Below are 220,894 nucleotides of genomic sequence, written 5' to 3'. Positions count from 1 at the left end.
TTCCCGTTCCCAAGACCCGATTCTCTTCAATAAAGGGCCTTCCTACTTCATACGTGTGTCTGGCTTTACTCTAAGAAATCTCGTGAGCCTTGCTCCTTCACTTACCACTGTTCAGTTTTCAAAGACCGGTTAAATCACGACTTTTTCATTTTATTCTTTTTGCGCCCGGGAGTCAAGAACCATTTTTTGTTTCGTCCCGGAACCTTGACCGCTGTCGGACCGGTGTTGAACCCGGCATTCGCTTACCCGACAGGGCGCAATTAAGAATATAGCACAGACCCCGCCCCGTGTCAACGCCCTAAAAAAATACTTTTTAACAACTTTTTAACGGTCGCAAAGGGTTCGGAATGTAACCGGGAAAGCTTTTCCCATACCTGTTTTATCGTAATAAACACACAGGTTCTTAAACATTACTAAGGTTTAGGCGGCGTAAACGTCAATCCGCCCGGAATACTTACAAAGGTACTGGGTACGGTACCTACGATAATGTTCTCTACAAGAGGCACATCCGTTGTTATACGCGCCTCTTTGTTATGCAGGGGAACGGCGATGCGCACACTCGTATCGAGATGAAGGGAGAAGCGGTGCCGCGTCTGATTGATCCCCGCCGACTCGAATTTATCGAGCATCACGACTTTCACCGAACCAACCGGAATTATCTGCACCTTTACCCGTGGCCCGCAGTTCGCAAGAAACTGGCTGCCTAAAATCTGACCCAGAGGCACTTCGAACTCTTCCTGCTGTAATTCGCGCAGCCCCTTTTCAACCGCTACCGCCACGCTTGCGGCCATATCGTTCACCTTGACCGTATCCGCCTGCACCAGGACGATGCGGCCTTCGTCGTCCTTATGAATCGTCACCAGGTCTTCGTAACGCAGCCTCCGGCTCAATACTTCCGACCTGACGGCGCCGTTGACCGCCTCCACCGCGGTCTGGACTACCTTTGGCTCGGCAAACGCCAGCACCGTCGGAAAAAGCTTTCGCTCCAAACCATAGAACAAACCGCCGCCGATAAAACCGGCCAGCATTAAGACCCAGATGATGGGAGTGATTACCGGTCTGCGAAACAAGAGCTTCCTCCCGTTGAAACCTTCCTACATTAATTAATATATGAGCCAACGGGGGAAAAGCGTGTCGGGATTTTCCTTAGGGCCTTTGACGCAAGATCCGGCAAGAAAAATTAACCACAGAGATACTGAGCACACGGAGGGGGAAAAGACGAAATGTGGTGAAATATTTTGGTTCCGGCTTGTCCGGGGTAGGTTAAATTAAGCGGGTGAATTTCCGGCGGCCGATCCGGATAATCGTGCCGGGTACCGGTGGGATCGCGGCGTTGGGATCAACAATTTTTGTTTCGTTAACCCGGACGCCGCCCTGAATAATAAGACGCCGCCCTTCACTGGTACTCGGAACCAGCCCCGACAGCATTAAAAGGCGTGGCAGGTGAACCAGCCCGTCGTTTATGGCGTCCTGAGGAACCATAAAACCGGGGATTTCACTTGGAAGCTCTCTTTCCTGGAAAACGCGGATAAACTCGGCTTCTGCTTTTTGCGCCGCCTCAAGGGTGTAAAACTGACTTATGACCTCCCGGGCCAGACGCATCTTCGCGTCGCGCGGATGCACTCCGCCCTCCTTGAGCCCCGCCGCGATAACCCGTACCTCTTCATCGGGAACGGAAGTGACCAATTCCAGATAGCGGATTATCAATTCGTCCGGCAAGGACATGACCTTGCCGTATATTTCCTCCGGCGGTTCGGTGATTCCGATATAATTCCCGAGGCTTTTGGACATTTTATGCACGCCGTCGAGCCCTTCGAGGATGGGCATGGTGATCGCCGCCTGAGGCTCCTGGCCGTACGCCGTCTGGAGGGTCCGCCCCATTAAGAGGTTAAACCGCTGGTCTGTTCCACCCATTTCTATATCAGCACGCAGAGCGACCGAATCATACCCCTGCATCAACGGGTAAAAAAACTCATGAATCGAAATGGGCAGGTTGCCCTTAAAACGTTTGCTAAAATCCTCCCGTTCCAGCATCCGCGCCACGGTATAGTTTGCCGCAAGCTGGATGACATCGGCGAAGGTCAGAGAGGCAAGCCACGAACTATTGAAGACGATCTCCGTCTTATCCGGGTCCAGGATTTTAAATATCTGTTCCTTATAAGTCTGGGCGTTGGCCAGGACCTCTTCCTCGCTCAACTGTTTCCGGGTTTCCGTCTTTCCGCTCGGATCGCCGATGCGTCCCGTAAAATCGCCGATTATAATAATAATCCGGTGCCCGAGTTCCTGAAACTGCCGCATCTTCTGAAGCACCACGGTATGGCCCAGATGTATATCGGGCGCCGTAGGATCGAGCCCCAGTTTCACTTTAAGCGGTTTACCGGTTGAGACGGCGCGGGTGAGCTTTTTTTCAAGCTCTTCTTCGATGATTATTTCCGCTACGCCCCTTTGGATGATCCTCATCTGTTCGGATACGGTTTTCAAGCTTTATCCTCTCCAGCCGTGAAAAATCATTAGCATTATAGGTAACTATTCAGCCGCTTAGTATTTCGCCGGCGGAACGCGGCGAGATGCAGGCAAAGCATTGGGAAGTGAAAATCTAATTTGCCGCGCCGATGACGGAACGCCTGAATAGATATCATTATAGCAAAGCCGCGGCACATATTACAACAAATGCTAATCGCCCGACATGTTTAAGCGGGTTGTGAAATGTGCTATAATTTTGGCGTCAACGGTGTTTAAAGTGAGGCGGTGTAATATGAATAATCGAACAAGGAAGAAAAAGAAACGTTTAAACCCGTGGCGGCTGACGGTTTTAGTCGTACTATTGGGAATATTCTTTCTCGGAGTAGGAGCGGCGGGAATCTTTGTGTACAGTCTGAAAGGAATGCCGTCGTTCGACCCGAACCGCCTGGAGGGTTCGCTTTCAACAACTCTGTATGATAAAAATGGAGACGTGATAACGGAAATCGGCATCCAAAACCGTGTGCCGGTGAAACTTAGCGCGATTCCTATCGAGGTTCAGAATGCTTTCCTGGCCACCGAAGACGTACGCTTTTACGACCACGTAGGAGTCGATCCGCGCGCTATTTTCCGCGCCCTCTTCCGTGACCTGGTCGGCGGGGAAATAAGGGAAGGCGGCAGCACCATAACACAGCAGCTCGCAAGAACCTGCTTTCTGTCTCAAGATCAAACAATAAAGCGCAAAATTCAGGAAGCCGTCTTAGCGCTTCAAATCGAACGCCACTTTCAAAAACAGGAGATTCTGGAGCTTTACCTGAACCATGTCTACTTCGGGGAAGGAGCTTACGGGATCCAGGCCGCTTCAAGAACCTATTTCAATAAGGATGTAAGCCGGCTTACTATCGCGGAAGGCGCCCTGCTTTCAGCTGTGTTAAAGGGACCGTCGATTTATTCCCCTTTCCGCGACCCGCAGGCCGCTCTTAAGCGCCGCAATTCCGTTCTTGACAACATGTCCCGCTATGGCTTTATTTCGCCGGAAAAGGCCGAACAAGCCAAGGCCGAACCTTTTAAACTCAATGCTGGTACGGGATCCGGAAAGGCATACTTATACCCTTTCTTTGTCGATTATGTCACTGACCAGTTGGTCGCCAAATACGGCGTGAACCAGGTGTTTCGGGGCGGGCTGAAGGTTTATACCACGGTTGACCCGAAGATTCAGGAAACAGCCGAAAAGGCGATGCAGAACTCAAAAAACTTCCCCCCTTCCAGCCGGGACAGTGAGGGCAGGATTGAACCGCAGGGAGCGGCGGTGGTGCTAGACCCCCATAACGGCCAAATTAAAGCGTTCGTGGGAGGCCGTGAATATACCCACCAGCGGGGACTTAACCGCGCAACAGATATCTACCGCCAACCGGGGTCTGCTTTTAAGCCGATTATCGCTTACGGGCCCGCTATTGAGGAGCTTGGCTACGGTCCGGCCACGGTAGTTGATGACGCGCCTGTCCAGTTCAGCGATTATAAGCCGAAGAATTACGACGGAAAGTACCGCGGGCTTATCACGCTGCGCACCGCCGTTACCAGTTCGATAAACGTCCCCGCCGTACGGGTGTTACAAAAGGTAGGGCTTACAAAGGCGGAAGCATTCGCCTCCCGTCTGGGAATCGTGTTCTCCCCCGGTCAGGAGGGTTTAAGCCTGGCACTGGGAGGGGTTCACAAGGGGGTCACACCCCTCATGATGGCACAGGCATACGGCGCCTTTGCCAACCAGGGGATCTACATCCCCCCGACCGCAATCACCAAGGTTACAACAAGAAACGATACCGTCCTTGACGAGTTTAAGCCCAAAAGGGTCCGTGTGATGAAGGCCACCACTGCATACCTGGTGACCGACATGCTGCAGTCGGTCGTGGAGCGCGGAACAGGACGCAGGGCGCGTCTGGGTTCCCACTCCGCGGCGGGCAAGACCGGTACCACCGACGACAGTAAGGACGTCTGGTTCTGCGGTTATACCCCTGAACTCGTCGCTGTGGTCTGGATCGGCCACGATCAGCCGCGGGCAATGCCCCGGGAGTACGGGGGCAGCTATCCGGCAATGATCTGGCATGAAATCATGTCCAACGCGTTGAAGGACGCTCCGTCGCAAAACTTCGTCCGCCCGCCCGGTATCACTGCGGCGACCGTGGACAGCAAATCAGGCCTTCTCCCGGGTCCGTTGACGCCTGCTGAAGACCAGTTGACTGATCTTTTCGCGCAGGGGACAATCCCTACGTCGGTTGATAATACCCACGTGCTGGTCGATGTTTGCGCGACTTCGGGCCTTCTGGCGACGGAAAACTGCCCGGAGAGGTTATCTAAGGTTCTGGTAAAATTACCCTACCAGGTTCCCTCTTCCGTCGCCGATGCCGCCGAACGGGCACCCACGGAAAGCTGCGGCCTCCATGGCAACAGCCTGATCCCGGGTGATGGATCGAACAATGGTGAAGGCCAACCATCGGATCTTCCGGGACCGCCTCCCGTTATCCCCCCGGGTTCGGACACAGGGGAACTGCCTCTGATACCGACGTTTCAGTGAGGAAGGAAGATGACGATCTCCTTGGAGGCAAACGGTATCGACGGCGTTTTATTCACCAGGATACTCAAAGGTGCGCTCCAGTGGCTTGGCCTTCACCGCCGGGAGGTCGACGCCCTGAACGTCTTTCCGGTTCCCGACGGCGACACCGGTTCCAATATGCAGGCGACCCTTGAGGCCGCCGTGGCGGCTATCAGCGACCCGCCGCCCCGACAAATCGGCGCGGCGGCGGAATCCGCCGCCCGCGGCGCTTTGCTGGGAGCGCGTGGGAATTCCGGCGTGATATTGTCCCAGGTCATCCAGGGATTTGCCGTCGCCCTCAAGGAAATCGAAAGAGCAAGCGTACAGGACATAGCAGACGCCCTCGTTTCGGGAACGAAGCTGGCTTACCGGGCGGTCAGTTCTCCGGTGGAGGGAACAATACTTACCGTCCTCAAGGACACGGCTCAGGAAGCCTGCTCTACCGCTCACCGGAGCCAAAATCCGCTGAGGCTGATCACCTATATCTTAAAGGCGGCAACCCGCAGCCTGGCTCAAACGCCGGAACTTTTACCGCTTTTAAAAGAGGCCGGAGTGGTGGACGCCGGCGGGCGTGGTTTCACCGCCATACTGGAAGGAGCTTTCCGGGTGGCCACCGAGAAACATGCCCGGGTCGGCCGGGAGTTTGAGCTTCCCGATAACACCGAAAGAGGTGACATCCCCGGCGCGGCGGGGAAAGCCGCGTCGTCTTTCGCTTCGAAAAAAGAGGAAACCATCAATTTTACCTATTGCACGGAGTTCCTTCTTAAAAGCGTGCAACCGGACACGACCGACCTTAAAGAAACCCTGGCGCCTTGCGGCGACTGCCTCATGGTCGTAGGCGAAGGGGACCTTCTCCGGATCCATATCCATACCGACCACCCGGGGATCGTGCTCGAAGAAGGGATAAAGCGGGGCACGCTGCACAATATCCGCATCAGCAACATGCGCGATCAACACCAGGAAGCAAATGAAGAGTATTCTGGTACCGCGGTGGTAGCGGTCTGTATCGGAGAAGGCTTTAATGCTCTTTTCGCAAACTTGGGCGCGTCAACAGTACCCGGCGGTCAGACCATGAATCCCAGTACAGGCGAGATCACCGCCGCTGTCGAAGGAACCCGGGCTAAAGACGTGATTATCCTCCCGAACAACAGTAATGTAATCCTCACCGCGCGGCAGGTACAAGACATCACCGGCCGGACCGTCGAGGTGATTCCTACAACCACCATGCCGCAGGGGCTCTCGGCTCTACTGGCTTTTGATCCGGCTGCCGGCGCCGCCGCTAACAGTTCCCGGATGAAGACCGCCGCCGAAAGAGTCGTTACGTCGGAAGTCACGCGTGCGGTAAGGACCGCAAAGATCGGCGACCGCGAGGTTAGTGAAGGTGAAATCATCGCTTTAAGGGGCGATGATCTTATAGCTGCCGGAGACGACCTCAACGGCGTCGTTGAAAAGGCCGCGATGGATATCGTTCCGGGTAGGGATGTGCTTACTCTTTTCTACGGGAAGGACGTTGATACCGGAGCGGCGGAGGCGCTTGCGGCCCGCCTGACGGAGATGCTGCCGGAGGTCGAACTGGAACTTCAGTACGGCGGTCAACCATTTTATTTCTATTTGATAGCCGCCGAATAAGGACTTAAAATTTGTTCCGGTTTATCCGGGTTAGGAGGGAACAAGTATAACTGAAGTCGCCATAGTAACCGATAGTACCGCCGACCTGCCGGCGGCACTTGCCCGGGATCTAAGGATTACCGTGGTGCCGCTTAAGGTCATATTCGGGCAAAAGGTTTATCGTGACGGAGTGGATATAGATTCAAATACGTTTTATGCACGCCTGAAAGCGGGTGAAACAGCCACCACCTCCCAGCCGTCCCCCGGGGAGTTTGAGGCCGCTTACCGAAAACTGCTTGAGGACGGCAAGAGTATCATTTCAATGCATATATCGCGCGACCTTAGCGGGACGGTGAATTCCGCGGAGACTGCCCGTTCCTTTTTCCCGGACGCCCGGATAACGGTCATCGATTCAAGGCTGGTGGCCGCAGGCCTCGGGCTTGTGGCGCAGGCCGCCGCCCGGGCCGCCCTTGAAGGCCGCGCCCTGGATGACATCGTCTCATTAACCCGGCGTATCATGCAGACGACGCGGATTTTCTTCTGCGTAGAAACACTCGAGTACCTCCGGCGGGGAGGGCGTATCGGTAAAGCGCAGGCCCTCCTGGGTACCATCCTTAATATCAACCCCATTCTAACCGTCCATGAAGGGATTATACAGCCTTTCGAAAAGGTACGCGGACGTAGAGTCGCCCTTCGCCGTCTTGCAGAAATAGCAATACAGAAAGCCGGGAACCACCCGATGATTTGCGCCGTGCTTCAGGGCGCCAATCCGGAAGCGGCGGAAATCCTCACAAGCCTGCTGAAGGACCTTCCACCCGGCAGCACGGTGGATCAGGGAACGGTAGGGCCTGTTGTCGGGGCGCACGCCGGCCCGGGCGTTTACGGCATCACATTCTATCGAATCTAACGTTTCTAAGCTAAGGCTCACGCGGTATGAAATCAGACCCTCGATAGAAAATCATGAACAGTTTCAAATACTGTCTCATATAGTATAAGACGTTATCCATCCAGGCAAGCTCCTCTTTCTGTACGTAAAAACTATCAGGGCGAACAAGCTTCTAAAGTCATCGCCGTCTCCTCCCCGCTTAGCCTACCTGTGGTTGCTAAAACTTAATAAACATTTGTCTATTACCCTTAATCTCCTTTTTTAATTTTATAGTATATGACATAGGAAGTGGTAAATGGGAACATTTGTTAAGTATTGTGTTGTGCATAATTTCGCTATTTTTATAGGCACGGGTGGACAGAACGCCGTTTCCATGGGCACAGAAATCAAAAACGGGAGGGAACAAAATGCTGGAAAACAGAAAGCGTCGGCTGTTTATATTTATTGCATTAGTATTTGTTGCTGCACTTCTTTGTGTACCTCAGATAGTTGCAGCCGATTCTGGTTATAATCCACAACCTCAAGAAATACCGAATGTACCCCAGGAGTTACGGAACTTACCGCGAATGATGGAGCTTAAACCAGATCCCGCATGTGAGGTAAAGCTTGATAAGGTAGTAATTATTAATTCCCCGAACGGTGTTGGCCAAGAAGTTCAGGTTTCAGAGACGGTTCCTCCAGATAAAAGGCCTCTCGCTTACAGCCTGGAAATAGATTCGGTACGCGGTACATACAAAACCTTGAAGGAAGTAATTACAGAAAAACCCCAGCGGCAACTGGACTAGCGACGCCAGCGGTACCTCCAAGAATCCAATAGCGGTTTGGTTAACAACTGATGTTTTCTGTTTTAACATGTGGAAATGTGTGATAAATGACACGCGGATATAAGAAAATCCGACTGACACTAATTCTTCTTGTTGTAGGGATAGTTTTAAACGGGTCTATCATGGCTTCGAGTGCCTTTGCTTATCTACGAACCTTAGATCTAAGAACCGAGGATCCTAAGAATTGGGCTTTATGCAAAACAACGTTTTCTCAGAGTTGGAATAGTACCTTAACAGGTACTTCTCGGTGGATGACGACGTGGGCAGCAAACCCTACCCCCCTGAATATACATTGGTATCTCTCCTCCTCCTCTTTAGGGCCAATTTATGTAGGAATAGGCCAGGTTAGTAGTTCAGGTACAGCGAGTTACTACAACTATGATTTCCTTACCCCCCTTCGTACTGACGTAAGACATGAGCTTAGTATTATCGGTTACCCTAATGGTACATCTAAATACAGTTATGGATGGTACCTCGGTGGTGAAGCTTGGAGCTTGCTCCATCTCCATGTATATTATTATTAGCCACTTAACTCAGATTTAGATAGCTCCGGGTTAACCTGGTAGGTAGTAAGTTTCTTGACTTTTTATCGAACGAGCATAAGGTGATGCAAGATGTATGATTATACCGATTCTTTATGGCGTTACTGGTTACCATCAATGTGGGTAATCTACTGTGCCAGTGGCATTCCAACTCTTATCGGTATTCTAAAAAAATCGGCAACTTATTGTTTGTTTGCGGTTTTAATAAGCGCGTTCTCTGGCTATATTGGGGCTATTTGGTCATACGGTGGAGCTTATACGGCTTTTCTTACTTTTGGTCAGCTCGCGCTGGCAGGAGGCTTCCATTTTAAATTAAAAGGGTGGCAGTGGGTTTTGGTACCCGTCGGTACTGGCGTAATGTGGCTATTGTTCTACAGTATTTTCGGACCTTCGTAAAATTATTGCCTTTAATTGTTCTTTTAAAAAGCACCAAGAAGCGACGTTTTAGTTTGCACCGTCGCTTCTTGTTAAGGATGGGGTTTAATAAGGGAGAAAGTAGTTCTAGGAAACAGGAAGTTGGCAAAAAAGAAGTTTAACATAAATAGGGCATAAAGAAATAAGGTTATGTCTTAATGAAAGGCGGTAATAAGATGAATCAGGTTGACGATGGTGGAAATAGTTAGGTCCATACAGGTAAAGATAAGTTTCCCTTAGGGACTGTCATATAATTAATGTATTACTGAGACCGTGTCTTAATTGTATAGTTCCATTCTCCGTGAATGTTTATGGCACAATAAAAGTAGAGCGCTGCGGAAGCTAAAAAACAGAGCATAAAACTGGAAAAAACCATTGCCAGCACCCCTGAAAAAATCCTACCCTTTAGTTGCGAAGCTAAAGGGGGTAAGAAAGAAAGGTGTTGACAATGGCTCAGATACACAATATCAGATTTTTGAAGAACCATAAAGGGTTGTCTTTACGAGCCGTGGCCAGGGAAACCGGCCACCATTTTGAAACGGTGCAAAAGTACGTGGAAAAAGACAATTTCAATCTTCAGTTGCGAGAGAAACAACACAGGAAGGGCAAACTTGACTCTTTTAAGGAACTAATTGACGAGTGGTTAAGAAGCGACCTCTCTGCCAAACCCAAACAACGGCATACCGCCAAGCGGGTCTATGACAGGCTCAAAGAACTCTATGGTGATGATTTTGATGTTTCCGACCGTGCGGTAAGGGAATACGTTGCCAGAAGACGTCCGGAGATACAAGGCGCCGGCAGTGGTTATCTTCCGCTGGAACATTCCGCTGGTGAGGCCCAGGCCGATTTCGGCGCCGCCCAGTTCATTGAGCGGGGAATCTTGTACGATGGTTTCTACCTGGTCCTGTCCTTACCCTACAGCAACCCGGTTATCTACAGGTTTTCAAGTCAGAAAACCAGGAGTGCCTGTTAGAGGGATTAAAGAATATCTTCGAGCACATTGGTGGCTCTCCCCGGGAAATATGGTTTGATAACGCGTCCACCATTGTCAATAACATCCGCCGGGAAGGCGAGCGTGATGTAAATAAAGGCTTTGCGCGGTTCATGCTTCACTACAATTTTGCACATAACTTCTGCAACCCCGGCAGTGGTCACGAAAAAGGCAGTGTAGAAAACAAAGTCGGCTACTCAAGGCGTAACCAGCTGGTACCAATACCGGAGTTTTATGACATTCGGGAATTTAACCGGCTGATGCTGACAAAGTGCGATGAAGATTTGCAGCGGAAGCATTACAAAAAGCCCGGAACCATAACGGAACTATTTACGGAAGACAGGCATGCCTTACATTCACTTCCATCTATCCCCTTTGATGTATACCGTCTGGAGCTGGTTAAAGCAGATAATTACGGCAAAGTCAAATACGACAATAAGATACTCCTGTTCACCAGGCTTTGCCGGTCGTCAGCTGTGGCTAAAAGCCGGCGCTTTTGAAGTGGCGCTGCTGGATGATAAGTACCGGGAGATTGTGAGACACCCCCGGCTTTACGGCCGCCAGACTGAGTCCACTTATTATCCGGGATGAAAATTCCAAATATTCTAACAATAACGACCCTGAACCGAAAGGATTTACGGGGAGGCGTTGTCGAATTATTTTATATACATAGACATGAGAGGTAGTCCTTTATATGATTAATGACAGCATTCTTGACGTAATCGGGCTGACACCGGTTATCCGGTTGAACCGCGTAACCGACGGATGTCCGGCGAATATCCTTGCCAAGCTCGAGATGTTGAACCCTACGGGGAGCGCTAAAGCCAGAAGCGCCTGGGGCATGATCCAGGCCGCGGAAAGGTCGGGTGTCCTGAAGCCCGGAGGGCTGATAGTGGAACCGACAAGCGGTAACCAGGGCATCGCCCTGGCTATGGTGGGCGCCGTCCGCGGTTACCGGGTAATGCTCGTGATGCCCGAAAAGATGAGTATAGAACGCAAAAAGCTAATGGAGGCTTTCGGCGCGGAGGTCGTTCTTACACCTGCAGCCGAGGACCTTTCCGGCGCGGTGCGTAAAGCGCGTGAGCTTGCGTCCACGATCCCCGGCGCCTGGATGCCGGATCAGTTCAGCAACCCAACCAATCCTGATTACCACGAACGGACGACCGCTCAAGAGATTATGTCTCAGGTGGACGAACCGATCAGCGCGTTTCTGGCGGGGGTGGGCACCGGCGGGACCCTGACCGGTGTCGCCAGGGTCCTGAAAAAACACTATCCCGGTGTTCTTATATACGCCATCGAACCCGCGGGTTCCGCCGTCCTGAGCGGCGGCCCTCCGGGAGAGCACGGTATCCAGGGCATCGGCGACGGCTTTATCCCGGGAAACCTCGACCTGTCGCTTTTGGACGGCGCGGTCCCGGTAAGCGATAAAGACGCCTGCAATATGGCCAGACGTCTCGCGCGGGAAGAAGGCATACTTGCCGGAGTATCCAGCGGCGCCGCCGTGGTGGCCGCCGTTACGGTCGGCCGTCAGATCGGCGGCGGGGCGACTGTTTTGACCATCCTCCCCGATACCGGTGAGCGGTACCTGAGCACTTCCCTTTTTGAAAAGGACGATAACCTTTAGTGCAAGGCAGTCCAATGTTATCAGGGCTCAACATAAGTCACTTTAATAACGTTGAACGTTGAACCTACTCCCCCCGCACCAGGTCGATTATCTTATCGAGGTTGCAGTGTAACGTGACGCTTTCCCGCGCCAACGTTACGGCACGTGTATCGTCGGGCCGAATTACCCGGCTTACCTTTGCCAGACGCTCAATCGCGTGGTAGGTGTCGTAGGTGACCAGGATTACCGGTACGCCTTTGTCTTGTGCCTGCGCGATTACCTTAACGTTCGGGTACAACCCGCCGGTGAGTATGAGCACCGAGGTGTCGGTTTCCAAAGCGGCAAGCGCTATATCGGCCCGGTCGCCGCCGGTGACGACCGCCTTATTGGCGGAACGGCGGAAGTATGCGATCGCGCTCTCGATGGTCATCGCCCCGATGAGCACATCCTCAACTATATTCGTAAGGTGATCCTCCCCCGTAAGGATATCGCCTCCCAGCGCCTCATGGTACTCGGCCACCGTGGGAGCGCTGATTTCCGTCTGGCTCGGGATGACGCCCAGTGTTTCGACCCCCTGTGCGGCAATGATCTCCCGGTAGAGTCCCTCCGTCTTGGCCAGCAACGTACGAGGCACGTTGTTGAAAATCACACCGGCAAAATGGACCTGCCGTTCTACAGCTGACCGGGCAAGAAAAACAACCTCGTCCAGGCTCCGGTCGTTAAGAGGCCGAATCACATAGACCATGGCGGCGCCGAACTCTTTCGACAGGCTCAAGGCGTCGAGCCCGAAGGTAGCCATCGCCCACGGTTCAGCCCCGCCGTCGATCAAAACCGCGTCAACCCCCTCCCTGGTTTTTGCGTAAGCCTCCTTGATAAGCCGGCGGCAGTGCTCGGGGTCCTTATAGTTCGAAATGTAATATCCCCCCAAGGCAAGCGGAGCAACCTCGCGTCCTTCCAGAGGGAGTTTTAATACCTCGCGCATCAGGATGGTATCCCTATCTTCAATCCCGGTGGCTCCGGGAGGATTGCCCACCGGTTTGAAGTACCCCGGGCGTACTCCCTGCTCTTTGAGGAACAACGCTAACCCCAGAACGATAGCCGTTTTTCCGCTACCCGCCGTCCCGGTAAAATAAAGGTCCGCCACTTTAACCACCTCACCCGATTGTAATCTTTACGTCTAACGCCGCTGCCCCCTGCTGGTAGGCAAAGACCGGATTGATGTCCATCTCCACGATCTCCGGAAAATCGGTAACAAGACGCCCGACCCTACCGATAACGTTTACAAGAGCATCAATGTCGAGAGGATTTTCGCCCCGATAGCCGCGCAATAGTGTATAGGCCTTTGTTTCCCGGATCATCGCGCGAATTTCCCTCTCGTTCAGGTCCCAGGTCAGCCGGAAGGCAACATCCTTCAGGAGATTCACATATATCCCGCCGAGACCGAAAGCAATCAGCGGCCCGAACTGAATGTCCCTGGTCATGCCAACGATTAATTCCGTACCCTTCGGGTACATCTTCTGGATTTCCACCCCGTAAATAGCCGCGCGCGGCAAATGCTGGTGCACGCGCTCCATCATATCCCAGAAAGCTTCACGGATCTCTTCCGGTGTTTTCAGCCCTACCCTGACTCCTCCGACATCCGTTTTATGGATGATCTCCGGAGAACCGATCTTCAGAACCACCGGATAACCCAATTCCGCGGCGAAAGTAACCGCCTCCATGGCCCTCCGCGCCAGCCTTGTCGGCGCCACAGGTATCCCGTAAGCTTCCGCCACCCTGGCCGCCTCGCTGCCGAGCAGCGTCCGGCGGCGGTCCTCCTGCACCCGCGCAAAGACCTTCCAAACCCCATCGGGGTTGATATCCGGGTACGACGGAATCCCTTCTTTTTGCGGACGTTGTCTTGTCTTGCTATAGGCCACCAACCCGCCCAGGGCGCCGACCGCCAGTTCCGGGAAAGTGAAACAGGGTATCCCGTGCCGGTTCAGATGTTCGGCCCCCGCGGTCAGACTTTCCCCGCCCATGTATACACCGAGCACGGTTTTCCCCGGGTATTTCTGCTTTGCTTCAAGGACCGCCACCGCCGTTTCCACCGGTTCCGCTACCGCGGTCGGGCAGACCAGAACCACTGCGCTGTCCACACCCTCGTCCGCAAGAACCCTGTCAAGGGCAAATCTGAAGCGCTCTACCCGGGCGTCGCCAAGCACATCCACCGGGTTAAAGACGTTTGCCTCTAACGGCAGTTCTCCCCGGAAGGATTCGATGGTTTCCCGGCTGAAACGGGCCATCTCCAGTCCGTGGGCATCGATACTGTCGGTCGCCACGATTCCCGGCCCTCCTGCATTCGTGACAATGGCGACACGCGGGCCGCGCGGCACGGGTTGACGTGCGAAAACGGTCGCTAGGTCGAAGAGCTCGCTCATCGAGCGAACCCGTATAACCCCCGTATGCCGGAAAGCCGTTTCGTAAGCTATGTCCGAACCGGCCAATGCCCCGGTGTGCGAGGACGCCGCACGGGCTCCGGCCTGGCTGGTACCTGACTTAAGCACGATTACCGGTTTCAATCTGGTTGCCCGATCGACCGCTTCCAGGAAATGAGCCCCGTCCCTGATATCTTCAATATAGCATAGGATTACCCTGGTATTCTCGTCGGCCGCGGCGCCGGTAATGAAATCGGCCTCATTAAGGTCCGCTTTGTTGCCGAGACTGATAAACCGTGAAAAACCAAGGCCCGTTTTCAGACTCCAGTCAAGGATCGCGACAAGCATTGCGCCGCTCTGGGAAACAAAAGCGATCTCGCCTTTTAACGGAAATCCGGCGGCAAAGGAAGCGTTCAACGGGGTATGCGTGTCCATGACCCCCACACAGTTAGGCCCGAGCAGGCGCATCCCGTACCGGTGGCAGAGTTCCACCATCTGTTTTTCCCGTTCGAGACCCTCTTTCCCCGTTTCTTTAAAACCCGCGGAAATCACCACGAGCGTCTTTACCCCGGCGCCGCCGCAATCCCGTACCACGTCCAGAACACGCTCCGCGGGAACCACAATTACCGCCAGGTCAACCGGCCGTCCCACCGCCGCCACAGTAGGGTAGGCTGTAACCCCTTCTATTTCCGTTTCTTTGGGGTTCACCGGGTACAGTATTCCTTTGTACCCGCTTTTTACTATATTGCGCAGGATCACATTACCAAGCTTATCCGGGTTTTTCGAAGCGCCGATTACGGCAACGCTTTCCGGATGGAACAAGGGTTCAAGCGTCTCCAAACATTTCACCTCACCCCTATGGGAACGAGTCGAATGCTGTTCTGAAGTATAATCTGCACGTTTCGAGTCGAGCGTAAAGTCGAAAGTACCAATTGGGATAAGAAATTAAAAACCAGGCCGGCCAGTTGCCGGAAAATCCGTTTCGAAGTGTATACTGAAGCTTATTCTTTCCAGCAGCCTATCATTAATCTTCGGCAAAATAAACCAGAATCCTTCGAGAAAGTCGCACTAACGCAAAACGGCTAAAATCGCCGCGCCGTCGACTTAAAAAACTGAACCATGGATGAACGCAGATGGATACGCAACCGAGTAGGAGGGGGCGGCTAACCCCCGTCCTCTCACACCACCGTACGTACCGTTCGGTATACGGCGGTTCATAAGGATAAGCGAAGTTCGCGGTATCGTTCAACTAAGCTGACAAGCCCTTGGTTTCGCCAATAGGTAAGACCAAGGGCCTTGTTCACCTGTAGGGTGTTGGCAAGTCGCCAATATCCCTTGCGTGAGCCGCTGATTAGTTTGGCCCATTCCTCAGGGATTCCGAGCGCAACCAGTTTACGGCGTTTAGTGCGTGATTTCTTCCATTGCTTGAGCAGACACATTCGCAATCTCCGCCGTAACCACTCGTCAAGCGACTGAAAGATACTATAGGTATCTGCCAGACGGAAGTAGCCAATCCATCCCTTAAGATAGGCGTTTAACCGTTCCAGGCGGTCCGTTAGGCTAATACTCCAGCTCCGCTTAGTGAGCTGGAGTGTTCGCTCTTTGAACCGCTGAACCGTCTTCGGCGCAAGGCGGATGCGTGGCTCTTCTCCCCAGGTAAAGGAGAAGCCCAGTAATTTCCTCGCCAGGGCCGGTCAACGGCGCTTTTATGCAGGTTGATCTTCAGCTTGAGCCGCCCTTCTGTGAACCGGCGCACGCTCTCCATCACTCTTAAGCCAGCGCGCTGGCTCTTGACGTAGATGTTACAGTCATCCGCATAACGGACGTACCTGTAGCCACGCCGCTCCAGTTCTTTGTCCAAGTCATCGAGGATAATGTTGCTTATTGGACCGCCTTGTGGCGTCCCTTCTTCACTACGGACCTAGCACCCGTTGAGCATCACTCCGGACTGTAAGTAGCGTCGGATTATCATCAGAACCCTCTTGTCCTTCACCTTCCGCGCTACCCTGCCCATTAGGATGTCGTGGTTGACCCGGTCAAAGAACTTCTCCACGTCCAGGTCAACTACGTACCGATATCCTTGCCGAATGTATGACTGCGCCCGCTTTACCGCCTGATAGGCGTTCCGCCCCGGCCTGAAACCATAGCTTCGCTCCACCACCTTCTCCATCAGGTCAGTACCGTTTCCGCCGGGTCGCTCCGTAACTTGTGCCGGGAAAGAACTCTGCGCTCCCACAGTCCCCCGCGTATTCACCGCTTCCTCCTGTGGGTAGCTCCCTTTAAGGATTTTCGGCTTTCTTCGCTCTTCCCGCGAACTCATTGCGTGCTTCCCTTTCCTTATGTTCGGTCCTTCCCCTCCCGGACGTCTCCGGTGGGGTACTATGACCTCTGCTGACTCCTGCCGGTTCAACCATACCTTCCGGCACGGGTTACCAAATTACTCGGCATATCCGGCAGGTCTCCCCGGGTAAGTGCGTTGCCTTTCCCTCCATCTACCCGCCCCATTTACTCTCGGCAGCCTTCGGTAGCAAGGACTTCGCTTTGTCTTGCAAGCTCATCCAACTGCCACTAGCCTCGCCTGGGGTTGGTGGTCCTCGGGCCGGAGGCTTGCCGCCGGCTTCTTTCAGATTCCGCCTCACGGCGGACACCCTTGCCTTAGGCTAACGACTACTGCTACCTTCGTCGCTCAGGACTTCCACCTTATAGGCAACACCCATGCCGGGCACAGAAAAGCAAGGCCGCTTTAAGCGGCCTCCAACTCCTCTTATGTGCTTGTGAAACTGTTTGTGGCAAACACGTGGTTTCCGATGCTTGCGGTGATGGGAAGGGTTCGAATCCAGCGATCCTCCGCAGTTTCCGGGTTGTAGAAAAACAACGCACCGTTTGTGGGATCAACGCCGTCCAGGGCCGCCCGGGCAGCCTGGAACGCTTGATCGTCCGGTTCAAGGTTAATCGAACCGTCCGCCACCGGAGTAAATTCGAAAACGCCGTTAGTGCACTGAAATATTACACCGTGCGTTGTTTTCGGGAAAGCAGGGTGGCGCAGCCGGTTGACTATCACGGCGCCCACCGCCACCTTGCCCAAAAAGTCTTCCCCTCTGGCCTCAGCGTTAATTATATGCGCCATGAGCCAAAGGTCGTCCCAGGCTGACGCGGCGCCCGTATCCGCCGGAATACTGAGCATCTGCCCCGGAAGAATCAGGTCGCTGTCGAGTTCGTTGGCCTCCATAATAGCCGTAACGGTTGTCCCGTGCCCTGTGCTTATCGCCCACAACGTGTCGCCGGTGGCAACCTTGTACCATTTTCCTTCACCCGCCGCCGCTGAAGTGCAACAACCCAGCAGCAACAAAATCAGGAAAAGTATTATTCGTGTTTTCATCATGTCCTCCTTTCCCGATAGGCCGCTCGCCAGCGGCACTTAACAAGCGGGAGACCGGATTTCCCGGCGCCCGGCTTCACAAAATGTCGCTTTAATCTTGCTGGCCATCCCTTTATTCGCGATAAGAGAGCCTGATTATCTCTTCCCGATGCTTTAAACGCTCTCCAGAGAGCTATTTTAACCAGTGAATGCGTTTTTTTATGCATTATCAATTTAATAGACTAATCAGAAACAAAGGACGGGCAAAAAAATGGGGGCCTGAAATCGGCCCCCTTTAAGTTCATGAGCTATTCGTTGATAGCTCGCAGGCATGCCGTTTTTTGGTGAAACGCCGCCCCCCAGCGCGTTTACACCGTCTGATCGACCTCAGAGCCGAACAACATCGCCTTCGTAGTAAAGCGAAAGGAACAGGAGAAGGTAGTCACGGATGTGCCGTGTAATAAGGAAGTTGTTCTTTACGTGTTCTTTGCCGTTGAGGCCGAGGTTCCGCGCGTATTTAGGCTCTTGTAGCAATTGTTTTAAATAATGTGCCGTACCGTCTATGGAATACGTAAGGATGCCTGAGTGCTTGTGTTTGATCTGCAGCGGTATGCCGCCCACCGCGGACGCGATGACCGGCCTGGTCTTCCACAGCGCCTCCGAGACCGTAAGCCCGAACCCTTCCTTCAACGACTTCTGAAGTATGACCGTCGAAGCCCTTTGCAGGGCGTTGATTTCGATGTCGCTGCCCGGCGGGAGGAAGACGATATGGATGTCCGGGTCGTCCGCGGCGGACGATCTGGCCTCTTCAAGGACCTTCATGCCCTCCGGGTCGTCGGTGGCGCCGCCCCCGGCAAGGATAAGCTGACAGTCGACGTGCTTCTTGACTTTCTGGTAGACCTTTATCACGCCCACGGGATCTTTGAGATAGTCGAAGCGGGAGATCTGGGTAACCACGGGGCGCTCCCGGTCAATACCGAAACGGGCCAGGACCTCGCTTACCGTTTCTTCCGGCAGTTCTTTGTTTTTATCGCTCAGGGGATCAATCGAAGGAGAAACCAGGACCTGAGGGATCCCCAACTCCCTGCAGTAGGCCGGCGCCGAAAAAACCGCGCAATCGTACCGCTCGACATACGGTTTCAGGAAAGCCATAACCTCCGGCCGGGGGTTGGCGACGTCTATATGGCACCGCCATATCCATTTCCCCCGGTTGCCGCGCCGCTTCTCCTCCACCAGCGCTACCGGCTGCGGATCGTGGATGAATATGATGTCGTCGGAAAGATCCAGTTCGGCGGCGTTTCCCCGGTTCACATCGAGAAGGTATTCCCAGTCTTCTCCGGTAACCTGGGCGTTCGCGCCGTGCAAGGCGTTGTGGATGTTCTTGGTGATGTTAAAAAACTTATCGTTACCCTTTATCACGTCCCACCTGGCGTTGACCCCGAGCTGTTTCAACAGCGGGATCATTCGCGTGAGTATCTCGGCCACGCCGCCGCCGACGGCGGTTGAATTGATATTTTTCACCGTCCGGTTGTGAAGCCTTTCCGCGAGAAGGTACAGCTCATTGATAACGCTTTCGCCTACTACCGCTGTATAATCATTAATGTTCGGCATATTTCCTCACCATTTTGATAATTTTTTCCCTTAGGCCTTCAAGCGTTATGGTATAGGGATCCAATCTGGAAAGCTCCTTGGCCAGCGTGTCCGCTCCCAGGCTCTTGAACCAGGCTTCAAAATCACTCTCATCCCTTCCGAGCCGCATCCGCGCTTCGAAGATATGAAAATATAAAGAACTGACGCTCGTTCCGGCCAGCATTTCCGCAAATTCCTCAAGGTTCTGGGCGACGTACTGCGTGGGGAGAATAAAGGTCTTACAGGCCATGAAATAAAACTCCTGTCCATCGGGACAGACCACAGGGTTTTTCGCCGTGTACCCCTCCAGGATATCAATAAACTTGTTTCTTAACGCTTCCATGCTCCTGAATTCGACGGTATCGACACTGGCAAATGCTTCGCCCAAATCCCCAAGGTTAAGGACGTTGGTAAACCAGTAGGCAAAATCATTGGGCGGTTCAGGAGAAAGATAGAAATGCTGCTGCAAAAACCTATGCGTGTGATAGTAAATCGAAGACTGCGGCACCTTTTTTATCCCATCCAACAATTCGGCGGGGTTCCTTGCCTTTAAACCCAGCAGCTTTATAAGGTGGTGCTCCGTATAAAAATGAAAAGGGTTGCTCATTCTGATTCTCCCTGTGCCTGCGGATTATACGGCGCTATCCCGGCGGTACTCCGTCGGCGCCGGACGAACAGGACTTCCGGTTAAGGCGGCTTCTCGAACACCTAAATCTTATTATGTACTGCGACCGTGCATTGTCTTACGCTTTGAAAAAACAATCTCATTGAAACACCTTCCAAGACCCTTACCCATTTGTAAACCGGAACCTCGCCCACACCCGTCATACCACCCTCCAGAGCCATTGCCGGAGGAAGGACCACATCCATATTTACAAAATGGCCTCTGTCTTTGAGGTTAAAGTAGCTATATTTGAATAAAACTTCAAACTATGACATTAGGAATCAACCTTTCGGCGACAGCTTTAACCTAAGCCTCGAACAGGCCACGGAGACATTGTAATGTGTAATCAATTCACACACAAGATAAAAGACTGTGTTTTCAAAATTTGGGTGGGAAGGTCGAAGGGAGTCTTTAATTAAAATATTGGCGCAAAGATAGGCATGCAACATCAACCAATGCTAACCGCGACGGCTACGCTCTCTTTACCGGCGTTTAGACTCACGTTCGTGGCGGCGGACGGCACGGATATCGTTCTCCACCATCAGCCGGTAAGGCCGGCAGATTTCGATGATACGGGAAGTGGTACGTGCCCCCAGATACTCCTCAAGCTCTTCCAGGGCCACGTTAGTGGTGATTACTACCGGAAGGCGGTGGTTCAAGCGGTGGTTCAGAATGGAGTAAATCTTCTGCCGGGCCCAATCGGTGTAAGTGAAAGCGCCCAGGTCATCAAGTATTAAAAGGGGTGTGCCTCTTGCCAGGCCGAGGAGTTCGTGCTCGCTGAGCGGTACATCTGATTCTTCGTCGTAGGTAGCCCGGATTTCGTCGAGAAAGTCCGGTACAACCACGAAAAGGACCTCTTTCCCCGCTTCAAGAAGAGCGTTGGCTATACAGCAGGCCAGAAAACTTTTCCCGGTTCCGACCTGGCCGGTGAAGATCAAACCCTCGCCGGCTTCCCCTTTCATAAAAATTGTCACAAACTCCTTAGCCGCATTATAAGCACGTTTGGCGGACTCCTGAAAGGTGATTCCCTTATCCTCGTCCTTCCGGCTGCGGGAGTAATAACGGAAGTCAAAGCGATCAAAGGTGTGCTTACGCATTAGAGGCGACATCTGGGAGAGGGAGAAACGGGCGCGCATTGCTTTCTCTTTAACGCAGGCACAGGGAACGGCGGCATCGCCGCGCAGGATCAGCCCCCTGTTACCACACTCCTGACAAACATCCCCCACCACATGTCCCCCTCTTAACTGAGATAAAGCGACTTAATCAGAGCTTTTCTTCTCTCCTGTTCTTCCTTTGCTTCTTTTTCCTTGGCGGGAGGATTGCGTTTCCCTTTTCGCCTGCGGCCGGCTTCGTAGTTACGGTCGTACTCTTCCACCTCGGTCAGGGTCCGGAGGTTATTCTTGCGCCATTCAAGGAGGATGGTTCCGATGTATTTGAAGTTATGTTTCCCCATAAGCACGGCGCGTCGGAGTGCTTCGCGTACCAGTGTCGGCGCCGTCTCCTGCCGCCACTTAAGCACCTGTTCGGCTTCGATGGGTGACAGCGGCCTGCCGAACTCCTTTTCGAAGGCCAGATACAGTTCGCTGAAAACCTCATCGACAGGAGCGGCTTCCCGCATCCCCTTCTTCAACAACTCTTGTATCTCCTGGATCTCCTCTACCTTTACGCAGGCCCAAACCTCGGAGATCTTTTCGAAAAGCGGCTGAAAATCGAAACCCTCCACTATGCGGTGCCCGTCGTAGCACTCGGTAACCGCGAGAAACTTCCGGTCCAGAAGCGTTTGAAGTTCACGGGCCAAAAGCGGCTCTTCCACCGTCATGCATTCGGCCAGTTCCGCCACCGAGACATGAAGTCTCGATTCCTCGGTTCTCAGACGGAAGAGCTGCAGCAGGATCATCATTCCGGTGTCGCTGATTCCCAGTTTTTTATAGAAGCGCAGGAGGAGGTTGGGGACGAATATGCCCCCCGTGAGCATCAGATCGGTACCAAATGCGCTGACGATATTGCCTTCCCGATAACTGTTCACCGGTTTCTTAGGAGTCCTTTTTTCGGCCATAACCCATCCCCCACCATGCCTTTATACAAGGAAGCTTCTTTGTGTGATTAAACCAAAAATATCTTAAGAATTTTCTTCACGAGGCGACAAAAATCCTCTAAGCAAAGAAGATTTTTCCCGATAAGAATATATCCCTAAGGTTTTACGCGGTGAGGAATCCCGCAAACCACCAGATAGACACTGTCCGCCATCCCGGCAAGCTGCTGATTTATTTTGCCGAGTACCCTCCGGTAAATTTTTTCGCGAGGGTCGACGGGCATGGTACCCATCCCGACTTCGGCAGAGACAGCCAGCACCGTCCCTTCACGCGCTCTTAAAGCGTTGATAATACCGTTGACCAGTGCGTAGATGTCATTCTCCGTTTCGTCTTTATCCAGCAGCCCGGCCACCCACCCTCCCAGGCAGCCAATCACCAGCGCGGCTTCGGGCGGGACATCCAGGATGGCGCGCGCGGGATCCCCGGGTTCTTGAACCGTTTCCCAATGCGCCGGAAAGCGCGCCCGGACGTCAAGATCAGTCTCGTATGCGGCACCACCGCCGCTGGACATCGACAGGTACACAACCGGCGAAGACCTGTGCAGCAACGATGCGGCAAAAAGGATCCTGCCGCTGAAGACACCGCCTGTGATAAGGGTGCAGCCGCCTCCGTTGACCTTGGCGGCGTTCGCTTCATCCCCGCTGCCAAGATAAAAACCGTAAAGGTCAACCCGGTAGTCCGCCAACATCGTGTCGCCGTAGCCGTCGATATAGTCTACCACCTCCTGTAAAACCCTGTGGATACAGGCGACTTCCCCGGCGACGGCCGCCACGGCAAGCGTCGCCCTCTGCCAGGTGTTCTGCCCGCCCACTTCCGCCACAGCCACGTTAAAACGCAGGCGCAGCCGTTCCAGCAGTCTTTTTAGTCTCCCCCGCTTCTCCTTAAGGGAAGCGGCTCCCGGAATGAAAAGCTCCGCGGTTAAAACAGCGTTTACCATTCTTCTCCCCTATTTTTCATTAGCAGAATCTAACCGGGATAATCCGAAACCAAAATTTTTCACCACCGAGGCAGAACATTAAGTCCGAAGTCCTACGTCCTGCGTCCTAAGTCCGGAAACAGGAACTGGGGACTTCCGACTTAGTTTCCTCCCGTTCCGGGATTGAGGACCGAGGACTTTCGACTGAGGACTTAATTTATACATCTCTGTGGGTATTTTTTCTTACTATGTCCCTTCCGGCGGCCATATCCCTGGCTTGACCCATCCACCGGCATTTGTTAGTCTAAAGGTAAGTATTCACTGAATCCCTTGCGGGAGAAACAGCATGTCCACCATCGGACTGATCGGCGCCGTTATATTATTCCTGGCAGGTTTGGCCGGCACCATCCTCCCGGTGCTTCCCGGAGCACCGCTTATCCTTGCCGGGATGGTAGTTTACGGTCTGTTCGCCGGTTTCAATCATCTTCCTTCATATTTCTTCGTCGGCCAGGCGCTTGCCGTGGTACTGACATTCCTTGTAGATTACCTGTCAAACGCCTGGGGCATAAAACGATTCGGCGGTTCAAAAGCGGCGATCTGGGGCGGCGGGCTCGGCCTCCTTTGCGGCGCCTTTATTCTGCCCCCCGCCGGCATCGTGCTCGGCCCTTTTTTTGGTGCCTTCCTTGCCGAGTTGATAGCTTCCGGCAGATCGGGTCGCGCACTTCGGGTCGGCATGGGCTCACTGCTCGGATTCATCGGAGGCACAGCCGTCAAGCTCGGGATAGAAATCGCCATGATCGTATGGTTCTTTAGGGCCATCTATTAAAAGACCCCATGCCAACAGGGCCGCACCGAGAGCCCCGATTATCTGTGGTTCCGGCGGCACCGCAACCCTTACGCCAAGTCTCTGCGAAACACCTTCCACCACGCATTTGTTCTTGGCCACACCGCCGGTCATCGTCACCTCTTCGCCAAGACCCACGCGATGCACAAGAGCCGCCACCCGCTCCGCAACCGCCGCGCACAGTCCGAGGGCGATTTCTGAACGGCGGACCCCTCTGCTGATCAGTGAAACCACTTCCGACTCGGCGAAGACGGTACAGACGCTGCTGATGGTCGAAGCCCTTTCCGCCGCTTCGGCCAGCTTATTGAACCCGACAAGGTCGGTTTCAAGCGCCCGCGCCATCACTTCCAAAAAACGCCCGGTGCCTGCGGCACATCTATCGTTCATCGCAAAATCCTGGACGGCTCCCCGCTCATTAACGCGGATTGCCTTTGAATCCTGGCCGCCGATATCAACAACCGTCCGGCTTCCGGGAAGGACGTACACCGCCCCCCGACCATGGCAGGTAATCTCCGTAACCTGCCGGTCCGCAAAAGGCACGCTTACACGCCCGTACCCCGTAGCCACGATATAGCCCACATCCTCCCGGGACAGGCCTTTATCTCCGAGCACCGCCGCGAAAACACTCTCCGCCGCCCGTCTGCTGTCCGCCCCCACGGGCATGATGCGGTAGCCGATTATATTTTTTTTCTCCAGCAAGACCGCTTCCGCCGAAAGCGATCCGATATCTATCCCCGCGACTATCAAGCTTACCCTCCGTCAAATAATCCCAGATTGCGAGTTCCGGGTTCCGGGATCTACCTTCTATCTTCCGACTTCCGACTTCCTGCTTCCGACTTCTGGTTCCACAGGTCTTCAAAGCTTACATTCCCCATCGCGCAACGAAAACGCCGCTTGAACTGAGGATACTTCCCTGTAATGTGACATACAATCTCTTTCATCGCCGCCCGTTCCGTCTTTCCGGCGTAAGGGCACATGGGAGGCAGCACCGGCAGTCCTTCGCGCGCCGCCAGCATGCTCAGAGTATGCTCCGTCAAGTAAATCAGCGGCCTGATTAGATGAAGCCCGATTCTGTCCAGATAAACCGCCGGCCTGAAGGGTTTAAGCGATCCTCCGTAAATCATGTTTAAGAAAAAGGTCTCAATGACGTCGTCAAGATGGTGGCCGAGGGCGACCCGTTTACATCCCAATCCTTTGGCCGTGGTATTCAAGACCCCGGACCTCAGTTTCGCGCACAAGGAGCAGACGCTTTTTTCTCCTTTGGTATCGATTATTTCGGCTATCGGATGACGGACAACATGCAACGGCACTCCCACGCCGGCGCAGTAACCGGCGAGCGGCTTATAGTCGGGTGTACACCAGCCGGGATCGATTAAAATCGCTTCGATCCCGAAAGAGAGATGCGAGTAATCCCGCAGATAAGACAGGACGTAAAGGAGCGCAATACTGTCCTTACCCCCGGAGACGCCCACCGCCACCCTGTCACCTTCGGAAATCATGGAATACTCCCTTATGGCCCGTTTAACGTCTGTTAGAAACCACTTACGCCAGGATTTTTCCACAACGCCTCCCGTTTAAGACCGTCCTAAGAAGCACTCAATCCTTAAAAGCCTCACCTGTTCGCTCTCCGGATGAATGACCTTTATGCGGTTACCGATCATGTCTTAGGGGGGGTACGGTTTTCAGATGATAAGCAAAACAAACCATCTTTATTATCTTAGCTTATACCGCCTAAATCAAGACTTGTCCACCGACGTTTTCCCCTACCAGACTCTTGTAAAGCTCGCCTATCCCGTCTTCAGCGGATATTGAATCGAGGGCGCGACCGAACCATCAAAATTCGCGGGACAGCCGTCACCAGTTGCTGGATTATGGTTTCGGCCGTCCCTTTCCGGCGGTAACCGGTGAGCCGCGTAATGTTTCGCTGACGGAACGCATGAGACTTTGCGCAAATCTGCAACAATATGCGCCTGCGGCAGAAGGATTTGGGTAAACAATACCGAAAAAACCATACGTGGTAAAAGCAAAGCCTGACCTCGTATTAAGGCAAAAATAAAAGGGTAGCATACGCATAAGAGGCTGCTGCATAACGCGCCTGTCTGTTTCTGAAGTCGGATGCAGGATGTCAGAAGTCAGATGTTATGCTTCTGCAACCCATTCAGACATCCGACTTCTTGCCTCCGACCTCTGTTATCGATATGCTTGTTTTTTTAGCCTCCGCCCGGCACTCAAATCGGTAACTGAACGGCAAGTTATTCTGCAGGCATGTCGGATGCCGCTATAACCCCTGCGTTTTCCAACCCTTCGTTGAGTGCTGGGTACGTTTAACTACCGAAAATCCTTAAGTTAGTGTTTTACCGATTTAATTGTTTTTCAACACTCACTTGGAACGCTGGAGGTGTTTTGCATTGTCAAAAACGAAACAGTTATTGGCCCGAAACGAACTGGTTCTTTTCCTTGAAAACGTCCTGGCGCAAATAAGAGAAGAAAAACTAACAATTCAGGAGGCTGTGATCAATCTCCCGGCGGAAGCGGTGGTTGAGCTCGAAGTGGAAAATAAAGAGGGCGATACCAAGGTGGAGCTGGAGATAAAGTGGCGCCTTTCCGCCGGTATCGGGGATTCTGACAAAAAAACCGGTGAAACCGGTAAGGAAGAGCAAGTGCCCGCTACCGAAGATAATGTTTCGGGATAATTATCCGATCGGGGATGCAGAAAGCTTTAACGGGGAGGGTTAAGCAATTGGTTTTAAAGGTAGGAATTAACGGGTTCGGCAGGATCGGACGCAACTTTTTTCGCATCGTGGCGGATAATCATGACATCCAGGTGGTTGCCGTAAACGACCTCACTAACGGCCCAACACTCGCCCATCTGCTCAAATACGATTCGATCCACGGACAATTCAACGCCATGATTGAGTCCAATGAAGACATTATGTGCGTGAACGGACGGGAGATCAAAGTCTTTGCCGAAAAGGACCCCGGTAAAATCCCCTGGCGCGACGCGGGGGTGGACGTGGTCGTGGAGGCGACGGGCCGTTTTACCGATTATGAAAACGCTAAACGGCACTTGGACGCCGGCGCCCGCAAGGTCGTTATCACCGCGCCGGCGACAATGCCCAACGACGCTACTATAATCATCGGTGTGAACCAGAACTGGTACGACCCCGCCAAGAACGATATCATTTCGTGCGGGTCCTGCACCACCAACTGTCTTGCCCCCATGGTCAAGGTCATTCACGAAAACATCGGCGTGGTCCGGGGTTCTATGACCACGGTGCACTCTTATACCAACGACCAGAACCTTTTGGATCTCCCGCACCGGGACCTGCGGCGCGCCAGGGCTGCGGCGATGTCGATGATACCCACTTCCACCGGCGCCACCAAACTGATTTCATTGATTTTTCCCGAACTAAAAGGCAAAATAAGCGGCCTGGCGGTAAGGGTTCCCACGCCTAACGTATCACTCACGGACCTGGTGTTGGAGGTGTCCCGTCCCACGACAAAGGAAGAGGTTAACTCGTTGTTCAAAGACGCCGCTTTGGGGGAGCTACGCGGCATTGTCGACTACTGCGATGAACCGCTTGTTTCCAGAGACTTCTACGGGAACCCTCATTCCTGCATTTTTGACGCCCTTTCCACAATGGTTATCGACGGCACCTTGGTAAAGACCCTCGCCTGGTATGACAACGAATGGGGGTACTCGAACCGGGTGGCCGATCTAATCCTCTTTATGGCCCTTTGCGAACGCCTTGCGCCAAAATAATATGCCTGGTTTCCGATCAAGAAGAGTTCGTTAAATAAGAGAACCTCCGGGGCGTCCCGGAGGTTCTCCAGCCTTTCGTCGCTTTGGCCGTCAGTTAGTTGTGAATGCCGTGGCAGAAGCGGCAATCCGGCTTTGCGTGGTCCACTTCGCCGTACTTATTGTCGTTGATGTGCCCGTGACAGCCCGGGTTGGAACAGGTCTGCCGCGCCAGGTAAGGATCCCGCGGGGTATCCGGCGGCGGCGGGACGTTGTTGTGTCTGTGGCTGCTGGTAATGTAACCGGCATTATCTACCCACTTCGATCCGTCTGCAGGTACGTATCCACCCTCTATGCCGTGACAGAAAGTGCATTCGACCGCTTCGGCTTTCGCGTGTGCGAGCCACGGGTATGTACCTGTGGTCCCATAGTCGTAACGCACATGGCCGGAACCCTGGTGGCAGGGAGAACACGCCGGGCTTCCGGACCATTTCCGATTGGTCTTTTCGTGACTGGCGAGATAATCCGCAGGCGTGTGCGTCTTTTCCGCGTCGGTCAGGTAGCTCAAATCAAAGCCCTCAGGTGTCCCGTTCCTTCCTAAAACATTCCCCCAGTAATGGGGACCGAGCGGTCCTCCTACAGGGGAGCACCATGGATAAATCTCCTTGGCCTTCCCCTGCGACAGGTGGCAGCGGTCGCAGCCCCAGCGGCCGATCTGGATCGTATGCTCTTTAACCGTCCGGCCGTCGGCGATGATGTTAAGCATAAGCTCCTTGGCCGTCTGACCGGTAAAACCACTGCCGCCGAGGTTGCTCTCGCTCAGGGTGAAAGCGCCCGTGTACTCCCCGTCCCCGGCGGAATTGAGGGTGCCTTCCGCAAATGATGAGCCCCCGTCTAAAACCTGGTACTCAACATTGGTCACTGCCGCCGGTGAGCCGTTCGGGCCGTAAAGAAAGGCTGAAAAACTGACCGTCCGGTCGTAGCCCTCTTCGGGCCAGAAATCCGGGTCGGGGTCCGGAGTGGGGTACCACCAGCGGAATTGAGAGGCGCTGTATACCCACCAGTAGGGGTCCATAAGGTAAACGGTCTTGTCCGTCTTAACGTAAACGTTCAATTCGTCATCGAGTGCAAAAGCGACACCAATGGCCGCAAGAGAAATAACAAGGGCGGCGATCACCGCCATGATCTTGTATTTTTTCTTTATTATACAAGCCCTCCCTCCTTATTATTTAAAAACACACGAAAGCTTGTCTCTTGGTATTCCGGCCGCAGTTGCGGCCGAACTTAAGGGATGTTGTCGTGGCACCCTGCGTCGCGACAACCCGGTTTCGCTGTGTCGATGTCCCCTTCGGCGGAATCGTTGACCCGCCCGTGGCAGTGGACGTTATCGCAGTGTCCGTGGATGGCGGAAAATCCCGCGTTATCCTTCCATTTGGAACCCTCGGCCCAGTTATCGAAATACCCCGGCCTCATCACGCTGGACCAATCCAGCACGCCGGACGGCAGATATCCGCCCTCAATTCCGTGGCAAAAAGTGCAATCGACCTTCTCGCCGGGGTGTGTGTAGTAGGGGGGGTTGGTCCAGGGATAACGCAGCCTGCCCGATCCCTGATGGCATGGCGAGCAGGCGGAGTTGCCGCATTGTTTCTGAACCGTGTACTCGTGCCCGTATGTTCCCGTTAAAATGTCGTTGGGCGCATGCGTTTTCTCCGCGTTAGTAAGGTTGGTAATGTCAAACATCGTTCCCACACTTCCGGCCCCGCCGAGAACACCGTGCCAGCCGTGCGGACCCCAATAACCGCCCGTGGGACTAACCCAAGGATAGATCTGCCTGGCCTTACCCGACTCCAGATGGCAGCGGTCGCAGCCCCACCGGCCGACGTGGATATTCTGCCGCTTGACCACCCGGCCGTCGGCCAGCGCCTGGATCGTGAGTTCCTTTGGTTCCCATCCGGTAAAAGCCGGCCCGCCGAAATCGGTTTCCCAAAGGTCGAAAGAACCAGAAAATACCCCCGGTTCCGCGGCCGTGACGGAACCCTCCTTCAGCAGGCGGCCGCCGTTATAAACCACCCGGCAAACCACTTCCTGGACCTGTGCCGAATTTCCGCCCAAATCATTAATATAAACAGTAAAATTAACAGTGCGATTGTAACCCTCTTCCGGCCACAAGTGCGGATTCCCCCCGGGGCCCGGCAAATCGTCCTTCGACGCGCTGTAAACCCACCAGTAGGGGTCCATCAGATAGTATTTCTTGTCGGTCTTAATCTCCACCCTCATCGGGATACGCAGGCTGCCCTGCCCGGACTGCTCCGGGTCACCCGGGTCCTGCCCTTCTCCGTAACTCAGCGCCATATAAATTGTCAATGAACAGACAATCAGCGTACAAATAAATACGCCGACCAGAATCCTCTTCGTTATCTCTACATTCCCCCCTCCGACTGAAACCGGCTGTCCCTGCCTTCTAACCCACCACCTCCTTTCCGTTCTGCTTCGGGCCGTCCACAAACCCCTTCGGGCAAGAGTAAACCTCCAATCTGGCGCCCTGGAGGTTTACTGCATTTGCCCCCGGAATCAAACGCTTCCGGAGCGTATAAGAATTGCATCCTGCGGCCCAAATCAATTGTCTTTCCTATACAATTAATGACTCCTATACAATCAGCGCCGCAACGCGGCCTTAATTACTAAGCAATATCGTTATGACATCCCGCCATCCGGCAGTTATCCGGCTTGTAACGGTCGATTTCCCTTTCCGCGGCGTCGTTGATACTACCGTGGCAACTAACGTTGGCACAGTGGCCGTGCAGGGCGGAAAAACCAGCGTTATTGGCCCAGCTCAGCCCGTTTAAGGTGATATAGCCGCCATCCAAGCCGTGACAGAACGTGCATCCCACACCCTCGGTTTTACCGCGCATGTAATTCGCGGTGGTCTTACCGTTGTGACAAGGGGCGCAGGCCGGGTTCCAGCATTGTTTCTGTAACGTCACCGAATGATTGGTTATATAATCTTTCGGCGTGTGTGTATTCTCGGGGGCGGTATACACCGCGCCGTCCACGTCCTGGAGGTAGCTCAGGTCAAAACCTTCAGGGGTTCCGTTCCGCCCGAGAACGTTCCCCCAGTAGTGCGGCCCGTACGGCCCCCCGGGGGGCGCACACCCCGGGTAAACCTGCCACGCCAGCCCTTGGACGATATGGCAGCGGTCACAGCCCCAGCGGCCGACATGAATCTTCTGCGTCTTGACCACCGTCCCCTCAACCTTCGCCCTGATCGTCAACTCCTTCGGCTGCTTGCCGCTGAAAGACTGCCCTCCGAGGTTGCTTTCGCTGAGGATAAAGGCACCCGTGTACATCCCCGGCCCGCTGTACGTTGCGGTTCCCGTAGTCATTTCGAATCCGCGCCCGTATACTACTTCGTAGACAACTTCCGAAACCTCCGCCGGCGCCCCGTTTAGCTTGTACAGATATACGTCAAAATTTACCGTGCGGGTGTACCCTCCCTGCGGCCACCAATGCGGGTTATCCCAGGGGGGAAACCACCACCTGAAGTTGGCGGCTTGGTAAACCCAATAGTACGGGTCCATCAGGTAATACTTTTTGTCGGTCTTTATCTCGACCCTCCTGGGGGTATCGAAGGCGCAGGCGGCATGCAGCACAAACAATACGAAAACCATTGCGGCAATAAGGCAAAGAGTCTGTTGTTTGTGTTTCACATCCACCGCCCCCCTTCGCAAGGGTACCGGCCCGGTTATCCTTTTGCCATAGAATTCTAACTTCTACTATTTATTTCGTAACTAACCCCGCTAAGTTTACCTCCCACTTTTGAGTTTATCTTTCTTCTTCTAATAGAATGATACATCGCAAAACCGCCGTTTCAAACCCTCTCAGGCATTTTTTCATAAATCAAATTGTTTTAAATCCTGACAGTATACGACGCACATAATTGTGAATCGATTGGCATTATGTGGTTAATCCGTTAATATTAGCGAATCATGTCTGATGCCGGGATACTAAGTCGCAATCCTAATATCTGTTTTTCCCGCAAAGTCATGTCTTATAATGACGACCGTGATGCCCCCTATAAGATAAAAAGAACCCCCGAGACGTTTCTTGGAGGTTTCTTAATAGAACTTGCCGTGCTGTTTAAACTGTTGTTACGGCATTACAATTCTCCGCTGACGTATAACCAAAAACGCAACGGCCCGATACTAAGGAATAACATCGTGACACCCGGCCATCCCACAGTTCTCCGGCTTGTAACGGTCGATCTCCCTTTCCGCGGCGTCGTTGATGTCCCCGTGGCAGCTCACGCTGGTACAGTCGCCGTGCAGGGCGGAAAAACCGGCGTTGTCGACCCATTTGGAGCCTATGGACCAGTTCTCTGTGTAGTCGCCCGGCCAGTTCATCAGGCCCGACGGTAAATAGCCGCCCTCCATGCCGTGACAGAAAGTACACTTTACCGTCAAAGACGGGGTCTGATTCGGTCCGTACCAGGGATAGCGCAAACGTCCCGAACCCTGATGGCAAGGCGAGCAGGCGGCGCTGCCAGCCCATCTTGTAGTTGTGTATTCGTGTCCGTTAACCCCAGTAAGAAAGTCATGAGGGGTGTGTGTTTTTTCGGGATCGGTAAGATAGCTCAGGTCAAAACCTTCGGCCGATTCCGGGTCTGTGCCGCCGGAAGGATCGTTCCGGCCGAGTATGTTCCCCCAGTAATGCGGGCCGAGTGCTCCTCCTGTGGGTGTACACCAGGTATAGATCGATCTAGCCAGGTTGTTTTCTATATGGCACCGGTCACAGCCCCAGCGGCCCACATGGATCTTTTGCACCCCAACAATCTGCCCGTCAACCTTCGCCCTGATCGTCAACTCCTTCGGCTGCTTGCCGCTGAAAGACTGCCCGCCGAGGTTGCTTTCGCTGAGCATAAATGCACCTGTGTACACCCCCGACTCGCCGTACGTCGCGGTCCCTGTAGTCATTTCGAATCCGCGGCCGTAAACCACCTCGTAGACGACGCCCGATACCTCGGCCGGATCTCCATTCAGTTGGTAAAGGTAGACCGCAAAATTCACGGTTCGTGTGTAACCTCCCTGCGGCCACCAATGCGGATTATCCCAGGGAGGCATCCACCACCTGAAGTTTGCGGCTTCGTAAACCCAATAATACGGGTCCATAAGGTAGTATTTTTTATCTGTCTTTATCTCTACCCTTCTGGGGGTATCAAAGGCACAGGCGGCGCTTAAAAGAAAAAGAGCCAAAACCGTTGTGCCTATCACGTAAAAAATTGTATGTTTTCGCTCCACGTCTATCGCCCTCTTTGTATTAAGGCACCGTCTATTAATTAAGTTTTTAACCCTGACCAACTAATTCGCGTCCGATCTCTCATTTCATTGCCTCACAACTTCTACTTTTACTTAAATATACACTGAAAAACGCCGCTTTAAGCCCTTTCGCCTTATTATTTGAATCAAATCAGTTCTGGTTTAAGATAGTCAATTCGTAAATGCAAAGGACCATGTGATGGCATTAGCACCGTTTATCAGGCGCCGAGTCGCGATGCGGCAATCGCCCTGTCTATTTCTTCCTGTAAAGCCGCCGGCAGTCCCTCGATCCTGACGTTGAGAAAACCGCGGACGATTGTCGAAGTGGCCTCTTCCTCGTTAAGCCCGCGCGCCATCAGATACTCTATCTCTTCCTCCGCAACCTTGCCCACCGCCGCTTCATGCGAGAGCTCCACGTTCGCCACCAACGCGTCAAGCTCTGGTATGGCCCAAATCCTGCCGCGCTCGGAAAGCATCAATCCCCGGCATTCGAGGTGGCCGCGGGCTCCCGGAACCTCTCCGGCGATGTGGCCCCGGTTGATAATTTCTCCCCCGGTGGTAATCGTCCTGGCGATAAGCTCCGCTTTCGTTCCCGGGGCACTCAAATAAACCCGCGAACCGACGTCCATCGTTGTCCCCGGCGGCGCTATGAGGATGGTGTTGTAGCGGGCCATCGCCGCTTCCCCGATGAGGCGGGTAAAGGGATTCATCACCAGGCTTTTAACCCCGCTGAGGCAGATAAAATTCGACAGAAATACGCCCCCGCTGTCCACCTGGGTAGCGCCGCGCGGCCTTACCACCACTTCTTCGCCCCAGTTGTGAATCATTGTGAAACTAAGTTGCGCGTCCTTTTTTACGTAAGCCTCGGTAATCCCGATATGCAGTCCCCTCTGGACATGCGCACCGGTCGCGCAACCGGTGATGACATCGAGAGACGCTCCCTCCTCGATAATCACCAGGTTGCGTACCTCCTGGGCAAGCCCTTCGTGCCCGATATATAGGCTTGCCTGAATTGGGAACTTCGCCTTGACGCCGGGCAGGACGCGAATGAAATAGCCGTTCGACGGCTCTGCGCCGCCTGGTCCATCCTCGGGCAACAACCGGCCCAGATACTCCCTCGCCCAGTTGTATTTTTCTAAGGCTTCTTTGATGTTCAGCAGCTCGACGCCATCCTGGGAACTCCGGCAGTGAACGACGGAATGGTCCAGCTGCATGAACGTGCCTATCCTGTTCGTTCCCTTTACGTCTACGCCGGTGTGCAGCAGGCGCTCTTTCTCCACGTCCGGGAGCGCCTTAAGGTCCTCCACGTAAGCGTGCGGTTCGGCTTCGAGAATAAAATCATCCTTTATGTCTTTGGGCATCCTATCTATTAACCCTCCCGTTTATCAAAACCGCCTTATCGGGGAGTCCGCCGACCCTCATTGGAGCAACGTATGGCGGAACCATTTCCCCCGGCGTCTTCTGAGTTCCTCATAATGTGCAGCGTATGCACTCGCCGTACCCCACGCGCTTGATACAGCCGAAGAGCTCCCGGGGATTTCCGCTGCAAGACAGCCTTCCCTTGTACAGAACATGCCCGACGTCGGCTTCAAGATAATTGAGGATATAGCCGGTATGCGTGATAATAAGGCCGGATTTTCTACGGTCCCGCCGGATTTCCCTGATCGGCCGCCCGTTCCACCGTTCAACCCCCTTTTCCAGAAGGTGGTTGATGGCCTTTCCGATAAGCGCCATGTTTTCGAGATCCACCCCCGACTCCGGCTCGTCCAGCAGCACAAGGTCCGGCTTCTGGGCAAGCAGCTGGATGAGCTCGGAACGCTTCAGTTCGCCGCCGGAAAAACCATGATTAACCTCACGATCCAGGAAATCCGTCAAATCCAGCCCCCTGGCAAGGGCATCGGTTTCCTGCCCGTCCCGCGACGCTATCTCAACGATGTCGCGCAACAATACCCCGCGAATCGTCGGCGGTCGCTGAAACGCGATCCCGATCCCCCGTACAGCTCTCTCGTTGACGGGCAGCCCGGTGATGTCCTCATCGTTTAAGATAATCCGACCGGCTACGATCCGAAACCGGGGGAAGCCCATTATCGTCCCCAGAAGGGTGGACTTTCCGGAACCGTTCGGCCCGAAGAGAACATGTGTCTCTCCCGAATTAATCTGCAGGTTGATGTCTTCGAGCACCGTTCGATTACCGATCGCCACGCTGAGGTTTTTGAGTTCAAGCATGCAGCTTCTCTCCTCTGGAAATAGTACTTCTTTCAGCAGGCGCGGTGATAAGCTGCGTATAGCTTCGTCAGCCTGTCAGGGCCGAGTCCTCACCCAGCACTCAGCTCCACCTTTAAAAGTACAGATGAGCTTACTTGGAGGCTCAGTGCTGGGCTCCGGCACGTCCCTACCAGGCTTTCGCGTTCTACTTGCTTCTCCCCGCGCTCCGCCTTTGTTCAGTTACTTCTTATAAATTCCAAGCTTACGGGTCATATTTTCATCTTTCGTTGTGCCGCCACGTCTGCATGGGCCGCTCCCCCATGATTAGAGTTAAAGGCCGAAACAAAGCTTTCCTTCGGAACGCCGATGGACAAAGCTACGGGATCACACTTGGCCTTTAGCAGATAAAACACCCTGTTGTCACCCGTTTCGGAAAAGGTCTCATAGTAACCCATGCCTTTGGCGACGATTAAGTCAGCCCGGTCGTAAAGCTCCCTGAACAACGACGATGCAGACTCAAGATCAATTCCGGGAGAATCCGTTCCGGTTGTTTCCACGCGTTTAAACTGGTCCTTGAGCCCGGATTCCGTAAGGTCCAAAATCGTGAGGTCGTTCTGGACAGGCCGCTCCTTCACCACGTATACCGCCTCGTCAACCTCTGTGAAAAGCTTGCGGAAAAGAGGCAGGTCGAAATAACACTCCGCGGCGTTATCAGCTAAAAACAGTAGAAGTTTGGCCTTTTTCAACCGTTCAAGAAAAGCCGGAATCTGATTAACGGTAAAGTCCACCGGGTTTTTCATCTGCTCCGCCACCGATTCCAGGTCACGAAAGAAATCAACCGTGTTACCCAGCGCCGCCAGACGGAAGAGACCTTCCCAATCGTCACCCAGGCGTCTTTTTGCCTCAATCACCGCTTCAGAGGCGAGCGTCTGTTCGCGTTTCTTTACCTCTTTGAACGGATCGCTGTCGCCGCAAATCTCCCTGATAACCCTCTGGGCAGCCGCCGCAATCTGTGTCGGTATATTATTTCGGGAAAATCCTTCGCGAAGCACCGCCCGCGCGGCGGCCAAGGATTTTTCCCGGTCGCCGGAATCAGCGGAAGCAAGCCTTACGGTGGTCGTTATCAACCTGTCCAAACAACCGTAACACTCTTCCTGCGTCTGCATTTAACCCACCACGCCTTTATTATACCCTTTTTCAGGCAAGCACGGTAGTAACTATTCAGGCACGAGTTTCAGGTCCGAATTCATCCGCACTCAGTGAACAATTACCCAGATTGATAGTAATGGCATCTATTAGCCGCCCCGAACCTCTGCATACTAACGATGAATTCAAAACCTGAGTGCTGGAAGTAGCCAGAATCCAGAATAGAGAATCAGCGGCAACCTAAAAAATGTGCATGTTATTTTTCCTGAAACTCACTTAAATTCAACCACCGTAACGCCTCCCCCGCCTTCGCCGTGCCCGCCGGGACGGAAAGATTCGACCCGGGGGTGTCCCTGAAGGTATTCCTTCACCGCCGCACGCAGCGCCCCGGTGCCGAAACCGTGAATGATGTCGACCCGGCCCAGCCCCGCAAGTAAAGCGTCGTCGAGGTATCCCTCAAGGTTAACCAATGCTTCGTCCACCCTCTGCCCCCGAAGATCGAGCGTAGGAGAAACGGCTCCGCCACCCGTATAACTCACCCCCGCGGAAACATCTCGTTTTACCGCGATTTTTATTGTCTCCAGCGGCACCTCCACCTTGAAAGAGCCCACCTGGACAGTCACCGTCCCTTCCTTCGCCAACGAGACCACCGTTCCTTCCTGTCCGAAGCGGGGCAAATAAACCGCCTCCCCGGGTTCAACCTCCCCGGGGAAACCGCTCTGCCGTATCGAGGGAGCGGGCTGTGGAAACCGGCCGTTCAGAAGGTCAAGCTGCGATCTTGCCTCCTGGATTGCCATCTCCTGCTCCCGTCTGTTTTCGCGCTTTATCTTTTCCCTGAAATCCCGGATTATCGTTTCTGCCTCCCGCCGCGCCCGGCGTGATACAGCCCCCGCTTCCTCACGGGCTTCGTCTAAAAGTTTTTCCTTCCTGGTTAAGAGATCCTCCAGTTTCGATTCGTACTCCGTTTTTATCACGGCGGTCTCATGCTTTAACCGAACTGCTTCCGCCGCCGCCGCTTCGGCCCCGTGGCGCGCCTGTTCCAGTTCTTGAATCATTTCTCGCAGACGCCGTTCCTCGGGGTTTAGAAACTCCTTGGCCCGCGCCACAAACTCTTCGGGCAGACCCAGACCGCGGGCGATCTCGAAGGCGTTGGAACGCCCCGGCTGGCCGATAACCAAGCGGTAAGTGGGGGTTAATGTTTGGGGGTTGAACTCCACAGATGCGTTTTCCACGCGGGAACGGCCTGCGGCGAACTCCTTCAGTTCACCGCTGTGCGTGCTGGCGATGGTCTTGGCCCCGCGCCGCCCGAGTTCCTCAAGGATGGCGCAGCCAAGCGCCGCTCCTTCCCTGGGATCGGTGCCGGCACCGAGTTCGTCCAACAGGACAAGCGCTTTCTGCCCAGCCTTCTCAAGTATTTCGGTTATGTTTCGCAGGTGGGAGGAAAAGGTGCTCAGGTTTTCGGAAATACTCTGCTCGTCGCCTATGTCCGCAAAAACCGCCTCAAACACTCCGATCACGCTGTCTTCCGCCGCCGGCACCTCCAATCCTGCTTGAGCCATTAAAACGCAGAGGCCGACGGTCTTTAGGGTCACGGTTTTCCCTCCGGTATTCGGGCCGGTAACCACGAGAGTGTCAAAATCCTTCCCCAGGCGTATGTCCACCGGAACCGCCTTGCCCTTAAGCAGCGGGTGGCGCGCTTTTTTCAGTTCTATTACCGGATCCGGAGAAAGCACCGGCGGTACGGCGTTTAAAACCGTGCTGTACCGGCCCTTGGCGAGAATTAGGTCCAACCGGCCGAGGATTTCTGTGGAATCCAGGATTTCCTCGGCGGCTATCCCTACCGACGCGGATAGTTTTGCGAGGATACGTTCTGTTTCCCGTTTTTCAACCGCCTCAAGCCGGCGAATCTCGTTTCCTTTCTCCACCACGGACATGGGTTCGATAAAGAGGGTGGCGCCGCTTGCGGATTGGTCATGGACAAGTCCTTTGACCTTGTCGCGGTGTTCCACCTTCACGGGCAGAACGTAACGTCCTTCCCTTATGGTCACGATGGGGTCCTGAAGGTACTTCTGCCATGCCGGCGACCGCACGAAAGCATCCAGCGCCTCCTTTATATTAACCTTGGCGCGCTCAATCCGCCTGCGGGTGTCGGCAAGCAGTACGGACGCCTCATCGGCCACCTCGCCCGGCGGGCGCACAGACGTTTTCAGTTCTTCTTCCAACTCCGGAAAAGGCTTCAGGTCCCCGGCGATCTGCTTGAGCGTAGGATAGGACGTCGCACGCCCGCTCAAAAAGCTCTTCACCCGCCGGGCTGCGCCCAGGTTGTCCGCAACGCGGCAGAGATCGCCCGCCTCCAGTACCGCTCCGTGCGATAACCGCTTAAGTTCTTCCCGGATGTCGTGCCAGCCGCCGAAGTCAAAACCCGGCTCGAGACGCAAAAGGTTGCGCGCTTCAGCCGTCTGAACCAGCAAGCGCTTTATGGTCTCCGGTTCGGCTGCAGGGGCAAGGCTTTCCGCCAACTGCCTCCCGATGGCGCTTGCCGTATGCCGGGCAAGGCGCTGACGCACCAAATCGAACTCAAGCCGCCGTAGAACCCGATCGTCCAAATCAATAACGCTCCTTCAGAAATAAGCATTCATACGGAGGGCGCAACGATAAGCTTCACACTGCTGCGTCAGGCTCGCCGGCATTTGGGAGGTGGTATGTGGGAAGTTAGAAGTGAGATTTCTTAATGAAACAACTCGCTACGTGAAGTTCATAGCTCGCACTTCCCACTTCACACTTCCCAATACGCTCAGGCATGTCCGGCTGCGCCTTCCTTGTGCTGCTCGCTCCTTACCGCGTTCCGCCTTTGTTACGTTACTGCGTCTAAGTGACCAGCTCAAGGGTGCTCATTTTCATTCGTTCGTGGTGCCGCTGAATGCAGCATGCGGGATTCTCTGGGAAATAAGCGTTCTTTCGTTTCAAGCAAACTCTTAACGCCAAATTTATTCCGGCGCGGGGCTCCCCTGTACTTCGGCCTCCCGGAAATAATGCCCCCTGGTGAAGCTTACCCCCGCCGTCAGTGCCTGCTCCATCTTTTCCAGATCAATGTCGGCACCGGCCGAAACGGCATCCAGCGCCTTCCGGTACGCCTGCGTTACTCGGAAGACATACGCCGCGTCCCGGGTGCGGGTCTCTACCCGTAAACCGGCTATACCCATCCGAGCCAGCGCGGGAAGATGCGCGAGCATCACCAGCTCGCGGCTGTTCAGGATCTGCATCCTGCAAGCGTCGTCGGTGACAACGGGGAACAACGTTCCCAAGCGGTCCCTCAGAGTAAACCCTTTCCCCCGGCAAGCCCGGGCGCAGCCTTTTCCCGGCGCGTCCTTGCCGAGCACGCCCCCCACGACGCAGTACTCGGATACCATGAGCGGCAGCAGACCGTGAACCAGAACTTCAACCGGCAGGGGACTGCCGGACGCCGTTCCCTCAACATGGCTCAGGTTTAGTTCCGGCGAAAGTGTGACCCCGGCCGCACCCTGTTCCTTTAAAAACGCCACCGCCTGAAGGTTGAAAACATTAAGGTAGTAATCGGTCCAGACGGGGAGTATAGAGTTGTTTTTTAAGGCCGCGATTAAACCGAGGTTTCCGGCTACAACCCCGGAAATACCGGCTTCGTCCGTTTTTACTAGTTGCACGATCCCTTTAATCTCCGTATCTTTGGATATCCTGGGTGTCAGCAGAAACAACTCTCTCTTGTATGCAGCAACCAGACCTGCCGCCTCGGCTACACCTTTTTGGACCGGTGCAGTACGGCCTAAAAAACTGTCGCCCCCGAAATAAATCCGGTCGGCCCCCGCCTTCAGCGCCGCTTCGACCGCAGCCGAATGCCCGCAACTGACCGCAAGGTACGGCTTTTTTTCGTTCTTCGCAGGTGCAATCCTGTATGCCTTGCTCAACCGTTTCAAAAAAACCCCTTCCGCTAATCCCGCAGGTGTCCTGCTCCGCCGTGCTTCAAGCGCCGCAAGCGCGGCGCGCCGCGCCGCATTCAACTCACCCAGCGGGATAAAAAGCTCTTCCGAAACGATCCCAGCGAGTTCATCGAGGTAAAACGGGGTATTACCCAGACGCTCCAACTGCTCGCGGACGGCTTTTCGGGTAAGCGGCCGGTTTCCCGCCGGCAGAGCGGGCGTTTTAGTAAAACCTTCCCCGCAGTTTCCTTCCGGGTCTTCGACATGAATTCGTACCGGTTTTCCATCGGAAAGGGTAACGGTAAAGCGAAGCGGAATCTTTCTGTGTTCTCTGGCGGTCGTATAGCTCTCCTGCGCCTCCCGGACAAGCCCAGCGTCGACGGTCCTGAAAACCCTGTCGCCCGGGCGGATCCGTCCTGTAGCCGCAACCTCAACCGATAACGGCGCGTCAGCCAGAGTCACCTCCCGTCCGTTCAACAACAACTGCCGCACCTGTGCCGTCACCCTGCCCCCGTCAGTTACCCAGAATTCTATCTCGTCGCCCAAACGCAGGGGAAGGGCCAGTTTTATCATCGCCAGACGCCTGTTTTGATTATAAGAAACAACGCGGCCGAGCGGAACGCCCCGGTTATTCGGCCGCCGGTAATTCATCAAATCCCGGCCCGGCCGTCCGAAAAGGTACCCGGACGAAAAACCGCGGTTGAATATCTGCGCCAGTGCGATCTCCTCTTCCGGCTGAATAAAGAAGTTTCCTTCCGCCAACCGGTTTAAAAGCCTGCGGTAAATCCTGACCACCGTCGCAACATATTCCGGCCGCCGCATGCGTCCTTCGATCTTAACAGCATCCACCCCCGCCGCCGCCAGATCGGGTAGATGCCGGCTGAAATTAAGGTCCCGCGTAGAAAGAATATACTCCCCGGTAGCCCCCGGTTCAACGAGTGTCTTGCCCCCCTCGTCCGTCAGTACGTAGGGAAGGCGGCACGGCTGCGCGCATAAACCGCGGTTGCCGCTTCTGCCGCCGATGAAGCTGGACATCAGACACTGGCCTGAATAGCAGACGCACAAGGCCCCGTGTACAAAGACCTCCGTCTCGATACCAGTTTCTTTCTTTATGAGTTCGATTTCCTTCAGGGAAAGCTCGCGGGCGAGGATTAACCTTTTAACCCCGGCTTTCTTGACCAGGGCGGCTCCGCCGGCATTATGAACGGTCATCTGCGTGCTTGCATGCAGCACCAGTTCGGGCACCACCGCCTGCGCCAACCTCAAAATACCAAGATCCTGTATAATGGCGGCGTCCGCCCCCGCCTCATAGATAAAACGGAGGAAGCGCGCTGCCTCCTCCATCTCCGTGTCCGCAACTATAGTATTTATCGTTACGTAAACCTTCACGCCTCGAATGTGAGCGTACGCGATCGCCCGCTCGAGTTCCGCGGGGTGAAAGTTGGGGGCCTGCCGTCTGGCGTTAAAGCTCCTTCCGCCGAGGTAAACCGCGTCGGCGCCGTTCTGTACCGCCGCAACCAGCGCCTCCCGGCTTCCGGCGGGAGCCAGAAGTTCGGGTACGCGCATCAGGCCCTTGCCACCCGGATAAGGCCCGAGGAAGGGATAATCTCAACACCGTGCCCCGCGAGTTCGTCAAGGAACAGGTTCATCCCGAGTGAATCGCTTGCCATATGACCGGCAATAACCACATTGATGTTGTTCTTTTCGGCTTCTTTACGGTGGTCCTCCTTGATGTGCATCCCCACCATAGTGCCGACACCGGCGATCGCCAGTTTTGCGTACGCATCCTGCGATCCACTGGTGCCGCCGGTCATGTCCACAAATATCTTCCCGGCACGACGGTCTTTATCCCCGACCACGATTGTCGGGCCGGCGCCTTGTATGGCGGCGGTCTTGTATTCAGGCAGCTCTTTGAGAAGCTTAACCACGTCGGAAAGCCGCTTCGGTTTGCGTTCGTCGAAAAGCTTTTGTAAATAGTCGGTTACAAGGTTGTCCGCCGCGGTATGCGCGCACATCAGCGGGATATCCAGCAGCCTGGCGGTGTCTACCGCGCGGAAGTGGTTCAGCGGCATAATACCGCGCTTGACCTCGCTGATTCTGGAGGCCATTATGCCCTCGGCCACGTTTATAGGCACCCCGAAGCGCGCCAGCACCTCCTCCTGAAGGTGCATCACATCGTACAGCGCCGCCATCGCCGACCCCTCCGGGTGATGAGCGATAACAAGGTCTATCTTCACGCCCTTTTCGCAGAGCCTGTCGGCCAGCAGCATCTCCGCCGCTTCCATATCCACACCCGTAAGGACGCGTTTGACATCGCGTTCCGGGTCACCGTAAAGGATGCGGGTATCGGCGTACGGGTTGGCCAGTCTTTCCTGGTCATACTCGGATTTCTCGTCGTCCTTCAGGCCCTCATATTTTTCACGTTCACGTGCAAGCACGGCCTCCACCGCTTCTTTTCCGCGGGGGTCCCTGCTCATTCCAAGATTTACAGCCAGGGAATAGATGTCCCTTATCTTCAAAAAGTTCTCCTCCTTAAAGCATCCATTATTTCACCCGTTCGGCCTCTATCAACCGGATCAGGTTCTCGTGGTCATCCTTCATTACAAGGTATTCGTCCACGATATTCAACGCCGCCACGACGGCCGACTTCAGCAACGGAAGACGCGGGTTGCGAATCCTTACTTCCTTGATTTTCTGGTTCAGAAGCGTCGCTACGCGTTCGATGTGTTCCGGGGTCGCTTCGCCTTTTAAAACATAAGGTTCCCCGGCAATCTCGACTTCAACCCGATTTTCCCTTATTGACACGACATCTCCCCCCCGCCGCTTTTTAGCAGGTTTTCGCCGCATTTACGTAAAATTCCTTCCTAAGGTTGTTTCCTTTAAACGTATCAGGGTAGAAAGTGTCCCGCGGCTCACAGATCATACGGGAAAGTGTCGGTTATTACAGGATTTTATCCCCGGGACACAACATTCGTCAACGTCCATTACCGATTATCCTCAGAAGGTGCGCATAACCCCTAAGTCTAAAAACACGTGCGGGTCCATCGCCTTCAGCCCCGCAGAACCCCGCCGAATTGCTCCTTCAGTCGGCTGACGACCGCATCGATTCTTCCGGTTACTTCATCATCGGTGAGTGTGCGGTCCTCGGACTGGAACAGGAGCGAAAAAGCAAGACTTCTGGTTCCCGGGGGCAGATTCCCCCCCCTGTAAACGTCAAAGAGTCCGATCTCGCGTAAAAGCGTTCCCGCGGCCGTCTTTACGGTATCCATCACCGTCGCCGCCGGGACCTCTTCCGGGAGAATAAAGGCGACATCCCGGGGTACGCCGGGGAAACGCGGCAGGTCACTGAAAGTCGCCGCCCGTTGAACGGCGAAAAGCGCGCCGAAGTCGAACTCCCCTACAACCACCCTATTGGGGAGTTCAAGCGCCTCTTGAACCTCCGGGTGGATCTGCCCTATAAAACCCAGTTCCTTTCCCCCGCTGAGAACCGTGGCCGTACGTCCGGGGTGAAGGAAAGGATTGCTCTCCACCGCTTTGAAAACAACGTCCGTTATGCCCAGCCGCTTCATCGCCGCCTCGATTATTCCCTTTAGGAAAAAGAAGTCCATCTCTTCCGGCGCACCGCCCCAACCCCGCGGCCCCTTCCCCGTCACCGCAAGCCCGAGCTTGACCGGCTCCTCCGGTAACTCGCCGGAACCACGAAGTATGAATACCTTTCCGACCTCAAAAACCGCCGCGTCCACCACACGCCGCGATACGTTGCGGCCTACTGTGCCCAGAATACCCGGCAATAAAGTGGTCCGAAGCACCGATTGCTCCTCGCTGATGGGGTTCTTTAACGGGAGCACCCTTCGAAGCGGGTCTTCGAGCGGCACCCGCAGCCGGTCGAAAAAAGCGGGGTCGATGAAGCTGTATGTGATGATCTCGGTAAGACCCAACCCGGACAAAAGCCGGCATGTCCGCCCTTGAAAATCATCCTCGGGGGAACGGCGCCCGGCGGTAGTCTCACCCGAAATCAGGGTTGCGGGAATCCGGTCGTAACCGTAAAAACGCGCAACCTCTTCCACGATATCCTCCTCTATACCGACGTCGGGCCGGTAAGTGGGCACTCGGACAACCCACCTTTTATCTTCTTCAGATACCCTGAAGCCGAGGCGTTCGAGCCATTTCACGGCTTGGTCGCGCGGCACCTCGACGCCCAGAATACGGTCAATGAGCGCCGGTCTGACGATCACCGTCTTCGGTTCGGGAGGTACAGGGTAACAGTCGACCACCCCGGGCACCACCCTGCCGGCGCCGATCTTCTCCACAAAGTATGCCGTCCTGTCGGCGGCTTGCACCGCTCCCTGGATATCCACACCCTTTTCAAAACGGAGCGAGGCCTCCGAGCGCAGGGAGAGCTCCCGCGCGGTACGCCTGATACTCCGCGGGTTGAAATTCGCCGATTCGAGAAGTATCGTTCCGGTGGAGGAAGTCACTTCCGTGTCCAGCCCTCCCATTACCCCGGCGATAGCCACCGCCCCCTCGGCGTCGGCGATCAGTAGATCGTCCGTGCCGAATTCCCGCGGCACGCCGTCCAGGGAAACAAGTTTTTCCCCGTCACCGGCCCGCCGCACGACGATTTTCCCGCCGCGAAGAGTATTACAATCAAACGCATGGAGCGGTTGACCCAATTCAAGCATCACATAGTTGGTAACGTCAACGATATTATTGATGGGTCGCATCCCGGCCAGCCTCAATCTGGTCTGCATCCAGACCGGCGACGGGCCGATTCTAACATCCTTGAAAACCCGCGCCGCATAACGCCCGCAGAGCTCGTGGGCGTTAATCTCGACCTTGATATAGTCACCGGCTTCCCCGGCGGTTCCGTTTAAAACAGGGGGAAGCTTTAATTCCAAACCGTAAAGCGCCGCCACCTCACGCGCGACACCCAGGATTGACAGGCAGTCACCCCGGTTAGGGGTAAGGTCCAGCTCTAAAACATGGTCGGGTAGCCCGAGGATTTTACGAATATCTTCGCCTAGCGGTGTCTCCGCCGGAAGAATCATAATTCCGGAGGACTTTTCCTCCAGACCCAGTTCTGCCTCGGAACAAAGCATACCGCACGAACTCACACCGCGGAAACGCGCCTTTTTCAAAACCTTACCGCCCGCCAGCCGGGCGCCTTCCAGCGCCAGAGGCACCACCGCTCCGGGGAACAGGTTTGGGGCGCCGGTCACCACTTCGTATACAGCATCACTGGTACCGGTACGGCATATGGTCAGCCGGTCAGCGTTCGGGTGGGGTCGTATCTCCTCAACCCGTCCAACGACCACGCCATTAATCTCCCCGCCGACTGGAACGACCACATCAACAGCCACCCCGGCCGCAGTCAGCCGTTCGGCCAGGTCGCCCGGCGAAACCGTGATTTCAACAAACTCCTTCAACCAATTAAGTGGTACCCGCACTAACCATGCCCCCTTGAAAATAAGCGTTCTTTCGATGGGCGTCGCAATAAACAACGCATTGCTGCGTATTTCGGATGTCAGATGCAGGAGGTAAGAAGTCAGATATCCTGAAAGAATTCCGCTGATGCAAATTCTCCCGATGCATCTGACCTCTGATTTCCGGCTTCCGACATCTGAATCCAGTACGCTCCGGTTCGTCTCCCCCAGCACTCAAACTTACCCTAGCAAAAAAACAAGCGATTTTCACAACATCTGACGTTTTTATGAAATTGCTGCTTTTCAAGTTAAATTGAGTGCTGGGTTCCTCGCACTGCATCACTTCTTGCCGCGTTCCGTTTATGTTACATTTCTACAGCCAAGCAACACGCTTACGGGTCTATAGTATCATCCTTCATATTGCCGCTGAATACGACATGTGGAACTCTCTGCTTTTTTCTACTGTCTACTGTCTACTGCTGTATTCTGCCTTCTACATTCTACATTCCATATTCCGGCCAAAAAACTCCATCCCGCAAGCCTAAAACTGCCCCAGAAAACGCAGGTCGTTTTCATAAAAAAGCCGCAGGTCACCGATGCCGTTCTTCAGCATCGCTATCCGCTCTATGCCCATACCGAAAGCGAACCCTCTGCATTTTTCCGGATTGTATCCCGAAACCGCAAGAACCCGCGGGTGCACCATCCCCGCGCCCAGTATCTCCAGCCAGCCCGTGTCCTTGCATGTCCGGCAGCCTCCCCCCCCGCACATCACGCAGGAGATGTCGACCTCGGCGCTCGGCTCGGTGAAAGGGAAATAGCTCGGCCTCAAACGCATGCGTGTCTTAGGCCCGAACATCTCACGGGCAAACATCAAGAGAATTCCCTTAAGGTCGCTGAAGCGGATGTCCGTATCGACCGCCAACCCCTCCACCTGGCTGAACATCGGGGAGTGCGTCGCGTCGTCGTCCCTCCGGTATACCTTCCCCGGCGCGATGATTTTCACCGGCAGCCGAGGCGCAAGGCGTTCAAGCGTACGCACCTGCACCGGTGAGGTATGTGTGCGAAGCATCAGGTCATCCGTAATAAAAAAGGTGTCCTGCATGTCGCGGGCGGGATGATCCTTGGGCAAATTAAGCGCCTCAAAGTTGTAAAAGTCCAGTTCAACCTCCGGTCCCTGGGCGATGCTGAACCCCAGTCCGAGAAATATCGTTTCGATCTCTTCCCGCACCGTGCTGAGCGGGTGCCTCCGTCCCAGCATTACCGGACGCCCGGGAAGGGTGACGTCGATCTTTTCCGCCCTGAGGTTCGCCGCTATGATTTCCGCCCCTAAGACCGCAGTTCTCTCGGAAATCACCATTTCAATCTTATCCTTGATTTCATTGGCCCGTTGTCCGACCGCCGGCCGTTCTTCCGGTGAGAGTGACGCCATTTTTCTCAGGATCTGAGTCAGCTCTCCTTTACGGCCAAGGAAACGAACTCTCACCGATTCAAGCTCTTCCGGGTTTTCAGCGGACCCGACAGCCGCTTGCGCTTCTTCCCAAAGTTTCTCCAAACCTGTAAGCACCCTGTAACCTCCGTACGAACCACGACTTTCGGCACCAGACCTCCGTCTTGTCCGGAGCCGTCGTTCTCCGAATCTGTGGTCCTTATAACGTTTTAAGCTTTTTCCGCCGCAAGCCGCGCGAAAGTTCCACTTTCCGCCAGACCCGCCATAAATAATTTTAGACTCTGGAGACCGATTTGTAAAATAAAAAAGCCCCTGCCTCTAAAATTGAGCTCAAGAGCTGCGGCTCCTATTAATCTTCAATACCGCTTTTCGCCGCCCCTTTCATCCATCAGAGGCAGCGCGCGTTTTCTTCCCGAAATTCACTCACAACGTTATTTACTCAATGCTTCTGCATCTTAATGAACCAAACCGCCGGATACCCTGACCGTGGTTTAATGCACCGCCAACCTCCGGTAGAGTATATAAGCCCTGATTGAACCCGTCGTCTCAAAGAGCCTCCAAAAAAACTCAGCTGTCCAGATCATCGGCTCACAACCTTTCGCGGATTCTTTAGTGACCACGCTGCAAAACCCGCCCGTTTTTCTTGTCATAACCCGGGCGGTTTTCAGCGGCCTCCGGGCTTCCTTTAAAGCTTCCATCTAAACCGTATTCGAAATCCATTTTCCGTAAAACTTTCCGGGCACCTTTGAACGAATTATAACATACCACCCTTTTAAAGACAAGGAGCACTTCTCTTATTAGAGCTTGTTAAGCCTCTAGCGACGCCGTGACTGCCTCAAGCCTGGATACACAAGAATTTTATGGAAACCATTATCGGAAGGTTGATTTGGAAGCGTTATTATACGCAGGGATCCGGCCGGGAAAAAGCGGCTGCACGGAGGGAGAAATCTCTCTCTAAGCGAAACCGTGACGCTGCCGTACGGCCTCGTAAAGCAGAAGGGCCGCCGCTACCGCGGCGTTGAGTGATTCCGAGCCGCCGGGCATGGGAATTGAAACCCGGAGTGAAGCGGCTTCGCGTACCGGAGGACTCACTCCCTCCCCCTCTCCGCCGACGACGAGAGCCACGGGACCGGTAAGGTCCGCCTTATAAAGAGGCACCCCTCCCCGAGGATCTGAAACAACGAGCTTTAAATCCGTGTCCCCGATAAAATCAAGCGCTTCCTCACGGCCGACATCCTGGCGGACGGGAAGGCGGAAAAGCGCTCCCGCTGTGGCGCGGATGGTCTTAGAATTATAAAGGTCCGCCGAACCGGTGAGAAGGAGGGCGCCGGAAGCACCCGCCGCTTGAGCGGTGCGGATGATCGTGCCCAGGTTGCCGGGGTCCCGGATGCCGTCGATGACAACAACCAGCGGGTAAGAAACCCGGATTAAATCTCTGAAATCTGTTTTCCCCACCCGGGCAACGGCAAAAACACCCTGAGGCTCTTCAACGGCGGTCACCCGTGTCAGAGCCCCGGGAGCGATTTCGTAAACGGTCAGACCTTTTTCACGCGCGGCGGCAAGGATTTCCTTCCCCTTACCGCTTTCCCGGAATTCGGGAACAAGGTATATCGCCTCAAGCGGCCAGGCGGCAGACAACGCTTCCGCTATTAGCCGCGGGCCCTCTACGATGAATTTGTCCTCCTCTTCGCGGTGGCGCCGCCGGGCAAGCCGCAACAGTTCTTTCAGACGCCCGCTGTTTTTACCTAAAACGGTGCTGTGCATCATTTTACTCACCGAAAATGGACCCGCTTTTAAAGCGCAAATTTCTTGACCTGCCCGGAACGGACTCGTAATACCTCACTGCTCCAGCCGCTGCAGCCGCTCGTTCCGGCCGACAACAACCAGGATGTCTCCTTCACCGATAACGTGGTGCGCACCGGGTGAAATAATAATATCATTGCCGCGGCGGATGGCAAGAATCGTAACGCCGTGCGCCAGCCGTATATCCGACTCCCCGATGGACTTGCCTATGAAACGCTCCGGTGCGATCAGTTCCATAATGCTGTAGTCGGGCGACAGTTCGATTTGGTCAACGATATTGGCCGTTACCAGAGCGCGGGCGACCCTGACGCCCATGTCCCTTTCCGGAAAGACCACCTTGTCTGCCCCCACCTTGGCCAGCACCCGCCCGTGAAGTTCGGTGCGCGCCTTCGACACCACCGTCTTCACACCCATTTCCTTGAGCATCACCGTTACGAGAATGTTGGACTGGATATCCTCGCCGATGGCCACGATGACCACGTTGAAATTTCGGATTCCGAGTGATCTCAAGGAATGCTCGTCGAGAGCGTCAACCTGGACCGCATGGGTTACGATATCCACTATCGCGTTTACCTTTTCCGCGTCAATGTCTATCGCCAATACATCGTGACCCATACGCGAAAGGGTTTCCGCCACACTTGTCCCAAAACGTCCCAAGCCGATCACCGCATACTGCTTCATCACGTACTCTCCTTTTAACCGACGATAATGTGCTCCTCCGGGCGCCTATAAAGAGCATGACGGCGCTGGGCCAGAGCGAAAGCAACCGTAAGCGGGCCCAACCTGCCGATAAACATGGTTAATATGATTACTATACGTCCCGCCGGGGTAAGCTCCGGGGTGATACCCGTAGACAGCCCAACGGTGCCGAAAGCCGAAACCGCCTCGAAAAGAAGTTTTAATAAAGCCTTATGCTCTACCATCAGAAGAACAAAAACAGCCAGGCCGATCCACAGCAGGCCAAGCAGAAATATCGCCAACGCCTTCAACACCTGTGCAAACGGTATCCGGCGCCCGAACACCTCGATTTCTCCCCGCCCGCCGGACAAGGAGGCCACCGATAACCCCAGCACGGCAAAGGTGGTGGTTTTGATACCGCCGCCGGTAGAACCGGGAGAGGCGCCGATAAACATAATAAAACAGATAAAAAACAGGGTTGCCGGGTACAGCGCGCCGATGTTTACGCTGTTGTAACCTGCAGTTCGCGGGGTAACCGACTGGAAGAACGAGGCCAGCAACTGGACCGGCCAGGATAATCCCCGCAGGGTGTTTGTATGCTCCAACGCCAGGAAAATCAATGTTCCGGCAATAAGCAACAAGGCCGTAGTCACCAGCGTCAGCTTCGCATGGAGCGAATAACGCCGCCACTTGCGGCGGCTGATGATCTCATTAATTACGGAAAACCCCAGGCCGCCGATGATAATCGGAAAGGCGATACCCAGGGTCACAAACGGATCGGCGACATAACCGGTGATGCTGCGGAAATCACCGAAGAGATCGAACCCGGCGTTGTTAAACGCCGATACCGCATGGAAGAGTCCGAACCATAAGTATTCAGGCCCGTGAAAATCCTGCGACAACCGCAGCGCAAGGACTGCGGCGAAAAAGACCTCTATGGCAACCGTAAAAAGAACTACGTACCGCACCAGACGGACGACACCGGCGACGTTTATCTGGCTTAACCCCTCGCGGATCAGTAGGCGCTCCTTCAGCCCGATCTGGCGTCCGAGCAGGATCGAAAAAATGGTGGCGCTGGTCATAATCCCCAGACCGCCAAGCTGAATCAGCAAAAGTATAACCGCCTGGCCGAAAGTGGACCAGTAGGTCCCGGTGTCCACCACCACCAAACCGGTCACACATACGGCGGAGGTGGAGGTGAAAAGCGCTGTCAGAAATCCGGGAGGGATTCCGTTTTTCGTCGCCCAGGCATTGTCTAAAAGAAGGGTACCGATACAAATCAGCGCCGCAAAACCCAAAACCAGCATCTGTGGCGGCGAAATCCTGAACTTACGCCGCAGCGGTTTGTTATACCCTTCTTGGCGGGAATTATCCACTTTACCTGCGCCTCTTTACGCAAATGAGCATGGTTGCAACAACCATGCTCCAGCCCGTTTATTTCTGCTAAATAATATTCACCCCATGGTTCAGGAACTAAGTTTAGCCTTGGCCATCTCCACCAATTCCCCAAATGCCCGCTCATCGTTGACCGCAATGTCCGCCAGCATCTTCCGGTTTATCTCCACCCCCGCTTGCTTCAGCCCGTTTATCAGGCGGTTGTATGAAAGACCGTTCTGCCGGGCGGCGGCATTTATCCGGGCGATCCACAAACGCCGGAAATTACGCTTCTTCGCCCGCCGGTCCCGATAGGCGTACATCAATGATTTCAGTACCTGCTGTTTTGCCACGCGGTACAGCTTGGACTTCGCTCCCCAGTACCCGCGCGCCAGTTTTAATATTTTTTTGTGTCGTTTACGACTTACAACACCCGTCTTTACCCTCGGCATAGTTGCCACCTCCAATAAAGAGTCCCGAGTTCAACCTTAAGGGATAGAACTTAGGGTCTGTTCTATGTTCTAAATTAAGCAAAAAACCTGTCTCATTAAACCTAATAAGGTAACAACCGCTTTACACGCGCCGTATCGCCGCTGGCCAAAACAGATTTTTGTCGCAGGCGCCTGGTGCGCGAACTCGACTTCTTCTCTAAAAGGTGGCTCTTAAACCCGTGCCACCCCACGAATTTACCTGTACCCGTTTTCTTAAAGCGCTTAGCCGCCCCCCGATGTGTTTTGATCTTCGGCAAGAATATTCCTCCTTTCGTAATCCGGCCTGGGGGCCAAAATCATAATCATGTTTCTTCCCTCAAGTTTTGCCGCCCGTTCGACCAGGGCCATATTTTGCAGTTCCACCGAGAGCCGCTCCAAAAGCTTTTGCCCGATCTGGGGGTGGATTATTTCACGCCCGCGGAACATTAGGGTGACCTTCACCTTATCCCCGTCCTTCAGGAAACGTAGCGCATTGCGCACCTTCACCTGAAAGTCGTGTTCTTCGATATTCGGACGGAACTTGACCTCCTTGATGCTTACAATGTGCTGCTTCTTGCGGGCTTCTTTATCCCGTTTGCTTACCTCATATTTATACTTGCCGAAGTCCATTATCCGGCACACCGGCGGTTTGGCCTGCGCCGCGACTTCAACCAGATCCAGATCCCGTTCTTCAGCGATCCGTAACGCCTCCCGCAAGGAAACAATGCCCACTTGAGAACCGTCGACGTCAATAAGTCTTACCTCGCGGGCCCGAATCTCCTCGTTGATCCGAAAATCCTTAGTAATAATTTATACACCTCCAAATTTGTCCCAAAAAGAAAAGCGGGCGACTTCCACCCGTCCACCCGCTATCATTACTCCCCATAAGAAAACCTTGCTGGCAGCATGTGCGCCGTAAGGTGAGAAGCGGATGGCTTCTACTTTGAACCCTCTCTTATCGCGTCATTATAACACGGAGGGGAAATAACGTCAATAAATTCCTCGCACCTCTCACCTTTCACCTCGCATACCGCCGGTTCTTGACCTCCTCCAGGATCCTGTCCCGGATGACGCCCGGCGCCATCGGCCCCAGGTCTCCTTCCGCGCGGTGGCGCACCGCCACCGTATGACCGGAGGTTTCCTTATCACCCACCACCAGCATATACGGCACCTTCTGCACCTGTGCCTCCCGGATTTTGTAGTTCACCTTTTCGTTCCGGGCATCAAGTTCCACCCTGATACCGGCTCCTTCAAGGAAACGGGTGATCTCCGCCGCGTAACTCATGTGGCGGTCCGCGATGGGCAGTACCCTGGCCTGAACCGGCGCGAGCCATACCGGGAAGGCCCCGGCGAAGTGTTCCGTCAGGATGGCGATGAAACGCTCAATGCTGCCGAAGACCACGCGGTGAAGCATAACGGGCCGGTGCCGCTGCCCGTCCTCTCCGATGTAATGCAGGTCGAACTTTTCCGGCATAAGAAAATCAAGCTGGATCGTGCCGCACTGCCAGGTGCGTCCAAGACAGTCCCGGAGGTGAAAGTCGATCTTCGGCCCGTAGAATGCGCCGTCACCTTCGTTAATCTTGTAAGGAAGTCCGCGGGCTTCAAGCGCCTCTTTAAGAGCGGCGGTCGCCAGCTCCCAGATGGCGTCGTCCCCCATCGCCTTTTCCGGTTTGGTGGAAAGCTCCACGTGATAATCAAAACCGAAAACCTCGCGGTAAAAATACTCCACCAGATCGATAATGCGAATGATTTCGTCTTTCACCTGGTCTTCGCGGCAAAAGATATGAGCGTCATCCTGCGTGAAACACCGCACGCGCATCAACCCGTGCAGCACTCCGGAAAGCTCGTGCCTGTGCACCAGCCCCATTTCGGCGAGCCGAATCGGAAGCTCACGGTATGAATTGACCCGCCGCTGGTACAGCAGAATCCCGCCGGGACAGTTCATCGGTTTTATCGCAAAGTTTTGTTCATCGATCGTGGTGAAGTACATGTTTTCTTTGTAATGATCCCAATGACCGGAACGTTCCCATAACTCCCGCCGGAGGATAACCGGCGTCCGGATTTCCTGATACCCGCGGCGGCGGTGCTCCTCACGCCAGAAGGCCTCCAGTTCGTTGCGCAGGATCATCCCCTTGGGATGGAAAAAGGGGAAACCCGGACCTTCCTCATGTACGCTGAAAAGGTCAAGCTCGGCGCCGAGACGCCGGTGATCGCGCCGTTTCGCCTCCTCGATACGTGAAAGGTACTCATCAAGGAGCGCCTTCTTGGGGAAAGAGGTACCATATATCCGCTGGAGCATCTTATTCCGCTCGTCCCCGCGCCAATACGCGCCGGCAACGCTTAGCGGTTTCACCGCCCGGATGTAACCGGTCGAAGGGACGTGCGGCCCCACGCACAGATCGGTGAACTCCCCCTGGCGATAGCACGAGATGACCGCATCCGCCGGCAAATCGTCTATAATTTCTACTTTATAGATCTCGCCGGCCGCTTCGAACATCTCCCGCGCCTCTTTCCGGGAAAGCTCCAGCCTCTCAAAGGGCAGATCCGCCTTTACTATTTGCTCCATTTCGGCCTCAATCCGGGCGAGTTCTTCAGGGGTAAAAGGACGGGAGACATCGAAATCATAATAAAAGCCGTCGGCGATAGGAGGGCCGATCGCCAGCCGCGCGTCGGGGTACAGCCTTTTTACCGCCTGCGCCAGAATGTGCGCGGAACTGTGCCGGTAAACGCTCCTGCCGTCATCGTCCTCGAAGGTCACAAACTCCACCACCGCCTGCGGCGGAAGGGGAACGGAAAGGTCCGCCGCGTTTTGGTTGACCTTCGCCGCAAGCGCTTCTTTCCGCAGACGCTGGCCGAGTCCTTTAAGGACATCCGCCGCGGTGGCGCCGTCCGGGTATTCCCTTCTGCCGCCGTCCGGAAAAGTTACGATTATCACTTTTATCAACACCCTTTCATAAGTTCAACGTTCAACGTTTAAGGTTCAAAGTTCAAGGTTCAAGGTTCAACGTTCAAGGTTTGAACTTTTGGCGATAAAGCCAACCTTCCGGCAGGTGTATTTATCCTGCGCAGGATTGAACTTGTGTAAGCGCGGTCAGAAACGAGTATGGCGCGAAAGACGGGCAGGGGCGGGGCACAGCGTACTTTGTGAGGGTACGTGAGCCCCCGAACCTGACCGTCTGACAAAGCCAGACGAAGTTTATCACCGCGCTCAAAATAAAAAGACCGCCCCGGTCAGGGACGGGCTCACAATCCCGCGGTTCCACCCTGCTTGGGAAGAAGGAACCCTTCCTCCCCGCTTTAAACGCGTATAACGGCCGCCACCGTCCCCGGCACCTGCGGTCGGTCATGGTCCGGCACTGATTAATGATTACCAGCGCCTTGCATTTGTCCAAGTACCTGGAAAAGGCTCGGGGAGTGGTATTACTTACCCCGGTCCCGGGGATGATTTCAGCCGCGGCATCCCCTCTCTGTCGGTAGGGAATAAGTTCTGGTCTACCCCGTATGCGGGATTCTAATTAAAAGTAGGCCGGCGCAGTTTCCGGTTCCCTACCGAATAAAATCCCGTTTTCCGCCTCAGTGCGATATTTACTTATTACTTACTTATAAAGCAGATACTCAGGGCTGACTCCTGCATACTAACCTTAAGCCCGTGCCGGAAAGTTAAAAATAACCTGTGAATCTCAATATACTAAAAGGCCGGCGTACCTGTCAACCGCAGCAGAAAGAGAACACCTACCTGCACAATGCCGATGACAAAACCGATAACCGCACCCATGATCTCAATATGCTTGATTTCTCTGGCGGCGACTTCGAATACAACCCTTTCAAGGTCTTCGAGCGGAAAGGTATTGAGTTTCTCCTCAATCAGCCGGGAAAGTCTTACCTCCTGTTTGATCGTATCGCTGAAGGATTCTACGATCCAGTCGATTATAAACGGCAGACGCTCGCCGACCAGGTCGCAGACGGCTTCGGCAAGCGGTCGCTTCACCGCCAGGGGCACCCAACCCGGCGCTTTCTCCAGCACTGCTTGCCGGATCGCTTCCCGTAATTGGGTAACCAGCCTTTCCGGTACTTCCCGCTCCTTGAGGTGGGCAAGTATGTCGTCTATGGATAGGATTTCTTTTTCGATGATTGTGCCGAGGTTGTAAGCAAGCTCGTACCGGCGTTTGGGTAGAACCCCCTGAAACGTCCACCGGAATATTTTATATGGCTTGTACGGATGAAAAATAAGTTTGACCGCAAGAATGTTTGTTACCCATCCGATTAAGGCGCCGACCAGCGGCACAAGGATCGCGTTAAAGTAAAACATTTCTCAGCAGATACGCGGCAGCGGCGCCCCGGCAAGCATGTCCAGAAATTTTGTGCCGGTATAGGCGGTCTTCAGGTAAACGTTTCCCCGCCCCTCGCTTACCTCACCGATGACCCGCGCATCCTTCCCGAGAGGATGATCCTTTAAGACCGCAAGCGCCTCTTCCGCGGCATCCGCTGCAACCAGCGCCACGAATTTACCTTCGTTTGCGAGGTACAGCGGGTCAAGACCCAGCATTTCCGCCGCCCCTTTTACGGCAGGGAGCACCGGAACAGCCGCTTCCGAAATGTAAATGTCGCACCCCGCCCCCACCGCAATCTCTTTCACCGCGGTGGCCAGCCCGCCGCGGGTCAGATCCCGCATGAGCCTGACGCCGCCGCTCACCCCGGTCAGAAGCTTCTCTATTATCCCGTTGAGGGCCGCGCAATCGCTTGTAATCTGCCCGGCGAACCCTAAGCCCTCGCGGACGGCGAGGACAGCCATACCGTGTTCCCCTACGGCGCCGTTGATAAGCACCCGGTCCCCGGGCTTAAGGCGCGAATACCCCAGATCAACCGTACGGGGTACGACACCGAACCCGGTGGTGTTGATAAAGATACGGTCGAGATTACCCCGCCCGACCACCTTTGTGTCACCGGCTATTATCTCCACGCCCGCCTCCGCGCAGGTTGCCGCCATGGAGGAGACCACCCGCTCCAAATCCTCAAACGGCAATCCCTCCTCGATAAGGAAGGAGGACGTGAGGTACAAAGGTTTCGCCCCGCTTACCGCCAGATCGTTGACCGTCCCGCAAACCGCAAGCTTCCCGATGTCCCCGCCGGGGAAAAAGGCGGGCTGCACCACAAAAGAATCGGTGCTCACAGCAACACGCTCCCCGGAAACGGGAAATACGGCTGCGTCGGTAAGTGCCTTAAGGGTCTGGTTAGGGAAATAGCGTAAAAACAATTCCGTAACCAATTCGTGGGTCAAAGCACCGCCGTCCCCGTGCGCGAGCAGGATTATGCCGTTATTCAACCGCCGCCGCCTCCCTATACAATAGACGTTCATTAGCAAGGCGCGACGATAAGCTGCGTATAGCTTTGTCATCAGTCAGGGCCGGGTCCTCACGTACCTCCCAGTACGCTCCGGCCCATCCCTGCCAGTCTTTCGCGCTCTACTTGCTTCTCCCCGCGCTCCGTCTATACTACAATACTGCTTCTAATTTTCAAGTTCACGGGTCGTCTCTGCAGGTCTTTCTTGCACTGCATTACTTCCTGCCGCGTTTCGCCCGTGTTACACTACTGCTTCCTAAGCAACCAGCTTACGGGTCTGGATTTCCGCTTTGTTCTACTGCAATGCGTCATCGGCGACCCCCTTCAGGTGCCGATCAAACTGGTAGTACGCGGCGCATGCTCCTTCAGAGGACACCATGCACGGTCCGACGGGACGCCTGGGGTCGCATGACTTGGCGAACAGGCGGCAGTCCCGCGGTGTCAGCTTGCCTTTCAGGATCTCCCCGCAGACGCAGCCCGTAGGGATCCGGGGCGTGACCGGCGCCGGCAGAAACCGCTGACTGGCGTCCAGGTCCTTGTAATCTGAGGAAATCGCCATACCGCTCCGCGGGATGGCCCCGAAACCCCGCCATGAGGCGTCGCAGACCGTAAAAACATCCTCCATCTGCCGCCGGGCGATCATGTTTCCGTCCTCGCGCACCACACGCGTATAGCCGTTAACGACCCGGCTTTCCCCCTCGCCCATCATCTTGAGGATCAGCCTTATCGCGTCAAGTATATCGTTGGGCTCAAAACCGGCAATCACCGAAGGCAGGCCGTATCCTTCAAGGAAAGTGTAAGCCTTGCGCCCGATGATCGCGCTGACGTGACCGGGAAGAATGAAACCGTCGATCTTCAACTCCGGATCGCTTAGAAGGACCTCCATCGCCGGAGGGACGAGCTTATGCGCGAGAAAAACACTGAAGTTCTCTAGATTCCGAGCTTTTGCCTCCTTAATGGCAAGAGCCGTCGCCGGCGCGGTGGTCTCAAAGCCCACGCCGAGAAACACCACTTCCCGCTGCGGGTTGTCCAAAGCGTAGCGAACCGCATCCGCGGGAGAATATAAAATACGCACGTCCGCCCCCATAGCCCGTTCGCGCTCCAATGAGGAGTCACTGCCGGGAACCCTGACCATATCGCCGAAAGTGCCCACCGTAACGTTCCCGCGCAGCCGGGCGAACCTCACCATTCGGTCGACGTCGCCGTAATCGGTGACACATACCGGACAACCCGGACCGCTGCGCAGGTCGATATAATCCCCCAGAATGCCGCGCAACCCGGCTCGCGAAACGGCCACGGTATGTGTGCCGCAAACCTCCATAAAAACCGCGCGCCGCCCGAGACGTTCTGTTTCCCGGGCGGCCATTATCCGAATCTCCTTAATCAGCGCTTTTGCTATCCCCGGGTCGCGGAACTTCTCCAAATCCTTCATGCGTCAGTAACTCCTCCCAGAGCCTGATCCTCTCCTGCGCCTCTTCAAGGTCTATTTTTTCTATAGCGTAGCCCGTGTGTACCATAACATACTCACCCAGGCTCACCTCACCGACGAGGAAGGTGTTTATCATCTGCTTTATACCAAAGGTTTCAATAACCGCCGTGTGGTCCCCCGGCGATATCTCGACGATCATACCTGGAACGCCTAAACACACTCCTGCCACCTCCTGTACGCGACAACCGCCTGGCCGAGGCTCAAACCGCCGTCATTTGTCGGTACCTGATGGTGGAACAGGACCTCGAACCCTTCCCGGGACAGCGCTTCCTTCCCCGCCGCAAAGAGGTACCGGTTCTGCCAGCTCCCGCCGCTCAGGGCCACCTTGCCGAGTCCCGTTCGTTCCGCTACCTTTTTAACAGCGTCGCAGACCATAGCGATAATAGTATTATGAAAACGGGTGCTGATTACCGTTTTACCGACACCGGCCCTGATATCCTCCAGGACACCCGTAAAAATGCCCGCAGGGGAAATCACTTCCCCTTCAAAGGAGTAACTATAGGGCGGCGTGCTCCCGTTCTCATCCGGCGCCTGCACCAGCTCTCCGAGTTCCACCGCAGCCTGCCCTTCGTAGGTCACCTCGCTCTGTATTCCGAGAAGCGCCGCCACCGCGTCGAACAGGCGCCCGCAACCGCATGCCAGCGGCGAGTTAAACCGTTTTTTCACCAGATACTGAACGATTTCAAGGTCCCTTTTCCTCGCTCCGAACAGCTCCAAAGCCGCCGCCGCGCCTTCATCCCCCAAGAATGCAAGCAGGTAAGAAACGGCCATGCGCCAGGGCTGGCGAATACCCTGCTCACCGCCGGGCAGGGGCGCGTAAGCAAGGTGAAAATGCCGCGTACAACTCCCGTAATCGCCGGAAAGCACCTCAAACCCCCAGAGGTTACCGTCTTCCCCGTAACCGGTGCCGTCAAGGATCACTCCCATCGCGGGCACTTCACACCCGTTTTCGGCCATACAGGCCGCCATATGGGCATGGTGGTGTTGAACGCCGAACCTCATCCTTGCCGGAATGGTTTCCGCTATCCTGGAGGAACTGTAACCGGGATGCAGGTCGTAGCCTATCACCTCCGGCTCTATCCCCAGCAGGCGCTGAAAATTAACCATGCTGGAAAACAGGTTTTCTTCCCCTTCCAGGCTGTCCAGGTCGCCGATATACTGGCTCTGGAAAGCCTGCCCCCGGCGCAGCAGACAGAAGGTGTTCTTCATCTCGCCGCCGATCCCGAGCACCGTCGGGCCGTCCCCGGCGGGGACCATCACGGGCCGGGGCACGTAGCCCCGCGAACGCCGGAAAACCTGCGCCTCCCCGTCCATCACCGCCGTTACTGAGTCGTCGCACCGGTTAACTATAGGGCGGTCATGAAGCAGAATGTAATCGGGGATCCCGCCCAGTTCCTGAAACACCCTTTCATTATCCTTACACAGCGGAAGTTCGCTGTAATTACCGCTCGTCATCACCAGGCAGACGAAAGGTCCCTGCAGAAGCATCAAGTGCAGCGGCGTGTATGGCAGCATGGCCCCGAGGGTCTTGAGCCCGGGCGTCAGTTCCTGGGGAAGCAGTGTGTCATGACGGCGCTGAAGGATTACAATCGGGGCCTGAAGGGAATTGAGCAGTTGCTCTTCCGCCTCGCTGACGACACAGTGGCGCCGGACGACGCCAAGGTCCCGGAACATCACGGCAAAAGGCTTATGACTGCGGCCTTTGCGCTGTCGGAGTGTTTTAAGCGCCTGCCTGTTGAAGGCGTCGCAGCAGAGATGAAATCCCCCGAGGCTTTTAACCGCAAGGATTTTCCCGTCATTAAGTATCCGCCAGCAGTTTTCCCACCAGTCACCCGGCACCGGTTTCCCGTCCGCGTTCAACAGCTCCACCTGCGGCCCGCAAGCCGGACAGGCGACGGGTTGGGCGTGAAAACGCCGGTCCGCCGGGTCGTCGTATTCCCGGGCACAGTCCGGGCACATCGCAAATTCGGCCATTGAGGTCTGCCGGCGGTCGTAAGGCACTTCGGTGATGATTGTGAAGCGCGGTCCGCAGTTTGTACAGTTGGTAAACGGATACCTGTAGTGCCTGTTCTTCGGATCGAACGTTTCCCTCGCACAATCCGAACAAAGGGCGACGTCCGGCGGGACGAGGGCCTCTTTCTCCTCTTCGTCCGCGCTGTGGATAATCTCGAACCGGGAGTAACCGGCCGGGCTCAGCTCTTCCCGATCGATTGAAGCGATCCTCGCCAGCCTCGGAGGGCGTTTGTGCAGCGCCTCGATCAGCCACGCCAATTTCTCCGCCTCTCCCTCCGCCTCGATGATCACACCGCGGGCGTCGTTAAGCACGAACCCGCCCAGGCCGAGCGACTGCGCGACGTTGTAAACAAAAGGACGAAATCCTACGCCCTGAACTGTTCCCTTAACGGTTATCCGGTAGCGAATTTTCCCGCCCGTTTTTGCAGAGCCCTTTCTTCCAGCCATCGGCACCATTCCTTTATCCCTTCTCCGGTTTTGGCCGAAACCACCATAATCTTAATACCGGGACTAATCGCACTCAATTCCTGCCCCACGGATTCAAGGTCAAAATCGGTATACGGCAAAAGATCGGACTTAGTGACAACCACCGCCTGCGCCTCCTGAAACACCAGCGGGTACTTTTCGGGCTTGTCGCCGCCTTCTGTAACACTGAGCAGGGCGACTTTCGCGTCCTCTCCGAGGTCAAACTCCGCCGGGCAGACCAGGTTCCCTACGTTTTCGATGAACAACAAATCGTAACCGTCCCCTTCAAGTTCCTCCAGAGACCGTGCGATCATCGGGGCGTCAAGGTGACAGACGCCGGCGGTGTTTATCTGGACCACCTCCACCCCCTGGTCCGCTATGCGCCGGGCGTCCCGGGTGGTATATATGTCTCCTTCGATTACCCCTATTTTACAGGCGTCCCGCATCCGCCTGATTGTCTGCTCCAACAGTGTGGTCTTGCCCGTTCCGGGCGAACTGATAAGGTTCACAACAAAAACGCCGCTTTTCGCAAAACGCTCCCGGTTCTCCCGCGCCGCCTCGTCATTCGCCCGCAGGAGACGCTGCCCCATGACTACCTTCAACTTATTCATCCCCCAACCCGGATAAGCCGGAACCAATAACATTCCACCACAGAGGCACAAAGTTCACAGAGAACAGAAATATCAAGACTCAATAAAATTAAATAACCCTTCTTTGGTTTTCCCCTCCGTGTGCTCTGTGTCTCTGTGGTTATTCTTTCTTACCATGTTGCGTAGATCCGGCGTTACGAATCGCCTTCGTAATGTTCGATATATAGTTCCTTCCCCGTTATTACTTCCAGCGTCTCACCGCAGGACGGGCAGATAAATTCCACATACTCCGGGTACAAGGAATTCCCGCACCCCCTGCAGCGCATCATTACAGGTCTTTCTTCTATTTCCAGGGAGGCTCCTTCAAGTACCGTTTTCTCTTTTAAAACATCGAAAGAAAACCTTAACAGTTCCGGCTGTGCCATAACAAGCCTGCCGACGACCAGTTTTACAACCGATACGCGCGTTATACCGTTTTCCGCCGCACTTTCCCTGACCAGGCCGATCATCGATTCAACCAGACTGAACTCATGCATGGACGGGGCCCCCATTGGTGTTCGTTCTGTAAGTGTTAAGTAACAGCTGAATAGCTACCCAGCAGTATACCGGCGGTCGAAGCTTTACGAGATTCCCGCCGACCTGATCAACCTTTTTAGTTTTCGCGCCCGGGCCAGCTTTACCTCTTGTAATCTTCAGGATAACATGGAACCGGACGATCCGGAAGTAATAAACGAATATGACCGCCTAAACGCCATGCTGGCAAAAAAGCCCAAGGTTTCAAGCGGCTAAGTTTAGAGTACCACAGGCGGCAGGCGCAAGGAAAGATGCAAAGCGCCTAAAACAGTGTGCCGCCCAGAATATTCCTTTAGGTCAGAAGAATACCGCCCTCAGGCGCGGCGTTGCTTGTAAACCGCGTCCATCAGGACAAGCACGAACGGCATCAGGGCAGGCGCAAGCCATTGACCGGATTCGAGCGGGTGAGTCTTGAAAATTAAACGGGCGGGTTCTACGTACATGAGCACGAAAAGGAACAGTAGTTCGGTCGCTATACCGACCACGATAAGCGGGTTGTCACGGAAACGGAGACGGAAGGCCGTCTCCCTGCTGTAACGGCAGGCAAGCACGTTCCCGATCTGTCCGAAAACTATGGCGGCAAAACAGGCGGTGGTCGCCTGAAGATAAAGCGGGCTCGTCGCACTTAATAAGACTCCCCTGTGCCAGCCGCCGCCGTAAAGGACATACGAGAACCGAGCATTCCACCGACAGCTTCTATGATTTCCGAGTAGAAAAAGGCCGCAAACCGTAGCAGCGAACTAAAAGAAAGCCCCCCGACCTTACGGCAGCGCCCTTTGCGTCCGCCGCCGGTTTTCGAAAACCGCCGACTCGCGGTAACCGGCCCCGTGAAGCAAGACCAGCGCCTCCTCAAAATTCCGGCCAACCTCCACAGGGTTGTGGGCGTCGGAACCGAGGGTCACCGGCACCCCGTAGCGGCGGCAAATCCCCATAAATTCCGGATGCGGGTATATTTCCTTAACCGGCTGCCTCAACCCGGACGTATTAACCTCCACCGCCATCCCGGCAGCCGCGATCGCACGTACCGTCTCCTCATATAAAGGCAGGATGTTTGACTCCGGGCGGTATCCGAATTTCTTGAGAAGATCGGGGTGGGCGACCACGTCGAAAAGGCCGGTGGAAACCATTTGCCGCACCAACCCGAAATACTCCCGGTACAGATCGTCGATCTCCCGCCCGGAATAACCGCCGGTCTGTTCGGGGTTATCGAAACCCCAGCCGTTGATATAATGCACCGAGCCGAGAACATAGTCAAAAGGGTAACCGCGTAAAATCTCGTTGAGCGCCTTCTCATGCCCCGGGGCGAAGTCGGCCTCTATCCCGAGCCGCACCACGATGTCCTTGTTGGCCGACCGGTTCTCCAGAACCTCAGCCGCGTAATCCCCGAGTTCATTCTCCTCCATCGCCAGTCCCGGGTCGCGCAGGCCAGGCGGCAGGAAATACTGCGGGATGTGGTCGGCAAAGCCGATCTCGCGCAGGCCGATCGCCTTTGCGGCATTAACGTATTCGTTGGCTTCGCCGGAGGCGTGTCCGCAGCGCCGGGTATGGACATGGTAGTCCGCCAGTCCCTTCAACCCGGTCATAATCAACACGACCCTCCCCGCTTCAACTCAGCGGCTATCGCCGCCGTCAATTCGTAAATCCGCCTGGCCGCCGGTTCACCGAGCAGACCGGCGCCGCAGCCCGGCGTGACAAGCCACTGACGCCGCAAGAGGTCCTCGGGCACCCCGCGCGCCGCGAGCTCACCACGATATGATTTAAGCCGGGTCAAAAGGCTTTGTGTGTCTTCCCCCTTCAACGCCGCTTCCGCAGTCGGCACAATACCCCAGGCCAGAACGCCCCCTCCGGTCAGGAACGCAGTCATCTCCCGGCGGTATGGCAAGAGGGAGTTAAAATACCCGTAGGCATCGAAACTCAAAACATTGATCCCGAGTTCCAAAAGGATGCTCCAGTCTACGGCCGCGCACGAGTGGACCCCCACAAGCCCTCCGGCGGCCCTGACTCCGGCTATGACCGCTTCCATATCCGCAGTCACCTGTTCCCTGGTTACGGTTATATACGTTGACTGGCCGTATACGCTTATCCCGGGCTCGTCTATAAACAGCAGGACGGGCCGTCCGAACCGCTTAAGCCTCTGCGCCTGCCATCGCGCGGCGAGCGAAAGGTTCTTGGCGATCAACTCCCGTAGTTCGGGAACATAATAGGCGGGCCGCCCGTCGGCGTCGACAAGCTGGAAACCCACCGTCAGCGGGCCGACAACCTGCCCTTTGAAAGCGAATGCGCTTGGAAATTCCCCCGCCTCAGCCGCTTCGAGAAAGGCGTATAAGCCGGAAGCCGCTTGCCTATCAGGCGCGAAAGCCTCCAGCGCCGCTTCGTCGCCTTCTTCCGCACTGATGCAGAAGGTGTAGAACGCCGTCAGCCGTTCGGGCCAGTCGTCACAGTCGTTTAGAAAACGGGGCTTACCCTCCGTTGAAAGTACACCGTGCTTTCCAAGCGCGCCGACGAACTGCTGCACGAAGCCCTCGGCGGCCGTCCGGCAGGGCAATTGCGGCCAATGAGGCAGAACCGGCAGGTATTTCTTCACCATTTCCAGAGCAGGCGCCGTTTCTAAATAGGGCAGGCTTCCGATTCCCGTCGCCAGACCATTGATTTCGAATTGCATAATTCCTTACCCCCTTGAGGAAAACCGCTTATTCCCCCACATCCAAGAAACCATACCCTAACCCGGACAAGCTGGAACCGCTCAGCACTCAACGGCACGTTATAAATACTTTGCATCGTACATATACAATGCAACTAAAGCTGAGTACCGGGTCACCACAGAGACACAGAGTTCACAGCAGTGTCTCTGTAAGTTGTATTTTATTGCCACTTTGCAAAGATCTTGGTGTGACTGTTCTAAATTACCCCGAAGGACAAAACATCGTCTGTTTCCGGGTTTCTTCTATTTCTTGATGACGGTTTATATACTCCGTAACCGCGATAATAAATGAAGCGTGTGACCAGTTCAGCGGCGCCACCGACAACGATTCCCCCGTCAGCGGGTGAACCTGCTCCGCCATTATCCCGGTGGGCAGGGAATGAGACACGCACCATTCCAGCAGTTCTCTCCCCCGGGCCAACTCCTCCTTGCTACGGGCGGTCCGGATGTAGTATTGGGCCAGCCATAGGGTTGAGATAAACCATGGGTTGCCGGGAACTCTTTTAAAGTCTTCCACCCGCTTGAAGTAGTAGTCGCCGAAATATCTGGCCATACCTCCCACTCCGGTCTTTACCCACAGCACCTCCTCCACCTGGCGCATGGTTTCGGCCACGCGATGATCATGCGCCGGCAGCGCGTCAAAAAGAAACACACCGGCAAGGCTGCTGTCGATAGTGAGATCCGGCTCAAGGGCTCCTTCCCGTTTATTGAAATGCAAGCCCCGTATAAAACGCTTTTTATTGCTGTCATAAAGACGGGTAAGCATCGCTTCGCGCATCCTGGAAGCCCGCGTCAAGTAGTAATTGGAAAGCTTCGGCTGCCCGAAAAGCTGTGCCAGATTCCCTGCCGCCGTGAGCCCTGCATATACCGCGGCGGTGGTAAAGGTGAAAACTCCCCGCCTTTCCTCCCAAAGGTCGTAAGACTCCACCGGCAGGTGTGATTCTTCGTCTACGTAATTGCTCAGGAAATTAGCCGCCGGGCGTACAAGACTTTGGTATAGTCCCAAAACAAACTCAAGGTCCCGTTCCCGGCGGTAGTATTCCCAGAGCACCCAGAGCACCAGAGCCGTTTCATCCTCCTGAATCGGAAGGTGAACAACGCCTTCTTCGAGCCAGGGGTGCCAGCTCGATCCGGCCGTACCGTCGGGGTTGTATTTGTGCAGTAGGTAACCCTGCTCGGTCAGCGCGTTGGAGCAGAACGAAAAAAACTGCCGCGTCAATCTTCCGTATCCGGCCCTTATCAGAGCGTAAGCCGCAAGGGCTCCGTCACGGGGCCAGAGGTAGCAGTAGTGGTCCCGGTTAGTTGACATAATATCTGAATCGGGTGAAGCAATTACCGCCCCTCTGGAATCGAAATGCGCCCTTAATATAAGGAGGCTACGTTTATAAGATTTGAGAACTCCCACGGGAAAATCCTCGATGTCGAACCCGGCCGCGTTGATACCGGTTTGAAAACACGCATCGAGGAAAGCCTGACAGTATGTTTCGCACCGGTACAGCAGCTCCTCCGGCTCCTGATCGAGGACAAACCTGTTAAGGGCCCGGACCTCCTGGATGTTACGTCCCGCGCAAATCCAATAATAAATGGTCTCCGTTCCGCGAGGCGGCACCAGCAGATTGAAACCGACAACACTGTCGACGGACCCCTGAGCGATGGCATTCCCGCTTAGCGTCCCGTCCTCCGCGTCACGCCAGGTCCCCTCCGCTTTACCGAAGCTTTTGATGCCCGTGGCGAAGTGGTCGAATTGTCCTTTGGAACTCAGGCCGTTTACAAGAATGTAGCGGTTGCGCTTGTAATGGCAAATCACCTGATGAAGAGCGTCGTAAAAAGCCGTGTCTCCTACCTCAGTCTCGTCGATTGAAAAATTCTGTCCGAAAAAGACCCGGATTTCCCGCTCTCTATCAAACAGGTTATGTACTATTAACTTCTTAAGATAGATGTTTTCTCTCCGGTGCACGGCGTCATTTATCGAAAGCCTAACGCCCGCACCATGATGACTTGCCGTCACATCGGTCACCATGGTATCTTCTTTATACGCGAGACGCATCTCCCATCCGTCGTCCGCGGTCCAGGTGAAGGAACCGTCCACCCAGACCCCCAGGCGGTTCCGATTCCCTTGAAGATGGTTCCACTGTCCCACGTGGGGATAAAAGAAATCCCGCATCTCAAGCTTATCGTCGAAAGCAACCATTATCCTGCCGTTGCCGACCACTAAAGGACGCGGCACATCTTCCCCTCCCTTAAAGATAAGCTTTCTTTCTCAGGGCGCGGCGATAAGCTGCGTATAGCTTTGTCAGCCTTGCAGGGCCGGGTCCTTACGTATTTCCGTATACGCTCCGGCCCGTCCTTGCTAATCTTCCTTACACTGTATCACTTCTCGCCGCGTTCCGTGTATGTTACAACACTGCTTCTAAATTCAAAGCTTACAGGTCTATATTTCCGTAACTCGTGACTTCTGTCTTCTATGAATTCTGACTGACTCAGGACTTGGGACTTAACCCGCGACCCGTGACTCGCGACTTTCAACGCTTGTTTTCATCCTGCGTGGTGCGATTTGCGGACCGGTCCGGCAGACCTTCCGCTGACACGCGCATATACCTCGCACGTAACCGCCGCTATATGCCGCCAGTCATATGACGAACGTACCTTGCGCCATCCCCGACGGCAAAGCTCGTTGGCGAGGGATCTGTTGGTCAGAAGCTCGCCTACGTAACGCGAAAGCATATCCGGCCGCCCCGGAGGCACCTTGAAGCCGTCGATTCCGTGCTCCACCACTTCGCCCAGGCCCCCGGTATCCCCGACTACAACCGGAATCTGCGCCGCCATCGCCTCCAGCGCCACAATACCGAAGGGTTCGTAATGGCTGGGAAAAACCGCGGCGCCGGCCTCCTGCAGCAGCCGGTTACGACCCGCCCCGTCGACAAACCCGGCGAACCGGACCCGTCCGGCCATTCCCGTCTCTTCGGCGATCCTTTCGAGCTCAGCTTTGTAAGGACCCTGGCCGCAAAGAACCGCCTGTACCCCCGGAACACGCTCGGCCACCAGCGGCAAGGCCCGGATGAGATCCTGAACCCCCTTTTCCGGCACCAGCCGGCCCAGGAAAAGAACCATGGGGGACGACGACTGCGCCGCCGGCCCCCGCCAACCGTTTACGCCGAGCACCTCCGGGTCGACCCCGTTGGGAATCACCCGGATCTTTTTCAGCGGAACGCCGAACAAACGGGAAACCTCATGCATCATATAGCCGCTGCAGCATATTATACGTTCCGCCCGCTGCGCCAGCCTTTTTTCAGCGCTGTGAATCGCAAACTGGGTCTCGTTATGTATTCCTTTGTATCGGCCGTATTCCGTCGCGTGAATCGTCGCCGTAAGAGGAATGCCGTACCTTTCGATCAGTTCCCCTGCCGCCGCTTCTATCAGCCAGTCGTGCCCGTGAATAACGTTGAAACGTTTTCCTTCTGCGAAAAGCCGCCCCGCGATCTTAACCATTTCTTTATTCAGCCAGGCCACCCAGTCCAGAAAGTTCCTTTCGCGATCCTCCTGCTGAACCCGGAAGACCTCGACCCCTTGGATCTCTTCCGTCGGCGGATACCCGGGCGCCGGAGCGGTGATGACCGTCACCTTGTTCCCCAGCCTCACCAACGCCCGTGAAAGATCATAGACATGTCTTCCCAGTCCCCCGACTACACGCGGTGGGTACTCCCACGAAAGGATCATTATTCGCTGCCGTCCTACAACCTGAAGGTCGCCGTCCGACCAGAACCGGCTGTAAACCCTGTAGTCCATCCCGGGAAAAATATTGTCGAACGACTCGGTTTCCTCCAAAGCGGCTTCGTCAATCTTCTGATTGAGGATCTGGTCGGTAACGCTGTTAAATCGCGCAATATGTTCCTGAACCCTTTTTGTCGCGTATTCTACCGTAGAACCCACCCGGAGAATAAACGCCCAGTCGCTCGACTCGGCCAGCAGGAGTTCCCGCGCGGCCTGGTTCAAAGCGCGCCGGAGCGTCCCCTGCACTTCGGGGTAAAGGTCGCAAAGCTCCACCATCAGGTTCTCCGCATGGTGAGTGTGCTTGTAAATCCAGTCGTTGCCCGGGTTCAGCCAGACCTCGCTGTACCCGCCCTCACCCCAACTCGAATGGCTTATGGAGGCTGTTTCCTGCAGGGGGTGGGCTTTAAGGTAATCCGTCGGGGTGGCCAGCGCCACCTCAACCTGAGCGGCAACCTTGCGAATGAAAAACTCCAGCCACTGAGGACCCTCATACCACCAGTGGCCGAACAACTCCGCATCGTAAGGGGCTACAACAATGGGCTCCGTCTCGAGCCGCTCCGCCCAGTAAGAAACCTGGCGCTGGCGGTGGTGAAGGAAATGCTCCGCGTGAGCTGCCGCCTTCTCCTGCGCAACCTGAGGGTTATAAGGTTCCTTTGATTCATGACCTGTGATCCTGAAGTACTTGAATCCCGTATCCGTACGCACTTCCCCGGATGGGAGAAACGGTTCGATGTACTCCCACGGCAGCTCGTATCCTATGTCTCGGTAATACTCCCTGTACCAGTAATCCCCGGGATAGCCGATCTGGCGGTCCCAAACCTGCCGCGAGGTGTCGGGGTCACGGCCGAAGGCCGCCACGCCGGCGGGCGATACCACGGGAGCATAAATGCCGTAAGGAGGCGGCGGGTAGGCCGTCAGAATCCCATGTGTTTCGATAAAAAAGTATTTTATTCCCGCCTCCGCAAGCAGTTCATCCACACCCGGCATGTAACCGCATTCCGGAAGCCAGAAGCCCTGCGGGCGGGCGCCGAAATGCCGTTCAAAAAGGTCAAGCCCCGTTTGAATCTGTGCCCGCCGGGCCTCCACGCCGCGAACCAGGGGAAGGTAACCGTGCGTGGCACAGGTGGTTATCACCTCTAAAACGCCCTGATTCTGCAGGGAGGCAAAACCGGAAACCAGGTTCCCCTTATATTCGTTGACGAACAGGTCGTAGTAACGCTGAAAGCGTTCTTTGTACATCCGCGCAAGCGGATGGAATTCCGTCCCGTCGGTCCGCCTCTCCTCCGCCTCCGCCAAACGGATCAGCCGTTCCAAATGAGACACATAACGTCTGGTCAATAGCGCATCGGTAAGCATCGTTATCAGTGGAGGTGAAAGCGAAAGCGTCACCCTGAACCTGACGCCCTCACCGGACAGCTTTTGGAAAACGTCTATCAGAGGCAGATAACACTCCGTTACCGCCTGGTAAAACCAGTTTTCCTCCAAATAGCGTTCCTTTTCCGGGTGACGTACAAAGGGCAGATGAGCGTGGAGCACAATAGCGAGATAACCTTTACTCATGCGTTCCTCCGTAAAAAACTTCACTTGATTTCCGTCGTTTCTACGAATCTTTATCAAAACAATCCCGCTAAGGTTCGCCGCACCGGTTAATAAAGAAAAGACCTTGTAAAACCTTGCCGGACTATTGACCTTCAGTCTACTTACAAGTACGGAACCGGCACCCGCTTCGATTATTTCAAAAAACGTCGGTCCGTGGGAAATTCACACCCGGCGTCCGAATAAACGTCGGATGCCTTAACGAGCCTTACTCACAGGGCTTCTTCCGCCGTGTATCCCAGATGAGCATAACACTTTCCCATTACAAATAAAAGAGGCGAAATCGTTTGAGATCCCACCTGTCAAATCATCCGGTCCTGATAATAAGGGGACTGTTCCCTATGGGGGACCGTCCCCTTTCTTGTGAATCAATGAATTTGTATTTTCGGCGCATGAATCCCCACGTTTCAATGCCTGTACGGAATTTCCGAACTTACGCCGTCTATTTCGATGACCTTAACCGCTTCGACAAAAACCGCACCACCCGTCTCGGCACGCCGCCGCACCTTCGTAGGCGACAGAACCTTATCCGGCGGCACCTCTACCACATCAGAACACAATAGCGGAAAAAACTCGCCGTTCTCCCACCAGCCAAGTTCACACCGGTAGCGCTCGCCGGGAGTTATTCCCCGGAAATACCATGTGCCTATGGAAAAGGAAGGTGACGCAGTACCGCATGCCGAATAATTGCCGTCTGCCAGCGAATATAACCTCAGCGACATCTTCCTGTCCGCAAACAGCGCCCACGCCGCGTCTGAGATTTCCCAGTAGGCGAAGAGTACCGTAGGATTCTGTACAAGCAATACCAAACTATTCTCTTTGTAGCCTGCCGGCAGGTTGTATTCCCTGCTTTCCACTACAGTACCCACCCCCATTCAGGAAAAAAAAGTGACCTTTTGTGGGCCACGATTGCTGCATGAGAAATTAGCGCGAATAAAATCTTGTGGAAAATATTATAGCACATAAAGCATATTAAGGAAACAGGTTTTTTATCATTTTTCGCAGTTTTTTTACAAATTTCTTTTCCGAATATTGTGAATCTTTTAACTAGACCTTGTACTAATATTATCATATCCGAATTTCATTAGCAATTATTTCCCTTAACCTTTCTCGGATTAATTTCCACAACTTTAAGAACTTTTCCAAAAAAACTTTGATTCATGGTGATTAATTTCCCTCGTATATTTATGACGGGGGAAACGTGGCAAATACTCTTTTATTAATAATCTCCGGATTAGTCCTGCTTATCACCGGTCTGCGCCTTCTGCAATCCGGGCTCCTCGTTATATCCGGCAAGGGCTTGAAATCGGCCTTTCGGTCCACCTCGGGCAGCCCGGTACGCGCGTCGCTTTCCGGCCTTATCGCCAGCGCGCTGACGCAAAGCAGCACCGCGGTTTCCGTGATGACCATCGCGCTGACGCACAGCCGCATTCTGAACCTGGAACAAGCGGTCGCCGTCATCCTCGGCGCAAACGTCGGAACAACCCTGACGGTACAGTTCCTGGCCGTAAACCCCGGGCTTCTTGCGCTGCCGCTGTTTGCAGCAGGTATCGCTTTATCCTGTTCGCCTCTTAAAACGCTGGGAAAGATAACGGCGGGAATCGGGGCGGTCTTCCTGGGGCTCGACTTCCTTAACCGTGCCGTCATGCCGCTGCAGCACGAACCCTGGTTTACGGCCGGCCTCGCATACGCCGGCGGCAATCATTTACTGGCGGTTGGCGGCGCCACATTGTTGACCGCCTTCCTCCACTCTTCAAGCGCGGCCACGGGTATAGTCATTGCGCTGTACGACCGGAATGCAATAAGCCTCGATGCCGCCTTCGCCCTGGTGCTTGGCAACAACATAGGCACATGTTTCACCGCGCTGATCGCTTCGCTGACCAGTTGCGCCGCCGGAAGGCGCGTGGCTCTGGCCCATCTCTTAATAAATGTAATAGGGGCAGCCGTATGCCTGCCCTTTGTCCACCCTTTCAGTACTCTCGTCGCCGCCACCGCGGCCGACCCCGGCCGACAAGTAGCCAACGCCCACACCATCTACAATATTGCAAGCAGCGTGATGTTCTTCCCCTTCTGCGGTCCGTTTGCCCGCCTGCTTAACAGGCTTGTGCCCGGAAACCTAACCCAGACAAGCCGGAACCAAAATTTTTCACCACAGAGGCACAGAGTTCACAGAGAACAGAAATATAATGACTAAACTACTAAAACGAAATGGCTTCAACGCCAACAAGTAGGATTTTCTATATATGTTGTCCCTCTAAGTCCCCCTCCGTGTGCTCTGTGTCTCTGTGGTTAATCTTTCTTGCCATCCCGCGCAGATCTTTGCCTCTAAAGTCGAGGGAATGAACGCGTGCGGTGTCTTTTAAACCAGGCCGACAGCAGCCTCAATACCACCAGGGCTCCAACCACCACGAGGACACCACGGAAAACCGGAGGCCAGATTGAAAGTCGGGCCACCGAGTTGCCGGCAACAACGCTTACGCGGCCAATCTCTCCTTGTTCCCCGGTAATAACAACGGTCCCGATACAATCACCCTGGTTTACCGGAGCTTCGATAGGCCGCATTTCGAGGCGCCACCGGGGAATTATGACCGGGTCCGCCCCCGCAGGAATGTTGCTCCAGAGGGACCGCGCCGTCTTCCCCAGAACCTGCTCCGTTCCCTTCTGAACCGGGAATTTCCCCACAACCTCCCCCGCCTTGGCCAACTCCACCAAGTGGTACGATGAAAACCCGTGATCCAAAAGCGCCGCCGCGTTGTCCCAAACGCTCAGATCGTCTCCGAGAATCACGGAGATTATCTCACGTTCACCGCGACGGGCGGCGGAAACAAGACACTGGCCTGACTGCGTGGTATAACCGGTTTTTACGCCGATTGCACCGTCATACCGCCAGAGAAGCTTGTTGTGATTTATTAGAAGGGTAAGACCGTCCGGAGCCTGGCGTTCGATGTTCTTCGTCTTTGTCGCCACTATCTCTTTGAATAACCGGTTCCCCATGGCAACCCTGGTTATCTTCGCGAGATCCAGAGCGGTGGTGTAATGGTCTTCATCAGGCAAACCGTGCGGGTTGTTAAAATGTGAGTCCGTTGCCCCGCAAGCCTTGGCGGTACGGTTCATCATACTCGCGAACTCTTTCTCCGAACCGCCTACCATTTCCGCAAGCGCCACGGCAACGTCGTTGGCCGAATTCAGCAAGAGGGCGTAGAGCCCGTCGCTTACCGTAAGCTCCTCCCCTTCCTTCAGCCAGATGGCTGACCCTTCGGTGTTAACCACCTTCCCCGTTGCCTTTATCCTGTCGTCAAGCCGGGCATTCTGCAGTACCACCAGGGCGGTGAGTATTTTGGTTGTGCTTGCGGGATACATCCTTTTAGAAGGTTCTTTGGCGTAAAGTACCTGACCGGTTTTCGCATCCAAGACAACTGCGGCCTGGGCGGAAACCGCGGGCCCGGCATCTTCAGCCGCCTGCCCTGCCGCCGGCTCCGCGCCGGCATACCCCGAAAAGGCCCAGGTTGCAAAAAAGATCATTGTAAGTATCAACAACACAAATCGCAACGCTTTTCCCCCTTGTACCCCTTATAGGACTTACTCACGGAAGCGGCACTCCTTGACCTGCCTTTTTGGGAAATGGGATAAGGGTTCAAATCTTCGAAAATACTATACCAGAAAAAACACAGGTAACGAAAGCATGTACAACAAAAGGAGATAATTTTTTTGCTGCTCACAAATATGTCGTTTGCCGAACTTTCCGCGGAACAGATTTCCGCACTGAAAGAACTAGAGAAGAGAATCACGGGGAATAAAACCGGCCGAAAGGTTTATCTATTAGCCGTAACCGACGGGCGGGGGGAGTAATACCGCTGCTTATCCATTACTCCTTGGCCACAGCCGCCGCAGCCTAATAAGAATCAACCCATCCTAAAAATAACGTCTTACGGTCTCCCAAAAACTGGAGTCCTCAAACCCGAGACGCCAGATGCCGATCCCCGCAAGGTCATACTTATGCACCAGGTCGAGTTTAGGCTTAAGGCTGTACTGATTTTCAAACCATACCTCATGGTCAACTCCGGATTCTTTGTAGTGCAGGCAGGGGGTCGCGGAAGCGCTGTCCCAGAAGACCTTATCCTGCCCGTACTTATTAAGAAGGCGGTCCACTTCATTCCAGCGCACAACCTTGGCTCCCTGCGTCGACCAGTCGTAACCATAAGTGGGTATGCCCAGGAGAAGCTTGTGACTTTGAACGCAGCTTACGGCATGCTCCACAACCTTTGTCACCCACGAAATTGAAGCCACCGGTCCGGGTGCCCCTTTTAACCAGTGTTCGTCATAAGTCATGAGAATCATATAATCGCAGGTCCGGCCGATCGCTTCATAATCAAAGGCCCCGCTCCAGGCGTTCTGCAAATCATTGCTGGTCTTAGCGGGAACGGCGACCGTGATTATAAAACCATCCGGCTTTAGGGCCGCGGAAACCCTCCTTAAGAATTCGCTGTAAAGATCTTTGTCCGACGGGGGGATGTTCTCCAAATCGATATTGACGCCGCCCAGGCCGTTTGCTTTGACCAGTTGAACGATATTGTCGATGAAACCGTCCCAGCCGTTGCGGTCGTTCAACAGCTTATGAACGAGATTGCGGTCGAAACCGTTTCCCCGGTAGTTATGAACGACCAGAAGGCTCTCAGCGCCGAGATTACCGGCAGCCTTGATTCCGTTACCCGGCAAACTACCGCTGAAATTATTCTTATCAGTCAGTTCAAGTGCAAAGAACGCTATTGCTGTGAGGGATTGGCCAAAAGAAAGGAGGGAGTTGTATGCCGCGTTGTCGCCCGGATAATCAACCGGATAATAACCCAGAACCATTTTCTGCCCCGAACCCGTACTTATGAAAACCGTCCGCGTTGTAGAATCCCAATCAACCTTGGCTCCAAATGCCTGGCCCACAAAGCGTGCCGGAACCATCGTTACGCTGTTGATGATCATTGCCGGCTGGAGCAGCGATACCTGCGACCCGTTTTTGGTCGCGGATTGCCCCCCAATTTGTAAAACCACCGTGATATCGCCCTTGACCGCCGTTATGGTTTTTGTGTCATTGGCCCATGTAACCTGCGCGCCCAGGGCCTCAAAGATACCGCGCAGCGGCACAAGCGTCGAGCCGTTGATTATCACCGGAGGCTGGGTGTATTTTTGAAGCTGTCCGTTGATTCTAACGTTGGCGGTCTGGACAGGCGGGGGACAAATAACGACCCACTCCGAACGCGTTACTACACCGTCGACAGGAAAACCCAATGCCCGTTCGAAACGGGTGACGGCCTCATAAGTTAGCCGCCCGAATGCGCCATCCGGTTTGGCGGAAAGATACCCCAGCTTTTTAAGTCGTTCTTGAAGATAGGTTACATCCGGACCACGGTTTCCTATGGAAAGGTTGCGGGAAAATTGAACGGCATTCGATTTTGATGGATAAGCAGCGGCTAACAAGACGAAAAACAGGCTGGTTATTAAAACTCTGCTCCATTTTGTTTGCATCATCTTCCTCCGTCTGCGTCCAATTGCTGCCTTGTCCCTGTGGAAAACGGATGTCCTAAACTTATGGCTGGCCTAAACGTCGATAACTTGTTCCCGAATCTTTCTTTGAGTACCGGTTTGTTTTTCGCGCTCCAAGGTCTTTTCAGAATCCACGCTGAAAAACGATGGGTTCTTTCCTACAGGTTTACTTTTTATGTAACACTCTCATAGTACCAGTGGGAGAAGAACAAGACCATAGCTTACTTTATGGAAAAGTGTCCGCAAACTGGTACCCTTTCCGTCCATCGGCGCCCGTACCTGGCACATCGAAGAAAAAAGTGCGGGGGACCTTCCCCGCACTCTTTTGCTGATTCTTATAGCCGGAACCGAAAACTTACAGTTTGGCAGGCTTTTCGTTAATGGAAACCGACACCCGAACCAGCTTACCATCGCGCCATACGAGTATATCCACTTTCGAACCCACTTTCTGCTTTGTAACGACCGAAACCAGATCATCGGGAGTTTTAATCTTACTGCCGGCGATCTCCATGACCACGTCTCCCCTGGTTATGCCGGAGCGTTCGGCCGGGCTGCCGGAGACAACGCCCACCACCAGCGCGCCTTCGGTCGATGAAAGCCCAAGGTAATCGGCCCATTGTTTATCCACTGACTGGACCTGAACTCCCAGCCAGGGACGGACAACCTTCCCCTTATTCTTTAAATCGCTGAGTATGGAGTTAACTGTACTCGAAGGTATGGCGAAACCTATACCCTGCGCCTGCGCGTTAACGGCGGTGTTTATGCCTATCACCTCGCCGTTCAGGTCTAAAAGAGGCCCGCCGCTGTTACCCGGATTAATCGAAGCATCCGTCTGCAGGAGGTTTTTATAATGCCGGTCTTCAATATCTATCGGCCGACCTTTTGCGCTTATAACCCCCACCGTAACCGTGTGGTCCAAACCGTAAGGATTACCGATCGCAATAACCCAGTCTCCCACCTTCATCTTTCCCGCGTCACCCAATTTCAAGTACGACAGCTTCTTACCCGCATCGATCTTCAGCAGCGTGAGGTCGAGGTCGTAGTCCGAACCGACCACCCGGGCCTTGAACGGTTTGGAATAACCTGAGACGGTAACCTGTATCTCGCTCGCGTTGTCCACGACATGCTCATTGGTTAGGATGTAACCGTCATCGGAAATGATAAATCCCGAGCCTAACGATGGCTGATACTGTTGCTGCCGCGGCGGCATTCCCCCGAAAAACTGACGGAAGAAGGGATCGTTGTAAAACGGGTCCATTTGGGAGTCGCTTACCGCACTCAGCGTATCGATTTTTACTACGGCCGACCCGGTGCGTTCGACGATCCCCGCGATAGCGCCGGGATTACCCCCGGGAAATTCCGTCTCCGCGACCGCACTGCCGGTACCTCCCGCAAGCCTTGCCCCCCGGGATAAGTCCTCGCTGACAAAACACCCTCCCGCGAAACATGCCCCGGCTACGAAAGCCATTATGGCCACGGACACAATCCACCGCCGTAATTTCATACGCCAAAACCCCTTTCATCAAGCTTATGCTTCTAATATTCATATTCTGAAAACCATAATTCCCCACTCGCCTAAGAAAAACCACCCTTTCTCAAAAGTAATTATAATCCTTGTCAAAGCATAATCAATGCTGTTCACAAAAAATTCACAAATAAAGCAGTAAAAGGCCTGAAACAGCATAACAGTGCCGGCCTGCTGATTCCGACAGCATTGTTTTAGGGGAAGTGTAAGAAAGGATGGTTCAGAAAACTATTCTATAAACCCTGATTCCACGTCGCGGGCGATTGCGGCTTTCAGTTCCTTTTCGTCCAGAACCTCCGCCACCACGATGTCTCTGTTTTCCCAAAGCTCGATATCGAAAGGCTCGATCCCGCTGCCCGTGCTGTCAAGAAAAACGCGGACACGCGGATGTACGGCCATACCCCGTCTCGTTTCCACTACCACGCCTATTTGTCCGGAAGAAAGCCGCACCGTCGTTCCGAGAGGATACGCGGCGATGTTCTGCAGGAAAGCTTCAACCATTTGGTAACTGAAAAGGAAATTTCCTGAGGCGGACAGGAGTTCGTAGGCCTCGTGTATCGGGTAGGCCTTGCGGTAAACGCGGTCGGAGGTCAAGGCATCGAAAACGTCCGCAATCCCGCATATCACGGCAAAATCCTTTATTTCCTTCTGCTTTAAGCCGCGCGGGTAACCCTGCCCCTGATAACGCTCGTGGTGTTCGTGGGCGATGTGCGCTGAATCAACGCTTACTCCCGGCATTTTCAGCAGCATGTTATAGCCGAAAACGGGGTGCTCGCGGACTATTTCGAATTCTTCTTTTGTCAGTTTGCCGGGTTTTGTAAGAATCTTATCCGGGATCTTGGCTTTCCCGATGTCATGGAGCAAAGCGCCGATACCGAGAGCCAGTAGTTTCGCCCGATCATACCCAAGGGTGATACCGGTAATCAGAGACAAGACGCAGACGTTGACGGAGTGTCCGAAGGTATAGTCATCGATGGCGCGGACGTCAACCAGGTTGACCATCAGTCCGGGGTTGGCGAACAACTGATCTATTATCTGCTCGATGGTTCTTGTTATTTCGGTTAGTTTGATGATTGCGCATCCGCAACCGGATACGGACGTCTCATGCAGGAGTTCCCGCACTTGTCGTTTGGCCTTCACACGTACTTCGCTGGTAATAACGTCTACTATCTCCACATTGCTTAAAAAATCGTTCTCGACATATATGGAAGGAATTCCGGCCATCCGTAACCTTGCGATAAGTTTCTCCGTTAAGATAGTCCCTTTGTTTACTAATAACTGGCCCAATGAATTGTAAAGTACCTGCCCTACTCGCATCCCCGGTTGGAGCAGGTTGATGGGAATCTTACGCAAGTTGAACCCTCCAATACCCCTAATTTATAGCAATACCAGTTTTCTTATATGGTTGGATAAATGTAGCACTAAGACTTCGACATATATCAACAAATTCCTTCTTTAGTAGACAATATATTTAATTATTCTTCAATAAATATTTTTTTACCTTGCCCTGACCGGCTAAAATAAGCTTAAATTATGGGAGATAGCGCACGGTTTCAATTAGTGGAAATGCTGTTTTTGGACCCCCGGAAAACCCCTTACGGGAGGGCATATTTTGTCCCATTACCAAGTGTACCTGGCTGTTACGGTCTTCGTTGCAACCTATGTCTTAATCGTTTCCGAAAGGATTCACCGCACTGTTGCCGCTTTTGCAGGCGCGGCGATCATTATCCTGTCCGGAATCATACCCGCGGAAAAGGCCGCTGGGGTTATAGACTGGAACACCATCGGACTTCTCGTCGGGATGATGATTATTGTCGGCGTGACCCGCGAGACCGGAGTTTTCGAATACCTCGCCATAAAGGCCTCCCAGATCGCCAAGGGACATCCCCTGGCCATACTGTCCTCCCTCGCGTTTGTCACCGCTGTTGTTTCCGCCTTTCTGGACAACGTCACCACCGTTCTGCTCATCGTACCGGTGACCTTTGCCATCGCCAGAAAGTTGGAGCTGAACCCCATGCCCTTCCTTGTCGCCGAGATCATCTCCTCCAACGTAGGAGGAACGGCCACCCTGATCGGCGACCCGCCCAATATCATGATCGGGAGCGCAACCCGTCTTGGTTTTATGGATTTTGTGGTCAATCTTGCGCCCGTAATCATTCTAATACAGGTGGTTACCGTTTTTCTCCTTGAACTTATCTATCGGAAGGATTTAATTATTCCTTTAGACCGTCGCAACCGGATTTACGAATTTGACGCCGCAGCGGAAATAAAGGACCGCCGGCTTTTACGGAAGTCCCTGCTCGTCCTCGGCCTTGTTATAGCGGGATTCTTGCTGCATCAGTACCTGCACCTCGAATCGATGGTGATTGCGTTAAGCGGGGCCGCGCTCCTCCTGATAATCACCCGCGCCGATCCCGAGCGCCCTCTGAATGCTGTTGAATGGCCTGTTATCTTCTTCTTCATCGGGTTATTCCTGCTGGTCGGCGCACTCGAAGCGGTGGGCGTGATTTCCCTGCTGGCCGGGGCGAGCCTTCAGGCCACGCACGGCGCCACCATAGCGACCGGGATGCTGATAATGTGGCTGTCGGCGCTGACTTCCGCCTTCCTTGACAATATTCCTTTCGTAGCCACCATGATTCCGCTGATAAAAGAAATGGGCCGCCTCGGACACATCCAGAACCTCGACTTCTTCTGGTGGTGCCTTTCGCTCGGAGCCTGTCTCGGAGGGAACGGGACCATCATCGGCGCCTCGGCAAACGTGGTTGTCGCCGGAATAGCCGAAAAACGAGGCCTATTGATTTCCTTTGTGGGCTATATGAAGGTGGCTTTTCCTTTAATGCTTGTTTCGATAATAATCTCTACCGGTTATATGCTCCTTTGGTCGCTGCTTCCAAAGATATTGGCCGTTGCTGTCACTTTATCGGCGGCGGTAGTTTTATATCTTATCCTCCTTTTCAGTCACCGGAGATCGGAAGACCGATAAAGATGCCGATACCCATTGACATAAGAGTTGGAGCAACGATAGGCTAATAGGGAGAATTGTACATAACGAAACCACCAGCAGGGCTTGTTACTGGTGGTTATACTATGCTCCCGGCCCGGAAACCGTTGCAATCAGCTGTTAGCCCGACGGTTTTACGTTCTTTATTAAAACCATAGAATCAGGAGGAAGACCATTTGGAAATACCCGTTAACGCCGCGGATGAGTCTCGATTCAAAGCACTTAACCCGGAGGACCGTTTTACCTTCGAGTGCAGCGAAAAATGCATGGGAAAGTGCTGCCGTTTAATAACCATCCTGCTCGATCCCTGGGACATCGAGGCCATTGCGCGCCACATCAAGATCAGCGGCCCCGATTTCCTGGATATCTTCTGCAGGTATGAATTCGGCACTGTGTCAAATTGGCCTTTCGCCTGGTTGAAGCAGGCGGAAACCGGAAATTGCGCCTTTCTTCTCGAAGACGGACGCTGCAGCATATACCCCGTCAGGCCGCGCAACTGCCGTATGTATCCGATAGGCCGCGCCGTGCGGTTTGAAGACGTCGAAGGAACGCCCCGCATGCGCGAAAAGCTGTTTATGGTCGAATGGGCTGACCACTGTCTCGGACATGAGGCAAGTCGCACTTGGACGGTGAAAGAGTGGCTTGAAGATTCAGGCGCGGACAAGTACTTCGAGCTGTCAGACGCCTACCTTTCGGTTGTGGACTACGCCACCAGGGAACTGAACAGCACCGCCTGGCTTACTTCAAAGACGGCGCGTCTGCTTATGCCTCTAATTTTTATACCGGATACCCTCCGGACAAAACTGAATATCAACGAAGAAGCGGTGGACCACGAAACGTTTTACCATCGCCGGCTGAACGCCGCCCGCATGGTCCTGACGGAAATGGCGGCCTCTTTCGGTTTCGGCCCTCTCGCCGGGACCACCATTAATGAGAACACCTCCATCGCCGAACGAATACGTCAGATGATTCTCATTGATTAGACAACCGGACTTTAACTTTAAACATTGAGTCCTATTGTAAACGACCTGTACCGCCATTAAAGCAAGAAACCGGTCGGTTTAACGGCGCAGTTTCGGCGAGTTGAACCAGAGTCCGGAAACAAGGTTCTTTTCCTTATATTTATCGAAAACGACCTTGACTGATACCCCTTTTTCCTTTTCGAACTCCGCCGTATAGTCGACGATAGTGGATGAACCTTTTATTTCGATTTTTGAAACCGCCCGTGAATTATAAAGGCCTATCCTGAGACGATCTGCCCGCGCGTCCGGTTAAAGACCGTCTCGGTCAGGGCGTTTTTCATCTTCTCATCAAAATCGCGGGAGAATTTGACATAGTCGCCTTCATTAAAGCCTTGCAGTAGTTTGTCGGTCGCGGGGTCCGCATACCGCAGCACTTTTTGCCGGTCCTCCGGAAACTTAACCGTCCCAAAACACCCGGTTAAACAAAACGCAAACCGCCAGGATACCAACGGTAAACGAAGTAAGCTTCTTCACTTCATCCCTCTTTTTCCTGCGCGGATAAAGCTCTTATTACCTTGTTAAGACGTGTCGACTGGGAAGCGGTCATTTTCTTACCGCTTGTATTGCATTTTGGTTCCAACCTCTAACTTCCTGCCTCGCACCTCCAAACTAGTCAGGCGCAGTTTTGCAGCGGCCTTCTAAGAGCCTATGAACAGACCCACGGCAACCAGCACAGGCGTTACGATGTTGATAATCACGTTCTGTCCCATATGAGGTATCAACTTCCCGGTTTGCTCGGCATGCTTGTAAGCGCCGGCGAAAGCAGGCACGGCGATCAACACCGTGAACAACCCTATAAGGCTGGCCTTCGGCAGGTAGTGGAAATAAACGCCGGCGGCAACCGACAGATAAGCCAGCAGCAAGATGCCGCCGTAAATGAGGCTGCTGGCCTGGTTACCGACGACGATCGGAAAGTGCCTCCGGCCCACACCCCGGTCCGCTTCAACATCCGGGAACTGATTCAAGAGCAGTAGATCACTCACCAGAAAGAACGGCACCAGCGATGCGATGAACGCGGTCCAGGAGTATTGGCCCGTCAGGACGAAATGCGTCCCCATGACCATCAGCGGCCCGAACCCCAGACCGGGAGCGACCAGGCACAACCACGGATTACGGGTAAGCCAGGGCGTATAGGCGAATACGGTCAGAAGTCCGAGAATGCCCAGCGGCAACAGAGATGAACCCCACACCCATACAAAGTAGACGCCGATCAGGATGATAACGGCAAATGTTATCAGCGCCGTCGCCAGCGCGTGGCCGGCCATGCCGGGGTTCGCGGGAAGCGTGCCGCTTCCGCCGCTGAAGGGGGTCCGCTCCGTCCGGGCGTCGAGGCCGCTCTTGAAATCGTAATACTCGTTAAAGGCGTTAACGCTGATGTGCGCGGCCACCGCACCGACGAGCGCAAGAATTAAATGAAACACGTTAACGCTTCCGGATGTCCAGACGGCCGTCCCGAGCCCCAACAATACACAGGCGGGGGTCAGGATCAAAAACGGGAGACGCATGGGCCCAAGCACATTTTTTACGTTGCTCATGAGTCATACCACCCTTTCCTTTATATAACGGTTTGTTTCGTGCCAAACGGCAGCAGTCTGTCAGTAAAAGTGAGCGCCGCAACAGATTCCGTATGTAAACGGCAAATCAAGACAAAATGATTCGACTCAGGCCTTTGTTAAAACCTTCCCCAGCTTTATCAGTCTCGATTTAATCGCGCCTTTTGTTCGTTCATGGATATCGGCCAATTCTTTTATTGACTTCCCTGAATCAAACAAATCCGCAAGTTTTCCGTCCTCCTCGGGTGTCCAGGGCTTGCCGACGTTTTTCGGCACCTCCCTTTGCCCGTCGACTCGGCCATTCTCTTTCTCCAGGGCGGAAACGGCGGCATACAGCGCGCGAATAACTTGCGGATCATGACAAGGGCTGTCGGGCGGAAATTCCGTGCCGGTGGTCGGATCGACTCCGTTTGCAAGGGCCCTGATGATTAATAATGCTTTGTCCGCGTACATGAATGATTCCTCTTTCGGGTTATTACCTGCGCCTGACCTGACGTCCAACGCAAACCATCCGGAGCTTTTCACCGGTCCTCTGTGAAGCGCATCGGCGTTCAGCCGTATATTTTCGACGGAGAGAAAAGATATCCTGTCTGCAAATGCAAACTCAGGGATTGTCCAAATCAACAGCCGCTTCTTTTCCAAGGAAAATCCTCATACGCTTTAAATTGATTTAAGCTTAGACGGAAAGGACCGTGGAAGTTGAAAACCTATCTTCTTCAACTCTTACATAAGGGACTGCCGGCGGCGGGCTTGTGTTCCCCGGGCGGACTTGGGTCTTCGGTCCGTCCCACAGTCCTGATGCCCCACGTTTCCGCGTCGATGATTCGCCCCGATTACTGGTGCAATAAAATGTCTGATCCCGACAAGGTCGTAATGACTCCTCCCGAAATCCGTGATTTCAACAAAGAGATAATCGATTCACTTTCGGAAAGGTTATACGACCTTTCGAACCACCCGGTTTCTCTTTCAGGGAACCGGTTGATTGACCTTATGGAGAAACCCTTTCCTGCCGGTCCGATCTATGTCATGGGGAAACAGGTTGGGTACGAGTTTTACGGCATGTTGAAAAACCGGATGAACCTATCCGGTATTAAGGATGACAACAGGGTCGAATACGCCTTTACCGTTAGAAGAACAAACATCCGGGCCTTTCCGACCTCCGAGGTAGCCGGCGGGGAACCCTGCGACCCCGAAGACGATTATTTTCAGGAAACAGCCCTACAGCCGGCCGAACCGGCGGTAATCCTGCACCGGAGCGCTGACGATCAATGGTATTATGCTCAGACGTACAACTACCGAGGATGGGTATCCGCAAACGATGTCGCGGTCGATACAGACAGAGGCGCATGGCTCGATTACCGGCAGGTAAACGAGTTCCTGATGGTAACCGGCAGCAATGTCAGGTTGAACAACAATCCCTATTCGCCTGAACTATCGGAACTTGAATTCGGTATGGGAAGCAGAATCCCGCTGGCCGATCCCGCCGAAGTTCCATCATTGATTGACGGGCAGTCTCCTTGCGGAAACTACGCGATTAAGCTTCCGGTCCGAGATCAGGGTGGAAGACTGAATTTTAAAACGGCGCTCTTGCCGGTATGTAATGACGTAACCGAAGGCTATCTTCCGTACACCCGGTCGAATATCATCCGACAGGCGTTCAAAATGCAAGGCGAACGCTATGGCTGGGGCGGGATGCTGAACGGCCGGGATTGTTCCTCCCTGGTCATGGATTTATACCGCGTTTTCGGCTTCAACCTGCCGCGCAACGCCCGCGAACAGGAAGTCACCGCGGGCCGGACCTTCCGCTTTGAGGAAAACCCGGTAGACCGGCAGGCGCTTCTCCGGAAGCTGCGCCCGGGAGCGGCGCTGTACTTCCCCGGTCATGTAATGCTGTATCTCGGTGAGGATACCGGCCGGTTTTACGTTATCAGCGCTCTCGGGTCTTATGTCCGGTTCAGGGAGGGTGAGCCAGAACCCGAGGTGGTTCGCGTTCGCGGGGTAGTGATAAACGATTTAACCATCACTCGTAAGAACGGGAAACAGTGGATCGAGCAGTTGACGACCGGAAAGGAGTTTGAGAAGGGTTAACTGCTGCCGTAACTGCCGGCGGCTTGATTTAACCGCTGGCTATTACGGTTGCGTGAAGTATTTCTTCACGGACGGCAGCAGCGCCAAAACGGTTATCGCCACGCCCAGCAGGGCGTATAAGGTCTGAATGAAATGTCCGTAACCGACAAACATAACCTGAAGGTCTATCCAGAGGATCAGGATTATGCCTACATACAGGGCATGCGTGTTTGACCAGTGCTGCTCCTTATATAGGTTCAAGGCGTTCGCCCACTTCCATTCCGGGCGCGCCAGCATGCCGTAAAAAATCATTAACGGGTAGACCCCCAGGACGACAAGCAGAAACAGTCCGGGCAGCAGGTAGTTCTTAAAAGGCGTATCTTCAAGAAAACTCAGAGGTATTTTCAACAACCCGCCGCTCGGGTCGGCCGTGAGGGCGATACCACCGGCAAGTCCCCCTACAGCCAGAAACAGCAGTAAGAACGAGAGAAGATAAAATCGCGCGGGTCTGCGTTTTACGAGCCTGTCCATTTTGTCCCGAAAACTCGCGCCGGGCATATTATTCCCCTAGTCACCGAAAGCTGTCGGCTATTTTTTTATGATTATCCGCCTCTATACCGGTTCAACAACCATACCAGTGCGGCCGTTACTCCAAAACCATAAATCCAGCCGCCGAAGACCTGCGCCGGCGAGTGATGCCGCACCATTATGCGGGAGATGCCGACAATAATGCCCAACGCGCCCATCTGCACCACCGTCACCATCGAGAACGGCAGGAACAACGCAGCGCAACCCATAGCCACCGCCGAATGCAGGCTGATTTTCCAGAAGAGGTTGATCAGGCAGGCGCCGATTCCGCCGCACACGCCTATCAGCATACAGCGCATCATCACGGCGTGCGCCTGCGCCAACGCATAAAGCCCAAAAGACGCCGTCAAGCCCGCCAGTAAAAGGGGAAGCACCACACGGCGCTCTTCTTTAAAAAGCAGATGATAGTGACTGAACTCCCCGCTTCTCGTTTTGCGGTATATGTATATCAAACCGGGCAGCAGTCCGGCGGCCGGGATGGCGATATCACGCAGGACGAATACCGTCCGGTGGTGCAGGCGACCGCTCATCAAGGCTACGGTCAATAATACGAAAACGGCGGGATGGAGTATGTAAGAAAGCGCATTCGCAAAGCGGTACAAGCCGCACCGTCCTGTTACGACATTACCCCATCATATTCCTCCCTCGAAAATAGTTCTTCTTTCGGTGGGCTCGGCGATAAGCAACGCATTGCTGCGTCAGCCCTGCATCACTTCTCGCCGCGTTCCGTTTATGATACTTTTCTGCATCTAAGTAACCAGCTTACGGGTCGCCCCATTATCATTCTTCAGATGGAGCGGTCCCCGGCCGCATGGCGAACTATATAAAATAATGCTCCGGAAAAGAAACCCGCAGGGAAGGGTCCGGCCGAGTCATAAGTTCCACCGGACCGGTATAGGAATCAGATGGATTAAGATTAAGGGAGAGGAGTGTTCCTCTTGAACGGACTCGGACAGCGGCTGGTGATTATTTTCTTTACGGCCGGAGGAGTTCTCCTCGGCGCGGCCCTGGCGGGCGCGCTCGGGGCGGCTTTGACCGGCCAGCCGTCGATCAGCACCATGCTGCGTCTGGCGCGGGAGGTGAAGATCTGGGCGATCGTCGCAGCCATCGGGGGGTCTTTTTCCACCTTCGAAATCTTTGATTCCGGTCTTTTCCACGGTGAGATAACTGCCGTCGTCAGACAGCTTCTCTACGTCCTGGCCAGCCTGGCCGGGGCCCAGTCCGGGTATTATCTCATAATGACGCTGGGTGGAGGAAACGAATGAAACGCCCGCTCGGCCGCTGCCTGGCCTGTTTCACCCTCGGCGTTCTGGCCGGGGCGGTGGCGATGGCCCTTCTGCTCGGACATGACGTGGAACGTCTGACTTACAGGTTATTGACCCAGCAGGAAGAGCTCGACGAGGCCACCCGGGAGCTTGAAAAACTGAAGGTCAGCCTGGAAGAAGCGCGGCAAAAGCGCTATGTTCAAGGTTTTGACATTAAAATCACCCTTGAGGGCCGTCTTACCGCAATTGAAGAGGAGGGAATCCAGATTGAATTGAAAAAAGAGATTGAAAGACGTTTGAATCCCCTCATGGATCGCGAGCTTTCCACCGTTAATTTCTGGTTGATTCCGGGAATGATCAACGACCGAATAGCCGTTGTAGGCGGCAGGCAGTTCGAACTGCACATAGAAACGGTCGTGGTGGATGAAATCCTGGGCGTCGCCGTCAGGGCCGTTCTCAAGGAGTCAAGTGCGAAACCGGTTACCCTCTATGTTTACTGAATTCCAGGACCGGTCTCTTCTGCTGCAGGGTCTTTCATCACCCGTCCCGTTATCTTACCGCTGTAAGCGTCAACGGTGAAAAAGTCGAACGTTACCATGTGGTCGTCCATGTCCTCCGCCACACGTGTGACGGAAAACAGGCTGTCGTCTGTCGGGCGCTCCTCAATCATGAAAACCGGCGTGTTGTCGTAATTCAGCCGCAAGATGCGGCACACAACCGTACAAATAGAAAAGTCTCAGCTCCGGCACGCGGAATTAGAGGTATAGGTATTATTCTATGAAAGAAAATCTGCGGGAAAAATCATCAATAATCATTCCCGGAAGATCGGAAGGCTTTGCGGATTGAAAAACCAGGCATTCATTACCATTGAAGTCCGACTTAACGATGCACCGGTATTCTCTTGTTCCATCTTCCAGCCTTACAGCCTCAAAAGCAGGCGGATATACAAACGGGGATCTGCAGTCGCCATACCGCCACTCGATCTTTAAAAGCAGTTTTTTCAGATACATCTCGATCTGAAGTTTCGCCTGCTCCCATTCATCATTATTCTTGTCGCCCGTATTCATTTTCGGTGTTTCAGAGACGATTTCTTTTTCACGGTTGACCACGATTACTTTTTGATAAAAATATTCCGCCGGCGGATTGTCGGGATAATAAGTAAATTCCGTTTCTACCGAAACGCGGTAACGATAAGCGATCTCGAGGAGTTCCCGGGAAATTTGCCGCGTCTGAAAACCGTCGATTTTATATTCGACAAACCCCGCATGACCGCTTCCGCCGGTTTGATGACCCGGTCCCTCGTCGGATCTGATTTTTCGATTAATTATTTCTAAAACTTCACTTTCAGCAAACATATAACCTTTTAAAGATAATCGATTCCCGGCACGGGATATTTGCTTTTCCGCAATATGAAAATGAATCTGAAAAACAGGTATAAAGCCAAGTTTAATAACGCCAAACCTGACCAGGCCAACCACCGATCGTTATGAAGCGCAAGCATCACCAGCGATAACCATATTCCCGCCAGTGACAGAAGTATCAGCGATTTGTTCACCAAATAGAGAAACAGCCGGAATCCATAGTTCATGGCATTTCCTGCGATCGGGGCTTTCTAATGTCGGTGGCAACATTATACACGAAAAAACAGGCTGGAAACCAGCCTGTTTCAGAAGTCGGACACCGGAGGTCGGAGGCCGGAATCCTTGAATCAATCCTCGACCAAATTCCCGGCAGCCGGGACTAGTTCCTGCACATTTACTCCTTCCGCAGCAATGCCAGGGTTTCTTTAGCCTGCGGCGCCATGTTCAAAACCTCGTCCAGTTTTCCGCACGGAAAATCGGAACACTCCGCGCAGGTACCGAACCGGCGCTCCACGGCGCATTTCCTGACTTCGCACATGTGCGCGCAGTAATAGGTTTTTACTCCGGTCGAATTGCAGCCGGTACAGTTGATGTGTTCCGGTTTGATCGGCACGTTGTACGCCTTCGCCCATTCCGCCGCCACCTTCACCCGGAGCGCGTCGTCGTCGCGCGCGGTCGCAATGAAGGCTTCGCAGAGGGCGCAGTCCAGCCCGCAGAAGGCGGTCATCGGTTTCTTCCAGCGTTTCAGCACCGGCAGGCCGGCATTAAGCAGCGACCGCGCCTCCTCTTCGCCCATGCCGCTTTTCGTCATGTGCGGGATGCAGATCCGCATCATTTCCTCCATGGTGATATCGGGCTGGGTGAACCCCCCGTTAGCGTAACAGTAAACGCAGTAATCGCGGTTCTTGACGCCGTCTTTTTCGGTTCCGTACAAGCCTTCGGTGGCCAGCGGCATGCCGCAGCTCTGGCAAAAGGTCCCGGACATAAAGAATCCCTCCCGTTTTTTCAGCAATTATACAGGAGGGAATTTGACACCGGTATGTCATGTTTAGAAAAATTTTTCGCTCAGTAAAGTCCGCATATCCGCGCGGCGATTTTTTTGGTCTTCAGCCTCAGGCTTTCGGGTTCGAGCACCTCAACACGATGCCCGAAGCTCAGGATAAAACCGCAAAGCCACTCGTCCTCCGGCAATACGGCCTCGACGATACAGCCGCCGGCCCCGTCCGGACAAACGTTTTCGACACCGAACCAGTCTTCCGCCAGGGTCCTCATCCCCGCTTCAAACTTCAGGACCAGCTTAACCAGGTTCTGCGGGGCGTTCCAGCCTTTATCCCAGGGCAGTTCTTCAAGGTTGATCTCCCTTCGCCTGAAGCCCGTCTCCAGCACTTTCAGGTCTTTAATCCTCGTAAGCTTGAATAGCCTGAACCCGTTTCGCAAGCCGCAAAAGGCGTAAAGATACCACTTCTGTTCTTTAAGCACGAGTGTATGCGGTTCAACGGTCCTTGCCGTTACATCCCCGCGGGCGCTGCAGTAAGTAAAAGAAACCATCAGGCAGGCCTGGATCGCTCCTCTCAACGTATCCATTTTTCCGGTGAAACGGGGGTCGGTCCCCCATGGGGAAAAGTCGATGAAGACTTGCTCGGTTTTCGCTTTGAAACTTTCCTCCCGGCTTTTGGGCACCAGCCCCTTTATTTTTTCAAGAACCACCCGGACCGAGGAATCGTCCAGTGACGAAGACACGCTCTTCAGGGCGGAGAATATGGAGGCAAGCTCATCGCTCGTCAGCACGTTCCCGCCGAGCCGGTAGCCGTCAACGACGCCGATCCTCCCGTTCGCGCCCCGGAAGGCGACGACCGGAATCCCCGCCTGGTTTATCGCTTCGATGTCCCTGTATACGGTCCGCACGGAGACGCCGAACATCTCCGCAAGCTCTTTCGCCTGCACGCGGTTCCTATTTATCAGGATGATTGTAATTCCGAGCAGCCTGTCCAGTTTCATAACGCTCAGACTTTCTTACAAAACTAATACAAAACTGTTTATAAACGCCGATAGTGCAATCCTACAGAACCTTTTCCGAATAAGGGATACGTCTCACGATAAAATGACTGATAAGAAAGCACAGGCTTATGCCGATAACCGCCGCAATAACGAACTTCAGCAGCGGGTATAAGTGCACGCCGCGAGTTGTGTAAGCGAAGAAGACGATAACAGGGGCGTGAATTATGTAAACGGTATACACATTGTCGGCGAGGAGCTTAGTAAACCTTGCCTGGCGGTTGAACCTCCTTCTAAAGACAACGAGCAGACCCGCAACCAGACCCGTCCCGACAAAGGCTTCCCATGTGGAATAGACGAATGACTGCCAGGTAAGCCCGCCTAAAAACGGGGTCACGCTTTCCGTAGCCCCGCATGACAGCATTATCACCGGTAATAACAGGATGCCGAGTCCGGAAATTATAAGCCATTGAATCCCGACTGAATCCCTGAAATCTGCGATCCAATTATTCCTGTAAGCGGCGATTCCAATAACAAACCATCCTATATAACCCGGGAAAAAGCCGAACTGCAGATTGGAAAAGCTCTCGCCGACCGGCCACCAAATTCGGACCAAGAAGCCGGCAAGTGACAGAATAATCGCATACTTTAACAGATCGCTCCCCCGGGGAGACTTCCTTTCCCTGCTTTCCGCCCTGCGCAACCTGCGCCAAAGGTAGTAACCGAGAGCAAATAGGAGTAAAGTCTCGACAAACCAGAGCGGGCCGGACCCAAAAAAATTTTCGAATGGTATGGATTTCCCCATGCACCTGACATATAAAATGTACACAATCAGCGGGTTAATCATGAAATAATAAACCACGAGGGGTATTCCTAAACGGATGAAACGGTCCCGAAGATAAGCGCCGGCCCCCTTCCGGGAATATGACCCGGGAGTAAAATAACCGGACAGCATGAAAAACAACCCCAGGGCAAAGGACTGGACGACGGCGCAAAAAAGAGTGAGCAGCACGACGGGAACCATATCCGTGGCAGGCTCGGAATAATACCAGGAACCTGAAGCCCCATACGTAATAGCCGTATGAAGCATGATGATCAGTATAATGAGCACTATCCGCAGGTTATTGATATACAGAAGTCTCGGACCGTTTCTTTGTTCCGACACGATAAAAACCTCCTTAACAACTGTTTAACCCTGGCGCCGGCCCGATTCTTACTCGTCATGTATCTGAAGCTCGCGAACCCACCGTTTGGTGTCCTTAATCAGAAATCCCACCCGGTTGCCGTCCGCGGTATGAAAGACCAGGTGTCCGCTCGCTCCCGTGCCGAAGGCGGTCTTTCCCCTGAACCACCGTTCCTCGGATACCCCGGCTATGTCCGTCCGGTTAATCGCAATGCGTTGACCGGTTAATTTCTCGAATACCACCCTCTTATCCGTCAAACAGACCACGCCGTTGCCCTTGATGTTGCCGTACACGCTGTCGGCGCCCCGGTAAAGACACGACTGCGGCCCGATAACCATCCGCTCGCCTGAGCGGCGGCATTCCTCAACCATGCCGTCCCGCAGAATCTGTCCTTTGCGCGTCATCCACCGCACGACCGGTATCCAGATCACCGCGTTGACCAGCAGGATCGCCGCTATCAACTCCAACACATTGAGGCCCGTCATCACCCATCCCCCCGAGCTGCTCAACCTCCGGGAAAGTCCGCGGAACGGAGTGATTTATTCACTTAAAGTTTGAATATCACAGTTCAAGGAGCAAATTATGTTTTCCTTCTTTTCGCCGACAACGCCGGGAATTGACCCTGAGAAGATACTACTTTAGCGAGAAGCTCTTTTCGAATTCAGATAACGCCGACCGTCTTTTTCGTCGTTTCAGTGCCGGCTTCCACTCAAAATAACCTTGTCGGCCGGATTTTTTCAGTAAATAATTTTGCTACTATTATGACTATTATGATATTATTAGTCATATTACTTTAAAACCAGGGTTTGTTTTCACTCAATGGTCAAAACTATGTGCTCACACGCACCGTATAAAAAGGGGGAAATCAAGATGAAGCTTTCAACGAGGATTCGTTACGGTGTCAGGGCGCTGATGGACATCGCGGCGCACAGCGCGTCGGGACCCGTCAGCCTGAAGGATGTGTCGCGCCGGCAGTTGATTTCGGAGCAATACCTGGAACAATTGATCCTGCCCCTCAAAGGGGCGGGTATGGTCCAGAGCGTCCGCGGCGCCCGCGGGGGGTTTCAGTTGCGCAAGCACGCCTCGGATATCCTTATGAGCGAAATAGTAGAAATTCTCGACGGCAAAACAGTCCTTACGGACTGTCTTTACAACGAACAAGTGTGCCTGCGGGTCGACTGCTGCGCAGCGCGGGACCTGTGGCAGGAAGCCAACCAGGCTTTTTGGAGTGTTCTTTCGTCGGTGACGCTCGTCGACATGCTGCGCCGCCAGCAAGCCAAGCTTGAGGAGGCCAAGGCTTTAAAGAAAGGATGTTTCCCTGAAAATGAAAACACCGGAGCTTAAAGAAAAGATCTTGAAATTGAAGGCGGAACGCAACGCCGTCATCCTCGCGCACAACTACCAGCGTGAGGAGGTCCAGGAGATAGCCGACTTTGTCGGCGACAGTCTGGAGTTAAGCCGGCGTGCCGCAAGCAACGGCGCGGACGTAATTATTTTTTGCGGTGTCCACTTCATGGCTGAAACGGCGGCGATCCTCTGCCCGGGTAAAAAGGTCTTGCTGCCGGACCCCTCGGCGGGTTGCTTTATGGCCGATATGATCACTCAGGAAAAACTCAGGGAGTTTAAGCGGAAGTATCCGCGCGCGGTGGTGGTTTGTTACGTCAACTCCAGCGCGTCTATCAAAGCCGCCAGTGACATCTGCTGCACCTCCGCCAACGCGGTCCGCGTCGTCCAGAGCCTAAACGACCGGCAGATCCTTTTCATCCCCGACCGTTACCTCGGCGGATACGTCCACGACGTCACGGGCAAGGATCTGTTTTTGTGGCCGGGTTTCTGCCCGACGCACATGAAAATCAACCGCGAAAACATCACCAAGTTAAAGGTTCAGCATCCCGAGGCGCACGTGGTCGTGCACCCCGAATGCCGGGGGGAAGTCCGGGAACTGGCGGACGCGGTCCTGAGCACGGGGGGGATTTGCCGGTACGCAAAAGAGAATTCTTTCGAAACCCTGATCGTCGGCACGGAAATGGGGATCCTGTACCGTTTGCGCAAGGAAAACCCCCATAAGACTTTTATTCCCGCATCCATGAGGGCCGTATGTCCCAACATGAAACGCATCACCCTGGAGAAGGTGCTGCGCTGCCTGCAAGCACTGGAGCCTGAAATCACCGTACCGGAAGAAATACGCTCCCGCGCGCACCGCGCCGTAAGCCGGATGCTTTCGGTTACCGGGCGCCGCGACGTTCGGGAAGAAACCGCATCTGGAGCGACACCGAAAGCCGCAATGTCTTTGGATGCGTCTGCCGGCGCCGCGCGGGAGAGCGGTCAGAAACTACTCTAACGAAAGGACGAGTTATCATGGTTTACCTTGACTACATGGCCGCGGCGCCGATCTTGCCCGAGGTTTACGAAGCAATGGCGCCTTACTTCACGCAATACTGGGGCAACCCCTCCAGCGTTCACAGCTTCGGCGAAAAATCCCAGGAAGCGTTGGAGAAGGCGCGCGCCGAAGTCGCCGGCCTGATTGGAGCGATGACGGACGAAATAATTTTCACATCCTGCGGCACAGAAGCGAACAATTTCGCCCTCAAGGGTGTGGCATGGGCGCATCAGAACAAGGGCAAACACATTATCGTCAGCCCGGTGGAGCATTTTTCGATCATGCATTGCGCCAAAACTTTGGAACGCTGGGGTTTTGAAGTAACCAGGCTGCCCGTCGACCGCCGCGGCATGGTCGACCCCGCGGACGTCGAAAACGCGATCCGCCCGGACACCATACTTGTTTCGGTGATGCACGGCAACAATGAGGTGGGCACCATTCAGCCGGTAGAGGAGATCGGGCGCATCTGCCGCGATAATAAGGTTCTTTTTCACACCGACGCCGTAGCCACCGCCGGGCTCATCCCGGTCGACGTCAACAAGATTAACGCCGATCTCCTGTCCCTGGCGGCCAATACCTTTTACGGCCCGAAAGGGGCAGCGGCCCTCTACGTCCGCAAAGGGTTGAAGATACAGCCGCTTTTAGACGGCGGTATTCAGGAGCGCGGCCTGCGGGCCGGGACCGAGAACGTACCGGCGGTAGTCGGAATGGGCGCGGCCGCCGGGATCGCCCGGAAAGAAATGGCTTCCCGCATCCGTAGCCTTCAGGGCTTACGCGACTACTTTATCCGCGAACTGCTGGCCCGCGTCCCTTACACCGTTTTGCTCGGCCACCCGGAAAAAAGGCTGCCGAATAATGCCAGCGTGGCCGTTGAATACGTAGAAGGCGAGTCGATACTCCTGTTCATGGACATGGACGATGTTAAACTATCAAGCGGGTCGGCCTGCGTTTCCCGCTCGCTGAAGGTGTCACACGCGATGCTGGCCATGGGAGTTCGTTCTTCCACCGCCCAGGGGTCTCTGGTATTCAGCTTCGGCATCCACAACACGGTTAAAGACGTCGACCGCGCGCTTGAAAAGCTGCCTGCGATCGTACAGCGCTTGCGCGACATGTCGCCGCTCTATTACAAAGCGAAACTCGACCAAAACGTGCGGGTTGCTAATTCCCATGCAAGCCCTCATTCTTAAGTCCCAACTCCTTCGTTTTAGGTGAGTTCCGGTTTTTGTGCTGTCATCCATTTGCAGTCACCTTTAACTGATTCCGGCTTCTAACTCAGCACCTTTTTACAGCGTTGAACTTTGAACTTTGAACCTTGAAGGAGATGAGAGTGTGTACAGCGCCAAGGTTTTAGAGCATTTTTCCAACCCGCGCAACGCCGGCGTCATCGAAGCCGCGGACGGTGTCGGAGAGGTGGGAAACCCGGCGTGCGGAGACGTAATGACCTTTTATATCAAGGTCAAAGATGAACGGATCGAAGACGTGAAGTTCCAGACATTCGGCTGCGGGGCGGCGATCGCCGTGTCAAGCATGATCAGCGAGATGGCCAAAGGTAAAAGCCTGGAGACGGCCTTGAAAATCACCAACAAGGACGTTGCGGACGCCCTGGAGGGTTTGCCCAAACAAAAGATGCACTGTTCCAACCTAGGCGCCGACGCCCTGCATAAGGCGATCAAAGATTACCTGGGGCGCAAGAATGACGGAACTATTCAGCCGTGACCTAACACTTACGAAACGCGGCGAGAAGTAATGCAGTGCAAGGAACCCAGCACTCAATTTAACTTGAAAAGTAGCAATTTCATCAAAACGTCAGATGTTGTGAAAACCGCTTGTTTTTTGCTAGGGTAAGTTTGAGTGCTGGGGGAGACGAACCGGAGCGTAGTGTATTCAGAGGTTAGATACCAGAAATCAGAGGTCAGATTGAAAGTGGGAATTCGCTACAGCAAATTCCTTCGAGAATTCCGACTTCCGACATCCTGCATCTGACTTCTGAAACACGCAGCAATGCGTTGCTTATCGCTGCGCCCCACGGGAGTACCTGAATAGCTACAGAATGACAAACCCGGCGCCGGGCCGGCGGCTAAAAAGCCGAAGCCCCGCTCCCCCCGGCAGAAAGGAGATGTCCGTATTGAAACAAAACCCAATCCTTGATGAACGTGTTATCTCGCGCGCGATAATCTCCCGTTATACCCGGGAACTGTTATCAATCCTCGAACTTGATGCGGCTGTCGCCGGCGGCGGGCCATCGGGGCTCACCGCAGCGTATTACCTCGCCCGCAGCGGTCTAAAGACCGCGGTCTTCGAACGCCGCCTGAGCATCGGCGGCGGGATGTGGGGCGGTGCGATGATGTTCAACCGGATCGTTTTTCAGGAACCCGCCCGCGAAATATTTGAAGAGGTAGGCGTCCGGTTCGAAGAATTCGAGCAGGGTTATTATACCGCTCACGCCGTTGAGGCCGTCACGGGATTTGCGCACGCCGCCTGCCGGGCGGGGGTCAAGATAATGAACTGCATCTCCGTGGAAGATGTGGCCCTCCGAAATAACGCGGTGACGGGAATGGTGTTGAACTGGTCGGCGGTCGAAATCGCCGGGCTGCATGTGGACCCCCTTGCCGTACAGTCTCGCTGCGCAGTCGACGCCACCGGCCATGACGCGATGGTGGTGCGGATCCTGGCCCGGAAAAACGGAGTTGAGCTTAACCTGCCGGGTGGATGCATCCAGGGTGAAAAATCGCTCTGGGCGGATGTCGGCGAAAAGCAGTTGATGGAATTCACCGGCGAAGTCTACCCGGGCCTTTACGTTACCGGGATGGCGGCCAACGCGGCAGCCGGCGGTTACCGGATGGGCCCCGTTTTCGGCGGGATGGTCCTCTCCGGGAAAAAAGTCGCAGAGATGATTATTAAAAAGCTCCGCGGCAGCGTGTAAGGTCCCGGCGGAAAAGCAAAATCCGTCGACATTGGCAGAAACGCGCAAACGTGATACAAATTGATGTATCGGTTTAACTATTGATTCCCTGTGAGGCTTTGAAAAGGAGAGTTTTCGACCATCCACACTGGCTGCAGACCTCCTCCGTACAGGCTTACGTCTGCAGGAACAATTAAGCCCGTCCAACATCCAAGAACGCTACTTCGCAGGCCGTACGGACGGCTATTATGCGTATGAGCACGCGCACTTTATACGTGCAGTGGTCGTATAAGAAGGGGCTTGACAGCACAGTCAGACCAGGCCTTTCCGGCTCCTCCGCCGTCCCGTCCGGCTCGGTTGGAAACCTACCGACTCCGTGAAAGACATCCTGAAAAAGGCCGGTAAAACAACTCGCTTGCCGGCTCTTTTTCGCATGGTCTACCGCCACCAAGACAGTCTCAAATTATCTGTTGACAATCGGCCTCTCTATGATATCATTAATCAGTAATGACTGAAATATCAGTATTATCAGTACTTTTTTACCGGGAAGGCGGCAAGCCGTAATGAGGGAAAAAACAGAAGGGGGATGCTGCGCGGGTGGATTCAAGGTTGAGGCGCTGATCGGCGTGGACGAGCGCGGCCAGATGGTCCTCCCGAAAGAGGTAAGGGAAAAAGCGGGCATCCGCGCGGGCGACAAACTGGCCGTCGTAGGCATGGAAAGGAACGGGGCGGTTTGTTGTATCGCCCTGATTAAAGTTGATGACTTGACGGAAATGGTCCGGGAGATACTCGGGCCGGTGATGAAAGAGATACTTGCGAAATGACGCATGGTTGGAGGGAGTACCCATGCAGCAAGCCGCAGAACGGATAATGAAAATCGGCGATTACAATAGTGATTTACCTGTTTTCATTTACTTTATAGCGTCCTTGGCGTCTTGGCGGTGAAATATACTTGTAGGAGGGATGACAATGGAAAGAACTGTAGACGGCGAAAAACCGGATTCCAACGATTTAAAAAATGAAGAGAAGCTGAGAAAAGCGGTGCGGGAGGGGTACGCCAGAATCGCCGCAGGTAGCGGTTCGTGCTGCTGCGGTCCCGCCCGGGTTCAGGATATCAGCCTCAAGGTCGGGTACACCGCGGGCGAACTTGAAGTGATTCCCGAAGGGGCGAACCTGGGCCTCGGCTGCGGGAACCCCATCGCCCTTGCTTCCTTGAAAGAGGGGGAAACCGTGCTTGACCTCGGTTCCGGTCCGGGGTTGGACTGCTTCCTTGCCGCGGCCAAGGTCGGTCCCGGAGGCAAGGTCATCGGCGTGGACATGACGCCGGAGATGGTTGAGAAGGCAAGGGCTAACGCGCGGCAGGGCACGTACAACCACGTGGAGTTCAGGCTCGGTGAAATAGAGAACCTCCCCGTCGCCGATAATTCGGTGGATGTTATAATTTCGAACTGTGTGATAAACCTTTCACCCGACAAGAAGCGGGTTTTCGAAGAAGCGTTCCGCGTGCTGAAGCCGGGCGGGCGGGTTATGGTTTCCGACATAACCTTATTGAAGGAACTCCCGGACTTTATTAAAAACTCGGCTGCCGCGTATGTCGGCTGCCTTTCGGGAGCGATAATGAGGGATCAGTACCTTGCCGCCATGGAGTCCGCCGGGTTCAGTGACGTGAAAATCCTTGACGAGACCTCTTTCCCGATCGATTGCATTGCCAACGACCCGACCGCGCAAGCGGTCGCCGATAACCTGAACATCGCCGGCGACCAGCTTAAAGACATAATCGACGGGGTTGTCAGCATAAAGGTGGCGGCGGTGAAGCCGAGACAGGACTGAAAAGACTGCGTATCCACCCTTGGACCGGGTCGGGGGAAACCTGTTCTTCCCACTGGTTTTCCCCGATGCTGCAAACCCAGCAACCGGCTGTACTTTTGAACCGGCCTTGATATAATGCCTTTACTACAGTTGAAAGCGGAGTATCCGGTGGGTTTTCCTCGCCGCCGGAAATGCCCCCGCGGCACGGAACAACAGCCGGAACCAAAATCCCAGGGCGGCTGTATCCTCCGAGTCGGTGAAATACCATTCTTCCAGCAGGCGCATTCCCGTGCCCCAGGTTTCAATCCGTTCCGCATCGTCTATTCCCCAATGGATCTGCGCGCCGGTCTTCTTGATCGATGGGTGCCTCCCGGCGCTTCTTGCCGTCAGACGGCTGTATGCGTCGAAGGCGATTTCACTCCCGGGCAGGCACCTTTGTAGAGCAGTAAAGAGTTCCTTGATATCCTCTTCGCGCAGATACATCAGCAGTCCCTCCGCGATGATGCAGGCTGCACCGTTTTCCTTTACCCGGTCCAGCCAGGCGAGGTTGGTTACCGACGACGGAATCATATGGTAGTGCTCCGTCTCCTCGTAGAACTTCCGCCGCAGGTCGATGACCTCAGGGTAGTCGAGATCGTACCATTCGCCCCGCGCCTGACCGACCCTGAGCACGCGGCTGTCCAGCCCGCAGCCCAGGTGCAGCACGAGCGGGTCAGCGGTTCTGTTCAGATAATCCCTCACACAGGAGTCGAGCTTCTTCGCCCGCATCGCCAGCGTGACCAGCGACTGGATCGGAATCCGTAGCTCGCGGAAATCGTAGTCGATGTGCCGCAGAATCTCTTCCGCCTTGCGGTCAACAATAATCGGACGCGCCCGCCGGCTTTCGACGGCCTTGCTGTACAGAGGGACCAGCAGGGTCTCTTTCTCCCGAGTCAGCCGGATCTTTTGCGTTTCTATTGTCGGATCACTCCTGAATCTCAATTTCGCCTTTAAGGTAGACCGCAGCCTTACCGCCTATCTTGACACGGTCGCCCAGGTTTTCGCAGAACAGCTCACCGCCGCGGGCTGAAAGCTGCAACGCTGTCATTTTCTTCTTTCTAAGCCTTTCCGACCAATACGGGATCAGCGAACAATGAGCGGAACCGGTTACCGGGTCTTCGGGGATGCCGGCCCCCGGTGCAAAAAAGCGCGAGACAAAATCCACTGCGTTACCGGGCGCCGTCGCTATAATGCCCAGACAATCCAATTGACTCAGTATCAGCATGTCCGGCTTAATTTCCGGAATGTCTTCCTGAGTGCTAAAGACGGCAAAATAGTCTCTCGAACGTCTTACTTCGATAGGCCGGCGACTTAATCCTTGGACCAGTAGTTGAGGTGTCGGACAGGGTACCGGCGGTCGGGCCGGAAAATCCAGAATTCAGCTCCTTATCACGTTCTACTGTAAACAAGCCGCTTTTAGACTGAAAGCGAATTGATGACCCGGTATATCCAAGATACTTGAATATTACGAAAGCAGCAGCCAATGTGGCACGCCCGCACAAGTCCACTTCGACCTTCGGAGTGAACCACCTCAATGCGAAATGGCCGCCCTTTGCTATAACAAACGCTGTCTCGGAGAGATTGTTTTCCGCGGCGATTCCCTGAAGCACGCCGTCAGGCAGCCAGTCGTCAAGCAGAAAATTAAATAAGGAGACAGGCTACTTTTATTGCCCATCAGACCTTCCTCGGCCTACCCTTGGTCTAAGAGTAGACGCTAGATAATAAGGAATTCGTCTGGCTTTACGATAGGTATTCCCCTGAAAGGATTGAGCTGTAGTAGGTCCTCATCACCGCTGATTATGCAGGTGGCTGCTCCACTGACCGCCAGTTCCAAAAACATGTCATCCTTCGGATCGCGACAGGCACGGATGCGCTCGTTAATCTCAATAAAAGTCGCTTCCAAAACAATGCAGCCAAGAAACGCTCCCGCTCTTCCAGAAGCAAACTTCGGTCGGCTCAACACCGCATCCAATTCCTTCACAACTGGCAAAGAGAGAACAAGATCACGCCGCGATCAAGGGCTGGAATGCCCGCCCGGGTTTCGATTCTTTGAAGAGGAGCGCGCTGACGACGACACTTGTGTCGAAGACGTACCGCCCTTTAGTCTTCATCGAGTATTGCCTTCAGAATCTCTGGCGTCAGCCCCCGTTCTTGCGCTTTCTGGCTGATCTCATTCATAATAGCTTTAAGTGATTCACGTGTCCGAGTGACTTCACTGAGTCGGATGCTGAGCAGAGCCTCCAATTTCCGTCGATCTTCCGCTGAGGCAGACTTAAAAACCCGAGCGGCCTCCGCATCGACCTGAATGGTGATTTGTTCCGTTTCCATGTGTTCACGCTCCTGTGACATTTCTTTCTTGTTCCAACTTTATTACACTTTTGGACATGAAGCAAGTACCGAGTAATCTCCCAGCAGGACCCCGTCAAAGTCCTTCTCTGACAGGATCTACAGTATGGCCGTGGAACGTGCTATCCTATATATTGGGACAAAACGCGACTTTGACATACCCCTGAATCTCCCAGCTAACAGTGATTATACAACCTGTATAAATCGGGAAGTACAGACTGTTCTTTTCTGTTCAAAAAGTTCCCTTGCCTTCTTTTCTGTTCCTCCAAAGTCTTCCACATCAATGGTTTAACGGTTTTTATCGTGCCATCCGCATAGAGGTTATACAGGCTGCAAAAGCCGCCCCGTCAGAGTGAGTCGACCAGACTGCAGCCGGCCCACGACTGTCCTCTTTTTCCCCCGCCGAATCATTATGCCGGTTTCTGCCGGTTTCGTTTTGTGGAAACCTCCGCAGACGCACATGTTGTCATCCATGTTGTCATCGGAACCGTCAGACTGTGACATTTCACGTAGTTCCTGTTCCACGGCGGAGGACCGCGGCGCATCTCTGTCGACTGGCCGGGAACGGGCCAGGCCGGGGGCTGCGTTATATCCGGCGGGACTACCGGCGCGGGAGGCGTCTGCGGCGTCCGGTCGCCGGGCGGGATTACCGTTCCGTCGGGAAGGGTAATCGTTCCGGCGGCGCATCCGCTCTGCAGCCTCTTAAACTTGTCCTCAATCTTATGCAAGACACCACACATAGAAAAAGAAACGGCATCATGCCGACAATTTATGGCATTGACCTGGCTGTTTATGTGGCCGGAACAACCTGATACAAGCCAAAGCGGTAAAAGGAAGTCACTGTGAGTGGTAGAAACTCCTGATTTTAAACGACTAAATAACAGAAAATAAGCCATATTTTATCTTGACAGGAAGAATCTAGACGTTTAGAATAATTTCTGTCTTGGGCAAATAACTCTTTTTTCCCTGTACTCACCGTCTTGAAAGGGAGCAAGTTTATGAAGGACAAGCTCTTCAGCGAAGACGAGATTAAACGCATTCGTGACGCGGTAGAATTCACGTCCAACGTGCTTGAATCCTCGACGGAGTATTCGATCATAGGTAAAGACCTCGAAGGGAAAATCCTGCTGTGGAACGAAGGCGCCCGCCGCATCTACGGGTACGAGTCCGAAGAGGTGGTCGGCAAGGCCAACTCTTCCATCCTCCACACCGAAGAGGACGTGATGGCCGGCAAACCGCAGGAGATCCTTGATGCAGCCCTGCACAACGGCAAATGGGAAGGCACCATCGATCGACGCCGCAAAAGCGGTGAGATATTTGCGGCCCGGGTGGTCATCACGCCGCGGCGCGACGATTCGGGCCAGCCGATAGGTTTCCTCTTGATCTCCAAGGACATATCTCACGAGATGCACTTCACCGAGCAGCTTCGGAAGGCGAAGCTCTTCGACAGCGCCATTGTCAGCAACGCCCAGGAGGCGGTGGACTTCATCACGAACATCCTCGAGTCGTCCACCGAGTATTCGGTCATCGGCAAAGACCTCGACGGCAAAATCCTGCTGTGGAACGAAGGCGCCCGCCGCCTTTACGGCTATGAGCCTGAAGAGGTGGTCGGCAAGGCCAACTCCTCGATCCTCCACACCGAAGAAGATGTGAATGACGGCAAGCCGCCGGAAATCCTTGATGCAGCCCTGCACAACGGCAAGTGGGAAGGCACCATTGATCGGCGTCGCAAAAACGGCGAGCTTTTCAAGGCGCGGGTTGTTATCACGCCGCGGCGCGATTCGCTGGGCCGGGCGATCGGTTTCCTGCTCATTTCGAAGGATATCTCCGACGAAATCCGCCTGACCGAGCAGCTCAAAGCAACACAGTTCTATACGCGTTCGCTGATCGAATCGAATATCGATGCGCTGATGGCCACCGACCCTGTGGGCATCATCAGCGACGTCAATAAGCAGATGGTGACCCTTACCGGCTATACCCGTGACGAGCTGATCGGCTCTCCTTTCAAGAATTACTTTACCGACCCTCAGCGCGCCGAGGAGGGCATCAAACTGGTGTTGCGCGAGGGCAAGGTCACCAACTATGAGCTGACCGCCCTTTCCCGGACCGGCCGTATGACGGTGGTCTCCTACAACGCCTCCACCTTTCGCGATGCCGAGGGCCGGCTGCAGGGCGTGTTTGCCGCCGCCCGCGATATCACCGAGCAGAAAGAGCTTGAGCAAAGGCTCCGTGATTCCGAGGCTTACAACCGCGGCCTGATCGAAGCCTCGGTCGACGGCCTGGTCACCGTCGACCCGGCGGGCATGATCAGCGACGTTAACGCACGCATGTGCCAGATGACGGGTTATTCTCGTGAGGAACTGATCGGTACCCCGTTTATGGATTACTTTGTGGATAGTGAAAGCGCAAATCTCGGTGTGGGCCAAACTTTCGATGAAGGCATGATTACGGATTATACGCTCACCATGGCCACCCGCGACGGACGGCAGTTGGTCGTGTCCTTGAATGCCTCTGTGTTCAAAGATCCGGCGGGCGATGTGCGCGGGATTTTCGCGAGCGCCCGGGATATCACCGAGCAGGCCCGTCTTCAGAAACAGCTTTCTGAAGAACGTACGTATAACCGCGGTCTTATCGAGGCGTCGTTGGACGGTCTCATTACGGTCGATCCGATGCTGAACATCACTGACGTTAATGAGACAATGTGCCGTATATCAGGGTATTCCCGCCATGAACTGGTCGGTACTCCTTTCCCCGATTATTTTACAGATCCCAAGCGCGCCGCCGAAGGCGTCCGGCTGACCCTGGACAAAGGCGCGGTCACCAACTACGAACTTATGTTGCACAGCAAGGACGGCAGGGAGCAACTGGTCTCTCTTAACGCGGCTATCTTCAAAGACGAGTCGGGCGCCGTGCGTGGGATTTTCGCGAGCGCCCGGGATATCACCGAACAGTCCCGGCTCCAGGGGCAGTTGGCCGAGGAGCGCGCATACAACCGCGGCCTTATCGAAGCCAGCGTGGACGGCCTGGTCACCGTGGACGAAGCGATGGTGATCACCGACGTGAATGATACGATGTGCAGCATGGCCGGACGCTCGCGCAACCAGCTCATCGGCTCCTTCTTCCCGACCTACTTCAAGGAGCGCGAGCTCGCGGCGGAAGGCGTGCGTTTGACCTTCAAAGAAGGGTCGGTCACCAACTACGTGCTGACACTGCAGGCGGCTGACAGACGGATGGTACCCGTTTCGTTCAACGCCGCCGTGTTTAATGATGCCTCAGGTAAGGTACGCGGCATTTTCGCCTCGGCCCGAGACATAACCGAGCAGAAAATATTGGAACTGCAGCTCAGTGATCAGCAGTTTTATTCCCGCTCGCTGATTGAATCGAATATCGACGCGCTGATGACCACGGATCCGCTGGGCATTATCACCGACGTCAATCAGCAAATGGAGGCTCTCACCGGCCATGCGCGCGAGGAACTGATCGGAAAGCCTTTGAAGAACTATTTTACGGACCCCGAGCGGGCTGAGGAAGGCATCAGGCTTGTGCTGCGCGAAGGTAAAGTCACCAACTACGAGCTCACGGTACGCAGCAAAGAAGGCCGCGAGACGGTGGTCAGCTATAACGCCACCACCTTTGCGGATGCCGAAGGGAAGCTTCAGGGCGTATTCACGGCGGCCCGCGACATCACCGAACAAAAGAAACTCGAGCAGCGGCTTCGCGATTCTCAGGCATATAACCGGGGCCTAATCGAGGCGTCCATCGACGGTTTGGTCACGGTGGATCCCGAAGGCACCATCAGCGACGTTAACGACCGCTTGTGCCAGATGAGCGGGTACACCCGCGCCGAACTGATCGGCATGCCGTTTTCGGACTACTTCACGGACCCCGCTCTCGCCGTCGCTGTCGTTAATGAAACCTTTGACAAGGGTGTCGTTACCGAGTATGCACTCACCCTGATCAGCCGGACCCGGCGGTTCCTGCAGGTCTCGTTTAACGCCTCGGTCTTTAAAGACCCTTCGGGCAATGTGCGGGGCATATTCGCCAGTGCCCGCGACATCACCGACCGCGTGCGGCTCGAAGAGCAACTCCGTGAGCAGCAGACCTATCTGCGCGGTCTGATCGAGTCCTCGGTTGACGGCCTGATTACGGTTGATCCCGAAGGTTTCATCACCGATGTCAACGAGCAGATGTGCCGGATGACGGGCTATCATCGTGACGAGTTGATCGGCTCGCAATTCAGGCAGTACTTCACCGATCCCGTGCGCGCCGGCACCGGCGTCAAACGCACTCTAGCCGAAGGCGTGGTCACAAACTACGAACTGGTCCTCAAGACGAAAACCGGCCGAAAGGCCACGGTCTCCTTCAACGCCTCGATATTCCGCGCCGCCGACGGGCGGGTGCAGGGCATATTCGCCAGCGCCCGCGACATCAGCCAGCAGGCGCGCCTGCAGACTCAGCTCGTCGACCAGCAGGCGTATAACCGCTCCCTGATTGAAGCCAGTGCCGACGCATTATTCGCTATCGCCCCCGACGGCGTCATCACGGACGTTAACGAAGAGTCGACACGTTTGACGGGTTATTCCCGCAAACACCTCATCAACTCGAGTTTCTACGGCTATTTTACCGAACCGGAGCGCGCCCGTGCCGGCGTGCAGCAAACGCTCGCACAGGGCCGGGTGCTTGCCTACGAGTTGATCCTAATTACCCGCCACGGCCGCCGCATCAGCGTGTCATTCAACGCGGGCGTTTTTTCGGATGCCGCGGGCAAACTGGTAGGCATCCTTGCCGCGGCCCGCGACATCACCGAACAGAAAAAACTGGAACAGCAGCTCCGTGATCAGCAGTTCTATTCCCGCTCCCTGATCGAATCCAATATCGACGCCCTGATGACCACCGACCTCGTGGGCATCATCACGGATGTCAACCGGCAGATGGAACTGCTGACGGGCTTCACACGCGAGGAGCTGATCGGCTCGCCTTTCAAGAATTACTTTACTGATCCGCAGCGTGCCGAGGAGGGCATCAAACTGGTGCTCAGCAAAGGCAACGTCACGAACTATGAACTCACGGTATGCAGCAAAGAGGGCCGTGAGACGGTGGTCAGCTATAACGCGACCACATTTGCAGACCGCGACGGAAAGCTGCAGGGCGTATTCGCAGGGGCCCGCGACGTTACTGAACGCAAACGATTTGAGGAGACCCTGCGGGAGAAAAACCTTGAGATGAATAACGCCAACCTGGCCAAAGACCGGTTTCTGGCCAGCATGAGCCATGAATTACGCACGCCGCTCAATGCCATCATCGGCTTCACCGGTACGCTCCTGATGAAACTGCCCGGCCCGCTGACAACCGACCAGGAGAATCAGCTCCGGAATATCCAGACCAGCGCCAAACACCTGCTCCTGCTTATCAACGACCTGCTCGATCTCGCAAAGGTCGAGTCCGGTAAGATCGAACTCCATATGGAGCCGGTCTCCTGTCGAAGCGTCGTACAGGAAGTCACCGCCGCGCTGCGGCCCATGGCCGAAAACAAGGGCCTCTTATTCACGGCTATGGTGCCGTGTAAAGACATTATCATTAATACGGATCATCGCTGCTTAAGCCAGATACTCCTTAACCTGACCTATAACGCAATCAAGTTCACCGAAAAGGGTGAGGTCAGGGTTGATCTGCGCTGTAACTGTAACAACGGCCTCCAGCGGATCGAATTCAGCGTAATCGATACCGGGATCGGGATAGAACGCGAGGACCAGGAGAAGCTTTTCCATGCTTTCTCGCAAGTGAACAGGTCCGGTTTCGGGGGTCATGAAGGCACCGGATTGGGCCTGCATCTCAGCCAAAAACTGGCCGAACTGCTCGGCGGCCGCATCACCTTCCAGAGCCAATTCGGCAAGGGCAGCGAATTTACGTTTGTCATCAATGAAGAGAATGAGGTAAGTATTCACTGAACATTTACAGAATGGGCAGGTTTTGGGGAGATTTCAAGGAGTCGGCCACGCGGCCGGAGACGCCTGCGAAGGATGAAAATATTGACCGGAGTGTACATAGACGTACGTGAGGATTCGAATGGCGAGCCTGACGAAGCAGGATGAAGCTCATCGCCGCGCTCAGCGAAAGAAGTACTGTTTTCTGAGAAGGGGGGCTGACAAATGGTGATCTCTAATTATGAAATCGAAGAGAAGATGGCTGAAGCTCCTCAAGCTGCGATTTACAAGGCGTACCATAAAAAAAATCCAGGCCGGCCGCTGGTGCTCAAGATCTTGAAAGCGGTCAGCCTGTCTGAATACAAACAGGCCCAATTCAGGCAAAGAATAGAGCACCTCAGGGTCTTAAACGACCCCCTGGTGATTACACCCGTTTCATTCAGCGTGAAAGACGGTATCTGCTTTATAACCCAGGACCATTTTGACGGGGTCACCCTCAAGAGTCTGACGGAAGCGAACCCCCGGATTTCTTTAAGCGATTTTTTCACCATAGCCTGCAGGCTCAGCCGGGCGCTGGATGCAGTCCACGAAGCGGGAATCATCCACGGCGGCGTTAAGACCGGCAATATCCTCGTCGACACCAGCACGCTCGACATCCGGTTGATAGACTTCATCAGCGCCGTGGATGTGAGGGATGTAAGCCATTTTATTTATGACCGTTCTTTTGTGAGGGAAACCCTGTCCTATACCTCCCTGGAACAGACCGGGCGCATTAACCACCGGGTGGTTTTTTCTTCAGACCTGTATTCTCTGGGGATTGTGTTCTATGAGTTGCTGACCGGTCGTCTTCCGTTCCTGTCCGATGATCCCCTCGAGTTGATCCATTCCCACCTTGCCAAGGAAGCGCCCAAGGTCCACGAACTGAATCCCAACATTCCCGTCGCCCTGAGTAAAATCATCGCCAAACTGATGCTCAAACAGCCGGAAAAACGCTACCAGAGCGGCAGCGGGCTCCTTGCCGACCTCATCCGGTGCAGGGATGAATTTTCGGCCATCGGCACCATACGCGAGTTCCCTCTGGAGAAAAGCGTTTGCACCAAAAGGGTTACCTTCATATCTAAAATGGTCAGCCGCGACAGAGAAGCCGAGATCATCCTTCAGGAATACGAACAGGCCGCCCGGGGTACGTTTCGCTCGTTGTTCATTTCCGGGCTCTCCGGCATCGGAAAGACCCGCCTGATCCAGGAACTGCAGAAGCCGATCGTAAAACACAGGGGCTATTTCACCTCGGGGAAATTCGACGTGTACCAGAAAAACATTCCGTACAGCTCCCTTATCCAGGCGCTCAAAAACCTGATGCGGACCTTTCTGACCGAAAGCGACGAAAGGGTTGCGCTCTGGAAAAACAAGATATTGAAAGCCGTGGGCAGAAACGGAAAGGTGCTGACGGACGTAATTCCGGAACTCGAAATCCTGATCGGCCCTCAACCCGGAGTCAAGCAGCTTCCTCCGCTAGAATCGCTCAACAGGTTCCATGATGTTTTCGACCGGTTTCTGACCTGCCTGGCAAGCGAGGAGAATCCGCTGACCCTTTTTATAGACGATCTTCAGTGGTGCGACGTCGCCTCTTTCGACTTCCTGACGAATATTTTAGCCAACTATAAGGACCACCCCTACCTCTTTTTATTGGGGGCTTACCGCCATAACGAGGTGGACCCGAGCCACCCCCTCAGCATCATGGGGCTTCAACTGGGAGAACAGGAAGAGTTCGAACAGGCTTTCAGATACGAAGACCTTGCCCGCGACCTGTCTGCCAGATACCCGAACACCTTCGGCGCTACCCGCGGGATGAACGGGATCGTATGGTGCAACATGCACTCGCGAAGCCACCCGAAGCAGATCGTGGATTATTGTCTCAAGTCGATCCAGTGCGGCAAGAACTGCGGCGATCTGTACAACGCGGGCCTTTCATACGGCCCGTTGATGTGGAACCTTCAGGTCCAGGGAGCGGACCTGTCTATCATCGAAGACGTCGCCAGGGAGTGTCTTCAGTTCTCGAACAGATACCATTTGTCATTCTCCGTAGGTCTTGCCGAAGCGGTGCAGGCGGGCTGTGTCGAGCCGATGAAAAAAGACTATTCACCTGTGTCCATGGAAGAAAAACTGAGGCAGTGGGAGCGGGATAACCACATCGCTTCTGCCGGAAGTTATTATGTTAACATGGCCCTGACGCATTATTATTTCGGCGAGCATGAGGAGGCCGAAAAGTACCTGGTCGGCGTCCGGCGGTACCTGTCGGGTCTTACAGACAACGTGCTGAAAAGACAATGGCATGTCTTTCTGGTTTTAAACGCGCTTAAACTGTATGAAAAGGGCACAGGCTGTAAGAACGAGCATGAATTGCTTGCGGAAATCCGGCCTTTTATTAAAAAGATCGAGACCTGGGCCGGTTTAGGACCTTTACTGGCACCCTATCTTGCCTTTCTTTATGCCGAATTGGAAAGGGTTACAGGCGAGTTTAAAAAGGCCAGGGGTCTTTACCTTGATGCTATAAACACCGCGCATGAACAAAAGTATACGCTTCTGGAAGGGCATCTCAACGAGTGCCTCGGCGAGCTTCTCCTTCAGGCCGGTCAGTGTTCCGAAAGGGTATACTTTGTCGAGGCGGCGCGTCTGTACAGGAAATGCCGTGCAGAACGAAAACAAAGCAGCCTCATCGAAAAATACCCTGAATATTTCGAGGAGGAAAAAACCGCTTATCCGCACTTGGAGGTAGAGCCTCCCTCCTCCTCCTATACCCTGCCCGATCTTGACTTCGAATACCTCATGAAGTTATCCCTCGCCATTTCCGCCGAGATAGAGCAGGAAGCCCTGTTGAAGAAGATTATGAACGTGGTTATCGAGAGCTCGGGGGCGAAGCACGGTTATCTGCTGATCGCAGAAGAAGGCAACCTGATCATCCGCGCGGAAAGTCATATTACAGGAAATGAAGCGGTAAGGACCCTTAATGAAAACCTCGAAGACGCCAGCGACATCTGCAAGGCTATCGTCCGCTACGTATACCGGACCGGAGAACGGTTGATTCTGAACAACGCCTCTCAGGAAGGCGCGTTCAAAGACAATCCGGAGGTCCAAAGCATGCAACTGCGCTCCGTCCTGTGTCTGCCGGTGATCAAGCAATCAAAGATGATAGGGATACTTTACCTCGAAAACCGTCTGTCGGACGCGGTATTTACGTCGGAAAAGACGCAGATGACGGAATTGCTGACGTCACAGGTTGCCATCTCCCTGGAGAACGCGCGGTTGCTGGATGAGATGAAATTATCGGCTTCGAAATAGAGAATTCAAAATCACCGGGCCTGAAATTGGTCGATACCCTGGTTAAAGCTTAAGGGCACCATTGAACCTTCTAAAAACGGCGGGACTGAATTTAAGATTATCTTTACTCCGTTAGCGAAGGCCGCCATAACCGACGATTTGGAAACCGAGGGTCTATAATCAACAGAAAGATGATCTAACGGCTTTCTGTAGTTAACCTTGGAAAAGGCCCCGGAGGCTGTTTGAGATGTGCCAATTGCCGGGCGCGGCTTTGCAATGGCCTTTCAAGGGGGAACTCTGACAGAGATGCCTTACCGAATCTTGGTTATCGAAGATAACCTTACAAATCTGGAACTGATGACCTATCTGCTGCGGGCCTTCAACTATGTGGTCCTTTCCGCGGGGGACGGCACTCAAGGAATTGATTTGGCGCGCCGGAAGAAGCTCGACCTGATAATCTGCGACGTGCACCTGCCCAAGGTGGACGGCTATGAGGTGGCGCGCCGCCTTAAAAGCCATCTCGCTCTCCGCCGGATTCCTCTGGTGGCGGTTACCGCCCTGGCGATGGTGGGGGACCGCGATAAAGTGCTTGCCGCGGGATTTGACGGCTACATCGATAAACCGATTATGCCGGAGTTGTTTGTAAAGCAAATAGAAACTTTTTTGAAGGCAGGATCAAAATGTCTACCATTTTAGTCGTCGACGATCACGTGATGAGCCGGCAGGTCCTTAAAAACCTTCTCGGATACACGGGCCATCGAGCGCTGGAAGCCGGCGACGGCTCGGCGGCGCTGGCGCTTGCATACTCCGAGTGTCCCGACCTGATTATAACCGATATAGTCATGCCGACTATGGACGGATTTGAATTTGTTAGACGGCTGCGTGCCGAGATGAGCCTGAAGGAGACGCCGGTCATCTTCTATACCGCCACATACCGGCTGCCGGAAGCACTCCGCGTGGGCGAGGCATACGGGAAGTGTTGCGTCATCCACAAACCTTCAGACCCGCCCTTCATTCTCCAGACTGTAAACGAGATGCTGGGGTTTTCACTTCCCGGAAGCGCATTGCCGCCGACAACGGACTGCTTCTTCCCCGGCCCCTCGAACGCCGATCTCCTCCAGAGCGTCGGACTGCAACATGCGGCACTGATGGATCTCAGCTTTCACCTGGTGGGCCAGCGCAAGCCGGCGGCGCTGCTGGACACGTTCTGCCGGGCGATGCGGGATATTCTGAGGTGCGAGCATGCACTGCTTGCGGTGCTGGAGGACAATGAACAGCCCCGCTATTTTCGAGGGCGCGGCAAAAACGAACCGCTCGACGTCTCTCCGGCCGAATCGCTTCCTGTGGCGGAAATCCTGGAACAAGTGGTGGCCCGGCGCTCCAAACTTTTGCAGCACCGGCCGCCGAACACTGAGGGGGTGCCAGGTCTCCGGCCGCCTTTTGGATCTTTCCTTGTTGTTCCCTTCGCCACCCCGCGCCGTGTCTACGGCTGGTTTTGTGTGGCGGACAAGCTCGACCGCTCGCCGTTTAATGACGGGGACGGGGAGATAACCGTCGCGCTCTGTGCTCAGGCCGCCATCGCCTACGAAAATATCAGACTCGTGGAAGAACTGCAACTCCGCGCCGTTCAACTTGAAGAATCCCTGCTCGAAACAAAAACCCTGTTTAAAGAGCTTTGCCACAGGACGAAGAACAACATGCAGATCATTTCCAGCCTCATTAATCTTCATATCCTCGCAACAAAGGATGCGGGAATCGTACAACCCTTCAAAGAGATGCAGAACAGGATCCAGGCAATGGCGCTTGTGCATGAAAAGCTGTATAAATCGCAAGATCTGTACAATATTGATGTCGCGAGTTACATAGAGGACCTTACGAAAGCGATATTAGCGGGCCTCAATAACGATGCCAGGAATGTTACGTTAAAAATGGACATTGAAAGCGTTCCCTTTTCTATGAATCTGGCGATCCCTTGCGGGCTTATTATTAACGAGCTCATGTCGAATGCCCTGAAATATGCCTTCCCTAACGGCAATGCCGGGCAAATCAATATCGCGGTTCGCCCCCTTAGCGGCGATGACATGGAACTGGTTTTCTCTGATAACGGCACAGGTTTGCCGGATAACCTGGATATCAAGAAAGCGAAATCATTGGGGTTAAAGGTCGTTTACAATCTGGCCGTAAGGCAGCTTAACGGGAAGATAGAACTTGAGAGGGACAAGGGTACAAAATACCGCATACGATTCAGAAAAAACCAAAGCAATGGAGAAGTGAAGCATGGCTATAGGGAAAAAAGTCTTAATAGTGGAAGATGAGATTCTCATCGCCCTGTCACTTGGAGAACTGCTTGAGTACTGGTCATATGAACTCTGCGAGCCGGCGGCCTCGGGGGAAGATGCCGTCCGCAGGGCTGAAAGTGAACAGCCGGATATAATATTGATGGACGTGAATATCAGGGGAAGGATCGACGGAATACAGGCAGCCAGGGAAATAACCTCGCGGTTCAATATCCCTATTATTTTTATGTCTGGCTATTCGCAAGACGAAATCCGGAAAAAAGCCGGCTTGGACGGCGTGGTCGAATTCATGAGCAAGCCCATGGATCATGACAAACTGAGAAAAACGCTCGAATCAATGACCTAACCCGGCTCTGTGTCTTTGTGGTTATTTTTTTATCCTCTACTCTCTATCACCCGGTTGCGTCTGCCCGTTGTCCGGCTCTGTTTGCGCAGTGCCCTGCGGCACGTAGTTCCTGTTCCACGGCGGAGGACCGCGGCGCGTCTCCGCCGGCGGGACTACCGGCGCGGGAGGCGTCTGCGGCGTCTGGCCGCCGGGCGGGATTACCGTTCCGTCGGGAAGGGTAATCGTTCCGGGGGGCAGAGAGGTGTCCGTTCCATAAGTATCCCCGTATACCGAAGGGACCGTCTCCTGCCCGTAGACCTCGGGAACCACAGGCTTCGGCCGCGGCGGAAGCGGTTCGGACGGTATTCCTTCGATGTCGACCGCCTTCAGCATTATCTTCCGCCACAGCGGCGCGCAGTACTTGCCGCCGTATGCGCGCGGCATCGCCTTCGGCCGGTCCCAGCCTATCCAAACCACGCCCACCATCTTCGGCACCCACCCGCAGAACCAGATGTCTTTGCCCTCGTCGGTGGTCCCGGTCTTGCCCGCGGCGATTGTGCCGATGCGCGCGCCCGTTCCCGTCCCGTAGCGGACGGCGGCGCGCAGCATGGTCGTGATCGCCCGCGCCGTCTCCCGGCGCATGGCGCTGCCGCGTTCCGGTTTGTACTCCTCCAGGATGACGCCGTTGGGCTGAAAGATGCGCGTAACCGCGGTCGGCCGGATATACTCGCCGCCGTTGGCGAAAGCCCCGTAAGCGGCTGCCATTTCCAAGGGCGTCACACCGCGGTTCAGGCCGCCGAGCGCCAGACTCAAACCTTCGTTCGCCGTATCGAGCTCGATCCCGAGCTTGCCCGCGAACTCCACGGCGCGTCCCAGTCCGACATCATCCAACAACTCGACCGCCACCACATTAACCGAAAAAGCGAGGGCGTCCTGAAGGGTTACCGCACCCCGGTATTTGTCGTCGGCGTTCTTCGGCACGTAGGAGCCGTAGCGCACCGGCTCGTCTATTACCGTTTTTTCCGGCGACATCCCCGCATACTCTATCGCCGGCCCGTAGGCGATGATCGGTTTGAACGCCGAGCCGGGCTGCCGTTTCGCCTGGACCGCCCGGTTAAACTGCCGGTCGACCGTGTGCTCCCTCCCGCCCGCAAGGGCGCGGATGCTTCCGGAATACGGATCGAGGAGCACCACGGCGGTCTGCGGCTGCAAAAGGCCGTTCGCGTCGCGCTCGGAAGGCGGGAAATTGTTTTTGTTCCTGATCTCTTCCTCGACCGCCCGCTGCGCCTTGATGTCCAGTGTCGTGTAAATCTTAAGCCCCCCGCGGAACAGCGCCGACTCCCCGTATTTCTTTTCCACCGTGGCGATCACATAATCCGTAAAGTCGGGGTAAGGATATTCCGTTCTAACGGTGGCGCCGCGGTCGAGATTTAAAGGTTCACCGCTTGCCTGCTCCTCTTCTTCAGGCGTGATAAAACCGCAGCTCAGCATTTTATCCAAAACCACATTCCGTTTGGCAACCGCCTCTTCGGGGTTCCGGTAAGGATCGTAGTAACTCGGCGCCTGCACCAGACCCGCCAGAAGCGCAGCCTCAGCGAGACCCAGGTCAGCCGCGTTTTTATTAAAATAGGTGCGCGCGGCCGCTCCGATCCCCCATGCCCCCTGGCCGAAATAAACCCGGTTAAGGTACAGCGCCAGTATCTCGTCCTTGGTGTAATGGCGTTCGAGCTGCACCGCCAGGAACATCTCCTGGATCTTCCGCTTTAAGGTTTTAGAGGAAATCAGAAACGCGTTTCTCGCTAACTGCTGGGTTATGGTGCTGGCGCCCTGAACAGCCTTCCCGTGGGTGAGGTCGGTCCATAGGGCCCGGACGATTCCCCGCGGGTCGACCCCCGGGTGCTGCGAGAAGCGCGTGTCCTCCACGGCGATCAATGCCTGTTTTATATCGGGAATAATCTCCTTCTGGGGGACCGGGATGTAGTTCACCTTGCCCAGGGTGGCGACGACCGTCTTGCCGTCGGCGGCGTATAGGGTGCTGGGCGCGCCGAACTGCAGGCTGTCCATCTGCCAGGGCGGCAGGTCCCGGATCGCCGTGTATACCACCCATCCGCCCGCGGAAACGGCGGAAAAAAACGCAAACAGCACGGTCAGCAGAACCGCCGACCGCATGGTCTGTTTCCGCTTCGCCCTTTTTTCTTCCGCCGGTGATAGATCAGTCTTAGCCAACTTGACTCCCTCTAAAAAAAAGATGTTCAAAGTTCGAAGTTCAAGGTTCAAGGTTTAGAAAACACAAAAGCGCAAGCGGTTGATTTTCACTCCGGCGGCCGCAATGGATCGTGGTGAGGAACTCCCTGCGTGATCGTCCCTACAAGTTATACTCGCAGGCGTATCCTTTATGTCTTTAGCAAGCGAGTATAAATAAGGTCAATTTAACAATATATGCTATTTCGCCCCGAACCCCGATGCTTCCTGCGGCAATTATAGGAAATTAAACATGCGCATACTCGAACTCGCGGAAAATAAAAAACCGCATCGAGGTTATTTCCAAAGTCAGGTTTCCACCAACCGTCTTACGGTTTTTTTACTGTGTATTATGAAGGCTCTTCGTTAAAGAAGCGGTAAAAAGATTAACCGCTTCCGGTGTTTCCGGCGTAATCTTTTCTCTGCAGACAACCACGGCGTGCAGGACTGAATCCCACCGCGCTTCGAAACCGAAGTCTTCGGCCCAGCGGACGGGAACAAAGACCGTGCCGTTCAGTACCGGCGGCGGTTCAACCATGACGGTTTTCTCGAGGATGCTTTCCGGGGAGACTCCTAAAGCCCTCCTCAACCCGTCGACCGGAACGAACATCCGGCCCCCGCGGACGAAAGGGGCCGCCTCCAGGGTTGTCTTCCAACCGTTAAGGAAACACAGGGTTTGCCCCTGAAGGAAGACGGACTCCCGCTCGCCGCCGCCAACCCCGTCTTTCATGACCAGTTCCACGGTCAGCTTTTCGGTTTCGTTTCCTGTCTTCACCGTAACCGGAACGGGAAGCGTGTTCTGAAAACGATAATCCCAGGTCCCGTAGAACACCGCGGCGTCATCGCGGTCCGGGGCGTACGGCGCCTTAACGCCGTGGTTGTGCAGCTCTAAAACCCTCAGGCCCGCGTTTACCACAGCCCGGTGCAGCACGGTGGACGCCTGGCACACGCCGCCGCCGAAATCAGGCTTGTAGACATACCCGGACCTGCTCCGGAACAATGACCGTCCAAGCAGAAAACCGCGGGAGGCGGTGCGCGGCCCCACGGTTTTATTGAAAGAAAACACGCTCTTGGGCGGGACGGTCACCCCGTCAATCATATCCAGCGCCAGAACCGCGTTTCGAAAGTTGACGTCGGGAAGACTGACGACGGACCCCGTACCCAGCATAAACCCCCCCGGCGGATCGTAGACGTCCCGGCATACCGTTTCAACGGCGGGGTCCGCGTATATCTCACCGGATGTCGATACGGGATGGTTGACCATCACCCGGTCGTCGGCGAAAGCCGAAATCGGGCAGAGCAACAGAAACAGAAGCAACTTCGCCCATATGCGGTTGTTGAACAATGTTTCAAACACTCCTGCAGTAAAAAGACTTTGGATATTACAAGAACAACTGCCGTTTGTAAACCACCAAGGCGTTTAAGTAAAATTCGTGCTTCTTTTTCTTTTTATATAAATCCTTATTTCGCTATGATTCAACACTTTTCCTGCAACTAATTCCATATAAACAATATATTGACGCCATGTCCATTTTACTGAAAATATTCAAGTTATTACAGGGTCGTATCGTTCAATAAGGAGATAATTATGAATGGACTCTCCGGGAACCACCACTTTTTATCGTCCGTTCTTTGTTGTATTCATCGGTCATACCTGTTCTTTGGGCTCTTCCACGAAATCCCTCGCACTTCTGACGCCCCTGTTCCGGTTTCAAAGGCGTGCTGTTTATCTCCGGCGGCTCTGATAAATACTGAAGGAAGTTTAATATACGGGACGAACTGTTTTAGCGTGCCGGCAGGTATCGGCGTTTTTGAAAAAAAGAACAAGTTGTAGGGGAACCGCATGTACCGTTTTCTTTTCGCGATTCTGCTGTTTTTTACGGCATTGTTCCTGGCCGGGCATTACGCCGAAAGCCGGAAACTCCTGATGACCTTAAAACAGGGGAACCCTTACTGGGTCCTGGCGGCATTGGGGTTTGAGTCGTTGCTGATCGTCAACCGGGCGGGGTTTTACCACGCCGTTTACCGCGTGGCAGGGATCCGGGAGTCCTGGATGCGCCTCGTGCTGCTGGTGTCAGCCGGGTCTTTCGTAGGCCTTGTGACACCCGGCGGCTCTTTTTCCGTGGCCGCGTTTATCGTTGCCGATGCGGTTAAACGAGGTGCCACGCTGGCCCGGGCGGTGCTTGTCAACATGATTTATTACCTTTGCGACTACGGCGCCTTCTTTGTGGTCTTGATGACGGCCTTCGGTTATCTCTGGATAAACAGAAGCCTTACAGCGTACGAAGGACTGGCGGCGGTTCTGCTGCTGGCGTTTTTAGGGGTACAGGCTTTTCTCCTGGCGGTTGCGGTTCACCGGCCGCAGACACTGATGCGTTTGGCCGGCGGCGCGGTGAGGGCCGCAGTGGTTTTCCCACCCGTGAGACGCAGGAACCTTGAGGAAAAGGTGGACCGTTTCGTTCATAATCTTCTTGAAGGGGTGGAATGGCTCTCGCGGAAACCGCACCGCATCCTGCGGGTGGCGCTGCACGCGCTCCTGGTGGAAGTCCTCGGCATCTGCATCCTCGGCACGGTTTTCATGGCGTTCGCCGGCGGGGTGCCTCCCGGAACACTGATCGCCGGTTACGCCGTGGGGGTGCTCTTTATGATTATTTCAATCACCCCTTCCGGGGTGGGGGTCGTTGAAGGCGCGATGGCCGCAACGCTCGCTTCTCTCGGGGTTGATTCCGAAACGGCGGTGCTGGTCACCTTCGTTTACCGCGGTATTACGGTATGGCTGCCCTTTTTGGTCGGCATCGTTTGTTTCAGGGTGGTGGGACGGAAGTGAAACAAGGGGCGGCCAAAAAACTGGAAGGATGCCGCCAGAGCCGGAAAAAAATCTACAAAAACCCAATCATTAAGGAGGAATAAAGGACGTACTCATAGAATTAGTATAACACATTTATTTTTAGAGGAGGAGAAAAGCAGATGGGTAAAAAGCTTACGCTTTCCGTTATCAAAGCCGATGTCGGCGGTTTTATAGGTCATTCCAGCGTTCACCCCGAACTTCTTGAAAAGGCACGCGGCACTCTTTCGGGCAGCCCTTTACTCATAGATTTCTACGTTGCACATGTCGGTGACGACGTCAACCTGGTCCTGACACATCAACTCGGGCGGAACAACGGCGAGATTCACCAGTTGGCCTGGGATACCTTCGTCGCCTGTACCGAAGTCGCCAAGAAGCTCAAACTGTATGGCGCGGGCCAGGACCTGCTCTCGGACGCCTTTTCCGGAAACATCAAAGGGCTCGGACCCGGCGTGGCCGAAATGGAGATTGAGGAACGGACGAGCGAGCCGATTATCGTTTTCATGGCCGACAAGACCGAGCCCGGCGCCTGGAACCTCCCGCTGTATAAGATATTTGCGGACCCCTTCAATACGATCGGCCTGGTGATCGACCCTAAGATGCACTCCGGCTTTCTTTTTGAGGTCCGCGATCTGATCGATGACAAGAAGATTACTTTCGCCGCCCCCGAAGAGATTTACGATATGCTGATTTTTATCGGCGCGCCCGGCCGTTACTGCATCAAACGGATATTCCACAAGGACACCGGCCAGATCGCGGCGGTCTCCAGCACCCAACGCCTCAACATCATGGCCGGACGGTACGTGGGCAAGGACGACCCCGTATGCATCGTCCGCTGTCAGAGCGGTTACCCGGCGGTGGGAGAAGTACTTGAACCTTTCGCCCACCCGCATTTGGTTTCCGGGTGGATGAGGGGCTCCCACAGCGGTCCCCTGATGGCCGTAGGAGTCCGGCAGGCCACCCCGACGCGCTTCGACGGGCCGCCGCGGGTTGTCGCGCTCGGTTTCCAACTGGCGAATGGACGGCTTATAGGTCCGCAGGACCTCTTCGACGACCCGGCCTTCGACCGGGCGCGGGATGAGGCGAACCTCATCGCCGATTATATGAGACGCCTTGGGCCGTTTGAGCCGCACCGGCTGCACCTCGACGAGATGGAGTATACCACGATGCCGATGGTCATGAAGAAGCTGAAGGACCGGTTCATCGACCTGCGTGCGGCCAAGGCGGCAAAAGAAAAGGCCGCAAAGGGTTAAATATAAATCTTAGGAAAAAGAGAGCGGTGGCGTAAAGTCCACCGCTCTCTTTTTTGCAGTCCCGTTCTGACTATTTAAATTATTTTTTTTCCTAAGCCGTACAATCCGGAACCACCCGGCACTCAACGGCACTTTAAGACACTTTGCATTTTCATAGACGCAAGGCGACTCAGAACGCTGCGTCTTAAGATCAGCAAGTTGAGTGCTGGGCCGCCACAGAGGCACTGAGTTCACAGAGAACAGAAATATCAAAACTATAATTAAAAGAATAAATACGTATATTTCCTTCTTTCCTCCGTGTGCTCTGTGTCTCTGTGGTTATTCTTTACCGTCTGGTATAGACCCGGCCCTATTCTTTCTTCGGCGTACGGTCGAAAAAAACACTCTTGCCCGTGGCCGCCAAAGGTATCCCCAGAACCACACCGGCGTCAGTCAAACCCAGCCGGCGGGCCGCAACACCAGCCCGGTACATGACCCGGTTATCGACGTTAAAAAGGGAAGCCGTCTTTACCGCTGAGCCGATTGCGATGCCCATATCCATCGCCCGCCAGTAACAATGCGGCCCTCTGAACTCCTTTTCTTCATGCTCAACCACATCGTCGCAGCGTGGAAAACCGCAGGCGCCGCAGTTAAGGCCCAGGGGTTTCGCGTTTTTCAGGCCGATGAGAAAAACCGCCGCCGACCTGCGCACACTTTCCGCATCCCGGTCAAAGTCCTTTTTACCCGTTTCCCTCCCGAAAGCCTCCATCCCCTCGGCCAGTCGCGGCAAATCCGCGCCCGCTATCACCTTGATTTCGAGGTAATCCTGGCCGAGCGACTTCGGCGCCGTCCTCGCCGCCAGGGCCATGAATCCCGCGACCTGGACCACGACTTCCTCCAAAGTCATCACCCGTTTCTTTTTCCTCAAAGCTTAGCCTTTCGGCGATGTTCTGTCAAGCAACTGTCCCGCAACACTCCGGGATACATTGCACGTTGAACGTTGAACCTTATGTTTTCCATGCAGGAAAACAACATCCGGGGAGCGAATACGACTATATTATATTTTGCGGAACAAAGGAGTAATTGAAATTTGGCGCAGGATTTTCCGTCCTCCGTAAAGCGTTTGTTTTTGGTTGTAACCGAGCCGCTCGCCGTTTTCAGAATAGTCGCGGACCGTCCGCTGTTCATGCGTCCGGCGCTCGTGCTCTGCGCCCTGAATATCTTCATGGCCCTAATCCTGCTGCCCAAGATCAGGGCGGCAACCATCTGGATGATCGAAAACAACACTCTTAAGATCCCGCCCGGCGAATTAGGAAAAATAAAGGAATTCATCCCTGTTACGGTGCCGCTGGCGGCCCTTTTCGGCGCCGTCCTGTTCCCTGTAGTCGTCTGGTTGATGGTATCCCTGTTATTGAGACTTTACGGCTCGCTACGCAAAACCGTGATTCCTTTCGAGACCGTTCTTACCATCGCCGTATATGGTTACGTACCGATCCTGCTCGGTAACGTCGTCAGCACGGGCATCGCTCTGTCATCCTCGGTGGAGAACTTTCACCGGGTAACCGTGACCCTGGCCATGTTTTTCCCCTACCCGAAGACCCTGCTTTACGCCTTTCTCGCGCGCTGCAGCGTTTTCACCTTATGGAGCCTTGCGCTTTGGAGCGTCGGCGGCGCGGTAGCCCTTAAAACCAGGCCGATTTACGTCGGGATTTACCTTTTTGCGCTTTGGTTCCTGTACTCCCTTTTGTCTGCATTAGCCCTGTTAAACAAGCCGTAAAGAATCAAAGGTGGGTAAAACCCACCCTGCTACAACCTAATCCCCAAGACGCCTTGAATATATTATTAGGCGATTATCCCTTGACAGCACGTAAACCTTCTGGTATAATATTCTTAAGAAACCAGTAAGGAAGGTGCATCAAGTGGAGAAGTACACCATTAATAGTTTCCATAAGGATTTCCCCGACGATAACGCTTGCCTTGAGTGGTTAGTTAACCACTTTCACCCCAACGGTATCTACTGCAAGAAGTGTGGCCGCATCACAAAGCACCACCGGCTTACTAATCGCCGCTGCTACTCATGCGATAACTGCGGGACGCACTTCTATCCTACGGCGGGAACCATCTTTCATAAGTCCAGTACACCGCTTAAATTGTGGTTCTACGCTGTTTACCTTATGAGTAGTACACGTTGCGGTATATCGGCGAAGCAACTCCAACGCCAGTTAGGTGTTACTTATAAAGCGGCGTGGCGTATGTTCCATCAGATACGCAAACTCCTAAAGGAAGACGTTGGTTCGTTTTCTGGTGCCGTAGAAATGGACGAAACTTATGTCGGCGGTAAACGCCGTGGTAAACGCGGTCGTGGTGCCGAAGGCAAGACTATTGTCGCCGGTGTTGTCCAGCGTCAAGGTAAGGTCGTTGCCGAAGTCGTTCCCGATGCTAAAACAAAAACGCTCCTGCCCATGTTGGGAGAGCGTGTATTACCGGGTAGCATCATTTATACCGACGAATATCTAAGTTACAACGGCGTAGGGAAAGCAGGTTATCATCACCGCCGCATCCATCATGCACAGAAGATATACGTTAGGGGCGACATTCACACGAACAATATTGAGTGCTTTTGGTCACAGTTAAAACGTAGCCTTGACGGTACACATCACGCCGTTAGCGCAAAGTACCTCCAGTGTTATTTAGACGAGTTTATGTTCCGCTATAACCATCGGAGGGACGAGCAGAACTTGTTCATTACTTGGCTTTCTCAGGTTTGCCAGGGCGTCGATCAGATCGGTCATCCGCTACACGGCGGGACGCTTTCTTAAGATCAGAGAGAAAGTTATCCCGTGTAAATGGTTTTTCATTGTGTGCATTATCAGGGGTAGGCAAGCTTTCTTTTCTACGCTTCTCTTCCACTCTTTCTCGAATCTCCTTGAATTTAGGATGGTCTATAACCTCAATAATCTTTGAAACTGGCACAACCACGGCGATACCCATATTGATTTTGTCTTCCCCAACCTTGTCTCCCCCTACATCCATCTGCTCATCAAAAGGAACATCCCAATGCCCATGCACTAACCCCAATAAGAAAAACTTGTCGCCTTTTATTTTTGTTTCTTTCTCTTTATCCCAACTTGTCCTTATTGGACCTAAATGAACAAATACCGGTGAACCACTAAGTCCACCTATAGACCTTGCTTCTATAAGGTATGCATCCATTAAACCCATTTTGGTTTTCACAGGCTCTTCGGGCATGGCTGCAATGTTACCCACACGTACAATGGGAATGTTATTATGTTTTCCATAGTGTTTTGTAAATAAACCTGCCAAAAATACTTCATCACCTAAACCTATTTCTTCATTGAATATAATTTCATCAGTTGCAGCTGCTTCAAGGGGGAAATGAAGGTAGTCAATTTCATTACTAGGTGGTGCCCAATTTAATATTGCCACATCAAAAGCAGGTTCAGTTTCATGAAACAACCAGTCCCTGGAGTCGGTATCAATTTCTTGATATGAACCAGCTTTAGTATTTAGTCGGAGAACAACAGAACTATCAACGCTGTGCTGTTCAATTTCCTGAATAACGTGCTTTGCTGTCACAATATAGACAAATCTATAAGTAGATTCGTCCTGGGATTGCCTACTTACAAAAAAGGCGGTTCCAGCAAACTTAATCATCTGCTGGTGGTCTCGATAACAAATAAAAGCGACGCATTTGCGTATATCGGCTGGAACCAACATGTCCCTACTCCTGGCGGTTTTAAGGATATACCGAGGTTTTCCGCCCAACCGATAGTCTATTACTAGCATTATACCCCTCCTCGGTAACAATTGGTAGCTATTATTGTGTTCATTATGTTAGTATGGTATGATTATCCAAACTTGCATTAGGCTCCTATGGTTACGGACAAGGGTTTCTCTTGTAGAGCCTCGCAAAAGTGACAGTCAGCCTTATTGGGCAGGAGGCGACTGAATTCACCAGAGCGCTCCTGAAAGGAGGAACCCGCAATGGGAGTATTTTTGTTTGGGGTAATCCCGGTCGCAATTTGTGGACAAATTACCCCCTCGCAGGACTGCCTTAATTGCGTTAGGTGCATACTTGACGTGTGTTACTTAACCAAAGGGCAGGAAAAAGCTCCTTAGGTCCAACCACCTAAAGAGCCCTGCAAGCCAACCACCAGGCCGCCGTAAGGCGGTCTTGGTGATTTATTATTAACCTATTCTTTGGCAACCATTCTATGATTCTTTCGTTTTTCCTGCTACATCACGTAGAATTTTTTCTTCAATTTACCTTTTGTTATGTCGCTTCATGGTATAATAAACCAAATATAAAAGAAGGGGAGATAATTATGCCATCTGTTCCGCCAATCCCTATGGCTTTCAATCTTATCGGTATTAACACTGTACCTGACGGAGTTGTAGGAGTGTATACTATCTTCAGTTCCAGATACGAGCCAGTTTACGTGGGTAAAGGATATATTAAGGAGCGACTGCTTAGGCATTTAGGTGGGGACAACCCTTGTATATTAGAACGAAAACCAACCTCATTTACTTACGAAATAAATAGTAATCCAGATAACCGCGAAAAAGAATTGATTTTTAGGTTAAAGCCTTTCTGTAACCAGCGGATTGGTTAAAACATTCTGGGGTTCTAAACATGTATCCTGTGCCGTTAAACTTGCCGGTGAATCGGTCAAAGAAATAATCTCGGTTGTTTACACTTATACGAACAGCAAGAGAACTGTTATACACCTCGATATGGTCGCCGGTAATAAGGTCATCGTAGGTCATATTAGCGATAAAACTAGGTATCCTTAACCAGTGTAATAAACGTCCAAAACAAGTCCATGTTAACGAGGTTATTATCCTAATAATCAAAGACACCCCTCGAACCGAATGGGGTGTCTCTTTTTTAATACCTTTGCCTCCCAATATTACCTTCAAGTTAAACCCTCCATCTTTCGTTTTCCTGCTATTTTGGGACAAAAAGTTTCAACCTATCTTTAACGCCGTACCAGTGCCGTAATTATAAAGCTTGAAGAACCGCACTATCGGTCTGTTTAACTCTGAAGCATTAATTTCTACCCGTACTTTATATTCTCCGGGAGATATAGCCCAATCGTAATTCTTCCATCCGGGTAATCGGCAGGAATCAAAGTTGAAAGCAAACGCATCCTTCTGTTCTTCGTGCTTAAAGGCGATATTAAACCTATGGGAAATACCATTGGGCTCCATAGGTAACTTATATAGATCGCTTATTCTTTGATATTTACCTTGGTTAAACTGATCTATATTTTCTTCCCAACGTGCATTAATTGACCTAGGTACAAGCGGCTCTTTGCTATTTGGAGGGTAAAATAAAAGTGATACCGTAGCATCGCTAATACGTAACCCTTTTTTGATATTTTTCACATCCACGGAAGCAAAATAAGGACGGCCCAGTGAAGTTTCATAGCCCTGCTCATAGTTTTTATCCGAAACAACCCTTCTGACTTCAGGTTTTAAAATCAAAGGTCTCAAGAAAGTAAAACCACGACCACACACGCAAACAACCACAATATTCGCTAAAATTACTGCTATGAAACTTGCCGATAAAGGTTGCCAAAAACCACGAAAATAAGTGGTTGCATCCCCAACTAAACCGATTAACATAACTAAAATCCACTCTCTATAACCATACGGTAATAGTTGGTATAGGCCATAATACTCCGCGATTTTGCGTATATCATTCCATAACTCCCGGAAGTATCGCATGGTTCAATTTTATGGGTTAACAACAAAACACACAACCCCCCTTAAAATTCAGGAACCCCTATAGGGGTTCCTCCTTACGTGCTATAATGGTATAGTCACCTATTATTATATTGAACCGTTCAGCCGCTGAGTGTTTCGCTGACCCAGCACTCAATTATACGCTAAGGCTCAGACATACGCCAGCCACCTATATCTGACATCTGAAATTCGCAGCCTATCGACGCGCCCAACGGGGGCGCCTGAATAGTTGCCTTTATGCCTCCGCCACATAACGGATATCGCATACACCGGCGGGACAGTACCTTTCGGTGACGTGCGCCTCGAACTCCTCGTCGTAGCCGGCAAGCGCCTCAGTGACGATGCTTGCGCCGATCCGCCCCACACCGCACGCGGCCTCTTTATAAGCCCCTTCCGTAAGCTCTTTCAGCTTCTTGCAAAGCTCCGTTCCACCCAGGCTCCTGCCGATCTCGCGCAGGACCTTCTGCGCCTCCTGCAGATGATTGGAACAGACGGGGCATTCATCGCAGGCTTCCCTCAAAACCAGAGCCAGATAGTATCCCGTCAACTCCACGATACAACGGGGAACAGCACCTCCGGAACACATAAGAAAGACCTCCTATCGAAAACAACGTTCAACCTTATACTGACGGACCTTTGGGGTCCGTTCAACGTTCAACGTTCTACGTTAATACATTCGACGTGGTGCCGCTGGATGCGGCATGTGGGACTCCCTTGGAAATAGTGCTGCTTTCGATGGGCGCAACGCGAAGTACGTATTAATGCGTCAGCCCGGCAGAGCCGAATCCTCACGTACGCACCCTGTACGCTCCGGCCATTTGAGAGGTGGGATGCAAGAGGTTAGAGGTGAGATATCAGGATGCAATTCGCTTGGCGAATTTCTACAATTAGTCGCACTTCCAACTTCTCACTTCTCACTTCCCAATTATCCGGCGGCATTGTTCTTCGCGCTCTACTTGCTTTTCACAGCGCTCCTTGTATATCACGCGCTTCTGCTCTAAGTTTTAAGCTCACGGGCCTTTACATTTTCATTTTTATAGCCACGCATTTCGCTACGCTTAGGCACAAAACTTTATGAAAATAGTCTTTTTTCAGTTTTACGCATTCCGTATTATGGTTCCCTTGGCGTCTTGGCGGTTGATTTGATGAATATCGGCAAACATCAGGCGATGGCGCGCAGACAGCGGGCTGCCGCTTCAACCGTTTCGTCGATATCCGCAACCGAATGCGCCAGCGAGACAAAAAGCGCCTCAAACTGAGAGGGCGGCAGGTATATCCCCGTCTTTAGCATTCCGCGGAAAAAAGCCGCGTACCTTTCCGTATCCGCGGCGGTAGCGCCGGCGTAGTCCGATACCGGTCCGGGCGTCAGGAACATCGTCAGCAGGGAACCAACCCGGTTGACCGCCGCGGGGACCCCCGCTTCCGCCGCCGCCTTCTCCAACCCCGAAGCGAGCCTGGCGGCCGTGACGTCCAGTTTGTCGTAAGTCCCGGGTTTACTAAGAGCGTCAAGGGTGGCTATCCCGGCGGCCATCGCCAGCGGGTTTCCGGATAACGTGCCCGCCTGGTAAACCGGCCCCTCAGGCGCAATCATTTCCATTATCCTCTTTCCGCCGCCGTAAGCCCCGACCGGCAGTCCGCCGCCGATAACCTTCCCCAGACAGGTAAGGTCCGGGTAAACCCCGTAAAGCTCCTGCGCCCCGCTGTAACCCACCCGGAAGCCGGTTATCACCTCATCGAAAATCAGCAGCGCGCCGTACTCCGAACACAGCGCCCGCAAGCCGGGCAGAAAGCCCTCCGCCGGCGGCACAATACCCATATTTCCGGCGACCGGTTCGACGATCACCGCGGCGATGTTCTCGCCCTCACGCCTCATTATCTCACGCACGGTGTCGAGATCGTTATAAGGAGCGATCACGGTGTCCTGCGCCACAGCGGGAGGAATACCCGGACTGGTCGGCACCCCGAGCGTAAGCGCCCCGGAACCTGCTTTAATCAGAAAGGAATCGCCGTGACCGTGGTAACAGCCTTCAAACTTCAAAATCTTCGAACGCCTGGTATAAGCCCGTGCCAGGCGTACAGCGCTCATTGTCGCTTCGGTCCCGGAGTTGACGAGGCGGACCATCTCCACCGCCGGAAGCGCCGCGACTATTCTTCTCGCCAGTTCGACCTCCAGTTCCGTGGGCGCGCCGTAACTTGTTCCGTTCTCGGCCGCTTCGCAGACGGCCCGGACCACCGCGGGGTGGGCGTGCCCCAGAATGAGCGGCCCCCAGGAACATACGTAATCGATGAAGGCGTTGCCGTCGGCGTCATAAAGCCGCGCTCCGGCCGCCTTATTAATAAAAACCGGATCACGTCCTACCGACTTGAAAGCCCGGACCGGGCTGTTAACCCCGCCCGGCATGTAATCCCTGGCTTTGGCGAACAGGTTATCGGAACGGTCAAACCGCATCGTCTTCCCCTCTTTCGATAAAATATTGCGGGTTTGAGCGTTTTAATTCCGCTGTGCTGAAAAGCACCCGGTAATCCGCGACTCCCACCGCCTCGCTGAGCCTTGCCGCAATCGCCAGACACTCCTTGCGGTGGGGGCGGTGCACGACGACATAGAGGTTGTATGGCCAGTCCCGGGCGGTTTCGCGTTCGTAACAGTGGGTCACCTCGGGGAAGGAGGCCAGTTTGTTCCCCACCTCATCCAGCCGCTCCGGCGGCACCTTCCAGACGATCATGGCGTTGGCCGTGAAACCGACGTTCTGATGCCTCAAGGCCACACTCAACCGCCGGATGATTCCCTTGTCCATGAACTCCTTCACCCTGGCGATTACCTCGTCTTCCGTCATTCCCAGGCGGGCGCCGATCACCGCGAACGGCCTGGACTCCACCGGAAAGTTTTCACCCAGTTCCAGTATCAGGCGCTCTTCAATCTCGTTCACATTTTCCCCTCCAAGACCACTCCGATTCTATAAACGCGCTTCAACGCTTGGGGCCTTTAATACCCAAGATTTACGCTGATCTCAGATTCACCACGGATGCACAGAGATTAAACTAAACATGACGACAATCAGAGCAGCGATTGAGGTGCATCAACTTTATGCCGCCGTTCTCATGCAAGGCCATCCGAATAAGAAGGATATAAGCTATCTTGTTTCCGGCTTGTCCGGGTTAGGGTTTTGCGGCGCCTTCCAAATCGAACCTTACGCGTATTTTAAAGATACGGCGCGCCGAAAGGTTGATAACCTCGGGAATTCCCGTATTTTTCTTTATCGTCGCCAGTATATCGTTAATCCTGTCGACAGAGGGCGCCAGGATGGTAAACCAGACGTTGTACTCGTATTCTCGGACGTAGTTGTGTGTAACCTCAGGGAAGGAGTTTATCGCTTCTGCAACCTCGGGGATGCGCTCTCCGGGGACTTTCATCGCGCACAGCGTCCCGGTGTATCCTATTTTCCGGGAATCGATGATCGCCCCGAGGCGCCGGATCGCCCCTTCTTCCTTGAGCCGCCTGAGTCCGGCGATCACGTCGCTCTCGGTCGACCCGAGCCTCTCCGCCGTTTCCTTAAAAGGCTGAGGCACCGGCAGAAAACCTTCCTGCATCGCCGCCAGCAACCGCCGATCCTCTTCGGTCAGCTCCTTATCGTCGAATGCCAATCGACCCCCTCCTCCCTCTGAAAATAGTGCTTTTTTCGGTAGGCGCGTCGATAAGCAACGCATTGCTGCGTCAGCCCGGCGATGCCGAATCTTCACGTACGCACCCAGTACGCTCCGGTTCGTCTCCGCCGTCTTCATTGCACTGCATCACTTCTCGGCGCGTTCCGTGTACGTTACAACACCTCTTCTAAATTCAAAGCTTACGGGTCTATATTTTCATTCTCTTTTAAGATTCTACGTTATACCGTCAGCTCGACCGCTGCACCCGGCTCTTCCCCCCGTAAAGACACCACGGTTCTTCGCCCATGTAATCGTCGTAATAAAACTTCGCCCTTGCCCGACAGCCGCCGCATACGTCCTCGTATTCGCAACTCCCGCATTTTCCGGTGTACCGGCGCGTCCGCAGGTGCTTAAAGAACTCGGCGTCCCGCCAGATCTGCGAGAAAGGTGTTTCCCGGACGTTCCCCGCAGGGACGTCGAGATAAGCGCAGGCCTGCACCACGCCCACCGGGTTGATCAGGCAGTAGGAGAGCCCCGCCAGGCATCCCCGGGTGAAACGCATATTGACGCCCATCTGTTTGGCGATCCTTAAAAAATGCGGCGCGCAGGTGGGTTTTATCTCTATCGGCACCTGCTTCTGTTTTTCCAGGAGACGCCGTAGGAGACGTTCGTACTGATCGGCCTTGATTGAAGCCTCCGCTATCTCCACCGCACGGCCCGTCGGCACCAGGAAAAAGACGTGGTGCCCCTGTGCCCCGATTTCCACGGAAAAATCCGTAAGCTTTTCAATTTCGTTATAATTGAAGTCCATCACCGTGGTATGGACCTGGAAACGAAGCCCGGCTTCCCGGCAGGCCCGCATGCCTTCAACCGCCGCGTCCCAGGAACCGGGCACACCGCGCAGTTCGTCGTGCACCTTTTTGTCCATGCTGTCGAGGCTGATTCCCGCCGCCATTAACCCGGCCTCCGACAACCGCCCGGCCACCTCGGGTGTGATTAAGGTCCCGTTGGTACCCAGAACCGGCCGCAGACCTTTTTCGCGGGCGTAAGCCGCCAACTCGAACAGGTCGGACCGCATGACGGGCTCCCCGCCCGAGAAAATCATTATCTTAAACCCGGCCCGGGCGATCTCGTCAATGAGCGTGCGGCCCTCTTCCGTCGTCAGTTCGTCGGTTTTTTTCGACCCCGCGTCCCGGTAACAGTGGGCGCATTTGAGGTTACATTCGTTGGTTGCGTTCCAGGATACGATCATACTACCGCTCCCCTTTTATAAATCGTAGCTATTTAGATCGGCTTCCGGGTCGAATTCATCCAGCACTCAGTGCATGTCTAAACCGGAAGGTCAATGCCTTATCTTTAGCCAGAAAATAGTTTATTGTTCTAACGCAAATTTAACACCTGAGTGCTGGAAGTAGCCAGAATCCAAAATTTTGGACTTCTGACTTCTGACTTCTGACCCAGAATAGTTACTCTCACTCATCCTTCAGCCATCTTGCGACATCTTTGGCGAAGTAAGTCAGGATGATATCCGCGCCTGCGCGCTTGATCGCGGTGAGCACCTCCAGCACCACCGCCCGCTCGTCGATCCACCCGCGTTCCGCCGCCGCCTTGACCAGCGAATACTCGCCGCTGACGTTATAGGCCGCCACAGGACGACCGAATTCTTTTTTAACCCGGCAAATCACATCGAGATAAGCGAGCGCGGGTTTTACCATCACGATATCCGCGCCTTCCTCCAGGTCGAGCGCCACCTCCACCAGGGCCTCCGAGGCGTTCGCGGGGTCCATCTGGTAGCTCCGCCGGTCGCCGAACTGCGGGCTGGAGTCGGCCGCCTCCCTGAAGGGGCCGTAGAAGGCGGATGCATACTTGGCGCTGTACGCCATTACCGCCGTGTCCGCGTATCCGGCGGTGTCAAGCGCCTGCCTGATTGCGCCCACCCTGCCGTCCATCATGTCGGAAGGCGCTATTATATCCGCTCCCGCGCGGGCATGGGAAACAGCGGTGCGCGCGAGGATTTCCAGAGTGGGATCGTTCAGTATCCGGTCGTCCTTTACCACGCCGCAGTGTCCCCAGGCGGTGTAAGCGCAGAGGCACAGGTCCGTTATAACCATCAGGTCCGGAAAGCGTTCTTTTATCGCCCCGATCGCCCGCTGAACAACGCCGTTCTCATCCCAGGCGCCGGATGCGGCCTCGTCCTTAACGTCGGGAACGCCGAAGATTATAATCCCCGGGATTCCGGCTTCCACCACCGTCTCAACCTCGCCCAGAAGGGTGTCCACCGAGAAGCGTTTAATTCCCGGCATCGCTTCAACCGGGATCACGACACCGCTTCCCTCCGCGACAAAAACCGGGTAAACCAGGTCTCCCGCTTCAAGCTGTGTTTCCCGGACGAGTTTTCGCATCTCCTCGCTCACGCGAAGCCTCCGCAGTCGCGTAACCGGAAAGCCCAAGTTAAAAACCCCCAATCTCAATAATTAAACCGCCAAGACGCCAAGAAAACCATGAATTAAAAATTATGAATACGGAATGATGAATAGAGTCAGATTTATAAGGTGGCCTCATTCACCGTTTTCCGGTATTCGGATACTCGGTGGGCACAGCCCACCCTACCCCTCTTTCGACCCTATCTCCCAACGCTTAACTCGCAACTTTTTCCCCGGACTGAGAACTGTCGACCGAGGACTAAGGACTTTCCCCGTTTCATCCTTCATTCTTCATCCTTGTAAAGAATTCTACAAGCGCCTCAACCAGCCCGGGAATGGTGTAGCGGTCCGCCTGAACGTCCACTGTAAGGCACGCCTTACGGGCGGTATCACTGGTTACCGGGCCGATGGAGGCTACCGCCGTTTTTTCCAGAAGTCCCGGCGTGTCGGGACCCAGCGCGGCAACGAAGTTCGTTACGGTCGAAGAACTCGTGAAGGTAACAGCATCCACAGCGCCGCTTGCCAGCATCTCGCGCAGCAAACCCGCGCTGCGGCGTTCCGGCGCAGTCCGGTAGGCTGCGATGTTGTCGGCGAGATATCCCGCCTCCGCCAGCGCCCGCGGCAGGGAATCCGGCGCGATGTCCGCCCGCGGCAGAAGCACCCGCGCCCCGGCCGGCATCAGTGTCTTAAGGCCTTCGGCCACGGCCTCCGCCTTGAACTCCTGGGGCGTGTACTCGACCACCAGGCCCCGCTCTTCGAGCGCCGCCCGCGTTCCGGGTCCGATAGATGCAATATGCGCCCGGTTGAAAGCGCGGATGTCGCAGCCCAGTTCCCGAAGGCGCCGGTAAAACATGCTAACCCCGTTCACCGAGGTGAAGATCACCCAGTCGTACGTTCCAGCCTTCCGGATGGCGGTGTCAAGCCCTTCCCAACTTTCGGGCGGCTCAATCCTGATCGTCGGAAACTCGAAGGCTTCGCCGCCGAGGGCCGAAATCGCTTCGGACAACACGCTGGCCTGCTCCCGCGACCTGGTGACCACGATGCGCCGTCCGAAAAGCGGCCCCTGTTCGAACCAGGCCAATTCCTCCCGGAGGGAAACAACCTTTCCGACCACCACCACCGCCGGATTGGTAAGACCCGCGGCCTTAACCCCGGCGGTAATATCGTCCAGGGTGCCCGTTACCGTACGCTGTTTCGCCGTCGTTCCCCACTGGATGACCGCCACCGTCATCCCACCGGGAAGCCCCGCTTCTTTCAAGCGCTTCATGATGTCCGGAAGATGCGCCATACCCATTAAAAAAATCAGGGTCCCGCTGCCGGCGATCTTATTCCAATCAATAGCTGAATCGTTTTTATTCGGATCTTCATTGCCCGTTATCACCGCAAAACTTGAGGTAAAATCCCTGTGGGTAACCGGGATGCCTGCGTATGCCGGCGCCGCCACCGCCGCGGTGACTCCCGGGACCACTTCAAACGCAAACCCGGCGCGCCTCAAGGCTTCAGCTTCTTCGCCGCCCCGGCCGAAAACAAAGGGGTCGCCGCCTTTAAGCCTTGCGACCACCCTTCCCTCCCGGGCCTTCTCTACCAGAAGCGCGTTTATTTCGTCCTGCTTCAAAGCGTGGCGCTCGGGAGACTTACCCGCATAGATGATTTCCGCGTCCGCCCGGGCGTACCCGAGCAAACGCGGGTTGACCAGTCGGTCGTAGACCACCACGTCAGCCGATGAAAGATACCGCAATCCCTTTTGCGTGATCAGGCCGGGATCGCCTGGTCCCGCACCCACCAAATAAACTTTTCCGGCCATTATCGTTCTTTCTCCCCGCGGATCGATTCTAAAATTTTATCCCCACCAATGCCCAATAACTTCTCCGCCAGCCGCATCCCTACCTCTTCGGCCTGAAAGACCGGGCCGCTATCCTGCGCCCGGACAAGCCGCCGGCCGCCAAGGTCCGCCACTACTCCCTCAATGGTGAGTTCCTCGTTCATGGTGGAAGCGATTGCGCCGATCGGAACCTGGCAGCCTCCCTCAAGACGGCGCATCAAGGCCCGCTCGGCAAGAACCTGCGCCCTGGTATCCGCGTCGTCCAAAACCTCGGTGAGCCGGGTAATTTCCGGATCGTTGGCGCGGATTTCTATCCCTATCGCTCCCTGGGCCACTGCGGGCAGACAAACACTATACGGGAGGCGCTGGGTTGCGTGACCTTCCAGCCCCAAACGGGCCAAACCGGCCCATGCCAGCACAATGGCGTCGAAATCACCGGCTTTCAACTTGTTCAGGCGGGTAATAACGTTGCCGCGGACGGGAACAATCACAAGGTCCGGGCGGTAGTGTTTCAACTGCGCCTGCCGCCGCAGGCTCGAAGTGCCCACCCGCGCTCCCTGCGGGAGGCCGTCAAGCACCTTCCCCGAGGTGGAAACCAATACATCACCCGGATACTCCCGCTCTAACACTGCGCCGATAACCAGGTCCTCCGGTAAAAGCGTGGGAACATCCTTCATGCTGTGGACCGCGATGTCGATCTCTTTATTTAGAAGAGCAACCTCTAATTCCTTTGTAAAAAGCCCCTTATCCCCAATTTTCGCCAGGGCGACATCGAGAATCTTGTCCCCGACGGTCTTAATTTTCTTTATGCTGAACCGGTATTCCGGCCACCTGCGCTTCAGCGCATCCGCCACAATCTCGGTTTGTTCAAGAGCCAGCGCACTCCCCCGTGTCCCGACAACAATCCGGCGTCCCACTATTCTAAATCTTCCCCTTAACCACTGCCGCGGGAATCTCCACCGGGACTTCCAGCCCGAATAAATCCTGAATAGCTTCCGAATAGAGTTGTCCCTTCGAAGAAAGGGCAAGGTCTTTTAAACCCCGGACGGGTTCGTGCAGCAACTGGTTTACGATGCTGTTGGCCATAGAGGTTATCACCTTCCGCTCGCGCTCGGATAGATCACCCAGACGGTTCAAGGCCCGGCGGAGTTCTTTTTGCTTTATATCGTCACCAAGTTTCTTCAGGGCCACCACTGTGGGAACCACAGTCTGAGCAGCCTGCCTCCGGACAAATCCCTCGACTTCTTCTTCTATTATTCTCTCCACCTGCACCGCCATCTCGCGCCTCTCGGAAAGATTCGCGTCGACAACGTGCTGCAGCCCGTCGATGTCGGAAAGCGCCACTCCCGGCAAGTCGCCCACCGCAGGCTCGATGTCCCTGGGCACCGCAATATCGATCAGAAAAATCTTTGTTCCCTTGCGTTTCTCCATAACCCTGGTCATTTCGCCGGCGTGGATCACGTAATGAGCCGCCGCCGTGCAGCTTATCACGATATCCGATTTTTCAATCCACTGGTAGAGTTCGTCAAAACGCACGGCCTGTCCCCTAAAACGGCCTGCAAGCTCCCGGGCGCGTTCAAAAGACCGGTTGGAAACAATCACTCCGGTTACGCCGCTGGCCACAAGATGCTTTGCGGTAAGGTCGCTCATCTTACCGGCGCCGACTATCAACACCGTTCGCCCCTCGAGGCTTCCCAGTGTCTGTCTGGCAAGCTCCACCGCAGCGTAACTCACAGACACCGGGTTTTGGTCGATTCCGGTGTCGTTGCGGACTTTCTTTCCAACCGCCAGCGCCTGCTGAAACAACGCGTTGAAATACTTCCCCGATGAATCGCAGTTTTTGGCCAGTTGGTAAGCTTCCTTCACCTGGCCGAGAATCTGGGTTTCACCGATGACCATTGAATCAAGTCCCGCAGCGACCTTAAAGAGGTGCCGTACGCAGTCGTTTTCGGTGTGAACGTACAGGTAGCGCTTCAGCTCGCTGAAATCCACACCGGCCCGCCGGGACAAAACCTCGATTACAGCCGTTCGCCCTATTTCGTTCGTAAAGAATATGTAAAACTCGGTCCGGTTGCATGTTGAAAGCAGAACAACCGAACTTACACCGGGTTTGGTCCTGACTTCCTCCAGAACCTCCCGCACCTGGCTTTCAGAAAACGCGAACCTCTCCCTGACGTTTACCGGCGCCGTCTTGTGGTTAAGACCGATAACGATCGAGAACAATCTTCATCAACTCCTTGGCCGTTTCGAGGTCACCCTTTTCCATACAAGCCAGAACCTCCGGGCTAACAATTCCTTCAAGCAAATCGCCTTTCGCTTCCGGGTGGTCGGCGATAATCCGGGCCCGTAAAGCGCCCAGGTACTCGGTGAATTCACCGTACGCCGGCGGTATCAACTCTTCGAGTCTTTCCCTTATCTTCCGGGCCAGAAGGGGGCTTTTCCCCTCCGTCGATACGGCGATGGTAAGCGGTCCCCTCCTGATGGCCGACGGAACGTAGAAATTGCAAAACTCGGGCTGGTCGACCACATTGAGCAATATGTTTTGCGCGGCGCACTCCCGGGCAACAACGTCGTTCACTTCCCTGTCGTCGGTGGCGCTCACCACCAGAAAGGCGTCCGTGGTATCGCCCTTTTCAAACCCCCGGTTTACCCATTGAACCCGACCGTCGCTTATCCGGGAAGACAGCTCTTCCACAACCGCCGGGCTGACTACCCAAACCCGCGCCCCGCAGTTAAGCAGCATCTCCACTTTACGCGCCGCAACTCTGCCGCCGCCGACAACCACACACTTTCGTCCTTCAAGCCTTATGAACGCCGGATAGAGCATTCTCTTCTCCCTTGAAAATAAACGTTCTTTCGACTGGGCGCGACGATGAGCTTCGCCCATTTTCAGTCTTCTAGTGGACCAACCCCCGGCCGCATGGGACACTCCTAAAATATCACCGATACAATTGCAACCTTTTTTTATTAAGGTACGCCAGGGCTTGTCCTTTCAAATTCTCCCCGTTTTGCAGTTTGAACTTATTATAACCTTTACTTCAGAACTTTCGTGCCACCACAAACTCGGCTATTGCATCGAGATGCTGCCGGCTTGGAATGTCGGGAAGCACGTTGAGCGCCTTCTTCGCCTTGCCGACAAAGCGCTGCGCCACGTCCAGGCTGTACGGCACCCCGCCCTCTTGTTTTACGATATCGATCGCCTCGCCGATTTCCACCTCTCCTTTTTCCCGGGCGCAGAGGATTTCCTGCAGACGGCGGCGCTTCCCTCCCTGGCGCAAAACATAAAGCACCGGTAATGTGGCGATGCCCTCACGAATATCACCGCCGGTGGCCTTTCCGAGAATACGCTCGTCTGCGATTATGTCGAGAACGTCATCCACCACCTGAAAGGCCATTCCCACCGCGAGGCCGTACCGGCCGAGCGACTTGCTCACAATGCGCGGCGCCTCACAAACCACCGCCCCGAGCTCGCAGGCGCTGGCGATCAGTATCGCGGTTTTGCTCCGGATGCGGCCGAAGTAATCGCGCAAGGTCTGCCCGGGGTTGAAGCACGCCCGCGCCTGAGCGAATTCCCCGGTACACACGTTCATGCATGTCGCTGCAAGTTGTTTGCTCACCAACGGGTCGGCATACCCGGCAACGATTTCGATGGCTTTGGCGAAAAGTGTATCACCGGTCCGGACAGCCACATTATTCCCCCAGATCGACTGTACGGTAGACCGTCCGCGCCGGACGACCGCCCCGTCGACGATATCGTCGTGAACAAGGGTGGCCATATGAATCAGTTCGAGGGCTACCGCCAGCGGCACCACCTTATTAAGCTCATAGCGCCCAAACCGCCCGGAAAAAAGAGCAAAAGCAGGCCGCAACCGCTTCCCGCCCGCGGCAAAAAGGTGCGCCGCGGCGTCATGGATGACCGAGTTGAATCCCGCGATGGTATTCATGAGTTCGGCTTCTATATAAGCCAAATCATCTCTGATTTCATCAAAAAAAATAAGCATATCTCTCCCCGGGCTCACAATACAGGTTATAACTTGATATTTATTCGTTTGGGAAAACGCAAAATCCTCCCTATTGCGAAAAAAACATCCTGCCCCGGAATCGGGTCAAAGGTGGCATGCTTACGGGTTTCCAAGTCGAATACCCCCCGGGAGTTTCGTCGTGTGATAATGCTGCTCCCTAAACCCTGTTATCCTTGTAAAACACCCCGTCGCTTTTGTAGTAAGGAATCTGGTCGACATCCGGAGGCGCTCCGCCCAAAACCCCGCCGCGGCCTTCCTCCTCGTCGAGCGGGTCCGTCTCCGTCGAAGGGCCGTGCTGCTCAATGTCCTGCCACGTATCGTCCCGGTCATACATTATACTATCATCGAAGGCGCGTTGCCACGGGTTTTGAAAAACCTCCTCCTCAAGCGAACGCTGCTTGGGTTCAGAGAGCTTCTCCTCCTTCGTTTTGCACCGCCGGCACATCGTGGTGTGAGGTATCGCCTCAAGTCTATCCGGAGCGATCTCGCTGCCGCATTCGTCACACAAACCGTAACGCCCCGCCCTCATTTTGGATAAAGCGTCCTCAATCGCCTTTATCTTGAACTCCGCATCGTTCTTCAGGGCAAGGTCTTTGGAACGCTCGAAAACCTCGCTGCCCACGTCCGCCGGGTGGTTGTCATACAGCGAGAGTTCGCTTGTAGACTCCCGCATCGACATATCCAGACCCGTTTCTTCGATTCCTGCTATAAGCCGCTTCAGTTCTTCCCTCTCCAGTTCCAGCCGTTTTTTGAAATAGTCCTGCCTGGCCTGGTCCACTAATAAGCCTCCTCTTAATAGTTAATACAAATTCAGGTTGACCATACGTACCACTTCGGCGATAAATTTTCCTATTCCCGGCAGATTGGCGGCCACCAGATCACGTAAAAGGTAGACGATCAACGCCCCGAGGATGGTGAATCCCACGGCGATCCCCAGGCCGCGCGCCAGGCCGGCGATGAAATTAACGTACATCAGCCGCCACGGCCGGTCAAGCAGCTGTACGTACTCCGCAAGCTTCATTTTTTCTGTGGCCGTTATCAGTTCCTTCAGCTTTTCTTCGAGCCGAATCAGAACAGGCGCCGCGTCTTCCCTCTCCTCATCCGCCATACAGCTACCCCTTTTAATAGTACTTCTTTCAGTGGGCGCAGCGATAAGCAACGCATTACTGCATCACTTCTCATCGCGTCCCGTGTATGTTACAACTGCTTTCAAATTCAAGCTCACAGGTTCATTTTTTCAAGCTTCGTTTTGCCCAGCACTCAATCTAACATGTGTAATCATTAACCGATAGCACCGAAAAACTTAAAGCCGTGGTATCTCACTATCAGTACTAAATGCCCTCTGAGTGCCGGGTTCCAAATCAGCCGGAATGCTCAAGCCATGAGCAGCTCCAGGACCTTGCCGGTGTCCGTCGTCGGCAGCCTGCAGTTATGGTCCAGACAGACATAAGCCGTAGCCCTGCCCCCCTGGCTTAAGAATCCGGACGTGAAGCCGGCGATGCTCCCGATCTCCGCTGTTTTTTCCCCTTCGGGCCTAACCATTACCACCTTGTTGGGTATGAACCTGCTCCGCACCGCACCCAGCATCTTCCGCGTGTCCTGTGCCTGCGGGCGGCCGACGATAACGATCTCATATGAGGGTCCGATCGCAAAATCCAACGCCGCCAGCAGCTGCGTGTGCGCCGAAGGGGCTTCCAAAACGCTCCCGGAGAAGGCGCGCCCTATCCGGGAGGCCTTTTGTTCCAGTTCCGGGTCCGCGGTAATAAGCCCCAAACGCAAAAGATCGAACATGGCCACCGAATTCCCTGACGGAACGGCGCCGTCGTAAATCTCTTTCCGGCGGACAAGAACATCCTCCGCGGCGTCCGAAGAAGAATAAAAACCGCCGTCTTTATCATCCCAGAACCGGCTCAGTAAAATATCATTCAGACCAAGCGCCTCCTGGAGATAACGCACCTCGAAGGTCGCTTCGTAAAGCTCGGTCAGACCCCAGATCATAAAACTGTAGTCGTCGAGGAAAGCCGGAACAGCGGTCTCCCCGTCGCGGTAACGGTGGTAAAGCGCCCCGTTATTATCCCGCATCGCGGTTAAAACGAAATCCGCCGCCTTTGCCGCCGCCGCAGCGTACGCCGGATCGTTAAAGACCTGCGCCCCTTTAGCCAGCGCGGCGACCATCAGGCCGTTCCAATCCGCCAGAATCTTATCGTCTTTGTGGGGATGCACCCGTTTTTCGCGGAATTCAAAGAGCTTTTCCCGCACAGTTTCCAGGCTCTTTTCCAGCTCTGCTTCCGGCATCTGCAAACCGGCTGCCGTATCACCCACCGGTTCCCGCAAAAACAAAATGTTTTGTCCGGCGTCCGAGCCGGTTTCCGCCCGGAAATTCCCACCCGGTTTAACGTTGAAGACCTGTGACACCAGAGCGGCCTCACCTTCGCCGAGCAGGCGCCGTATCTCATCCTCCGTCCAGAGGTAAAACTTCCCCTCTTTACCCTCGCTGTCCGCGTCTTCAGCGGAGTAGAAACCGCCTTCCGGACCGGTCATATCCCGCAGGACATACGCGAATATCTCTTTCGCGGTGCGCGCGTAAAGCCTTTTCCCGGTAGCCTGGTACGCCTCCAGGTAGGCGATTGCCAGCAAAGCCTGGTCGTAAAGCATCTTCTCGAAATGCGGCAGAAACCATTCCGCGTCCGTGGAGTACCGGTGAAAACCGAAGCCGATATGGTCGTAAACACCGCCCGACCGCATAGCCTCCAGCGTTCGCTCAACCATCTCGAGCGCCCGCGCGTCCCCCGACCGTTTCCAGTAGCGCAGTAGGAAGGTAAGGCTGTGCGGCATCGGGAACTTGGGCGCGGCGCCGAAACCGCCGTGTTCCTTATCGAAGGCGCGCAGGAGCTGCTCGAACGCCGTCTTAAGGCTCGTCTCACCGATCTCCTCGCCGCCTGCGCCCTGCGCCAGCTCCTTTACAACCGAGACCACCTGCCCGGCCTTGCTTTCGATCTCGTCCCGGCGCGACTCCCATATCCTCTTAATCTGCGGCGTCAGCTCCATCATGCCGATTCGTCCGAACCGGCTTTCTTTGGGTATGTACGTCGCCGTGAAGAACGGTTTTTTATCCGGGGTCATGATCACGGTGAGCGGCCAGCCGCCGCTTCCCGTCATCACCTGGCACACGGTCATGTATACGCCGTCGATGTCCGGTCTCTCTTCGCGGTCGACCTTAACGTTTACGAAAACCTCATTCATCAGCCGCGCGACTTCCTCATCCTCGAATGACTCCCGTGACATGACGTGGCACCAGTGACAAGTACTATATCCGATACTGAGGAAAACCGGCTTGTTCTCCCTTTTTGCCGCTTCGAAGGCCTCCTGCCCCCAGGGGTACCAGTCCACGGGGTTGTCGGCGTGCTGGAGTAAATACGGGCTCTTTTCCCGGGTGAGTCTGTTTGCCATAAAACATAACCTCCTGAAAACCGTTTGAGGCTATTATCTCCAAACGCATCTACAAAAACATGTTCCAATTCGGGGGTAGTCCGTTATGATACTGACTACTGGCTACTGACTACTTACCCTGAATTATGGTAATATATAGCCCAAGGGGGAACTGAAAAATGAGCATGATAAACCTGGTCCGTAACGTAAGAGAAGCATCGATAAAGCTGGCCGGTGCGGAGCCGGAACTCAAGAACAAAGCCTTGGCAAAGATAGCCGAATCTTTAAAAATTCGAAAAGAAGAAATATTAGCGGCTAACCAGAAAGATTTAATCAGAAGCGAAGGGGAAAACCTTTCGTTACCCTTGTTAAAGAGGCTGAAATTCGACGAGGCAAAAATTAATGATGTTATCGATGGTATTTACAGCCTGATTAAACTTGAGGATCCCGTAGGGAAAACTTCGTTAGCCACTGAGATGGACGAAGGACTGGAAGTTTACAGGGTATCCTGCCCTATAGGAGTAATCGGTGTAATATTTGAATCCCGGCCTGATGCCCTTGTACAAATATCCACCCTTTGCTTGAAGAGCGGCAACGGCGTTATTTTAAAAGGCGGATCTGAGGCCAGGGAAACCAGTAGGGTACTGACGGATGTTATAATCAGGGCAACTCAAGAGGCCGGTATTCCAACAAACTGGATAGCTTTATTGGAAACACGCTCAGATGTTGACGAAATGCTGAAAATGGATGACTATATAGACCTGATTATTCCAAGAGGATCCAATGAGTTTGTAAAGTACATTATGGACAATTCGAATATTCCGGTTATGGGTCATGCGGACGGCATTTGTCACTGCTATGTGGACGAGGATGCCGACATTAATATGGCGGTAGAGGTTGCTGTGGATTCGAAAACTCAGTATGCGGCCGCATGCAACGCGACGGAAACTTTGCTGGTACATAAAAAAATAGCGCCCGATTTTTTGCCCGAGCTAAAAAGCGCAATGGATAAAAGACAAGTCGAATTAAGAGGCTGTCCTAAGACCCGGTCGATTATTTCGGCCGGTCCGGCGACGGAAGAAGACTGGGGGACGGAATATCTGGACTATATACTTTCCGTCAAGGTTGTTTCAGACCTTGACGAAGCCATTGAACACATAAACAAATATGGTTCCGGCCATACAGACAGTATTATTACCAGAGATAAGACAAAAGCGGCCAGATTTATGAATTACGTCGACTCCGGAAATGTTTTCTGGAACTGCTCAACACGGTTTAGTGATGGTTTTCGCTATGGATTGGGCGCCGAGGTGGGAATCAGCACCGGTAAAATTCATGCAAGAGGACCGGTAGGCCTTGAGGGGCTGGTGATTTATAAATATAAAGTTATAGGAAACGGCCATATTGTGGAGGATTATAACAATCGAACAAAGTTGTTTAAGCATAGACAATTGAACAAAAACTTTTCATAGCAAATAATTACCGGGTCCCGTATTTTTGAGTATAGTATTCTCTATGTTCAGCGACGCGGCGGAGGGTTTGAATCAGGACATTAATCTCATTACGGTCGTTATAAAGCCCGAAACTGACCCTGACCATCCCCGGACCCGAAGAACGGTAATTCCGCCTCCGGATTACCGTTTCACCGGGAGTGACGCTTAGAAGTCTCCGAACGTACGGCTGGGCGCAGAAACAACCGCTTCGGACGGCGATACCGGCCTCCCGTGAAAGGATATCGGCCACCAGCGCATGGTGAATCCCGTCGAGATTGAAGGGGATGATCCCTATCCGTGGTTTACCGGGGTGAGTGTCACAGTGAAGGGTTAGACCGGGTATGTCCCTCAAGCGTTCTACGGCGTATTTCCAAAGCTCAAGTTCGTAATCGGCGATGTTCCGCATCCTGATCCTGCTCAACGTTTGAATCGCGGCTTGAAGACCTAGTACCCCCATCACGTTGGGCGTCCCCGCTTCATCCTTATTAGGCGGGTCGTCCCATATAACCTTTTTACGGGTAACCGTTTTTACGGTACCGCCGCCGGCGTACTCCGGAATACCTTTCTTAAAGGTCGCCTCCGGGCCTATCAGGACCCCCGCCCCAAACGGCGCGTACATTTTATGACCCGAAAAAGCAAGGTAATCGATATGCCTTGGGGAGTTGAACGGCTTCATGTCTAATTCGGCGTGAGGGACCAGCTGCGCTCCGTCAACCAATATCTTTGCATTGAATCTGTGGGCCGTTTCGGCGATTTCGTGGACGGGGTTCACATATCCTGTAACGTTCGAAGCCCCGGTGACGGTCACTAATTTGACCGATCTTCCGTACTTCTTCAGCTTTTTAACCAGATCGCCGAGGTCCAACCTCCCGTGATTGTCTGTTTCCACATAATCCAGGTGATATTTTCTCCAGGGGAGATCATTGGAGTGGTGTTCCATCCCTGTCGACAGGATTACACCCTTTTTACCGTCGTAAAGACGGTAAGACAGCTTGTTAATTGCCTCGGTTGTGTTCTTTACGTAGATGACAACGTCATGTTCGAGATCCGCTTTGACGAAGTCCGCCACGGCTTTTCTCGACCTTTCGTACCACTCGGTGGAAAGCTGCGATTTGTATCCCGCGCCGCGATTAACGGAGGAATACATCGGGGCGAAATTGATGATTTCGTTTAAAGCATCCACAAACGGCGGCGTGGTGGCGGCGTTGTCCAAATTTATTGAAACAGCCGCGCCGCCGCCGGGCAGCGCGATTTCATTATCAACCCCGACCACGAGGTCCCGGAAGACGGACCCGGCCATATTAGATGAACCTCCCGCAGCAGTCTGGTGTCATTATATTTATGCCGGGTATTCGCGGTGCCGCTTTGAAACAGACCGAGCGAACCACTTTCATAATTTCCGGCGGACCTTAGCCGCCGCTTTTTAAATCACCTGTAAGACTCACGTTACCACTGTATTATCACCCGCGTTCCGGGGGTAATGAAATCGTAGAAATCTTCCACGTCCCTGTTACTCAAACCGACACAACCCCAGGTCCAGTCGCTCCCGAATCCGGGCGTACTCCCGCCGTGAATCCCTATCCCGCCTCCCAGGGGGGTATACTGCGGAGGGGTCTGGCCGCTGTTGACTGCAGAGACAACCAGGTCGTGAGTCTCGAACTCGATTAAACCTTCATGGAGCCCGCGGTCCGCATCTTCTATATTGGGGTAGTTAAGCCGCATCCACCGCGAACCGAGGAACTCGTCCGGCGGGCTCAGTATTGATTTTTCCGTTATGCAAAAGAGCCCTTCCGGTGTCTTGTGGTCCCCGCGGATTTCCTTATCCCCCATCCCTCCGTCGCCTAACTCAACATGGTAGGTCTTAAGCCACATGCCCTGCCAGAACAAGGTGAGTGTGTGATCCGTTTTATCTACGACGACATCCAGAGCTATTTCCGGGGTGATGATGCCCTTTTCGTCGAGTACTTCGCTCAACGGTCTTTCTTTTACGGGAATCCTTAAAACCTGCCCCGGCATTATCAGGTCCGAGTCAAGAGCGTTGGCCCGCTTCAATTCACCGACGGTAAGGCCGTAAAAGCCCGCTACGATAAACAGCGAATCCCCGTTTCTTACAATATACCGGTTTAGTCCGGTTGTTCGGGCCGGAATCATTAAAACCTGCCCCGGCATTATCATATCGGAACCAAGTTGGTTGAGTCGCTTGAGGTCGGCGATCGAAACACCGAATTTGCGGGCGATTATGAACAAGGAGTCCCCGCTTCTTACGGTGAACTGACCGGGACCGGGAAGAAACTCGCTGGCCGACGCCGTTATCTGATTAGTTGAAGCGAACGGTGTTAACAACAATGCCAGAAAAACCGTTCCCGCCACAACGGGTGCTGCGAATCCTTTCAACAATAACTCTTCCTCCCTGTTGTTATCAGTAATATTCCCTACCCCCTTTTGCATTTTAACATTTATTCGGCGTCTTTCATCTGGAATTGACAGGTAATTTCAGGGATGCTGCCGCCATCGGTCTCACGGCACTATCGGTAATTGGTGCGAACAGCAAAGCAGGATTCTCATGCCGCGCTTTTTAGTTTAGTTCGGCCTATTCCCGGAGCATGCTTCACGAAATCTCCTTGACCCGGCTGTCAGAAAAACGGCGGCGGCGGTGTTTTGCTATTAAAAGGATTTAACGAAAGAGGTGACAAATGTGAATAAGTTATTCCTTGCGTTTATAGCCGTGGCTTTACTGACAGCGGCGGCTGCGGCAAGCACGGTGGCGCAGTTTCCGGCCTCGGCTGCCAAGAGCGACCCGCCGCCGGCCAAACGCGTTCCCGTCTGCGAGCTGAAAACCTTTGCCTCATACAACCAGCTTGCGAACTATATCCGGCAGCATGTGACACTTGCCGGACGACTGGGCTGGTATTACGGTCCGGAGACGATGTTAAGGGTAGGGAACCTGGCGCTTGAAGACGGGATGGCCGGCGAACAGAAAATGGCCGTTCCCACCGCGCCGGCTCAACAAAGCGCGCCGTCCGAGGATTACTCCCGCACCAACGTGCAGGTGGAAGGTGTGGATGAAGCCGACATCGTCAAAACAGACGGCAAATATCTTTATGTTTTATCGACGTCCAAGATCTCCATAATCAAAGCGCAACCCGCTGAAGACGCCCGGTTGGTTTCGGAAATCGAATTCCCGGGCACCCCGTCCGAGACCTTCATCACCGCCGACGATCTGGTTGTTTTCGGTGTAAAGTCCGCAACGGGCGAGTTCCTGGCACAGATTTACGACGTCCGCAACCGTTCGGAACCGGTGCTTAAAAGGTCCATCACCTCTTTTGGTTCCTACGTAACCTCACGGCTGATCGGTGATTACGCGTACGCCGTTATTAACGTTCCTGTTTACGGCCGCGACGGCACGTTAGAGAAACCCGCGCTTCCGGAGATCAGTATCGACGGGCGCAAGCAGACCATCCCCCCCACGCGGATTCAATACTTCGACGTCCCCGACCAGGCCTACCACTACACCATGATTATGGCCATTAATACAGGAGACGGCAAATACAAGCTTACGGAAAAAACGCTTCTTACCGGAACCTCTCAGAACATTTTCGTCTCCGAGAAAAACATCTACCTCACCGCCGCCAAGGCGCCGGACATCCTTTACCACGGCAACAGGCTTTTCGACAAAATAGCACCGCTCCTCCCTTCGGGGCTGCAGGTGCAGCTCACCGCAACCCGCAACTCCAAGGATGACCTCGCCACCAAATTCAACAAGCTGGAGGACCTTATGGACGAAGGCCTGAGCCAACTGGGCGCCGCCGAGGCGCAGGAGCTGGAAGCAAGGCTCAGGGAAACGTACCAGGAATGGGAGCAGGATCTGACCCGGGACAGCGCGCGGGTTCGTAATACAACCGTTATGCACAAGCTGGGCATCGACGGGGACACGGTTACATACTTGGGCCGGGGTGAGGTTCCCGGGCAGGCGCTGAACCAGTTCTCGATGGATGAGTACCAGGGGTTCTTCCGGATCGCCACGACCTCCGAAGGGTTCGCCTTTTCCGGGTCGTCGCTGCCGCGCAACAACATCTACGTGCTGGACGAAGACCTGAAGATAACGGGGAGGCTCACGGGACTTGCGCCGGGTGAACGCATCTACGCCGCCAGGTTCATGGGCAAGCGGTGCTACCTGGTCACCTTCCGCCGCGTGGACCCGCTGTACACCATCGACCTGACAGACCCGAGCAGCCCGAAGGTACTGGGGGAACTGAAGATACCCGGATACTCCGATTATCTGCACCCTTATGACGACCGTTATCTTATCGGCATAGGCAAGGAAATCGACGCCGGGCCGTCGCCGGTGTTCGAAGAGACACCCCTGGGAAGCGCCCTCCAACGGATAGTCCCGCCGCGTCCCACGCGCGAGACCGGCATCAAGATAGCGCTCTTTGACGTTATGGACCCTGCCGACCCCAAGGAAGTGGCCAAGTACGTCATCGAAGGGCAGGGTGTAGATTCGATAGCCTTGCGCGAGCACAAGGCGGTGCTGTTCAGTAAGGTCAAAAACCTACTGGCGATCCCTGTTACGTTTTATCCCTACTACGGGATCGAAATCGACGGCAAACCGGGGGTTTATCGCGACCGGCAGGAGGCGTACGTCTTCAATATCTCCCCCGACGGCATCAGCTTAAAGGGAACTGTAACCCACCAGGCCGACAACCGGGGACAAAACACCTACAGCACGCCCGTTAAACGCTGCCTGTACATCGGAAACGTTTTATACACCGTTTCGGACCGGTTGGTAAAACTGAACCGCCTCGACGACATCCGGGAGATCAAGGCCTTATGGCTGTAAACGCTAAACGTGAAGCCCGAGGTTAAAACAACATCCTCCGTAACAAGGGAAGACGGCCGCGAAGGCCGTCTTCCCTTGTTAATTCTCCTGTGAACGATTCGACAGAAATCTGCCTCAGTTGATCCGCACGGTGTTCGTTTCAGCTTCCCAGCTTACACCCGCGCCGAGCGACTCCGCTATAAACCTTAAAGGCACCATGGTCGAGCCGTTGATGATCTCCGCCGGAACGTCAAGCTTCACCGCCCTGTTTCCGATGTAAGCCGTGCTCTTCCCGATTGTTATCCTTGAGACCCTTCCGTTCTTGCTGAGGGTAACCGTGCGGGTTTCAGCGTCCCAGCCGACATCCGCCCCCATGGCCTCCGCCACAGGCCTGAACGCCACCAGGGTGCGCCCGTTCTTGATCAGCGGCGGAACGCTGAATTTCAGCTGTGTGCCGTTTAGTACAACCTTGACGTGGTTTAACACAACATACACCGTAGATAAAACGAATGCTTCATCTCCCGCAACCGCAATTTTTTCACTCGCGCTGATTCCCTTGAACGGTTTCACGTAGGGCAATACCTCATTATCAAATATCGCCCGCCCGGGTCCTTCCAGAGAACTGCTGACCGTCTGCAATATCCGTTGAATACTGACATATTGGCTCACGGCTTCGTCACCGGGCAGACCTGCCAGTGCTTCGTTGAATGCGCCGTCCTCAGACAGGCTGTCGACATCCTCATTTAACACCGCTTCCAGCACCTGAGACGACGAACCCAGGACGAGGAAGTTCTTGTAGAAGGTATAGCCGCCCATCGTTCCCGTTGCGGGGTCGCTAAAGTAATAAATCGCGTTGCCGTTCAATTCGTCTTTTCTGGTTTGAATGTTCATTTCACCCGCCGTATTAACGGACTTGATTATCTTATCGATCTTCTGCCGGGCAAGTTGCGTGTCCTTGGTTTCCACCATCAGGACAAAACCCACGGGAGCATAGCTCGATAAGAAACCGGTGCTGTCAGGAAGGACGGCGACGCCTGCCGAATCTCCTATCCATGAGAGGAGGTCCGCCTTGACATTCAAACCGGAGCTCTCTTCGAAATCCGCTGCCTCTTTCCGGAATTCCGGAGCGTTTTCATAAACGCTTTCGTAAACCTTCCCGATGTCCCCTAAATAACCGCCGTAAAAAAGCATCGCGCTCGCGGGAATAATCCCGGAAAACACGTTAAAGGCGTAGGTCTGCTTCTCCACCGACCAATCCTTTATGTAATCCGCATAACCTTCCCCCAGAGACGCCTCCATGCGTGAGAGGTCGTAGGCGGTTACGCCCTTGAAGCTTATGCCTTCCGGTTGGAACACCACGGTCCCTCCGGCCCCGCTCAAAGCATCGTAACTCGCCGTCATGCCCGGGGTTGAGGTTGAAATCCCTACTTCTTCCCCAACAACCCGGTTCATTTCTTTGAACAATCCGTCGCTTATATAAAACATTCCGGCTTTGCTCGAAGGAAGTTTGGCCGCAATCTTCCGGTAGCAGGCGGTGTCGGCGAGAGACACGGCCGAACTGTTTTTGGCCTGGTCAATCAGTTGGCAGACACACCGCTCCCCGGTGCCGATGACGAATACATTGTTAAATGAGGTGAGCGTGGTGCCGTCCCAGTTTACCAAAAGACTGACGCCACGGTAACCTTTTACCTCATACGGAATTTCCTCTTTCTTTGCTTTCTGACTGAGCTTTACCCAGAAAGCGTTTAATTTTGCTTTATTTTTTACCGTGGCAATAAAGACTCCCGAGGGTTCAGAATCAGCGCTTCCCGCACTAACGGCGGTATAATCATCGTAGTCTTCCTCTTCCGTCATGAGGTTATCAAGATCCCAGGCGGCGACGGCCATTTCATATCCCAGCCAGGGTATAACGTCTTTATCAAAATCTATGCCGGATTCCTTTTTTATTGAGGCCTTGAAATCGTTAATCGCCTTGTTAAACTGCGTAATGGACATGTATTTTTGTTTTATATTGTTGAAGTTGAACATCTGGTTCAGGTCCGGTTTAAACACGAAAAGCATTTCCGTCTCTGACGGCAGCATTCCGGGTATCTGCGGTTCAGACCCCGATACCGCCCAGCTTAACTGCTGCCGGAAAAATACCCCGGCAACGACCAGGAAACAGAGCCCCGCAACCGCTGTTCCCCAGAATACCTTACACCGGCGCCGGGGCCGATTTTCTAAAAATCGTTTCATAATCAAGCCTCCCAATACAAGAAAATCTTACCAACAGACTTCTGCATTCTCTTACTATTTTCCTCCCTGTTCGCATAGAAATTTTTACTTCGCAACCATGGAAACGTTAAGTCAGATATATAACCCTTCACCTCAACTTGAAGAAACCGATCATGCCCTAACTTGTTTTAAGAGCCTGCTCGCCGTTTTAAACAAAAATTATTAAAACTCTTGCAAAGAATAAACCTCTGAGGTAAACTGATGACAAATATTTAGATGGTTTTCTAAATATCTAAATAGCGGCTCGAAAAGAGGTTATTGTAGTGCCCTTGGGACTGGTCTTTAAAGCGCTTGCGGACGAATCGAGACGGGAAATACTGCGGCTCCTGCGGGAAGGCGATCTTACCGCCGGAGAAATCGCCGACCGGTTCAACCTGACGAAACCCACGATTTCCCACCACCTGAGCGTACTCAAACAGGCAAATCTGGTTCAGGATATACGCAAGGGGCAAAACATTCTTTATTCTTTGAACACCACCGTTTTTCAGGAGGCGACGGCCTGGTTCCTTGCGGTAATGGGGGGAAAGGCAGATAACTAATCCGCTGAATTTTTAGTCAACGATGTAAGTTAGGAGGATTTAAGGTGATTCAAAAAAGCAACCATAAAGGATACGCTCTGAACCGGGAAACGCTTAAGCAGGACCGGCCTCTGTGGCTCTTCCTGGCGGCGCTTATAATCGCGGGATTCATCCTGTATCCGATGCTCCCGGAGCAAGTGCCGAGCCACTGGAACTGGAAGGGCGAGGTGGACGATTACGCCTCCCGGGCGTTCGGCGCTTTCGGCATGCCGCTGCTGGCCCTCGGCCTTTACATTATGATGCTGGTTCTGCCGTTTATCGACCCGAAGCGGGAGAACTACGCGCGTTTCGGCGCCGTCTACCGGCTGCTGCGGTGGGGAATCGTGCTGTTTATGACCGGCCTGTACGCGGTTACGGTACTGGCGGCGCTTGGTCACAGCGTCAACGTCGGCATGCTGGTCAAAGGCGGGGTAGCCGTTCTTTTCATCCTGATCGGGAACGTTATGGGACAGATCCAGCATAACTATTTCGTAGGCATTAAGACGCCCTGGACGCTGGCAAATGAAGAGGTATGGCGTCTGACCCACCGGCTGGGCGCGAAGATATGGGTGCTGGGCGGCCTGGTGTGTCTCGCCATGGCGCCGTTTCAGACGATCTGGAGCGCTTACGTTTTTATTGCCGTCATTACGGTGATGGCCCTTGTTCCCGTGATTCACTCATACCTTGTCTTCCGGAGATCTGCTTAGGAGGCCTTAGAATTGTTCCGTTAGATCGGCCTTTGCGTATTCGTAGCGCTTAACCGCCGTGCGGCGATAATTCATCGGAGTTGCTCATCAACCGACTGAATAGATTTAAAGGTGGAACGCCTAATTCTTCTCGGTGCAAGAGCTTCTCCGCGATTTAAAGGAAAAACGATAGAGTCCGGCGAAAAGATTTACGGAGGAAACAAGGGAGGTCTGATATATGAGCGAAAACAGCGAAAAATCCGCCGGCTGGCCGATTTTCAAAGTACTGGCCAGTCCCGGGAAGGCATTCGAAGAGATCGCCGCCAATCCTGCTTTTCTCAAAACAGCCCTGGTGATCTGCGGCCTAAGTCTGCTTCTTGGCATTGCTGTCAGCCCCAAAATCCAGGAGTTCACTTTATTGATGATTAATAAAAATCCGACATCCATACCGCCGGAACAAGCAGCGATCGCCGCTAAGGCGGCAATGGCGGCAAGTATTGTCTTCGCCGCCGTCATTCCCTGGTTGGTTTGGCTTATGGTCGCCGTCCTTTTTAAGGTTTACGCCATGTTCGCCGGCGGGAACGCTACTTTTAAAACCTATTTTTCCGTGGCGGTTTACGGCTACCTGCCGCAGTTCATCGGCGGTCTTATCGGTACTGTGTTGCTCCTGGCCGCGCCGGTGGAGAACTTCCAAAACGTCAGCCTGAGCCTTGCGGCCCTTCTCCCCGCCCAAAGCGGGTTTCTTTACTTTTTTCTCAGCCAGTGCAGCCCGTTCACCTGGTGGAGCCTTGTCCTTTACGGGATAGGCGGCGCCGCCGCAACGAAAACACGTCCGTCCGGCGCCATTACGTATATCGTCGTGTTGTGGCTGTTATATGCCCTGGCTGCGGCCGCTCTCGCTTCAATTAAGGCGCCTGCCGGAATGGTCGGTTAGGAGAGTGCTGCAGGGCAAATAGACGTCAGAAAACCAACCCGGCAGTTTTTAATAGTTAAACGTAATAAATGTCTCGGCGGTTGCGAAAAACAAGCATGTCGAGCACAGAGGTCGGAGGCAAGAAGTCGTTGTCTGAATGGATTACGGAAGTATAGCAAAGAATCTCACACTTTTGGGAACCTCTGACTTCTGACATCCTGCATCCGATTTCTGAAACAGCCAGGCGCAGTTTTGCAGCGGCCTTCCAGGAAAGGAGTTCTACCTTGCGCGGAGTAAAATTCTGGCTGATCCTCGCCGGTATCGTCCTAACCGTCGCCGTGGTGGCGGCGGGCGCCGTCCGCAGCTTCTCGAAGGCGTCCGTTGAGGTAAAAACCGCCGTCGCGGAAGAACGGACGTTCGAAGACAAGGTTCTCGTCTCGGGAAAGGTGGATGCCACCCGCCGGGTGGACGTTGTCGCCCCTTTTGCGGCAAAGCTTCTGACCTTGAAGGTGAAAGAAGGCGACCGGGTGGCGTCGGGCGGGTTGCTGGCCGAGATGGACGCGAGTGACGCCGAAGACCGGGCAAAGGAATCCGATGCGGCGCTTGCGGTCGCCCAAGCCCAGCTGGCCCAGGCGTTGAAACCCGCCAGGACCGAGGATCTCACCCAGGCGGAAGCCGCCCTTGAGGCCGCCGAAGCCCAGGCCGAGGCCGCCCGCAAAGACCTGGAGCGGCAGCGCCTGCTGTTTGAGCAGGAAGCCGTTTCCCAGGCGGAGTTGGAAGCTGCAGAAACCGCGTACACAAGGGCGAAATCTGACGCGGACGCGGCTGCGGCGCGGCTTGCCGCGCTTAAAAACCCGGACGACGACCAGATTAAGATTTTACAGGCGCAGGTCGAGCAAGCACGACTCGCGGCGCAAAACGCCCGCCGGGCGGCATCCAAGGGACGGCTTACCGCTTCCGCCGACGGTGTGGTGCTTTATACGGCAACCAGAGCGGGCAGTTATCTTCAGCCCGGCGCCCCTATCCTGACCTTCGGTGACTTGCAGAAGCTCGAAGTGGTCGCCGACCTCAGCGAACAGGACATCGGCGGCGTTGCCGTCGGGCAGCTTGCCGAAATCACCTGGGCCGGGCAACCGGATAAAGTTTTAAAGGGCAAGGTCTCACGGGTCGCACCCGCGGTTACGAAGACCGCCGACCGTGAAACGGAAAACGCGGTCCGGGTTTTTATGCAATTGCCAAAAAACGACCTCCTCCCGGGGGCCACTGTCGATGTGCTCATTTACCGCGTAAAACCGTTCAAGGCCGTCATGATACCTAACGAATCCATTTTGACTGAAGGAAAGACGAAATTCGTTTTCGCGGTAGAGAATAGAACCGCCCGAAAGCAGAAGGTCGAGTTAGGCCTAGCCAACGAACTCTCCACGGTGGTGAAGACGGGTCTGCGGCCGGGCGCCGTTGTGATTATCGACCCCAAGGACATTAAGGACGGCCAGCCCGTGCGCGTGACCGGCGGTGCCAAGCGGTGATAAAGGTCGAGGGTTTGAGCAAGGTTTACGGGCTTGGCGAAACGGCGGTAACGGCCTTAAAGGATGTCACCCAGGAGATTAAGACAGGCGAGTTTGTATCGGTGATGGGACCGTCGGGCTCGGGCAAATCCACCTTTCTGAGCGTCCTGGGCTGTCTCGAGCAGCCCACCGGCGGACGCTACCTTTTTGACGGGCGGGATGTCAACTCCATGAGCGACGATGAACTCGCGCACCTCCGCAACAAACAGATCGGTTTTATTTTTCAGACCTTCAACCTGCTGCCGCGCCAAAATATCTGCCGCAATGTAGAGCTGCCGCTGGTCTACGCCGGGGTGCCGCGCAAAGAGCGCCGGGAGCGCGCCGAGGTACTGCTTAAACGGGTGGGTCTCGGGCACCGCCTGCGGCACAAGCCGACCGCCCTCTCCGGCGGCGAACAGCAGCGGGTGGCGATCGCCCGCGCCCTGGTCAACGACCCGGCGGTGATTCTCGCCGATGAACCCACCGGCAATCTCGACAGCCGATCGACAGGAGAAATACTGTCTCTCTTTACGGAACTGCACGTCGAAGGCAGGACCATCATCCTGATCACCCACGAGCCTGATGTGGCGCGTTACGCCGGCCGCGTCCTTTATTTCCTCGACGGGGCGATCGTGAAGGAGGAGATGGTACAGTGAAGTTCTTAGACCTTTTGATGCTGGTGGGGGAGAATCTCCTGGCGCACCGTTTAAGGGCCGTTCTTACCACGCTCGGCATCGCCATCGGTATCGCGGCGGTCATTACCGTGGTGGCCATAGGCCAGGGCGGCCGGGCGGTTCTGTTGAGCGAAATACAACGGATGGGCAGCAGCCGCGGCTTTCAGGTTAGTGTCGATTTTGCCCGCGGCGAAGCGCCCACGGCGGACACCTTCAAGCTTCAGGACGTTGCGGTAATTAAAGAACTTTCGCCCGCGGTCGAAAAACTGGCCCCCGTCAGTTACAGCATGATGGTCAGCGTCAGGCGGCCGCACGGACGCGAAAAACCGGTTATGGCCCAGCTCCTCGGAACCAACGCGGATATGCCTCCCGTCATGAACCTGAGCTTTGAATCGGGCCGTTTCCTTTCCTCCACCGACGTGACGGGACACCGCCGGGTGGTCGTCCTCGACGGGGCTCTTGCTGAAACCCTCTTCCCCGAAGGAGAAGCCCTCGGCAAGCAGGTGTTTGTTCAGGACGTCCCGGTAACGGTGATCGGCGTGACAAAGAAAGAATCCTCGCTGCTGATGGGAGCGATGAACCTTAAATACGCATACGTCCCCATTACCTTCGCACACGAACTCTTAAATTCGCGGATTATTTATGAGCTTGACGGGGTAGCCGTAAGCGAAGACGCCGTCCCCCAGGCTATCCAAGACACCCTTAAAATTCTCAAGAAAAGACACCCGAGCGCCGGAATCCACTATACCGGCATGTCCATGGAAGAAGGTCTGGCGATAGTGGCAAAGGTCACTTCAATCATGACCCTTATCATCGGCGCGGTGGCGGGAATCGCCCTGCTTGTCGGCGGCGTGGGCGTGATGAACATCATGCTGGTCGCGGTTACCGAAAGGACACGTGAGGTCGGCCTGTTGAAAGCGCTTGGCGCGCGTCGTCAGGACATCCTGAAGCAGTTCCTGGGCGAGGCGATCGCCCTGTGCCTGGTGGGCGGCGTGCTCGGGATGGTGGTCGGGGCCGGCGGCGCCATGGTTGTGGCTTATTTCGCCCACTGGCCGCCGCTGATCTCCTTCTGGACGGTATTCCTGGCCTTCGGCTTCGCCGCGCTGGTAGGGCTCTTCTTCGGCCTTTACCCCGCCAGCCGTGCGGCGTCGCTCAGCCCCGCAGACGCGCTGCGGCACCTTTAAGAACAATACCTTTTTAACCGACACCTTCCGGGTGCTCCGGTCTTTCGCCGGATGCCCCGGATTTTTTTATGCATTTGCGCGTTTATTGCACAAAATAAGTGATGAGGCATCAAGACTGAACCTTTTATGAAAATTTTCTTACGGTGTCCAAGGGTAAATACTCGAAGTATCTTATGCAATTCGCATGAAAACAATTAATAACTTTTAACTTCATAACGTTGAACGTTGAACGTTTTAAAGAGGTGATTATAGATGCGACCGATCTGGAAAGGCGCCGTCACCTTCGGCCTGGTTTACATCCCGGTCAAGGTCTACGCCGCAACCGAGCAGAAAGACGTCAGATTCCATCAGCTTCATTCCGTGTGCCGCACGCCGATCCGTTACAGATACTACTGCCCGAACTGCGACACGGATGTTAAATCCGAGGATCTGGTGCGCGGCTACGAATACGAAAAGGGACGTTATGTGGTCCTGACGGATGAAGAGCTCGAACAGGTTCACGGCCGGGAGACGCGCAACGTAACCCTCCTTGATTTCGTCGGGAGGTCCGAAGTCAATCCGCTCTATTACGCAAAGGCGTACTACCTTGCACCAACCGAAGGCGGGGAACGGGTTTACGAGCTGTTACGACAGGCGATGGAAAAAACGCAGAAGGCGGCCGTCGGCAGGGTGGCGGTACGGACCAAACAGTCACCGGCGATGCTCTGGCCGGACGGCCGGGCATTGATCATGAGCACGCTCCACTACCCGGACGAGATACGGACCGCTGAAGCCATGCCGGAATTAAACCGGAACATCCAGGTCCACGAAAACGAACTCAAGATGGCCGAAAATCTGATTGCCAACCTCACCGGCCCCTTCGACCCCGGGAAGTACCGGGACGAATATCGTGAAACGCTTCTTTCCGCGATCCAGAAAAAAATCGCGGGCGAGGAGGTGTCCGTACCCCAACCGCGCGCGGAAAAGGTCGTTGACCTGATGGAAGCGCTAAAACAAAGCATCGAGCTGGCAAAGAAGGAACGGGGCGCCAAACGGAGGGGAACGGGAGCGTGACGCTGCCCCTGATACGCCCGATGCTGGCGGTGGCAGCCCGCCCGTTTTCCGACGCGGACTACATCTTCGAGGTCAAGTGGGACGGTTATCGCTGCCTCGCTTACCTCGACCGGGACACGGCGCTACGCTCACGAAACCTTCTGGATCTGACGCCCGCCTTCACCGACCTTGCCGGCATTCACGAACATGTTACAGACCTGCCGGTTGTCATAGACGGAGAGATAGTGGTTTTGGCGGACGGGCGGCCGGATTTCGGTTCGCTCCAGGCGCGCGGGCGGCTCTCGGACCCTAAGCGGATTGCGGCGGCCGAAAAAGCGTATCCGGCGGTATTCGTAGCGTTCGACCTGCTTTACCGCCGCGGCCGGCCTGTTTTTGAGGAACCGCTTACCCGCCGGCGGGACTGGCTAAGGGAGATCGTCCGGGCCAGCCCGGAGATAACGGTTGCCGATTATGTCAGCGGGGATGGCGAAGCCTTCTTTGAGGCATGCAAGGAAAACGGCCTCGAGGGAATAATGGCCAAAAGGCGGGACAGCCCTTACCTGGCCGGCAGACGGTCACCCTACTGGAAAAAGGTTCGCGCCTGGAAGAACGCCGACCTTGTAATCTGCGCCTGGGAACCGGGCGGCGGGCCGCGGCGCCTCGGTTCGCTTTACGTCGGCGGATACAGGGACGGCGGGCTTGTCTTTGCGGGAAGAGTAGGCACCGGCTTTGACGCCGCCCTGGCACGCGACCTCCTGGACCTTCTTGCACGTATCCCGGCCGAACGGCCCCTTTTCGATCTTCCACGCGGCAGTCGGGGCGCTCCCGAGTGGGTTGAACCCGTTCTGGTCTGCACCGTGGATTACACGGAGGTCACGCGGGAGGGTTTATTAAGACATCCGGTCTTCCGGGGCCTGCGCGGGGACAAGCTCCCGCAGGAATGCTCCTGGCAGCCCGGCCCCCCTTAGCACCATTTTTGCGCGATCCAATCCGAAACAGGCTCCAGGTCGAACTTTTCCGCGCACTTCAGCAGGTATGGGATCTGATGGTGACGGTCGAGCGGGACCGGCTTCGGCAAAACGGGATTAAGGCGGTAATAACGATCACCGAGTAACTGCCGGCCGTGAATAACGTCGGCATCCACAACGCCGTCGGTCAGAACCGTTAGGATGGGCAGCGGCGGGCAGGGGTACAGCAGCCATTCGAGAACTCCCCAATCCTTGGTGTCGGCGTCTATTCGATATTTATTAGACCCCGTTCCGAACGACAATAAGTAAACGTCTTTCAGATCCCGGCGACCGGCTTTCGCGTCTATCGCAGCGGCGATCGCCGCCGTGCTCGGGTTATTGGCGATAACGCCGCCGTCGATATACCTGCCGTAAGGCGGGAAAAAGGTCGGCGCGGCGCTGCTGCAGAGCGCAACGTCGATTACGGATTCGTCCAGGGTCGGTGAACCCGGGAAATTGTTAAAGAATACGGGCCCCCAGGCTTCATTGTCTGGACCGCTAAGCCTGAATGACGGCACAAGGACGTTACGTTTAAGGTCTTTTAATTTGAGATCCCGGGAAAAGACCGAACGCAGCAGTTCCTTGAGGTTTTCATTGTTGTACCGCGGTCTGCTCAAGTTATTATACCTGGGCGAAAAAACGAATCTGCATTTCGACTCCGAATACAGATGGATAAGATCGTCGGGCTCCAGGCCATAGGCCAGGCCCAGCGCGATGAACGAACCGGTCGAAGTGCCCGCGAAAAGGTCGGCGCTGTCAACCAGGCCGGGGAACACATCACTCAGTCTTTTCAGAAGCACCGCGGTTAAAGCCCCGCGGACCCCGCCGCCGTCGAAGGTTAGGATGCGATATTTCGCCAAGGCGCCACGCCCCCAAAAATAAAAGGTTAAGGTGTTCACTCCTTAACCTTTTTATGCCTCGGCGTTACCGGCCGTCCCCCCGTCATCCATTAACCCCACCGGGGTAACTTACCGTCGGATCTTCCGCAAAGCCCTTCTACCTGCCGCCTCTCCCTGCCCCGGATTTTTCCCCTGCCGGAGTGGTTATTCCTTCGGGCGGGCCCCCGGCAGTCCTGCCGGCGGGCTGCGCGTTTACAATCACGTTGCCCCTGGCCAGGGAGGCGAAGATACCGATAAAACAGGTGGCGGCAAAAACAATGAACGCCGTATTCACGCTCTTAACAAGTAAATCGGCATTGGCCGGGCTCAATCTGGCGTTGCCGATATAAAGATCGATGATCAAGGTCGCGACGGCCATGCTTATCGCCTGACCGGTCAGTCGCATGGTGCCGAGGGTTGACGAACCCACCCCGTAAAACCTTCTCTCAACCGAACTCATTACCGCGTTGCTGTTCGGCGAAGAGAAGAGCGCAAAGCCCGTTCCCAGCAGCGCAAGGTTGAGCACCACAAACCAGACGGGCGTGCCCTCGTGCAGAAAAGTAAACAAGGCCAGCCCAAGAGTCGTCAGACCCATCCCCCAGGAAGAAACGATCCTGGGCTCCACCCGGTCCGAAAGCACTCCCGCGAAGGGGGAAAGCGAGGCCATAATCACCGGCTGGGCGAGAAGTATAAGCCCGGCCGTCTGGGATTTGAATCCCAACACCACCTGCAGGAACAAGGACAGTAGAAAGGTGACGGCGAAAGTCGCGCTATAGTTTATAAGCGCCGCCAGGTTGGAAAAAAGGAAGGCTACGTTTCTCCGGAAAAGTCTGAGGTTTATTATGGGGAACTCGGTTTTCAGCTCATGCCGTGCGAAAAAAGCCAGCAGGACCAGGCCGAGGACGAGAGAGAGCAGAGCAGGTGTTAAAACCACGGGGCCCAAAACCGTGGTAAACCTATCCGGGTATTTGGCGGCGACGGATGAAAGCCCGTATAAGACCCCGACGATGCCGAAGGTGTACATACCGGTGCCGGACAGGTCAAACTTCTCTCCCCTGGCGCCCGCCCATTCTCCCTTTAACTTCAAAAGGGCAATCGGCACTATAATGACGGCCATCAGGACGTTAAAGTAGAAAATCGACTGCCATCCCAGATGCTGGTTCATCGCGCCGCCCAAAACGGGGCCCAGTGACAGTCCGGTGTAAACCGTGGCGGTGTTTATCCCCAGCACCTTCCCCCTCTCCTGCGGCGGGAAAACTGATGTCAGGATGGCCATTCCGGTCCCGAAAACCATAGCGCCGCTGACGCCCTGGAGGATTCTGAAAGCGATCAAGGCCTTGATGGACCAGGCGCTGCCGCAGAGCAGGGATGCCAGGGAAAAGATTGTAACGCCTGTAATAAACACCTTTTTCCGGCCGAGAATATCGGCAAGCCGCCCGAACGGCAGCAAGAAAGCCACGGACGACAGGAGATAGCAGCTAACGACCCAGGTAACGAGCACCCCGCTGGCGTTGAACTGTTTCGCGATGGACGGGATGGCCAGGTTAACCGCGCTTCCCATGAACGGCGCCAAAAAAGAGGCCATCGTGATCGTTATCAAGGTGTATCTTTTAAGCGACACGTCTTGGTTCAACTTCCTCCTCCGTTCCTGATTAAATTGTCGTTTAGGAGACCGAACCTTTCTTAAGTGTAAATACTATCATCAGTAAAAAGCAATTGAAATCAGCGCATTATCTAATAATAGTAAAAGACAGCGGTAAAACGAACGCTGATCCAGGAAACCGGATATACGTTGTCAAAACATGTAAATACTTTACAACATTGAACCCTAAACCTTGCACTTTAAACGTTGAACCTTGAACTCCGGGAGGATATGAATGCCGCAAGTACTGGTTGACGGAAGGACGATTGAACTTAAAAACCTGGAAAAGCAGTATTGGCCGGAGGGATTCACCAAAGGGGACCTGCTGCGGTACTACGAAGAGGTGTCGGCTTTCATCCTCCCGTACCTGAAAGACCGCCCTCTCGTGATGCACCGTTTTCCTGACGGGATCGGGGGAGAAGGTTTTTATCAGAAGGAATGCCCGGATTACGCTCCGGAATGGGTTCAAACGACGGCCGTAGAACACACCGACGCCGGAAAGGTTGTGAACTATGTCATCGCCGACAACAGGTCGACGCTTCTCTGGCTGGTTTCGCAGGGGTGCATCGAGGTCCACGCCTGGCTGGCCACCCGCCGGGATATCGCCCGCCCGGATGTCGCGGTCCTTGACCTTGACCCGATGCCGGGAGTGCCCTTCGAGGCGGTGGTGGAATCGGCGTTTTTACTGCGCGAGGCGCTGGCCCATTTCGGCCTGTCGGGTTATCCCAAAACCTCCGGAGCTGAGGGACTGCACATCTTCATCCCCATCGAACCCGAATACTCGCACCAGGAAACGGCACGGGCGATGGGCGTGGTGGCGAGATTTGTGGCGGACGTCTATCCACAGTCGACCACGGAGCGGGTGGTCGGAAAACGCGGTCCCCGTGTGTATCTCGATTTCCTGCAAAACGGCTTCGGCAAAACGATGGCTTTCCCTTACAGCGTGCGCCCTCTTCCCGGGGCCCCGGTCTCTACCCCCCTGGGCTGGGCGGAACTGGAACGCCGGGATTTGAAGCCCTCCGATTACAACATCCTGACACTGCCGTCCCGCCTCCGGGCCCGCGGTGATGTTTGGAAGGCCTTTTACGGCCCGCGCCAAACCCTTGGGCCGTTGCTTCAAACCCAAGGGTGAAAGGTAATCTTAGACAAGACAGAGAATAAAACAATGTTGATTTATATTGGCAACAAATGATATTGTAAGCTGGTACACAACAGTATTAGGCGGCGGGGAACAGATGGGGATTAGTTTTCAGGTACTCGGAAAAGAGGGCGCCGCCCGCCTTGGGAAACTAACAACAGCGCACGGGGTGGTTGATACCCCGGTTTTTATGCCGGTCGGGACCCAGGGAACGGTTAAGGCCATGGCTCCGGAGGAACTTCAGGCGCTCGGCGCCGGGATGGTCCTGGGGAATACCTATCACCTCTATCTGAGGCCCGGTTGCGACGTTATCCGGGAAGCCGGAGGTCTGCACCGTTTTATGCACTGGGACGGGCCCATACTCACGGATAGCGGCGGATACCAGGTCTTCAGCCTCGGCCCCTTGCGGCGCATATCTCCGGAAGGCGTTGTCTTCCGTTCGCATATCGACGGATCGGAACATCTTTTCACGCCGGAAAAGGTGGCGGCAATTCAGCAAGACCTTGGATCCGACATTGCCATGGTGCTTGACGAATGCCCTCCCTACCCCTGTTCGCGTGAAAAGCTCCGAGAAGCGGTAGAGCGCACGACTTCCTGGGCGCGGCGTTCCCGGCATGCAGGGAATATTGAGGAACAGGCCGTCTTCGGCATCGTTCAGGGAGGCGTTTACCGGGACCTGCGGGAGGAAAGCGCGCGGCAACTCGTAACGCTTGACTTTCCGGGATACGCCATCGGAGGGCTGAGCGTCGGCGAGCCCAAGGAACTGATGCTGGAAGCCCTGGATTGGACCGTGCCGCTTTTACCGGAAAACAAGCCGCGTTATCTGATGGGGGTGGGCGCACCCGTGGATATCGTGGAGGCTGTCGCACGCGGGGTGGATATGTTTGATTGCGTTTTGCCGACGCGGCTGGGCAGACACGCCGGAGCGCTCACCTATACGGGCAGGCTTAACATCCGCCAGGCGCGATACGCCCGCGACTTCAGTCCCCTGCTGGAAGGTTGCGGTTGCTACGCGTGCCGCAACTTTACCCGGGCTTACGTGCGCCACCTCGTACGGGCCGGTGAGATCCTCGGCGTGCGCCTTCTGGTCATACATAACCTGTATTTTACGCTCAAGCTGGCTGCCGACATACGCGCGGCGATCGCTGCCGGAAAATTTGCCGCGCTGCGGGAATCATGGCGTGAAACAAACCAAACCGGGTAAGACGCGGATCTTCCGGTTCATGGTTCCTGATAAGCAGTTTTTACTGAACGTTTGGTTATTAAGAGATAATCTGACAAAGAGCGAGAACAGGCCGCCCCTGCGGTTAACAACAGCGCAGGGAGAGAAATTTTCCCCTCTTAGAGAGGATTTGCGCCGGCAGCCGCGAAGAAAGCTAACTTGGAAGGAGGGATAAATTGAATCAACAAACGATATCCATGTTGTGGGTTGTAGGGCTTTTCGTCCTGCTGTATTTTATGCTCATCAGGCCTCAACAAACCCGGCAGAAGAAGCATGCGGAAATGCTCAACGCACTGAAGGCCGACGACCAGGTGATTACCGCGGGAGGAATTTACGGCACCGTGGTGAAAATCAAGGACGACTCGGTTGTTCTACGCATCGCGGATAATGTCCGTATAGAAATAATGAAACAGGCTATCTCCCAGGTTACCAAACGGGGCGGTGGCGGAGAAAAGGAGTAGGTAACTATTCACCCTTTCGCGTTACAATAGCGGCAACGCGGTGAGAAGCAAGCAGAGCAAGGAAGACCGGTGGAGACGAACCGGAGCGTACTGGGTGGTACGTGAGGATTCGGCTCCGTCCGGCTGACGCAGCTATGCACAGCTTATCGCCGTGCCCTACGGAATACCTGAATAGTTACAGGAGTAGCTGAGGGAAGAGGGCGACGCGGAAATTGATTACGCTCCAGGAGGTCAAGAAGGACCCGACGGTTGAAACTTTTATCCGAAAGGGCAACCAGTTTCTGGGCGAAATGGGTTACACGGAGCACAGCTTTCGTCACGTTAACCTGGTGGCTACAATTGCCCGAAACATCCTCGAGCGGTTGAATTTCCCGGAACGTGAAGTGGAACTCGCCGCGGTGGCGGGGTACATGCACGACATAGGCAACGTGGTCAGCAGAAACGACCACGGTATATCCGGGGCGGTCATAGCCTACCGGATTCTGAGCATCATGGGGATGCCGCCGGAGGAGGTTGCGATAGTCATTTCGGCTATCGCCAACCACGAGGAACAGTATGGTCAACCGGTGAATAACGTTGCCGCGGCTCTTATCCTGGCCGACAAATCGGATGTGCACCGGTCCCGCGTTAGAAACCCCGACCTTTCTACCTTTGATATTCACGACCGCGTTAATTACGCGGCGGAGCATTCTTTTCTCTGGGTGAACGAAGAACGCCGGGCAATTACGCTTGAGTTAACGATCGATATCGAAATCTGCCCCGTAATGGAATACTTTGAGATCTTCCTTTCACGGATGACGCTTTGCCGCCGGGCGGCCAAATTTCTAAATGCCACCTTTGAGTTGATGATTAACGGCGCAAAGCTTTTATAAATAAGGACCTTTAAGCTAGTCGCTTAGAAGCGGTAGCATAACACGGGCCGAAACGCCGTGAGAAGTGATGCAGTGCAAGGAAGAACGTTGGAGACGAACCGGAGCGTACATAAAGGTACGTGAGGATTCGGCTCCGACGGGCTGACGCTGCAATGTGTCGCTTATCGCGGCGCCCTTCGAAAGAAGAACTGTTGAGATAGGAGAGGTGAAATGTGTGCGCTGGGATAATATTGCGAAGGTTTTCTTAATATTAGCGGTCGTTATAGTGGCGGCATGGTTTGCCGTAAAACCGCCCGTTAAGGGCGTATCCTGGCTTCCGGTGACCAAACTGGTGCGGCTGGGTCTTGACCTGAAAGGCGGCGTCCACGTGGTGCTCCAGGCGGTTGATACCCCGGAAGCAAAGGCCACGCCCCAGGCGGTAAAAGAAGCCATCGCCATCCTTGAAAACCGCATAAACCAGTTCGGGGTGACGGAACCGGTCATACAGCAGCAGGGTACGCAGCGGGTGATAATAGAGCTCGCCGGCGTGAAAAATCCCGATAACGTTGTTGAAACGCTTATTAAGCCGGCCTACCTTGAATTTAAGACCGAAGGCGGCGAAGTCATCGTCACCGGACGCGACCTGAAGGAGGCGCGCGAGGCGATGGATCCAAGCTCGAACCAGCCGGAGGTAAACCTGACGTTTAATGCGGTGGGGGCTAAAAAGTTCGGGGACGCGACCAAGGCTAACGTAGGCCGGAAGATCGCCATTATCCTGGACGGAAAACAAATTCAGAACCCGACCGTGGAAGAACCCATCCTCAACGGACGGGCCAGGATCTCCCCCTACGAATCTCTCGACGAGGCGCACAAGGTGGCGGTGCTTCTGCAATCGGGCGCCCTGCCGGTTAAATTCAACGTCCTGGAGAAAAGGGTGGTCGGACCGACCCTCGGCGCCGACTCGTTGAACAAATCGATTGCGGCAGGCTTCGTGGGACTGGCGGCTATTTTTTTCTTCATGCTGTTATACTACCGGCTTCCGGGTATGGTCGCCAATGTCAGTCTTGCGGTTTACGCCCTGCTGGTAATTTTTATTTTCACAGCCCTGAAGGTGACCATGACCCTTCCCGGAATAGCCGGGTATGTACTCGGGCTTGCGGTCGCGGTCGATGCAAATATCATCATATTTGAGCGTCTCAAGGAAGAGCTTCGAGCCGGAAAGACGCTCCGCACCGGGATCGACGACGGTTTTAAGCGCGCTTTTGTGGCCATCTTTGACGCCAACCTCACGACGGTGCTTGCCGCTATAGTTCTTCTGTACTTCGGTACCGGACCGATCAGGGGTTTCGCGGTAACCCTGATTATCGGCATTGCGGTAAGCATGTTCACGGCAATCACCATGACGCGGTGGCTGCTTCACCTCGTGGCGGCGACCGGCATCAGAAACCCGAAGCTTTACGGGGCTTAAAGCTAAAAGGAGGTAGTTTTTTTGCGGTTCCACTTCATCCGCCTCAGGCGATACTTTTACGTACTCTCGCTGTTAGTTATCATCCCGGGTGTGGTATCCCTCTTCACCCAGGGTTTAAACAAAGGTATAGACTTTACCAACGGCAGCCTCCTAGATCTCAGGTTCAACCGCGCCGTGGAAACCCAGGCGGTGCGCCGGGTGATGGCCGATTTCGACCTGGAAAAGAGCGTCATCCAGAAAAGCGGCGCAAAGGATTTTCTTATCCGCACCAGACCGCTCAGCGAAAACGAAAGCGCCAGGCTGGTTGATGCTCTCGGAAAACAGCTAGGCGGGGTCACGGTACTGCGTAACGAAACGGTCGGGCCGATAATAAGCCAGGAACTCACCACGAAGGCCATCCTGGCGATGCTGATAGCCTCGCTGCTGATGCTGATATACATCACCATCAGGTTTGAACTCAAACAGGGCATAGCCGCGGTGGCCGCGCTGCTGCACGACGGCCTGGTGGTGCTCGGGGTGTTTTCCCTGTTCCGGATCGAGATCGACAGCGCCTTTGTGGCGGCGGTTCTAACCATCTTAGGTTATTCGATTAACGATACCATTATCATTTTCGACCGCATCAGAGAAAATATCCGTTTGAAAAAGGTCAGCGGCCCGCTCGAGGATGTCATCAATGTCAGCCTGTGGCAGACGATGGCCCGTTCCATCAATACCATTTTGGCGGTTCTCTTCGTGCTGGTATCGCTATATTTCCTGGGCGGCAGCACCATCAAGAACTTTACCCTCGCCCTGATTGTCGGGGTGACGAGCGGCGCATACAGTTCCGTCTGCAACGCCAGCCCGCTCTGGTACGACCTTAAACGGTTCGGCGGTAAATCTAAGCCCACCGGATCCAAAGCCCCCGCCAGAACACCGGCCCAAACGGATTCGCCGGCTGAAACCGACGCAGCCAAGACTCCTGCGGCGGCGCCGACCGGACCAAAGGCGCCGGCCAGGCCTCCAGGCGCAAAAGGAACGGCCAGACCCCCGGCCCGCCGAAAAAGGGGATCCCGGGCGCAGCGGCGGCGCTCTAAATAGCGGAGGGTGCAGGTGGAACGCTCGCAACGAATCATCGTCACCGTTCTGGGGCATGACCGGGTTGGAATCATCGCCGGCGTGGCAGGAGTTCTGGCCGGGAACAACGTGAACATCCTGAACATCAGTCAGACGATCCTGCAGGAGTTTCTTGTTATGATTATGATCGCCGACATCGGCGGAAGCACGGTGGATCTCGGCACCTTAAAAACACGCCTTGCCGAAAAAGGCCGGAAATTAGGCGTCCAGATCGACGCCCAGCACGAAGACGCGTTTGTTTTTATGCACAGGGTATAGAAGGCGGGCTCTGCCCGCCTTTTTAACTTCTAACCTCTCACTCTGAAACCGGAGGTAAACGTGCTCGGTATTCATGAGATTCTAGAAACCATAAAAATGATCCAGGAAGAAAACCTGGACATCCGCACGATCACAATGGGTATAAGTTTGCGGGATTGCGCCGACGCCGATGCGCAGGCCGCCTGCCGAAAGATTTACGACAAAATCACCCGGTATGCGGGCCGGTTGACGGCGGTGGGGGAAGAGATCGCCCGCGAGTACGGCATACCCATTGTAAACAAGCGTATAGCGGTAACGCCGGTCGCGCTGGTGGCGGAAGGTTCCGCCGCCACGGATTACGTTCCCTTCGCCCGGACGCTGGAAGACGCCGCGGCCGCGGTCGGTGTCAATTTCATCGGCGGTTTCACCGCTCTGGTGCACAAGGGCTTCACTGGCGGCGACCGCACGCTGGTCAAATCGATTCCCGCCGCCCTCCGGGAGACCGAAAGGGTCTGCGCCTCGGTCAACGTCGCCACCACTAAGGCCGGGATTAACATGGACGCGGTCGCGATGATGGGAAGAATCATAAAGGAAACCGCCGCGCAAACCGCAGACCGGAACGGCATCGGCTGCGCCAAACTCGTTGTCTTCGCCAACGCGCCCGAGGACAACCCCTTCATGGCCGGGGCCTTCCACGGCGTCGGCGAACCGGAATGCGTCATCAACGTCGGGGTAAGCGGCCCCGGCGTCGTAAAGCGCGCGGTGGAAAGACTCCCGGAAGATGCGGATATTGGGATTTTGGCGGAAAAGATAAAGAAGATGGCGTTCAAGATAACCCGGATGGGCGAGCTTGTCGGTAGGGAGGCTGCCCGGCGGCTCGGTGTGCCCTTCGGTATTGTAGACCTGTCGCTGGCGCCTACACCGGCGATAGGCGACAGCGTCGCTGAAATCCTCGAAGCGATGGGGATTGACCGTTGCGGCGGCCCTGGAACCACGGCAGCCCTGGCGCTTTTGAACGACGCGGTGAAAAAGGGCGGGGCTATGGCATCGGCATACGTCGGCGGCCTGTCCGGGGCGTTTATACCGGTCAGCGAGGACGCCGGCATGGTCCGCGCCGTGGAAGCAGGAGCGCTCACCATCGAAAAGCTCGAGGCGATGACCGCGGTCTGCTCGGTGGGTCTGGATATGATCGTGGTGCCGGGCGACACGCCGGCGGAAACCCTGGCCGCAATCATCGCCGACGAAGCGGCGATCGGTGTGGTAAACAACAAAACGACCGCCGTGCGGATCATCCCGGCGCCGGGCAAGAGCCCGGGCGACAGGGTCGAATTCGGCGGTCTTCTCGGCGGGGCGCCGGTCATGTCGGTAAGCCGCTTCTCACCCGCCGGCTTTGTACGCCGCGGGGGACGGATCCCGGCGCCGATCCAGAGCCTTGGGAACTAAATCATTTCGGATTTATTCGGGGAGTCAGAATTCAGCAGGTAGTAGGTAGTAATAGTAGTCAAAGAAAGCACAAGCAAGATCCCCCTTTGAAGTACCAATCTCATATTAGGTAAATTCTTTTTGAGTCAGGCAATTTAACTAAATATTCTGCATTCTACCGTCTTTCAGATGAAGCACTCTGTCCGCTGCCCAGATAATACTTTCGTCATGGGTAGCTATAAAAAAAGAAACTTCTTTTTTTATGGACAATTCTTTCATAAGTTTAATAATGTCTTGGCTTGTACTAACGTCCAGATTGCCGGTCGGCTCGTCTGCTAACACCAGCTCTGGATTGTTTATGAGACTTCTTGCGATGGCAACCCTTTGCCTTTCGCCGAAGCTTAACTGAAACGGACGATGATAAACCCGGTCTTCTAATCCTACGTTGGCTATCATAGTCAAAACCTTTGTTCTCAACTGTTCTTTATCAAACAAATTTGAAATCCTGATGGGCAAGGCCGTATTTTCCAAGACATTCAAAAAAGGAACCAAGTGAAAGGCTTGATAAACAAAACCGATCCTTGTTAACCTAAGAAAAGCTCTTTCTTCTTCGGTCATGGATTGCGGATTGAATTTTTCAAAAAGAACAATTTCACCGGTTGTAGGGTAGTCGATAGTCCCAATCATGTTAAGAAGCGTGGACTTACCCGACCCGGAAGGACCCATTAGCACAACAAACTCTCCTTTTCCCACATGCATGGAAATGCCATCCAGTGCTTTGATCCTTACATCCTTTAAGTTATATGCTTTTCCGACATTTCTGACCCAAACGACTTTTTTTCCCATAAATTACTCCTTGGTTAATAAAGAGGCCAGTGCCGATATTTTTAATTTTCTCAAGGAAATAACAGAAACTATCCCCACAATAGCAACGTTCGTCATAAAAGCATAGAGCAACATTTTACTGAGCAAAGTCGGGGGAAGGTAGAAAGAGAGACTATGCTTAAAGTAAAGAATGGTTAAATACATAGAAGCAATGAGAATGCAAATGAGCGCGGTAAAGGTCTCCAGGAAAAAATGAGCATATATGAAGCGTATTGGAGCCCCGCATGCATACAAAATACTATAAGTTTTATTCCGCTGATTAAGATTAGATAGAGCGTACCACAAAAAAAGCCCAATATACAATAAGAACGCCCCGGTCCTTTCATACTGAAATTGAGCAGTATCCAGAGCCTTGACCATTTCCTGTTCTTCCTTAATCGATTTTTCTCTCCACATGAACATTGTGTTTTCACGGCTTCGACCCAGTGTGTTTAAAATTCTTTCTTCTATCTCACCCGAAACACCTCCTTTTGTAAACTTCAGGTAGAACGACGTATAGTCAATGTCCTGATGTGAGGCCTCCGTATAGCTTCTTCTAATGTCCGGGGAAAGATTGCTGATGTCAGCAATGACCTGGTTAGCTATCGCGGTTTCATACAAAATACCGCTGATCTTATAATTAACGGGATTTCGAGCCTTACGATTTGAGCAAATTATTTTGATTCGGTCACCAACTTCGGCCCCCAACTTCTCGGCAACATGGGCGCTTAAAACCGCCTCTTTAGGCTTGAAGGATCCTTTCATCAGTAATTTCTTATTACCGGGGAGAAGCCGGGAAGCAACATCCATGTTGTTAACAAGGAACACGCTACTTGCCCTTGTTATTTTGTGTTCTTTAAAATCTGATACTTCACTTCCTGCTATGTCGAAAACACCTGCAATTTCTTCAACATCTTTAAAATGTATAAGCTTGGAAAGGTCAGTTTCAGTTAATGGGCCGGAAACCAACAGATCGAACTCGGCGGTTTTTGAAGGACCGGTTCGCAAGAATTCATATGCGGGCGGAAGTGAAAAGAAAAAAGTTGCAATGGTGAATATGAAGACCAGCACTAAATATTGCCTGGAAAATTTCAGAAATTCGTTTTTATACTCCTGTTGTAAAAGAAAAAAGGAGAAAGATAATGGGTGGATTATTTTTCGGAGTTTGGACACATTCACTTCTCCTAACTTTTCTTTCTCAAATTTAAGCATTAACAGATTTTTTTCTCGAAGTTATTTCTTGGAGCTAATTTATAAAGTTATGTGCAAAACATTGATATACCAAAGGTCAGGAATGTAATAGTCGCTTCCACACGCCCCATCATAATAACCTGATATCGTGCCGTATGTCCTTGCTGTTAAGTTCCATTCCCGGTTCCCAGAGTACCACAGAACCCCCGAATTATAGTGCCAACAATTACCGCCCCAGGCAGGGACATACTCATATCGGAAAGCGTAGGCAGGCAGATTGGTTTGCGAAACTACGGCAGGTTGATTTAAATTCGGATCAATCAGCATTTCGAACTTAGCATCTGCCGTAAACGGACTATAACCAAAAAGTTCCCCGTACGGGTAAGTATACTGGTTTCTAGATACCGTATCCGGCGAGAAGTAAAAGTTGCCAGAGTAGATCCACTCGGGTTGAACTGTCCCTGGTTTTCCATGAGGTTTTTCTTTATTGGCGGCACAAGCACTACCTAAATACGTAGTAGCAATTAACATCACCACCGCAAGAACAATACATAATCGATGCACCGTTTTCATTTACGTCTACCTCCTTTAAATTGGTTTTCTGTTAATCTTCTTTTTCCTGCTGTTTCTACTACGTAAACTTTCTTAACCATCTCTCACCCCCTTGATATGAAATGCAGCACTTCTGAAGCTTTACCTATACCCTAACCTAGCCGGATCAATCTGTCGTCCCCAAAAACATGGTATTTTTCTACCTCAAAATGAGGTATCCTACCATATTTTGAGGTAGTTGTATTGTAAATAACGTTGCGGAAAGAGGCAAAGGGTGGGTGAAACGTTAACAGCCGAACCTGGAGAGTAGTTCGGTCAAGCTGTGTACACCGACTTTCTGGTAGATGTTTCTGCGATGAGTTATGACGGTTCCAACACTTATATTAAGTCTTTGAGATATCTCCTTATTGGTTAGCCTTAAAAGTGAGAGCTGAAAGATTTCCCGCTCGCGAGCGGTCAGTTCATGTTCTACTTCCGGGGGTAAGGCATGACTGGGTGGTCTTACGCCTGCTTGCTCAAGTTGTTGCTGAATTTCCAAAAGGTAATACTCCTTTTTTATCGAATCAAGTAAGGTTTTAATTAGGGCCACAGTGGTACCGATTTCTTTAGCAGCATGCATCGAGATATCCAGATAGCCAACGATCCTATCTTCGGCGTTTTTTATTGGACCAGCGACGCACCACCAATCCTTGAAGAGCGCGCAGTAATGCTGTTTACCCCTGATGGCTATAATCCTCCCGTGCTCCTGCGCTAGGGCAAGGGCATTAGTGCCACAACTCTCTTCGGTGAAAAAAGTACCAGGCTTAACCCCGACCTGTTCAGCATTGTCTAAAACCTCTGGAATTGCATTGATCTTAAGAGCCATTAATTCCTGATCGCAAAAAATATAGATATTACCAATTTGCGATCCGGCATAGTGTTCCTGGGACATTATTTGTTCGACGAGGGTGAGGAGAACCGAATTCTCCATCAGTCGGGAGCCAAGTGCAATCTTCGGTAAAATTGTATTGGGTTTGTCGAGTTCGACGGGTACCTGTAAACTACGGCAGCGGGTGTAGGATGCTTCCAATTTTGCAGGGGAGCAAAGGGAATTATCTGGTACTAAGGGCTCTTTAGGAAAGGGAGACATAACTTTACCTCCTAATGACACATCCAGTTTATAACACTTATACCAGAAGATACTTAAATTTGCATTTTACACTTAAAGTTTTAATAAGCCAATACTTATGGCATAATATGACTGTTTTACTACCTGAAATTACGGTTTTAATACCTAAAATCCCCGGTAATCAAAAGTGTTCTACGTCCCGAATTAATCAACAGGGTTAAACATTCTTCAAGTATATTAGGCACTAAATATTTGCCCAGCCAGGCGCGTTGATTAAAAAGAGTACAACTGTAGTGATTGTCATAAGGTTTTAAAGCATGCCCAACGTTGGCAGGCGAAAAGTCAATTCCTGCTTTGTTAAATAACAGGGAAAGTATAGGCCAATGCTTGGATAACGGCAGCGTTCTTGGGCTGCACTCTTCCTACCTTTTTAGCAAACTCGGGGCCAGTCTGAGGCCCAATCCCAGGAGGCTGGCAATTATCGGGCTGTCTAGGTGGGATTTAAAAAACGAGCAATTTTTTATCTACGCTTTGATTTATTTACAGACGCCAAGTTTAAAACATTCGCCTTTAGTTAAATAGCTTTCGGTGTTGACTCCTGTAGCGGTGTGCCATAAAAATGACGATTGGGATGGAGGAACGTGGCCGGCAAAAATCATCAATACTTAAGGGCCGGAAGAATCGTTTAAAGTAGAAGATCAAGGGGCGACTTCAGTCGTTAACTTGAGGTGGCTTCAGCGAGCCCAGACATTGTCCAGGCGCAATTTTGCAACGGACTCCTCGGGCTTTCGCCTTAGCGATCAGCATAGGACGAGCTTAGCCCACCTTTTTTCAGGGTCAAAGATGATTGTATATTTATTTTAAGGGCCGGCCCCCGTGTCGGCGGAAGTGACAACCCAAAATCCCCGAAATTTTTGCTTCAGGTTAGAAAAACCTTATCGCCATGCCGGTTGTCCGGTCATGGAAACCATCAACAACGTATTGTCCGCCATACACCCGGTCCACGTAATCAGACCATTTAACTGCAGCTTTCGCCGCTACCGCCGGCCCGCTTCTGCTCGCGATGTAACAGCGGACAGCTCCTTCGGGCGTGGCATGGCATACAAAATAAGCCGGCGGCCGACAGGGCTACGGCAAATACAACGATTTTAATTCTCTTGCGTATCACCGGTTTTTCCAAGAAACTCCTATGCCCTCTTTCGTTCCAACCTCCAACCTCGCACCTCTCCCATTTATCTCGCGCCGCCGCCCCCGCCGCCGAAACCGCCGCCCCCGCCGCCTGAAAAACCGCCGCCTGCTCCACCGCCCGATGAGGGCGTATAGGTTGCCGCCGTCAGGATACTCTGCTGAAGCGTGGCCGTGGCTGCCGCAAGTCCGGTAAACGGGTCCGTACGGATGCCGGGTATGCTGCTGTAATGATACCAGCCCGACCCGAAATGATAGTCTCCGGAGTCAACCTCGGGGAACACTAGGCGCAACTGCGCCAGGACCTCAGCGGCCACTCCCAGGGCGGTCGCATACACCAGGTAGTGCTCCCAGACGACCAGGGCCGGGATTTGCGCTTTCTCCAGGTTCGAAAAATGAAGTAAGAACCGTTTAAAAGCCCGCCACATCGCCAGGTGCGTGCTCCCTTTGCGGCTGCGCCGCCGCAGCCGTATTCCGGCAAAGAGGAGGATCAGGCCGGCGGGAATGCAGCATATGGGGAAAAGCTTTGCCCCGATCAGAGCACTCAGGATACCTGCCAGAACGACAATTCCGCCCGCTCCCATTTCAATAATTCCCGGACGCCGCGCCTGTTCGTCAAGAAACTTCTCTTTCTCCGCGGCGGTCGCTACATCGTCCTGCCAGTCCTGGAACAACTTGCGGAACCGGTTGGTAGTCCCTTTGGCGTATCTTTCGATCCCCTCGAACGACAGCTCCCCGTCCTCGTTTATCCGCTCGGTGACGAACGTCATAATGGCTTGCTCGTGTGCCTTGAGGCCGCTTCGGTCTTTATCCGTCAGTTCGATGAGGTAATCAACGTCTGCGGACGGACCGATTATGCCAAGGATTTTTTTCTTCTCGGACACCAGCTCAAGTATCTTAAGGTATCCTCGGCGGGCAAGATCAAGGATCGTGGCCGTAAAACCGTTCGGCGTCGCCTTCCCGAAATTCAGCAGATAGGTGGCCATCGCGGGTCCGTAGTTCCCGGGCAGTTCGCGGTAGTAATCGCCTTTGAACTCCGGTTTGAACTCCTTGCCGTAACTGACCTGCAGCCAGATCGCGGCGCCGGCGGCGCCGAGGAGGACCATGATTCCGCCCAGCGCCTGAACGACGTCCGACGTCCGCCGGCGGTTCGCCCGGTCGGCCCACCGGTTTTCTTCCTCCAGTATACCGGGCAGCGCCGCCTGTTCCGACCGCAACACCACATCAGGGCATAGGTGCGGGGGAAACGTGACGCGCGCTTCCACAAACCTGTTCGCGGGAAGCCCCTCAACGCTCAAGACCGCCGATCCGTCGTCCTGGATGCTCACCGTGCCCTGCAGGGGACCGTGCGCCCAGGCTCTGACCTCTTGCCGCGCAACGTTTTCGGGAAGCCCAATGGTCACCTTGACCCGGTCCGTCCCCCTGTCCCACTCGTCGCCGACAGCCTTCCAGCAGAGTTCCGCTACATCCTTGTGGACGCGCACCACATCGACGAAGCGATAACTGAGGTCGAAGATCCGTTCCTCGTCTGCTGCTTCGTAATTCCACGTTATTTTGGTTCTGGATGCTTCTTGGGTGACGGAGAAGGTCCCGGGCCGCTCGGACGAATCCTGAAGGTACGTTTGACCTGACTCGCTTACGGTTACGTCTGTAATCCCTGCGGTCCCCGCCGTTGGAATCCACTGGTCAAAGGCGTGAAACTCGCCGGTAAAGCGTACCGTCCGGTGTTCCGTTACCCTAAGCGAACCGTCCTTTAACACCTGGGCTTCAATCTCCAGTGAAGGAAACGAATAAGACCTGGCCCAGGCCGGCGCTCCTGCCAGCAAGACAATAAACAATGCAAAGAGAACAGGAGGAATGAATCGTCTCATAATGCGTTATCGTCCTCCGTGGAAGACTGGAACTACCTTGATATCAACGTAAACCTTACCGATTTCGTCCCTCGCGCTGGAATCGGACCTTCCCGCTAGCCTCAGTCACGGATGATGCCGGAAGTCTGACCGGGAACAACACCTTCGGCGCGGCGCGTTTTAAAACTGGACCTTCACCGGCTCTCGCACCTCCGCTCCGCCGGCCTCAAAATACGGCTCGGGCTTGAAACCGAAGGGCCCGGCGATAAGGTTTACCGGAAACAACTGAATCCTGGTGTTATAGCTCATTACCGTATCGTTGTAAAACTGACGGCTGAAAGCAATCTTACTCTCGGTCTGGGAAAGTTCCTGTTGGAGCGCGAGAAAGTTTTCGTTCGCCCTCAACTGCGGGTAGTTCTCGGCAACGGCGAAGAGGCTGCGCAACGCGCCGGTCAGCATGTTCTCGGCCTCCGCTTTTTCCGTAACCCCCTGCGCGGACGTAGCCTTGGCCCGCGCTTCGGTCACCTGCTGAAAGACCTCTTTTTCGTGTGCCGCGTAACCCTTCACGGTTTCCACAAGATTGGGTATCAGGTCGTACCGCCGCCTTAACTGGACATCGACCTGCGCCCATGAGTTCTTTACGCGCTGCCTCAGAATTACAAGACTGTTGTACAGAAATACTGCAAGTAGCAGCAGGACCAGGATTGCGACCGTCAGAAAAATCACCGGGTGTGCGCCCCCTCCCTTTTTTCAAAACCCGCTGACATAAAAACAGCCTGTCACCGCATTGGATGGGACCTCCTGGGACTGGTAAGGATAACCGCGTAATTCACGCTAAGAATTAACTGCTTACGGTTCATGGCCGGATATCAGTTGCGACTTCCTCTATAGAGCAAAACCCGAGCCGCTGTTACAGCGCCCGGGGAAATTTTCATTATTTAACAAGACAGTAATGTTACTCATGCTTTCCTCGTATGTGCTCGTTTATCGCCACGGCGGCCTTCTTCCCCGCCCCCATGGCCAGAATTACCGTCGCCGACCCGGTTACGATATCGCCTCCGGCAAAAACCCCCGGACGTTTTGTCCGCCCCGTGGTCTCGTCTGCGACTATACCGCCGAACCTTGTAAGTTCCAATCCACCGGTGGTTTTGGCTATCAGCGGGTTTGGCGTGGTCCCGAGCGCCATAATGACCGTTTCGACATCGATAACGTGCTCGGACCCCTGTTTGACCACAGGCCTTCTTCTGCCGGACGCGTCAGGTTCGCCGAGTTCCATCTCAACGCATTCCATTCCTTTTACCCACCCGTTATCGTCACCGATTATCGTGACCGGGTTGGTCAGCAGTTTGAATTCGATACCCTCTTCCCTGGCGTGGTGCACCTCTTCGCGCCTCGCGGGCATTTCCTGCTCCGAACGTCTGTAAACAATATAAACCTTCTCGGCGCCCAGCCGCAAAGCCGAACGGGCCGCGTCCATAGCCACGTTTCCACCGCCGACGACGGCAACACGCCGCCCGATTTTCACCGGCGTGTCGTATTCAGGGAACTTGTATGCCTTCATCAGGTTTACCCTGGTGAGGAATTCGTTGGCCGACATCACGCCGTTGAGGTTTTCACCGGGCAGCCGCAGGAATATCGGCAGTCCGGCGCCGGTGCCGATGTAAACAGCGTTATAGCCCTGCTCGAACAACTCGTCGATGCTGAGAATTTTACCGATGACCATGTTGGTCTGTACATCAACACCCAGCTTCTTGACGTTGTCTATCTCCCTCTGGACCACATCCTTCGGGAGCCTGAATTCGGGAATCCCGTACATTAAAACCCCGCCGGGGGTATGAAACGCCTCAAACATGGTCACCCGGTAACCCATCTTCGTCAGGTCCCCCGCGCAGGTGACCCCGGAAGGACCGGAGCCGATAACAGCCACCTTGCCCTTGTTCAGGGAACCGGAAAGGCATTCTTCCCCGACCTCAGCGGGGGGTAAAGAAGCCGCGTAGTCGGCGACAAACCTTTCCAGTCTCCCGATGGCGACCGGTTCACTCTTTTTGCCCCGCAGGCAGAGTTTCTCGCACTGGTTTTCCTGGGGACAGACCCGGCCGCAAACGGCCGGGAGGCTGTTGGTTTCTTTTATTTTTTTGTAAGCCTCCAGGAACTTTTCTTCCTCGATAAACTTGATAAAATCCGGTATCTGGACGTTGACCGGACACCCTTCGACACAATGGGGCTCCTTGCAGCGCAGGCAACGCCTGGCCTCCTCCAACGCCTGTTCGCGGGTGTAACCCATGGCCACTTCTTCAAAATTTCTGGCCCGTACCCGCGGTTCCTGCTCGGGCATCGGCACCTTCTTCTTAGCCAGGTTGGCCTTGCGCTTCTGCTCAGGCATTATGCTCCCCCCTTTTGCAGCATTCCCGGTATAAGTCCAGTGCGATTTTTTCTTGCTCCCGGTACATTCCGGTTCGTTTTATCACCTGGTCGAAATCCACCAGATGTCCGTCGAACTCGGGACCGTCAACGCAGGCGAACCTGGTCTCCCCGCCCACCGAAAGCCGGCACCCGCCGCACATTCCCGTACCGTCGATCATGATTGGGTTCATGCTGACGGTGGTCGGCACCCCGTACTGACGGGTAAGGTTGCTTACGACCTTCATCATGATCAAAGGACCAACCGCTACGGCCCTGTCGTACTTATTGCCGTCTTCGATAAGCTTCTTGAGGAGATCCGTGACAAAACCCTTGTGGCCTTTGGAACCGTCGTCGGTGGCGATGTAAAGGTTTTCGCAGTAAGGCTTGATTTCTTCCTCAAGAATGATCAAGCTCTCGTTCCTCGCTCCCACGATAACGTCCACCCTGGTACCGTTTTTGTGCATCTCCTTTACCTGAGAGAAGACCAGGGCGGTGCCGAGACCGCCGCCGATCACAACAACCCTTCCAAGGTTTTCAAGGTCCGTGGGTTTCCCCAGGGGACCTACAAGATCGCGTATGCAGTCGCCCTCGCCAAGCCGGCCCAGCATCGTGGTGGTCTTGCCTATCTCCTGGAAAATAAGCGTAATAGTACCCTTTTCCCGGTTGTAATCCGATATGGTAAGCGGTATCCTTTCGCCGTTTTCGTGCACCCTTAGAATTATGAACTGACCGGGCTGCGCCTTTCTTGCGATCAGCGGGTTTTCAACCTCAATAAGGTTTACCGAAGGCGCAAGAGGCGTCTTTCTTATGATTTTATTCAATATATAACCCCCCTTTCAGAGGTGGGAGGTGAGATGCTTCGCACTTCTCACTTCCTAATTTACCGCTGCCGAAACGTCTTAAGATACGAATCGCAGTAAATCTCTTTGTTCAACAGGATATTTGCCGTCGCGGCCGCGTCGACCAGATCGTTGTCTTCCGCATCGGCGATGGCGGCATCCAGCCCGCAGGCCATACACATCACCAGGAACGTCCGGTTAATAAGCGGCCGGTTGGGGCAGCGCTGTGAACAGTTCGAAAGCCCTACAACCGTACGCGGCGGCGGGCTGGCCAGGAGCTTCACCTGCCGGATCGTCTCCATCACTTCGGGCCCGTGGTCCTGCGCTACATTCACCGGCAGCGCCAGCGGGTCGATGTAGAGTTCCTCCATCGGGATACCGTGGGCGTCTGCGTTGGCCACGATCTCCATGGCCAGCGCCAGCCGGTCGTTGGCGTCCTTCGGCACGCCCTTCTCGTTCATCGCCAGGCCGATGATCGCCGCGCCGTATTTCGCGGCCATCGGGAGGTAGATGTCCATCTTCCACTGGTCCGCGGTGGTGGAGTTGATCATCGCTTTACCGCGGTGGACCTTGAGCCCGGCCTCTATGGCGTCCGGATTGGTCGAGTCCAGACAACAGGGAAGCGGACTGGCTTCGTTTACGATCTTGACCAGCCATTCCATTACCGCCGGCTGGTCCTCCGAAGCGACCGTCGGTCCGGTATTGACATCCAGATACCGCGCCCCGTTTTGGGTTTGCGAAACGGCATGCCGTTTTATCGGCTCGGGGTCACGGTTCATAATCCCCTCCCGCACGTCTTTGAACATGCCGTTGATGCGCTCACCGATAATAATCATCCCGTCACCTCCTAGTACTGTTGCGGCTGCATCATCTTCCCGATGTGCCCCTTAATGTGGTTTAACGCCTCCGGATGCCTGACCATGGCGATGTGCCCCCCCGCGTGGATAAGAGTTGTCGCGGTCGTAACCTCCCAGATAATCGCTCTTTTTTCCTGTTCGCCCCACTCCGCTGTGTCGGGACTCTTCGCCTCCTTGGTTTTCCAGGCTTCCGGGCCTACCAGGAGAACAACCGGCATGGCAAGCATCTTGTCGCCCATCAAAGCGCCCGTGCGCATCCGCTCGATGATTGAATAAGCATACTCGATCCCGTACCCGAGGGCGCCGATCGAAGGATCCATCACAATCCGGTCCGACTCGAGGTTCATCTCCGTTATCAGGATGTTGAGCTGCTTTGCCAGATTGATGTCCAACGGGCTGGAGGCGACCACCCCGTGCCCGTTTGCGATGCAGCCCGCGACGATCGACTTGTAATTCTCCTGCGTGGCCAGTCCCAGGAGGCAGTTCTTCCCTTTAAGGGCGCTCGCCACCTCGGGCAGTACCGCGGCGTCCTTCTCTTCGACACCGCACCCGAGGACGATAAGCGGCACATCGACCGCTCCCGCCACGGCGACCGCAACCTTTGCCGCCTCTTCCGGGGAAACATCCCCCATGTCCGGGTGGATCCGGGTGAGGCGGAGCGTCACCATATCCGCCCCGTACTCAACGCATTTCTTGGCCCATGCCGCCGGATCTTCGAGAACTCCATCGTATACCCGGGTTAAAAAAGCCGGCCATTCCTGGGGCGGTGCGTCAAAAACCTCAAGCCCCACTACCGGCGGGTTGGGGATCTCCCCCTCGAAGTGGAGGAACGGAAGCGTCGACTCTCCCCCTGCCTTGACCTGTTTTGCGCCTGTGCCGAAAACCCCTTCCAGGCACCTGCTGCTCCACCGTTCTTTCACAATTGTAACCGCCACTTTCTATCACTACCTTCCTAAAAGCATTTCAGTCTTCGTGGTAATACCCGCGACCGCTTCCACCGCCGGCGAATCACCGGGAAGGGAAAGCAGCGGCCGCGCGTGGAGATCGTATTCCGCCACCAGAGGATCGGACGGAATCGTTCCCGCATACTCAAGCCCGGTCCCTTCCATCTCCGGCGCAAGCACCCTGACGTCGTCCGGCTGTGCCCGGTTAATGACAAGGCACTTCTTTTTTATGCCCAGTTTAAGGCTGTCCGCCAGTTCCCGGATGCGTTTCGCCGAACGCACCCCTTTTACCGTGGCGTCCGAAATGACGAATAAAATATCCACGTTCTGAGTGGTACGGCGGCTCAGGTGTTCGAGTCCGGCCTCGTTATCCATTACCACATACCGGTAATTGGCGGCAAGCTCTTTGATATAGCCGCGGAGGAGGTTATTGACATAACAATAGCACCCCTGCCCTTCCGGTCCGCCCATCACCAGCAGATCCACGTCTTTCCCTTCGGCCAGCGACTGGTGGATCCGGTAGGCCACATACCTGTCCTTGGTCATCCCCGACGGGATGCTCTCGCGGTCTTCGGAAACCGCACGCATGATGTCGGCAATAGAATCGGGCGCTTCAACACCCAGCGCCTGGGAAAGGTTGGCGTTGGCGTCGGCGTCGACCGCCAGGATGGGCCGGCCGCCCTTCTCGAGAAGCCGTCTTATCGCAAGGGCTACAAAGGTCGTCTTCCCGGTCCCCCCTTTTCCGGCAACGGCGATCAGCAAAGTTTCACGTCCCTTTCTGCAGTGTAACTATTCAGGTATTCCCGTAGGGCGCAGCGATAAGTAACACATTCCTGCGTCAGCCCGGCGAAGCCGAATCCTCACGTACGTATCAGTACGCTCCGGTGCGTCTCCGCGGTCTTCCTTGCACTGTATTACTTCTCGCCGCGTTCCGTAAGTGTCAAGTGGCGGCTGAATTCCTGCCCTGCAGTGAATGGAAAAGGTTCATATCCGTATGCGGCAGGAAAAGCGCCGAAACGAACTCCTCCATAAAACGGTTCCCGACACTCAGCTCCATATACGTAATCCGGCGGGCGATATCCGCTGTTCCGGCCCATACCTCGCGCGATAACAGCGCGAGCCGGGCGCCCTTCAAGGAACTGTTCCCGATATACGTGTAACGTTCAAGCGGAACGTCCGGCAGCATCCCGATCGCGACAGCGTCGCGGATGTTGATAAAACGACCGAACCCTCCCGCTATGAAAACCCTTTCGACCGCTTCAACCTCCAGGTCAACCGTGGTCAACAGCGTCCTGATCCCGGCGAAAACCGCCGCCTTGGCCCGCATCAGGTTGTCGATATCGGCCTGGGTGAGTACGATGTTCCTTCCGTGACCCGTCTCGTTCGTCCACGCCACCACAAACTCCGGCCCTTCCTCCCCCTCGGTAAACCGCGGTGTGTCAAGGCCCTGCACAAACTTTCCACCCCGGTCGATCACCCCCGCCTGATACAGCGATGAAAGCGCGTCGATCAACCCGGAACCGCATATACCGATGGGTTTCCCGTCCCCCACAGTGCGGTAAACCACTTCGAACCCCCCGGGAAGCACCCGCACCGCTTCGATCGCTCCGACCACGGCCCGCATCCCGCAGGCGATACCGCTTCCCTCAAAGGCCGGTCCTGCCGAACAGGCGCAGGCCATCATCCATTCCCGGTTTCCGAGGACCATCTCCCCGTTGGTGCCGATGTCCATAAACAGGGTCAGCGGGTCGGCCTCGGCCATGCCGTTGACCTTAACCCCGGCGGTGATGTCCCCCCCGACGTAACTCGCCACGCCCGGCAGGCAGTAAACCCAGGCCTCCGGACATACCTTAAGCCCGACCTCCGCCGCCCTTACCGGCGGCGGGAGATTGACCGCGGGAACATAGGGCTCCAATCTGATATAGGTGGGGTCTATCCCCAGAAAAAGGTGAATCATCGTTGTATTGCCCGCACAGACCACCGACCGTACGTCCGTGGGATTCAGGCACGCCGTATGAAGTAGTTCCGCTATAAGCCCGTTTACCGTTTCTACGACCGCCTGCTGCAGTTCTTCCAGGCCCCCGGGGGTCTCGGTGCCGTAGACTATCCTGGAAATCACGTCATCCCCGAAGACCGCCTGCCGGTTGTAGGTACCGGCTGAACCGCTGACGGCGCCGTTTTCAAGGTCCACCAGCTCCACCGCCACGGTGGTCGTTCCTATGTCCACCGCCAGCCCGTATACCGCAGCGTCTTTTGCGGCTGCCGGTTTGACCCCTTGAATCTCGCTGGCGGGGCCGAGGGATGCCAATTCCACCACAACGGACCAGTCCGCGTCGCGCAGGGTACCCGGCAAACCCGCCAGGACCTGACGGGTTATCATAACGTTATCAATTCCCTGTTCGTGTTTTAAAGCCCAGACAAGCCGGCCGTAGTCGTCGGTGTTGTCCGTAAGGGTCGGCGCCGGAAGCTTAACCGCCGTTCTGCGAAACAGCGGGTACAGTTCCGCCGCCCCCTCCCCGGAAACCGCCGCCAGCAGACCCGGCCGCCGCTCGTCGAGAAGCACCCGGTGTTCCGTCAAACGGGATGTTTCCGGTATAAAGACCTCAACCGCATCCTCGGGCACCGCCTGACAGGCAAGGACCCAGCCCTTTTCCGCCTCCTCCGGCAAAATCTTTTCCGCACCGGTAAAGGCCGTCTTGCCCTTCCGGACCTGAACCCGGCAGCGGCCGCAGACCTTTTTGCCGCCGCAGGCGCCGCGGAGAGCTATCCCCGCTTTAGCCGCCGCCTGCAGGATGGTCTGCCCGGTGTCGATTTCCACCCGGAGGTTGTCGGGAAAAAATGAGACCAGTTTTTTGGACATTATTCTAATTCTTTATTCAACTCCAGAACTGCTTCAAAAATGCTGAAATACCTGCAGATTCCCGCGGGCCCACCATTACTTCCCACCCTGAAAGCTCCTGAAGCTTCCCGCTGAGAACCGCGACTCCCCCGGGGATAATCATCTTCCGGTGCTCCACCTTTTCGGCGATGCCGCTCTGGTCCAAGGTCTCGGATATCTTTTCCGGCGTGAACTTCCCTGCCGCCCAGGCCGTCAGCACGGAGATCCCGTCGGTGTCCACCGGCAGGATATAGCCCGGTACGCGGGAAGATTCCACGTCCCCCGCCACACAGAAGTAAGTAAGGGAGAAATTGGTCGTGATATAAACCGGCGACTGCGGCGTTACCGCCCCGATCTCGTAAACCTTGGACTCGACCGCAATCGGTTTCTGCGGGTCGGTGTATACGTTCAGCCGCAAGGTTATAAGCGGCAGTATCTCGGCGGGATCGGCGGTACCGACAACCACAATGCCCGCGTACTTGGCCACGTACATCCCGGCTTCCGCCGCCCGTTGGACCGGGTCCGGGTTGGTGGCGAAGGCGATGCCCGGAAAACCGAAAGGCCTGAACCGTTTTAAAGCATGGCGTCTTAACTGTGTTTGATCGGCCAGGACCTGATTGGGCTCCCGCGCCCCGGTATCGAGGACCAGCTGTTTTACGCCCGCCGCGGTAACCTTGTTCACCAGGTCCTCCAGCGCCACAAGGTTTTCGGCTTTCACCGCCAGCACCGCGTCGTGCTGCTTCGCCAGGGCGGCCATCTTCTCGAAGTTTCCCGACGTAGCCGCGTAAATCAACGGTTTGGCGTTCCCGACGTCTTCCAGCGCCGCGGCCATAACCTCCGGGTCTTCGCTTATAAGGATAATCCCGAGGTTGGTGTTTGCCTTGACCGTCTTTGCCGCCGCGGCGAAAACCGCAGCGTCCTTCGAAGTGTTTTCCAGCGCCACGAGGTCCACGCTGTGCATCTGTCCCACCCGTTCGAAGCAGAGGGAATTTATCGCTTTCACCCGTACCTCGATATCTCCCGGCGGCAGGTTATCCGGCACGGTGACGGCGATACCCGTCATGTGCTCGAAGCGTTTGTCGTGGCGGAAAAGGACCGTTTCGTTTCCAATCTCCAAAACCCGTTCCCCCGCACCGATCTTTACCAGCGCGATCGGCGGGGCCGAGGCTGCTCCCAGGGCTTCTTTCGCGGCGTCGCTCACGTGCGGGCATTTGTCAAGCGCAGCCTTGCCGCCCGCCAACTGCATGGCGAAAGCCAGACAGGTCGGCTGCCCGCACTCCTTGCAGTTTGTCCTGGGCAGCAGTTTGTAAATCTCGAGTCCTGTTAGTGCCATTTCCACACCTCTTTTTCTATGTCCTGAGTCCCCAGTCGCAAGTCCCGCGTCACAAGTCGCGAGTCGCGAGTCCTGAGTTATGAGTTTTGTTAAAACATCAAAGCATAGATGCCGCAATTACCCAGCACTCAACTTGGGATGCCATAGCACCAGAATCGCGCTACTTTGCCGACCAAGTTGAGTGCTGGGCGGAAAGAAGCAAGCAAATTGGGAAGTGAGATCTCACCTCGCAAATTGACATGCCCTGCGGATTAACTGAATATTTTTAAAACAAGGGGTCCATGGTAAGGGCGGGGTGCGCCTTCTCTTCAAGGAAAGGCAGAATCTCCTCCGCCGCCGTGCCGATTGTTTCATCCGCAATCTTATCGACAAAATCCTTACCCAACCCGGCCGCCTCCGCTTGGTCCTCCAGCACGGGAAGCATCTGGTCTTTGAACTCCTTCGGCATCCAGACGATCCGCGCGATGCCTCCGTCACCGACAACAAACTTCCTGGAAGCGAGATAGGCCTTTCCTATGCCCATGAAACCGGGGGTCTGTATCCCGCCGCCGATGGTGCCGGCCAGCGTGGAAAAGCTCATCCCGGAAGGAGTCATTCCGCGAAACTCCCGGTTAACGATCATAAAGCCGTTGCACTCGGGGATCATCACCATTATGGCCTCAAAGCAACCGCAGGACGTCAGCGGGTTATCCATAATGGTATAGAAATTGACCTGTTCAACCGAACCGCGGGAGTTCTGGAAGATAAAGTCGTTGCACGACCTCCACTGGCCTTTTGCCGGATCGATCACGTCCTTCTTGGGAATCGGCTGGTTGCACCCGTGCGGATTGATCTCGTAAGCCGCCTTCGCGTCGAGCCAGCTTACCGAACCGCACAACCCGACCCGTTCCGGCAGGACCACGCAGACGTGCGTCGGCGCGAAAGACTGACACAGGGTGCAGGAATAAAAGGTATCGACCGTATCGTCGTTGAGCGCCTTCAGCCGCGCGTCGCGCCGCCCGTAAATCTTCCGGGCCTCATCCCGCGCTTTGACGACCTCGGCCTCATCGGTATAAATGGTCACCTGAACCCGGTCAACGATGTTGGCAAACTCCGATTTAATCTTGGCATAAAGGATATCCCCGAAGTGGCGCATCCTAAAACCCTGTTTATAGGCCGATTTGGCGATACGGATCCAGTTAAGGTCCCGCTGCCCCATGTGCCAGATGCCCTGCGCGTAATTGATAAAGTAGTGAACCCGCCTTTCAATTACCGGCTCGAAGTCTTCCTGCATCTTCCGGCCGTAAACGTCCACAACGATCCCGATAGGCAGCCTGCCGCCCTCCTGAACCGAGTCCACATCCGGCCCGATTACCTCGATACGGCCGTCTTCGACGGCGTCCGCTTCATGCGTCCGTACCATTTCGAAGGCCGGTGTTTTTTGGCCGCCGAACTCGATCTGCATGTCGCCCTTACGAACCGTTTCCCCTTCAAAAGCCGGACCGAAGGATACCGGAATCGGAACCTTGGTCACCTGCACCTTGAGGCCGCGAACCTCTATCGCCCGGGCGACGATCTTGTCGTGCGGCACGTTCGACACAACATGCTCGTACGTACAGACACCCGTCGGCAGAATCTCCGGGATATCGGTATCGGCTATCGCCGGGAAGCCGAAATTTATAGCCCCGGCGGCCTGCGCGTATTTTTCATCGTCCACGGGCCCCAACGCCATCGCGAACGCAAAGATTCGATTCTTATTATAAAGCAGAAGGCGGCGGAAATCCCCCGGTTTTACCCCGCCGAAGGACATTGCCGCCCGCGCCGCAAACCCCAGCGCGAAAACCGTGGCCGTGATGTCCTTGCCGAATGGAACCAGCCGGGTTTCCCACCCCAGCTCTATCTTTTCCTCCTTCAGCTGCTCGGCCATATTCCGCCCGTCCGACGCGGCCGACATGAAGACGTAAAGGTTCTTTTCCTGCAGTTCGCGGGCGATCTTCACCGCGATCTCGTTCGTGGGCGCGGCCCCTACAATCGCCGCAAAACCGGGCGCAGTACCGTCCACAAACTCTATGCCCCGTTTGCGCATGATTACGTCGTCCGCCGCACCGAGCCACAGGTTATCCTCGGTGGGGGAAGAGGTCATGGTGTAGGGAGGGTTTTCGATGTATTTGGTCGCCTCGATTATCTCGTCGGCAAACAGCGCCGCCATCCCGGCGTCCAGGGTATTACCGAGGTAAGGAAGCCAGACCTTATCCGCCGGAACTGGTGGAAGCAGTTCACCGGCCGTTTTAAGCACCGGCTCAAGGTCTCCTACCTTTTCCACCTGAAGGCCCGTGATCCCGTAAATCACCGGCAGGTAGTAGCCGGTATTCGGGAAGGCAACCGGGGCTTCCGGTCCGAATGCTTCAATCGCCTGGCGTAAGGATTCCTCAGCCCGCGCGTAAAGTTTATGGGCGCCCCTTATGGCGGCGGAAGCAATTATTTTAGACAATTTCCAGCTTCCTCCTCATCTCCATGTCGTAAAGCACCCGTTCCTTGGCGGACTCAATCCCCAATGCCTTACGCTTGGAGTCAATGTGCGCAATGATTTGTTGCGCCATCGCCACTGGATCCGGCTCGAAGAACCAGTTGGCGCCTACCTGTTCTTTTATTCCGCCGAACACGTAATCCGAAAGCTTCGCGCTTCCCGTCGTCGGAAAAGCCACCCCGAACCCGACGGTTACACCGCTGGTGACAAAGTACTGCCCGATCGCGATCGCCTTTTCGCTCATCCATTCGGGCGCGCAACCGCATACCGGAACGTCCGAAAGGTCTTCGCCCAGGCCGCCTTCTTTGACCACCGCCGTACCGGCGACCAGCAGGCGGCTGTTGTCTACGCACGACCCGCAGTGCAGGACCGGCGGTATACCGACGGCTTCACATACCTCTTTCAAGCCCGAACCGGCCAGTTCGGCCGCCTCGGGGATCAGGAGGCCCTCCTTCGCGCAGTTGATGGCCGCGCAGCCCGTAACGAGCACAAGCACGTTATTGGCGATAAGCTCGCGGACAACGGTGGTGTGTAGGTCCCCGAACTTCACCCGGGGGTTTGAACATCCGACGACCGCCGCTATCCCGCGGATGCGCCCGTTCATTATGTTATCGTTGAGCGGCCGGTAGGAAGACCGGAAACGGCCGCCAAGCATGTAGTTGATGGTTTCGTGGCTGAATCCGGCAACCAGGTCCATCTCTTCCTTCGGGATATCGACCGCACGCCGCTTCGGGTAATTGGCGATCGCCCTCCGGACGATTTCCCGCGCCGTTTCCATCCCGTTTTCATGGTGAAACTCGAGATGGGTGACGCCGGGGATACGCGCCCGGCAAGAAGTCGTGAAGAGTTCGGTATGGTAACAGCGCGCGACCACGCTGATCCCCTGCATGACGCACTGGATGTCTACCACCATCGCTTCCACCGCGCCGGTGGCTATGGCGAGCTCCTGCTGCAGCACGCTACCGGCCACCGGGATGCCCTTGCGCATCAGCAGCTCATTCGCCGAGCAGCAGATACCGGCAATGTTGATGCCCTTCGCGCCGACGGCCCGCGCCTGGCTCAGTAATTCCTCGTCCCTGGCCGCATCCACGATCAGTTCCGGCAGAAGCGGCTCGTGGCCGTGGATTATGATATTCACCTGGTCGTCTTTCAACACTCCCAGGTTGACCTTTGACCGGATGGGAACAGGCGTCCCGAACATGATATCCTGCAGTTCGGTGGCGATCATCGAACCGCCCCAGCCGTCCGCCAGCGAGGTCCGCATCCCCTGTAACAGGAGGTGCTGGTATTCCTGGTCGGCTCCCACAGAAGTCCGGTGCATCATCTCTACGACCTCACGGTCGACGCCCCGGGGGACAACGTCCAGTTTCCGCCAGATCTCCCGGCGTTTCTCCGGCGCCCGGCCGGCAAAGACAAGCTCGCCGTCCTGCCGGCCGAACTCGCTTATGAGCTTCAGGCCCACTTCCTCGGCGAGTTTGTTCTTGTTTTTACCCGCTGCTTCAATCCCCAGGTCCGCGGCCACCGCGCGCAGTTTCACTTCGTCCCGGATCTCAAACCCGGGCGCCTCACCGCGCGCCGCCGCAAGGAAAGTAGCGGCGACTTCCCGCCCGTGGTCGGAATGGGCCGACGTCCCCGCGGCGATCATCCGGCAGAAGTTGCGCGCCGAAATCGTTTCCGCCGTGGCGCCGCATATTCCCGCTGAAGATGATCCCGCCCCGCCGTCGGTAACGCGGCACGGCCCCATGTAGCAAACGCGGCAACAGGTTCCCCCTACCCCGTAAGGACACGGCTTCCTTCCCTCCACCCGGCTGAAGGCTGTGGGTATCCCTTCCCGGGTAGTCTTCGCAATCATCTTCTGGGTAGCCGTGCAATTTGTTAGAACTTTCTCTCTCCCCAACCCTTTTACTGCCTCCTTACAACTTTGTTAAGGCCGCCGCTACAGGCCCGTTCGGTCCATCAGGGCCCAAAAGCATGTTCGTCTTCGCCGCAAAAGCCGGCATTATTACCACTCCCGCCGGAAGGCCCGGGTCTACTTGCACCACGGTGCCGGTCTGTCCGTATGCCGTACTTACGGACACCGGTGCTCCTTCGGCGAGCCCTAAACGATCAGCGTCCTCCGGGGCGATGGCGACAAAATCTCCTTGATAAGGCAAGAGATCGTCAAGTCCGCTGTTCTTTATCCAATGGTCATTATAAAAACCGAAGCGGGACGCGAAGGGTACCAACCTTAGAGAACCGGCGTCTTCCGCTTTCGCCCCTGAACCGTTCACCGGCTGAAAGGCCGGGCGTGGCGAAGTGCCGGGGGTTATCCCGAAATTCGGGGCCACCGCCCGCGCTTCCTCCCCCACTTGACGGCAGGATACATAACTCAACGAGAAATTCATTTTCGACGCCAGTTGTTCGATAACCTGCCAGACGGCTAGCGTTTTCTCCGGTAATACTTTCCCGTACTGTCGAACCCTACCTTCCGCATTCACGCATGTACCACCGGTTTCCAGCGAGGAGGCCAGCGGCAGGACCACATCGGCCATCTTCGCCGTCTCGGTCAGGAAAAGGTCCTGGACCACCAGCAGCTGGAGGTCATTAAGCCGGGCGGCAACCCGCGCGCCACCCGGGAATGACACGACCGGGTCCTCCTGGAGCACATAAAGCGCCTTCAGGGGGGAATCCTGGGCAAGCATTTCGTCCGCCGCCAGTCCCGGGGTATCCGGCGCCGCCATCCCCCATAATTTCGAAAACCTGGCCGCCGCTTTGGAAACCGGCTGCAAACCGGGGTAACAATCCGCAACCGCGCCCATCCGCCAGACCCCCTGAGCGTTGGAAAGGGAATGCCCGGGGAAGAACGCCTTTTTGACCCTTCCGGTCAGCAGGCAAAGATTGAGGGCGGCGCTTCCGGTCTGCTGCGTCACGCCGTCAACCGCCAGCACCACCACGCCTTTGGCCTTCGCATCCATCCAGAGTTCGGCCGCCGCTGCAATATCGTCGGCGCTCACCCCGGCCGGTGCACCCGCCGCCTCTTTGAGGCTCTTCGCAAACCTGTTAAATCCCGTAATCTGCTCTTTCTCGGCCTTTACATTACCTTCCTTCCGGACCACCACCTGCGCCATCTGCTGGAGCACGACGTGTTCGGAACCGGGCAGCGCCCGCAGCCAGACCTTTGCTATCTTTACCGGGCGGCCGGCATAGAAACCGATGTAAACAACCTTCGCCCCCCGGTCGGCCGCCTGTTTGATCCGACCCCACACCGCCGGCACCCGCCGCCACACGTCGCCGACCACCAGGATCACCCCGGCGGCGCCCACATCATTCAAAGCGGCGTATCCTTTCGTGCCGCCGACTACCGCTTCGAGTTTCTGCAGGAGTTCGAGTCCGGAAAAACGCACCCCGCTGTCGACGTTATTGCTCTGCAACCCCGCCCGGATAAACTTCTGAAAAACATAGGCCGTCTCGTTGGTCGCCAGCGCGCCGGCGATCCCCCCGACGGCCTGCGGGCCGTAATTCTCTTTGATCCCCTTAAGGCGGCCCGCGACAAATTCCAACGCCTCATCCCAGCTTGCGGGAGCCAGTTCCCCGTTTTTACGCACCAGGGGAGTCTCAAGCCGCGCCGCGCCGTCGATATGGCTATAGCCGAAGCGCCCCCGGGCGCAAAGGTAGTCGGCCGGTCTTTCGGTTGCGACCTTTACGACGTCATCGCCTTTCAGGTTGTACAACAACTTGCAGGCGCTGCCGCAATAGCCGCAATGGCTCTCCACCGCGCGCAGTTCCCACTCGCGGCCCTTACCGCGCCCTTTTTTCTCCAGGAGCGCCCCCGTGGGACAAACGCCGACGCAGCTTCCGCAAAAATCGCAGCCGGCCTCCTGCAGCGGTTTGTCCAGGGCGGTAGCAACCTTTGTTTCGATTCCGCGTTTTACAAAGTCCAGAATATCGCTTCCCTGTCCCCGGCACACGCGGATGCACCGCCCGCAAACGATACACAGATTATAATTCCGTACAATAAAAGGATTGGCATCGTCAACGGGATAACCGGGATCACGCACCGGGTAGGAAGGCCGTTCGATGCCTAGCTCATAAGCATAGCGCTGCAGCTTGCAGACCCCGCTTTTGTCGCAGCTCAGACAGAGTCCGGGATGCCTCGAAAGCAGGAGTTCTATTATAAAACGCCTCGCTTCTAAAATCTGCTCCGTACTGGTGCGGACCACCATTCCCGGAGCCACCTTCCGTACGCAGGAGACCACCAGCCCCCGGACCTTTTCAATCTCCACCACGCAAAGACGGCACGCCCCTGTCGCCTTCAGCCCGGAACAATAACAGAGATGAGGAATAACTATTCCCGCTGCTTTTGCCGCATGAAGGACGGTGGTTCCTTCCGGGACGGAGATTTCCTTACCATCAATGGTAAGGGTAACTGATGAGGCCAAAACTACCTTCCCCCTTTTTTTCCGACAACTATTCAGACACTCCGTAGGGCGCGGCGATAAGCTTCGCACTACTTCGTCGGCCGGGTGGTCCGAATCCTCATGTATTTCTATATACGCTCCGGTTCGGCCCGCCTGGACCTCCTTCTCCTACTCGCTTCTCGCCACGTTCCGTAAGTGTTAGGTGACATCTGAACAGATACCTTAGACAACTTCTATGGCCCCGTCTGCGCAAACCTTTGCGCATTCCCCGCAGTGCGAGCATTTTTCCCCGACGATTATATACGGCAGGTTATCGGTCCGGTAAGCGATATAGGGCTCCCCGAATATCGCCCCCTCGGGACACACCTCCCGGCACTTGTCGCACTGGGTGCACCGCTCCGGATTCACCTGGTAAATAAGAAGTCCTTCACAGGACCCTTCCGGGCAATGATGCTTCTCCGCGTGGGATTGAAACACCTCCCGGTGGTTTTTAACGGATTGAGAAAGGTTTGCCACCGCCTTCTGCCCGTGTTTACATAAGGCTACAATCATCACCTGGCTGCAGATGCTTTCCAGTTGACTGATGTCGTCCGTTGTAGCCTCTCCACGCCTCAGCCGCTCCAAAGTGTCTATAATCATCGGCGCCGCCGTCATGCAGGGGATGCAGCGCCCGCAGAGCTTCTCCTCGGTAAACTCCGTGTACTCCTCGAAGGCCCTGGTAACCTCGCAAACCGCGTCGCTCATGTCCCTACCGCCTCCTTTCGGACCGCCGGCTCGACCAGCACGCAGCCGGTCGGGCAGACCGCCAGACACGTCCCGCACTTCTGACAAAGCACGTTGTCGATATAGTACCTGTCCCTGGTCTCGATGATCGCCCCGTGGGAACAACTCTGCCTGCAAAGACCGCACTGGACGCAGTCTTCCCCGATGACATAACTCCCCAGGGTCGTGCAGGCCCGGGCCGGACATCCCTTATCCCTGATGTGCGCCTCGTATTCCTCGCGGAAGTAACGGATGGTCGAAAGCACCGGGTTCGGCGCGCTTTGACCGAGACCGCACAGCGCGGTCTGCTTGATCTTCCACCCTATATCCTCAAGGCGCTCGATGTCGCCCTCCCGGCCTTCCCCGGCCACAATCCTGTTCAATATCTGCAGCATCTCGTAGGTCCCGATCCTGCACGGCGGGCACTTGCCGCACGACTCGCGCTGCGTGAAGGAAAGGAAGAACCGGGCGAACTCCACCATGCAGGTCTTATCGTCGACGACCACCATGCCGCCGGAACCCATCATCGAACCCAGCGACTTCAACGACTCAAAATCCACCGCCGCGTCGATGTGTGCCTCGGGGATACACCCGCCCGAAGGGCCGCCGGTCTGGACCGCCTTGAATTTACCGTCCCCCATGACACCGCCTCCCACGTCGTAAACAACCTCGCGCAGCGTCATTCCCATCGGGACCTCTATCAGACCGGTGTTACTGATGTTGCCGGTGATGCAGAACGCCTTGGTTCCCTTGGACTGCTCGGTGCCGTACCGGGCGTACCAGTCGCCGCCGTTACGGATAATCGCCGGGACATTCACGAAGGTCTCCACGTTGTTCAGGCAGGTCGGCATCCCCCACAAACCCTGCTCCACCGAGCGGGGAGGCGTCTGACGCGGCGAAGGGCGCCTGCCCTCGATCGCCACCATCAGCGTGGTTGACTCGCCGCAGATAAAGGCCCCCGCCCCCTTCTTCACGTGCAGGTCAAACGCAAACCCGGTGCCCAGGATGTTCTCGCCCAGCAGCCCGCGTTCCCGCGCCTGTATTATCGCCTGCTCGAGGCGCTTCACCGCCAGCGGGTATTCGGCGCGGACGTAAATATACCCTTCGTCCGACCCGACGGCGTAGGCGCAGATCAACATCCCTTCCAGCACCGCGTGCGGGTTCCCTTCCATCATCGAACGGTCCATAAACGCGCCGGGGTCGCCCTCATCCCCGTTGCAGATAACGTACTTCTTCGCTCCCGGTGACCGGCGCGCCGACTCCCATTTCCTCCCCGCGGGGAAACCGGCCCCGCCGCGGCCCCTCAGTCCCGATGTCTTCATCTCTTCGATAACCGCTTCGGGGGTCATCTCGGTCAGCACCCCGGCCAGCGGGAGGTACCCGCCGACGGCGATGTAATCCTCAATGTCCATCGGGTTGATCTGCCCCAGATCCTTCATGGCTATCCGCGTCTGGTTCGCGTAGAACGGCATATCCGCCTTCCGGCTGCAGAGCTCACCCGTGTCCGGATTGCGGTAAAAATGCGTTACAAGTTCCTTGCCCCTTTTCACTGATAAATCAACGATTTTGGGCACGTCCAACACCGAGACCCTGTTCAGGAAGAACTCCTGCGGGTCGACGGATACGATCGGGCCGCCCTGACAGAACCCCTGGCAGCCGACCGGGACCACCCTCGCGTCCGATCCCTGGCGCTCGACTTCCGATTCAAAGGCCCTGAAGACCTCCTCCGCGCCGCCCCCGACACATCCGGTGCCCATGCACACCTTCACCTTGTGCTTGACCCGTGCCCGCTCCGCGGCCAGGTCGTTGGACAACGCCTCTAAGACCGACCGGTTTTCAATCCTGGCCAACGCTCTCACTCCTCTTTAACGAGGTTAACACCTTACCGGCGTCGAGCACCCGCTGCGTCTTTTCGTTAATCACCATCACCGGCGCCAACGCGCAGCACCCTACACAGCTTACGGTTTCGAGGGTATACTTCAGGTCTTCTGATGTCTCGCCGTTTTTTAAACCAAGCTCATCCTCGAACTTCGTGAGGATGCGCCCGGAACCCCGGACGTAGCAGGCCGTTCCGGTACAGACCCGTACGATGTTCCTCCCCCGCGGCGTGAAGTAAAAACGCGCGTAAAAGGAAGCCACGCCGTAAATCTCGGCGAGGGAAATCCCCAGTTCCTTGGAAACAACCTCAAGCGCTTCTTCCGGAAGGTAACCGAACTCGTTCTGGGCGTCTTCCAGAACGTGAATCAATACCGCGTCTTTCCCTTTATACCTGCCGACAATTTCCCGCGCCCGTTCAGTTACATTGATCATCTGAACTAACCCTCTCCTTATCAACTGCGTCTTTAATCTTTGTTACCGACTCCCGGAACCCCATCCCCAATTCACCTTCCCCGCAGTAGGCGGCCGGGTCGAAAGGAAGCGTCCCTATAACCCTGCCCGGAAAGGCCGACTCGACCAGCCCTCCGTCTTCCGGCGACGCCACCTTGTTCCCGATCACCGCCACCCTTGGGATGCCGATATCTCCCGCCAGTCTTAGCACCAGACTTCCGGTGTGAATGCTCCGCCGGTTCGGCTCCGTCACCACCAGCAAAACATCCACCCCTCGCGCCGTCCCGCGGGAGAGATGCTCAATACCCGCCGGCATATCCATCACCACCACCTCATCCCGTTCCAGGAGAAGTGCGGTTAAAACAGCGCTTAAAAAAGCGTTTTCCCGGCAGTAACAACTGGTGCCCCCTTTTTTTAATCCCCCCATCCGCATGAACAGAATGTTATCCAGCCGGAAACAAAAATCGTCGAGTATCTCCCCTAAGGGCGGGTTTAAACTAAAAAACCCCCCTTCTCCTCCCATTGCTTCCTGCACATGCTCCTTAATCTCTACTACGGGACGAATCTGTGCCGCCGCCTCGGCTGGAATCCCTAACGCAAGCGCCAGCGAGGCGTCCGGGTCGGCATCAACGGCGTAAACCCGCCGGTGGGTCAAAGCATAGGCACGAATGAGAGCAGCCGATAGAGTGGTCTTTCCCGCACCGCCTTTTCCGGATACAGCTATTTTTATTCCCTTCACTGCAACACAACCTTGCGTCTTATTAAGCTGTAAACCACCAGCTTTCATTTAAATAGGTTGAACAGAAAGCGCCGTTATCAGCCAATATAATTTGTAAGCTCTACACATGTAAACAACTTCTTACCTAACGGGCAAATTTAGCCTTCAGAGCGTATAAAACGGAAAGTGACCGGTTTATGATTTTGCGGGGGCGTTGCGGCAGGAATGAACCAGGAAAGCCAAAAGTAAATTATATTTTCTGTAAATAAAAAAACAGGGCAGGCCGTGCCCACCCTTTCGAAGTCCCTGTAGCGGCATTGGCTCCGCCGCTTCATTTGAACAGCAGGTAGCGCCGCCGCAGGAACCGGTACTCGAAATAATAACCCGCGCCGCACAACCCCAAGGCCAGCAGCATCGCTCCCTTCCAGCGCGCTATCGCGCCCTGGAGCTGTCTGATGCGCCGGTCGCGCGCCTCGACGACGCTCTCCATCGCCTGCCGCTGATTGCTGACCTCCCTCTTTTCCCGCTGCACGCCGGACTGTTCCCCCAGGAGACGGCGCATCTCCGCCCTCGCTGCAAAGAGCGCGCGGCTCAAATCCCGCACCCGCAGCTCCGACAGGTATTCCCCGCTCTGCTCCGCGCCGCCGTTCAAAGCGTTCCACAATATAAGCCCCTCCGGAGCCGGCAGTTCCACCCCCATCAGGTAACCCAGCGTGGGCGCCACATCGACAATCCCCGCCGGCGGCAGCGAAACGCCTGATCTCAACTCCGCTGCCTTGAGGAAAAGCGGCGGCCTTCCCGTTGTACCGGTGACACAAAGGAGAGTAGCGTCAAGGTCCCGATGGTCCCGGAGATACCCGGTCAGCCTCCCGATTTCGGTATCGGCGGCGTTAACCGCACGCAGGTACTCATCGTGGTCGGCGCCCCTTTCCCGCGCAAGCCGCGGGCCCCGCAAGACGACCACCGTGAAGTACGGCGCTTCCTCCCGGAGGTAATCGATCGCTTTGCTTACCAGCGCGGTATCCCCGGACGCCGTCACGACCCTGCCCGCCCCCTGCCCGGGACCGTAAGAGGGCATCCCCCCGGAAACAAAGACGGCGGTTTTCGTTTCCCGCTCCGCGAGAAGCGAGAAAAGCGTACGCCCGCGGACCCTGTCTCCCGGACCGTAGCATCCGTGCCGTGCGGGCGTTACCCCGGTCAGGAGCGAAGCCACCACGGCGTCCGGGGAATCAGGCGGAAATCCGGCGACATCGTAGATTTTCACCCCGGCGGTACCTATGCCTTCGATGCTCGGGGTCGTATCTCCGTTTACCGCTTCGACTTCCAGCCCGTCGACCACAACCAGCAGGAACCGCTGCGTGGTCCACAGCGGGTTTTCGGTTTCCTGACAGCCCGCACGCTCCGGGTTCGCCCAACAAAACACAGCAAGAACGAACAGGATTAACAGGACCGTTCTGCAGAACTCCTTCAAGTGCGGAAACCTATCCTCCCGCCCGTCTGTGTAACAGACAGGCGCTGTTTTGCCGCGGTCTTTCAGGCTCCACCGCACGGCCACCACTCCAGTGATTTAATAAGGCGCATCCATTTAGCGTCCCGCCGGCGAAACACTATGCGCTGAATGTTAGAAAAGACTACTACCACCATAGTTACGGAGTCCGGCGCGGTTTTATAACAAGTAACTATTCACCATGCGGCATAACAATAAAACCACCCCTTGCGGAGTGGCCTTTGTAATCCGGCTCATTTAGGAACATCGCCTTTGTAATTTCAACCCTCTTCCTTTACTTCCTCCACCACAACAGTTGTCCTTTCGACTTCCTGTCTCTTGCCGAAAACCGCTTCCTCGATCTTCTCGATCCTTTGAAACAGCTCGTTCAAATCCCTCTTCGTAACCAGGCCCCAGTTATCACGCAAACCGTTGATCTCTTCCCTGACCGTTTTCTGGAGCGTTTCACGTTCCCTCTCGCCGCGGTCCAGAAGCTCTTTCACAAAAGTACGGGCCTCGTCCGTCGTCACATGTCCTTTTTCCGCAAGCTCCTTCGCCAACTGCTCGGCCTTTTCCTTGGTGAGCGACAGCGCGCCTATCCCCACCAGAACTACCTTCCGAAAGGTGTCGATCACTTCCATCCCCCCTTCCCCTGAGACCGCCGCAAAACCGCGGCCTCCAATAGTTTCATATTGTTATTCATGGAACTTTCAGCTGCCACCTGACACCTACGGAACGCGGCGAGAAGTAATGTAGTGCAAGGAAGACCGGCGGATTCAGATGTCGGAAGCAAGAAATCAGAGGTCGGATTCAAAGTGGGAATTCGCAACTGCGAATTCTTTCAAGGACTCCGATTTACGACATCGTGCCTCCGACTTCCGAAAACGTTGCTTATCGCTGCGCCCTTCGGAATGTTGAACAGTTCGATCGTGTTACCACCAGTATACCATAGGCGGGTGTGCTTTAGTACGCCCGTCGCCGTACGGGCGCACCGCAAATAAAAAATTTCGCCGCATGTATAAACCGCCCGGCATCGGGTAATAATGTTGAAAGCTCCGCTAAAAAACTCTATCTCTCCCCATCCAGCGGTTTCCGCTGGATTCTTTTTTTGCCGAATTCGACCTCCGGCCCCCTGTCTCCGGGCCTCCGAAAACGGTCCCCGCCGGTTTCTTTTTTTGTAGATTCAATACGTTCCCAATGCTTTTTTGGGTTCCGACTTCTACTTCTACCTTCAACATTCCACATACCATATTATACCTTATATATTCTACATCTATATTCTATATTCTCCCTATGCATACTGATTATCGCGATAATTCCCCATCAAATGCAGGAATTTTTAAATCAACGACGAATGTAAAATTTAACTTCTCCGAGTCTCCCGTCCTACGGCACATTAAAAGGCTATGGCGGGCGGACCGATAGGGTGCATCTGGAAACGGGTGCGCCTCCCGGTGCGGAAAGGAGGGGAATTGCTGGCACACGTCAAGCCGGCTTCCTTGCGCGCGGGAGTCCGGCTTTTTATATTGCTGCGCCATTTTAAAGAATTTTCATAAGGAGCTGGATTATGTTAAGAAAAACGCTTATTTTGGCGCTGTTCGCGCTTGTCGCCCTGGCTTTGCTCACCGGCTGCGGCAAGACCGCCAAGGTGGAGGAAACACAACAGCCCGCAACCTCTCAGCCCAAGGTGAAGGATTTGATTCTCGCCACCACCACTTCCACGGTTGATTCCGGCCTGCTCGACGTTTTAACCCCGCTTTTCGAGAAACAAACCGGCTACAAGGTTAAAACCATCGCCGTCGGAACCGGCCAGGCGCTTGAAATGGGCAAAAAAGGCGAAGCCGACGTCCTGCTGGTGCACGCCCCTGCGTCCGAAAAAGAATTGGTCGATTCCGGCGTCGGGATCAACTATCAACTGGTGATGCACAACGACTTTATCGTCGTCGGGCTGCCGGAAGATCCCGCCGGGATCAAGGGCAAGACCAGCGTTGAGGCATTCAAGGATATCGCCGCTAAGAAGGTGGTCTTTATCTCCCGCGGCGACGATTCCGGCACCAACAAGAAGGAGATCTCCATCTGGGAAGAGACCGGCGTCACCCCGTCCGGAAGCTGGTATCAGGAGTCCGGACAAGGCATGGGCGCGACCCTGTTGATGGCCTCCGAGAAGAAGGGCTACACCCTGACCGACCGCGCCACCTACCTGGCGCAGAAGGCCAACGTCAAGCTCGAGATTTTGTCGGAGGGCGACAAGTCGCTGCTTAACATCTATCATGTGATGCAAGTCAACCCCGAAAAGTTCAGCAAGGTCAACGCCGAAGGCGCGAAGGCGTTTGTGGACTTTATGACGTCGCCCGATACGCAGCAAGTGATCGGCGACTTCGGCAAGGACAAATTCGGGCAGTCGCTGTTTACGCCCGACGCGGGCAAGAAGATGGAAGACCTGGCGTAAGTCACGAGTCACGAGTCGCGGGTCACAAGTTAAGTCCTAAGTCGAAAGTCCTGAGTCCGGGTAAGAAGGTAGCGAGTCCCGATCGGGGATCCGAAAGAAGAAGAAATACGGGTTCCGGAGTCTCAAATTCTATATTCTACATTCTATATTCTACATACTGACTACTGGACTACTATCTACTGTCCAAGTTCGTGTTTCCGGACTTAGGACATAAGACTCCGGACTCGATATAACGTTCGTAAGGTGGGATACGCACCGATAAACATAGCCCATACGTCTCATTTCTATAAAGCCCCTGCCGTTGTCACCTAGGCGGCGTCACACGTAGGGACAACGGCAGGCAGGCTATTTTTCGGTCCGGCAGAACGGGCCGTATCCACTGCTCTGCAACCCGATCCAAGATATAATAGTTTTTTGGCGACTTGGCGTCTTGGCGGTTAGAATACAGTTTTTACGGGAGGCATATTCTTGAGCATCCTCGGTCAAGGGATAACGGAAGCCTTGCGGTTAATATCAACCGGCGACCCGGAAGTGGTGAACATCACCCTGCGCACGCTGCAGGTATCAGCCACGGCCACCTGCATCAGCGTGGCTGTAAGCGTCCCCGCCGGCGCCGCCCTCGCCCTTTCCCGTTTCTTCGGGCGCGGGTTGGTGGTAAGCCTGATCAACTTCGGGATGGGGCTGCCGCCCGTCGTCGTCGGCCTCGCCACCTGGCTCTGTCTTGCCCGGTACGGACCGTTGGGCTTCCTGGGCATCCTATATTCGCCCGCGGCCATGATTATCGCCCAGGCGATCATCGCCTCGCCGATCGTCGCCGGCTTCACCGTGGCGGCGATACAGTCGGTCAGCCCGAAGCTTCGCCTGCAGATGCTCTCGCTGGGACCGACCCGCCTGCAGTACCTGTGGCTCCTGCTGCGTGAGGCGCGCCTCGGCATCCTTGCGGCGGTAATCGCCGGTTTCGGCGGTGTGATTTCGGAGGTCGGAGCATCGATGATGGTCGGCGGGAACATACACGGGCAGACCCGCGTGCTCACGACCGCCACCGTTCTCGAGGTCTCCAAGGGGAACTTCGAACTGGCTACGGCCCTCAGCATCATCCTGCTGCTGCTCTCTTTCAGCATCACCGCGGCGCTGACCATCCTGCAGCAGAGAGGGGCCGCGAAGTAAGACGGTAGTCCTCAGCCCGAAGTCGAAAGTCCCCTGTCTTAAAAGAAGGGACTAAACTCCCGGATGTAGAATCGTGTTGCGGACACTTTTGGTTTCCTCTGTGCCTCTGTGTCTCTGTGGTAATATTTTTTAGTTCCGGCTTGTCCGGTTAGGCTTCTTAGGACTTAGGACTTTAGAGGAGGTATTGCTTGAAAGCGCTGCTTGAGGCAGAAAACCTGCGCCTGACCATTTCCGGTCGCGAAGTATTCGCAGTCGACAGCCTGACCCTCAGGAAGGGCGAAGTCCTGGCTCTCGTCGGGCCGAACGGCGCTGGCAAGACCAGCCTGCTCCTGACCCTCGCCCACCTCCAGCCGCCGACGTCAGGGACCGTCAGGTTCGACGGCCGGACCGTCCGCAACGGGAACAGTCTCGCCCTGCGCCGGCGGACGGCGGTGGTTTTCCAGGAATCCCTGCTGCTGAACACCACGGTGCTGGGGAACATCACCACCCCCCTGCGGATCAAGGGCGTGCCGCGCCGCGAAGCGGAAGCCCGGGCGTCGAAGTGGCTGGAGTACTTCGGCATCTCCTCCCTGGCCCGCCGCCCCGCCCGGCGCGTTTCCGGCGGCGAGGCGCAGCGCGTCAGCCTGGCCCGCGCGTTCGCCCTTGAACCGGAGGTGCTTTTCCTGGACGAACCTTTCGCGGCGCTGGATTACCCCACCCGCAACGCTCTTTTAAAGGAACTCGGCGGACTGCTCAAGGAAACCGGGACCACCACGCTCTTCGTCACCCACGATTATACGGAAATACCTTACCTTGCCGGTCGGGTGGCCGTGATACTCGGCGGGCGCATCATTAAAGAAGGAACAATGGAGGAAGTATTCGGCGGCGAAATCCGCGAAAGGATGTCATGGGTGCCGTGGGATATGTGAGGTGGGAAGTGAGAGGTCGGATGAGATAAGAAGAGTTCATAAGCGCTCTTTTTCCCTTGACGCGGCGCCTCTACTTAGCTATAATAAATTCTGCGGCAAATCCCCGGGATGTAGCGCAGCTTGGTGAGCGCGCGTGCCTTGGGAGCACGAGGCCGGGGGTTCAAATCCCCCCATCCCGACCATTTCAGAGGTCGGAAGCAGGAAGTCAGAGGCCGGAACATAACAGGCAGCGTATTGTAAATCATCCGACATCAGACCTCGTGCATCTGACAGCCGCACGGCATCCAAAGAGGTCCGGCATCCGACCTCTTGCGTCCGACATCCGAAACGGAGGGGTACCCGAGTGGCCAAAGGGGGCAGACTGTAAATCTGCTGGCAACGCCTTCGCTGGTTCGAATCCAGCCCCCTCCACCATTTTGGAAGTTAGAGGCAAGAGGTTAGAGGCTAGAAAAGAAATTCCGGTGTCCGGCCTCGTGAGTCCGACATCCGGCCTCTTGCATCCGACATCTGAAACGGGCCATTAGCTCAATTGGTAGAGCAGGCGACTCTTAATCGTCTGGTTGGGGGTTCGAGTCCCTCATGGCCCACCAGTTAGAAGCAAAACACGGCAAGGAATTGTTAAAAGCAATCCTTGCCGTTTAGTTTATAATCAAGCCCTTGCCGTCGTTGTCCCACCGGAATCGCTGTGCTCCGGTTACGCGCGGTGATTACTTCGCCCGGCTTTGTCAGGCTCGCCGCTCAGTGCTCACATACTCCCGTGTACGCTCCGGCCAACCGTCTTCCCTTTCGCGCCATGCTTGTTTCGGACGGCGCTCAGAGAGCATCAAAAATGCCGACGCGGCATCGGCTTGCCTCGGAGTAATGTGGACTGTAATACCTATTAAATCTGCGAAACCGTTAGGAAAAGTGATACAGGTGCAGAAGTATAATAGAGAATTCTTTTCCTAGACGTTTTAGGGGATATATAAAATATTTTCTTTTAGGACAAGTATAGTCTGTTTCAGGTGAAGTTGGTTTGCCTCGGAGCGAACAATTACCACATCTGCCGCTATCACGCTGTTATAGTGTCGTTGATAGAACCGTCCCTGCGACAATCCCGGCCCCGGCGACAGTGACGGCGATAATACGAGTACCGGCAAGAAATAATGGTACTCCTAGTACCATAAAAACACTAAACCCAAAGGGACGGGGATTTGAAATCTCCGCCCTACTTTTTTCAAATTTGCGCCGGCGCGCAAGTCTGCCTGGCAGAGACAAACCCGCATGTTTATCAGTCACTTTGTTAGTAAAGTGACGCAAAAAGAATTGCCTGTGAGACCGGGGGGCTTGCTTCTGACTGCGCTTAGGGAGAAGCTTGACTGACATTTGACCGGCGACCAAAGCCACCCTCTCCGCGAAGGTGGCTTGGGTGTTTATTTTGGTTTACGGAATACAGATCGTCTGGCCGATCTGCAGGTTGTTGCAGTTCAGTCCGGGGTTGGCGGCCTGAATGGCGGCAACACTGGTGCCGAACCGCTGGGCTAAGGAGAAGCAGGTGTCACCGGCCCTGATGATATACGGAGTCGTACCTGCCGGGCAAACGGGCGGCACGCCCACCGGGATACAGATCGTCTGGCCGATCTGCAGGTTGTCGCAGTTCAGTCCGGGGTTGGCGGCCAGGATGGCGGCGACGCTGGTACCGAAGCGCTGGGCCAATGAGAAGCAGGTGTCGCCGGCTCTAATGATATACGGAGTCGTACCTGCCGGGCAAACGGGCGGCACGCCCACCGGGATACAGATTATCTGGCCGATCTGCAGGTTGTCGCAGTTCAGTCCGGGGTTGGCGGCCTGAATGGCGGCGACGCTGGTGCCGAAGCGCTGGGCTAAGGCGAAGCAGGTGTCACCGGCCCTGATGACATATGGGAAAGTACCGCCGGGACATGGTGCCATACTCATGGTTAAATACCTTCCTTTCTAAGTGTTGGTACAGCTTATGCGCCGCCGTGAAAAAGCGTAACTCAAGAGTGTGTGAATAACAAACTTAATTTCTAAATAGCAACGAATCGAGCGAATGTTTCGAGTTTCTCGTGCCCCACAAGTAAAAAACGGCAAGGACAGTGCAAACGCACCCCTTGCCGTTTTGTTTTATTTAAGGCCTAAATAACATAAGGACCTGAAGCTCTTGTACACAAATACAGATATCCTTATTATGCTTTTCTTCGTATAATCTGGAAACCTTGGCCGGGCTTGATCAATTCTAATGCATATTTATCTTTAATAATGGATGTGGCAGCCTTAATCAATGGTTCGTCTCTGGTTACAAAGTAATTGGCTTTGCTAAGAATGGTTTTTGTTAAAAGGGTAGCATCCTGGGTCTTTGAATCCTTCACAAGAAATAATATTGAGGAAAATATTTCGAGGTAATTTGGGTCATCATCGAGAAACTTCTCAGCCATGGGAAAGATATTACGACTAAACAACTGGTCAAAGGTGACCATTATCTTTTTATATATTTCCTCATAGTCTTCTTCTCTTATATCCGGGATATTCCTGGCGTCTCGCCAGCGAGAGATAGGCAGCCCTTTTTTGAACAGTAACATACTTCTAACATTCATCTCTAATTGCAGAGAATAACTCGTTAATGCCGAGTGACGAAATATAATATTCATTTTCACTAGTTGTTTTACTATTCTTCAAAACCTGGGTAATAAAATCAATTAGAATCTTTATATCGGTTATTATAAATATGTGCAAAATCGTGAGTAAGTGCAAACTTGTCCACCAGGAACGTCAAAATACTTCCTTCTCCCATTACCCAATAAGCAATCACGTTTGAGTCAATAAACCAGACGAAGGCCAATGTATTTTCCTTTCTATTTGCTAGAAGCACCTTTTTTCTTAGAGCTCCATAGACCCTTTATCTGGCCAGCCTTGCCTTGTTTACTAGAACGTTGTCGAATTTCATAGTATTTGCCCGTAACCGGATTGTGAATCCGTTTTTTCGGTTGGGCTTTTGTAGACACTCAAATCTACCCTTCCAATTTGAAATACTTATGGTCTTCCGGGATCGGTCGGATAATTAAACTCATGCCTCATTCGGAGCCGACCCTTCTTTATCACATCACCTATTTTCTTTAGATACCAACAAACCTATTCTCAAAACAAGAAACGGTTGTACTATGTACTGTTATGAACACCAATCTGCCGTTCTATCAGACGGCACACCCGTAAAAGAAAAGGGTAAACCTCCGTTCCGCGGACTATTGACTGCTGGTAGGGTACTCCCTCATGGTGTCCCACCGGATAGCTGTGCTGCGGTGTGCGCGGTGACAACCCGGCGCTCACCCAGCCTGATGCGTTCAACTTGGCGTTCACTCAATCAAAGGTTATAATTAGTGTATGAAGCTCAAAGATCTCGGGTTTGACGAATGGTTTCAAGAAAAGCTGAAAGAGTTAGAGAAACCCGGTTATGGCGCGGCACGCGTGACCGCAGTCGACAAAGACAGCTTCCTCGTAAGGGATGAAAACGACGAGGTTCCAGCCGAACTCACAGGCAGGCTGATGTTCGCCGCCGCGTCGAGCGCGGACCTTCCCACAGTGGGAGACTGGGCCTTTGTGCAATACCACAACTCCAACACGCTTGCCGTTATTCACGAGCTTTTTCCAAGGAAATCGGTCTTGAAACGGAAGACGGCAGGCAAGCGAATCGATCACCAGATGATTGCGTCAAACATCGATGCGGCCTTCATTATCCAATCATGCGATTTCGATTTCAACCTGCGCAGGCTGGAACGATACCTGGTAATGGTGAACGAGGGTCATATTGAACCCGTAATTCTCTTAAGCAAGAGCGACCTGGTCGGTGAACAGGAATTGGCGCAGAGGGTTTCGGAAATTAGAAAAGCGAATATTAAATGCAGAACAATCGCGTTCAGCAATAAAACCGGCCCGGGACCGGACCAGGTCCGCCGGGTGTTGGAAGCCGGCAAAACGTACTGCCTGCTGGGATCGTCGGGCGTGGGAAAAACCACGCTGCTGAATCACCTTGTCGGCCGGGATGCATTTAAGACAAACATCGTCCGCGAAAAGGACGGCAGGGGGAGACACACGACAACGCGCCGCCAGTTGATACTCCTCGACCAAGGCGCGATGTTGATCGATACCCCGGGAATGAGAGAACTGGCCAGTATCGGCGCGGGTACCGGAATAGACGACAGCTTTTCCGACATCAAGGACCTTGCCGGCGGTTGTCGTTACACCGACTGTACCCACAATTCCGAAACCGGCTGCGCCGTCCTGGCGGCCATTGAGAATGGCGAACTGACCAGGGAGCGTTACCGCAGCTACATGAAGCTGGTTAGAGAGTCCGAACACTATCAGTCGTCTTACGCTGAAAAACGAAGGAAGGACAGAAAGTTCGGACAGTTCTGTAAGGCGGTAATGAAATATAACAAGAAGCACTGAAGACAACCCAATGACGTTTGCAGCCTTTTACCAAGCCCCTCTTTTACACCCGGTTAGAAGCAAACAACGGCAAAGGTTCTAAAGGCCTTGCCGTTATCTTTAAAGGTCTAATTTAACACTTAATTCCGAGAGATTACTGGAAGGCTTCAATGATATGGCCCGCCGGCATATAAAGAGTGCGTTTTCTCCAAGACGGGCTCACTTTTTGCTAAGGTTAGAAAACAGCTTGTTGTACTTGCGTAAAAACTGATCGGCTATCTCCCCGGTCGAGCCTTTTACGACATCAAACGATATCGGCTTATTTTTCGCATATCCCTTTTCTTTTACCGAAAAACTCTTGGTACCCAAAGTTTTTGAGCTTTTGTAAATCCACTGCATCTTCTCACTTCCTTGAAATAAATTATAGCAAACTTGAATTTATATAACAACGAATCGAGCACCTGATAAGGTTACGAGTCCCTCATCCCCCACCGATTGGGAAAAAGTCGGAAAGGACAGCGCAAACGCACCCCTTGCCGTTTTGGTTTCAGAGAAAAATCAGGGTTTGATTCTAAAGGCATCACCGCCGGGGAATAGCACCTCGGCTTTTATTTTGTCCGGAAAGCAAGCCAATGGCATTCTTTTGCAGGATTATGGATATTTATGGCGAATCACCGTTTCAGTATCTGCCTGAGGGATGGTTCCATAACCTTGGTAGCCCGATTAACCCAGACGGATTCCTGCCGTACACACAGGATAAAGCTTACCAACGAAACCGGCTTTCATTTTACCGCGGCCGTGCTATAATTTTATTAACCCTTCCCGTGAATAAAATAGTTGACCAGGGGTAAAAATGCTTATATACTATAAAAGTAAGGCTCTCGAAAAGGATTGCAACTCCTTCGAAAGATCTACTAAACGTTGGGGAGAACTTGCACCAAAGATTCACCAAAGGTTGTATGAACTCAAAGCTACCAATAACTTGGCAATGGTGAGCACCTTACCCCCTGCCCGCTGTCATGAATTAACCGGAAACCGTAAAGGACAATTCTCTGTAACTCTGCTCGGCCCGCAGCGGTTGGTTTTCGAACCTTACCATGATCCCCTTCCGCTTAAAGAGGATGGTGGGGTCGACATACGTAAGGTAACGATAATTCGTATTCTAGAGGTGGCCAATTACCATGAACGAAAAAGAACTTGACCGGTTTCAGCCCGATTATGCGGTACCTCCTGGTGTCACCCTATTAGAAGTTATTGAGTCTCTCGACATGAACCAAGCGGAGCTTGCAAATCGGACCGGCAGGCCGGTTAAAACTATTAATGAGATCATTAAAGGAAAAACTGCTATAACACCGGAGACGGCTTTACAATTAGAGCGTGTGTTAGGAGTTCCCGCTAGTTTTTGGAACAACCTTGAGCGTAATTATCGGGAGGCTTTGGCACGTCAGGAAGAAAGAATCCGCTTGGAAAGTCAAATAGAATGGCTTAGGCAATTCCCGGTTAGTGCTATGATTAAAAACAAGTGGATAGAAAGGCATAAAGATAAATCAAGGCAGCTTCAGGAGGTCTTGTCTTTTTTCGGTGTGGCCTCACCGGAGGCTTGGGAAGTAATATGGCTCACTCCTCAGGCATCGTTCCGAAGGTTTAATTCTTTCAAGACAAATCCCGGAGCAATTGCAGCATGGTTACGAAAAGGAGAAATTGAGGCATTAACAGTTAAATGTATGCCTTTTAATAAAAATCGCTTCCGAGAAGCGCTTTTTGAAATACGGAAACTCACGCGAGAACCCATTGAAACCTTTGCGATACGAGCCAAAGAGTTTTGTGCCCAAACCGGGGTGGTAGTGTTATTCATTCAAGAATTACCCATGTGTCTCGTCAGCGGGGCAGCTCGTTGGTTAAGTCCTGAAAAAGCTCTCATTCAATTAAACATTCGTTACAAGAGAGACGACCATTTGTTTTTTAGTTTCTTCCATGAAGCGGGTCATATTCTTCGACATGGAAAACGTGAGTTGTTTATTGATACATTTTCTGATGAGAATGGATATGACAACCTTGACGAACAGGAAGAGGACGCAAACCGATATGCCAGGGATGTTTTGATACCTCCTGAAGCTTATCGGAAGTTCTGCGCAGCCGACAGGTTTACCCATGTTAGTGTAGCCGACTTCGCCAAACAGCTCGGTATTGCGCCCGGTATTGCTGTCGGTCGTCTCCAACACGATAAAATCATACCTTATACTCACTTAAACAGACTATGCAGGCGACTGAAATGGGCTGAATCCTGAATTTCTAATGAGGGCGGATTAGTCAAATCGCATATCATTACTTGGCGTCAAACTTCTGTTTCGGGCACGATACGCGCACCTGTTCTCCAGCACTTAGAAAACAATATAGCGCGGAAGAAACGCAATGCTTTGACTCCGTTCTTATCTAAAAACTTGACTGAGTGCCGGACGAGCCTTCGCCGTGTCCGCGTAAGCGGCCCTTCATATAGCGCGCCTTGTAGCGCGCCTTGCAGACAACGCCAGAGGCATGCGGGATTTTGATTACCAGTTGTTGTCAAAAGAACCGTCCCCTTGACAGCGGGATCTGGACGGCTATCGCCGTGATGCTCCCGTTCGTCGGGATAGCGATCCGCCTGGTTACGAACCTATTTTTCTCATCGGTGTGCGACTGCTCAAAAGAAAGAAAAGGGGGCAGGCTGCTTTTTTTCTAAGGGTCAATAGCGGGATAAGGACTTTTCTTTAGGAGGATGCCGCGGATTGCGACTCACATATACTTATTACCCCAAAAAAGACCTTTGAATGGGTATTGGTTTATAGGGATCAATGTGAACGGTAACGCCGTTCAAGCGAGAAGCAGCCGGGACGTAAAGCAAGACAGGAGCCCTTGGCCACGTTTGCAGAGTGGGCGGGTCCGTTGTAGTTGAAGAAGAATTTTCAAACAAGGAAGGGTTTTTAAGTAACTCTGTCGAATGTAAGATTTTACTAAACTGAAACCTTAACCCTAAGCGTAATAAGGTTTAAGGATTAAAAACGTTGTGAAGGGGATGAGCAAAGATGAGAAAGGTGAGTCGGGCGGGACCATCTATCTATCGACTTTATCTTATCCTCGTAATAGTACTGATGTGCGCGCCGGCTTTTGCCGCGCCGGCCTTTGCCTGGACCCACGGGCAGTTTTCCGCCACCACCGACGCCTGCGCCGGTTGCCATGTGGCACACGCCGCTCAGATGCCGAAGCTTTTAAAGCAAGGACCGACGCAGACGCATTTCTGCTTTCTCTGCCACGGTGACGGCGGCACAAGCGCACCTTATGATATTAAAGACGGGATTACCGTTGCCGGCTCAACTTACCGTCCTTCGACGGCGGGCGGCTTTGTGCGGCAGTGGGTTGATGACGGCGACAATATCCTGGAAGCGGGTGAGCTCAAACCGGTAACCTCGCGGCACAATGTCCAGGGGTTCGTTTACGGTGACGAGAGCGGCACGGTACAGGATACGACCGACACTTACCACTGGATTCCGGGAGGTAGCAACCAGTTCAGCGGCAGCGGCTTCGTGTGCGGCTCCTGCCACGACCCGCACGCAGGCGGTAGGACCCCAGATATTATAAATGATCCTAACTTCGGCTCTGTTATCTGGGGGAACAAGGACAACGACGGCCGCCCCAACCCGCGGTTGCTGCGCCAGATCATTACCGTACAGGACGCTACTTACACCAACCTGGCTTTAATATTCCAGGTGGCAACCGTCGGCACGTTTACTTACTCGGCGACCGGCTCAGCCGTGTACCAGGTGACCAACTACTGGTCCGGAAGCACCGAATGGTGCGGCGCCTGCCATAACAAGCTCAAGTATAGCGATGCTGATGTTAAGGCCGGGGATGGGCAGGTCGGTCAGTACTTCAGTATGTGGCGCCACCCGATGGATGTGCATGTCGCGCCCGTGCTGAACCAGGCGGGAACCGCTATCGACATGGATAGGAGCCTCGCCACCGGTACACCGCTGGAAACCGAGAAACTAAGTAGCTTCCGTGCTTACAAGGTGGCCTGCCTGACCTGCCACCGGGCACACAGCACCACGGCGGCAATAGCCGGCTGGGCAACGAGCTGGCCGCGCGATGCCACGGACCCGGCCACGGGCAAGGCATTGGGCGACACCTCGGCGCTCCTGCGGATGGACAGCCGCGGGGTTTGCTACAACTGCCACCGCGCGGGGCAGTATAACTGCCAGAACGATTCGCGCTTTAACGCTGCTCAGAATACCAACTGTTCCTTCTGCCACCCGCATACCGGGGGCGGGGCGCACCCTATGCCTGGCACTTGCGGCATGTGTCACCCGGATGCCAGTGGCGGCGATCTCTACAACTAACCGAAGCATGTTGTAAGAGCTCCAGGGGCTTGACGTACCGGCAACCACTTCCATCAAGGCAATTCGAGAGGGCACACCCGGCACAGCAACGATACCAAGACCATGTCAGGGGACGGTTCTCAAAGGGTCCAATCGGAAGTTTTGCACGTAGAAAAGGCTCAATTATCGGATATTTGCCGATTTTTGAGCCTTAGCTAAGATCTGCGAAGATAGCTTAACCTGCAAAATTTTTGTAAGAAGAATGAAGTCGCGACCGGCAAGTCTATGGGTTTTCAATCTTTTGCTGCCGTCCTTATGACTCACAATTTTTAATATTTTTTGCATATTGGTTGTGTTTTTAAATAAATCCGGCTCGATTTGAGCACGGCTTCCCCCTCCCCACTCAAGGGGCTTTAAGACATTGTATTAAGTTCCAAACAGCATCATGGTGAAGTCTTCAGGCATAACGAAGACACTGCCCGAAGCCTACCTTTGCTGCATACCGGACACACCGTTACATCCCTTCCCGCATGAATCCTTCGCGAATACGATTCTCTTGAAGACTCCGGGGTATCTTTGAGTTCAAAGTATAGGGCGATTTCTTGTTCGTAGTGATTCATCGGAATTACCTCCTGATTATCATGGTTTCTGGGCATTTCACCATTCATCAGAAGGTAGGAGGAGGTCTGGCCGTTCTTTTTAAGCAGTGTTTTTGTTTTCTTGCACGTGGTATAATCCTAAATGTGAAAGGTATGTCTCTTTCTGGGTTGTTTGGTTGTGGCGATTAAACAATACCACAAAAAAAGCATACTTTTTTACTTATTATGCAGTTTTATTCTATGCAAAGACTATCCAGAGCCATCGCGGAGCGATTTCGTTCTTCTTGAAACATAAGATAATCTCGAAGCTAAATTACGTTGGGTTATTAAAGTCTTAGGGCCTATTCTTCAGCAAATCGCGTATTTCCGCAAGCAATACTTCTTGCGCCGGGGGTGCCGGCGGGGCCTTGGCCGCTTCTTCTTCTTTGCGTTTGAGTGAGTTAATCCCTTTGACGGCTATGAAAATGGCAAAGGCGACAATCGCGAAATCGACAATCGTCTGAATAAACCTTCCGTAACCGATTACGACGGCAGGGTTGTCTCCTGCAGCTTCTTTGATAGTAAAAGCCAAATTGGAGAAATCGATCCCGCCGATGAGCAGACCTATCGGAGGCATGATCACATTGCCTACGAAGGAAGAAACGATCTTGCCGAACGCAGCGCCGATGATGATGCCGACCGCCATATCGATGACGTTCCCTTTGACGGCGAATTCCTTAAATTCTTTGATCATACCCATGCTGCGCTCTCCCTTCTTAAAGCGGTAACCTTTTCGCTACTCGTCGCGTTGCGCAAGTGTTAGAGGCCGTCGCTCCAATGCTTTTCTAATGTGTATCTTCCTACGGCGGTGGCCTTAGTTTGTGGGCAGTTCATCTGAAAAAAGAATGGATAGGGCGGGATTATCCTCAGCGATGCAGGCCATTATTTCCTGCACATCGGCAATCGCCACGGGGTTGATTCTGATTCTGAATTTCACGAGGAAACATCCAATGCTTTCTTAAGGTCATCAAGGGATTTCCATTCTTCTCCTGTCTTAATTGCATCCTCGGCCTCGAACAGCTTTAATAAAAACTTAATCACCGCCTGCTGTTTTTCGTATTCCTGCATATCTAAAAGAACATAACGGCCTCTACCGTTTTTGGTTAAAAACACAGGCTCCCCAATCCGGCAGGAGCGGAGAACATCATTATAATTTCTCAAATCTGAAACCGGCTTAATATTTGGCATTCCTAAACACCCCCATGACTTGCTGTGATTATTGTACCCTAATATTTCGTAAGATACAACCGTGAATTTTACAGCAAGTTATGCGCCGGCATCCTCTTCTAAGCGCGAATTCGGTGCCCGGCGTTTTTATCAGTGGAAAGCTCTGGGGCCAGGTCTTGAAACATAAATATTCTCAGGTAGTAAAGCAAGGCAGCCATTGATTGCATGGTCAATGGGAAACAAGTTTGTACCGGACGGGCCGATGTTCGTCCTGCCGGCGGTCATAGACGTGATCGCGGGTCAGGGCCAAGTTGTTGTTCAGCCCCCGGGAGAACAGGATTTGATGTACGTCGAGCCCGCTATACCGGAACGAGGCCGCGCACGAATTCAGGTACAGCCGCCACATCCGCACGAACCTTTCCGGAAACATCTCCCGCACCCGGTCCAGGGCCGCTTCGAAGTTCCGGGCCCAGTGCTCCAGGGTTTGGGCGTAATGGAGGCGCAGGCTTTCCACATCCAGGAGGTGAAAACCGTAGTCCGGCAAAAGCCAGATCGTTTCCCGCAGCGAAGGGATGTAGCCATTGGGGAAGATATGCTTTTCAATCCAGGGATTCACGGGGCCTTCCTTCACGTGGGTGATGGTATGCAGCATGGATAGGCCGCCGGGGACGAGCATTTTCCGTACCGCCTCCATATACAGGGGCAAGTTGTCCTTACCGACGTGTTCGAACATCCCCACACTGACCACCCGGTCAAACCATCTTCCTTTGCCGGCCAGGGTGCGGTAATCCATCAGTTCGACCTCCACCCGCCCCTTCAGGCCCCGTTCGATTATTCTCTTTCTGGACCAAAACGTCTGTTCCTCGCTTAAAGTTATTCCCATGGCCTTGACGCCGTACTTTTCGGCGGCGCTGATGATAAGCCAGCCCCATCCGCTGCCGATATCCAGCAGCGTCTGCCCGGAATCGAGCTGCAGTTTGCGCAGGATGTGATCAATCTTGTTCAACTGGGCCTGAAACAGCGTATCATCGGGTGTCCGGAAGTAGGCGCAGGAATAGCTCATGGTTTCATCCAACCACAGTTTGAAGAAATCATTGCCGATGTCGTAGTGGAACTGCACGTCATCTTTTTGCCGGGTGGCCGACCGGTGTTTGCGAAACACCTTCAGCGCTTTTAAGGCATTGTTTCTTTTAAACTTGCCGGTCAGCACCTCCTGGTTCGCAATGGCCAAACGTACTATTTCCCGTAGATCACCCTCAACCTCAATCTGCTTATCCATATAAGCTTCCCCGAATGCGAGGACGGGCTTGGTGAGGAAGCGACCCGCTACCAACGGATCGTTAATCACCAGTTTAACCTTTACGCCGCCGTTACCGTAGCGCCGCTCGGTCCCGTCCCAGTACCGAACCTCGAAACCGCCGCCGCGCATGGCGCTGAACACTCGATCCAGGATCGCTTTTTTCATCACGCCACCTCCGTGGTATTTAAGACCCACACCCGCGATCTCCTTTGTTAAGTAGATTATGGGCGCATGGCGCAAGATGGTACTTTTGTAGTCTCATTATTTATCAGAGGGTATTTATCTAGTTTATTAAACTGAGGCCACGGAAGATGCAACAGGGTCATGACCAGGGGGACGGGTTTTTTCCAGGACCAATAAAGGTTCCCCCCTTCTTCAGGCCGATACAAGATTTGCCCCCCGCGGCGTCATCTATATTTAATATAATGACTATAACGGACGCGAACGAGGTGTTGCGGATGGTTTACCCCTGGACGGTTCTCGCCTACTCTTTTCTCGGCCTTGGCATCGCGGCGTGGGCGGCAGCAATAATTAAGGACCATAGGTGGTACTGGCTCGCGGCGTTGTGCTTGTATGTTTTTAGTTGCTTGGGCGGTTTCTCGATCGGCCTTATAACCCTCGTGTTTCCCTTTGTCTTTATTCTGATTGCGCTGGGGCACGCCCTGGGCAGGATTAGTAACATCCGCCATTCGGCTATCGCCGGTGTCATCGGCGCCGGGTTATGGCTGATCAGTTTTCAGACTATAGACGATTACTGGCTATTCTTCCCCGTGTTTAAATTATTTGATTTGTTCGGCCTGCATTGAGTTTCATGCATTGATAATGTCAGGTTATGGTCTGTCGGGAGATGAAACCTTATAATGAACTTCAATCCTTTGTCCTTTGATATCATTTCGGTTGTCTACGGTTTAATCAGCATTAATACAATTTTGCGCCTCATTAAGAACCGGCGCGCCTTCCGGGATGATACCGTAACCGCTGAAGACCGGGACCTGGCCGTGCGTATAGCGGTCTTCCTTCTTGTCCCTGCAGGGGTGTTGCTGCACGAACTTGGTCATGCCCTGGCGACCTGGCAGCTGGGCGGAAGGGTTATCGAGTTCCAGTGGCGGGTGTTCTGGGGATATATCATCCCCGCAGGTAATTTTAGCCCGCTGGAAGATTGGTGGATTTCTCTCAGCGGCAATATTGTCTCCATTGCACTGGGTTTAGTAGTAATACCTCTAATACCTTTTGTACGCAAACAGATATTAAAGCACCTGCTTTACGTCTTCGCTAATTGTCAACTGGTTTACGCTTTAATATTTTACCCGATTTTTTCGTTCAGCGGTTTCGAGGGAGATTGGGCAAGAATATACGACTTTTCCCTTAAACCATACGCTCAATTGACGTTCGCGGCACATATACTGCTTCTTTTAGCGCTGTGGTTGTTCAATAAAAGATATGGGTCTTTCAATATATGACTTTTGCAGAAGAAAAAGTGGATTTTAAACGATATTATGCAACAAATTGACAAATTAGTTAGAAAAATTATATTATAATGGTAAAGCACAACTAAATGTGGATTTTTAGGAGGGGAAGTCCTTGCGGAAACGTGGTTTATTTTTGTTTAGAGCTCTTGTTATTACCGTTGCAGCCGCGTTGGTTCTTGGGTTAACCGGAGCGGTTTCTTTGGCCGGGGACAAGGCCGGGGACGCCGGGAACAGGTTTATCGTATTCTTCGATGACCAGTCGGACAAGCAGGCAGCCAAACAGTTTGTGAAGCAGACGGGCGGGGACGTGCTTTCCGAGTTTGATATAGTGCCGGGCATGGCCGTGCGCATGGGAAAGGACAAAGTCGCCGGCCTGAAGGCAATTAAGGGCGTCAAAACGGTCAGGCCGGACGTCAGGGTCCAGGCGATGGACGCTGAGCTGGACAGTTCCTGGGGCGTGCAGCGGATCGGCGCCGGAACCGTCCATGAATATGCCAAGGGGGCCGATGTCAACCTTGTTATTATCGATACGGGAGTCGACTATACTCACCCGGACCTGGACACAAACTATGTTGGGGGATATGACTTTGTAAACCGCGACAGCGACCCGATGGACGACGACGGCCACGGCACACACGTGGCCGGCATAGCGGCCGCGGAAGATAACGGTTCGGGGGTGGTCGGCGCCGCCCCCGAGGCCTCTGTTTACGCGCTGAAGGCATTGGGCGCGGACGGCTCGGGATGGTTCGGCGATATTATTGCAGCGCTTGACTGGTGCGTTGACCCTGTCAATCTGCCGGGTAATCAACCCGTGGTGGTGAACATGAGCTTCGGCACTTCGCAAGATCCGGGTGAAGTATTCCACAGCGCAATACAAGCGGCGTACGACCGCGGCATAGTGCTGGTGGCCGCAGCGGGCAATTCCGGGAACAAGCCCGGAGCAGGAGACAATGTCACATATCCCGCCCGCTACGACGAGGTTATCGCCGTCGGCGCCACGGACCAGAACAATCAGCGCGCAAAATGGTCGAGCACGGGTCCCGCCGCGGAGCTTGCCGCGCCGGGTGTGAGCATTCGATCGTGCGTCCCGGGCGGTTACGCCTATTACAGCGGCACTTCGATGGCCTCGCCGCACGTGGCGGGAACGGCCGCCCTCGTTTTGTCCGGCGGCGCGCTCGGGGACGTGAACCATGACGGTTCCGTCAATAATCAAGACCTGCGGCTGGTTCTGCAGCAGACCGCCGACGACCTTGGACCAGCCGGTCGCGATACGTTATACGGTTTCGGTCTGGTCGACGCCGATGAAGCGGCGCCCCGTCCGGCGGTCACCGGGACCATCAGCGGCACGGTCACCGATACTGCCGGCGCTCCCATTGGCGGCGCGACCGTAACGGCGGGCGCCAAGACGGCGACCACGGGTTCCGACGGTGCATACACCCTTGCCGACATGCCTGCGGGCACATACATCGTGACAGCCTCGGCCGATGGATTCCATGACTCGTATACCACGGCCGACGTTGCGGGTGATGCAGTTACACAAGTGAACTTTACACTGGAAATAATCGTGACCGGTTCTATATCGGGGACGGTCTGCGATACCGATAATAATCCTATACCGGGTGCGACCGTTATGGCCGATGGCGCTTCCGGCAGCGCAACCACCGACGAGAACGGGTACTATTTGATCAGCGGGTTAACACCGGGTGCTTACACCGTCAGCGCTTCGGCAGCGGGTTACCAGACGTCATCGCAAACCGTTCAGGTCTTTGACGGTGTGGTTTCCGACGCCGATTTCAACCTGAGCGCAGCTGTAAGCGCATCCACCGTGAAGGTTTCCGCGATCGGTTACGCGACTGAAGGTGGTAAGTACGGGAACGCGCACCTCCTTATAAGCATCTCACTCATCGACGAAAACGGAAGCGCGGTTTCCGGAGCCTCGGTTGCCGCCACTGTTACCCTCAACAACACCAACTACTACTTTAACGGGACAACAGGGACGAACGGCGCGGTGTCCTTTAAGGTCACTAAAGCCCCTTCAGGCACTTATACAACCACAGTTACCGACGTCCAGGCAGCGGGGTTGACCTGGGACGGAATAACGCCATCGAATATATATACCAAAAACTGATTAGAAAACAGAATTAAATTTCAAGGAAGCGGACTAGGGTGGTCCGCTTCCTGTTTTTTCGGCAAACGGTATGTCGGGATACACTTCCAATTAACCATATCTCAGCTTTATTGTATATATTTTTTAAATTTAGCAGGATATTTTTCATAAAATAAGAATTTAATTGGTATATGTTTCTAAGGGGAGGGCGTTATGAAGATTTTAAGAGGATTCTGTCTTTTAGTCGCGTCTGTCCTGCTCATAGCAGGGATAGCCTTTGCACAAGGATCAATTAAGGTAACCGTAAACGGCAAAGAGATCGCTTCCGATGTGTCTCCGGTTATCCAAAACGGCAGGGTACTTGTCCCTTTGAGATTTGTAGCCGATGCGCTGGGAGCCGACGTAAACTGGGACTCAAGTTCAAGGACGGCCATGATCAACACCGACAATAAGCCTTATGCCAATATACTGTTGGCGGATAACATTGATTTTGACGATGATAAGGGTGTTGTTATCGAGAATGCCGCCTTGGGGGAATTCGAAAAAGGCAGCCACGAATTTTTGGTGTATGCTAGTTTTTATAACCTCAGTTCGGGATTGCATGATTTGGATTTATACGTAAGGAACAGTAAGAACGAAGTCATTTCTCAAGTAAATCAACTAGAGACCCTCCACGAAGACGGCGTATATTTCTTTGTCGCGCGGGCCGAATTTGCGGATACGGGCAAGTATAACGTGGAGTGTTATGTCGACGGAAAGCTGATGGGTAAATGTTATCTAAAAGTAGTACCCTCTCTTTCCGACAGTAATGCCTCCGTGTATTAGGTGTGTCCGAGGACGGTTCCCCGAAGCACTACCTGTAACGGACGCCAACGAGGATTGCGGATATCGTTTTGATTTGTCCGGTGTGCGTTGAGTTTTATGGATGCCTGTCCGGCGGCTTTTTTTTGGTAAAGTGGTTAAGACGTGTGGGTTAGCTCCCGCAGACACTCAATCCGTCTCGCTGTGCGGTACCGCCTTGTTGGTTAAGTAGCCCGCGTGGCTGATGCCCATTAACGCCACCATACCCGGGTCCAGGGCCGGAAAACCGGCGATTTTTGCCGCACTGCCGGCAAGCGCGGCGCCAAGTGCCGTTGCGTAAGCCAATACCAGGATCAGCGTGAAGTAGAACATCTGAATCTTGGCCAGGTCGAGCTGAGCGGCGTTACCGGTCTCCTCCCCCCTGAACAGGTCAGACCACCGGGCCTCCTCGGGTGTCGTATTGACAACGATCTGCCCCTTGTTCGTAACCTTGTTGATGTCACCGCCCTGCTTGGCTATCAAATCGAATGTACAGTCTCTTTCGGCCTGCCGGGGCTCCTTCGCCCTTTTGCCGCTCTTGATGAGCGGCGATCCGACGAGCGAGGTGGTGCTGATGCCCATCAGGAGCCACAGCTCACTTGGAACGGCAATGGAAAGGGGAGCGGTCTGTCCGTTCCTGAGGTTAGACAGCGCCGCAGTGAAGAATCCCGAAAGGACGACGATGGTCCAGAGGGTCATCTGCAGCCTGGAAAGACTGATTTTGTTGCGTTCGTCGATCAGCAGTCCCCGCCACAAGCCTGTGACGCCATGCCCGGCGACTGTCGTAAAAACGGCCATAAGCGCAATTATCCCCAACCAGGCGCAGAGCTTGTCCCCGGATGAAGCCAGCAGTCCAATCAGCATGATGGCTGCGATGATAGCCAGCAGGCCGAACGTATGCCAGCCTGTCCAGTTAGGCTTGCCATCCATGACCATACCTCCCTCAATAATTGTGCTTCTTTCGGTTGGCGCGACGATAAGCAACGCATTACTTTATTAGCCTGGCAGCCGCCGTCCCACTTGGTAAAGAACGGTATTTCCTCAAACTATACATTAGAAAAAATGATGTGTCCAGCTAAATCGCAGTAAATACAGGAGGTTTTTTGACGGCGGGTCTAATCACCGCAGGATTCAAGCTCTTTCAGCAGGGTGTCGAGGAACCGTTCCACCTTTTCCCGCGGCGTGCCGGGCTCGCAGTAACTGACGGTGAAGGTCAGGCGGTTGTTGTACGTGCACACTCCCAGCATGAATCCCGGCGGGTATATGGCGGGGCTGACCTGATAGGCGTCTACGACGGGTGTTTTGCCGAACCAAATGGTTGACCGGCTGATAAACCCTACGTTGGACAGTATGGGCGAGCACTTGCCGGTTTGAACGAGCCGTTTTTTCAAGCCGCGCACAAAACCAAGGGTTTGCGTATAGTTCAGCAGCGACAAGAACCCCAGGAAGAACGCCATCTGTATGCCGGGCAGCTTGCTTTTCATTTCGGCCGTTGCCGCGGCGACTCTTGAAAGCGTCTCCACGAAAGACTCGCCCGGTACCGGAGCGATCCTGGCGGATACCGCGCCGGTTAGATTATTAACGGCGTTCTCATCGCCATCGCCCAAATATCGGCGCAGGTCAACCGTCACCAGGATTTCCCTGGGCGTTCCCGGCCGAGAGCCCGCCATTTCAAACAGGGTCCGGTAAAAGGCCGTCAGAAATAAATCGTTTAAGGTTGCGCCTCTTTCTTTAGCGTAGGTCGAAAGCGCTTTGAGGCGCGGGCCGGACAACCTGCGGACGGAGACCCGCGGTCCCCCGGATTCACCGGCGCCGGAGGGGAAGGACCAGGTGGGCTGCAGGGCGTTCTGCCCTGACCGCCAGTTGTTGATTATATTCGCCATTCCCACTTTACACAGGATATGGTTCTGATCCGTCCTCCCGCCCGCCCTCCGTTCCAGGGCGTAACTCCCGTCCCTGCTCAGTCGGGTATATATATCGGCCAGCATATGTTGATATGCCTTAAGCCCGCCGCCGTCGCAGCAAGCGTGGCTTATCTTCACGCACAGGGTGTCGTTGGGCGCGGAACGGATCAGTTTTACTTTTACCTGCTGCTCACCGTCCAGCGGCATCGTAAGAAACCCGTATACCGCCTTCCGCCTGTCCGGCGTTTTCTCCATTGAAAACCATTCCCTGTCTTCCAGGTCGTCAAACCGCTGCCAGTAGGGACGGTGTTTCTCTTCGATAAAGCGGCACCCGAGGATCGGTTCGGCATCCAACAAGAGCCTCACGGCCTTGGCCAGCCGGCGTTCGTTTATTCTCCCTCTCAGTTCAAGCACCGCCTGGCTCTGCTGGTTCGAAAGCCTGTTCCGTACCGCGTTGTTAAGCCGGTCCTGCAGGTTGGCGTTCAGTCTGCCGGGAATATCACCGTTCATTGAATCACTCCTAAAATAGTAACGGGTCCCGAGTCTTTAGCTGTAAACCAAAAAACGGTTCCTTCTCTGTGTTCTCTGCGCCTTTGTGGTTATTGCTTATTGACTCGTGACTCGTGACTTTCATAAGATACGCGGGGTACCATATCCTATGCGCCGCGGAGTGATTCGGCCATATCGCGAAGGTTACAACCTCAACATCCCCTGTAGGTTCCCGCCCAGAATCAGTTCTTTGTGATGGTCGGACGCCTTGAGCCGGGTAACCTTTCGTATGTTTTTACAAAGATTATCCCTGCCATACGGCGTGTCGGAACCCAGGATTACTTTGTCCGCGCCGAAATTGTCAACCGCCGCCTGGATTCGTTTCGGGCTGATTAAAGGCGTGGGGGATATTTCAAAGTACACATTCTTCGGCAGCGGTTTATTTCTTATGAAGAGTTCCAAACCGATCAGGTGCGCTGCGATGAAACTCACTTCCGGATATTTTCCCGCCAGCTTTATGAATTCCGGGATGTCGCCGGAGGAGCGCAGGTGAATGAACACCGGCATTTCCTTCTCCCGGGCGAAATCCGTTATGACGTCCAAACCCCGCGAAGTCCACTTAAAACTCTGGGTGCACTGATGCAGCTTAATACCTTTAAAACCCCACGATTCAAACTTTTCATGCAAATCGGCCTCTATGCGGTTTGAATCAGGATCGGCCCAGAAAAACTGGATTATCCTGTCGGGATGCTTCAGTTGTAAGGAATAAACGTACTCGTTTGTCTGTAAAAGGTCCGCCGGCTTTTGTATTTTGGAAAGAATTCGAATAATTTTGTTCGCCTTAATTGTAATATCCGTTTTGCTGAGAATCCGGGCAAGGCCCGGCAAGTAACCGTATCCCTTCGGCCCGTTCCTGACCCCCGGACAGAGCACCACCTTGTCGACCTTAAGCGCATCAAGTTTTGCGATAATCTTTTCCGCCTCGAAGAATTCTCCGCAGGAATGGGCATGACCGTCGATAATCATTTTCATTACCTCTGTGTTCGTTTATCATCCCGAACGGTTCAATTCGTTAATTATAGTATTCCTTCAGGTGTAAAAAAAAGAGCCCCGGGGAGGCCGCTGCTAAACCACGCACTCCCTGGGGGCTCGCGTTTTCAGGCGGTTGAACACCGGGTTACGGGCGTATAAAATGCTGGGTCCAATAGGTCATACCCGAGGAATCCTTCGCATACCCCACACCGATTTGGGTGAAGGCGCTGTTCAGGATGTTGCTTCTGTGACCCGTGGAGTTCATCCAGCCTTTCATTACCTCCGCGGGAGTTTTGTATCCCATGGCTATGTTCTCTCCGGCCGCTCTAAAGGATATCCCGAACGCGCGTATCATATCGAACGGGGAGCCGTAAGTCGGGGATTGGTGGGAAAAGTAACGCTTGTCCCGCATATCCTCGGACTTGTATCGCGCAACCCTGGCCAGCTCCCAGTTGTAGCTCAGGGCGGGCAGCCCTTGATAGGCGCGTTCGGCGTTGACCATGTCGACAACTTCCTTTTCGACCGCCGTTGTCTCAAGATCGACGGGTATACTGATCTCCTGGCCCGGATATATCAGTTCCGGATTCTCGATCCGGGGATTCGCCGCTATGATTTCCGATAACCCGACCTGGTTCTTCACCGCGATCTTCCATAACGAGTCTCCGGGCTGAACGATATAGGTCCTGGTGTCCGCAAGGGCGCCGCCCGAAAGAGCGTATAAGGCGATAACGCACGCAAGGAAGCATGTCATAAGCAACTTTTTCATTCAAGACCTTCCTTTCTTCCGGTTCTCCACCGAGTGAGTTCTGTGATTCTTCTAACCATTCAATCAGTCTACCGAATTGGGAGTTAAGAAAAACCGCGCGGATTGCCTCTTCGGCGCTTTATTCCGTGTTAGCCGCCTGAAGCCGGTATTTTCACAAATGGCAGTATAGCAAAGTCCGGGAAGGATCCGCCAGTGAAAATTTCTGGCAAGCCATCGTCAAAAAACCTGTCGGCGGCGCTCCGTGAGAAGCTTACCCTGTTCGGAAAGAAATCTTCTTTCCGAATTTAGTCCACAATGATACCAATTTATGGTATTATTGGATATAAAATAAAGCTGCTTTAGGACGTCCGGCTCCAAGCGCTTCGTGCCGTCAAGCCTCAGAAAACATCCCTGACGGAAAGGAGGTGAAAGTGTGAGCGGTGTTTTCAGAAGATGGGCCCTCTGCCTCTTCGGTGCCTACAACATTGTTACCGGCATTATCGCCATCACATCCCCTTCCTTAACGGCCGTGCTGTACTCCGCGCCTTCCGCCGCATCGCCGGAGTTTATCATCCCTACCCGATGGGTGGGCGCGCTGGCGATTGCCATCGGTTACGGGGCTTTTTCAGCAGTGCGGTCGGGGGACCAGAAGATGGTCAACCTTTTGTTGATAAGCGCGGTCATGACGCTGGTTGGAAGCCTGTGGAGCGTAACCGGCGGCATCGCAACATGGGCTAATGTGGGATATGACTCGGCTATTCAGGCTGTCGCCATTCTGGCCCTGTTGATACCCCAAAAAGTGCAAAAGCAGCAAATGTCAGGTTTTCGCAGAGTGCGCTCTTAACCCAATACAACAGCTTTTTTAACAAAAATACCGGTTGCTTTGACAACCGGTATTTTTGTTTATCTTTAAAACCGCTCGGGTTATTTTCGTTTTTACGCCACGGACCGATTAAACTGCCTTACCAGCAGCGAAGTAGTCAACGTCGCGATAACCGCGAGTACCAGAAAGCCCGGCCAGATCTCCCGCCATATCCATCCCTGCGTGGCGACGGTCCTCATGGGCCCGACCGCGTAGGAAAGCGGGTTGACGTTTGCTATGACCTGGAGCCACGAAGGCATCGCCCCGGTCGGAAACATGGCGTTGCTGGTGAATATCAGCGGCATGGTAAAGAAGTTCATTATCGCAAACAAGGCCTCGTGGGACTTGAGCACCGCCGCAAGCGAAAGGGAAATACCGCCCATGATGACCCCGAAAAAGCTTGAAATCAGCAGGAGGAACGCAACCCCGAGGGCTCCTG

General features: G+C 54.4%; 186 protein-coding genes, 3 tRNA genes, 2 pseudogenes, 1 riboswitch and 1 other annotated feature (1 of these 193 cut by a window edge). Of the genes and pseudogenes, 67 read left to right on the top strand and 124 right to left on the bottom strand.

Features of this window, described 5'->3' with window-relative positions; translation table 11 throughout:
- Positions 1-413 precede the first annotated feature (413 nt).
- The gene (gene yunB / locus AB1500_01990; GenBank protein MEW6181934.1) at positions 414-1,070 is read right to left on the bottom strand and encodes a sporulation protein YunB; all 657 of its coding nucleotides are present in this window, start codon (positions 1,068-1,070) and stop codon (positions 414-416) included.
- 193 nt (positions 1,071-1,263) lie between these two features.
- Positions 1,264-2,481 carry a tyrosine--tRNA ligase gene (gene tyrS, locus AB1500_01985; GenBank protein ID MEW6181933.1) on the bottom strand — a complete coding sequence of 406 codons (1,218 nt, stop codon included), beginning with the start codon at positions 2,479-2,481 and terminating at the stop codon, positions 1,264-1,266.
- A 274-nt stretch (positions 2,482-2,755) separates the two neighbouring features.
- Here tyrS and AB1500_01980 point away from each other — a divergent pair, with 274 nt between their 5' ends.
- The 8 genes from AB1500_01980 to cysK all read left to right on the top strand — a co-directional run bounded on the left by AB1500_01980 (position 2,756) and on the right by cysK (position 11,939).
- Positions 2,756-5,032 (top strand): penicillin-binding protein 1A, encoded by a 2,277-nt coding sequence (locus AB1500_01980; protein ID MEW6181932.1) that lies wholly within the window; start codon positions 2,756-2,758, stop codon positions 5,030-5,032.
- Between the two features lie 9 nt (positions 5,033-5,041).
- Positions 5,042-6,679: a DAK2 domain-containing protein gene (locus AB1500_01975; protein MEW6181931.1), complete on the top strand. Its 1,638-nt coding sequence runs from the start codon at positions 5,042-5,044 to the stop codon at positions 6,677-6,679.
- Between the two features lie 46 nt (positions 6,680-6,725).
- Entirely contained in the window at positions 6,726-7,565 is an 840-nt protein-coding gene (locus AB1500_01970; protein ID MEW6181930.1) for a DegV family protein, read from the top strand.
- Positions 7,566-7,951: 386 nt separating this feature from the next.
- Positions 7,952-8,329, top strand: a complete 378-nt coding sequence (locus AB1500_01965; GenBank protein MEW6181929.1) for a hypothetical protein — start codon at positions 7,952-7,954, stop codon at positions 8,327-8,329.
- A 653-nt stretch (positions 8,330-8,982) separates the two neighbouring features.
- Entirely contained in the window at positions 8,983-9,306 is a 324-nt protein-coding gene (locus AB1500_01960; GenBank protein MEW6181928.1) for a hypothetical protein, read from the top strand.
- Between the two features lie 466 nt (positions 9,307-9,772).
- On the top strand, positions 9,773-10,297 hold the full coding sequence (locus AB1500_01955; GenBank protein ID MEW6181927.1) for a hypothetical protein: 525 nt from the start codon (positions 9,773-9,775) through the stop codon (positions 10,295-10,297).
- Between the two features lie 363 nt (positions 10,298-10,660).
- Positions 10,661-10,906, top strand: coding sequence for a hypothetical protein (locus AB1500_01950; protein MEW6181926.1), 246 nt, complete (start codon positions 10,661-10,663; stop codon positions 10,904-10,906).
- 103 nt (positions 10,907-11,009) lie between these two features.
- Positions 11,010-11,939, top strand: a complete 930-nt coding sequence (gene cysK / locus AB1500_01945; protein ID MEW6181925.1) for a cysteine synthase A — start codon at positions 11,010-11,012, stop codon at positions 11,937-11,939.
- A gap of 64 nt (positions 11,940-12,003) precedes the next feature.
- Here cysK and AB1500_01940 read toward each other — a convergent pair whose 3' ends face one another.
- The 9 genes and pseudogenes from AB1500_01940 to AB1500_01900 form a co-directional block, all read right to left on the bottom strand.
- Positions 12,004-13,062, bottom strand: coding sequence for a phosphotransacetylase family protein (locus tag AB1500_01940; GenBank protein ID MEW6181924.1), 1,059 nt, complete (start codon positions 13,060-13,062; stop codon positions 12,004-12,006).
- A gap of 10 nt (positions 13,063-13,072) precedes the next feature.
- A complete protein-coding gene (gene acs, locus AB1500_01935) occupies positions 13,073-15,175 on the bottom strand; it encodes an acetate--CoA ligase alpha subunit (protein ID MEW6181923.1) in 2,103 nt (700 codons plus the stop codon).
- A 374-nt stretch (positions 15,176-15,549) separates the two neighbouring features.
- A pseudogene (locus AB1500_01930) lies at positions 15,550-16,676 on the bottom strand (reverse transcriptase domain-containing protein).
- A 423-nt stretch (positions 16,677-17,099) separates the two neighbouring features.
- Complete coding sequence (locus tag AB1500_01925) at positions 17,100-17,717, bottom strand: cell wall hydrolase (protein ID MEW6181922.1); 618 nt, start codon at positions 17,715-17,717, stop codon at positions 17,100-17,102.
- Between the two features lie 363 nt (positions 17,718-18,080).
- Positions 18,081-19,304 (bottom strand): glycosyltransferase, encoded by a 1,224-nt coding sequence (locus tag AB1500_01920; protein MEW6181921.1) that lies wholly within the window; start codon positions 19,302-19,304, stop codon positions 18,081-18,083.
- Positions 19,291-19,929: a DUF5752 family protein gene (locus tag AB1500_01915; protein ID MEW6181920.1), complete on the bottom strand. Its 639-nt coding sequence runs from the start codon at positions 19,927-19,929 to the stop codon at positions 19,291-19,293. The genes AB1500_01920 and AB1500_01915 overlap by 14 nt, the downstream gene beginning before the upstream one ends.
- 539 nt (positions 19,930-20,468) lie before the next feature.
- Positions 20,469-21,212, bottom strand: a complete 744-nt coding sequence (locus AB1500_01910; GenBank protein MEW6181919.1) for an ATP-binding protein — start codon at positions 21,210-21,212, stop codon at positions 20,469-20,471.
- Between the two features lie 14 nt (positions 21,213-21,226).
- The gene (locus AB1500_01905; GenBank protein MEW6181918.1) at positions 21,227-22,042 is read right to left on the bottom strand and encodes a DnaD domain protein; all 816 of its coding nucleotides are present in this window, start codon (positions 22,040-22,042) and stop codon (positions 21,227-21,229) included.
- A gap of 134 nt (positions 22,043-22,176) precedes the next feature.
- Positions 22,177-23,016, bottom strand: a complete 840-nt coding sequence (locus AB1500_01900; GenBank protein MEW6181917.1) for a bifunctional adenosylcobinamide kinase/adenosylcobinamide-phosphate guanylyltransferase — start codon at positions 23,014-23,016, stop codon at positions 22,177-22,179.
- A 325-nt stretch (positions 23,017-23,341) separates the two neighbouring features.
- Between AB1500_01900 and AB1500_01895 the strand changes: the two genes are divergently transcribed.
- Complete coding sequence (locus AB1500_01895; protein MEW6181916.1) at positions 23,342-23,821, top strand: DUF456 domain-containing protein; 480 nt, start codon at positions 23,342-23,344, stop codon at positions 23,819-23,821.
- On the opposite strand, the gene AB1500_01890 is transcribed toward AB1500_01895, so the two are convergent.
- Together AB1500_01890 and AB1500_01885 are read right to left on the bottom strand one after the other, a co-directional pair.
- Entirely contained in the window at positions 23,735-24,586 is an 852-nt protein-coding gene (locus tag AB1500_01890) for an acyl-CoA dehydratase activase (GenBank protein MEW6181915.1), read from the bottom strand. The two genes, AB1500_01895 and AB1500_01890, sit on opposite strands and share 87 nt — an antisense overlap.
- Before the next feature lie 50 nt (positions 24,587-24,636).
- The gene (locus AB1500_01885; protein MEW6181914.1) at positions 24,637-25,401 is read right to left on the bottom strand and encodes an ATP-binding protein; all 765 of its coding nucleotides are present in this window, start codon (positions 25,399-25,401) and stop codon (positions 24,637-24,639) included.
- An 846-nt stretch (positions 25,402-26,247) separates the two neighbouring features.
- Between AB1500_01885 and AB1500_01880 the strand changes: the two genes are divergently transcribed.
- Positions 26,248-26,532, top strand: coding sequence for an amphi-Trp domain-containing protein (locus AB1500_01880; GenBank protein MEW6181913.1), 285 nt, complete (start codon positions 26,248-26,250; stop codon positions 26,530-26,532).
- A gap of 47 nt (positions 26,533-26,579) precedes the next feature.
- Positions 26,580-27,602 carry a type I glyceraldehyde-3-phosphate dehydrogenase gene (gap, locus tag AB1500_01875; protein MEW6181912.1) on the top strand — a complete coding sequence of 341 codons (1,023 nt, stop codon included), beginning with the start codon at positions 26,580-26,582 and terminating at the stop codon, positions 27,600-27,602.
- Positions 27,603-27,696: 94 nt separating this feature from the next.
- Here gap and AB1500_01870 read toward each other — a convergent pair whose 3' ends face one another.
- The 33 genes and pseudogenes from AB1500_01870 to AB1500_01710 form a co-directional block, all read right to left on the bottom strand.
- Positions 27,697-28,761, bottom strand: coding sequence for a hypothetical protein (locus tag AB1500_01870; GenBank protein ID MEW6181911.1), 1,065 nt, complete (start codon positions 28,759-28,761; stop codon positions 27,697-27,699).
- A 101-nt stretch (positions 28,762-28,862) separates the two neighbouring features.
- The gene (locus AB1500_01865; protein ID MEW6181910.1) at positions 28,863-29,942 is read right to left on the bottom strand and encodes a hypothetical protein; all 1,080 of its coding nucleotides are present in this window, start codon (positions 29,940-29,942) and stop codon (positions 28,863-28,865) included.
- A 317-nt stretch (positions 29,943-30,259) separates the two neighbouring features.
- On the bottom strand, positions 30,260-31,285 hold the full coding sequence (locus AB1500_01860; protein ID MEW6181909.1) for a hypothetical protein: 1,026 nt from the start codon (positions 31,283-31,285) through the stop codon (positions 30,260-30,262).
- Between the two features lie 495 nt (positions 31,286-31,780).
- Positions 31,781-32,872, bottom strand: coding sequence for a hypothetical protein (locus AB1500_01855; protein MEW6181908.1), 1,092 nt, complete (start codon positions 32,870-32,872; stop codon positions 31,781-31,783).
- A 236-nt stretch (positions 32,873-33,108) separates the two neighbouring features.
- Positions 33,109-34,251 (bottom strand): SufD family Fe-S cluster assembly protein, encoded by a 1,143-nt coding sequence (locus tag AB1500_01850; protein ID MEW6181907.1) that lies wholly within the window; start codon positions 34,249-34,251, stop codon positions 33,109-33,111.
- 109 nt (positions 34,252-34,360) lie between these two features.
- Positions 34,361-35,116 carry an ABC transporter ATP-binding protein gene (locus AB1500_01845; GenBank protein MEW6181906.1) on the bottom strand — a complete coding sequence of 252 codons (756 nt, stop codon included), beginning with the start codon at positions 35,114-35,116 and terminating at the stop codon, positions 34,361-34,363.
- 248 nt (positions 35,117-35,364) lie between these two features.
- Positions 35,365-36,261: an ARMT1-like domain-containing protein gene (locus AB1500_01840; protein ID MEW6181905.1), complete on the bottom strand. Its 897-nt coding sequence runs from the start codon at positions 36,259-36,261 to the stop codon at positions 35,365-35,367.
- 252 nt (positions 36,262-36,513) lie between these two features.
- Positions 36,514-38,847, bottom strand: coding sequence for an endonuclease MutS2 (locus AB1500_01835; protein ID MEW6181904.1), 2,334 nt, complete (start codon positions 38,845-38,847; stop codon positions 36,514-36,516).
- A 381-nt stretch (positions 38,848-39,228) separates the two neighbouring features.
- Positions 39,229-41,760 carry a DUF3656 domain-containing protein gene (locus tag AB1500_01830; GenBank protein ID MEW6181903.1) on the bottom strand — a complete coding sequence of 844 codons (2,532 nt, stop codon included), beginning with the start codon at positions 41,758-41,760 and terminating at the stop codon, positions 39,229-39,231.
- Positions 41,760-42,713 carry an NGG1p interacting factor NIF3 gene (locus AB1500_01825; GenBank protein ID MEW6181902.1) on the bottom strand — a complete coding sequence of 318 codons (954 nt, stop codon included), beginning with the start codon at positions 42,711-42,713 and terminating at the stop codon, positions 41,760-41,762. The genes AB1500_01830 and AB1500_01825 overlap by 1 nt, the downstream gene beginning before the upstream one ends.
- Before the next feature lie 25 nt (positions 42,714-42,738).
- Positions 42,739-42,999 carry a cell division protein ZapA gene (locus AB1500_01820; GenBank protein MEW6181901.1) on the bottom strand — a complete coding sequence of 87 codons (261 nt, stop codon included), beginning with the start codon at positions 42,997-42,999 and terminating at the stop codon, positions 42,739-42,741.
- A 245-nt stretch (positions 43,000-43,244) separates the two neighbouring features.
- Positions 43,245-45,641 (bottom strand): phenylalanine--tRNA ligase subunit beta, encoded by a 2,397-nt coding sequence (gene pheT, locus AB1500_01815; protein ID MEW6181900.1) that lies wholly within the window; start codon positions 45,639-45,641, stop codon positions 43,245-43,247.
- Positions 45,642-46,158: 517 nt separating this feature from the next.
- Positions 46,159-47,181 carry a phenylalanine--tRNA ligase subunit alpha gene (pheS, locus tag AB1500_01810; protein MEW6181899.1) on the bottom strand — a complete coding sequence of 341 codons (1,023 nt, stop codon included), beginning with the start codon at positions 47,179-47,181 and terminating at the stop codon, positions 46,159-46,161.
- Between the two features lie 837 nt (positions 47,182-48,018).
- Complete coding sequence (locus AB1500_01805; GenBank protein ID MEW6181898.1) at positions 48,019-48,831, bottom strand: RNA methyltransferase; 813 nt, start codon at positions 48,829-48,831, stop codon at positions 48,019-48,021.
- A gap of 72 nt (positions 48,832-48,903) precedes the next feature.
- Positions 48,904-49,548, bottom strand: a complete 645-nt coding sequence (locus AB1500_01800; GenBank protein ID MEW6181897.1) for a TrkA family potassium uptake protein — start codon at positions 49,546-49,548, stop codon at positions 48,904-48,906.
- A gap of 14 nt (positions 49,549-49,562) precedes the next feature.
- A complete protein-coding gene (locus AB1500_01795) occupies positions 49,563-50,921 on the bottom strand; it encodes a TrkH family potassium uptake protein (GenBank protein MEW6181896.1) in 1,359 nt (452 codons plus the stop codon).
- Between the two features lie 90 nt (positions 50,922-51,011).
- Positions 51,012-51,371 carry a 50S ribosomal protein L20 gene (gene rplT / locus AB1500_01790; GenBank protein MEW6181895.1) on the bottom strand — a complete coding sequence of 120 codons (360 nt, stop codon included), beginning with the start codon at positions 51,369-51,371 and terminating at the stop codon, positions 51,012-51,014.
- Positions 51,372-51,472: 101 nt separating this feature from the next.
- The gene (gene rpmI / locus AB1500_01785) at positions 51,473-51,667 is read right to left on the bottom strand and encodes a 50S ribosomal protein L35 (GenBank protein MEW6181894.1); all 195 of its coding nucleotides are present in this window, start codon (positions 51,665-51,667) and stop codon (positions 51,473-51,475) included.
- Positions 51,633-52,196 carry a translation initiation factor IF-3 gene (gene infC, locus AB1500_01780; protein ID MEW6181893.1) on the bottom strand — a complete coding sequence of 188 codons (564 nt, stop codon included), beginning with the start codon at positions 52,194-52,196 and terminating at the stop codon, positions 51,633-51,635. The genes rpmI and infC overlap by 35 nt, the downstream gene beginning before the upstream one ends.
- A 22-nt stretch (positions 52,197-52,218) precedes the next feature.
- Positions 52,219-52,339: a sequence feature (ribosomal protein L20 leader region), on the bottom strand.
- Positions 52,340-52,407: 68 nt separating this feature from the next.
- Entirely contained in the window at positions 52,408-54,324 is a 1,917-nt protein-coding gene (gene thrS, locus AB1500_01775; GenBank protein ID MEW6181892.1) for a threonine--tRNA ligase, read from the bottom strand.
- Between the two features lie 753 nt (positions 54,325-55,077).
- Positions 55,078-55,698 (bottom strand): DUF445 family protein, encoded by a 621-nt coding sequence (locus AB1500_01770; protein ID MEW6181891.1) that lies wholly within the window; start codon positions 55,696-55,698, stop codon positions 55,078-55,080.
- Positions 55,699-55,701: 3 nt separating this feature from the next.
- The gene (gene hypE, locus AB1500_01765; protein MEW6181890.1) at positions 55,702-56,712 is read right to left on the bottom strand and encodes a hydrogenase expression/formation protein HypE; all 1,011 of its coding nucleotides are present in this window, start codon (positions 56,710-56,712) and stop codon (positions 55,702-55,704) included.
- A gap of 312 nt (positions 56,713-57,024) precedes the next feature.
- Entirely contained in the window at positions 57,025-58,161 is a 1,137-nt protein-coding gene (hypD, locus tag AB1500_01760) for a hydrogenase formation protein HypD (protein ID MEW6181889.1), read from the bottom strand.
- On the bottom strand, positions 58,109-58,357 hold the full coding sequence (locus tag AB1500_01755) for a HypC/HybG/HupF family hydrogenase formation chaperone (protein MEW6181888.1): 249 nt from the start codon (positions 58,355-58,357) through the stop codon (positions 58,109-58,111). The genes hypD and AB1500_01755 overlap by 53 nt, the downstream gene beginning before the upstream one ends.
- 11 nt (positions 58,358-58,368) lie before the next feature.
- Positions 58,369-60,678 carry a carbamoyltransferase HypF gene (hypF, locus tag AB1500_01750; protein ID MEW6181887.1) on the bottom strand — a complete coding sequence of 770 codons (2,310 nt, stop codon included), beginning with the start codon at positions 60,676-60,678 and terminating at the stop codon, positions 58,369-58,371.
- Positions 60,624-61,307: a hydrogenase nickel incorporation protein HypB gene (hypB, locus tag AB1500_01745; protein ID MEW6181886.1), complete on the bottom strand. Its 684-nt coding sequence runs from the start codon at positions 61,305-61,307 to the stop codon at positions 60,624-60,626. Before hypB ends, hypF begins: the two co-directional genes overlap by 55 nt.
- Before the next feature lie 173 nt (positions 61,308-61,480).
- Complete coding sequence (gene hypA / locus AB1500_01740) at positions 61,481-61,822, bottom strand: hydrogenase maturation nickel metallochaperone HypA (protein ID MEW6181885.1); 342 nt, start codon at positions 61,820-61,822, stop codon at positions 61,481-61,483.
- Between the two features lie 351 nt (positions 61,823-62,173).
- Positions 62,174-62,509: pseudogene (locus AB1500_01735) on the bottom strand (cation-translocating P-type ATPase C-terminal domain-containing protein).
- Positions 62,510-62,620: 111 nt separating this feature from the next.
- Positions 62,621-63,442, bottom strand: coding sequence for a histidinol-phosphatase HisJ family protein (locus AB1500_01730; protein MEW6181884.1), 822 nt, complete (start codon positions 63,440-63,442; stop codon positions 62,621-62,623).
- Between the two features lie 2 nt (positions 63,443-63,444).
- Positions 63,445-64,521, bottom strand: coding sequence for a hypothetical protein (locus tag AB1500_01725; protein MEW6181883.1), 1,077 nt, complete (start codon positions 64,519-64,521; stop codon positions 63,445-63,447).
- 241 nt (positions 64,522-64,762) lie between these two features.
- Complete coding sequence (locus AB1500_01720) at positions 64,763-66,787, bottom strand: glycoside hydrolase family 15 protein (protein MEW6181882.1); 2,025 nt, start codon at positions 66,785-66,787, stop codon at positions 64,763-64,765.
- 308 nt (positions 66,788-67,095) lie between these two features.
- Positions 67,096-69,891: a 1,4-alpha-glucan branching protein domain-containing protein gene (locus tag AB1500_01715; protein MEW6181881.1), complete on the bottom strand. Its 2,796-nt coding sequence runs from the start codon at positions 69,889-69,891 to the stop codon at positions 67,096-67,098.
- 443 nt (positions 69,892-70,334) lie between these two features.
- Entirely contained in the window at positions 70,335-70,784 is a 450-nt protein-coding gene (locus tag AB1500_01710) for a DUF4912 domain-containing protein (GenBank protein ID MEW6181880.1), read from the bottom strand.
- Positions 70,785-71,128: 344 nt separating this feature from the next.
- On the opposite strand from AB1500_01710, the gene AB1500_01705 reads away from it, so the two are divergent.
- Positions 71,129-72,121, top strand: a complete 993-nt coding sequence (locus AB1500_01705) for a Na/Pi symporter (protein ID MEW6181879.1) — start codon at positions 71,129-71,131, stop codon at positions 72,119-72,121.
- A gap of 131 nt (positions 72,122-72,252) precedes the next feature.
- Here AB1500_01705 and AB1500_01700 read toward each other — a convergent pair whose 3' ends face one another.
- Positions 72,253-73,467 (bottom strand): D-alanyl-D-alanine carboxypeptidase family protein, encoded by a 1,215-nt coding sequence (locus tag AB1500_01700; GenBank protein ID MEW6181878.1) that lies wholly within the window; start codon positions 73,465-73,467, stop codon positions 72,253-72,255.
- 168 nt (positions 73,468-73,635) lie between these two features.
- Between AB1500_01700 and AB1500_01695 the strand changes: the two genes are divergently transcribed.
- Positions 73,636-73,776: a hypothetical protein gene (locus tag AB1500_01695; GenBank protein ID MEW6181877.1), complete on the top strand. Its 141-nt coding sequence runs from the start codon at positions 73,636-73,638 to the stop codon at positions 73,774-73,776.
- 63 nt (positions 73,777-73,839) lie between these two features.
- On the opposite strand, the gene AB1500_01690 is transcribed toward AB1500_01695, so the two are convergent.
- From AB1500_01690 to AB1500_01680, 3 genes are all read right to left on the bottom strand, one after another.
- Complete coding sequence (locus AB1500_01690) at positions 73,840-75,447, bottom strand: stalk domain-containing protein (GenBank protein MEW6181876.1); 1,608 nt, start codon at positions 75,445-75,447, stop codon at positions 73,840-73,842.
- Positions 75,448-75,817: 370 nt separating this feature from the next.
- On the bottom strand, positions 75,818-76,966 hold the full coding sequence (locus AB1500_01685; protein MEW6181875.1) for a trypsin-like peptidase domain-containing protein: 1,149 nt from the start codon (positions 76,964-76,966) through the stop codon (positions 75,818-75,820).
- A 249-nt stretch (positions 76,967-77,215) separates the two neighbouring features.
- On the bottom strand, positions 77,216-78,340 hold the full coding sequence (locus tag AB1500_01680; protein ID MEW6181874.1) for an HD-GYP domain-containing protein: 1,125 nt from the start codon (positions 78,338-78,340) through the stop codon (positions 77,216-77,218).
- Between the two features lie 256 nt (positions 78,341-78,596).
- Here AB1500_01680 and AB1500_01675 point away from each other — a divergent pair, with 256 nt between their 5' ends.
- Both AB1500_01675 and AB1500_01670 read left to right on the top strand, forming a co-directional pair.
- Positions 78,597-79,970 carry an ArsB/NhaD family transporter gene (locus AB1500_01675; GenBank protein ID MEW6181873.1) on the top strand — a complete coding sequence of 458 codons (1,374 nt, stop codon included), beginning with the start codon at positions 78,597-78,599 and terminating at the stop codon, positions 79,968-79,970.
- Positions 79,971-80,164: 194 nt separating this feature from the next.
- Entirely contained in the window at positions 80,165-80,971 is an 807-nt protein-coding gene (locus tag AB1500_01670) for a YkgJ family cysteine cluster protein (protein ID MEW6181872.1), read from the top strand.
- A gap of 257 nt (positions 80,972-81,228) precedes the next feature.
- On the opposite strand, the gene AB1500_01665 is transcribed toward AB1500_01670, so the two are convergent.
- From AB1500_01665 to AB1500_01655, 3 genes are all read right to left on the bottom strand, one after another.
- Positions 81,229-81,384, bottom strand: coding sequence for a hypothetical protein (locus AB1500_01665; protein MEW6181871.1), 156 nt, complete (start codon positions 81,382-81,384; stop codon positions 81,229-81,231).
- Between the two features lie 264 nt (positions 81,385-81,648).
- Entirely contained in the window at positions 81,649-82,545 is an 897-nt protein-coding gene (locus tag AB1500_01660) for a prenyltransferase (protein ID MEW6181870.1), read from the bottom strand.
- A 126-nt stretch (positions 82,546-82,671) separates the two neighbouring features.
- On the bottom strand, positions 82,672-83,205 hold the full coding sequence (locus tag AB1500_01655) for a hypothetical protein (protein MEW6181869.1): 534 nt from the start codon (positions 83,203-83,205) through the stop codon (positions 82,672-82,674).
- A 57-nt stretch (positions 83,206-83,262) separates the two neighbouring features.
- On the opposite strand from AB1500_01655, the gene AB1500_01650 reads away from it, so the two are divergent.
- A complete protein-coding gene (locus tag AB1500_01650) occupies positions 83,263-84,651 on the top strand; it encodes an SH3 domain-containing protein (GenBank protein ID MEW6181868.1) in 1,389 nt (462 codons plus the stop codon).
- A 42-nt stretch (positions 84,652-84,693) separates the two neighbouring features.
- Here AB1500_01650 and AB1500_01645 read toward each other — a convergent pair whose 3' ends face one another.
- Together AB1500_01645 and AB1500_01640 are read right to left on the bottom strand one after the other, a co-directional pair.
- Positions 84,694-85,188, bottom strand: coding sequence for a hypothetical protein (locus tag AB1500_01645; GenBank protein MEW6181867.1), 495 nt, complete (start codon positions 85,186-85,188; stop codon positions 84,694-84,696).
- A 44-nt stretch (positions 85,189-85,232) separates the two neighbouring features.
- Positions 85,233-85,820, bottom strand: a complete 588-nt coding sequence (locus tag AB1500_01640; GenBank protein MEW6181866.1) for a hypothetical protein — start codon at positions 85,818-85,820, stop codon at positions 85,233-85,235.
- A gap of 336 nt (positions 85,821-86,156) precedes the next feature.
- On the opposite strand from AB1500_01640, the gene AB1500_01635 reads away from it, so the two are divergent.
- Together AB1500_01635 and AB1500_01630 are read left to right on the top strand one after the other, a co-directional pair.
- Complete coding sequence (locus AB1500_01635) at positions 86,157-86,483, top strand: YtrH family sporulation protein (GenBank protein ID MEW6181865.1); 327 nt, start codon at positions 86,157-86,159, stop codon at positions 86,481-86,483.
- Positions 86,480-86,983 (top strand): hypothetical protein, encoded by a 504-nt coding sequence (locus tag AB1500_01630; GenBank protein MEW6181864.1) that lies wholly within the window; start codon positions 86,480-86,482, stop codon positions 86,981-86,983. The genes AB1500_01635 and AB1500_01630 overlap by 4 nt, the downstream gene beginning before the upstream one ends.
- On the opposite strand, the gene AB1500_01625 is transcribed toward AB1500_01630, so the two are convergent.
- From AB1500_01625 to AB1500_01600, 6 genes are all read right to left on the bottom strand, one after another.
- Entirely contained in the window at positions 86,977-87,186 is a 210-nt protein-coding gene (locus tag AB1500_01625) for a hypothetical protein (protein MEW6181863.1), read from the bottom strand. The genes AB1500_01630 and AB1500_01625 overlap by 7 nt on opposite strands.
- Before the next feature lie 67 nt (positions 87,187-87,253).
- Positions 87,254-87,838: a hypothetical protein gene (locus AB1500_01620; protein MEW6181862.1), complete on the bottom strand. Its 585-nt coding sequence runs from the start codon at positions 87,836-87,838 to the stop codon at positions 87,254-87,256.
- 400 nt (positions 87,839-88,238) lie between these two features.
- Positions 88,239-88,829: a zinc ribbon domain-containing protein gene (locus AB1500_01615; GenBank protein MEW6181861.1), complete on the bottom strand. Its 591-nt coding sequence runs from the start codon at positions 88,827-88,829 to the stop codon at positions 88,239-88,241.
- 80 nt (positions 88,830-88,909) lie between these two features.
- Entirely contained in the window at positions 88,910-89,842 is a 933-nt protein-coding gene (locus AB1500_01610; protein ID MEW6181860.1) for a YafY family protein, read from the bottom strand.
- A 61-nt stretch (positions 89,843-89,903) separates the two neighbouring features.
- Positions 89,904-91,004 (bottom strand): acyltransferase family protein, encoded by a 1,101-nt coding sequence (locus AB1500_01605; GenBank protein ID MEW6181859.1) that lies wholly within the window; start codon positions 91,002-91,004, stop codon positions 89,904-89,906.
- Positions 91,005-91,052: 48 nt separating this feature from the next.
- Entirely contained in the window at positions 91,053-91,508 is a 456-nt protein-coding gene (locus tag AB1500_01600; protein ID MEW6181858.1) for a hypothetical protein, read from the bottom strand.
- Between the two features lie 385 nt (positions 91,509-91,893).
- Between AB1500_01600 and AB1500_01595 the strand changes: the two genes are divergently transcribed.
- The 7 genes from AB1500_01595 (at position 91,894) to AB1500_01565 (ending at position 98,135) form a co-directional block, all read left to right on the top strand.
- Entirely contained in the window at positions 91,894-92,367 is a 474-nt protein-coding gene (locus tag AB1500_01595) for an Rrf2 family transcriptional regulator (GenBank protein ID MEW6181857.1), read from the top strand.
- Positions 92,348-93,364, top strand: a complete 1,017-nt coding sequence (nadA, locus tag AB1500_01590; GenBank protein MEW6181856.1) for a quinolinate synthase NadA — start codon at positions 92,348-92,350, stop codon at positions 93,362-93,364. Before AB1500_01595 ends, nadA begins: the two co-directional genes overlap by 20 nt.
- A 17-nt stretch (positions 93,365-93,381) precedes the next feature.
- Complete coding sequence (locus AB1500_01585) at positions 93,382-94,590, top strand: cysteine desulfurase family protein (GenBank protein MEW6181855.1); 1,209 nt, start codon at positions 93,382-93,384, stop codon at positions 94,588-94,590.
- 142 nt (positions 94,591-94,732) lie between these two features.
- Positions 94,733-95,119: a Fe-S cluster assembly scaffold protein NifU gene (gene nifU / locus AB1500_01580; GenBank protein MEW6181854.1), complete on the top strand. Its 387-nt coding sequence runs from the start codon at positions 94,733-94,735 to the stop codon at positions 95,117-95,119.
- Positions 95,120-95,528: 409 nt separating this feature from the next.
- The gene (locus tag AB1500_01575) at positions 95,529-96,326 is read left to right on the top strand and encodes a sulfide-dependent adenosine diphosphate thiazole synthase (protein ID MEW6181853.1); all 798 of its coding nucleotides are present in this window, start codon (positions 95,529-95,531) and stop codon (positions 96,324-96,326) included.
- A gap of 542 nt (positions 96,327-96,868) precedes the next feature.
- Positions 96,869-97,129, top strand: coding sequence for an HgcAB-associated protein HgcC (gene hgcC, locus AB1500_01570; GenBank protein MEW6181852.1), 261 nt, complete (start codon positions 96,869-96,871; stop codon positions 97,127-97,129).
- A gap of 145 nt (positions 97,130-97,274) precedes the next feature.
- Entirely contained in the window at positions 97,275-98,135 is an 861-nt protein-coding gene (locus tag AB1500_01565) for an arsenite methyltransferase (protein ID MEW6181851.1), read from the top strand.
- Between the two features lie 123 nt (positions 98,136-98,258).
- Here the strand turns inward: AB1500_01565 and AB1500_01560 are convergent, their stop codons facing one another.
- The 6 genes from AB1500_01560 to AB1500_01535 all read right to left on the bottom strand — a co-directional run bounded on the left by AB1500_01560 (position 98,259) and on the right by AB1500_01535 (position 101,227).
- Positions 98,259-99,095: a class I SAM-dependent methyltransferase gene (locus AB1500_01560; protein MEW6181850.1), complete on the bottom strand. Its 837-nt coding sequence runs from the start codon at positions 99,093-99,095 to the stop codon at positions 98,259-98,261.
- The gene (locus AB1500_01555) at positions 99,079-99,453 is read right to left on the bottom strand and encodes a PhzF family phenazine biosynthesis protein (GenBank protein MEW6181849.1); all 375 of its coding nucleotides are present in this window, start codon (positions 99,451-99,453) and stop codon (positions 99,079-99,081) included. The genes AB1500_01560 and AB1500_01555 overlap by 17 nt, the downstream gene beginning before the upstream one ends.
- A complete protein-coding gene (locus tag AB1500_01550; protein ID MEW6181848.1) occupies positions 99,413-99,775 on the bottom strand; it encodes a PhzF family phenazine biosynthesis protein in 363 nt (120 codons plus the stop codon). The genes AB1500_01555 and AB1500_01550 overlap by 41 nt, the downstream gene beginning before the upstream one ends.
- Before the next feature lie 92 nt (positions 99,776-99,867).
- On the bottom strand, positions 99,868-100,116 hold the full coding sequence (locus tag AB1500_01545; GenBank protein ID MEW6181847.1) for a putative toxin-antitoxin system toxin component, PIN family: 249 nt from the start codon (positions 100,114-100,116) through the stop codon (positions 99,868-99,870).
- A gap of 137 nt (positions 100,117-100,253) precedes the next feature.
- Positions 100,254-100,481 (bottom strand): hypothetical protein, encoded by a 228-nt coding sequence (locus tag AB1500_01540; GenBank protein ID MEW6181846.1) that lies wholly within the window; start codon positions 100,479-100,481, stop codon positions 100,254-100,256.
- Positions 100,482-100,909: 428 nt separating this feature from the next.
- A complete protein-coding gene (locus AB1500_01535; protein ID MEW6181845.1) occupies positions 100,910-101,227 on the bottom strand; it encodes a hypothetical protein in 318 nt (105 codons plus the stop codon).
- A gap of 270 nt (positions 101,228-101,497) precedes the next feature.
- Here AB1500_01535 and AB1500_01530 point away from each other — a divergent pair, with 270 nt between their 5' ends.
- From AB1500_01530 to AB1500_01510, 5 genes are all read left to right on the top strand, one after another.
- Entirely contained in the window at positions 101,498-106,447 is a 4,950-nt protein-coding gene (locus tag AB1500_01530; protein ID MEW6181844.1) for a PAS domain S-box protein, read from the top strand.
- Positions 106,448-106,648: 201 nt separating this feature from the next.
- Positions 106,649-109,762, top strand: a complete 3,114-nt coding sequence (locus tag AB1500_01525; GenBank protein MEW6181843.1) for an AAA family ATPase — start codon at positions 106,649-106,651, stop codon at positions 109,760-109,762.
- Between the two features lie 285 nt (positions 109,763-110,047).
- A complete protein-coding gene (locus tag AB1500_01520) occupies positions 110,048-110,437 on the top strand; it encodes a response regulator (GenBank protein ID MEW6181842.1) in 390 nt (129 codons plus the stop codon).
- On the top strand, positions 110,422-112,056 hold the full coding sequence (locus tag AB1500_01515; protein MEW6181841.1) for a histidine kinase dimerization/phosphoacceptor domain -containing protein: 1,635 nt from the start codon (positions 110,422-110,424) through the stop codon (positions 112,054-112,056). The genes AB1500_01520 and AB1500_01515 overlap by 16 nt, the downstream gene beginning before the upstream one ends.
- On the top strand, positions 112,019-112,384 hold the full coding sequence (locus tag AB1500_01510) for a response regulator (protein MEW6181840.1): 366 nt from the start codon (positions 112,019-112,021) through the stop codon (positions 112,382-112,384). The genes AB1500_01515 and AB1500_01510 overlap by 38 nt, the downstream gene beginning before the upstream one ends.
- 36 nt (positions 112,385-112,420) lie before the next feature.
- On the opposite strand, the gene AB1500_01505 is transcribed toward AB1500_01510, so the two are convergent.
- Both AB1500_01505 and AB1500_01500 read right to left on the bottom strand, forming a co-directional pair.
- On the bottom strand, positions 112,421-114,589 hold the full coding sequence (locus AB1500_01505; protein ID MEW6181839.1) for a PBP1A family penicillin-binding protein: 2,169 nt from the start codon (positions 114,587-114,589) through the stop codon (positions 112,421-112,423).
- A gap of 355 nt (positions 114,590-114,944) precedes the next feature.
- On the bottom strand, positions 114,945-115,949 hold the full coding sequence (locus AB1500_01500; GenBank protein MEW6181838.1) for a VanW family protein: 1,005 nt from the start codon (positions 115,947-115,949) through the stop codon (positions 114,945-114,947).
- 498 nt (positions 115,950-116,447) lie between these two features.
- On the opposite strand from AB1500_01500, the gene AB1500_01495 reads away from it, so the two are divergent.
- Positions 116,448-117,431 carry a lysylphosphatidylglycerol synthase transmembrane domain-containing protein gene (locus AB1500_01495; protein ID MEW6181837.1) on the top strand — a complete coding sequence of 328 codons (984 nt, stop codon included), beginning with the start codon at positions 116,448-116,450 and terminating at the stop codon, positions 117,429-117,431.
- A gap of 140 nt (positions 117,432-117,571) precedes the next feature.
- A complete protein-coding gene (fbp, locus tag AB1500_01490) occupies positions 117,572-118,702 on the top strand; it encodes a fructose-1,6-bisphosphate aldolase/phosphatase (GenBank protein ID MEW6181836.1) in 1,131 nt (376 codons plus the stop codon).
- Positions 118,703-119,051: 349 nt separating this feature from the next.
- Here the strand turns inward: fbp and AB1500_01485 are convergent, their stop codons facing one another.
- On the bottom strand, positions 119,052-119,588 hold the full coding sequence (locus AB1500_01485; GenBank protein MEW6181835.1) for a DUF2148 domain-containing protein: 537 nt from the start codon (positions 119,586-119,588) through the stop codon (positions 119,052-119,054).
- Positions 119,589-119,771: 183 nt separating this feature from the next.
- Between AB1500_01485 and AB1500_01480 the strand changes: the two genes are divergently transcribed.
- Together AB1500_01480 and AB1500_01475 are read left to right on the top strand one after the other, a co-directional pair.
- On the top strand, positions 119,772-120,458 hold the full coding sequence (locus AB1500_01480; GenBank protein MEW6181834.1) for a YIP1 family protein: 687 nt from the start codon (positions 119,772-119,774) through the stop codon (positions 120,456-120,458).
- 142 nt (positions 120,459-120,600) lie between these two features.
- The gene (locus tag AB1500_01475) at positions 120,601-121,500 is read left to right on the top strand and encodes an IS1595 family transposase (protein ID MEW6181833.1); all 900 of its coding nucleotides are present in this window, start codon (positions 120,601-120,603) and stop codon (positions 121,498-121,500) included.
- Here AB1500_01475 and AB1500_01470 read toward each other — a convergent pair.
- From AB1500_01470 to AB1500_01395, 16 genes are all read right to left on the bottom strand, one after another.
- Entirely contained in the window at positions 121,427-122,488 is a 1,062-nt protein-coding gene (locus AB1500_01470) for a hypothetical protein (protein MEW6181832.1), read from the bottom strand. The two genes, AB1500_01475 and AB1500_01470, sit on opposite strands and share 74 nt — an antisense overlap.
- Before the next feature lie 1,182 nt (positions 122,489-123,670).
- The gene (locus AB1500_01465) at positions 123,671-124,330 is read right to left on the bottom strand and encodes a hypothetical protein (protein ID MEW6181831.1); all 660 of its coding nucleotides are present in this window, start codon (positions 124,328-124,330) and stop codon (positions 123,671-123,673) included.
- A 355-nt stretch (positions 124,331-124,685) separates the two neighbouring features.
- On the bottom strand, positions 124,686-125,036 hold the full coding sequence (locus tag AB1500_01460; GenBank protein ID MEW6181830.1) for an NADH-ubiquinone oxidoreductase-F iron-sulfur binding region domain-containing protein: 351 nt from the start codon (positions 125,034-125,036) through the stop codon (positions 124,686-124,688).
- A 576-nt stretch (positions 125,037-125,612) separates the two neighbouring features.
- Positions 125,613-126,899: a glutamate-1-semialdehyde 2,1-aminomutase gene (gene hemL, locus AB1500_01455; GenBank protein ID MEW6181829.1), complete on the bottom strand. Its 1,287-nt coding sequence runs from the start codon at positions 126,897-126,899 to the stop codon at positions 125,613-125,615.
- Positions 126,889-127,377 carry an Lrp/AsnC family transcriptional regulator gene (locus AB1500_01450; GenBank protein MEW6181828.1) on the bottom strand — a complete coding sequence of 163 codons (489 nt, stop codon included), beginning with the start codon at positions 127,375-127,377 and terminating at the stop codon, positions 126,889-126,891. Before AB1500_01450 ends, hemL begins: the two co-directional genes overlap by 11 nt.
- A 229-nt stretch (positions 127,378-127,606) precedes the next feature.
- On the bottom strand, positions 127,607-128,092 hold the full coding sequence (locus tag AB1500_01445) for an Lrp/AsnC family transcriptional regulator (GenBank protein MEW6181827.1): 486 nt from the start codon (positions 128,090-128,092) through the stop codon (positions 127,607-127,609).
- 247 nt (positions 128,093-128,339) lie between these two features.
- A complete protein-coding gene (gene nirJ2, locus AB1500_01440; GenBank protein ID MEW6181826.1) occupies positions 128,340-129,344 on the bottom strand; it encodes a putative heme d1 biosynthesis radical SAM protein NirJ2 in 1,005 nt (334 codons plus the stop codon).
- Positions 129,345-129,564: 220 nt separating this feature from the next.
- Positions 129,565-130,542, bottom strand: a complete 978-nt coding sequence (gene hemB, locus AB1500_01435; GenBank protein ID MEW6181825.1) for a porphobilinogen synthase — start codon at positions 130,540-130,542, stop codon at positions 129,565-129,567.
- A gap of 250 nt (positions 130,543-130,792) precedes the next feature.
- Positions 130,793-132,319, bottom strand: coding sequence for a uroporphyrinogen-III C-methyltransferase (gene cobA / locus AB1500_01430; protein MEW6181824.1), 1,527 nt, complete (start codon positions 132,317-132,319; stop codon positions 130,793-130,795).
- Complete coding sequence (gene hemC / locus AB1500_01425; GenBank protein ID MEW6181823.1) at positions 132,319-133,254, bottom strand: hydroxymethylbilane synthase; 936 nt, start codon at positions 133,252-133,254, stop codon at positions 132,319-132,321. The genes cobA and hemC overlap by 1 nt, the downstream gene beginning before the upstream one ends.
- 4 nt (positions 133,255-133,258) lie before the next feature.
- Positions 133,259-134,560, bottom strand: a complete 1,302-nt coding sequence (hemA, locus tag AB1500_01420) for a glutamyl-tRNA reductase (GenBank protein MEW6181822.1) — start codon at positions 134,558-134,560, stop codon at positions 133,259-133,261.
- Positions 134,535-135,164, bottom strand: a complete 630-nt coding sequence (locus AB1500_01415; GenBank protein MEW6181821.1) for a bifunctional precorrin-2 dehydrogenase/sirohydrochlorin ferrochelatase — start codon at positions 135,162-135,164, stop codon at positions 134,535-134,537. Before AB1500_01415 ends, hemA begins: the two co-directional genes overlap by 26 nt.
- 211 nt (positions 135,165-135,375) lie before the next feature.
- Entirely contained in the window at positions 135,376-136,338 is a 963-nt protein-coding gene (locus AB1500_01410) for a polyprenyl synthetase family protein (protein ID MEW6181820.1), read from the bottom strand.
- 178 nt (positions 136,339-136,516) lie between these two features.
- On the bottom strand, positions 136,517-137,137 hold the full coding sequence (locus AB1500_01405) for a TraR/DksA C4-type zinc finger protein (protein ID MEW6181819.1): 621 nt from the start codon (positions 137,135-137,137) through the stop codon (positions 136,517-136,519).
- A 21-nt stretch (positions 137,138-137,158) separates the two neighbouring features.
- On the bottom strand, positions 137,159-137,467 hold the full coding sequence (locus AB1500_01400) for a DUF5665 domain-containing protein (protein ID MEW6181818.1): 309 nt from the start codon (positions 137,465-137,467) through the stop codon (positions 137,159-137,161).
- A gap of 266 nt (positions 137,468-137,733) precedes the next feature.
- Positions 137,734-139,809, bottom strand: coding sequence for a thioredoxin domain-containing protein (locus AB1500_01395; GenBank protein ID MEW6181817.1), 2,076 nt, complete (start codon positions 139,807-139,809; stop codon positions 137,734-137,736).
- Positions 139,810-139,967: 158 nt separating this feature from the next.
- Between AB1500_01395 and AB1500_01390 the strand changes: the two genes are divergently transcribed.
- Positions 139,968-141,260 (top strand): glutamate-5-semialdehyde dehydrogenase, encoded by a 1,293-nt coding sequence (locus AB1500_01390; GenBank protein MEW6181816.1) that lies wholly within the window; start codon positions 139,968-139,970, stop codon positions 141,258-141,260.
- A 7-nt stretch (positions 141,261-141,267) separates the two neighbouring features.
- Here AB1500_01390 and AB1500_01385 read toward each other — a convergent pair whose 3' ends face one another.
- Both AB1500_01385 and AB1500_01380 read right to left on the bottom strand, forming a co-directional pair.
- Complete coding sequence (locus AB1500_01385; GenBank protein MEW6181815.1) at positions 141,268-142,581, bottom strand: aminotransferase class V-fold PLP-dependent enzyme; 1,314 nt, start codon at positions 142,579-142,581, stop codon at positions 141,268-141,270.
- 146 nt (positions 142,582-142,727) lie between these two features.
- Positions 142,728-143,678 (bottom strand): LysM peptidoglycan-binding domain-containing protein, encoded by a 951-nt coding sequence (locus AB1500_01380; GenBank protein ID MEW6181814.1) that lies wholly within the window; start codon positions 143,676-143,678, stop codon positions 142,728-142,730.
- 298 nt (positions 143,679-143,976) lie between these two features.
- Here AB1500_01380 and AB1500_01375 point away from each other — a divergent pair, with 298 nt between their 5' ends.
- Positions 143,977-146,121 (top strand): beta-propeller domain-containing protein, encoded by a 2,145-nt coding sequence (locus AB1500_01375; GenBank protein MEW6181813.1) that lies wholly within the window; start codon positions 143,977-143,979, stop codon positions 146,119-146,121.
- Between the two features lie 114 nt (positions 146,122-146,235).
- Here the strand turns inward: AB1500_01375 and AB1500_01370 are convergent, their stop codons facing one another.
- A complete protein-coding gene (locus tag AB1500_01370) occupies positions 146,236-148,335 on the bottom strand; it encodes a DUF3352 domain-containing protein (protein ID MEW6181812.1) in 2,100 nt (699 codons plus the stop codon).
- A 308-nt stretch (positions 148,336-148,643) separates the two neighbouring features.
- Here AB1500_01370 and AB1500_01365 point away from each other — a divergent pair, with 308 nt between their 5' ends.
- The 8 genes from AB1500_01365 to ligD (AB1500_01330) all read left to right on the top strand — a co-directional run bounded on the left by AB1500_01365 (position 148,644) and on the right by ligD (AB1500_01330) (position 155,932).
- Positions 148,644-148,913, top strand: coding sequence for an autorepressor SdpR family transcription factor (locus tag AB1500_01365; GenBank protein MEW6181811.1), 270 nt, complete (start codon positions 148,644-148,646; stop codon positions 148,911-148,913).
- 44 nt (positions 148,914-148,957) lie between these two features.
- On the top strand, positions 148,958-149,638 hold the full coding sequence (locus AB1500_01360; protein ID MEW6181810.1) for an SdpI family protein: 681 nt from the start codon (positions 148,958-148,960) through the stop codon (positions 149,636-149,638).
- Between the two features lie 217 nt (positions 149,639-149,855).
- A complete protein-coding gene (locus AB1500_01355; GenBank protein MEW6181809.1) occupies positions 149,856-150,551 on the top strand; it encodes a Yip1 family protein in 696 nt (231 codons plus the stop codon).
- A 263-nt stretch (positions 150,552-150,814) separates the two neighbouring features.
- The gene (locus AB1500_01350) at positions 150,815-152,056 is read left to right on the top strand and encodes an efflux RND transporter periplasmic adaptor subunit (protein ID MEW6181808.1); all 1,242 of its coding nucleotides are present in this window, start codon (positions 150,815-150,817) and stop codon (positions 152,054-152,056) included.
- Complete coding sequence (locus tag AB1500_01345) at positions 152,053-152,730, top strand: ABC transporter ATP-binding protein (GenBank protein MEW6181807.1); 678 nt, start codon at positions 152,053-152,055, stop codon at positions 152,728-152,730. Before AB1500_01350 ends, AB1500_01345 begins: the two co-directional genes overlap by 4 nt.
- Positions 152,727-153,932, top strand: a complete 1,206-nt coding sequence (locus AB1500_01340) for an ABC transporter permease (GenBank protein MEW6181806.1) — start codon at positions 152,727-152,729, stop codon at positions 153,930-153,932. The genes AB1500_01345 and AB1500_01340 overlap by 4 nt, the downstream gene beginning before the upstream one ends.
- Before the next feature lie 252 nt (positions 153,933-154,184).
- Positions 154,185-154,985, top strand: coding sequence for a Ku protein (locus AB1500_01335; GenBank protein MEW6181805.1), 801 nt, complete (start codon positions 154,185-154,187; stop codon positions 154,983-154,985).
- Positions 154,982-155,932: a non-homologous end-joining DNA ligase gene (ligD, locus tag AB1500_01330; GenBank protein MEW6181804.1), complete on the top strand. Its 951-nt coding sequence runs from the start codon at positions 154,982-154,984 to the stop codon at positions 155,930-155,932. Before AB1500_01335 ends, ligD (AB1500_01330) begins: the two co-directional genes overlap by 4 nt.
- Here ligD (AB1500_01330) and AB1500_01325 read toward each other — a convergent pair.
- A complete protein-coding gene (locus AB1500_01325) occupies positions 155,929-156,831 on the bottom strand; it encodes a patatin-like phospholipase family protein (GenBank protein MEW6181803.1) in 903 nt (300 codons plus the stop codon). The two genes, ligD (AB1500_01330) and AB1500_01325, sit on opposite strands and share 4 nt — an antisense overlap.
- A gap of 136 nt (positions 156,832-156,967) precedes the next feature.
- Positions 156,968-158,482, bottom strand: coding sequence for an MFS transporter (locus AB1500_01320; GenBank protein MEW6181802.1), 1,515 nt, complete (start codon positions 158,480-158,482; stop codon positions 156,968-156,970).
- 244 nt (positions 158,483-158,726) lie between these two features.
- On the opposite strand from AB1500_01320, the gene ligD (AB1500_01315) reads away from it, so the two are divergent.
- From ligD (AB1500_01315) to AB1500_01280, 8 genes are all read left to right on the top strand, one after another.
- On the top strand, positions 158,727-159,623 hold the full coding sequence (gene ligD / locus AB1500_01315; GenBank protein MEW6181801.1) for a non-homologous end-joining DNA ligase: 897 nt from the start codon (positions 158,727-158,729) through the stop codon (positions 159,621-159,623).
- Positions 159,624-159,726: 103 nt separating this feature from the next.
- Complete coding sequence (gene tgt / locus AB1500_01310; protein ID MEW6181800.1) at positions 159,727-160,833, top strand: tRNA guanosine(34) transglycosylase Tgt; 1,107 nt, start codon at positions 159,727-159,729, stop codon at positions 160,831-160,833.
- Between the two features lie 194 nt (positions 160,834-161,027).
- Positions 161,028-161,312: a preprotein translocase subunit YajC gene (gene yajC / locus AB1500_01305; protein ID MEW6181799.1), complete on the top strand. Its 285-nt coding sequence runs from the start codon at positions 161,028-161,030 to the stop codon at positions 161,310-161,312.
- A gap of 212 nt (positions 161,313-161,524) precedes the next feature.
- The gene (locus tag AB1500_01300; protein ID MEW6181798.1) at positions 161,525-162,184 is read left to right on the top strand and encodes an HD domain-containing protein; all 660 of its coding nucleotides are present in this window, start codon (positions 161,525-161,527) and stop codon (positions 162,182-162,184) included.
- A gap of 214 nt (positions 162,185-162,398) precedes the next feature.
- Positions 162,399-163,631: a protein translocase subunit SecD gene (gene secD / locus AB1500_01295; protein MEW6181797.1), complete on the top strand. Its 1,233-nt coding sequence runs from the start codon at positions 162,399-162,401 to the stop codon at positions 163,629-163,631.
- A 21-nt stretch (positions 163,632-163,652) separates the two neighbouring features.
- Complete coding sequence (gene secF / locus AB1500_01290) at positions 163,653-164,708, top strand: protein translocase subunit SecF (protein MEW6181796.1); 1,056 nt, start codon at positions 163,653-163,655, stop codon at positions 164,706-164,708.
- Positions 164,709-164,720: 12 nt separating this feature from the next.
- A complete protein-coding gene (locus AB1500_01285; protein MEW6181795.1) occupies positions 164,721-165,002 on the top strand; it encodes an ACT domain-containing protein in 282 nt (93 codons plus the stop codon).
- A 60-nt stretch (positions 165,003-165,062) separates the two neighbouring features.
- Positions 165,063-166,424, top strand: coding sequence for a PFL family protein (locus tag AB1500_01280; GenBank protein MEW6181794.1), 1,362 nt, complete (start codon positions 165,063-165,065; stop codon positions 166,422-166,424).
- Between the two features lie 138 nt (positions 166,425-166,562).
- On the opposite strand, the gene AB1500_01275 is transcribed toward AB1500_01280, so the two are convergent.
- The 22 genes from AB1500_01275 to AB1500_01170 all read right to left on the bottom strand — a co-directional run bounded on the left by AB1500_01275 (position 166,563) and on the right by AB1500_01170 (position 195,239).
- Complete coding sequence (locus AB1500_01275; protein ID MEW6181793.1) at positions 166,563-167,249, bottom strand: ABC transporter ATP-binding protein; 687 nt, start codon at positions 167,247-167,249, stop codon at positions 166,563-166,565.
- Positions 167,250-167,252: 3 nt separating this feature from the next.
- Positions 167,253-168,479 (bottom strand): ABC transporter permease, encoded by a 1,227-nt coding sequence (locus AB1500_01270; GenBank protein MEW6181792.1) that lies wholly within the window; start codon positions 168,477-168,479, stop codon positions 167,253-167,255.
- A gap of 39 nt (positions 168,480-168,518) precedes the next feature.
- A complete protein-coding gene (locus AB1500_01265) occupies positions 168,519-169,031 on the bottom strand; it encodes a hypothetical protein (protein MEW6181791.1) in 513 nt (170 codons plus the stop codon).
- A gap of 265 nt (positions 169,032-169,296) precedes the next feature.
- Complete coding sequence (locus AB1500_01260; GenBank protein ID MEW6181790.1) at positions 169,297-170,139, bottom strand: LuxR C-terminal-related transcriptional regulator; 843 nt, start codon at positions 170,137-170,139, stop codon at positions 169,297-169,299.
- Between the two features lie 1,211 nt (positions 170,140-171,350).
- Entirely contained in the window at positions 171,351-173,174 is a 1,824-nt protein-coding gene (locus AB1500_01255; GenBank protein MEW6181789.1) for a DUF2207 domain-containing protein, read from the bottom strand.
- A 159-nt stretch (positions 173,175-173,333) separates the two neighbouring features.
- Complete coding sequence (locus tag AB1500_01250; protein ID MEW6181788.1) at positions 173,334-173,879, bottom strand: LemA family protein; 546 nt, start codon at positions 173,877-173,879, stop codon at positions 173,334-173,336.
- A 229-nt stretch (positions 173,880-174,108) separates the two neighbouring features.
- Entirely contained in the window at positions 174,109-175,536 is a 1,428-nt protein-coding gene (gltA, locus tag AB1500_01245; GenBank protein ID MEW6181787.1) for an NADPH-dependent glutamate synthase, read from the bottom strand.
- Positions 175,529-176,377 carry a sulfide/dihydroorotate dehydrogenase-like FAD/NAD-binding protein gene (locus AB1500_01240; GenBank protein MEW6181786.1) on the bottom strand — a complete coding sequence of 283 codons (849 nt, stop codon included), beginning with the start codon at positions 176,375-176,377 and terminating at the stop codon, positions 175,529-175,531. Before AB1500_01240 ends, gltA begins: the two co-directional genes overlap by 8 nt.
- 59 nt (positions 176,378-176,436) lie before the next feature.
- Positions 176,437-177,231 (bottom strand): methyltetrahydrofolate cobalamin methyltransferase, encoded by a 795-nt coding sequence (locus tag AB1500_01235; GenBank protein MEW6181785.1) that lies wholly within the window; start codon positions 177,229-177,231, stop codon positions 176,437-176,439.
- Positions 177,232-177,242: 11 nt separating this feature from the next.
- Positions 177,243-178,187, bottom strand: a complete 945-nt coding sequence (locus tag AB1500_01230) for an acetyl-CoA decarbonylase/synthase complex subunit delta (GenBank protein ID MEW6181784.1) — start codon at positions 178,185-178,187, stop codon at positions 177,243-177,245.
- A 9-nt stretch (positions 178,188-178,196) separates the two neighbouring features.
- A complete protein-coding gene (locus tag AB1500_01225) occupies positions 178,197-178,958 on the bottom strand; it encodes an AAA family ATPase (GenBank protein ID MEW6181783.1) in 762 nt (253 codons plus the stop codon).
- 178 nt (positions 178,959-179,136) lie between these two features.
- Positions 179,137-181,056 (bottom strand): ASKHA domain-containing protein, encoded by a 1,920-nt coding sequence (locus AB1500_01220; protein MEW6181782.1) that lies wholly within the window; start codon positions 181,054-181,056, stop codon positions 179,137-179,139.
- A gap of 16 nt (positions 181,057-181,072) precedes the next feature.
- Complete coding sequence (gene acsC, locus AB1500_01215; GenBank protein ID MEW6181781.1) at positions 181,073-182,407, bottom strand: acetyl-CoA decarbonylase/synthase complex subunit gamma; 1,335 nt, start codon at positions 182,405-182,407, stop codon at positions 181,073-181,075.
- 265 nt (positions 182,408-182,672) lie between these two features.
- Entirely contained in the window at positions 182,673-184,877 is a 2,205-nt protein-coding gene (gene acsB / locus AB1500_01210; protein MEW6181780.1) for an acetyl-CoA decarbonylase/synthase complex subunit alpha/beta, read from the bottom strand.
- On the bottom strand, positions 184,870-186,810 hold the full coding sequence (gene cooS / locus AB1500_01205; GenBank protein ID MEW6181779.1) for an anaerobic carbon-monoxide dehydrogenase catalytic subunit: 1,941 nt from the start codon (positions 186,808-186,810) through the stop codon (positions 184,870-184,872). Before cooS ends, acsB begins: the two co-directional genes overlap by 8 nt.
- Positions 186,811-186,826: 16 nt before the next feature.
- The gene (locus AB1500_01200; GenBank protein MEW6181778.1) at positions 186,827-189,331 is read right to left on the bottom strand and encodes a molybdopterin-dependent oxidoreductase; all 2,505 of its coding nucleotides are present in this window, start codon (positions 189,329-189,331) and stop codon (positions 186,827-186,829) included.
- Positions 189,332-189,532: 201 nt separating this feature from the next.
- Positions 189,533-190,054, bottom strand: coding sequence for an NADH-ubiquinone oxidoreductase-F iron-sulfur binding region domain-containing protein (locus tag AB1500_01195; protein ID MEW6181777.1), 522 nt, complete (start codon positions 190,052-190,054; stop codon positions 189,533-189,535).
- Entirely contained in the window at positions 190,051-191,922 is a 1,872-nt protein-coding gene (locus AB1500_01190; GenBank protein MEW6181776.1) for an NADH-quinone oxidoreductase subunit NuoF, read from the bottom strand. Before AB1500_01190 ends, AB1500_01195 begins: the two co-directional genes overlap by 4 nt.
- Positions 191,909-192,382 (bottom strand): NADH-quinone oxidoreductase subunit NuoE, encoded by a 474-nt coding sequence (nuoE, locus tag AB1500_01185; protein MEW6181775.1) that lies wholly within the window; start codon positions 192,380-192,382, stop codon positions 191,909-191,911. The genes AB1500_01190 and nuoE overlap by 14 nt, the downstream gene beginning before the upstream one ends.
- Entirely contained in the window at positions 192,366-193,139 is a 774-nt protein-coding gene (locus AB1500_01180) for an AAA family ATPase (GenBank protein ID MEW6181774.1), read from the bottom strand. The genes nuoE and AB1500_01180 overlap by 17 nt, the downstream gene beginning before the upstream one ends.
- A 310-nt stretch (positions 193,140-193,449) precedes the next feature.
- Positions 193,450-194,667: a hypothetical protein gene (locus AB1500_01175; protein MEW6181773.1), complete on the bottom strand. Its 1,218-nt coding sequence runs from the start codon at positions 194,665-194,667 to the stop codon at positions 193,450-193,452.
- A gap of 218 nt (positions 194,668-194,885) precedes the next feature.
- Positions 194,886-195,239, bottom strand: coding sequence for a hypothetical protein (locus AB1500_01170; protein ID MEW6181772.1), 354 nt, complete (start codon positions 195,237-195,239; stop codon positions 194,886-194,888).
- A gap of 723 nt (positions 195,240-195,962) precedes the next feature.
- A riboswitch (molybdenum cofactor riboswitch) is annotated at positions 195,963-196,087 on the top strand.
- Between the two features lie 84 nt (positions 196,088-196,171).
- Between AB1500_01170 and AB1500_01165 the strand changes: the two genes are divergently transcribed.
- The 6 genes from AB1500_01165 to AB1500_01140 all read left to right on the top strand — a co-directional run bounded on the left by AB1500_01165 (position 196,172) and on the right by AB1500_01140 (position 199,718).
- The gene (locus tag AB1500_01165; protein MEW6181771.1) at positions 196,172-197,053 is read left to right on the top strand and encodes a substrate-binding domain-containing protein; all 882 of its coding nucleotides are present in this window, start codon (positions 196,172-196,174) and stop codon (positions 197,051-197,053) included.
- Positions 197,054-197,521: 468 nt separating this feature from the next.
- Positions 197,522-198,220 carry an ABC transporter permease gene (locus AB1500_01160; protein MEW6181770.1) on the top strand — a complete coding sequence of 233 codons (699 nt, stop codon included), beginning with the start codon at positions 197,522-197,524 and terminating at the stop codon, positions 198,218-198,220.
- Between the two features lie 188 nt (positions 198,221-198,408).
- Positions 198,409-199,128 carry an ATP-binding cassette domain-containing protein gene (locus AB1500_01155; GenBank protein ID MEW6181769.1) on the top strand — a complete coding sequence of 240 codons (720 nt, stop codon included), beginning with the start codon at positions 198,409-198,411 and terminating at the stop codon, positions 199,126-199,128.
- 104 nt (positions 199,129-199,232) lie between these two features.
- A tRNA-Pro gene (locus AB1500_01150) sits at positions 199,233-199,310 on the top strand.
- A 147-nt stretch (positions 199,311-199,457) separates the two neighbouring features.
- Positions 199,458-199,542: transfer RNA gene (locus AB1500_01145), tRNA-Tyr, on the top strand.
- A 100-nt stretch (positions 199,543-199,642) separates the two neighbouring features.
- Positions 199,643-199,718 (top strand) — tRNA-Lys (locus AB1500_01140).
- 832 nt (positions 199,719-200,550) lie between these two features.
- Here AB1500_01140 and AB1500_01135 read toward each other — a convergent pair.
- Positions 200,551-201,063 (bottom strand): LysM domain-containing protein, encoded by a 513-nt coding sequence (locus AB1500_01135; protein ID MEW6181768.1) that lies wholly within the window; start codon positions 201,061-201,063, stop codon positions 200,551-200,553.
- A gap of 251 nt (positions 201,064-201,314) precedes the next feature.
- Positions 201,315-201,707: a hypothetical protein gene (locus tag AB1500_01130; GenBank protein MEW6181767.1), complete on the bottom strand. Its 393-nt coding sequence runs from the start codon at positions 201,705-201,707 to the stop codon at positions 201,315-201,317.
- A gap of 799 nt (positions 201,708-202,506) precedes the next feature.
- On the opposite strand from AB1500_01130, the gene rsgA reads away from it, so the two are divergent.
- The 4 genes from rsgA to AB1500_01110 all read left to right on the top strand — a co-directional run bounded on the left by rsgA (position 202,507) and on the right by AB1500_01110 (position 207,923).
- Positions 202,507-203,571 (top strand): ribosome small subunit-dependent GTPase A, encoded by a 1,065-nt coding sequence (gene rsgA / locus AB1500_01125; protein MEW6181766.1) that lies wholly within the window; start codon positions 202,507-202,509, stop codon positions 203,569-203,571.
- 1,160 nt (positions 203,572-204,731) lie between these two features.
- A complete protein-coding gene (locus AB1500_01120; protein MEW6181765.1) occupies positions 204,732-205,838 on the top strand; it encodes a HigA family addiction module antitoxin in 1,107 nt (368 codons plus the stop codon).
- A gap of 257 nt (positions 205,839-206,095) precedes the next feature.
- Positions 206,096-206,269 (top strand): hypothetical protein, encoded by a 174-nt coding sequence (locus AB1500_01115; GenBank protein ID MEW6181764.1) that lies wholly within the window; start codon positions 206,096-206,098, stop codon positions 206,267-206,269.
- Positions 206,270-206,612: 343 nt separating this feature from the next.
- Complete coding sequence (locus AB1500_01110; protein ID MEW6181763.1) at positions 206,613-207,923, top strand: cytochrome c3 family protein; 1,311 nt, start codon at positions 206,613-206,615, stop codon at positions 207,921-207,923.
- 912 nt (positions 207,924-208,835) lie between these two features.
- Here AB1500_01110 and mscL read toward each other — a convergent pair.
- The 4 genes from mscL to AB1500_01090 all read right to left on the bottom strand — a co-directional run bounded on the left by mscL (position 208,836) and on the right by AB1500_01090 (position 211,172).
- The gene (mscL, locus tag AB1500_01105; GenBank protein MEW6181762.1) at positions 208,836-209,240 is read right to left on the bottom strand and encodes a large-conductance mechanosensitive channel protein MscL; all 405 of its coding nucleotides are present in this window, start codon (positions 209,238-209,240) and stop codon (positions 208,836-208,838) included.
- A 114-nt stretch (positions 209,241-209,354) separates the two neighbouring features.
- Positions 209,355-209,477: a hypothetical protein gene (locus AB1500_01100; protein ID MEW6181761.1), complete on the bottom strand. Its 123-nt coding sequence runs from the start codon at positions 209,475-209,477 to the stop codon at positions 209,355-209,357.
- Positions 209,474-209,728, bottom strand: a complete 255-nt coding sequence (locus AB1500_01095) for a type II toxin-antitoxin system prevent-host-death family antitoxin (GenBank protein MEW6181760.1) — start codon at positions 209,726-209,728, stop codon at positions 209,474-209,476. Before AB1500_01095 ends, AB1500_01100 begins: the two co-directional genes overlap by 4 nt.
- Positions 209,729-209,936: 208 nt before the next feature.
- Complete coding sequence (locus AB1500_01090) at positions 209,937-211,172, bottom strand: cyclopropane-fatty-acyl-phospholipid synthase family protein (protein MEW6181759.1); 1,236 nt, start codon at positions 211,170-211,172, stop codon at positions 209,937-209,939.
- 293 nt (positions 211,173-211,465) lie between these two features.
- Here AB1500_01090 and AB1500_01085 point away from each other — a divergent pair, with 293 nt between their 5' ends.
- The 4 genes from AB1500_01085 to AB1500_01070 all read left to right on the top strand — a co-directional run bounded on the left by AB1500_01085 (position 211,466) and on the right by AB1500_01070 (position 215,408).
- The gene (locus AB1500_01085) at positions 211,466-211,813 is read left to right on the top strand and encodes a hypothetical protein (GenBank protein MEW6181758.1); all 348 of its coding nucleotides are present in this window, start codon (positions 211,466-211,468) and stop codon (positions 211,811-211,813) included.
- Positions 211,814-211,867: 54 nt separating this feature from the next.
- The gene (locus AB1500_01080; protein ID MEW6181757.1) at positions 211,868-212,467 is read left to right on the top strand and encodes a hypothetical protein; all 600 of its coding nucleotides are present in this window, start codon (positions 211,868-211,870) and stop codon (positions 212,465-212,467) included.
- Positions 212,468-212,609: 142 nt separating this feature from the next.
- Entirely contained in the window at positions 212,610-214,604 is a 1,995-nt protein-coding gene (locus tag AB1500_01075) for a S8 family serine peptidase (GenBank protein ID MEW6181756.1), read from the top strand.
- A gap of 192 nt (positions 214,605-214,796) precedes the next feature.
- Positions 214,797-215,408 (top strand): copper amine oxidase N-terminal domain-containing protein, encoded by a 612-nt coding sequence (locus AB1500_01070; protein ID MEW6181755.1) that lies wholly within the window; start codon positions 214,797-214,799, stop codon positions 215,406-215,408.
- 165 nt (positions 215,409-215,573) lie between these two features.
- Here AB1500_01070 and AB1500_01065 read toward each other — a convergent pair whose 3' ends face one another.
- The 4 genes from AB1500_01065 to safA form a co-directional block, all read right to left on the bottom strand.
- The gene (locus tag AB1500_01065; GenBank protein MEW6181754.1) at positions 215,574-216,353 is read right to left on the bottom strand and encodes a hypothetical protein; all 780 of its coding nucleotides are present in this window, start codon (positions 216,351-216,353) and stop codon (positions 215,574-215,576) included.
- A 185-nt stretch (positions 216,354-216,538) separates the two neighbouring features.
- Complete coding sequence (locus tag AB1500_01060) at positions 216,539-217,837, bottom strand: condensation domain-containing protein (protein ID MEW6181753.1); 1,299 nt, start codon at positions 217,835-217,837, stop codon at positions 216,539-216,541.
- A gap of 183 nt (positions 217,838-218,020) precedes the next feature.
- Complete coding sequence (locus AB1500_01055) at positions 218,021-218,842, bottom strand: amidohydrolase family protein (GenBank protein ID MEW6181752.1); 822 nt, start codon at positions 218,840-218,842, stop codon at positions 218,021-218,023.
- A gap of 151 nt (positions 218,843-218,993) precedes the next feature.
- Entirely contained in the window at positions 218,994-219,599 is a 606-nt protein-coding gene (gene safA / locus AB1500_01050) for a SafA/ExsA family spore coat assembly protein (protein ID MEW6181751.1), read from the bottom strand.
- 427 nt (positions 219,600-220,026) lie between these two features.
- Between safA and AB1500_01045 the strand changes: the two genes are divergently transcribed.
- Positions 220,027-220,437 carry a hypothetical protein gene (locus tag AB1500_01045; GenBank protein ID MEW6181750.1) on the top strand — a complete coding sequence of 137 codons (411 nt, stop codon included), beginning with the start codon at positions 220,027-220,029 and terminating at the stop codon, positions 220,435-220,437.
- A 92-nt stretch (positions 220,438-220,529) separates the two neighbouring features.
- On the opposite strand, the gene AB1500_01040 is transcribed toward AB1500_01045, so the two are convergent.
- Positions 220,530-220,894 carry the 3' end of an ABC transporter permease gene (locus tag AB1500_01040; protein ID MEW6181749.1) on the bottom strand. It continues 418 nt past the right edge of the window, so only the last 365 of its 783 coding nucleotides appear in the window; its start codon lies beyond the right edge, outside the window; the stop codon is at positions 220,530-220,532.

The organism is Bacillota bacterium, from assembly GCA_040755295.1.
Classification (GTDB): Bacteria; Bacillota; Desulfotomaculia; order Desulfotomaculales; family Ammonificaceae; genus SURF-55.
This window is presented reverse-complemented; position numbering and strand designations above follow the sequence as displayed.

Coding starts and splice junctions, on each gene's coding strand:
- AB1500_01980 (MEW6181932.1), top strand. CDS start 2,756: ATGAATAATCGAACAAGGAAGAAAAAGAAACGTTTAAACCCGTGGCGG.
- AB1500_01975 (MEW6181931.1), top strand. CDS start 5,042: ATGACGATCTCCTTGGAGGCAAACGGTATCGACGGCGTTTTATTCACC.
- AB1500_01965 (MEW6181929.1), top strand. CDS start 7,952: ATGCTGGAAAACAGAAAGCGTCGGCTGTTTATATTTATTGCATTAGTA.
- AB1500_01960 (MEW6181928.1), top strand. CDS start 8,983: ATGTATGATTATACCGATTCTTTATGGCGTTACTGGTTACCATCAATG.
- AB1500_01955 (MEW6181927.1), top strand. CDS start 9,773: ATGGCTCAGATACACAATATCAGATTTTTGAAGAACCATAAAGGGTTG.
- AB1500_01950 (MEW6181926.1), top strand. CDS start 10,661: ATGCCTTACATTCACTTCCATCTATCCCCTTTGATGTATACCGTCTGG.
- cysK (MEW6181925.1), top strand. CDS start 11,010: ATGATTAATGACAGCATTCTTGACGTAATCGGGCTGACACCGGTTATC.
- AB1500_01925 (MEW6181922.1), bottom strand. CDS start 17,717: ATGATGAAAACACGAATAATACTTTTCCTGATTTTGTTGCTGCTGGGT.
- AB1500_01920 (MEW6181921.1), bottom strand. CDS start 19,304: ATGCCGAACATTAATGATTATACAGCGGTAGTAGGCGAAAGCGTTATC.
- AB1500_01915 (MEW6181920.1), bottom strand. CDS start 19,929: ATGAGCAACCCTTTTCATTTTTATACGGAGCACCACCTTATAAAGCTG.
- AB1500_01905 (MEW6181918.1), bottom strand. CDS start 22,042: ATGGCCGAAAAAAGGACTCCTAAGAAACCGGTGAACAGTTATCGGGAA.
- AB1500_01900 (MEW6181917.1), bottom strand. CDS start 23,016: ATGGTAAACGCTGTTTTAACCGCGGAGCTTTTCATTCCGGGAGCCGCT.
- AB1500_01895 (MEW6181916.1), top strand. CDS start 23,342: ATGTCCACCATCGGACTGATCGGCGCCGTTATATTATTCCTGGCAGGT.
- AB1500_01870 (MEW6181911.1), bottom strand. CDS start 28,761: ATGGCGGTGATCGCCGCCCTTGTTATTTCTCTTGCGGCCATTGGTGTC.
- AB1500_01850 (MEW6181907.1), bottom strand. CDS start 34,251: ATGCCCAAAGACATAAAGGATGATTTTATTCTCGAAGCCGAACCGCAC.
- AB1500_01845 (MEW6181906.1), bottom strand. CDS start 35,116: ATGCTTGAACTCAAAAACCTCAGCGTGGCGATCGGTAATCGAACGGTG.
- AB1500_01840 (MEW6181905.1), bottom strand. CDS start 36,261: ATGCAGACGCAGGAAGAGTGTTACGGTTGTTTGGACAGGTTGATAACG.
- AB1500_01830 (MEW6181903.1), bottom strand. CDS start 41,760: ATGCGCGTACCCGAACTTCTGGCTCCCGCCGGAAGCCGGGAGGCGCTG.
- AB1500_01805 (MEW6181898.1), bottom strand. CDS start 48,831: ATGATGCACAGCACCGTTTTAGGTAAAAACAGCGGGCGTCTGAAAGAA.
- AB1500_01800 (MEW6181897.1), bottom strand. CDS start 49,548: ATGAAGCAGTATGCGGTGATCGGCTTGGGACGTTTTGGGACAAGTGTG.
- rplT (MEW6181895.1), bottom strand. CDS start 51,371: ATGCCGAGGGTAAAGACGGGTGTTGTAAGTCGTAAACGACACAAAAAA.
- AB1500_01770 (MEW6181891.1), bottom strand. CDS start 55,698: ATGTTTTACTTTAACGCGATCCTTGTGCCGCTGGTCGGCGCCTTAATC.
- hypD (MEW6181889.1), bottom strand. CDS start 58,161: ATGAAGGATTTGGAGAAGTTCCGCGACCCGGGGATAGCAAAAGCGCTG.
- AB1500_01755 (MEW6181888.1), bottom strand. CDS start 58,357: ATGATCGTCGAGATATCGCCGGGGGACCACACGGCGGTTATTGAAACC.
- hypF (MEW6181887.1), bottom strand. CDS start 60,678: ATGGCTGGAAGAAAGGGCTCTGCAAAAACGGGCGGGAAAATTCGCTAC.
- hypB (MEW6181886.1), bottom strand. CDS start 61,307: ATGAATAAGTTGAAGGTAGTCATGGGGCAGCGTCTCCTGCGGGCGAAT.
- hypA (MEW6181885.1), bottom strand. CDS start 61,822: ATGCATGAGTTCAGTCTGGTTGAATCGATGATCGGCCTGGTCAGGGAA.
- AB1500_01730 (MEW6181884.1), bottom strand. CDS start 63,442: ATGACCGGGTTGAAGGGACTGGCGGACTACCATGTCCATACCCGGCGC.
- AB1500_01725 (MEW6181883.1), bottom strand. CDS start 64,521: ATGCAATTCGAAATCAATGGTCTGGCGACGGGAATCGGAAGCCTGCCC.
- AB1500_01715 (MEW6181881.1), bottom strand. CDS start 69,891: ATGAGTAAAGGTTATCTCGCTATTGTGCTCCACGCTCATCTGCCCTTT.
- AB1500_01690 (MEW6181876.1), bottom strand. CDS start 75,447: ATGATGCAAACAAAATGGAGCAGAGTTTTAATAACCAGCCTGTTTTTC.
- AB1500_01685 (MEW6181875.1), bottom strand. CDS start 76,966: ATGAAATTACGGCGGTGGATTGTGTCCGTGGCCATAATGGCTTTCGTA.
- AB1500_01660 (MEW6181870.1), bottom strand. CDS start 82,545: ATGAGCAACGTAAAAAATGTGCTTGGGCCCATGCGTCTCCCGTTTTTG.
- AB1500_01645 (MEW6181867.1), bottom strand. CDS start 85,188: ATGCCCGGCGCGAGTTTTCGGGACAAAATGGACAGGCTCGTAAAACGC.
- AB1500_01630 (MEW6181864.1), top strand. CDS start 86,480: ATGAAACGCCCGCTCGGCCGCTGCCTGGCCTGTTTCACCCTCGGCGTT.
- AB1500_01620 (MEW6181862.1), bottom strand. CDS start 87,838: ATGTTTGCTGAAAGTGAAGTTTTAGAAATAATTAATCGAAAAATCAGA.
- AB1500_01615 (MEW6181861.1), bottom strand. CDS start 88,829: ATGTCCGGGACCTTTTGCCAGAGCTGCGGCATGCCGCTGGCCACCGAA.
- AB1500_01610 (MEW6181860.1), bottom strand. CDS start 89,842: ATGAAACTGGACAGGCTGCTCGGAATTACAATCATCCTGATAAATAGG.
- AB1500_01600 (MEW6181858.1), bottom strand. CDS start 91,508: ATGACGGGCCTCAATGTGTTGGAGTTGATAGCGGCGATCCTGCTGGTC.
- AB1500_01595 (MEW6181857.1), top strand. CDS start 91,894: ATGAAGCTTTCAACGAGGATTCGTTACGGTGTCAGGGCGCTGATGGAC.
- nadA (MEW6181856.1), top strand. CDS start 92,348: ATGAAAACACCGGAGCTTAAAGAAAAGATCTTGAAATTGAAGGCGGAA.
- AB1500_01585 (MEW6181855.1), top strand. CDS start 93,382: ATGGTTTACCTTGACTACATGGCCGCGGCGCCGATCTTGCCCGAGGTT.
- hgcC (MEW6181852.1), top strand. CDS start 96,869: ATGAGGGAAAAAACAGAAGGGGGATGCTGCGCGGGTGGATTCAAGGTT.
- AB1500_01565 (MEW6181851.1), top strand. CDS start 97,275: ATGGAAAGAACTGTAGACGGCGAAAAACCGGATTCCAACGATTTAAAA.
- AB1500_01540 (MEW6181846.1), bottom strand. CDS start 100,481: ATGGAAACGGAACAAATCACCATTCAGGTCGATGCGGAGGCCGCTCGG.
- AB1500_01530 (MEW6181844.1), top strand. CDS start 101,498: ATGAAGGACAAGCTCTTCAGCGAAGACGAGATTAAACGCATTCGTGAC.
- AB1500_01525 (MEW6181843.1), top strand. CDS start 106,649: ATGGTGATCTCTAATTATGAAATCGAAGAGAAGATGGCTGAAGCTCCT.
- AB1500_01520 (MEW6181842.1), top strand. CDS start 110,048: ATGCCTTACCGAATCTTGGTTATCGAAGATAACCTTACAAATCTGGAA.
- AB1500_01515 (MEW6181841.1), top strand. CDS start 110,422: ATGTCTACCATTTTAGTCGTCGACGATCACGTGATGAGCCGGCAGGTC.
- AB1500_01510 (MEW6181840.1), top strand. CDS start 112,019: ATGGCTATAGGGAAAAAAGTCTTAATAGTGGAAGATGAGATTCTCATC.
- AB1500_01495 (MEW6181837.1), top strand. CDS start 116,448: ATGTACCGTTTTCTTTTCGCGATTCTGCTGTTTTTTACGGCATTGTTC.
- fbp (MEW6181836.1), top strand. CDS start 117,572: ATGGGTAAAAAGCTTACGCTTTCCGTTATCAAAGCCGATGTCGGCGGT.
- AB1500_01485 (MEW6181835.1), bottom strand. CDS start 119,588: ATGACTTTGGAGGAAGTCGTGGTCCAGGTCGCGGGATTCATGGCCCTG.
- AB1500_01470 (MEW6181832.1), bottom strand. CDS start 122,488: ATGCTAGTAATAGACTATCGGTTGGGCGGAAAACCTCGGTATATCCTT.
- AB1500_01465 (MEW6181831.1), bottom strand. CDS start 124,330: ATGTTAATCGGTTTAGTTGGGGATGCAACCACTTATTTTCGTGGTTTT.
- AB1500_01460 (MEW6181830.1), bottom strand. CDS start 125,036: ATGTGTTCCGGAGGTGCTGTTCCCCGTTGTATCGTGGAGTTGACGGGA.
- hemL (MEW6181829.1), bottom strand. CDS start 126,899: ATGCGGTTTGACCGTTCCGATAACCTGTTCGCCAAAGCCAGGGATTAC.
- nirJ2 (MEW6181826.1), bottom strand. CDS start 129,344: ATGATCGTATCCTGGAACGCAACCAACGAATGTAACCTCAAATGCGCC.
- cobA (MEW6181824.1), bottom strand. CDS start 132,319: ATGGCCGGAAAAGTTTATTTGGTGGGTGCGGGACCAGGCGATCCCGGC.
- AB1500_01415 (MEW6181821.1), bottom strand. CDS start 135,164: ATGCTCTATCCGGCGTTCATAAGGCTTGAAGGACGAAAGTGTGTGGTT.
- AB1500_01410 (MEW6181820.1), bottom strand. CDS start 136,338: ATGCTTATTTTTTTTGATGAAATCAGAGATGATTTGGCTTATATAGAA.
- AB1500_01400 (MEW6181818.1), bottom strand. CDS start 137,467: ATGGCGGATGAGGAGAGGGAAGACGCGGCGCCTGTTCTGATTCGGCTC.
- AB1500_01395 (MEW6181817.1), bottom strand. CDS start 139,809: ATGGCAAACAGACTCACCCGGGAAAAGAGCCCGTATTTACTCCAGCAC.
- AB1500_01390 (MEW6181816.1), top strand. CDS start 139,968: ATGAGCATGATAAACCTGGTCCGTAACGTAAGAGAAGCATCGATAAAG.
- AB1500_01385 (MEW6181815.1), bottom strand. CDS start 142,581: ATGGCCGGGTCCGTCTTCCGGGACCTCGTGGTCGGGGTTGATAATGAA.
- AB1500_01370 (MEW6181812.1), bottom strand. CDS start 148,335: ATGAAACGATTTTTAGAAAATCGGCCCCGGCGCCGGTGTAAGGTATTC.
- AB1500_01355 (MEW6181809.1), top strand. CDS start 149,856: ATGAGCGAAAACAGCGAAAAATCCGCCGGCTGGCCGATTTTCAAAGTA.
- AB1500_01335 (MEW6181805.1), top strand. CDS start 154,185: ATGCGACCGATCTGGAAAGGCGCCGTCACCTTCGGCCTGGTTTACATC.
- ligD (MEW6181801.1), top strand. CDS start 158,727: ATGCCGCAAGTACTGGTTGACGGAAGGACGATTGAACTTAAAAACCTG.
- tgt (MEW6181800.1), top strand. CDS start 159,727: ATGGGGATTAGTTTTCAGGTACTCGGAAAAGAGGGCGCCGCCCGCCTT.
- AB1500_01275 (MEW6181793.1), bottom strand. CDS start 167,249: ATGGGAAAAAAAGTCGTTTGGGTCAGAAATGTCGGAAAAGCATATAAC.
- AB1500_01270 (MEW6181792.1), bottom strand. CDS start 168,479: ATGCTTAAATTTGAGAAAGAAAAGTTAGGAGAAGTGAATGTGTCCAAA.
- AB1500_01265 (MEW6181791.1), bottom strand. CDS start 169,031: ATGAAAACGGTGCATCGATTATGTATTGTTCTTGCGGTGGTGATGTTA.
- AB1500_01260 (MEW6181790.1), bottom strand. CDS start 170,139: ATGTCTCCCTTTCCTAAAGAGCCCTTAGTACCAGATAATTCCCTTTGC.
- AB1500_01255 (MEW6181789.1), bottom strand. CDS start 173,174: ATGAGACGATTCATTCCTCCTGTTCTCTTTGCATTGTTTATTGTCTTG.
- gltA (MEW6181787.1), bottom strand. CDS start 175,536: ATGCCTGAGCAGAAGCGCAAGGCCAACCTGGCTAAGAAGAAGGTGCCG.
- AB1500_01235 (MEW6181785.1), bottom strand. CDS start 177,231: ATGATTATTATCGGTGAGCGCATCAACGGCATGTTCAAAGACGTGCGG.
- AB1500_01220 (MEW6181782.1), bottom strand. CDS start 181,056: ATGTCCAAAAAACTGGTCTCATTTTTTCCCGACAACCTCCGGGTGGAA.
- acsC (MEW6181781.1), bottom strand. CDS start 182,407: ATGGCACTAACAGGACTCGAGATTTACAAACTGCTGCCCAGGACAAAC.
- AB1500_01195 (MEW6181777.1), bottom strand. CDS start 190,054: ATGAGCGACGCGGTTTGCGAGGTTACCAGGGCCTTCGAGGAGTACACG.
- nuoE (MEW6181775.1), bottom strand. CDS start 192,382: ATGATCAATGTAACTGAACGGGCGCGGGAAATTGTCGGCAGGTATAAA.
- AB1500_01165 (MEW6181771.1), top strand. CDS start 196,172: ATGTTAAGAAAAACGCTTATTTTGGCGCTGTTCGCGCTTGTCGCCCTG.
- AB1500_01135 (MEW6181768.1), bottom strand. CDS start 201,063: ATGAGTATGGCACCATGTCCCGGCGGTACTTTCCCATATGTCATCAGG.
- AB1500_01130 (MEW6181767.1), bottom strand. CDS start 201,707: ATGTTACTGTTCAAAAAAGGGCTGCCTATCTCTCGCTGGCGAGACGCC.
- rsgA (MEW6181766.1), top strand. CDS start 202,507: ATGAAGCTCAAAGATCTCGGGTTTGACGAATGGTTTCAAGAAAAGCTG.
- AB1500_01120 (MEW6181765.1), top strand. CDS start 204,732: ATGAACGAAAAAGAACTTGACCGGTTTCAGCCCGATTATGCGGTACCT.
- AB1500_01110 (MEW6181763.1), top strand. CDS start 206,613: ATGAGAAAGGTGAGTCGGGCGGGACCATCTATCTATCGACTTTATCTT.
- mscL (MEW6181762.1), bottom strand. CDS start 209,240: ATGGGTATGATCAAAGAATTTAAGGAATTCGCCGTCAAAGGGAACGTC.
- AB1500_01095 (MEW6181760.1), bottom strand. CDS start 209,728: ATGCCAAATATTAAGCCGGTTTCAGATTTGAGAAATTATAATGATGTT.
- AB1500_01090 (MEW6181759.1), bottom strand. CDS start 211,172: ATGAAAAAAGCGATCCTGGATCGAGTGTTCAGCGCCATGCGCGGCGGC.
- AB1500_01085 (MEW6181758.1), top strand. CDS start 211,466: ATGGTTTACCCCTGGACGGTTCTCGCCTACTCTTTTCTCGGCCTTGGC.
- AB1500_01080 (MEW6181757.1), top strand. CDS start 211,868: ATGAACTTCAATCCTTTGTCCTTTGATATCATTTCGGTTGTCTACGGT.
- AB1500_01070 (MEW6181755.1), top strand. CDS start 214,797: ATGAAGATTTTAAGAGGATTCTGTCTTTTAGTCGCGTCTGTCCTGCTC.
- AB1500_01065 (MEW6181754.1), bottom strand. CDS start 216,353: ATGGATGGCAAGCCTAACTGGACAGGCTGGCATACGTTCGGCCTGCTG.
- AB1500_01060 (MEW6181753.1), bottom strand. CDS start 217,837: ATGAACGGTGATATTCCCGGCAGACTGAACGCCAACCTGCAGGACCGG.
- AB1500_01055 (MEW6181752.1), bottom strand. CDS start 218,842: ATGATTATCGACGGTCATGCCCATTCCTGCGGAGAATTCTTCGAGGCG.
- safA (MEW6181751.1), bottom strand. CDS start 219,599: ATGACATGCTTCCTTGCGTGCGTTATCGCCTTATACGCTCTTTCGGGC.